The 223,056-nt window shown below is 67.8% G+C and carries 196 protein-coding genes, 2 tRNA genes, 1 other RNA gene, 6 pseudogenes and 1 riboswitch (2 of these 206 only partly in view); of the genes and pseudogenes, 99 read left to right on the forward strand and 106 right to left on the reverse strand.

The features are described from left to right. The 3 genes and pseudogenes from ACZ5R1_RS02640 to ACZ5R1_RS02650 all read left to right on the forward strand — a co-directional run. Positions 1–228 carry the 3' end of an adenylosuccinate synthase gene (locus ACZ5R1_RS02640; RefSeq protein WP_027601077.1) on the forward strand. The gene continues 1,068 nt to the left of window position 1, outside the view, so the window shows 228 of its 1,296 coding nt (coding positions 1,069–1,296); its start codon lies off the left edge, out of view; its stop codon occupies positions 226–228. Between the two features lie 1,104 nt (positions 229–1,332). Beyond that, positions 1,333–1,455 (forward strand): annotated as a pseudogene (locus ACZ5R1_RS02645) (hypothetical protein); the annotation flags it as partial. Positions 1,456–1,626: 171 nt separating this feature from the next. Then, on the forward strand, positions 1,627–2,361 hold the full coding sequence (locus tag ACZ5R1_RS02650; protein WP_391564043.1) for a methyl-accepting chemotaxis protein: 735 nt from the start codon (positions 1,627–1,629) through the stop codon (positions 2,359–2,361). 91 nt (positions 2,362–2,452) lie between these two features. Here the strand turns inward: ACZ5R1_RS02650 and ACZ5R1_RS02655 are convergent. After that, a tRNA-Leu gene (locus ACZ5R1_RS02655) sits at positions 2,453–2,539 on the reverse strand. Between the two features lie 112 nt (positions 2,540–2,651). Next, a tRNA-Leu gene (locus tag ACZ5R1_RS02660) sits at positions 2,652–2,738 on the reverse strand. A 209-nt stretch (positions 2,739–2,947) separates the two neighbouring features. On the opposite strand from ACZ5R1_RS02660, the gene rnr reads away from it, so the two are divergent. The 10 genes from rnr to ACZ5R1_RS02710 all read left to right on the forward strand — a co-directional run bounded on the left by rnr (position 2,948) and on the right by ACZ5R1_RS02710 (position 13,376). Continuing rightward, on the forward strand, positions 2,948–5,752 hold the full coding sequence (rnr, locus tag ACZ5R1_RS02665; protein WP_464712804.1) for a ribonuclease R: 2,805 nt from the start codon (positions 2,948–2,950) through the stop codon (positions 5,750–5,752). Beyond that, positions 5,749–6,501, forward strand: coding sequence for a 23S rRNA (guanosine(2251)-2'-O)-methyltransferase RlmB (gene rlmB / locus ACZ5R1_RS02670; protein WP_027601074.1), 753 nt, complete (start codon positions 5,749–5,751; stop codon positions 6,499–6,501). Before rnr ends, rlmB begins: the two co-directional genes overlap by 4 nt. Before the next feature lie 129 nt (positions 6,502–6,630). Further along, a complete protein-coding gene (locus ACZ5R1_RS02675) occupies positions 6,631–7,005 on the forward strand; it encodes a response regulator (protein WP_007161147.1) in 375 nt (124 codons plus the stop codon). A 182-nt stretch (positions 7,006–7,187) separates the two neighbouring features. Then, positions 7,188–7,604 carry a 30S ribosomal protein S6 gene (rpsF, locus tag ACZ5R1_RS02680; protein WP_007161146.1) on the forward strand — a complete coding sequence of 139 codons (417 nt, stop codon included), beginning with the start codon at positions 7,188–7,190 and terminating at the stop codon, positions 7,602–7,604. Positions 7,605–7,630: 26 nt separating this feature from the next. After that, positions 7,631–7,861, forward strand: a complete 231-nt coding sequence (rpsR, locus tag ACZ5R1_RS02685; RefSeq protein ID WP_007161145.1) for a 30S ribosomal protein S18 — start codon at positions 7,631–7,633, stop codon at positions 7,859–7,861. Between the two features lie 35 nt (positions 7,862–7,896). Then, positions 7,897–8,787 (forward strand): hypothetical protein, encoded by an 891-nt coding sequence (locus ACZ5R1_RS02690; protein ID WP_027598829.1) that lies wholly within the window; start codon positions 7,897–7,899, stop codon positions 8,785–8,787. A gap of 20 nt (positions 8,788–8,807) precedes the next feature. Continuing rightward, a complete protein-coding gene (gene rplI, locus ACZ5R1_RS02695) occupies positions 8,808–9,254 on the forward strand; it encodes a 50S ribosomal protein L9 (RefSeq protein WP_007161143.1) in 447 nt (148 codons plus the stop codon). Positions 9,255–9,404: 150 nt separating this feature from the next. Then, on the forward strand, positions 9,405–10,799 hold the full coding sequence (gene dnaB / locus ACZ5R1_RS02700; RefSeq protein WP_007161142.1) for a replicative DNA helicase: 1,395 nt from the start codon (positions 9,405–9,407) through the stop codon (positions 10,797–10,799). Next, the gene (locus tag ACZ5R1_RS02705) at positions 10,799–11,815 is read left to right on the forward strand and encodes a D-alanine--D-alanine ligase (RefSeq protein ID WP_042137369.1); all 1,017 of its coding nucleotides are present in this window, start codon (positions 10,799–10,801) and stop codon (positions 11,813–11,815) included. Before dnaB ends, ACZ5R1_RS02705 begins: the two co-directional genes overlap by 1 nt. Before the next feature lie 79 nt (positions 11,816–11,894). Then, positions 11,895–13,376, forward strand: a complete 1,482-nt coding sequence (locus tag ACZ5R1_RS02710) for a glucosyltransferase domain-containing protein (RefSeq protein WP_042137371.1) — start codon at positions 11,895–11,897, stop codon at positions 13,374–13,376. A gap of 103 nt (positions 13,377–13,479) precedes the next feature. Here the strand turns inward: ACZ5R1_RS02710 and ACZ5R1_RS02715 are convergent, their stop codons facing one another. Then, a complete protein-coding gene (locus ACZ5R1_RS02715) occupies positions 13,480–14,856 on the reverse strand; it encodes an amino acid permease (RefSeq protein WP_007161139.1) in 1,377 nt (458 codons plus the stop codon). 358 nt (positions 14,857–15,214) lie between these two features. On the opposite strand from ACZ5R1_RS02715, the gene ACZ5R1_RS02720 reads away from it, so the two are divergent. Further along, positions 15,215–17,482 (forward strand): YgiQ family radical SAM protein, encoded by a 2,268-nt coding sequence (locus tag ACZ5R1_RS02720; RefSeq protein ID WP_027598826.1) that lies wholly within the window; start codon positions 15,215–15,217, stop codon positions 17,480–17,482. Positions 17,483–17,605: 123 nt separating this feature from the next. Beyond that, positions 17,606–18,060 (forward strand): annotated as a pseudogene (locus ACZ5R1_RS02725) (REP-associated tyrosine transposase). 93 nt (positions 18,061–18,153) lie between these two features. Here the strand turns inward: ACZ5R1_RS02725 and ACZ5R1_RS02730 are convergent. The 7 genes from ACZ5R1_RS02730 to urtA form a co-directional block, all read right to left on the reverse strand. Further along, complete coding sequence (locus ACZ5R1_RS02730; RefSeq protein ID WP_042137373.1) at positions 18,154–19,008, reverse strand: shikimate dehydrogenase; 855 nt, start codon at positions 19,006–19,008, stop codon at positions 18,154–18,156. A 4-nt stretch (positions 19,009–19,012) separates the two neighbouring features. After that, a complete protein-coding gene (aroQ, locus tag ACZ5R1_RS02735) occupies positions 19,013–19,456 on the reverse strand; it encodes a type II 3-dehydroquinate dehydratase (protein ID WP_042137376.1) in 444 nt (147 codons plus the stop codon). Between the two features lie 146 nt (positions 19,457–19,602). Beyond that, positions 19,603–20,301, reverse strand: a complete 699-nt coding sequence (gene urtE / locus ACZ5R1_RS02740) for an urea ABC transporter ATP-binding subunit UrtE (RefSeq protein ID WP_027601068.1) — start codon at positions 20,299–20,301, stop codon at positions 19,603–19,605. Positions 20,302–20,400: 99 nt separating this feature from the next. Beyond that, entirely contained in the window at positions 20,401–21,246 is an 846-nt protein-coding gene (gene urtD, locus ACZ5R1_RS02745; RefSeq protein WP_027601067.1) for an urea ABC transporter ATP-binding protein UrtD, read from the reverse strand. Next, positions 21,243–22,322, reverse strand: coding sequence for an urea ABC transporter permease subunit UrtC (gene urtC / locus ACZ5R1_RS02750; protein WP_027598821.1), 1,080 nt, complete (start codon positions 22,320–22,322; stop codon positions 21,243–21,245). The genes urtD and urtC overlap by 4 nt, the downstream gene beginning before the upstream one ends. Beyond that, a complete protein-coding gene (gene urtB, locus ACZ5R1_RS02755) occupies positions 22,319–23,887 on the reverse strand; it encodes an urea ABC transporter permease subunit UrtB (RefSeq protein WP_042137378.1) in 1,569 nt (522 codons plus the stop codon). Before urtB ends, urtC begins: the two co-directional genes overlap by 4 nt. 423 nt (positions 23,888–24,310) lie before the next feature. Further along, entirely contained in the window at positions 24,311–25,585 is a 1,275-nt protein-coding gene (gene urtA / locus ACZ5R1_RS02760; RefSeq protein WP_027601065.1) for an urea ABC transporter substrate-binding protein, read from the reverse strand. Between the two features lie 343 nt (positions 25,586–25,928). Between urtA and ACZ5R1_RS02765 the strand changes: the two genes are divergently transcribed. The 3 genes from ACZ5R1_RS02765 to ACZ5R1_RS02775 are packed head-to-tail and all read left to right on the forward strand — an operon-like array spanning position 25,929 to position 29,497. Next, the gene (locus tag ACZ5R1_RS02765; RefSeq protein ID WP_027598818.1) at positions 25,929–26,819 is read left to right on the forward strand and encodes an NAD(P)-dependent oxidoreductase; all 891 of its coding nucleotides are present in this window, start codon (positions 25,929–25,931) and stop codon (positions 26,817–26,819) included. Between the two features lie 2 nt (positions 26,820–26,821). Further along, a complete protein-coding gene (locus ACZ5R1_RS02770; protein ID WP_152643573.1) occupies positions 26,822–28,339 on the forward strand; it encodes an aldehyde dehydrogenase family protein in 1,518 nt (505 codons plus the stop codon). Between the two features lie 3 nt (positions 28,340–28,342). Beyond that, the gene (locus ACZ5R1_RS02775) at positions 28,343–29,497 is read left to right on the forward strand and encodes a M20 aminoacylase family protein (RefSeq protein WP_042137382.1); all 1,155 of its coding nucleotides are present in this window, start codon (positions 28,343–28,345) and stop codon (positions 29,495–29,497) included. A gap of 222 nt (positions 29,498–29,719) precedes the next feature. On the opposite strand, the gene ACZ5R1_RS02780 is transcribed toward ACZ5R1_RS02775, so the two are convergent. Beyond that, positions 29,720–30,622, reverse strand: a complete 903-nt coding sequence (locus ACZ5R1_RS02780; RefSeq protein WP_042137384.1) for a LysR family transcriptional regulator — start codon at positions 30,620–30,622, stop codon at positions 29,720–29,722. 329 nt (positions 30,623–30,951) lie between these two features. On the opposite strand from ACZ5R1_RS02780, the gene ACZ5R1_RS02785 reads away from it, so the two are divergent. The 4 genes from ACZ5R1_RS02785 to ACZ5R1_RS02800 all read left to right on the forward strand — a co-directional run bounded on the left by ACZ5R1_RS02785 (position 30,952) and on the right by ACZ5R1_RS02800 (position 35,925). Further along, positions 30,952–32,277 carry a DUF3100 domain-containing protein gene (locus tag ACZ5R1_RS02785; protein ID WP_027598814.1) on the forward strand — a complete coding sequence of 442 codons (1,326 nt, stop codon included), beginning with the start codon at positions 30,952–30,954 and terminating at the stop codon, positions 32,275–32,277. A 243-nt stretch (positions 32,278–32,520) separates the two neighbouring features. Further along, positions 32,521–33,447 carry a ribokinase gene (gene rbsK, locus ACZ5R1_RS02790; protein ID WP_027601062.1) on the forward strand — a complete coding sequence of 309 codons (927 nt, stop codon included), beginning with the start codon at positions 32,521–32,523 and terminating at the stop codon, positions 33,445–33,447. Positions 33,448–33,494: 47 nt separating this feature from the next. Beyond that, positions 33,495–34,826 (forward strand): L-fucose:H+ symporter permease, encoded by a 1,332-nt coding sequence (fucP, locus tag ACZ5R1_RS02795; protein ID WP_027598812.1) that lies wholly within the window; start codon positions 33,495–33,497, stop codon positions 34,824–34,826. A gap of 13 nt (positions 34,827–34,839) precedes the next feature. After that, a complete protein-coding gene (locus tag ACZ5R1_RS02800) occupies positions 34,840–35,925 on the forward strand; it encodes an aldose 1-epimerase family protein (protein WP_042137386.1) in 1,086 nt (361 codons plus the stop codon). Here ACZ5R1_RS02800 and deoR read toward each other — a convergent pair. Continuing rightward, positions 35,918–36,682 (reverse strand): DNA-binding transcriptional repressor DeoR, encoded by a 765-nt coding sequence (gene deoR / locus ACZ5R1_RS02805; protein ID WP_027601060.1) that lies wholly within the window; start codon positions 36,680–36,682, stop codon positions 35,918–35,920. The two genes, ACZ5R1_RS02800 and deoR, sit on opposite strands and share 8 nt — an antisense overlap. Positions 36,683–36,776: 94 nt before the next feature. Here deoR and deoC point away from each other — a divergent pair, with 94 nt between their 5' ends. Then, positions 36,777–37,454 carry a deoxyribose-phosphate aldolase gene (deoC, locus tag ACZ5R1_RS02810; protein WP_042137388.1) on the forward strand — a complete coding sequence of 226 codons (678 nt, stop codon included), beginning with the start codon at positions 36,777–36,779 and terminating at the stop codon, positions 37,452–37,454. Positions 37,455–37,592: 138 nt separating this feature from the next. Here the strand turns inward: deoC and cobM are convergent, their stop codons facing one another. From cobM to ACZ5R1_RS02825, 3 genes are all read right to left on the reverse strand, one after another. Further along, positions 37,593–38,324 carry a precorrin-4 C(11)-methyltransferase gene (gene cobM, locus ACZ5R1_RS02815; RefSeq protein ID WP_042137390.1) on the reverse strand — a complete coding sequence of 244 codons (732 nt, stop codon included), beginning with the start codon at positions 38,322–38,324 and terminating at the stop codon, positions 37,593–37,595. Further along, on the reverse strand, positions 38,321–39,043 hold the full coding sequence (locus tag ACZ5R1_RS02820; RefSeq protein ID WP_042137392.1) for a cobalt-precorrin-6A reductase: 723 nt from the start codon (positions 39,041–39,043) through the stop codon (positions 38,321–38,323). The genes cobM and ACZ5R1_RS02820 overlap by 4 nt, the downstream gene beginning before the upstream one ends. Before the next feature lie 515 nt (positions 39,044–39,558). After that, positions 39,559–40,761: a bifunctional cobalt-precorrin-7 (C(5))-methyltransferase/cobalt-precorrin-6B (C(15))-methyltransferase gene (locus ACZ5R1_RS02825; RefSeq protein WP_042137402.1), complete on the reverse strand. Its 1,203-nt coding sequence runs from the start codon at positions 40,759–40,761 to the stop codon at positions 39,559–39,561. Positions 40,762–40,859: 98 nt separating this feature from the next. Between ACZ5R1_RS02825 and cobG the strand changes: the two genes are divergently transcribed. The 7 genes from cobG (at position 40,860) to ACZ5R1_RS02860 (ending at position 48,156) form a co-directional block, all read left to right on the forward strand. Then, the gene (gene cobG / locus ACZ5R1_RS02830; protein ID WP_081875236.1) at positions 40,860–42,146 is read left to right on the forward strand and encodes a precorrin-3B synthase; all 1,287 of its coding nucleotides are present in this window, start codon (positions 40,860–40,862) and stop codon (positions 42,144–42,146) included. Beyond that, on the forward strand, positions 42,139–42,765 hold the full coding sequence (locus tag ACZ5R1_RS02835; RefSeq protein ID WP_017642945.1) for a precorrin-8X methylmutase: 627 nt from the start codon (positions 42,139–42,141) through the stop codon (positions 42,763–42,765). Before cobG ends, ACZ5R1_RS02835 begins: the two co-directional genes overlap by 8 nt. Next, positions 42,765–43,505 carry a precorrin-2 C(20)-methyltransferase gene (locus ACZ5R1_RS02840; protein ID WP_042137407.1) on the forward strand — a complete coding sequence of 247 codons (741 nt, stop codon included), beginning with the start codon at positions 42,765–42,767 and terminating at the stop codon, positions 43,503–43,505. Before ACZ5R1_RS02835 ends, ACZ5R1_RS02840 begins: the two co-directional genes overlap by 1 nt. Further along, positions 43,493–45,163: a precorrin-3B C(17)-methyltransferase gene (cobJ, locus tag ACZ5R1_RS02845; protein ID WP_042137409.1), complete on the forward strand. Its 1,671-nt coding sequence runs from the start codon at positions 43,493–43,495 to the stop codon at positions 45,161–45,163. The genes ACZ5R1_RS02840 and cobJ overlap by 13 nt, the downstream gene beginning before the upstream one ends. Positions 45,164–45,169: 6 nt before the next feature. After that, positions 45,170–45,316: riboswitch (cobalamin riboswitch) on the forward strand. A 31-nt stretch (positions 45,317–45,347) separates the two neighbouring features. Next, a complete protein-coding gene (locus tag ACZ5R1_RS02850; RefSeq protein WP_042137411.1) occupies positions 45,348–46,364 on the forward strand; it encodes an ABC transporter substrate-binding protein in 1,017 nt (338 codons plus the stop codon). Further along, positions 46,361–47,395, forward strand: coding sequence for a FecCD family ABC transporter permease (locus ACZ5R1_RS02855; protein ID WP_017642949.1), 1,035 nt, complete (start codon positions 46,361–46,363; stop codon positions 47,393–47,395). Before ACZ5R1_RS02850 ends, ACZ5R1_RS02855 begins: the two co-directional genes overlap by 4 nt. After that, positions 47,392–48,156 (forward strand): ABC transporter ATP-binding protein, encoded by a 765-nt coding sequence (locus ACZ5R1_RS02860; protein ID WP_027598801.1) that lies wholly within the window; start codon positions 47,392–47,394, stop codon positions 48,154–48,156. The genes ACZ5R1_RS02855 and ACZ5R1_RS02860 overlap by 4 nt, the downstream gene beginning before the upstream one ends. Here the strand turns inward: ACZ5R1_RS02860 and ACZ5R1_RS02865 are convergent. Continuing rightward, positions 48,141–48,659, reverse strand: a complete 519-nt coding sequence (locus ACZ5R1_RS02865) for an Mpo1 family 2-hydroxy fatty acid dioxygenase (protein ID WP_042137413.1) — start codon at positions 48,657–48,659, stop codon at positions 48,141–48,143. The two genes, ACZ5R1_RS02860 and ACZ5R1_RS02865, sit on opposite strands and share 16 nt — an antisense overlap. Positions 48,660–48,802: 143 nt before the next feature. Between ACZ5R1_RS02865 and ACZ5R1_RS02870 the strand changes: the two genes are divergently transcribed. From ACZ5R1_RS02870 to ACZ5R1_RS02890, 5 genes are all read left to right on the forward strand, one after another. After that, positions 48,803–49,657, forward strand: coding sequence for an IclR family transcriptional regulator domain-containing protein (locus ACZ5R1_RS02870; RefSeq protein ID WP_017642952.1), 855 nt, complete (start codon positions 48,803–48,805; stop codon positions 49,655–49,657). A 118-nt stretch (positions 49,658–49,775) separates the two neighbouring features. Next, entirely contained in the window at positions 49,776–51,152 is a 1,377-nt protein-coding gene (gene pcaK / locus ACZ5R1_RS02875) for a 4-hydroxybenzoate transporter PcaK (protein ID WP_244898757.1), read from the forward strand. A gap of 358 nt (positions 51,153–51,510) precedes the next feature. Next, on the forward strand, positions 51,511–52,533 hold the full coding sequence (locus ACZ5R1_RS02880; RefSeq protein WP_464712805.1) for an ABC transporter substrate-binding protein: 1,023 nt from the start codon (positions 51,511–51,513) through the stop codon (positions 52,531–52,533). After that, positions 52,530–53,588 carry a FecCD family ABC transporter permease gene (locus tag ACZ5R1_RS02885; RefSeq protein ID WP_027598797.1) on the forward strand — a complete coding sequence of 353 codons (1,059 nt, stop codon included), beginning with the start codon at positions 52,530–52,532 and terminating at the stop codon, positions 53,586–53,588. The genes ACZ5R1_RS02880 and ACZ5R1_RS02885 overlap by 4 nt, the downstream gene beginning before the upstream one ends. Then, positions 53,585–54,382, forward strand: a complete 798-nt coding sequence (locus tag ACZ5R1_RS02890; RefSeq protein WP_027598796.1) for an ABC transporter ATP-binding protein — start codon at positions 53,585–53,587, stop codon at positions 54,380–54,382. Before ACZ5R1_RS02885 ends, ACZ5R1_RS02890 begins: the two co-directional genes overlap by 4 nt. A 19-nt stretch (positions 54,383–54,401) precedes the next feature. Here ACZ5R1_RS02890 and ACZ5R1_RS02895 read toward each other — a convergent pair. Both ACZ5R1_RS02895 and ACZ5R1_RS02900 read right to left on the reverse strand, forming a co-directional pair. Beyond that, positions 54,402–54,477: non-coding RNA, sX9 sRNA (locus ACZ5R1_RS02895), on the reverse strand. Positions 54,478–54,538: 61 nt separating this feature from the next. Then, positions 54,539–56,692 carry a TonB-dependent siderophore receptor gene (locus tag ACZ5R1_RS02900; protein WP_042137418.1) on the reverse strand — a complete coding sequence of 718 codons (2,154 nt, stop codon included), beginning with the start codon at positions 56,690–56,692 and terminating at the stop codon, positions 54,539–54,541. 230 nt (positions 56,693–56,922) lie between these two features. Between ACZ5R1_RS02900 and ACZ5R1_RS02905 the strand changes: the two genes are divergently transcribed. Beyond that, positions 56,923–57,870: a class I SAM-dependent methyltransferase gene (locus ACZ5R1_RS02905; protein ID WP_042137419.1), complete on the forward strand. Its 948-nt coding sequence runs from the start codon at positions 56,923–56,925 to the stop codon at positions 57,868–57,870. A 102-nt stretch (positions 57,871–57,972) separates the two neighbouring features. Here ACZ5R1_RS02905 and ACZ5R1_RS02910 read toward each other — a convergent pair whose 3' ends face one another. Next, positions 57,973–58,194 carry a VF530 family protein gene (locus ACZ5R1_RS02910; protein WP_042137422.1) on the reverse strand — a complete coding sequence of 74 codons (222 nt, stop codon included), beginning with the start codon at positions 58,192–58,194 and terminating at the stop codon, positions 57,973–57,975. A gap of 207 nt (positions 58,195–58,401) precedes the next feature. Between ACZ5R1_RS02910 and ACZ5R1_RS02915 the strand changes: the two genes are divergently transcribed. The 7 genes from ACZ5R1_RS02915 (at position 58,402) to pcaC (ending at position 65,355) form a co-directional block, all read left to right on the forward strand. Then, positions 58,402–59,250 carry a CoA transferase subunit A gene (locus tag ACZ5R1_RS02915; protein WP_042137423.1) on the forward strand — a complete coding sequence of 283 codons (849 nt, stop codon included), beginning with the start codon at positions 58,402–58,404 and terminating at the stop codon, positions 59,248–59,250. 3 nt (positions 59,251–59,253) lie between these two features. Next, positions 59,254–60,039, forward strand: a complete 786-nt coding sequence (locus ACZ5R1_RS02920) for a CoA-transferase subunit beta (protein ID WP_027598791.1) — start codon at positions 59,254–59,256, stop codon at positions 60,037–60,039. Continuing rightward, positions 60,036–61,250, forward strand: a complete 1,215-nt coding sequence (gene pcaF, locus ACZ5R1_RS02925) for a 3-oxoadipyl-CoA thiolase (RefSeq protein ID WP_042137425.1) — start codon at positions 60,036–60,038, stop codon at positions 61,248–61,250. Before ACZ5R1_RS02920 ends, pcaF begins: the two co-directional genes overlap by 4 nt. Before the next feature lie 225 nt (positions 61,251–61,475). Further along, positions 61,476–62,768, forward strand: coding sequence for an MFS family transporter (locus ACZ5R1_RS02930; protein ID WP_027598789.1), 1,293 nt, complete (start codon positions 61,476–61,478; stop codon positions 62,766–62,768). Positions 62,769–62,784: 16 nt separating this feature from the next. Next, positions 62,785–64,143, forward strand: coding sequence for a 3-carboxy-cis,cis-muconate cycloisomerase (locus ACZ5R1_RS02935; protein WP_042137427.1), 1,359 nt, complete (start codon positions 62,785–62,787; stop codon positions 64,141–64,143). Between the two features lie 16 nt (positions 64,144–64,159). Beyond that, a complete protein-coding gene (gene pcaD / locus ACZ5R1_RS02940) occupies positions 64,160–64,948 on the forward strand; it encodes a 3-oxoadipate enol-lactonase (RefSeq protein ID WP_042137429.1) in 789 nt (262 codons plus the stop codon). An 11-nt stretch (positions 64,949–64,959) separates the two neighbouring features. Beyond that, positions 64,960–65,355: a 4-carboxymuconolactone decarboxylase gene (gene pcaC / locus ACZ5R1_RS02945; protein WP_042137431.1), complete on the forward strand. Its 396-nt coding sequence runs from the start codon at positions 64,960–64,962 to the stop codon at positions 65,353–65,355. Positions 65,356–66,202: 847 nt separating this feature from the next. Here pcaC and ACZ5R1_RS02950 read toward each other — a convergent pair. The 9 genes from ACZ5R1_RS02950 to ACZ5R1_RS02990 all read right to left on the reverse strand — a co-directional run bounded on the left by ACZ5R1_RS02950 (position 66,203) and on the right by ACZ5R1_RS02990 (position 77,395). Continuing rightward, positions 66,203–67,609: a YncE family protein gene (locus tag ACZ5R1_RS02950; protein WP_042137433.1), complete on the reverse strand. Its 1,407-nt coding sequence runs from the start codon at positions 67,607–67,609 to the stop codon at positions 66,203–66,205. Between the two features lie 119 nt (positions 67,610–67,728). Next, complete coding sequence (locus ACZ5R1_RS02955; protein WP_042137435.1) at positions 67,729–68,253, reverse strand: GNAT family N-acetyltransferase; 525 nt, start codon at positions 68,251–68,253, stop codon at positions 67,729–67,731. 322 nt (positions 68,254–68,575) lie between these two features. After that, positions 68,576–69,727 (reverse strand): pyrroloquinoline quinone biosynthesis protein PqqE, encoded by a 1,152-nt coding sequence (gene pqqE / locus ACZ5R1_RS02960; RefSeq protein WP_042137437.1) that lies wholly within the window; start codon positions 69,725–69,727, stop codon positions 68,576–68,578. Between the two features lie 147 nt (positions 69,728–69,874). Further along, positions 69,875–70,150, reverse strand: coding sequence for a pyrroloquinoline quinone biosynthesis peptide chaperone PqqD (gene pqqD, locus ACZ5R1_RS02965; RefSeq protein ID WP_007161090.1), 276 nt, complete (start codon positions 70,148–70,150; stop codon positions 69,875–69,877). Next, positions 70,147–70,896, reverse strand: coding sequence for a pyrroloquinoline-quinone synthase PqqC (pqqC, locus tag ACZ5R1_RS02970; protein WP_027598782.1), 750 nt, complete (start codon positions 70,894–70,896; stop codon positions 70,147–70,149). The genes pqqD and pqqC overlap by 4 nt, the downstream gene beginning before the upstream one ends. A 5-nt stretch (positions 70,897–70,901) precedes the next feature. Continuing rightward, positions 70,902–71,813, reverse strand: coding sequence for a pyrroloquinoline quinone biosynthesis protein PqqB (gene pqqB / locus ACZ5R1_RS02975; RefSeq protein ID WP_027601037.1), 912 nt, complete (start codon positions 71,811–71,813; stop codon positions 70,902–70,904). Between the two features lie 55 nt (positions 71,814–71,868). After that, complete coding sequence (pqqA, locus tag ACZ5R1_RS02980; RefSeq protein ID WP_003243383.1) at positions 71,869–71,940, reverse strand: pyrroloquinoline quinone precursor peptide PqqA; 72 nt, start codon at positions 71,938–71,940, stop codon at positions 71,869–71,871. A 184-nt stretch (positions 71,941–72,124) separates the two neighbouring features. Beyond that, entirely contained in the window at positions 72,125–74,515 is a 2,391-nt protein-coding gene (gene pqqF / locus ACZ5R1_RS02985) for a pyrroloquinoline quinone biosynthesis protein PqqF (protein ID WP_042137439.1), read from the reverse strand. Positions 74,516–74,962: 447 nt separating this feature from the next. Next, positions 74,963–77,395, reverse strand: coding sequence for a glucose/quinate/shikimate family membrane-bound PQQ-dependent dehydrogenase (locus tag ACZ5R1_RS02990; protein ID WP_144948639.1), 2,433 nt, complete (start codon positions 77,393–77,395; stop codon positions 74,963–74,965). A 324-nt stretch (positions 77,396–77,719) separates the two neighbouring features. Between ACZ5R1_RS02990 and ACZ5R1_RS02995 the strand changes: the two genes are divergently transcribed. The 9 genes and pseudogenes from ACZ5R1_RS02995 to ACZ5R1_RS03035 all read left to right on the forward strand — a co-directional run bounded on the left by ACZ5R1_RS02995 (position 77,720) and on the right by ACZ5R1_RS03035 (position 90,478). Beyond that, positions 77,720–78,670: an AEC family transporter gene (locus ACZ5R1_RS02995; RefSeq protein WP_042137443.1), complete on the forward strand. Its 951-nt coding sequence runs from the start codon at positions 77,720–77,722 to the stop codon at positions 78,668–78,670. A 183-nt stretch (positions 78,671–78,853) separates the two neighbouring features. Further along, positions 78,854–79,840, forward strand: a pseudogene (locus ACZ5R1_RS03000) (cache domain-containing protein); the annotation flags it as partial. Positions 79,841–79,981: 141 nt separating this feature from the next. Next, positions 79,982–80,746, forward strand: coding sequence for a methyl-accepting chemotaxis protein (locus ACZ5R1_RS03005; protein ID WP_420893614.1), 765 nt, complete (start codon positions 79,982–79,984; stop codon positions 80,744–80,746). A 121-nt stretch (positions 80,747–80,867) separates the two neighbouring features. Continuing rightward, a pseudogene (locus ACZ5R1_RS03010) lies at positions 80,868–81,851 on the forward strand (HAMP domain-containing protein); the annotation flags it as partial. 141 nt (positions 81,852–81,992) lie between these two features. Continuing rightward, positions 81,993–82,757, forward strand: coding sequence for a methyl-accepting chemotaxis protein (locus ACZ5R1_RS03015; RefSeq protein ID WP_371099681.1), 765 nt, complete (start codon positions 81,993–81,995; stop codon positions 82,755–82,757). A 344-nt stretch (positions 82,758–83,101) separates the two neighbouring features. Next, complete coding sequence (locus ACZ5R1_RS03020) at positions 83,102–87,958, forward strand: PAS domain S-box protein (protein WP_042137449.1); 4,857 nt, start codon at positions 83,102–83,104, stop codon at positions 87,956–87,958. Then, entirely contained in the window at positions 87,955–88,896 is a 942-nt protein-coding gene (locus tag ACZ5R1_RS03025) for a diguanylate cyclase domain-containing protein (protein ID WP_042137451.1), read from the forward strand. Before ACZ5R1_RS03020 ends, ACZ5R1_RS03025 begins: the two co-directional genes overlap by 4 nt. Before the next feature lie 131 nt (positions 88,897–89,027). Further along, entirely contained in the window at positions 89,028–90,038 is a 1,011-nt protein-coding gene (locus tag ACZ5R1_RS03030; protein WP_007161081.1) for an AI-2E family transporter, read from the forward strand. A gap of 2 nt (positions 90,039–90,040) precedes the next feature. Next, positions 90,041–90,478, forward strand: a complete 438-nt coding sequence (locus tag ACZ5R1_RS03035; RefSeq protein WP_042137453.1) for a GNAT family N-acetyltransferase — start codon at positions 90,041–90,043, stop codon at positions 90,476–90,478. On the opposite strand, the gene ACZ5R1_RS03040 is transcribed toward ACZ5R1_RS03035, so the two are convergent. From ACZ5R1_RS03040 to ACZ5R1_RS03060, 5 genes are all read right to left on the reverse strand, one after another. Next, complete coding sequence (locus ACZ5R1_RS03040) at positions 90,472–90,714, reverse strand: hypothetical protein (RefSeq protein ID WP_042137455.1); 243 nt, start codon at positions 90,712–90,714, stop codon at positions 90,472–90,474. The genes ACZ5R1_RS03035 and ACZ5R1_RS03040 overlap by 7 nt on opposite strands. A gap of 59 nt (positions 90,715–90,773) precedes the next feature. Continuing rightward, a complete protein-coding gene (locus tag ACZ5R1_RS03045) occupies positions 90,774–91,490 on the reverse strand; it encodes a carbonic anhydrase (protein ID WP_144956561.1) in 717 nt (238 codons plus the stop codon). 176 nt (positions 91,491–91,666) lie between these two features. Next, complete coding sequence (gene pbpG / locus ACZ5R1_RS03050; RefSeq protein ID WP_037006760.1) at positions 91,667–92,578, reverse strand: D-alanyl-D-alanine endopeptidase; 912 nt, start codon at positions 92,576–92,578, stop codon at positions 91,667–91,669. 242 nt (positions 92,579–92,820) lie between these two features. Beyond that, positions 92,821–94,356: an acetyl-CoA hydrolase/transferase family protein gene (locus ACZ5R1_RS03055; protein ID WP_042137459.1), complete on the reverse strand. Its 1,536-nt coding sequence runs from the start codon at positions 94,354–94,356 to the stop codon at positions 92,821–92,823. A gap of 963 nt (positions 94,357–95,319) precedes the next feature. Next, complete coding sequence (locus tag ACZ5R1_RS03060) at positions 95,320–96,771, reverse strand: anion permease (protein ID WP_042137461.1); 1,452 nt, start codon at positions 96,769–96,771, stop codon at positions 95,320–95,322. 301 nt (positions 96,772–97,072) lie between these two features. Between ACZ5R1_RS03060 and ACZ5R1_RS03065 the strand changes: the two genes are divergently transcribed. After that, entirely contained in the window at positions 97,073–97,597 is a 525-nt protein-coding gene (locus ACZ5R1_RS03065; RefSeq protein ID WP_027598768.1) for a gamma carbonic anhydrase family protein, read from the forward strand. Between the two features lie 676 nt (positions 97,598–98,273). Here ACZ5R1_RS03065 and ACZ5R1_RS03070 read toward each other — a convergent pair. The 3 genes from ACZ5R1_RS03070 to ACZ5R1_RS03080 form a co-directional block, all read right to left on the reverse strand. Further along, the gene (locus tag ACZ5R1_RS03070) at positions 98,274–99,197 is read right to left on the reverse strand and encodes an SdiA-regulated domain-containing protein (RefSeq protein WP_042137463.1); all 924 of its coding nucleotides are present in this window, start codon (positions 99,195–99,197) and stop codon (positions 98,274–98,276) included. A 70-nt stretch (positions 99,198–99,267) separates the two neighbouring features. Then, positions 99,268–100,173 carry an SdiA-regulated domain-containing protein gene (locus tag ACZ5R1_RS03075; protein WP_042137465.1) on the reverse strand — a complete coding sequence of 302 codons (906 nt, stop codon included), beginning with the start codon at positions 100,171–100,173 and terminating at the stop codon, positions 99,268–99,270. Between the two features lie 88 nt (positions 100,174–100,261). Then, positions 100,262–100,927, reverse strand: a complete 666-nt coding sequence (locus ACZ5R1_RS03080; protein ID WP_027598765.1) for a fumarylacetoacetate hydrolase family protein — start codon at positions 100,925–100,927, stop codon at positions 100,262–100,264. Between the two features lie 224 nt (positions 100,928–101,151). Between ACZ5R1_RS03080 and serA the strand changes: the two genes are divergently transcribed. Continuing rightward, entirely contained in the window at positions 101,152–102,381 is a 1,230-nt protein-coding gene (gene serA, locus ACZ5R1_RS03085) for a phosphoglycerate dehydrogenase (RefSeq protein ID WP_027598764.1), read from the forward strand. Positions 102,382–102,649: 268 nt separating this feature from the next. On the opposite strand, the gene rpiA is transcribed toward serA, so the two are convergent. Further along, positions 102,650–103,324: a ribose-5-phosphate isomerase RpiA gene (gene rpiA / locus ACZ5R1_RS03090; RefSeq protein ID WP_027598763.1), complete on the reverse strand. Its 675-nt coding sequence runs from the start codon at positions 103,322–103,324 to the stop codon at positions 102,650–102,652. 125 nt (positions 103,325–103,449) lie between these two features. Here rpiA and ilvA point away from each other — a divergent pair, with 125 nt between their 5' ends. Continuing rightward, positions 103,450–104,964: a threonine ammonia-lyase, biosynthetic gene (gene ilvA, locus ACZ5R1_RS03095; RefSeq protein WP_156045033.1), complete on the forward strand. Its 1,515-nt coding sequence runs from the start codon at positions 103,450–103,452 to the stop codon at positions 104,962–104,964. A gap of 577 nt (positions 104,965–105,541) precedes the next feature. Here the strand turns inward: ilvA and ACZ5R1_RS03100 are convergent. The 22 genes from ACZ5R1_RS03100 to ACZ5R1_RS03205 all read right to left on the reverse strand — a co-directional run bounded on the left by ACZ5R1_RS03100 (position 105,542) and on the right by ACZ5R1_RS03205 (position 124,657). Next, positions 105,542–105,778 (reverse strand): hypothetical protein, encoded by a 237-nt coding sequence (locus ACZ5R1_RS03100; RefSeq protein ID WP_042137469.1) that lies wholly within the window; start codon positions 105,776–105,778, stop codon positions 105,542–105,544. Between the two features lie 59 nt (positions 105,779–105,837). Next, positions 105,838–106,287 carry a hypothetical protein gene (locus ACZ5R1_RS03105; RefSeq protein ID WP_007161066.1) on the reverse strand — a complete coding sequence of 150 codons (450 nt, stop codon included), beginning with the start codon at positions 106,285–106,287 and terminating at the stop codon, positions 105,838–105,840. A 101-nt stretch (positions 106,288–106,388) separates the two neighbouring features. Next, positions 106,389–106,787 carry a hypothetical protein gene (locus tag ACZ5R1_RS03110; RefSeq protein ID WP_052382675.1) on the reverse strand — a complete coding sequence of 133 codons (399 nt, stop codon included), beginning with the start codon at positions 106,785–106,787 and terminating at the stop codon, positions 106,389–106,391. A 23-nt stretch (positions 106,788–106,810) separates the two neighbouring features. After that, a complete protein-coding gene (locus ACZ5R1_RS03115; RefSeq protein ID WP_042137474.1) occupies positions 106,811–108,043 on the reverse strand; it encodes a beta-ketoacyl-ACP synthase in 1,233 nt (410 codons plus the stop codon). Beyond that, positions 108,043–108,780, reverse strand: coding sequence for a 3-oxoacyl-ACP reductase FabG (fabG, locus tag ACZ5R1_RS03120; RefSeq protein WP_042137476.1), 738 nt, complete (start codon positions 108,778–108,780; stop codon positions 108,043–108,045). Before fabG ends, ACZ5R1_RS03115 begins: the two co-directional genes overlap by 1 nt. Then, complete coding sequence (locus ACZ5R1_RS03125; protein ID WP_042137478.1) at positions 108,777–109,226, reverse strand: hotdog family protein; 450 nt, start codon at positions 109,224–109,226, stop codon at positions 108,777–108,779. The genes fabG and ACZ5R1_RS03125 overlap by 4 nt, the downstream gene beginning before the upstream one ends. Next, positions 109,223–110,407, reverse strand: coding sequence for a beta-ketoacyl-[acyl-carrier-protein] synthase family protein (locus ACZ5R1_RS03130; protein WP_042137480.1), 1,185 nt, complete (start codon positions 110,405–110,407; stop codon positions 109,223–109,225). The genes ACZ5R1_RS03125 and ACZ5R1_RS03130 overlap by 4 nt, the downstream gene beginning before the upstream one ends. Beyond that, the gene (locus tag ACZ5R1_RS03135) at positions 110,404–110,904 is read right to left on the reverse strand and encodes a hypothetical protein (protein WP_042137482.1); all 501 of its coding nucleotides are present in this window, start codon (positions 110,902–110,904) and stop codon (positions 110,404–110,406) included. The genes ACZ5R1_RS03130 and ACZ5R1_RS03135 overlap by 4 nt, the downstream gene beginning before the upstream one ends. Continuing rightward, positions 110,901–112,148, reverse strand: coding sequence for an NAD(P)/FAD-dependent oxidoreductase (locus tag ACZ5R1_RS03140; protein ID WP_042137485.1), 1,248 nt, complete (start codon positions 112,146–112,148; stop codon positions 110,901–110,903). The genes ACZ5R1_RS03135 and ACZ5R1_RS03140 overlap by 4 nt, the downstream gene beginning before the upstream one ends. Before the next feature lie 146 nt (positions 112,149–112,294). Continuing rightward, positions 112,295–114,619, reverse strand: a complete 2,325-nt coding sequence (locus ACZ5R1_RS03145; RefSeq protein ID WP_288471791.1) for an MMPL family transporter — start codon at positions 114,617–114,619, stop codon at positions 112,295–112,297. Further along, positions 114,616–115,200: an outer membrane lipoprotein carrier protein LolA gene (locus ACZ5R1_RS03150; RefSeq protein ID WP_042137489.1), complete on the reverse strand. Its 585-nt coding sequence runs from the start codon at positions 115,198–115,200 to the stop codon at positions 114,616–114,618. The genes ACZ5R1_RS03145 and ACZ5R1_RS03150 overlap by 4 nt, the downstream gene beginning before the upstream one ends. Next, the gene (locus tag ACZ5R1_RS03155; protein ID WP_027599963.1) at positions 115,188–115,622 is read right to left on the reverse strand and encodes an acyl-CoA thioesterase; all 435 of its coding nucleotides are present in this window, start codon (positions 115,620–115,622) and stop codon (positions 115,188–115,190) included. The genes ACZ5R1_RS03150 and ACZ5R1_RS03155 overlap by 13 nt, the downstream gene beginning before the upstream one ends. Then, positions 115,615–117,141 (reverse strand): HAL/PAL/TAL family ammonia-lyase, encoded by a 1,527-nt coding sequence (locus ACZ5R1_RS03160; protein WP_042137491.1) that lies wholly within the window; start codon positions 117,139–117,141, stop codon positions 115,615–115,617. The genes ACZ5R1_RS03155 and ACZ5R1_RS03160 overlap by 8 nt, the downstream gene beginning before the upstream one ends. Then, positions 117,131–118,051: an LpxL/LpxP family acyltransferase gene (locus ACZ5R1_RS03165; protein WP_027601014.1), complete on the reverse strand. Its 921-nt coding sequence runs from the start codon at positions 118,049–118,051 to the stop codon at positions 117,131–117,133. The genes ACZ5R1_RS03160 and ACZ5R1_RS03165 overlap by 11 nt, the downstream gene beginning before the upstream one ends. Further along, on the reverse strand, positions 118,048–118,785 hold the full coding sequence (locus ACZ5R1_RS03170; protein WP_042137496.1) for a glycosyltransferase family 2 protein: 738 nt from the start codon (positions 118,783–118,785) through the stop codon (positions 118,048–118,050). Before ACZ5R1_RS03170 ends, ACZ5R1_RS03165 begins: the two co-directional genes overlap by 4 nt. After that, the gene (locus tag ACZ5R1_RS03175) at positions 118,782–120,428 is read right to left on the reverse strand and encodes an ApeI family dehydratase (RefSeq protein ID WP_042137498.1); all 1,647 of its coding nucleotides are present in this window, start codon (positions 120,426–120,428) and stop codon (positions 118,782–118,784) included. Before ACZ5R1_RS03175 ends, ACZ5R1_RS03170 begins: the two co-directional genes overlap by 4 nt. Further along, positions 120,425–120,997 carry a COG4648 family protein gene (locus ACZ5R1_RS03180; RefSeq protein WP_042137500.1) on the reverse strand — a complete coding sequence of 191 codons (573 nt, stop codon included), beginning with the start codon at positions 120,995–120,997 and terminating at the stop codon, positions 120,425–120,427. Before ACZ5R1_RS03180 ends, ACZ5R1_RS03175 begins: the two co-directional genes overlap by 4 nt. Before the next feature lie 10 nt (positions 120,998–121,007). Continuing rightward, positions 121,008–121,262, reverse strand: a complete 255-nt coding sequence (locus tag ACZ5R1_RS03185) for an acyl carrier protein (protein WP_027599969.1) — start codon at positions 121,260–121,262, stop codon at positions 121,008–121,010. A gap of 10 nt (positions 121,263–121,272) precedes the next feature. Beyond that, positions 121,273–121,533, reverse strand: a complete 261-nt coding sequence (locus ACZ5R1_RS03190) for a phosphopantetheine-binding protein (protein WP_027599970.1) — start codon at positions 121,531–121,533, stop codon at positions 121,273–121,275. Continuing rightward, positions 121,526–122,293, reverse strand: a complete 768-nt coding sequence (locus ACZ5R1_RS03195) for a lysophospholipid acyltransferase family protein (RefSeq protein WP_042137502.1) — start codon at positions 122,291–122,293, stop codon at positions 121,526–121,528. Before ACZ5R1_RS03195 ends, ACZ5R1_RS03190 begins: the two co-directional genes overlap by 8 nt. Next, on the reverse strand, positions 122,290–123,012 hold the full coding sequence (locus ACZ5R1_RS03200) for a beta-ketoacyl synthase chain length factor (protein ID WP_042137537.1): 723 nt from the start codon (positions 123,010–123,012) through the stop codon (positions 122,290–122,292). Before ACZ5R1_RS03200 ends, ACZ5R1_RS03195 begins: the two co-directional genes overlap by 4 nt. 367 nt (positions 123,013–123,379) lie before the next feature. Next, on the reverse strand, positions 123,380–124,657 hold the full coding sequence (locus tag ACZ5R1_RS03205) for an MFS transporter (RefSeq protein ID WP_027599973.1): 1,278 nt from the start codon (positions 124,655–124,657) through the stop codon (positions 123,380–123,382). Between the two features lie 107 nt (positions 124,658–124,764). Between ACZ5R1_RS03205 and ACZ5R1_RS03210 the strand changes: the two genes are divergently transcribed. Next, positions 124,765–125,655, forward strand: coding sequence for a LysR substrate-binding domain-containing protein (locus ACZ5R1_RS03210; protein WP_042137504.1), 891 nt, complete (start codon positions 124,765–124,767; stop codon positions 125,653–125,655). A gap of 31 nt (positions 125,656–125,686) precedes the next feature. Here the strand turns inward: ACZ5R1_RS03210 and ACZ5R1_RS03215 are convergent, their stop codons facing one another. Next, positions 125,687–126,094, reverse strand: coding sequence for a hypothetical protein (locus tag ACZ5R1_RS03215; protein ID WP_042137506.1), 408 nt, complete (start codon positions 126,092–126,094; stop codon positions 125,687–125,689). Positions 126,095–126,294: 200 nt separating this feature from the next. Beyond that, positions 126,295–126,687, reverse strand: coding sequence for a globin domain-containing protein (locus ACZ5R1_RS03220; RefSeq protein WP_042137508.1), 393 nt, complete (start codon positions 126,685–126,687; stop codon positions 126,295–126,297). Positions 126,688–126,905: 218 nt separating this feature from the next. Here ACZ5R1_RS03220 and ACZ5R1_RS03225 point away from each other — a divergent pair, with 218 nt between their 5' ends. Both ACZ5R1_RS03225 and ACZ5R1_RS03230 read left to right on the forward strand, forming a co-directional pair. Next, positions 126,906–127,598: a bacteriorhodopsin gene (locus ACZ5R1_RS03225; protein ID WP_115945219.1), complete on the forward strand. Its 693-nt coding sequence runs from the start codon at positions 126,906–126,908 to the stop codon at positions 127,596–127,598. 2 nt (positions 127,599–127,600) lie between these two features. Continuing rightward, positions 127,601–128,452 (forward strand): Brp/Blh family beta-carotene 15,15'-dioxygenase, encoded by an 852-nt coding sequence (locus ACZ5R1_RS03230; RefSeq protein WP_115945220.1) that lies wholly within the window; start codon positions 127,601–127,603, stop codon positions 128,450–128,452. Here ACZ5R1_RS03230 and ACZ5R1_RS03235 read toward each other — a convergent pair. Together ACZ5R1_RS03235 and proP are read right to left on the reverse strand one after the other, a co-directional pair. Next, positions 128,426–128,905, reverse strand: a complete 480-nt coding sequence (locus ACZ5R1_RS03235; protein ID WP_007161040.1) for an Lrp/AsnC family transcriptional regulator — start codon at positions 128,903–128,905, stop codon at positions 128,426–128,428. The genes ACZ5R1_RS03230 and ACZ5R1_RS03235 overlap by 27 nt on opposite strands. A 509-nt stretch (positions 128,906–129,414) precedes the next feature. Next, entirely contained in the window at positions 129,415–130,866 is a 1,452-nt protein-coding gene (gene proP / locus ACZ5R1_RS03240; protein WP_027599979.1) for a glycine betaine/L-proline transporter ProP, read from the reverse strand. Between the two features lie 293 nt (positions 130,867–131,159). Between proP and ACZ5R1_RS03245 the strand changes: the two genes are divergently transcribed. After that, on the forward strand, positions 131,160–132,131 hold the full coding sequence (locus ACZ5R1_RS03245) for a DUF6515 family protein (protein ID WP_115945221.1): 972 nt from the start codon (positions 131,160–131,162) through the stop codon (positions 132,129–132,131). A gap of 35 nt (positions 132,132–132,166) precedes the next feature. On the opposite strand, the gene ACZ5R1_RS03250 is transcribed toward ACZ5R1_RS03245, so the two are convergent. Continuing rightward, a complete protein-coding gene (locus tag ACZ5R1_RS03250; protein ID WP_077171460.1) occupies positions 132,167–132,850 on the reverse strand; it encodes a class I SAM-dependent methyltransferase in 684 nt (227 codons plus the stop codon). Positions 132,851–133,598: 748 nt separating this feature from the next. On the opposite strand from ACZ5R1_RS03250, the gene ACZ5R1_RS03255 reads away from it, so the two are divergent. Genes ACZ5R1_RS03255 through ACZ5R1_RS03280 form a run of 6 tightly spaced genes read left to right on the forward strand, consistent with a single transcriptional unit; the run spans position 133,599 to position 140,060 of the window. Further along, positions 133,599–134,105: a GspH/FimT family pseudopilin gene (locus ACZ5R1_RS03255; RefSeq protein ID WP_042137520.1), complete on the forward strand. Its 507-nt coding sequence runs from the start codon at positions 133,599–133,601 to the stop codon at positions 134,103–134,105. Then, on the forward strand, positions 134,096–134,701 hold the full coding sequence (gene pilV, locus ACZ5R1_RS03260; RefSeq protein ID WP_464712806.1) for a type IV pilus modification protein PilV: 606 nt from the start codon (positions 134,096–134,098) through the stop codon (positions 134,699–134,701). Before ACZ5R1_RS03255 ends, pilV begins: the two co-directional genes overlap by 10 nt. Beyond that, positions 134,698–135,438: a PilW family protein gene (locus ACZ5R1_RS03265; RefSeq protein WP_115945222.1), complete on the forward strand. Its 741-nt coding sequence runs from the start codon at positions 134,698–134,700 to the stop codon at positions 135,436–135,438. Before pilV ends, ACZ5R1_RS03265 begins: the two co-directional genes overlap by 4 nt. Before the next feature lie 35 nt (positions 135,439–135,473). Continuing rightward, positions 135,474–136,043 (forward strand): pilus assembly PilX family protein, encoded by a 570-nt coding sequence (locus ACZ5R1_RS03270; RefSeq protein ID WP_258874289.1) that lies wholly within the window; start codon positions 135,474–135,476, stop codon positions 136,041–136,043. Beyond that, complete coding sequence (locus ACZ5R1_RS03275) at positions 136,040–139,600, forward strand: pilus assembly protein (protein ID WP_288407286.1); 3,561 nt, start codon at positions 136,040–136,042, stop codon at positions 139,598–139,600. The genes ACZ5R1_RS03270 and ACZ5R1_RS03275 overlap by 4 nt, the downstream gene beginning before the upstream one ends. A 7-nt stretch (positions 139,601–139,607) precedes the next feature. Next, complete coding sequence (locus tag ACZ5R1_RS03280) at positions 139,608–140,060, forward strand: type IV pilin protein (RefSeq protein ID WP_064307584.1); 453 nt, start codon at positions 139,608–139,610, stop codon at positions 140,058–140,060. Here ACZ5R1_RS03280 and ACZ5R1_RS03285 read toward each other — a convergent pair. Further along, complete coding sequence (locus ACZ5R1_RS03285; protein ID WP_007161030.1) at positions 140,057–140,896, reverse strand: DUF6502 family protein; 840 nt, start codon at positions 140,894–140,896, stop codon at positions 140,057–140,059. The genes ACZ5R1_RS03280 and ACZ5R1_RS03285 overlap by 4 nt on opposite strands. A gap of 121 nt (positions 140,897–141,017) precedes the next feature. After that, a complete protein-coding gene (locus ACZ5R1_RS03290) occupies positions 141,018–141,161 on the reverse strand; it encodes a hypothetical protein (RefSeq protein WP_007161029.1) in 144 nt (47 codons plus the stop codon). A gap of 177 nt (positions 141,162–141,338) precedes the next feature. On the opposite strand from ACZ5R1_RS03290, the gene ACZ5R1_RS03295 reads away from it, so the two are divergent. Next, positions 141,339–142,439: a catalase family protein gene (locus tag ACZ5R1_RS03295; protein WP_074584810.1), complete on the forward strand. Its 1,101-nt coding sequence runs from the start codon at positions 141,339–141,341 to the stop codon at positions 142,437–142,439. Positions 142,440–142,445: 6 nt separating this feature from the next. On the opposite strand, the gene ACZ5R1_RS03300 is transcribed toward ACZ5R1_RS03295, so the two are convergent. Next, a complete protein-coding gene (locus tag ACZ5R1_RS03300) occupies positions 142,446–143,078 on the reverse strand; it encodes a glutathione S-transferase family protein (protein WP_042137532.1) in 633 nt (210 codons plus the stop codon). Positions 143,079–143,244: 166 nt separating this feature from the next. Between ACZ5R1_RS03300 and dbpA the strand changes: the two genes are divergently transcribed. Continuing rightward, positions 143,245–144,579, forward strand: coding sequence for an ATP-dependent RNA helicase DbpA (dbpA, locus tag ACZ5R1_RS03305; RefSeq protein WP_042137541.1), 1,335 nt, complete (start codon positions 143,245–143,247; stop codon positions 144,577–144,579). Positions 144,580–145,327: 748 nt separating this feature from the next. On the opposite strand, the gene ACZ5R1_RS03310 is transcribed toward dbpA, so the two are convergent. From ACZ5R1_RS03310 to ACZ5R1_RS03330, 5 genes are all read right to left on the reverse strand, one after another. Beyond that, entirely contained in the window at positions 145,328–146,200 is an 873-nt protein-coding gene (locus ACZ5R1_RS03310) for an oxygenase MpaB family protein (protein ID WP_115945225.1), read from the reverse strand. Positions 146,201–146,203: 3 nt separating this feature from the next. Further along, positions 146,204–146,791 (reverse strand): NUDIX domain-containing protein, encoded by a 588-nt coding sequence (locus tag ACZ5R1_RS03315; protein ID WP_027599990.1) that lies wholly within the window; start codon positions 146,789–146,791, stop codon positions 146,204–146,206. 116 nt (positions 146,792–146,907) lie between these two features. Next, the gene (locus ACZ5R1_RS03320) at positions 146,908–147,549 is read right to left on the reverse strand and encodes a TIGR04211 family SH3 domain-containing protein (protein ID WP_394337604.1); all 642 of its coding nucleotides are present in this window, start codon (positions 147,547–147,549) and stop codon (positions 146,908–146,910) included. A 241-nt stretch (positions 147,550–147,790) separates the two neighbouring features. Next, complete coding sequence (locus ACZ5R1_RS03325; RefSeq protein ID WP_007161022.1) at positions 147,791–148,003, reverse strand: hypothetical protein; 213 nt, start codon at positions 148,001–148,003, stop codon at positions 147,791–147,793. A 22-nt stretch (positions 148,004–148,025) separates the two neighbouring features. Beyond that, positions 148,026–148,862: a CDP-diacylglycerol diphosphatase gene (locus ACZ5R1_RS03330; protein ID WP_464712807.1), complete on the reverse strand. Its 837-nt coding sequence runs from the start codon at positions 148,860–148,862 to the stop codon at positions 148,026–148,028. On the opposite strand from ACZ5R1_RS03330, the gene ACZ5R1_RS03335 reads away from it, so the two are divergent. Continuing rightward, positions 148,861–149,127 (forward strand): DksA/TraR family C4-type zinc finger protein, encoded by a 267-nt coding sequence (locus tag ACZ5R1_RS03335; RefSeq protein WP_027599993.1) that lies wholly within the window; start codon positions 148,861–148,863, stop codon positions 149,125–149,127. The two genes, ACZ5R1_RS03330 and ACZ5R1_RS03335, sit on opposite strands and share 2 nt — an antisense overlap. Positions 149,128–149,195: 68 nt before the next feature. Here ACZ5R1_RS03335 and ACZ5R1_RS03340 read toward each other — a convergent pair whose 3' ends face one another. Next, the gene (locus tag ACZ5R1_RS03340) at positions 149,196–149,900 is read right to left on the reverse strand and encodes a glutathione S-transferase N-terminal domain-containing protein (protein WP_108583000.1); all 705 of its coding nucleotides are present in this window, start codon (positions 149,898–149,900) and stop codon (positions 149,196–149,198) included. 141 nt (positions 149,901–150,041) lie between these two features. On the opposite strand from ACZ5R1_RS03340, the gene ACZ5R1_RS03345 reads away from it, so the two are divergent. Together ACZ5R1_RS03345 and ACZ5R1_RS03350 are read left to right on the forward strand one after the other, a co-directional pair. Further along, positions 150,042–150,791, forward strand: a complete 750-nt coding sequence (locus tag ACZ5R1_RS03345) for an alpha/beta fold hydrolase (protein WP_464712808.1) — start codon at positions 150,042–150,044, stop codon at positions 150,789–150,791. 3 nt (positions 150,792–150,794) lie between these two features. Beyond that, positions 150,795–151,841, forward strand: a complete 1,047-nt coding sequence (locus ACZ5R1_RS03350) for a metal-dependent hydrolase (RefSeq protein WP_144961568.1) — start codon at positions 150,795–150,797, stop codon at positions 151,839–151,841. An 86-nt stretch (positions 151,842–151,927) separates the two neighbouring features. Here the strand turns inward: ACZ5R1_RS03350 and ACZ5R1_RS03355 are convergent. Then, positions 151,928–152,035 (reverse strand): annotated as a pseudogene (locus ACZ5R1_RS03355) (hypothetical protein); the annotation flags it as partial. 168 nt (positions 152,036–152,203) lie between these two features. Between ACZ5R1_RS03355 and ACZ5R1_RS03360 the strand changes: the two are divergent. Then, positions 152,204–153,649: an aminotransferase-like domain-containing protein gene (locus tag ACZ5R1_RS03360; RefSeq protein WP_177411495.1), complete on the forward strand. Its 1,446-nt coding sequence runs from the start codon at positions 152,204–152,206 to the stop codon at positions 153,647–153,649. Here ACZ5R1_RS03360 and ACZ5R1_RS03365 read toward each other — a convergent pair. Further along, entirely contained in the window at positions 153,646–155,364 is a 1,719-nt protein-coding gene (locus tag ACZ5R1_RS03365; protein ID WP_464712809.1) for a GGDEF domain-containing protein, read from the reverse strand. The genes ACZ5R1_RS03360 and ACZ5R1_RS03365 overlap by 4 nt on opposite strands. 246 nt (positions 155,365–155,610) lie before the next feature. On the opposite strand from ACZ5R1_RS03365, the gene ACZ5R1_RS03370 reads away from it, so the two are divergent. Continuing rightward, positions 155,611–156,120, forward strand: a complete 510-nt coding sequence (locus ACZ5R1_RS03370) for a nucleoside 2-deoxyribosyltransferase (protein WP_042137559.1) — start codon at positions 155,611–155,613, stop codon at positions 156,118–156,120. Between the two features lie 128 nt (positions 156,121–156,248). On the opposite strand, the gene ACZ5R1_RS03375 is transcribed toward ACZ5R1_RS03370, so the two are convergent. After that, complete coding sequence (locus tag ACZ5R1_RS03375) at positions 156,249–156,950, reverse strand: glutathione S-transferase family protein (protein WP_027600000.1); 702 nt, start codon at positions 156,948–156,950, stop codon at positions 156,249–156,251. Positions 156,951–157,093: 143 nt separating this feature from the next. Continuing rightward, positions 157,094–158,008: a LysR family transcriptional regulator gene (locus ACZ5R1_RS03380; protein ID WP_027600001.1), complete on the reverse strand. Its 915-nt coding sequence runs from the start codon at positions 158,006–158,008 to the stop codon at positions 157,094–157,096. Positions 158,009–158,094: 86 nt separating this feature from the next. Here ACZ5R1_RS03380 and ACZ5R1_RS03385 point away from each other — a divergent pair, with 86 nt between their 5' ends. Then, positions 158,095–158,877 carry an NAD(P)H-dependent oxidoreductase gene (locus ACZ5R1_RS03385; RefSeq protein WP_027600987.1) on the forward strand — a complete coding sequence of 261 codons (783 nt, stop codon included), beginning with the start codon at positions 158,095–158,097 and terminating at the stop codon, positions 158,875–158,877. Positions 158,878–159,150: 273 nt separating this feature from the next. Here the strand turns inward: ACZ5R1_RS03385 and ACZ5R1_RS03390 are convergent, their stop codons facing one another. Genes ACZ5R1_RS03390 through ACZ5R1_RS03400 form a run of 3 tightly spaced genes read right to left on the reverse strand, consistent with a single transcriptional unit; the run spans position 159,151 to position 162,577 of the window. Beyond that, on the reverse strand, positions 159,151–159,450 hold the full coding sequence (locus ACZ5R1_RS03390) for a DUF2845 domain-containing protein (RefSeq protein WP_074585046.1): 300 nt from the start codon (positions 159,448–159,450) through the stop codon (positions 159,151–159,153). Continuing rightward, positions 159,447–159,731, reverse strand: a complete 285-nt coding sequence (locus ACZ5R1_RS03395; RefSeq protein ID WP_007161012.1) for a DUF2845 domain-containing protein — start codon at positions 159,729–159,731, stop codon at positions 159,447–159,449. The genes ACZ5R1_RS03390 and ACZ5R1_RS03395 overlap by 4 nt, the downstream gene beginning before the upstream one ends. A gap of 17 nt (positions 159,732–159,748) precedes the next feature. After that, complete coding sequence (locus ACZ5R1_RS03400; RefSeq protein WP_464712810.1) at positions 159,749–162,577, reverse strand: DUF748 domain-containing protein; 2,829 nt, start codon at positions 162,575–162,577, stop codon at positions 159,749–159,751. Positions 162,578–163,034: 457 nt separating this feature from the next. Here ACZ5R1_RS03400 and ACZ5R1_RS03405 point away from each other — a divergent pair, with 457 nt between their 5' ends. The 5 genes from ACZ5R1_RS03405 (at position 163,035) to ACZ5R1_RS03425 (ending at position 168,735) form a co-directional block, all read left to right on the forward strand. After that, the gene (locus ACZ5R1_RS03405) at positions 163,035–163,988 is read left to right on the forward strand and encodes a bestrophin family protein (protein WP_027600005.1); all 954 of its coding nucleotides are present in this window, start codon (positions 163,035–163,037) and stop codon (positions 163,986–163,988) included. Positions 163,989–164,239: 251 nt separating this feature from the next. After that, positions 164,240–165,544 (forward strand): MFS transporter, encoded by a 1,305-nt coding sequence (locus ACZ5R1_RS03410; RefSeq protein WP_232104404.1) that lies wholly within the window; start codon positions 164,240–164,242, stop codon positions 165,542–165,544. Position 165,545: 1 nt separating this feature from the next. Next, positions 165,546–166,649, forward strand: a complete 1,104-nt coding sequence (locus ACZ5R1_RS03415) for a metallophosphoesterase family protein (protein ID WP_464712811.1) — start codon at positions 165,546–165,548, stop codon at positions 166,647–166,649. Between the two features lie 48 nt (positions 166,650–166,697). Then, entirely contained in the window at positions 166,698–167,966 is a 1,269-nt protein-coding gene (locus ACZ5R1_RS03420) for an arsenic transporter (protein WP_115945242.1), read from the forward strand. A 235-nt stretch (positions 167,967–168,201) separates the two neighbouring features. Then, positions 168,202–168,735 carry a cytochrome b gene (locus ACZ5R1_RS03425; RefSeq protein ID WP_144948760.1) on the forward strand — a complete coding sequence of 178 codons (534 nt, stop codon included), beginning with the start codon at positions 168,202–168,204 and terminating at the stop codon, positions 168,733–168,735. On the opposite strand, the gene ACZ5R1_RS03430 is transcribed toward ACZ5R1_RS03425, so the two are convergent. Beyond that, positions 168,732–169,664, reverse strand: coding sequence for a LysR family transcriptional regulator (locus ACZ5R1_RS03430; RefSeq protein ID WP_288406623.1), 933 nt, complete (start codon positions 169,662–169,664; stop codon positions 168,732–168,734). The genes ACZ5R1_RS03425 and ACZ5R1_RS03430 overlap by 4 nt on opposite strands. A 164-nt stretch (positions 169,665–169,828) precedes the next feature. On the opposite strand from ACZ5R1_RS03430, the gene ACZ5R1_RS03435 reads away from it, so the two are divergent. Both ACZ5R1_RS03435 and ACZ5R1_RS03440 read left to right on the forward strand, forming a co-directional pair. Next, positions 169,829–172,060 carry an FUSC family protein gene (locus tag ACZ5R1_RS03435; protein ID WP_464712812.1) on the forward strand — a complete coding sequence of 744 codons (2,232 nt, stop codon included), beginning with the start codon at positions 169,829–169,831 and terminating at the stop codon, positions 172,058–172,060. A 101-nt stretch (positions 172,061–172,161) separates the two neighbouring features. Continuing rightward, positions 172,162–174,594 (forward strand): glucan 1,4-alpha-glucosidase, encoded by a 2,433-nt coding sequence (locus tag ACZ5R1_RS03440; protein WP_464712813.1) that lies wholly within the window; start codon positions 172,162–172,164, stop codon positions 174,592–174,594. A 30-nt stretch (positions 174,595–174,624) separates the two neighbouring features. Here the strand turns inward: ACZ5R1_RS03440 and ACZ5R1_RS03445 are convergent, their stop codons facing one another. Together ACZ5R1_RS03445 and ACZ5R1_RS03450 are read right to left on the reverse strand one after the other, a co-directional pair. After that, on the reverse strand, positions 174,625–175,077 hold the full coding sequence (locus ACZ5R1_RS03445; protein ID WP_144948771.1) for a DNA-binding protein: 453 nt from the start codon (positions 175,075–175,077) through the stop codon (positions 174,625–174,627). Continuing rightward, positions 175,064–175,666 (reverse strand): nucleotidyltransferase domain-containing protein, encoded by a 603-nt coding sequence (locus ACZ5R1_RS03450; RefSeq protein WP_288472884.1) that lies wholly within the window; start codon positions 175,664–175,666, stop codon positions 175,064–175,066. The genes ACZ5R1_RS03445 and ACZ5R1_RS03450 overlap by 14 nt, the downstream gene beginning before the upstream one ends. Before the next feature lie 385 nt (positions 175,667–176,051). On the opposite strand from ACZ5R1_RS03450, the gene ACZ5R1_RS03455 reads away from it, so the two are divergent. Next, entirely contained in the window at positions 176,052–177,197 is a 1,146-nt protein-coding gene (locus ACZ5R1_RS03455) for an acyltransferase family protein (RefSeq protein WP_145151488.1), read from the forward strand. Here the strand turns inward: ACZ5R1_RS03455 and ACZ5R1_RS03460 are convergent. After that, positions 177,124–178,026 (reverse strand): NAD-dependent protein deacetylase, encoded by a 903-nt coding sequence (locus tag ACZ5R1_RS03460; RefSeq protein WP_464712814.1) that lies wholly within the window; start codon positions 178,024–178,026, stop codon positions 177,124–177,126. The genes ACZ5R1_RS03455 and ACZ5R1_RS03460 overlap by 74 nt on opposite strands. Before the next feature lie 103 nt (positions 178,027–178,129). Beyond that, the gene (locus ACZ5R1_RS03465) at positions 178,130–178,579 is read right to left on the reverse strand and encodes a GyrI-like domain-containing protein (RefSeq protein ID WP_074585056.1); all 450 of its coding nucleotides are present in this window, start codon (positions 178,577–178,579) and stop codon (positions 178,130–178,132) included. A 264-nt stretch (positions 178,580–178,843) separates the two neighbouring features. Between ACZ5R1_RS03465 and fdnG the strand changes: the two genes are divergently transcribed. From fdnG to fdhE, 4 genes are read left to right on the forward strand one after another with little or no spacing between them, the layout of a single operon-like run. Continuing rightward, positions 178,844–181,909, forward strand: a complete 3,066-nt coding sequence (gene fdnG, locus ACZ5R1_RS03470; protein ID WP_153011130.1) for a formate dehydrogenase-N subunit alpha — start codon at positions 178,844–178,846, stop codon at positions 181,907–181,909. A gap of 10 nt (positions 181,910–181,919) precedes the next feature. Continuing rightward, positions 181,920–182,840, forward strand: a complete 921-nt coding sequence (gene fdxH / locus ACZ5R1_RS03475) for a formate dehydrogenase subunit beta (protein ID WP_464712815.1) — start codon at positions 181,920–181,922, stop codon at positions 182,838–182,840. Beyond that, on the forward strand, positions 182,837–183,544 hold the full coding sequence (locus tag ACZ5R1_RS03480; RefSeq protein WP_007160995.1) for a formate dehydrogenase subunit gamma: 708 nt from the start codon (positions 182,837–182,839) through the stop codon (positions 183,542–183,544). The genes fdxH and ACZ5R1_RS03480 overlap by 4 nt, the downstream gene beginning before the upstream one ends. Then, the gene (gene fdhE, locus ACZ5R1_RS03485; protein ID WP_464712816.1) at positions 183,544–184,467 is read left to right on the forward strand and encodes a formate dehydrogenase accessory protein FdhE; all 924 of its coding nucleotides are present in this window, start codon (positions 183,544–183,546) and stop codon (positions 184,465–184,467) included. Before ACZ5R1_RS03480 ends, fdhE begins: the two co-directional genes overlap by 1 nt. A gap of 15 nt (positions 184,468–184,482) precedes the next feature. On the opposite strand, the gene ACZ5R1_RS03490 is transcribed toward fdhE, so the two are convergent. After that, positions 184,483–185,082, reverse strand: coding sequence for a TetR/AcrR family transcriptional regulator (locus ACZ5R1_RS03490; protein ID WP_464712817.1), 600 nt, complete (start codon positions 185,080–185,082; stop codon positions 184,483–184,485). A gap of 72 nt (positions 185,083–185,154) precedes the next feature. On the opposite strand from ACZ5R1_RS03490, the gene bdcA reads away from it, so the two are divergent. Beyond that, complete coding sequence (bdcA, locus tag ACZ5R1_RS03495; RefSeq protein WP_144961595.1) at positions 185,155–185,868, forward strand: SDR family oxidoreductase; 714 nt, start codon at positions 185,155–185,157, stop codon at positions 185,866–185,868. 69 nt (positions 185,869–185,937) lie between these two features. Here the strand turns inward: bdcA and ACZ5R1_RS03500 are convergent, their stop codons facing one another. Beyond that, entirely contained in the window at positions 185,938–186,795 is an 858-nt protein-coding gene (locus ACZ5R1_RS03500) for a LysR family transcriptional regulator (protein WP_464712818.1), read from the reverse strand. Between the two features lie 150 nt (positions 186,796–186,945). Here ACZ5R1_RS03500 and ACZ5R1_RS03505 point away from each other — a divergent pair, with 150 nt between their 5' ends. The 4 genes from ACZ5R1_RS03505 to ACZ5R1_RS03520 all read left to right on the forward strand — a co-directional run bounded on the left by ACZ5R1_RS03505 (position 186,946) and on the right by ACZ5R1_RS03520 (position 190,919). Continuing rightward, positions 186,946–187,692, forward strand: coding sequence for an SDR family NAD(P)-dependent oxidoreductase (locus ACZ5R1_RS03505; protein WP_115945247.1), 747 nt, complete (start codon positions 186,946–186,948; stop codon positions 187,690–187,692). 169 nt (positions 187,693–187,861) lie between these two features. Further along, complete coding sequence (locus ACZ5R1_RS03510; RefSeq protein WP_258874292.1) at positions 187,862–189,286, forward strand: MFS transporter; 1,425 nt, start codon at positions 187,862–187,864, stop codon at positions 189,284–189,286. Between the two features lie 31 nt (positions 189,287–189,317). After that, positions 189,318–190,148: an oxidoreductase gene (locus tag ACZ5R1_RS03515; protein WP_115945249.1), complete on the forward strand. Its 831-nt coding sequence runs from the start codon at positions 189,318–189,320 to the stop codon at positions 190,146–190,148. A gap of 192 nt (positions 190,149–190,340) precedes the next feature. Beyond that, the gene (locus tag ACZ5R1_RS03520) at positions 190,341–190,919 is read left to right on the forward strand and encodes a DUF308 domain-containing protein (protein ID WP_115945250.1); all 579 of its coding nucleotides are present in this window, start codon (positions 190,341–190,343) and stop codon (positions 190,917–190,919) included. 37 nt (positions 190,920–190,956) lie between these two features. On the opposite strand, the gene ACZ5R1_RS03525 is transcribed toward ACZ5R1_RS03520, so the two are convergent. Together ACZ5R1_RS03525 and ACZ5R1_RS03530 are read right to left on the reverse strand one after the other, a co-directional pair. Further along, entirely contained in the window at positions 190,957–192,222 is a 1,266-nt protein-coding gene (locus tag ACZ5R1_RS03525; protein WP_007160986.1) for an Hsp70 family protein, read from the reverse strand. Positions 192,223–192,351: 129 nt separating this feature from the next. Beyond that, positions 192,352–192,795, reverse strand: coding sequence for a thiol-disulfide oxidoreductase DCC family protein (locus ACZ5R1_RS03530; protein WP_074585065.1), 444 nt, complete (start codon positions 192,793–192,795; stop codon positions 192,352–192,354). 152 nt (positions 192,796–192,947) lie between these two features. Between ACZ5R1_RS03530 and ACZ5R1_RS03535 the strand changes: the two genes are divergently transcribed. Beyond that, positions 192,948–193,745, forward strand: a complete 798-nt coding sequence (locus ACZ5R1_RS03535; RefSeq protein WP_027600025.1) for an SDR family NAD(P)-dependent oxidoreductase — start codon at positions 192,948–192,950, stop codon at positions 193,743–193,745. Between the two features lie 185 nt (positions 193,746–193,930). Here ACZ5R1_RS03535 and ACZ5R1_RS03540 read toward each other — a convergent pair whose 3' ends face one another. From ACZ5R1_RS03540 to ACZ5R1_RS03560, 5 genes are all read right to left on the reverse strand, one after another. After that, the gene (locus ACZ5R1_RS03540; protein WP_027600026.1) at positions 193,931–194,665 is read right to left on the reverse strand and encodes a DUF502 domain-containing protein; all 735 of its coding nucleotides are present in this window, start codon (positions 194,663–194,665) and stop codon (positions 193,931–193,933) included. Positions 194,666–194,751: 86 nt separating this feature from the next. Further along, complete coding sequence (locus ACZ5R1_RS03545) at positions 194,752–196,569, reverse strand: alpha/beta hydrolase family protein (RefSeq protein WP_115945251.1); 1,818 nt, start codon at positions 196,567–196,569, stop codon at positions 194,752–194,754. 232 nt (positions 196,570–196,801) lie between these two features. After that, entirely contained in the window at positions 196,802–197,866 is a 1,065-nt protein-coding gene (locus ACZ5R1_RS03550) for a PA0069 family radical SAM protein (RefSeq protein WP_027600962.1), read from the reverse strand. A gap of 114 nt (positions 197,867–197,980) precedes the next feature. Further along, on the reverse strand, positions 197,981–199,246 hold the full coding sequence (locus ACZ5R1_RS03555) for an OprD family porin (RefSeq protein WP_288472971.1): 1,266 nt from the start codon (positions 199,244–199,246) through the stop codon (positions 197,981–197,983). Between the two features lie 252 nt (positions 199,247–199,498). Further along, positions 199,499–200,896 carry an MFS transporter gene (locus ACZ5R1_RS03560; protein ID WP_115945253.1) on the reverse strand — a complete coding sequence of 466 codons (1,398 nt, stop codon included), beginning with the start codon at positions 200,894–200,896 and terminating at the stop codon, positions 199,499–199,501. 448 nt (positions 200,897–201,344) lie between these two features. Here ACZ5R1_RS03560 and quiC point away from each other — a divergent pair, with 448 nt between their 5' ends. Both quiC and ACZ5R1_RS03570 read left to right on the forward strand, forming a co-directional pair. Next, positions 201,345–203,246, forward strand: coding sequence for a 3-dehydroshikimate dehydratase QuiC (gene quiC, locus ACZ5R1_RS03565; RefSeq protein ID WP_115945254.1), 1,902 nt, complete (start codon positions 201,345–201,347; stop codon positions 203,244–203,246). Positions 203,247–203,300: 54 nt separating this feature from the next. Then, positions 203,301–203,957 (forward strand): TetR/AcrR family transcriptional regulator, encoded by a 657-nt coding sequence (locus ACZ5R1_RS03570; protein WP_007160977.1) that lies wholly within the window; start codon positions 203,301–203,303, stop codon positions 203,955–203,957. Positions 203,958–204,483: 526 nt separating this feature from the next. Here ACZ5R1_RS03570 and ACZ5R1_RS03575 read toward each other — a convergent pair. The 4 genes from ACZ5R1_RS03575 to ACZ5R1_RS03590 form a co-directional block, all read right to left on the reverse strand. Beyond that, complete coding sequence (locus tag ACZ5R1_RS03575; RefSeq protein WP_115945255.1) at positions 204,484–205,341, reverse strand: glucose 1-dehydrogenase; 858 nt, start codon at positions 205,339–205,341, stop codon at positions 204,484–204,486. Positions 205,342–205,372: 31 nt separating this feature from the next. Then, positions 205,373–206,446, reverse strand: a complete 1,074-nt coding sequence (locus ACZ5R1_RS03580; RefSeq protein ID WP_115945256.1) for a class I mannose-6-phosphate isomerase — start codon at positions 206,444–206,446, stop codon at positions 205,373–205,375. A gap of 55 nt (positions 206,447–206,501) precedes the next feature. After that, a complete protein-coding gene (locus tag ACZ5R1_RS03585; RefSeq protein ID WP_241809626.1) occupies positions 206,502–207,359 on the reverse strand; it encodes an SDR family oxidoreductase in 858 nt (285 codons plus the stop codon). A 100-nt stretch (positions 207,360–207,459) separates the two neighbouring features. Further along, the gene (locus ACZ5R1_RS03590) at positions 207,460–208,047 is read right to left on the reverse strand and encodes an LOG family protein (protein WP_044342968.1); all 588 of its coding nucleotides are present in this window, start codon (positions 208,045–208,047) and stop codon (positions 207,460–207,462) included. A gap of 330 nt (positions 208,048–208,377) precedes the next feature. On the opposite strand from ACZ5R1_RS03590, the gene azu reads away from it, so the two are divergent. After that, positions 208,378–208,827 (forward strand): azurin, encoded by a 450-nt coding sequence (gene azu / locus ACZ5R1_RS03595; RefSeq protein ID WP_027600955.1) that lies wholly within the window; start codon positions 208,378–208,380, stop codon positions 208,825–208,827. 661 nt (positions 208,828–209,488) lie between these two features. On the opposite strand, the gene ACZ5R1_RS03600 is transcribed toward azu, so the two are convergent. Both ACZ5R1_RS03600 and ACZ5R1_RS03605 read right to left on the reverse strand, forming a co-directional pair. Then, positions 209,489–210,037 (reverse strand): glutathione peroxidase, encoded by a 549-nt coding sequence (locus tag ACZ5R1_RS03600; RefSeq protein ID WP_027600954.1) that lies wholly within the window; start codon positions 210,035–210,037, stop codon positions 209,489–209,491. Positions 210,038–210,117: 80 nt separating this feature from the next. Next, positions 210,118–210,447 (reverse strand): hypothetical protein, encoded by a 330-nt coding sequence (locus ACZ5R1_RS03605; protein ID WP_007163001.1) that lies wholly within the window; start codon positions 210,445–210,447, stop codon positions 210,118–210,120. Positions 210,448–210,679: 232 nt separating this feature from the next. Here ACZ5R1_RS03605 and ACZ5R1_RS03610 point away from each other — a divergent pair, with 232 nt between their 5' ends. After that, on the forward strand, positions 210,680–212,086 hold the full coding sequence (locus tag ACZ5R1_RS03610) for an L-cystine transporter (protein ID WP_115945258.1): 1,407 nt from the start codon (positions 210,680–210,682) through the stop codon (positions 212,084–212,086). Positions 212,087–212,164: 78 nt separating this feature from the next. Here ACZ5R1_RS03610 and ureC read toward each other — a convergent pair whose 3' ends face one another. The 6 genes from ureC to qhpR all read right to left on the reverse strand — a co-directional run bounded on the left by ureC (position 212,165) and on the right by qhpR (position 218,143). Next, complete coding sequence (ureC, locus tag ACZ5R1_RS03615) at positions 212,165–213,865, reverse strand: urease subunit alpha (RefSeq protein WP_115945259.1); 1,701 nt, start codon at positions 213,863–213,865, stop codon at positions 212,165–212,167. Between the two features lie 143 nt (positions 213,866–214,008). Next, positions 214,009–214,314, reverse strand: a complete 306-nt coding sequence (locus ACZ5R1_RS03620) for an urease subunit beta (protein WP_007162998.1) — start codon at positions 214,312–214,314, stop codon at positions 214,009–214,011. Next, positions 214,311–214,820, reverse strand: a complete 510-nt coding sequence (locus ACZ5R1_RS03625; RefSeq protein ID WP_007162997.1) for a GNAT family N-acetyltransferase — start codon at positions 214,818–214,820, stop codon at positions 214,311–214,313. Before ACZ5R1_RS03625 ends, ACZ5R1_RS03620 begins: the two co-directional genes overlap by 4 nt. 10 nt (positions 214,821–214,830) lie before the next feature. Next, positions 214,831–215,133 carry an urease subunit gamma gene (gene ureA / locus ACZ5R1_RS03630; protein ID WP_007162996.1) on the reverse strand — a complete coding sequence of 101 codons (303 nt, stop codon included), beginning with the start codon at positions 215,131–215,133 and terminating at the stop codon, positions 214,831–214,833. A gap of 97 nt (positions 215,134–215,230) precedes the next feature. Next, positions 215,231–216,070, reverse strand: coding sequence for an urease accessory protein UreD (locus ACZ5R1_RS03635; protein ID WP_115945260.1), 840 nt, complete (start codon positions 216,068–216,070; stop codon positions 215,231–215,233). Between the two features lie 1,029 nt (positions 216,071–217,099). Then, positions 217,100–218,143, reverse strand: coding sequence for an AraC-like transcriptional regulator QhpR (gene qhpR, locus ACZ5R1_RS03640; protein WP_027600042.1), 1,044 nt, complete (start codon positions 218,141–218,143; stop codon positions 217,100–217,102). 339 nt (positions 218,144–218,482) lie between these two features. On the opposite strand from qhpR, the gene eat reads away from it, so the two are divergent. The 4 genes and pseudogenes from eat to ACZ5R1_RS03660 all read left to right on the forward strand — a co-directional run. Then, on the forward strand, positions 218,483–219,847 hold the full coding sequence (gene eat / locus ACZ5R1_RS03645; protein ID WP_027600043.1) for an ethanolamine permease: 1,365 nt from the start codon (positions 218,483–218,485) through the stop codon (positions 219,845–219,847). Between the two features lie 23 nt (positions 219,848–219,870). Next, positions 219,871–221,262: an ethanolamine ammonia-lyase subunit EutB gene (locus ACZ5R1_RS03650; protein WP_115945261.1), complete on the forward strand. Its 1,392-nt coding sequence runs from the start codon at positions 219,871–219,873 to the stop codon at positions 221,260–221,262. A 102-nt stretch (positions 221,263–221,364) separates the two neighbouring features. Then, positions 221,365–222,180, forward strand: coding sequence for an ethanolamine ammonia-lyase subunit EutC (gene eutC, locus ACZ5R1_RS03655; protein ID WP_115945262.1), 816 nt, complete (start codon positions 221,365–221,367; stop codon positions 222,178–222,180). Positions 222,181–222,382: 202 nt separating this feature from the next. Further along, positions 222,383–223,056, forward strand: a pseudogene (locus tag ACZ5R1_RS03660) (cache domain-containing protein); its annotated part runs 64 nt beyond the window's last position; the annotation flags it as partial.

Here is a 223,056-nt window from a genome sequence, read left to right on the forward strand (position 1 = left end):
ACCGAGGCGCCCACCGACGCCGACAGCTACATCGGTCTGCAGCCGGTCTACGAAGAGATGCCGGGCTGGAGCGAATCCACCGTGGGTGCCCAGAGTCTCGAGGCGCTCCCGGCCAACGCCCAGGCTTACATCCGCCGCATCGCCGAGCTGGTCGAGGCGCCGATCGACATCGTCTCGACCGGTCCGGATCGCAAGGAAACCATCGTGCTGCGCCATCCTTTCGCCTGATGCGCTAAAAGGATGCAGCCGGAAAAGCCCCGCCCCGCGGGGCTTTTCCATTTCTGGCGGGCGAGAGACGCTGGTAGGCCGGGGACGGCCGCTGGTCCGAAATGGCCAGCATATTGCTATGACTATTTACCGCTGAGCCTCCAGCTCCCCTCGAGCTGGCCGACAGCCTGTAAATGTCCCTTGTCGCTGGAGACCTCCATGTCGTTTCTCTTGTCGCTGCTGCGCAGTCGCCTGTTGCTGCCGGTATTCATCAGTCTTTTGCTCGCGGTCATGCTCCAGGTAGCCCTGGCGCTGTGGCTGACCCAGGATGCGGTGAAGGGGCTGCAGTCAGGCCTGGCCACCCGCCTGTCCGGCGAGTCCGAGCAGCTCGCCGACACCCTGCGCCAGGCCGGGGGCGAGGTGGATGGCAGTCTTGCCGAACTGGCGGGGCAGACCCGTGCGCGGCTGGCCGAGGGGCTTGCGCAGCGGCTGGCGCGCGAGCGGCAGCAGGTGGGTGAGACCCTGACCGCTACCCTCAAGAGCAATGCGCAGAATCTGGCCGAGCTGCTTGCGGGCGTCGCGCCCAAGGCGATGTGGGACGCCGATGTGCCGGCCCTGTCCGACCTGGCGCGGCGTGCGCAAGGCAATCCCGAGGTGCTCTTCGTGGTCTTCCAGGACGCCCAGGGCCAGAATCTGACCCGCTATCTCAATCGCCAGGACGAGCGCGTGGCCCGCCTGCTCGCCGTGGGCCAGGGCGAGGGCGCCCTGGCCAAGGTGCTGGATGCCGCGACCCGGGATCCTTCGGTCTATCGCGTGGATGCCTCCATCAGTCCCAATGGCGTGGAGATCGGCAAGGTGGTGGTAGGCTTTTCCACCCAGACCATCGAGCGCACCGGCGCGGCCCTGGACAAGAGTTTCAAGACCCTGATCGACGACGCCGGCGGTCTGGTCTCCAGCAGCGTGACGGCCGCGGCCAAGGGCAGTGCGGCGACCCTGGCGACGCGCCTGGAAGGCACGCGCCAGGCTGCCCTGGCCATGAGTCGCAATGCCGGTGAAACGGTCGCCACCCTGGCGGGCGCGCTGCGCTGGCAGATCGCCCTGGGGCTGATCGGGGTCGGCGTGGTGATGGTCGTGGCCGTGGCGCTGGTGCTGGGGCGCCGGGTGCTGCGGCGGATCGGCGTGCTGCAGCGGGCGCTGGACGATCTGGCAGCCGGGGAGGGGGATCTCACGCGCCGTCTGCAGCTGGGGCAGGGCGATGAGATCCAGGCGCTGGGTGGCGCGGTCGATCGCTTCCTGGCCAAGCTGCAGCCGCTGGTGGGCAAGGCCCATGGCGTCGCGGCGCGTACCGGCGAGGAAATCCGCGGTTTGGCCGGCAGCAGTGCCACCGCCGAAGCGGCGGCGTTGCGCCAACGCGAAGAGGTGGCGCGCAGTCTGGAGGCCTTGTCCGGTATCGCCGCGGAAGCCCAGGGCGAAAGTCAGGCCATGCAGGGCGCCCTGCAGCAGGTGGAGGCCATTCGCAGTTCCACCCAGAGCAACGCCCGCATCGCCACCGAGGTGGCCGAAGGTATCGAGGGGCTGGTGACCCAGGTCGAGTCCGGCGCCCAGGTGATCGAGCGGCTGGCCGCGCAAAGCGAGCAGATCGAGGTGGTGCTGGACGTGATCCGCGGCATCGCCGAGCAGACCAACCTGCTGGCGCTCAATGCGGCCATCGAGGCGGCCCGGGCCGGCGAGAGCGGACGTGGCTTTGCGGTGGTCGCCGACGAGGTGCGGGCGCTGGCCAGCAAGACCCAGGAATCCACCGGCAGCATCCGGACCCACATCGCCGGTCTGCAGGAAGGCGCGCGCGAAGCTGTCGCCGCCATAGGCGCGGCGCGCCAGCAGGCCGGCAGCGGGCTGGCGGTGCTGCGCGACAGCAAGCGCATCCAGCAGGATGTCCACCGCGCCGTGGATCAGGTGCATGCCAGCATGACCACGGCTGCCCAGGCGGCCCAGCGTCAGGCGGAGGGCGCCGCGGCGGTACGCCAGCGGGTCGAGGTCATCCATGGCGAGACGCTGCGCGCAGCCGAATCGGTGGCGGCCACTGCGCACAGCAGTCGGACTCTGGCGGAGCTGGCCGCCCAGTTGCGCGGCAGTCTGGGGCAGTTCAAGGCGTAGGGGAGGGCCCCACGCCTTTTCGCGGGCAAGAAAAAACCGGCCGAAGCCGGTTTTTTCTGTTGCGTCCGATCCGGGATCGTCCGCTTGGTATTGGTGCCCAGGAGAAGACTCGAACTTCCACGGTGTTGCCACCGCTAGGACCTGAACCTAGTGCGTCTACCAATTCCGCCACCTGGGCCTGCAGTGCGACTTCTGGTCGCTTCCCGTCACCCTTGCGGGTTTCAGGATTAAAAAACCGGCTAGTACCGGCTTTTCGTCGACCGATCTGCAAATCGATCGACTATAATGAGTGGTGCCCAGGAGAAGACTCGAACTTCCACGGTGTTGCCACCGCTAGGACCTGAACCTAGTGCGTCTACCAATTCCGCCACCTGGGCACTCAAGGCGATGATTGCTCATCTCCGGCGTCGTGATTGCTCACGGCGTCGTGGGGCGGCACTTTACTCAGGGGGCGTTTGCTTGTAAACCCCTGCTGTGAAAAATATTTTATTGAGCATGCCAGGCTAACTATTGCGTGGTTTTCACGTTTCAATAGGCGCCATGGCAGTTCCTACCGAACCAAGACACAGAAGGTAACCCCAGACTGATGGCCGATTGGCAATCCCTCGATCCCGAGGCCGCCCGGGAAGCGGAAAAGTACGATAACCCCATTCCGAGTCGCGAACTCATTCTGGCTCATCTCGCCGATCGCGGCGCCCCGGCCACACGGCCACAGCTCGCCGAAGAATTCGGTCTCGTCACCGAAGACCAGCTCGAAGCCTTGCGGCGCCGCATGCGCGCCATGGAGCGCGACGGTCAGGTGATCTACACCCGCCGCGGTGCCTATGCGCCCATCGACAAGCTGGACCTGGTGCGTGGCCGCATCGCCGGCCATCGCGATGGCTTCGGCTTCCTGATCCCCGACGACGGCAGCGACGACCTCTTCCTCAGCCCGGCGCAGATGCGCTTGGTGTTCGATGGCGACATCGCCCTGGCGCGGGTCGCCGGCCATGATCGGCGCGGTCGTCGCGAAGGCGGCCTGGTCGAGGTGGTCACCCGGGCGCACGAGTCGCTGGTCGGGCGCTTCTTCCAGGAGAGCGGCCTGGCCTACGTGGTGCCGGACAATCCCAAGATCGGTCAGCAGGTGCTGGTGCCCGAGGGCAAGCACGGCGGCGCCGCTCACGGCCAGTTCGTGCAGGTGCGCATCGACGAGTGGCCCACCACCTTCCGCCAGGCCCAGGGCGAAGTGGTCGAGATCCTGGGCGACTACATGGCGCCGGGCATGGAGATCGAGGTCGCCCTGCGCAGCTACGACATCCCCAACGAATGGCCCAAGGCCGTCGAGAAGGAGGCTGCCAAGCTCAAGCCCGAGGTGGAGGAGAAGGACAAGCAGAAGCGCATCGATCTGCGCCAGCTGCCCTTCGTGACCATCGATGGCGAAGATGCTCGCGACTTCGACGATGCCGTCTATGCCGAGGCCAAGAAGTCCGGCGGCTGGCGGCTGTACGTGGCCATCGCCGACGTCTCCCACTACGTCAAGGTCGGCTCGGCGCTGGATGCCGAGGCGGAAAAGCGCGGCAACTCGGTGTATTTTCCCGAGCGGGTGATTCCCATGCTGCCGGAGGCGCTGTCCAACGGCCTCTGTTCGCTCAATCCCCAGGTGGATCGCCTGGCCATGGTCTGCGAGATGACCATCGCCGCTTCCGGGCGCATGACCGGCTACCAGTTCTACGAAGCGGTCATCCACTCCCATGCCCGTCTGACCTACAACAAGGTCTCGGCGGTGCTGGAACAGCCCAAGTCGGCCGAAGGCAAGCAGTTGCGCAAGCAGCTCGGCGACGTGGTGCCGCACCTGGAGCAGCTCTACAGCCTGTACAAGGTGCTGCTGGCCGCTCGTCATGTGCGTGGCGCCATCGATTTCGAGACCCAGGAAACGCGCATCGTCTTTGGCGCCGATCGCAAGATCTCGGAGATCCGTCCGACCCAGCGCAACGATGCCCACAAGCTGATCGAGGAGTGCATGCTGTGCGCCAACGTGGCCACCGCCAAGTTCCTCGAAAAGCACAAGGTGCCGGCCCTCTATCGGGTGCACGAGGCGCCGCCCCTGGAAAAGCAGACCAATCTGCGCCAGTTCCTCGGTGAGATGGGTCTGTCGCTGACCAAGGGCAAGGCCAATCCGGTGCCGTCGGACTACCAGGCGCTGCTGCAGCAGATCCGTGAGCGGCCGGATTTCCGGCTGATCCAGACGGTGATGCTCAGATCCCTGAGTCAGGCGGTCTACAGCCCGGACAACAACGGTCACTTCGGTCTCAACTACGAGGCCTACACCCATTTCACCTCGCCGATCCGGCGTTATCCGGATCTGCTGGTGCACCGGGCGATCCGCAGCGTCATCCGCTCCAAGCTGGAGACCAAGCACGTCAAGCGCGCAGGCGCGACGAGCATGGCCAAGGCGCGCATCTATCCCTACGACGAGTTGCGCCTGGATCAGCTCGGTGAGCAGTGCTCCATGACCGAGCGCCGCGCCGACGAAGCCACGCGTGATGTGTCTAACTGGCTCAAGTGCGAGTTCATGAAGGATCGCGTCGGCGAGACCTATGCCGGCGTCATTACCGCGGTGACCGGTTTCGGCCTGTTCGTCGAACTGTCCGAGGTCTTTGTCGAGGGCCTGGTGCACGTCACCGCGCTGCCGGACGACTACTACCATTTCGACAGCGTCCATCATCGCCTCTCCGGCGAGCGCAGTGGGCGCAGCTATCGCCTGGGCGATCCCATCGAGGTGGTGGTGGCCCGGGTCGACCTGGACGAGCGCAAGATCGACTTCGTGCTGCCGGCCTCGGCCGGCGCGCCGCGGGTCCATGAAGAGCGCGAGCCGCGCCGCAAGCGTGACGGTCGCGGTCGTCGCCGCGAGGCGCCGGCAGCGGAAGACCAGGCCGTCGCCCCGACGCCGGAAGCCCCGGCCACCTCGGTGTCGCCGGAATTGCTGGAGCAGGCCGACAAGCTGTTGGGCAATACCGACGTCAAGCGCAGTCGTGCGGTGAAGCAGGCGCTGCTGGCGGAAGCCAAGGTCGAGGGCGGCAAGCCCAAGGCCAAGGGCAAGTCCGGCGGTCAGGACAAGGCCGGCGCCCAGGGCCAGGCCACGACTCAGGGCAAGACTGCCAAGGGCAAGGCCAGTGCCACGGCCAAGGCGCGTACCGCTCCGGCGAAGCGTCAAGCGCAGGGTGCTGCTGCCGAAGGCGCCGCTGCGGTGGAAGCCAAGGTCAAGAAGGCCAAGGCCGCTGCCGCCAAGAAGAAGTCGGCTGCCAAGCCCAAGGTCGAAGGCCAGGCCCAGGCCGCGGCCAAGAGCAGGACCAAGGCCAAGGCCAAGAAGCCGCATCGCAAGGGCCAGGCGCGCCCCAAGGATGACGCATGAGCCAGCTGGAAACCGTCTACGGTATCCACGCCGTGGAAGCGCTGCTGCGCTTCCACCCGCGGCGGGTGAAGCAGCTCTGGATCGCCGAAGGGCGGCGTGAGCCGCGGGTGGAGGCCCTGCTGGAGCTGGCCGCCGGTCAGCGCCTGGCGGTGGAAACCAAGCCGCGGGCGTTGCTCGACGAGCTGGCCGAGGGCGTGCATCAGGGCGTGGTGGCCCAGGTCAGCCCCAGCCAGGTCTGGGGCGAGGCCATGCTCGAGGAGTTGCTCGATCGGGCCGAAGGTCCGCCGCTGCTGCTGGTGCTCGATGGCGTGACCGATCCGCACAACCTCGGCGCCTGCCTGCGCAGCGCCGATGCCGCCGGAGCCCTGGCGGTGATCGTGCCCAAGGACAAGTCGGCCACCCTGACCGCCGTGGTGCGCAAGGTCGCCTGTGGGGCCGCCGAGGTGCTGCCGCTGGTGGCCGTCACCAACCTGGCGCGGACTCTGGAAAAGCTGCAGAAGCGTGGCCTGTGGATCGTCGGGACTGCCGGTGAGGCGACCCAGGAGATCTATGACGTCGACATGAGTGGGCCGACCGTGGTGGTCATGGGGGCCGAGGGCAAGGGCATGCGCCGACTGACCCGTGAGCATTGCGATCATCTGGCTCGGCTGCCCATGGCCGGCAGCGTCAGCAGTCTCAACGTTTCGGTGGCGACCGGGGTCTGCCTGTTCGAGGCCGTGCGTCAAAGACGCGCCTCTGCGCCCAGCTAGCCCGCGCTAAGAAACGTCTGGGTACCGACGCAGCGCGTATCGCACTATACGAATCGCGCTGCAGTGCGCAGAATATCGGCCTCGCTCCGGGAATGCCGGGGCGAGGCCTGTCAACAAGAGGACGCCCGCGTGAGTCAGGAGATCCAGGAGCCGGTAGGCTTGCGAGTGCTGCTCGTCGAAGACGATGCCACGCTGCGCATGCTGACCACCGAAGTCATCGAGGAGCTGGACCATCAGGTTACGGCCGTCGCCTCGGCGGAGGCCGCCCTCGAGTTGCTGCCGCAACGCGAACACGATGTGCTGTTCACCGATATCGGGCTGGGCGGCATGTCCGGCATCGAGTTGACCCGCCGCGCCCTGGCGATGGATCCGACGCTGCGCATCGTGGTCGCCTCGGGTTATGCCTTCGAGCGCGAGCCGGGGATGGAGGCGCGGGTCGGGGTGCTGATCAAGCCCTATGACCTGAACAAGATCCGCCAGGCCCTGGCCGACGTGCAACGCTGAGTGCCTGGGGCTGCCCGGCGGTCGCGTCGGTCATGCCTGCGGTTGCGCCCCCCGGCGCCCTTCTCTAGAATGTTGCCCCTTGCCCGGAGTGCGTCCGCATTCCGCAGGGCAAGTCATCCGAACTATTCACTCCTTGTCTGACCGCGTTTCCGCGGCAGGCTGCAACCCGTAAGGAGCATTAAATGCGTCATTACGAAGTCGTGTTCCTGGTTCATCCGGACCAGAGCGAACAGGTGGGCGGCATGGTCGAGCGCTACACCAAGGCTATCGAAGAAGACGGTGGCAAAGTCCATCGCCTGGAAGACTGGGGCCGTCGTCAGCTGGCTTACGCCATCGACAACGTTCACAAGGCTCACTATGTGCTCATGAACATCGAGTGCAGCGCCAAGGCCCTGGCCGAGCTGGAAGACAACTTCCGCTACAACGACGCCGTGATCCGCAACATGATCCTGCGCCGTGACGAGGCCGTCACCGGTCAATCCGAGATGCTCAAGGCCGAAGAAAACCGCAACGAGCGTCGCGAGCGTCGCGAGCGTCCTGCCGAGTCCGAGTCCGAGTCCGCCGAAGGCAACTCCGACGACGCCGACAGCGCCGAGTAATCTGGATCTAGCGAGGAATCACTGTCATGGCACGTTTCTTCCGTCGTCGTAAGTTCTGCCGTTTCACCGCCGAAGGCGTGAAAGAGATCGACTACAAGGATCTCAACACCCTGAAGGCCTACGTCTCCGAAACCGGCAAGATCGTCCCGAGCCGTATCACTGGCACCAAGGCCAAGTACCAGCGTCAGCTGGGTACCGCCATCAAGCGTGCCCGTTACCTGGCCCTGCTGCCCTACACCGACAGCCACGGTCGTTGATCGACGCCTGATCACGAATAACGGATAAACACGGCATGCGGCCTCTGGCTGAGTTCATCATGCGCGGCCGTACTCAAGCCACCCTCGTGGTGGTGCTGGGTGCAGTCGTGCCGCTGCTGTACTGGATGACCGCTGCCGGTGGCAGCCTGGTGCTGTTGCGCCGGGGACCTGCCGCGGCGGCCGGGGTGCTGGTCTGGGCCCTGTTGCCAGCGCTGTTCTGGCTGTATCTGGGTGATGCCAGCATCGTGCTGGTGTTGCTGGGTTCGACGCTGCTGGCGGCCATCTTGCGCCAGAGTCTGTCCTGGACCCGGGTGCTGTTGGCCAGTGTCCCCTTGGGGCTGGTCTTCGCCCTGGTGCTGGGCCAGGTCTATGCCGAGGGCATCGCGCAACTGGCGGAGGAAATCCGTCGGTTGCTGCCCCAGGTGTTGGGCCCGAGCGCGGCGCAGTTGCCGCCGGAAAAGCAGGCGCAGTTGCAGCAGTTGCTGCTGCCCGTGCTGACCGGCCTGATGGCGGCGTTCTTCCAGATCACCTGCCTGCTGTGCCTGATGCTCGGGCGCTACTGGCAGGCGGCGCTGTACAACCCCCAGGGGTTCGGTCGCGAATTTCGCGCCCTGCGTCTGCGTCCGGCCATCGCGCTCGGCCTCCTGGCCCTGCTGGTGCTGGCGCCGAACCTGGGCAGCGGGCTTGGCCTGCTGACCCCGCTGTGCAGCGTGCCGCTGGCCTTTGCCGGCATCGCCCTGCTGCACGGGCTGGTGGCGGCCAAGCGCCTGGCAGGATTCTGGCTGGTGGGGCTGTACGTGACGCTGTTGCTGTTCGGGCAGCTGATCTATCCGTTGTTGGTGATTCTGGCTGTGATCGATAGCGTGTTCGATTTCCGTGGGCGGTCCGCGCAAGAGCCGCAGGGGCCCGCGGACGGTGAAGGTTAAAAGTTAAGAGGAAAGACTCAATGGATGTCATCCTGCTGGAAAAGATCGCCAACCTGGGCAACCTGGGCGACAAAGTGAACGTCAAGGGCGGTTACGCCCGTAACTTCCTGCTGCCGCAGGGCAAGGCCACCGCAGCCACCGCTGCCAACGTCGAGGCTTTCGAAGCTCGTCGCGCCGAGCTCGAGAAGCAGGCTGCCGAGAAGAAGGCCGAGGCTGATGCCCGTGCCGCCAAGCTGGCCGACCTGACCGTTACCATCGCCGCCAACTCCGGCGACGAAGGCAAGCTGTTCGGTTCCATCGGCACCCGCGACATCGCCGAAGCCGTCAGCGCCGCCGGCGTTGAGCTGGACAAGAGCGAAGTTCGCCTGCCCAACGGCGCCCTGCGCAGCGTTGGCGAATACGATGTCGAAGTGCACCTGCACACCGACGTCGAAGCCACCGTCAAGGTCGTCGTCGTCGCTGAATAAGCGCGCCGTCGCCTGACTGGCGGACTTGCGCCCCGGCGCCGGTCTGTCGACAATCGGGCACGTCATTGCCAAGGCAGTGACGTGCCCTTTGTCTTTTCTGCCCTATCGAAAATCATTTCGCCGCCCGCAATGGGGGCCCAAGACCTGCGCATGAACGAGATTTCCCTGCCCGAGCAGTACGATCTGCAGACCGCTGCCCTCAAGGTCCCGCCGCATTCCATCGAGGCCGAACAGGCCGTGCTGGGTGGTCTGATGCTGGACAACAACGCCTGGGAGCGCGTGCTCGATCAGGTGTCCGATGGCGACTTCTATCGCCACGACCACAGACTCATCTTTCGCGCCGTGGCCCGTCTGGCCGAGCGCAACCAGCCGTTCGACGTGGTGACCCTGTCCGAACAGCTGGACAACGAAGGTCAGCTGCCCCAGGTGGGCGGCCTGGCCTATCTGGCCGAGCTGGCCAAGAACACCCCCTCGGTGGCCAACATCAAGGCCTATGCGCAGATCGTCCGCGAGCGGGCCACCCTGCGCCAGCTGATCGGCATCAGCGCCGACATCGCCGACAGCGCCTACAACCCGGAAGGCCGCGGCGCCAACGAGCTGCTCGACGAAGCCGAGCGCAAGATCTTCGAGATCGCCGAGGCGCGGCCGAAGTCTGGCGGGCCGGTCGGGGTCAACGACATCCTGACCAAGGCCATCGACCGCATCGATACCCTGTTCAACTCCAGCGATGCCATCACCGGCGTGTCCACCGGCTTCGCCGACCTGGACGAGAAGACCAGCGGCCTGCAGCCGGCCGACCTGATCATCGTCGCCGGCCGTCCCTCCATGGGCAAGACCACCTTCGCCATGAACCTGGTGGAGAACGCGGTGCTGCGCACCGACAAGGCGGTTCTGGTGTTCTCCCTGGAGATGCCCGCCGACTCCATCGTGCTGCGGATGCTCTCGTCCCTCGGCCGCATCGACCAGACCAAGGTGCGCTCCGGCAAGCTGGACGACGATGACTGGCCGCGGCTGACCTCGGCGGTCAATCTGCTCAACGACCGCAAGCTGTTCATCGACGATACCGCCGGCATCAGTCCCTCGGAAATGCGCGCCCGCACCCGGCGCCTGGTGCGCGAGCACGGCGACCTGGCGCTGATCATGGTGGACTACCTGCAGCTGATGCAGATCGGTGGCAGCAGCGGCGAGAACCGCACCAACGAGATTTCCGAGATCTCCCGCTCGCTCAAGGGCCTGGCCAAGGAATTCAACTGCCCGGTGGTGGCGCTCTCCCAGCTCAACCGCTCGCTGGAACAGCGGCCGAACAAGCGTCCGGTGAACTCCGACCTGCGCGAATCGGGCGCCATCGAGCAGGACGCCGACGTCATCATGTTCGTCTACCGGGACGAGGTGTACCACCCCGAGACCGAGTACAAGGGCGTGGCGGAAATCATCATCGGCAAGCAGCGTAACGGTCCGATCGGTACCACGCGGCTGGCCTTCATCGGCAAATACACCCGGTTCGAGAATCTCGCGCCCGGCAGCTACGTTTTCGAGGACGAATGATGGTCAAGGACAAGCTGAAGATCGCGGTCCTGCTCGGCGGCACCAGCGAAGAACGCGACGTGTCCATCGCCAGCGGTGCCCAGGTGGTGGCGGCGCTGCGCCGGCGTGGGCATCAGGTGGTGACCGTGGATGCCGCCCTGGGGCTGCTCGATGAAGACGCCGAGCGCGCCCTGCTGGAAGCCCGCGTCGGCCTCGAACCGCCGGAGCGGACCGCCCTGGTGCGGATGCGCGGCCAGGATGCCGGCGCGGTGCTCAGCCGTGCCCAGCTGGGCGACCAGGATCTGCTGTTCCTCGCCCTGCACGGCGGGACCGGCGAGAACGGCACCCTGCAGACCCTGCTCGACCTGGCCGAGTTGCGCTACACCGGCAGCGGCCGGGTGGGCAGCGCCGTGGCCATGGACAAGGACCTCAGCAAGCGGCTGTTCCGGGCCGCTGGCGTACCCACCGCCGACTGGCTGATGGCGCCGGTGGATGCCGCGACCGTGGCCGACACCCTGGGCTTTCCGGTGATCGTCAAACCCAGCCAGCAGGGTTCCACCGTGGGCCTGAGCAAGGTCAGCCGCGCCGAGGACCTGCAACCGGCCATCGAGCTGGCGCTGCGCTATGACCGCGAGGTGATGATCGAGCGCTTCGTCGCCGGGCGCGAGCTGACCGTGGGCGTACTGGGCGACCAGCCACTGGCGGTGGGCGAGATCGTCCTCGGCCAGAGTGGCGTGTTCGACTACACCAGCAAATACCAGCCCAAGGGCGCTGTGGAAGTCTTTCCGGCCGAGGTCTCCGCGGAGATCGCCGAGGAAGCGCGCCGGCTGGCCCTGGCCGCGCATCGGGCGCTCAAGCTCGACGGCTACAGTCGCGCCGACTTCCGCCTGGACGCCGAGGGACGGCTCTGGTGTCTGGAGGTCAACACGCTGCCGGGCATGACCGCCACCAGTCTGCTGCCGCAATCGGCCGCGGCCATGGGCATCGACTTCGACGAACTCTGCGAGCGCATCTGCCAGCTGGCCCTGCAGGACTGACCCCACGCAGCCGGCGCCGCTATCGCTTCGGGTGGTGGCGGCTGCGTCTCCCGTCGAAGCCGGATCCGGATCCGCCGCCATGCCCCAGACGCTCACCCCGGTGCAGACCCGGGCGCTGTTCCTTTCCGCACTGCTGCTGTTCGTCCTGCCCTTCATCCTGGTCGACTTTCCCTATGTCGATGACAACTGGCGCATCCAGCTGGAGAACGGCCCGGAGTGGCGCCAGCAGGGGCGGGTGCTCACCGAGGTCTTCTATCGGCTGCTGACCTTCAGCGGCAGTACCCTCAACCTCTTCCCCCTGCCGCTGCTGATCGCCTGCGCCGCCGCGACCTGGGCCCTGACCGATCTGGCCAGGCACTGCTTCGGCGCGCCGCGACCGACCCAGTGCCTGGCCCTGCTGCCGCTGTGGTTCTCGCCGTTCTGGCTGGGCAACCTGACCTACCAGTACGATGGCCCGACCATGGCCCTGAGTCTGGTGGCGGTGATCTATGCGGCGATCTTTCGCAGTCGTCACACCGTGCTGGCGCTGCTGGTGCCGGCGGCGCTGCTGGCGGCGGCCGTCGCTTTCTACCAGGTGGCCCTCAATGTCTTCGTCGGCCTCTGCTGCCTGGAGTTCATCCGCGCCGTGCAACGCCGCGAGGCCCCGGCGCAGGCCCTGCGGCTGGTGCTGCGCCAGGGCCTGCAGTTGCTGCTGGGTTGCGCCCTCTACTTCCTCACCGCCTATCAGCTGATGGCGACCACGCGACACGCCGGTGTGGGTGGCCAGGTGCTGCCCGAGCTCTGGCATCGGCTGGGCGAGGTGCTGCAGAGCGTCGGCCTGCTGGTCACCCCCGGCAATCTCTGGCTGTGGTGGCTGTTTGGTGGGCTGGCGGCGATCGGCTATGGCCTGGGCGGCCTGACCTATGCCCGCGCCTATGGCCGCCGGGCGCTGCTGCCCCTGCTGCTGTACGGCGCGACGCTGCCGGTGCTGGCCGCCTGCGTGGCCGGCATCACCCTGCTGTTCAGCGATTTCATCCTCGAGGCGCGCACCCTGATGGGCCTGGCGGTCATCCTGACCCTGGCCCTGCTGCTGGCCCACGACCTGCTGGAGCGCCTCCAGCCACGGCTGACCTGGCTGCTGGTGCTGCCCGTGCTGTGGATGCTGTCGCTGGCCTATGCCTATGGCCAGGTGCTCTCGGCGCAAAAGACCTTCGAGCGCGGTTTCGTCCAGGAACTGCACCATGACCTCAGCAGCCTTCCGGAGCTGCGGCCGCTCAAGCGGCTGCTCTGGACCGGAGGTCCGCTGGAGGTGGCCTGGCTGCCGCTGGCGCAGAAGACCTTCGAGCAGGTGCCGGTCCTGCCCTTCATCCTCGGCCTGTCGCCGGGCAACTTCATGATCGCCGAACGCCTGCTGGATCTGGGGGTGATCGACGATGCCGACAGCGACAGCTGCACCCAGCGGGTGGCCGTGCCCGGTGCCGCCACGCGACTGGTGGACAATCGCTTCTACGACATCTGGGCGGTGGGCGAGGACGGCTGCATCATCATGAAGCCGCAAAGGCCCTGGGTGCCGTTCGAGTAGGGAGGTAGGTTGGGCTGAGACGGCTCCATCGTCGAAGCCCAACGATCGGTGCCTACCCCAGGTGTTGGGCTTCGCTTGCGCTCAGCCCAACTACCCGTAGCGATCAGCCGCGGCGCAGCCGGTAGCAGAGGAACAGGAAGGCCAGCCAGACCGGGATGGCATAGACCGAGACGGCGATGCCGGGGATGCGCAGCATCAGCACCAGGATCATGCCGACGAAGGCCAGGCACAGCCAGTTGGCGAAGGGCGACCAGAAGGCCGGGAAGTGCGAGGTGCGCCCGGCCTGGCGCTGGGCGGCGCGGAATTTCAGGTGGGTCAGGCTGATCAGCGCCCAGGCGATCACCAGCGAGGCCACCACCAGCGACATCAGCAGCTCCAGGGCATTCTGCGGCAGCAGGTAGTTGACCACCACGCAGAGCAGGGTCACCGCCGAGGACACCGCGATACCCAGCAGCGGCACGCCACGGCGATTGGTGCGCAGCAGGGCGCGCGGGGCGTCGCCCTGTTCCGCCAGGCCGTAGAGCATGCGGCTGGTGCAGTAGACGCCGCTGTTGTAGACCGACAGCGCCGCGGTCAGCACCACGAAGTTGAGCAGGTGAGCGGCGGTGTCGCTGCCGAGCAGGGCGAAGGTCTGCACGAAGGGACTGCCGGCGTAGTCGTCACCGCCGGCGCCGATGCTGCGCACCAGTTCGTCCCAGGGATGCAGCGACAAAAGGATGGTCAGGGCGCCGACATAGAAGATCAGGATGCGCCAGACCACCTGGTTGATGGCCTTGGGGATCACGCTGCGCGGCTGGTCGGCTTCGGCGGCGGTGATGCCCACCAGTTCCAGGCCGCCGAAGGAAAACATGATGATCGCCAGCACGGCGAACAGACCGCTCCAGCCGTTGGGCAGGAAGCCGCCATGACTCCAGAGATTGCTCACCGAGGCCTCGGGACCGCCGCTGCCACTGACCAGCAGCCAGAGCCCGAAGGCCATCATGCCGAGGATGGCCACCACCTTGATCAGCGCGAACCAGAACTCGGTCTCGCCAAAGGCCTTCACGTTGAACAGGTTGATGGCGTTGACCAGCACGAAGAACACCAGGGCGCTGGCCCAGGTCGGCACCTCGGGCCACCAGTACTGCACGTACTTGCCCACCGCGGTGAGCTCCGACATGCCCACCAGCACATAGAGCACCCAGTAGTTCCAGCCGGAGAGAAAGCCCGGGAAGCGGCCCCAGTAGCGACTGGCGAAGTGGCTGAAGGAGCCGGCGACGGGTTCCTCGACGATCATCTCGCCGAGCTGGCGCATGATCAGGAAGGCGATGAAGCCGGCGATGGCGTAGCCGAGGATCATCGCCGGACCGGCGGATTTCAGCACCCCGGCCGAGCCGAGGAACAGACCGGTGCCGATGGCTCCGCCGAGGGCGATCAGCTGGATATGACGATTCTTCAGGCCGCGCTGCAACTGGCCGGCGGCGGGTTGGGGCTGGGACATGGACGGGGGCGTCTCGGTGGTGAAGGGGAGCGGGCGGCTATGGTAGCACTCCTGTCGAGTGAGGCCGCTGAGTGGGCTTTCCCTCACCCCCGCCCTCTCCCTGGGGGCGAGGGGGAAGAGCGTAGCGTGGCGGGGGTTGCCGGTGAGTCTCCCTGATGGCCCTCTCTCCCCAAGGGAAGGGGACAAATAGCTGCGCGGTGTGCTTTTGCCCCCTCTCCCCCGGGGAGAGGGTTGGGGTGAGGGCGGGTCCAGAGCCACCGTCGATAGCCAAAGGCAATCGATGTCCGGGGGCTGAACTGGTCATTTTTTGTGCTATTCTTCGCGCCCTCCTAAAAACCCCCCTTTCCCGGAAGCTGCCATGCAAGCCGCCACGCCGCTGTTCGACTATCCGAAATACTGGGCCGAGTGCTTTGGTCCTGCACCCTTCCTGCCCATGAGTCGGGCGGAGATGGAGCAACTCGGCTGGGACAGCTGCGACATCATCATCGTCACCGGGGACGCCTACGTCGATCATCCGTCCTTTGGCATGGCCATCATCGGCCGGCTGCTGGAGGCCCAGGGCTTCCGCGTGGGCATCATCGCCCAGCCGGACTGGCAGTCGAAGGACGACTTCATGAAGCTCGGCGAGCCGAATCTGTTCTTCGGGGTGGCCGCGGGTAACATGGACTCCATGATCAACCGCTACACCGCGGACAAGAAGGTCCGGTCCGACGATGCCTATACCCCGGGCAACGTCGCCGGCAAGCGACCGGATCGCGCCAGCCTGGTCTACAGCCAGCGCTGCAAGGAGGCCTACAGCCACGTGCCGATCGTGCTCGGCGGCATCGAGGCCTCGCTGCGCCGGATCGCCCACTACGACTACTGGCAGGACAAGGTCCGCCGCTCGATCCTGATGGACGCCACCGCCGACATCCTGCTCTATGGCAACGCCGAGCGGGCGGTGGTGGAGATCGCCCAGCGCCTGTCGCGTGGCGAGCGCGTCGAGTCCATCACCGATGTGCGCGGCACCGCCTTCATCCGTCGCGATACGCCCGAGGGCTGGTTCGAGGTCGACTCGACCCGCATCGACCGTCCCGGTCGCGTCGACAAGATCATCAATCCCTATGTGAACACCCAGGACACCGAGGCCTGCGCCATCGAGCAAGCCAAGGGTGAGGTTGAGGATCCCAACGAAGCCAAGGTGGTGCAGTTGCTGGAAAGCCCGCGCATGACCCGCGACAAGACGGTGATCCGCCTGCCGTCCTTCGAGAAGGTGCGCAACGACCCGGTGCTCTATGCCCACGCCAACCGGGTGCTTCACCTGGAAACCAACCCGGGCAACGCCCGGGCGCTGGTGCAGCGGCATGGCGACGTGGACGTCTGGTTCACGCCGCCGCCCATCCCCATGACCACCGAGGAAATGGACTACGTGTTCGGCATGCCCTATGCGCGCGTGCCGCACCCGGCCTATGGCAAGGAAAAGATCCCGGCCTACGAGATGATCCGTTTCTCGGTGAACATCATGCGTGGCTGCTTTGGTGGCTGCACCTTCTGCTCCATCACCGAGCACGAAGGCCGGATCATCCAGAATCGCTCCCATGACTCGATCATCCGTGAGATCGAGGAGATGCGCGACAAGGTACCGGGCTTTACCGGCGTGGTCTCGGACCTCGGCGGGCCGACCGCCAACATGTACCGCATCGCTTGCAAGGACCCGGAGATCGAGCGCCACTGCCGCAAGCCGTCGTGCGTGTTCCCCGGCATCTGCGAGAACCTCAACACCGATCACTCGTCCTTGATCGAGCTCTACCGCAAGGCGCGGGCACTGCCGGGGGTGAAGAAGATCCTGATCGCCTCGGGGCTGAGATACGACCTGGCTGTGGAATCGCCCGAGTACGTCAAGGAACTGGTCACCCACCATGTCGGCGGCTACCTGAAGATCGCGCCCGAGCACACCGAGCGCGGTCCGCTGGACAAGATGATGAAGCCCGGCATCGGCAGCTACGACCGCTTCAAGCAGATGTTCGAGAAGTACACCAAGGAGGCGGGCAAGGAGCAGTACCTGATCCCGTACTTCATCGCCGCGCATCCGGGTACCACGGACGAGGACATGATGAACCTCGCCCTCTGGCTCAAGCGCAACGGCTTCCGTGCGGACCAGGTGCAGGCCTTCTATCCCTCGCCGATGGCCACCGCCACGGCCATGTACCACTCGGGCAAGAATCCGCTGCGCAAGGTCACCTACAAGAGCGATGGCGTGACCATCGTCAAGAGCGACCAGCAGCGCCGCCTGCACAAGGCCTTCCTGCGTTACCACGATCCCAAGGGCTGGCCGATGCTGCGCGAGGCGCTCAAGGAGATGGGCCGTGCCGACCTGATCGGGCCGGGCAAGCACCAGCTGATCCCGGCCACCCAGCCGGTGGGCGACACCGGTTACCAGAGCGCGCGACGCAAGAATTCCACCCCGGTGGGCAGCAAGAAGGCCGGCACCGGCGCTGGGCGCATCCTGACCCAGCACAACGGCCTGCCGCCCCGCGCCAGCGACGGCAGCAAGGCCTGGGACAAGGGCCAGGAAGGCCAGGCCGCCGGCTACGCCAAGGGCGGTCCGCGCAAGAAGTCGCGGCGCCAGCCGAACATGCCGCGGTAGGGTTCTATCGCGGCCATGGGCCGCTCCTACAGAGAGCGATGCTTTTGTAGGAGCGGCCGCATCGGCGGACCGCCATGGCCGCGATTAAGATCTTGAATTGTCTTCATCACTCAAGGACGAGCGATGTCATCACGTCATGCGGCGCTACGCAGGGGCCGGGTTTCTCTGCCTGGCCAGCTGTATCTCCTTACCGCTACGACCGTGGAACGCCAGCCGCTTTTTTCCGATTTTCATCTGGCGTGTACGGCTGCCCGTACCTTTAGCGATCCTTGTCTGCTCAATGACGCCAGGCTGCTTGCCTGGGTGTTGATGCCGGATCACGTTCACTGGCTCATCGCACTTGGCGAACGTTTCAGCCTGGACGAGCTGGTGCTCCGTCTCAAATCAGCAAGCGCACGTCGGGTCAATGCGATCCGCAATACCAAAGGGGCTGTGTGAGCGTCGGCCTATCATGACCATGGTCTGAGAGCCGAAGAAGATGTCCAGGCGGTGGCCCGTACATCGTCGCCAATCCGGTAAGGGTGGGGTTGGTGAAGCGGGCGCGTGATTATCCGTTTTGGGATGCGGTGTGGTTGTAGATGGTTGCGCGGAAATTATCGCGGCCATGGGCCGCTCCTACGGGGCATATCGGAGCCTGTAGGAGCGGCCCATGGCCGCGATCAAACGTGCTATCAACCGCGCAATTCGGCGAAGTGGGCCTGCATGCGGTCGGCGTTGGCGCTGCGGCCGCTGAAGAGTTCGAAGGCCTTGACCGCCTGGAACACGGCCATGGTGCCGCCGTCCAGGGTGCGGCAGCCGAGGGCGCGGGCCTGGCGCAGCAGTTCGGTCTCCAGCGGGAAGTAGATGATCTCTGCGACCCACAGGCCGGGATGCAGCAACTCGGCCGGCAGTGGCATGCCGGGCAGCTTGGCCATGCCCACCGGCGAGGTGTTGACCAGGCCATCGGCGGCGGCTACCGCGGCGGCCCGGTCGGTGCCGACCGCGGCGCGCCCGGGGCCGAAGTGGCGGGTCAGGTTGTCCACCAGCGCCTGGGCGCGCTCGGCCTCGACGTCGAAGATGAACAGCTGGTCCACCCCCTCGGCGAGCAGGGCGTGGGCCACGGCGCTGCCGGCGCCGCCAGCGCCCAACTGCACTACCAGCCGCTTGGCCACGTCCGGCAGGCCGCGGCGAAAGCCTTCGGCGAAGCCCAGGCAGTCGGTGTTGTGGCCCACAGTGCGGCCGTCGGCCAGCACCACGGTGTTCACCGCGCCGATGCCGCGCGCCTCGGGGGAGAGGTCGTCGAGCAGCGGGATGATCGCCTGCTTGCAGGGAAAGGTGATGTTGAGACCGGTGAAGCCGGTGCGCTGGGCGGCCTGCAGCAGCTCGGGCAGGGCGTCGGCGGAGAGGCCGAGCACGTCCAGGTCGATCAGGCGGTAGAGGTATCTGAGGCCCTGGGCGTCGCCTTCGCGTTCGTGCATGGCGGGCGTCAGCGAAGCCTGGATGCCGGCGCCGATGAGGCCGGCGAGAATGGATTTGGGTGCGGTCATGGCGTTAGTTTCCCTGGTGGGCGATGAGGGCGCTGATGGCGGCGCGATACCCCTGGCTGCCGAGGCCGCAGATGACGCCGACGGCGATGCCCGAGACATAGGAATGGTGACGGAAGGCTTCGCGGCGATGCACGTTGGACAGGTGCACCTCGTAGACCGGCAACTCGCTGGCCACCAGGGCATCGCGGAGGGCCACCGAGGTGTGGGTCCAGGCGGCGGGATTGATCACCACCCCGGCATAGGCGCCGCGGGCCGCGTGGATCCAGTCGAGCAATTCGCCTTCGTGGTTGGTCTGGCGGAAATCCACCTCGTACCCCTCGGCGGCGGCGGTCTCGGCACACAGCCGGGCGACGTCGGCCAGGGTCTCGTGGCCGTAGGTGGCGGGTTCGCGGGTGCCGAGCAGGTTGAGGTTGGGTCCGTTGAGGACCAGGATGCGACGGGAGGACATGACAGCCTTCTCTCTTGGGGTCTTGCCGGGCAGGCGCTGCCCGGCGCTGGAGAGAAAATGTACCAGTCGGTTAATTTCGTCAATCGAGGCGAACGGGCGGGCGGCCGAGCAGGTCGCGGAAGCGTTCGATTATCGACCTTGGTGGCTCAGATCGCCACCAGTCCTCGTACCCCTTCGGCCTCCATGTCGGCGCCGCGACCGCGCTGGACGATCTCGCCACGGGACATCACCAGATAGCCGTCGGCCAGCTCGCTGGCGAAGTCGTAGAACTGCTCCACCAGCAGGATGGCCATGTCGCCACGCTTGGCGAGGTGGGCGATAACGGTGCCGATCTCCTTGATCACCGAGGGCTGGATGCCTTCGGTGGGTTCGTCGAGGATCAGCAGTCGCGGGCGGCTGGCCAGGGCGCGGCCGATGGCCAGTTGCTGCTGCTGGCCGCCGGAGAGGTCACCGCCGCGGCGCTGGCGCATTTGCCGCAGCACGGGGAAGAGTTCGTAGATGGACTCGGGCACCTCGCGGGCCTCGCGGGCGGGAAAGCGCGACAGGCCCATGAGCAGATTTTCCTCGACGGTGAGGCGCGGAAAGATCTCGCGGCCCTGGGGCACGTAGGCGATGCCGGATTGCACGCGCTGGTGCGGCTTGCGACTGGTGATGTCCTGGCCTTCCCAGGTGACGCTGCCGCGCTTGGCCGGGATCAGGCCCATGAGGCAGCGCAGCAGGGTGGTCTTGCCGACGCCGTTGCGGCCGAGCAGGCTGGTGACCTCGCCGATGGGGGCGTCGAAGGACAGGCCACGCAGGATGTGGCTGCCGCCGTAGTACTGATGGAGTTCGTTGACCTGGAGCATGGGGGCCTCGGGAAGGTTCTATCGCGGCCATGGGCCGCTCCTACGGATAGGGTGCCGCTCGTGGCCATGGCCGCGATGCGCATTCTCAAGTCTGGGGCGCTAGCGCCCCAGATACACCTCGATCACCTGTTCGTTGGCCTGGACCTGGTCCAGCGAGCCTTCGGCGAGGACGTGGCCCTGGTGCAGCACGGTGACGTGGTCGGCGATGCTGCCGACGAAGCCCATGTCGTGCTCCACCACCATCAGCGAGTGCCGGGGCACCAGCGACTTGAACAGCTCGGCGGTGAATTCGGTCTCGGCGTCGGTCATGCCGGCCACGGGTTCGTCGAGCAGCAGCAGTTGCGGCTCCTGCACCAGCAGCATGCCGATCTCGAGGAATTGCTTCTGGCCGTGGGAGAGCAGGCCAGCGGTGCGGCCGCGGGATTCCTGCAGGCGGATGGTGGTGAGCACCTCTTCCAAGCGGTCGCGCTGTTCGCCGGAGAGGCGCGCGCGCAGGCTGGCCCAGACCGACTTGTCGGTCCGTTGCGCCAGCTCGAGGTTTTCCCAGACGGTCAGGGCCTCGAACACCGTGGGCTTCTGGAATTTGCGCCCGATGCCGGCCTGGGCGATTTCCACCGGTTGCAGGCGGGTCAGGTCCAGGGTCTCGCCGAACCAGGCGCTGCCGCGGTCGGGGCGGGTCTTGCCGGTGATGACGTCCATCATGGTGGTCTTGCCGGCGCCGTTGGGGCCGATGATGCAGCGCAATTCGCCGACGCCGATGTAGAGGTTGAGGTCGCGCAGGGCCTTGAAGCCATCGAAGCTGACCTCGATGCCTTCCAGGCTGAGGATGGTGCCGTGGCGGGTATCCAGGCCCGTGCCGGCGCGATGGCCGAGACCGCTGGCTTCCGCGCCGATGCCGGCATCGAGCACTTCCGCGGCGGTGGGAGGTACGGGGGCGGCTTTCATGCGTCGCGCTCCTTCTTGATGAGGCCGATCACGCCACGCGGCAGATAGAGGGTGACGACGATGAACAGGGCGCCGAGAAAGAACAGCCAGTATTCCGGGAAGGCCACGGTGAACCAGCTCTTGGCACCGTTGACGATGCCGGCGCCGAGCACCGGGCCGATCAGGCTGCCGCGTCCGCCGAGGGCGACCCAGATGGCCGCTTCGATGGAGTTGGTGGGGGCCATCTCGCTGGGGTTGATGATGCCCACCTGGGGTACGTAGAGCGCCCCGGCCAGGCCGCAGAGCACCGCCGAGAGCACCCAGACGAACAGCTTGAAGCCGCGCGGATCGTAGCCGCAGAAGGTCACCCGGTTCTCGGCGTCGCGAATCGCCGTGAGGATGCGGCCGAACTTGCTCTGCGCCAGGCGCCAGCCCAGCCAGAGGCTGGCCACCAGCAGGGCCACGGTGAGCAGGAAGAGCACCGCCCGGGTGCCCTGGGCGGCGACCGGAAAGCCCAGCAGGGTGGTGAAGCCGGTGAAGCCGTTGTTGCCGCCGAAGCCGGTCTCGTTGCGAAAGAACAGCAGCATGCCGGCAAAGGTCAGCGCCTGGGTCATGATCGAGAAGTAGACGCCCTTGATCTTCGAACGGAAGGCGAAGAAGCCGAACGCCAGGGCCAGCAGACCGGGGGCCAGCACCGCCAGGCACAGCGCCCAGAGGAAGTGGTCGGTGCCGGCCCAGAACCAGGGATAGCGGGTCCAGGAGAGAAAGCTCATGAACGGCGGCAGACCGTCACCGGCGGCCTGGCGCATCAGGTACATGCCCATGGCGTAGCCGCCCAGGGCGAAAAACAGCCCGTGGCCGAGGGAGAGCATCCCGGCATACCCCCAGACCAGGTCCAGCGCCAGGGCGACGATGGCGTAGCAGAGGATCTTGCCCACCAGGGTGAGGGTGTAGGCCGAGACCTGGAAGGGGTTGTCGGCCGGCAGCAGGGACAAGAGCGGCAGGGCGATCAGCACGGCGAGGGCCAGGCCGAGCACGGCCAGGCTCAGGCGCGGGCCGACCTTCTGCACAGCGGTAAGCGCGAGTGGCTGGTTCAATCGATGACCCTCCCCTTGAGGGCGAACAGGCCCTGGGGCCGCTTCTGGATGAACAGGATGATCAGGCCGAGGATGAGGATCTTGCCCAGCACGGCGCCGATCTGGGGTTCGAGGATCTTGTTGACGATGCCCAGGCCGAAGGCCGCCAGCACGCTGCCGGCCAGTTGGCCGACGCCGCCGAGCACCACCACCAGGAAGGAGTCGATGATGTAGCTCTGGCCAAGGTCCGGACCGACGTTGCCGATCTGCGACAGAGCCACGCCGCCGAGGCCGGCGATGCCGGAACCGAGGCCGAAGGCGAGCATGTCGATGCGACCCGTCGGTACCCCGCAGCAGGCGGCCATGTTGCGATTCTGGGTCACGGCGCGCACGTTGAGGCCCAGGCGGGTCTTGTTCAGCAGGGTCCAGGTGAGGATCAGCACGAAGACCACGAAGCCGAGGATGATCACCCGGTTCCACGGCAGGAGCAGGTTGGGCAGCACCTGGATGCCGCCGGACAGCCAGGCCGGGTTGGCCACCTCGACGTTCTGGGCGCCAAACAGCACCCGCACCGCCTGGATCAGCATCAGGCTGATGCCCCAGGTCGCCAGCAGGGTCTCCAGCGGTCGGCCATAGAGATGGCGGATCACGGTGCGCTCCAGCGCCATGCCGATGGCGGCGGTGACGGCGAAGGCCACCGGCAGCGCCAGCAGCGGGTACCAGGCCAGCCATTCGGGCGCCAGGCGTTGCAGGGTCAGCTGCACCACATAGGTGCTGTAGGCGCCGAGCATCAGCATCTCGCCGTGGGCCATGTTGATGACGCCGAGCAGGCCATAGGTGATGGCCAGACCCAGAGCGGCCAGCAGCAGGATGGAGCCGAGCGACAACCCGGTGAAGGCCTGGCCGAGCAGGTCGCCCAGCAGCAGCTTGCGGTCCACCTGGGCAAGGCCGGTGGCAGCGGCCTTGCGGACGTCTTCGTTGGCTTCCACGGCCGGATCGAGCAGGGCCTGCAGGCGGGTCTTGGCCTGGGGCTCACCGGATTCGCCGAGCAGCCGCACCGCGGCCAGGCGCACGGCGGGATCGGGGTCGGTCAGCTGCAGATTGGCCAGGGCGGCGGCAAGGGCGCCTTTGACGTCCTTGTCGGCTTCGTTCTGCAGGCGCTTTTCCAGGAAGGCACGCTGCTCGGGCTTGGCCTCCTGGCGCAGGGCCTGGGCGGCGGCCAGGCGCACGCTGGCATCGGGCGACAGCAGCCCGCCGCTGGCCTGGGCGGCGCCGATGAGGATGCGCAGACGGTTGTTCAGGCGTACCGGCTTGGGTGTGCCGGTGGGAGGGGTGGCGTCGCCTTCGGCGGCGCTGTAGCTGTCGCCGGTCTTGTAGAAGGGCCGCTTGTCTTCATCGACATAGAAGCGGCCGTCCTGCAGTGCCTGGAGCACCGGGAGCTGGGCGGGATCGGGCGCGGCGGCCCAGTCCTGGAGGAGTTTGGCCTGGTCGTTGGCGCTGGCGGCGGCCAGGTCGGCGGCGGGGCCGGCCTGGGCGGTGCCCATGAGCAGCAACAGCAGGGGCAGTAGAAAAAGGCGTAGGGACATACTCGGCCTCGTGGGTGGGTAAAGGCTCCTGCCCGGCGTCTCCCGGGAGAGGGCGGGCGTGGCCTCGTTTCTGGTGCCGGCGTCCGGCGGTCTGGCCGGGTGCGCTGGCGGGCCCTCACCCCGGCCCTCTCCCAGGGGGAGAGGGGGCGGAGCGGAGCGTTGGTGGTGCGGGCGCTTCCGGTTCTGGCGGGAAGCGCCTTGGTCCTCTCCCTAGAAGAGCGGGGGAAGAGCTGTTGGCCTTGGAGCGCCTTTTGCCTTTACCCCGGCCCTCTGCTAAAGAGAGGGGAAGAACTGTTGGCTTCGGTGCGCCTGTTGCCCTCACCCCAACCCTCTCCCGGGGGGAGAGGGGGCAAGAGCGAGGTGCCACCTTGCAGGCTTCGCTCCCCTACCCTCGGAGTGAGGGGCCGGGAGTGAGGCGGGCCGTTACTGGCCGCTCTTCACCGGTTCGTCGGATTTCTTGTCGTTGCCGGGGATGTAGGGGCTCCAGGGCTGGGCGCGGACCGGGCCCTCGGTCTGCCAGACGACGTTGAACTGGCCGTCGTCCTGGACCTCGCCGATCATCACCGGCTTGTGCAGGTGATGGTTCTTCTCGTCCATCTTCACGGTGTAGCCGTCCGGCGCGGCGAAGGTCTGGCCGGCCATGGCCTTGCGCACCTTGTCGACGTCGGTGCTGCCGGCCTTTTCCACCGCCTGGGCCCACATGTGGATGCCGATGTAGGTGGCTTCCATGGGGTCGTTGGTCACGGCGGTCTGGTAGTTGGGCAGGTTCTTGGCCTTGGCGTAGGCCTTCCAGGCCTCGACGAACTTCTTGTTCACCGGGTTATCCAGCGACTCGAAGTAGTTCCAGGCGGCCAGCTGGCCCACCAGCGGCTTGGTGTCGATGCCGCGCAGTTCTTCCTCGCCCACCGAGAAGGCCACCACCGGCACGTCGGTGGCCTTCAGGCCCTGGTTGCCCAGTTCCTTGTAGAAGGGCACGTTGGAGTCGCCGTTGATGGTGGAGACCACCGCGGTCTTGCCGCCGGCGGAGAATTTCTTGATGTTGGCGACGATGGTCTGGTAATCGCTGTGGCCGAAGGGGGTGTAGACCTCTTCGATGTCCTTGTCCTGCACGCCCTTGCTGTGCAGGAAGGAGCGCAGAATCTTGTTGGTGGTGCGCGGATAGACGTAGTCGGTGCCCAGCAGGAAGAAGCGCTTGGCGGCCCCGCCTTCTTCGCTCATCAGGTATTCCACTGCCGGGATGGCCTGCTGGTTCGGCGCCGCGCCGGTGTAGAAGACGTTGGGCGACATCTCTTCGCCTTCGTACTGCACCGGGTAGAACAGCAGGCCGTTGAGTTCTTCATAGACCGGCAGGACCGATTTGCGCGAGACCGAGGTCCAGCAGCCGAAGGTGACCGCGACCTTGTCCTGGGTCACCAGCTGGCGCGCCTTCTCGGCGAACAGCGGCCAGTTGGAGGCCGGATCCACTACCACCGGTTCCAGCTTCTTGCCCAGTACCCCGCCCTTGGCGTTGATCTCGTCGATGGTCATCAGCGCCATGTCCTTGAGCGAGGTCTCGGAGATGGCCATGGTGCCGGACAGCGAATGCAGGATACCGACCTTGATGGTGTCCGCGGCGTGGGCGGCACTCCAGGGAAACAGACCGCTCATGAGCAGAGCGGACGCGGCAAGGGTGGTCTTCAGTAGTGGGCGGCGCTTCATGCGAAAGGCTCCTAAGCGAACGTGCGCTGTTGTTGGGCTGGACTGCTGGCCAGCCAGGGCGCCTTTTCAGGAACTGTGCCAGGCGTCGGCGAGACGCATAGGGACTGGCGCCTCGGCCTCGGCGGTGACTTCGCGGTCGGTCGCCCTGCACCGGTCTGGGGCTGGGCAGTGCCCTTGAATCGCGCCTTTGCACGATGCTGGTGCCTCTGGCTCGCGTTGCCTTTTGCGCAACATGAAAGTCCGAATGCCGTATTGGTGGTGATGCCTGGGGCCTCCCATACTCGATCGCCAAGGGGCCGGCCACCGGGTCGGTCACCGCCAATTCGAAGCAGAGGAACAAGGCATGGGCAGGCAGGTCGGGGTCATCGGACTCGGCAACATGGGCGGCAACATGGCGATCACCCTGGCGCGCAAGGGCGTGACCGTCACCGGACTGGATCCTTCCAGCGCCGCCTGCGAGCGGGTCGCCGCCCAGGGCGTGGCCATCGCCGGCGACCTGGCGGCCCTGGCCGCCAGCAGCGACGTCATCGTGCTGTCGCTGCCCAAGGCCGAGCATGTCGAGGCCGTGTGCCTGGGCGAGGCGGGTCTGGTCAGCCGCGTGCGACCGGGCACCGTGGTGGTCGACACCACCACCTCCACCCCGGAGACCAGTCGCCGGGTGGCGGCGGCCTTCGCCGAGGTCGGCGCCGACTTCCTCGATGCCCCGGTTTCCGGCGGCCCCGCCGGTGCCGCGGCCGGCACCATGACCATGGTGATCGGCGGCAGCGAGGCGGCCCTGGCCAAGGCGCTGCCGGCGCTGGAAGCCATGAGCGCGACCCGGGTGCATATCGGCGCCGTGGGTGCCGGCAACATCGCCAAGATCGCCAACAACCTCCTGGCCGCGGCGCACCTGATCACCACCGCAGAAGCCGTCACCATGGCCGCCCGTGCCGGCGTCGCCCCGGAAAAGCTGCTCGAAGGCATCAATGCCGGTTCCGGGCGCAGCGCCGCCAGCCAGGGCATGTTCCCCACCTGGGTGCTGAACAAGGCCTACGACTCCGGCTTCACCATGGGCCTGATGCGCAAGGACGTGGGCCTGGCCCAGCAGCTCATCGCCGAACTCGGCCTCGACCTGCCACTGGCCGCGGCTACGGCCCAGGCCTGGAAGGCCAGCGCCGAGACCCTGGCCGATGGCGAGGATTTCTGCGCCATCGCACGACGTACCAGCGAAGACCTGTTCGGCAAGGGGGAATGATCATGATGGACTCCAAGACACTGGAATTGCTCAAGCCCTTCTGGGGCGACCGCCAGCAGGTCGCCAGCTTTGTGGACGGCACCTTCGTCGACGGCAGCGGCGAGCGGATCACCGTGCGCAACGCCCATGACGACAGCCCCGCCTACAGCTACCCCGACGCCGACCTGGCCGTGGTCGAGCGCGCCGATACCGCCGCCCGCCGGGCGCGCGAGGAATGGCGCGCCCTGACCGCCCAGGCGCGCGGGCGCATCATCTACCGGGTCGGCGCCCTGATCCGCGAGGAAGCCGAGGTTTTGGCGCAACTGGAATCCCAGACCGCCAACAAGCCGATCCGTGATGCCCGCGTCGAGGTGCTCAAGGTCGCCGAGATGTTCGAGTACTACGCCGGCTGGGCCGACAAGCTGCACGGCGAAGTCATCCCGGTGCCCACCAGTCATCTCAACTACGTGACCTACGAACCCCTGGGCACGGTGCTGCAGATCACCCCCTGGAACGCGCCCATCTTCACCGGCGGCTGGCAGATCGCCCCGGCCATCACCGCCGGCAACGCGGTGATCCTCAAGCCGTCCGAGCTGACCCCGGTGACCTCGCTGCTGCTCGGCGTGCTGGTGGAACGCGCCGGCGCGCCCAAGGGCCTGGTCAACGTGCTCGCCGGCCAGGGTCATACCGTGGGCCAGCAGGTGATCGCCCATGCCGACATCCGCAAGGTGGTCTTCGTCGGCTCGCCGGCCACCGGCCGGCACATCGCCGCCGCCGCGGCCCAGCGCTGCATCCCGGTGGTGCTGGAGCTCGGCGGCAAGTCGGCCAACATCGTCTTCGAAGACGCCGACCTGGACCTGGCCGTGCGCGGCGCCCAGGCGGCGATCTTTTCCGGCGCCGGCCAGAGTTGCGTCTCGGGTTCGCGGCTGCTGGTGCAGGAATCCATCTACGAGCGCTTCATCCAGGCGGTGGCCCGCGCCGCCAGCCAGTTCAAGGTGGGTGACCCGAGCGATCCCGAGACCCAGATCGGTCCGATCCACAACGCCAAGCAATTCGCCCATGTGCGCACCATGGTGGAAGGCGCCCTGGGCGAGGGCGCGCGGCATGTCGCCAATGGCGTCGAGCCGCTGCCCGCCGGGACCGGCTACTACGTCAATCCCACGGTACTGGCCGGCCACAATGGCCTGAGCTGCGCCCAGGAAGAGATCTTCGGGCCGGTGGTGGTGGCCATTCCCTTCAAGGACGAGGCCGACGCCATCCGCATCGCCAACGACAGTCGCTTCGGCCTGGCCGGCGCGGTCTGGACCCGTGACGTCGGGCGCGCCCACCGGGTGGCCCGTGGCGTGCGCGCCGGCACCTTCTGGGTCAACGGCTACAAGACCATCCACGTCAGCTCGCCCTTCGGCGGCTATGGCGAGAGCGGCTACGGTCGCTCCTCCGGCCTCGACGCCCTGCGCGAATACAGCGAGGTGAAGAGCGTCTGGGTGGAAACCGCCGCCGTTCCCGCCGCCGGCTTCGGCTACGGCGCCAGCCTGGAGTAGCCCATGACCATTCACCAAGCGCTGCTGGACGACGCCCGCAGCTGGCGTCGCGATTTCCACGCCCATCCCGAACTGGGTTTCGCCGAGCACCGCACCGCGGCGCGGGTCGCCGAATTGCTGGAGGGCTTCGGCCTGGAGGTCCATCGTGGCCTCGGCGGCACCGGCGTGGTCGGGGTGTTGCGCCAGGGCGAGGGCCCGAGCCTGGGGCTGCGCGCCGACATGGACGCCCTGCCGATGCAGGAGGTGGGGGACGTCCCCCATCGTTCCACCGCCGCCGGGCGCATGCATGCCTGCGGCCATGACGGCCACACCGCCATCCTGCTGGCCACCGCGCGCCACCTGAGCGAAAACCGCGATTTCCGCGGCACCCTCTACTTCGTCTTCCAACCCGCCGAAGAGAATCTCGGCGGCGCCCAGAAGATGATCGAGGACGGCCTGTTCGAAAGGTTTCCGATGGACGCCATCTACGGCCTGCACAACTGGCCGGGGCTGCCGGCCGGCCAGGTGGTGGTCAATCCGGGTGCCATGATGGCTTCGCTGGACACCTTCGCCATCACCCTGACTGGCAAGGGCTGCCACGCGGCCATGCCCGAGCGCGGCCGCGATCCCATCGTCGCCGCGGCGGACCTGATCCTGCAGCTGCAGACCATCGTCGCCCGACGGATCTCGCCACTGGCGTCGGCGGTGGTCAGCGTGACCATGATGGAAGCGGGGGAGGCGATCAACGTCATCCCCGAGGTGGCGCGACTCCGGGGCACGGTGCGTTGCCTGGACGGCGCGGTGCGCGCCGAGGTGGAGCGGCTGATCGGCGAGATCGTCGCCCAGGCGCCGCTGGCCCAGGGCGTGCGCGGCGAACTGGAATTCACCCGCGGCTATCCCGTGACCCAGAACCATCCGGCCCAGGCCGCGCGGGTGCGTGAGGCGGCGGTAAGGGCCTTTGGTGCCGAGCGGGTCAGCGACGGCGTACCGCCATCCATGGCCTCCGAGGACTTCGCCTTTATGCTGGCGGCGCGTCCCGGCGCCTATCTCTGGCTGGGGGTCGACGGCGCCCAGCCCTCGGCGCCGCTGCACAACCCGGCCTATGACTTCAACGACGCCATCATCGAACCGGCCGTACGGTTGTGGGCCGAGCTGGTGCGCCAGGAACTGCCCGCCTGAGACGCCTTAGCGTCTGCTCAAAGGCTTGCGAGCTAGAGTCAAGCAAGGCGCAACGACCAACGGGAGTAACAGCCGAAGGCTGGCCCGGAGGGTGAGCGCTAGCGAATCAAAGGCCTGAGGAAGCGGAGTTTACTCATGGTAAATGAGCATTCCGGCCGGGCTGGCGACCCAGGGCCTTTTCAACGCAGTTTGGCCGACGCGCAGCTGGCTTTGGGCAGGCGCTCAGCGAAAGGCGGTCATCTGTTGCACCAGGCTGGTCCGCAACTCGTCCGCGGCGCGGCTGAGCTTGCGGCCCAGGCGGGTGACCAGCTCGACGTGGGCACGGGCGAAGCCGGGATCGGCCAGGGGCAGGGCGCGCAAGGCGCCGCTGTCCAGTTCCTGGGTCGCGGCGAACAGCGGCAGGAGGGTGACGCCGCCCTGCTGGGCATAGTGCTTGAGCAGGGCGAAGGTGTTGCAGGTCAGGGTCGGCGCCAGGCGCTGGCCGGCGGCCTGCTCCACAGCGTCGAGCATCTGGCGGATGCCGTAGGAGATGTCCGGCAGCGCCAGGCGATGCTGGCCCAGCTCCGTCAGGGTCACGGGGCCCTGGGTCGCGGCCAGCGGATGCTCCGGCGCCACCATGGCATAGAGCGGCTGCCCGCGGCTGCCATGCACCCGCAGGTGCGGATCGCGCGGCGGATTGAACACCAGCCCCAGTTGCGCCTCGTCTTCCATCACCTGGCGAATCACCTCGTTGGTGCCCACCACGTTGACCCTGACCTCGATCTCCGGATGCCGCGCGGAAAAGTCGCCCAGGCTGCGCGACAGGTCGCCGATGAAGCCTTCGCCGATGGCCAGCACCACGCGACCGGTGCGCAGCCCCTGCAGATCGGCGATGGCGTCTCTCAGCCCGTCGAGCTGGGTCTGACGCTGGCGGAAGTAATCCAGTACCAGGCGCCCGGCCTCGGTCGGGGTGATGCCGCGGCGGTGGCGCTCGATCAGGTCGACGCCCAGTTCCGCCTCGACCTGGGCGATCTGCCGGCTGACTGCGGACGGGGCGATATCCAGGGCGTCGGCGGCGGCGCGCACGCTGCCCAGCCGCACCGCCTCGACGAAATAGTGCAAGCGTTGTTCGTGAATTCCACGCATCCGTGTGTTCTCGTAAAGGCAACGGAAAAGGCCATTTCCAGTATTGGAGAGAGAACAGGGCGCTGTCCATACTCGGGCCAAGACCACGGCCGCCCCGGCCTGGCCGAGGCCCGCGACGCAGAGCCCCGGAACGGCGCAGAACCCCGCGCGAGACCCTGTCCGCGGCGGGCTTCCAGCCTCCGGTACGCCAGCCGTGCGACCTCGACCAGACCTCCAGAACGACCGGGTCGCGCTCCCTCGCGGAGCCCTTTTCTGCCCAGCGGGCTTCGCCGCTCGCGACTGCCAACCATACCAACAACCGAGCCCGCGAGCGGGCCGCAGGGGGAAGAATGAGCGCCAATCCGACGCTGGCCGTGGGCCAGGACCGAGCTGTCAGCGATACCGTGAAACTCTATTTCTGGGCGGCGCTGGTGCTGCTGATCGCCGAGCTGATCGGCTCGGTCAGCATCCCGCTGGGCCCGGGCAAGGTGGTGCTGTTGCCGATGATCTGGGCGCTGCTGCTGGGCGCCGCCATTGGCCTGGCCAGCACGCGACTGCCGCAGGGCCTGAGCGTCAGCCGTAGCGCCCAGGTGCGCTCGGCGGCCATCCTGCAGTACGCCTTGCTGATCTTCATCGCCAAGCTCGGCCTGGTGGTGGGCGGTTCCCTGCCCACGGTGATCGCCGCCGGCTGGGCGCTGGCCTTCCAGGAGCTGGGCCATTTCGTCGGCACCATCCTGCTCGGCCTGCCCGTGGCGCTGCTGCTGGGCATCAAGCGCGAGGCCATCGGCGCCACCTTCTCCGTGGGGCGCGAACCGAGCCTGGCGATCATCGGCGAACGCTACGGCATGGACTCCCCGGAAGGCCGCGGCGTGCTCGCCGAGTACCTCACCGGCACCCTGATCGGCGCGGTGTTCATGGCCATCGTCGCCGGCTTCATCGCCAGCCTCAACATCTTCCACCCCTATTCGCTGGCCATGGGCGCCGGCATCGGCTCGGGCAGCATCATGGCCGCCGCGGCCGGTGCGGTGGCGGCCCAGCAGACCCCCGAGGTGGCCAAGGAGGTCATGGCGCTGGCCGCCGCGGCCAACCTCATCACCACCACCCTGGGTACCTATTTCACCCTGTTCATCTCCCTGCCGCTGGCGGTCTGGGGCTATCGGGTGCTGGAGCCGCGCATCGGCCGGACGACCAAGGCCTCCTTCGCCCAGAGCGCGGTAGACCAGACGGTGGTGGACGAGCCGGTGGAGCTGGGCTGGTCGGGACGCCTGAGTGCCTGGTTCGCCGCGGCCGGCCTGGCCCTGCTGGGTACCTTCGTGGCGACCAAGACGCTGCCGGCTGCCGCCCTCATCGCGGTGGCGCTGATGATCGGTGCGGCCGTCGTCGGCGAGCTGCTCTGCCAGCTGTTCCGCCGCAAGGTGCCGGCGGTGTGCTGGGTGTCGCTGGTGGCCATGTTCCTCACCTCGCCCTGGTGCCCGCTGGCACCGCAGATCACCGCCGCCGCCAACAGCGTCGGCGTGTTGGCGGTGATCACGCCCATGCTGGCCTTCGCCGGCCTGTCCATCGCCAAGGACATCCCGGCCTTTCGCCGGCTGGGCTGGCGCATCGTGGTGGTCTCCCTGACCGCCGGCTTCGGCACCTTCATCGGCGCCGTGTTCATCGCCGAACTCTTCCACTGATCCGCCCCGCACGCACCGGGTCCCCGGTGCGCCGCTTCCCGCTGCCGTACCGCACCGCCGTCCGATCTCTCCGTTTCTCGCATTTCGTGTGTCGCAGCTCCCAGCCTTGAGGGTTGGACGCTCGCTGTCGTCCGTGGACGATCACCGGCGCTTGAGCTGCGCCCCGAGTTGCAGTATCTATGATGGAAAATTAACAAAAACCGTTAATTTAATAACATCAAGAAAAACGGAGGCGCGCTCGGCATGGGCAAAATCGCGGTCATCGGCAGCAACATGGTCGATCTCATCACCTATATCGAGCGACTGCCCGTCCAGGGCGAGACGCTGGAAGCGCCGGACTTCGCCCTCGGCTGTGGCGGCAAGGGCGCCAACCAGGCGGTCGCCGCGGCCAAGCTGGGCAGCGAGGTGCTGATGGTGACCAAGGTCGGCGACGACCTCTTCGCCGACAACACCCTGGCCAACTTCCGCCGCTTCGGCATCGACACCCGCCACGTGACCCGCGCGCCCGGGCGCTCCAGCGGCGTGGCGCCGATCTTCGTGCAGCCCGATTCGCACAACAGCATCCTCATCGTGAAGGGCGCCAATGCCGCCCTCGGTCCGGCCGACATCCAGGCCGCGGAAGCCGATCTGCGCGACTGCGCGCTGATCGTGCTGCAACTGGAGATCGCCCTGGAGACCGTCTATGCCGCCATCGACTGCGGTCAGCGCCTGGGCATCCCGGTGCTGCTCAATCCGGCGCCGGCGGTGGCCGACCTGAGCGCCGCGCACCTCGCCCGGCTGGACTACTTCGTCCCCAACGAGACCGAGCTGGCCCTGGTCAGCGGCCTGCCGGTGGCGGATCGCGACAGCGCCTTCGCCGCGGCGCGGGTATTGGCCGGTCGCGGCATCCGGCACGTGGTGGTCACCCTGGGCGCCGCGGGCGCGCTGTACGTGGGCGAGGAGGGCGAATTCAGCCTGCCCGGCCAGCGGGTGGCGGCCCTCGACACCACCGGCGCCGGCGATGCCTTCATCGGCTGCTTCGCCCACGGCCGCGTCCAGGGCCTGGGCCTGCGGGAGGCCATGCAGCGGGCGGTGGCCTATTCGGCGCTGTCGGTCACCGGGCGCGGCACCCAGACCTCCTATCCCGAGGCCGCGGTCTTCGAAGACTACCTCGCTTCCCTGGATCTCTGACCCGCGCGCGGCGATCCCCCACCCTGGCACCCCTACGGAGAACAACAATGAGCCAGTCACCCCTGCGGCCCAGTGCCGACGGCTACTACCTGAACCGCACGCCGTGGTTCGCCTTCATCCTGCTGTGCTGCATCTTCGCCCTCTGGGCCGCGGCGGCGAGCATGAACGACGTGCTCATCGCCCACTTCAAGAAGGCCTTCCTGCTCAGTGACTTCCAGACCGCCTTCGTCCAGTCGGCCTTCTATCTCGGCTATTTCTTCCTGGCCCTGCCGGCCGCGCTGATGGTGCGACGCTTCAGCTACAAGACGACCATCCTCTTCGGCCTGTTCCTCTACATGGTCGGCTGCCTGCTGTTCTTTCCCGCCGCCTCCATGGCCAAGTACGGCATGTTCCTGCTGGCGCTGTTCGTGATCGCCGCCGGGCTGTCCTTTCTGGAGACCGCCTGCAACACCTATTCGACCCTGCTCGGGCCGCGCGAGACCGGCACCCGTCGGCTGAACATCTCCCAGACCTTCCACCCCTTCGGCGCCATGACCGGGGTCTATGTCGGCAGTTTCGTGATGTTCAAGGAGGGTGACGCCAGCCAGGCGCAGCTGCTGCAGATGAATCCCGCCGAGGCCGCCGCCCAGCAGTTGCAGATGATCCAGGCCACCCTGACGCCCTACCAGTGGATGATCGGCGTGCTGGTGCTGATCTTCGTGCTGATCGCCTGCACCCGCTATCCGGCCTGCAAGGGCAACGAGCGCGTACGCAGCGAGGGCGACGGCGTCGCCGCCAGCCTGGGTCGGCTGCGACGCAATCCGCGCTTCGTCTTTGGCGTGCTGGCGCAATTCCTCTACGTCGGCGCCCAGGTCGGCGTCTGGAGCTTTACCATCCGCCTGGCCATGCAACTCGGCGGCATGAACGAGCGCAGCGCCTCCTGGTTCCTGCTCACCACCTTCGCCGCCTATTTCGTCGGCAAGCTGATCGCCAACCTGCTGATGCGCCGCTGGCATCCGGCCAAGGTGCTGGGCGTCTACGGGGTGCTGTGCATCGCGCTGCTGGCCTACACCATCCTGGTGCCCAACATCACCGCGGTGTACGCCGCCGTGGGCGTGAGCATTTTCCTTGGCCCCTGCTGGCCGACCATCTATGGCCTGACCGTCGACGGCATCGGCCGGGACACCGAATTCGGCGGCTCGCTGCTGGTGATGAGCATCGTCGGCGGCGGGGTGATCCCGATCTTCCAGGGCCTGCTGTCGGACTACACCGGCGGCAACATGCAGCTGGCCTATTCGGTGCCGCTGCTGTGCTTTACGGTGATCGTCGCCTACGCCCTCTATTGCCTGCGTCACCCGGCCAGCGAACGGCTGCCGGTGGGCGCCGCCCAGACCGCCTGAGGAGGGCGCCGTCATGTCCGTACGCCTGCCCCTGCAGCCTGAGCAATTCACCGCCGACGAGCGCACCCTGCTCGCCAGCGACGCCTTCCAGGTGCGCGCCTGGACCTATCCCTCCGGGGTGCGCGCCCTGGCGCTGGAGAATCGTCGTGGCCGCCTGGTGGTGCTGCCCTACCAGGGGCAGATGATCTGGGACGCCAGCTTCGACGGCTGCCGCCTGACCATGCCGGGGCTGTTCGACCAGCCGCGGCCGACCCGGCGGATCATCGAGACCTATGGCTGCTTCATGTTCCACGCCGGGGTGCTGCGCAACGGCTGCCCGGCGCCGGAGGACAGCCACGAGTTGCACGGCGAGCTGCCCTGCGCGCCGCTGGACGAGGCCTGGCTGGAACTGGGCCAGGACGCGGAGGGCGATTTCCTGCGCCTGGGCGGCCGCCACGACTACGCCATGGGCTTCGGCGATCGCTATCGCGCCCAGCCCCGCGTGACCCTGAGAGCGGACAGCGCGGTGTTCGAACTGGGCCTGGAGGTGGAAAACCAGGCCGGCCAGCCCATGGACCTGATGTACATGGCGCACATGAACTACGCCTATGTGCCCGGCGGACGCTTCCATGAGCCGCTCGGGGTGGCCCGCACCCGGGTGCGCACCAGCGTGCCGGCCCATGTGCGGCCGACCGCCGACTGGCAGGCCTTCATCGCCGCACTGGCGGAAGACCCCGAGCGACTGCGGGTGCTGGATGCGCCGGCGCGCTACCAGCCGGAGATCGTCAGTTTCATCGATGCGCCGGGGACCGACGCGGCGGGGGAGGCGCATTTCCTGCTGGAGCATCCGGGCGGCGCCGCCTTCTACACGGCCTATCGCCCGCAGGACTTGCCCCATGCCACGCGCTGGGTGCTGCACAACCCCGATCAGCAGGTGGCGGCCTTCGTGCTGCCGGCGACCTGCGAACCGGAGGGCTATCTGGCCGAGACGACCAAGGGGCAGGTGCAGCAGCTGCAACCGGGAGAGCGTCGCGCCTTCAGCGTCAGGACCGGCTATCTCGCCGCCGCCGAGCGCGAGGCGCTGCTGACGCGCCTGGCCGACCCGGCGCGGATCAGGTAAGCAGTTGCGCGCCGTTCGCCTCGATCCGCTCGCGATAGCTGCGCGGAATGCGTCCGTCACTGACCACCAGGTCGAAGTCGCCGAGCGCCGCGAAATGCGCGGCGCGCACCACGTCGAACTTGGTATGGTCGACCAGCAGGAGCCGCTGCTGGGCCTGGCGCAGGACCTTCTGCTTGACCTCGACCTCGTTGAAGTTGAAGCAGGTGACGCCAAAGTCCGCGCTCACCCCGGCCGCCGAGACGAAGGCATGGGTGAGGCGCACGCCATCGAGCACCCCGGTCTCCAGGCGACTCTCGAAGATCTGGTTCTTGCGCTGGAAGGTGCCGCCGCAGACCACCAGGGTGCAGTTGACCTTCTGCTGCAGCTTGAGCAGCACATTGAGCGAATGGCAGACGGCGGTGAATTCCAGGTCATCGGGAATGAAGTCCACCACGAAGGGCGTGGTGGTCCCGCAATCGAGGAAGACGGTGTCGCCGGCGCGGATCTGCGCCGCGGCCAGCCGACCGATGCGACGCTTTTCCTCGACCTGGCGCAGGTCCTGTTCCACCACCTGGTAGCCGGGCGCCTCGCTGCCGCCGACATCGCGGGTGACATGACCGCCGAGCAGGCGCAGGCCGTCCGGCGGGAGCCGCAGGTCGCGTCTCAGGGTCATTTCCGAGACACCCAGCAGCTGGGCCATCTCGCGCAGGTGAATGGCGTGCTGATCCTGCAGCGCCTGGTGCATCAGCTTGAGCCGAGCGGCTTTCTTGCTATCCATGAGGGGTGCGCTAGGGGAGTCCGACTAGAGGTGCAGGCCGCACCAACCAAGAATTCTGATCCGATCATACGCTACCCGTGCCTGAGGAGGCCCCATGCAGCTTGAACCCGGCGAACTCGCCAAGACCATCGACCACACCCTGCTCGCCGCCGACGCCCGCCGCGCCCAGATCGACCGCCTGTGCCAGGAGGCGCGCACCCATGGCTTCTATTCGGTGTGCGTGAATTCCGCCCAGGTCCCCCATGCCGCGGCGCAACTGGCCGGCAGTGCGGTCAAGGTCTGCGCGGTGGTGGGCTTTCCGCTCGGCGCCGGGCTGAGCGCGGCCAAGGCCTTTGAGGCCGAGCAGGCCATCGCCGCCGGGGCCGGGGAGATCGACATGGTGCTCAACCTCGGCTGGCTCAAGGATGGCCTGCTGGAGGAGGTGTCCGCCGATATCGCCGCGGTGCAGGCCGCCTGTGGCGCGGTGCCGCTCAAGGTGATCCTGGAGACCGGTCTGCTCGACGATGAGCAGAAGCGCCAGGCCTGCCGGATCTGTCGCGACCTCGGCGTCGCCTTCGTCAAGACCTCGACCGGTTTCGGCCATGGCGGCGCGACCCTGGACGATGTCCGCCTGATGCGCGAAGAGGTGGGTCCGGAAATGGGCGTGAAAGCCTCCGGCGGCGTGCGTGACCGCGCCACCGCCCAGGCCATGCTGGACGCCGGCGCGACCCGCCTGGGGACCAGCTCGGGCGTGGCCATCGTCAGCGGTGGCGAGGGTGGGGCGGGGTATTGAGCTCCGGAAATCGCCGTCATTTCTCTCTAGGGTAGGGGTGTTTTATCGCGGCCATGGGCCGCTCCTACAGGCTCCGATGTAACCGTAGGAGCGGTCGCTACGGCGCACCGGCATGGCCGCGATAAAGGCATTTGATGACTACCCCGGCCCCTGCCGATAAAGCTTGGAATCGCTGAAATCCCCTGGCGCCAGCACCTCGCCGACCAGGATCAGCGCGGTGCGGCGGAAATCCTTGTCCCGCGCCCGTTCGACGATGTCGGCCAGGGTGCCCCGGACGCTGTCCTGGTCCGGCCAGCTGGCGCGGTGGACGATCGCCACCGGGCAGCCGGGGCCGTAGTGCGGCAGGAGGTCGGCGACGATGCGCTCCAGCTGGCCGACGCCGAGGTGGATGGCCAGGGTCGCGCGATGCCGCGCCAGGTCGGCCAGCGCCTCGCCTTCCGGCATGGCCGTGCGGCTGGCGTAGCGGGTCAGGATCACCGTCTGGCTGACCCCGGGCAGGGTCAGCTCGCAACCCAGCAGGGCGGCGCAGGCGGCGGTGGCGGTGACGCCGGGCACGATCTCATAGGGAATACCCAGCGCCTGCAGGCGGCGGATCTGCTCGCCGATGGCGCCGTACAGCGAAGGATCGCCGGAATGCACCCGGGCCACGTCCTGGCCGCGGGCATGGGCGGCGGCCAGATGGCCGACGATGGCGTCCAGGTCCAGGCGGGCGGTGTCGATCACCGTCTCGGCCTGGTGACCTTCCAGCACCGCGGGCGGCACCAGGGAGCCGGCATAGAGGATCACCGGGCACTGGCGGATCAGCCGCTGGCCCTTGACGGTGATGAGGTCGGGATCGCCGGGGCCGGCGCCGATGAAATGAACGGTCATGGGGTTTCCTCGGCCAGGGCGGCGAGCAGGTCGGCGACGCTGGCGAATTCACGATCGACGCTGGGCAACGCGGGGCGGCGCAGGATCAGCACCGGCAGACCCCGCTCGCGGGCCACCTGCAACTTGGGCTGGGTGGCGGCGCTACCACTGTTCTTGCTGATCAGCACATCGAAGTCACCCTGGGCGAACAGCACGCGCTCGGCCTCCAGGGCGAAGGGACCACGGTCGGCGATGATCCGCGCCCGTGCGTGGCCGGGATGGGCGTCGAGCAGGCGCAGGGTCCAGAACTGGTGGGGCGGGATTTCCGCGAGGTGCTCCAGGGATTCGCGACCCAGGGTGAAGAAGGGGCGGGTGAAGGGCGCCAGGGTGGTCTGGAGTTCGCTCCAGTCGGCCACCTCGCGCCAGTCGTCGTCGGGACCAGCCTGCCAGCCGGGGCGGCGCAGGGCCCAGCAGGGGATACCGGCCTGGGCCGCGGCCAGGCCGGCGTTGTGGCTGATCCGGGCGGCGTAGGGATGGGTGGCGTCCAGCAGCAACTCGATGCCTTCACTGTGGAGAAAGGCGGCCAGCCCCGCGGCGCCGCCATAGCCGCCGACCCGCACCTGGCAGGGCAGGTCCTGGGGCACCCGACCGAGACCGGCGAGGCTGTAGAGGGCCTCGGCCGGCAGCGTGCGGGCGATGGCCAGGGCTTCGGTGGTGCCGCCGAGCAGAAGGATCTTCATGGGCGGTCTTCCCCCGGAGCGGCGGAGGTTTCGTCATGCATGGCGCGCCCTCACCCCCGGCCCCTCTCCCCGAGGGAGAGGGGAGGAAAGGCGGTGCCGGGGGGCGAGCGGCGGAGTAGGGGTATTGGTCTCGCAGGCGGCTTTCCCGCTGGTCATTGCAGCGTGCTCAGCAAGAGTCGCGGGCGTCAGCCCGGACGCCAGACTTCCGAGCCACCACCCAACCACCCCCTCGCCCCCACGGGGAAAGGGCTGGGGTGAGGGGGCAAAACGCCGCTCATGGTCTTCAGGGATGAAGGAGGCACGCCTAACCGCCCCCTCGCCCCTACGGGGAGAGGGCTGGGGTGAGGGGGCAAGGCGCCGCCCATGGTCTTCAGGGATGAAGGAGGCACGCCTAACCGCCCCCTCGCCCCTACGGGGAGAGGGCTGGGGTGAGGGGGCAAGGCGCCGCTCATGGTCTTCAGGGATGAGGGAGGCACACCCAATCACCCTTTCTACTTTCGACGAGCGCCGGCCAGTCACGGCTTCACCACGTCCAGCAAGGTAATAGGCAGCGCCGCACGCCAGGTGTCGAAGGCGCCCAGCGGCTGGGCCTGGGCTACCTGCAGGCGGGTCAGGTCGCCGCCGTGGCGTTCGCGAAAGGCTACCAGGGCGGCCTCGGTCTGCAGGGTCACGGCATTGGCGACCAGGCGACCGCCGGGACGCAAGGCGTCCCAGCAGGCGTCCAGCACCCCCGGCGCGGTGAGGCCGCCGCCGATGAAGATGGCGTCCGGGGTGGCCAGACCGGCCAGGGCCTCGGGCGCCTGGCCGGCCACCAGGTGCAGGGCCGGGGCGCCGAGGTGGTCGCGGTTGTGGAGGATATGGGCCTGGCGACCGGCGTCGGCCTCGATGGCCAGCACCCGGCAGCCGGGATGGCTGCGCGCCCATTCGATGCCGATGGAGCCGCAACCGGCGCCCACGTCCCACAGCAGTTCGCCGGGGCGCGGTGCCAGGCGGGCCAGGGTTACGGCGCGTACGTCTCGCTTGGTCAACTGGCCGTCGTGGCGATAGGCGCTGTCCGGCAGACCCGGGGTGAGCGGCAGACCCGTCTCCCCAGTCTCGCTCAGGACCTCGATGGCCACCAGGTTGAGCGCCGCCGCTTCCGCCAGCGGCCAGTCCCGGGCGCGACCGGCGATCTGGCGCTCCAGAGGGCCGCCCAGGTGCTCCAGCACCTGCAGCTGGCTGGCGCCGAAGCCCTGGTCCACCAGCAGCGCGGCCAGGGCCGCAGGGCTGTGGCCGTCGTTGCTCAATACCAGCAGGCGGGCGCCTGGGTGCAGATGGCGCACCACGGCGGCCAGGGGGCGGGCCACCACCGACAGCAGGGTGACGTCCTGCAGCGGCCAGCCGAGGCGAGCCGCGGCCAGGGAATAGGAGGAGGGCGCCGGTAGCACCTGCAGCTCGTCGGCCGACAGCTGGCGCGCCAGGCTCGCGCCGACGCCGAACAGCATGGGATCGCCGCTGGCCAGCACGCAGACCTGGGTGCCGCGCCGGTCCAGGACCGGGGCCAGGGCGAAGGGCTGCGGCCAGGGCTCGCGGCTGGCGCGGATGCAGGGTGGCAGCAGCGCCAGCTGGCGTGGACCGCCAATGACGACCGCCGCCTCCAGCAGGGCGCGGCGGGCCTGCTTGCCGAGGCCGGGGTAGCCGTCTTCGCCGATACCCACCACGGTCAGCCAGGGGATCATGAACACACCTCATCGAACGTCAGCCGACCGGGCGTTTTCAAGGGGTCGGGCAAAGCGGGCATAATAACGTCTTTCCCCGTTCAGCCCGACCTTCCGCCGTGAATCCTCCGTCTCCTTCCGCCCTCGTCCCGCGGCCTTCGGCCTGTCCGGGGCTGCTGCGCATCGTGCCCGCGCGCGATGGCGGCCTGTGCCGGGTGAAGTTGCCGGGGGGCCGGCTGACGGCAGCCCAGGCGCGGGCCATCGCCGCCGCCAGCGCGCGCTGGGCGAGCGGGGTTCTGGAGCTGACCAACAGAGCCAACCTGCAATTGCGTGGTGTACGCGCGGACGGTGCCGCTGCCCTGGTGGCCGAGCTGCAGGCCGCCGGTCTGGGGCCGGCCGATCCCGCCGCCGATGACGTGCGCAATCTGCTGCTCAGCCCGTCTGCCGGCCGGGATCCGCAGCAGCTGCGCGACGTTCGTCCCCTGGCCGCCGAATTGCTCGCCCTGCTGGAAGGCGACCGCCGCCTGCATGGGCTGTCGGCCAAGTTTGCCCTGCAACTGGACGGTGGCGAAGCCCTGGCCCGGCTCGACCATCCCCATGATGTCTGGCTGTCGGCGCGCGCCGAGGGCTATGTCCTTGGGCTGGCTGGCACCCCAGCGGATGCGCCCCTGGGCCTGATCCCCGCGGGACGCGAGGTGGCCACGGTGGCGACCCTGCTGCATCGCTTCCTTGACCTGGCTGACCCTGAACAGAGCCGCATGAGACAGCTGCTTGCGCAACGGCCGGTCGAGGAGCTGCTGGCCGGTCTTGGTCTGCTGCCGACTAAGAGCCACCCACGTGCGCCAGCGGAAATCGCAGGACGCCTCGGTAGCCATCCTCAGCGGCAATCCGGCCTGTTTTGGGTCGGCGCCCAGCCCGCCCTGGGGCGACTGCCTGCGAAAAGCCTGGCCACCGTCGCCGATTTGGCCGAGCACCACGGCAATGGCGACCTGCACCTCACCCCCTGGCAGGGCCTGCTGCTGCCCGATGTACCGGTCGACCAGGCCGCCAAGCTGCTCGCCGCTCTGGCCACCCTGGAGCTGATCACCGATCCCGCCGCGCCCCTGGCCCGGCTGGTCGCCTGTACCGGCAGCCAGGGCTGCGCCAAGGGCCAGGCCGACACCAAGGGCGATGCCCTGCGCCTGGCCGAGCGGCTGCCGGCCGGCGTCGAGGTGCACCTCTCCGGTTGCCCGCGCAGCTGCGCCCTGGCCGGACAGGCACCCCACACCCTGCTGGCGATGGCCCCCGGTCGCTATGACCTCTTCGTGCGCGACGCCACCCAGCCCGGTCCGGGCCGGCGGCGCGCCACCCATTTGTCCCTCGACGAGGCCGCCGCCTGGCTGGCCCGGAGTCCCAGTGATGCTTGAATACGAACGCGACGGCCAGGCGATCTATCGCCAATCCTTCGCCACCATCCGCGCCGAGGCCGATCTCTCGGCCATCCCCGCCGACCTGGAAAAGCTCGCCGTGCGGGTGATCCATGCCTGCGGCATGGTCGACGTGGTCCAGGACCTGGCCTTTTCCCCGGGCGCCGGGGCGGCCGGTCGCGCGGCCCTGGCGGCCGGCGCGCCCATCCTCTGTGATGCACGCATGGTCGCCGAGGGCGTCACCCGTACCCGCTTGCCGGCCAACAATCAGGTGATCTGCACCCTGCACGACGAGGGCATCCGCGAGCTGGCCGTGGCCCAGGGCAACACCCGCTCGGCGGTGGCCCTGGAGCGCTGGCGGCCGCATCTGGCCGGCAGCGTGGTGGTGATCGGCAATGCCCCCACCGCGCTGTTCTATCTGCTGGAAATGCTCGACGCCGGGGCGCCCAGGCCGGCGCTGATCCTCGGCATGCCGGTGGGCTTCGTCGGGGCGATGGAGTCCAAGGACGCCCTGGCCGCCGACAGCCGCGGCGTGCCCTATGTCATCGTCCGCGGTCGGCGGGGCGGCAGTGCCATGGCCGCCGCGGCGGTCAACGCCCTGGCCACGGAGGTGGAGTGATGGCGGGCCGCCTGCTCGGCCTGGGCGTCGGCCCCGGCGATCCGGAACTCATCACCCTCAAGGCGCTGCGCCTGCTGCAGGGCGCGCCGGTGGTGGCCTATTTCGTCGCCAAGGCCAAGGCCAACGCGGGCCAGGGCGGCAATGCCTATGGCGTCATCGAGGGCTATCTGCTGGACGGCCAGCAGCGCCTGCCGCTGGTCTATCCGGTGACCACCGAGAAGCTGGCGCCGCCGCTGTCCTACGAGACGGTGATCGCCGACTTCTACGACACCGCCGCCGCCCAGGTGGCCGACCATCTGGACGCCGGCCGCGACGTGGCGGTGATCTGCGAGGGCGATCCCTTCTTCTACGGTTCCTACATGTACCTGCACGACCGCCTGGCCGAGCGCTACGAGGCCCAGGTGGTGCCGGGGGTCTGCTCCATGCTCGGCGGCGTGGCCATGCTCGGCCTGCCGCTGGTCTATCGCAACCAGACCCTCACGGTGCTCTCCGGGGTGCTCTCCGCGGAAGAGCTCAAGGCGCGCCTGGCCAGCGCCGACGCCGCCGTGGTGATGAAGCTCGGCCGCAATTTCGAGAAGGTGCGCCAGGTGCTGCGTGAGCTGGGTCTGGACGACCGCGCCCGCTACATCGAGCGCGCCACCATGGACAATCAGCGCATCGTCGCGCTGGACGCCGTCGACCCCATGGCCTCGCCGTATTTCTCGCTGGTGGTGGTGCCGGGGGTGAAATGGAAGGGTTGAGCCCGGCCATCGTCATCCTCGGTCCCGGCGCCCTGGCCACCGCCCGCCGCTTGCAGGCCGGCCTGCCGGGCAGCCTGGTGCACGGCCTGGCCGGGCGGGTCGAGGGCGACGTCAGCTACAGCGCCTTCGGCGATCACCTGCGCGAGCTCTATCGGCAGCAGCGGCCGCTGCTGGTGCTCTGCGCCGCCGGCATCGTCATCCGCAGCCTGGCGTCCTTGCTGGACGACAAGACCGCCGAGCCGCCGGTGCTGGCCGTGGCCGAAGACGGCAGCGCCGTGGTGCCGCTGCTGGGCGGCCTGGCCGGCGCCAATCGCCTGGCCCGTCAGCTCGGTACGCTGCTGAACGTGGCCCCGGCCATCACCACCAGTGGCGAACTGAGATTCGGCACCTGCCTGCTCGATCCGCCGGCCGGCTATGCCCTGGCCGATGTCGACGTGGCCAAGCATCGGGTGGCCGATCTGCTGGCCGGCGCCCCGGTACGCATCGAGGGCGAGGCGCCCTGGCTGGATGAGGTGCCCCTGGCCCGCGATCCCGCGGCGCGGCAGCGTATCCTGGTCTCGCCACTGGCCAGCGCTGACGATCACACCCTGCTGATCCATCCCCGCGCCGTGCTGGTGGCGGCACGCGCCGATGCCACCGCCGCCGCCGTCACCGCGCTGCTCGCCAGCGCCGGCTATGCGCCGGGCGCCGTGGCGCTGCTGCTGGCGCGGGCGGAAGACATGGCCGCGCCCGGCCTCGCCGAGCTGAGCCAGACGCTGGCCGTACCCCTGAGATTCGTCGACGCCCGCACCCCGGACTTCGCCCGGGCGTCGGTGGCGCGGGCCCAGGCCCAGGGTCTCGCCCTGCACCTGCATGACCGGCCGCTGGACGCCGATGACCTCGGCCAGCGCCGTGGGCGCCTCAGCGTGGTGGGTCTCGGCCCCGGCGCGGCGGAGCTCATGGCACCGGTGGTGCGCCGCGCCCTGGACCAGGCCCAGGACGTGCTCGGCTACGCCACCTACGTGCAGATGGCCGGTCCCTTGCGCCCGGATCAGTTGGCCCATGCCAGCGACAACCGCGAAGAATTGCAGCGCGCCCGCCACGCCTTCGAACTGGCCGCCAGCGGTCGCCAGGTGGTCATGGTGTCGTCCGGCGATCCGGGCGTCTTCGCCATGGCCGCCGCGGTGCTCGAGGTGCTGGAAGGCGCCGACGATCCGCGCTGGGCGGCGGTGGAGCTGGAGATCCTCCCGGGCATCACCGCGGCCATGGCCAGCGCCGCCCTGGCCGGCGCGCCCCTGGGCCACGACTTCTGCCTGATCTCCCTGTCCGACAACCTCAAGCCCTGGGCGGTGATCGAGCAGCGCCTGCGCCAGGCCGCCGCGGCGGACCTGGCCATGGCCTTCTACAACCCCATCTCCAAGGCCCGGCCGCATCAGCTGGAGCGGGCGCTGGACGTCCTGCGCAGCTGCCGTCCGGCGAACACCCCGGTGATCCTCGGCCGCGACGTCGGGCGTCCCGGTGGCGGTCTCGAATACACCAGCCTCGGCGCGCTGCGCAGCGACATGGTGGATTCACGCACCCTGGTGATCCTCGGCTCCAGCCATACCCGGCGTTTCCCGCGGGCCGATGGCGGCGAGTGGGTCTATACGCCACGCTGGTACGATCCGGAATTGTTATAAAGTAACATTTAGTGCTTGAATCCTGGTCGCCGCTGGCTCACCCTCGGCGACCTTCCTGTTCCCTGGCGGGAAGCCGGTGCAACTCCGGTGCGGTCGCGCCACTGTGAGCTTCGCGAGAAGCGAGCCAGACCTTGCCAGGGGCTACCCAACATCCACAAGGGACGCGTCATCCCAAGGAGAGTCCATGTTTCGCCGTCTTCTGCCGCTGCTCGCCGCCGGCCTGTTGTCCGTTGCCTCTCTCACCACCCAGGCGGCCACCGCCTATCCGCTGACCGTGCACAACTGCGGTCGTGAGCTGGTCTTCGAGCGCGCGCCCCAGCGGCTGGTCAGCCTCGGTCAGGCCAGCACCGAGTTGCTCTTGCGCCTGGGCGTGGGCGCGCGGCTGGTGGGCACCGGCGTCTGGTTCGGCGGCTTGCCCGCGGACCTGCAGGCGGCGGGCAAGGGCATTCCGCGGCTGGCCGACAACGCCCCCAGCTTCGAGGCCGTGGTCGGCACCCGGCCGGACCTGGTGGCGGCCCAGTACACCTATCACGTCGGCCCCGGTGGCGAGGTGGCGGACTTCCCGCGCTTCGCCAAGCTGGGCATCGCCGCCTATGTGGCGCCCAGCGATTGCGAGGGCAAGGCGGTGACCGCCGATTCCAACAGCGATGGCAGCCGCAGCGCGCCCTTCGACATGCAGCTGGTGACCCGCGAAGCCCGCGAGCTGGCGGCCATCCTCGATGTGCAGCCGGCCGGCGAGCGTCTGGTCGCCGACCTGGACCGCCGTATCGCCGTCGCGGGCGAGCAGGCCAAAGCCGCCGGGGTGCAGGGCCGCTCGGTGCTGTTCTGGTTTTCCAGTCCGCGGCTGGAAGGGGATCCCTGGGTCGCCGGCAACCTCGGTGCGCCGGCCTGGATCGCCCGGGCCCTGGGGCTGCGCAACGTGGTCGACAGCGCCGAGGAATGGCCGGCGGTGAGCTGGGAGCGCATCGCCAGCCTGGACCCTGACTATATCGTCGTGGCGCGCATGGACCGGCGTCTCTACCCGGCCGATGACGTGGACAAGAAGCTGGCCTTCCTGCGCAGCGATCCCCTGACCCGCGAATTGCGCGCGGTACGCGAGAATCATCTGCTGGTGGTGGATGCCCCGACCCTCAATCCCTCGCTGCGGGTGGTGGACAGCGTCGAGACCCTGGCCGCCGACCTGGCCAAGCCGCAACCATGAGTCTGCCCCTCGCGGCCGAAGGCGCCCGGCCCTGGCGCTGGCTGCTGGGCCTGGCCGCGGTGCTGGCGCTGGCGGCGAGCGTGGTGCTGGCGGCGTCCTTCGGCGAGATGCCCATCGCGCCCCTGACCAGTCTGCAGGCCATCGCCAACGGCCTCGGCCTGGGGCCCTATCCGGTGGAGCGCATCGTCCAGGGCATCGTCTGGGAATACCGCCTCAGTCGCGCCCTGGTGGCCGCCTGCTGCGGTGCGGGCCTGGCGGTCTCCGGCGCCATCCTTCAGGCGCTGCTGCGCAACGCCCTGGCCGAGCCCTATGTGCTCGGCCTATCGGCCGGCGCCTCCACCGGCGCGGTGCTGGTGATGCTGCTGGGCGTCGGTGGCGGGGTGCTCGGCGTGTCCCTGGGTGCCTTTCTCGGCGCGGTGCTGGCCTTCGCCGTGGTGCTGCCCTTTCTCGGCAGCGGCGGCAGTACCCGCATCATCCTCGCCGGGGTGGCGGCTTCCCAGCTGTTCAATGCTCTGACCGCCTATATCGTCGCCACCGCGGCCAATGCCGAGCAGGCGCGCAGCGTGATGTTCTGGCTGCTCGGCAGCCTGGCCGGGGTGCGCTGGCCGGATGTCTGGCTGGCCGCCGGGGTGGTGCTCGCCGGGCTGCTGGTGTGCCTGGCCTGCGCCCGGGCGCTGGACGCCTTCGCCTTTGGCGAAGACGCCGCTGCCAGCCTCGGGGTGGCGGTGGGACCGCTGCGCCTGCTGCTGCTGGCCGTCACCGGCCTGATCACCGCCTGCCTGGTCAGCCTGGTGGGCGCGGTGGGCTTCGTCGGCCTGGTGATCCCCCATGTGGCGCGTTTCCTGGTGGGTCCGGGGCATGGCCGGCTGCTGCCCACCTGCGCCCTGATCGGCGCGCTGTTCATGGTGCTGGCCGACATCGTCGCCCGCACCCTGGTGGCCAAGCAGACCCTGCCCATTGGCGTGGTCACCGCCCTGGTGGGCGCCCCGGCCTTTGCCTTCATCCTCTATCGCGCACGGGAGGTCCGATGAGCCTCGCTGCGCGCGACGTGGCCTGGAGCGCCGGCGGGCAGCCAATCCTCGCCGGGGTAACCCTCGCGGTGCCGCCGGGCGGGGTGCTCGGACTGCTCGGCCCCAATGGCTCGGGCAAGTCCAGTCTGCTGCGGCTGCTGGCCGGGCTGCGGCGGCCGGAGGAGGGTAGGGTCAGTCTCGACGGGACGCCGCTGGCCGAGTTGCGCCGGCGCGACCTGGCGCGCCGGGTCGCCCTGGTGGAGCAGCAGGCCGGTACCGAAGCCGATCTCTCGGTGGCCGAGGTGGTGCGCCTGGGGCGCACGCCCCATCGCGGCCTGCTCGATGCCTGGAGCGCGCGCGACGCCGAGGTTTGCCAGCGCGCCCTGGCCCAGGTCGGCCTGGTCGACAAGGCGGCACGGCGCTGGCACAGCCTCTCCGGCGGCGAGCGCCAGCGCGCCCAGATCGCCCGCGCCCTGGCCCAGGAGCCCAGCGAACTGCTGTTGGACGAACCCACCAACCACCTCGATATCCAGCACCAGCTCGAGATCCTCGACCTGGTCCGCCGCCTGCCGGCGACCTGCGTGCTGGCCATCCACGATCTCAACCTGGCCGCGCTGTTCTGCGATCGCCTGGCGGTGCTGCGCGACGGCCGTCTGGTCGCCGAAGGCGCCCCCGGCGAGGTGCTGACGGCCGCGCTGATCCAGCAGGTCTGGGGGGTGAGGGCGCAGGTGACGCTGGACGGTCCCGACGGTCGGCCGTCGATCCGCTATCGACTGGGCTGACGGCGCCGCACCGGGCCGGCCCGTTCTTCGATCGCCTGCCTGAGCTGCTGGCGGCCGCCCAGCCAGAAGACGGCTTCGGTGGCGATGAACAGCGGGCCGATGGCCAGGCCGGCCAGGTCGTCGAGAAAGGCCGGCTTGCGCCCCTCGTAGTGGTGGCCGACGAACTGGATGGCCCAGCCGATCAGGAACAGACCCAGCCCCCAGGCCAGCCAGACGCCGGTGGTCTGGGCCGCCAGCGCGGCACCTAGCCAGAGGGCGAGCGCGAGCAGGACGCTCATCAGCAGCCCCAACGGCCGATCCAGGCGCAGATAGAAGAGCGCCACCGTACCGGCCACCAGCACCGCGGGTGACAGCGGCCAGCCGGCCAGGCTGAAGACCGGTCGCGACAGCAGGATGGCCACCGCCAGCACGATCAGCAGGATGCCGGGGAAGTGGCTGGCGATATTGCGCGGATCGCGGTGGTAGCTCGCGTACTGGCTGAGATGATCTTCCAGGGTCTTCATCGACAGGCATCCAGGCGACTGGGCGGGAAGCCTCAGCATGCACCTGGAGGCCCCTGCGCGTCTGCGGGTGTCGGCAGAAATGCGATTGCGATAATCGCCCCCTCGCTCGATAATCGATCAAAAGCCTGCCGAGGATAGGGTCGATGGACGATAACCGCACCGCTCACGCCACCGGCCTGCCGCCACTGGCTGCGCCGCCCATCATCGCCTCGCCGGCCAAGCGCATCGAAGCCTTCACCGGCGACCCAAATTTCATGACCTCCCTGGCCCGCGGCCTGGCGGTCATCCACGCCTTCCAGGAGCGCAAGCGCCAGCTGACCATCGCCCAGATCAGCCATCGCACCGAGATCCCTCGCGCCGCGGTGCGTCGCTGCCTGCACACCCTGATGAAGCTGGGCTACGTCACCACCGACGGGCGCACCTATTCGCTGCTGCCCAAGGTGCTGACCCTGGGGCACGCCTATCTGTCGTCGACGCCGCTGGCGGTCACCGCCCAGCCGGTGCTCGATCGCCTGAGCGAACAACTGCACGAAGCCTGCTCCATGGCCACCCTGGAAGGCGACGAGATCCTCTACATCGCCCGCTCGGCCACGCCGCAGCGACTGATCTCGGTGGACCTCAGCGTCGGCAGCCGGCTGCCGGCCTATTGCACCTCCATGGGCCGCATCCTGCTCGCCGCCCTGGACGATGCCGCCCTGCACGACTACTTGGAACACGCCGACCTCCAGGCCAAGACCAGCCGTACCCTCTATCAGCCGCCGGCGCTCATCGAGTGCCTGGGCCAGGTGCGCCAGCAGGGGTACGTCATCGTCGACCAGGAGCTGGAAGTGGGGCTGAGATCCCTGGCGGTGCCCCTGAGAGACGCCGCCGGCCAGGTGCTGGCGTCGCTCAATGTCGGCACCCACGCCAGTCGGGTCAGTCGCCAGGAGCTGGAGACGCGCTTCCTGCCGGTGCTCCTGGCGGCCAGCCAGGAATTGAGCACCCGGTTGTTTCACTAGCGAATCCGGTCGATTATCGGCCATGTCGCCGATAATCGAATTGTCAGCTGTCTGGGGTTGGACTTAACGTCGGCGCAGTGGCGCAACACGCCGATAACAACAACACGAGCAGACCACCATGACGCACACCCTCGCGGGCGCCGTGCCCCTGGCCGATTCCTCGGCCACGGCGACAGCCGGCACCCTGGACGTCCAGCAGTTCATCAATCGCCAGGCGCTGTCCGCCTACCAGTGGCGCATCGTCGCCCTGTGCTTTCTCATCGTCTTTCTCGACGGCCTCGACACCGCGGCCATGGGCTTCATCGCCCCGGCGCTGTCGGTGGAATGGGGCATCCCGCGGGCCAGCCTGGGGCCGGTGATGAGCGCCGCGCTGGGCGGCATGGTCTTTGGCGCCCTGGGTTCCGGGCCGCTGGCCGATCGCTTCGGTCGCAAGGGCGTGCTGGTGGTCGCCACCTTCATCTTTGGCGGCTTCAGCCTGCTGTCGGCCTTCAGCAGCAACCTCGAACAGCTGGTGATCCTGAGATTCCTCACCGGGCTGGGCCTGGGCGCCGCCATGCCCAACGCCACCACGCTGCTCTCGGAATACACCCCCGAGCGCCTCAAGTCGCTGCTGGTGACCAGCATGTTCTGCGGCTTCAACCTGGGCATGGCCGGCGGCGGCTTCGTCTCGGCCTGGATGATCCCGGCCTATGGCTGGCACAGCCTGCTGGTGCTGGGCGGCGTGCTGCCCCTGGCGCTGGCCGTGGTGCTGCTGCTCTGGCTGCCGGAATCGGCGCGTTATCTGGTGGTGCACGGCAAGAGCGCCGAGCGCATCCGCCGGGTGCTGGCGCCCATCGGTCGCGAAGCCGCCGAGGCGCGGCACTTCGTGGTGCCCGAGCAGAAGTCGGTCAAGACCGGCAACGTCTTCGCGGTGATCTTCAACCGCAGCTACAGCGCCGGCACCCTGCTGCTGTGGCTGACCTATTTCATGGGCCTGGTGATCGTCTACCTGCTCACCAGCTGGCTGCCGACGCTGATGCGCGACGCCGGCGCCAGCCTGGAGCAGGCCGCCCTGATCGGCGCGCTGTTCCAGTTCGGCGGGGTGCTCAGCGCGGTGTTCGTCGGCTGGGCCATGGACAGATTCAACCCGCACAAGGTGATCGGCCTGTTCTATGTCCTGGCCGGCGTCTTCGCCTATTGCGTCGGCCAGAGCCTGGGCCAGGTCGCCCTGGTCGCCACCCTAGTACTGGTGGCCGGCATGTGCATCAACGGCGCCCAGTCGGCCATGCCCTCGCTGGCGGCGCGTTACTACCCGACCCACGGCCGCGCCACCGGGGTGTCTTGGATGCTCGGCATCGGCCGCTTCGGCGCCATCACCGGCGCCTGGATGGGCGCGACCCTGCTGGGCCTGGGCTGGACCTTCACCCAGGTGCTCACCGCGCTGCTCCTGCCGGCGGGTCTCGCGGCCTTGGCGGTGCTGATCAAGGGGGTGGTCAGTCACGCCGACGCGACCTGAGAGCCCGCTCCTAATCTGCTGCGCGTCGGCCAAACTGCGTTGAAAAGGCCCTGGGTCGCCAGCCCGGTCGGAATGCTCATTTACCGTGGCTAACTCCGTTTCCTAGGGCCTTCGCCTTGTTTAGCTCTAGCTCGCGAGATTATAAGCGGGCTCTGGGAGCGTGGCGGGCGCTAGGCGCAGGCGCTGCCACCGCGTAAAGTTGCACCCTTTGCATGCGCCGCAGTCACCCGTCTAGAGCGGGTGCAGACGTCCAAGGGGTTCCATGAAAGGTTTCGCTCGCAGCGGGCAGTGGGCTGTCCGGCTGGTAACGCTTATCGCTTGCTTTCTGATTGCACCGGCCTTTGCCGAGACCCGGCAGGTGACCGACGTCCTCGGGCGCACGTTGACCATCGAGGCGCCGGCCAAGCGGGTGGTGCTGGGCTTCCACTATGGCGACTACCTGGCGGTCGGTGGCGAGCAGGCCTTCGACGCCGTGGTCGGTGTCTCCCGTGGGGCCTGGGAGCGCAAGGTGCCGGCCAACTGGGCGCTCAATGTCGCTCACCGACCTTCCCTGGCCAGCCTTCCCGATGTGGGCGAGACGGAAAACAACAGCTTCTCCGTGGAAAAGGTGCTCGCCCTCAAGCCGGATCTGGTGGTCCTGGCCGCCTGGCAATTCCAGGCGCTGGAGAGCGAGGTCAAGCGCCTGGAACAGCTCGGCATCCCGGTGGTGGCGATCGACTACAACGCCCAGACCCTGGAGCGCCACCTGGCGTCCACCCGCCTGCTCGGGGTGATCACCGGCCAGGAGGCGCGCGCCACCGAGCTGGCCGACTTCTATGCCAAGGTGGTGCAGGACATCCAGACCCGCATCGCGGCGGCTCATCGCCCGAAACCACGGGTCTATGCCGAGTTCGGCAACAAGGGTCCGGCCGAATACTCCTTCACCTATGGCCGCAACATGTGGGGCGCCATGGTTACCCTGGCCGGTGGCGACAACATCGCCGCGCCCTTCATCCAGTGGTGGGGGGTGATGAATCCGGAGCAGGTGCTCCTGGCCCAGCCGGAGGTCATCTTCATCTCCGGGCGCGAGGACAACAGCAATCCCTCCGCCTTGCCCATGGGCCCCGGGGTCACCGCCGACGACGCCCGCAGCCACCTGCGCGCCTTCATGCAGCGACCGGGCTGGGCCAATCTGCCGGCGATCCGCGACGGGCGTCTCTATGGCGTCTACCAAGGCGCCTCGCGCAGCCTGGAAGACTTCGCCATGCTGCAATTCATCGCCAAGCAGCTCTATCCGGATCTGTTCCAGGACGTGGATCCGATGGCCAACTACCGCGAGTACTACCGCCGCTACATGCCGATCCAGCCCGAGGGCACCTTTGCCATAGGCCTGACGCCATGAGCGAGGCCGCGAACGCCAGCCACGGCAACGCCATCGCCGAGCAACGCGCCCGTGAGCGCCGCCGCTGGCGGGCCTGCGGGGTGTTTCTGCTGCTGACCCTGGCGGGTCTGGTGCTGGACATCGCCACCGGGCCGTCGCTGCTCTCGCCGCTGGAAGTGCTCAAGTCGCTGACCGGGCTCGGCGAGCGGCAGCCGATGACCGACGCCATCGTCCGCGACCTGCGCCTGCCGGTGGCGCTGATGGCCCTGGCGGTGGGCGCCGCCCTCGGTGCGGGCGGGGCGCAGATGCAGACGCTGCTCAACAACCCCATGGCCAGTCCCTACACCCTGGGCATGGCCGCCGCCGCCGGCTGCGGCGCCGCCCTCAGCCTGGCGCTGGGCAGCTTCGGCCTGGGCGCGCTGATCGGGGTGCCGCTGGGCGCCTTCGCCTTCGCCATGCTGGCGGCGCTGTTTCTCTTCGCCCTGGCCTCGCTCAAGCGCACCGGCAGCGACACCATCATCCTCGGCGGCATCGCCCTGCTGTTCCTCTTCCAGTCGCTGCTGTCCCTGGTGCAATTCCTCTCCTCGCCGGAGCTGTCGCAGCAGATCCTCTTCTGGCTGTTTGGCAGCCTCGGTCGCGCCACCTGGACCACCCTGGCCATCGTCGCCGGGGTGACCCTGCTGTGCTGCCTCCTGCTCCTGCGCGATGCCTGGAAGCTGGCTGCCCTGCGGCTGGGCGAGGCACGGGCCGAGAGCCTCGGCGTAAATATCCGCCGGCTGCGCCTCAAGGTGCTGATCCTGGTGGCGGTGATGACCGCCACGGCCACCAGCTTCGTCGGGGTGATCGGCTTCGTCGGCCTGGTCGCGCCCCATATCGCCCGCTGGCAGGTGGGCGAGGATCAGCGCTTCCTGCTGCCACTGTCGGCGATCTGCGGCGCCCTGATGCTGTCCTTCGCCTCGGTGCTGTCCAAGTCGATCCTGCCCGGGGCGCTGTTTCCGGTGGGCATCGTCACCGCCATCGTCGGGGTGCCCTTTCTGCTCTGGCTCATCTTCGCCCCCCGCAGGTCCAGCCCATGATCCGCCTCCAGGACCTCGCGCTGAAGCGCGGTGATCGTACCGTCATCTCCGGACTCTGCACCGAGCTGCACGCGGGGCAGGTGCATGTGATCCTCGGCCCCAACGGCACCGGCAAGACCACCCTGCTGCGCGCCCTGGCCGGTGACCTGCCGCTGGCGGCCGGCCGGATCGAGCGCGGCGCCAGGCGGCTGGTGGCGGGGGCTTCGCTGCGTGGTCAGCGGGACGGCTGGCGCCAGGGCGTGGCCTACATGCCCCAGGATTCCCATGCCGAGGCGGCGCTGTCGGTGCTGGAGACGGTGGCCATGGGCAGCCTGGAACGGCTGACCCTGCACCTGGACGATGAGCTGCTGGAACGCGCGTTGGGCAAGCTCGACGAGGTGGGCATCGGCCATCTGGCCTCGCGCCAGCTGGGCGCCCTGAGTGGCGGTCAGCGGCAACTGGTGTTCTTTGCCCAGGTGCTGATGCGCGAACCCGAGGTGATGCTGCTGGACGAACCGGTCAGCGCCCTGGATCTGCGGCACCAGATCAACCTGCTCGATCGCGTGCGCCACGAGACCCGCCTGCACCAGCGGGTGACCGTGGTGGTGCTGCACGACCTCAACCTGGCCTGCCAGTACGCCGATTCGCTGCTGGTGCTGGTCAACGGTGGCCTGCTGGCCGCCGGCCGACCCGCCGCCATCGTCACCGCCGACCTGCTGGAAGCCACCTACGGCGTGGCGGTGGACATCCTCCACGACCGCCAGGGCCGCCCGGTGGTGCAGCCGCTGACCGGTCAGGCCTTCAGCGAGGCCTGACTCTAGAGAGCCATAAAGCGGCTAACAAAACGTAGCGAGCGGCTGTCAGGCGGGTGCGCGCGGCGCGCAGGAGCCGCAGTGTACAAGCAGTACATGAGGACTCCGAGCACTGCACGCGCCCGCCTGGCGGACGCGCAGTAGTTTTGTTGGGTGCTTTTAGAAGGTGTAGGTGAAACCGGCCTGCACCGTACGCGGCTCGCCCGGATAGCTGTAGGCGTTCCAGGAGCTCTCGTCGTAGCCCTTGTTGAAGACGTTGCGCACGTCCAGGTTCAGCCGCAGGTGCTCGTCGACCTTGTAGAAGCTCAGCAGGTCGGTGACCGTGTAGCTGTCCATCGTGTAGTCGCTGACAGCGGTCTTCTGGCCTTCGCGTTCGCCCACGTACTTGAGGTTGGCGCCCAGCCCCAGGCCGCGTAGCACGCCGTCGTGGAATTCGTAGACGTTGAGCAGGTTGACGGCATTGCGCGGGATGTTGGTCAGGCGCGTGCCGCGGGCCAGGGTGTTGTCCTTGGTGACCTCGGCATCGGTGAAGGCGTAGCCGCCGAGGATGCGCCAGTTGGGCGTCAGGTCGCCAGTCACGTTGACTTCGAGGCCGCGGCTGCGTACCTCGCCGGTAGCGACGTTGAAGGTGGGTTCGACCGGATCCGGGGTCAGGACGTTTTCCTTGACCGTATGGAAGATCGCCGTGTCGACGCTGAGGCGGCCGTCCAGCGCCGCCCACTTCATGCCCACCTCGTAGGCCTTGCCTTCCTCGGGGTCGAAACCGCCGCCCAGGCGCGCCGCGCCGGTGTTGGGCTTGAACGACTTGGAGGCGCTGGCGTAGAGGGCCAGTTCCGGGGTGAGGTCATAACTGACGCCCAGGCGCGGGGTGACGGCGTTCGAGTCCTTGCTCCAGTCACCGGTGACAATCCGTCCGTTAGCGAGGACCTGGGGTGGCATCTTGTTATCGTAGTCGTGCTCGAAGCGCTCCAGGCGCACGCCACCCAGCACCTTGAGGCGCTCGGTGAGGGCGATCTGGTCCTGCACAAAGGCGGCCCAGGTCTTGAGCGTCTCATGGTCGTGGGTGGCAACGCGGGTCAGGGCGGGGCGCGGCTGACCCAGGACCGGATCGACCAGATTGACCGGATAGACGTTGGCGCCGCCGGGGGAGCGCTGGATGATGGAGCGGTAGTCATAGTCTTCCACCTCGATCCCGGTGATCAGGGTGTGGCCGAGGCCAAAGGTGTCGAAGCGACCGGTCAGGTTCAGCTGCAGGTCGCGATCGCTCCATTCCAGCTTGCGGTAGTTGAAGTTGCGACCCAGGGTCACGCCGTCGGCCTGCACGCCATTGGCTTCCACGGCATTGCCCTTGAGGCTGCCGTCGAGGTACTGGAAGCCGCCGGCCAGGGTCCAGGCGTCGTTCAACTGGTGCTCGAAGCGCAGCTGATAGGCCTCGCTGTCGCTGTGCAGCAGGTTGGTGGTGCCCTTTTCCCAGGCATTGGTGGAGCGACTGGCTTCGGCGCGCTGGGTCAGGTAGTTGGTGCGGCCGCGATCCAGCGGGGCGTTGCTGCGGATGATGTCGGCCTCGAAGGTGATGAGGGTGGCGTCGGTGGCCTGCCAGCTCAGCACCGGGGCCACTTCGTAGCGCTCGTGCTCGACATCGTCGCGGAAGCTGTCGCCGCCTTCGGCGATCAGGTTGAGGCGATAGGCCAGGCGGCCGTCTTCATCCACCGGGCCGGTGGTGTCCAGGGTGCCGCGCCGTAGGCCCTGGTCGGTGAACTGGCTGCCGAGGGTGGTCTTGCGCTCGCCCAGCGGCTGCTTGGTGACCACGTTGAAGGTGCCGCCCGGATCGCTGCGGCCATAGAGGGTCGCCGCCGGGCCGCGCAGGACCTCGACCCGCTCCAGGGTGGCGGCATCCGGCGCGCTGGGATAGCCGCGATTCATGGGGAAGCCGTTGCGGAAATATTCGGAGCTGGTGAAGCCGCGCACCGTGTAGCTGGTCAGGCCCTGACCGCCGAAGTTGTTGCCACGGCCGACGCCGCCGGCCTGGTCCAGCGCCTGCTGCAGGCGGGTGGCGGAGAGGTCGTCGAGGGCCTCGCGGGAGACCACGCTCACCGACTGGGGCGTCTCGTGCAGCGGGGTGTCGGTGCGGGTCGCACTGCTGGAACGCTCTGCCTTGTAGCCCTGTACCGGACCGGTGGGCGATTCGGCCGCGCCGACGATGGTGAGATCGGACAGCGCCTGGGGCGAGTCTTCCGTCTGCTCCTGGGCATGACCGGCGAGGGGGAGGGCACAGAGGGGCAGCAGATAGAGAGCAGGGACCAGCCGGCGCATTGTTATCGTCCTGGGGTTGGGGAGGCGGATTCTAGAGCGGGTTACAAAGTGGATACAACTGCGAGTCGTTACCGCCTGAGACATATTTTCATCGGGCTGGTCGGTTCGCTGGCGACGTCCGGCCCGGGTGTCCGCGCCGAGGCGCCGGCAGACGTCTACCGCACTCGCCGCGGGAGGCGGGGCCGGCGCTTTTGCCGTAGCATGCCGCTCCTTTGCCGTCGTGACCGCCCATGAATACCGCCACCCTTGCCCGCCTCTCCGAGCTCCTGCTTACCGCCCTCGCTTCGCCGCCCGCCGAGGCACGCCGACTGGTGCATGGACGTGGCCGGCTGCTGCCGGGGCTGGAGCAACTCACCGTCGACTGGCTGGAAGGCGTGGTGCGGGTGGGCCTGTTTCGCGAATTGCCCGCGGCCGAGCTGGACGCCCTGCGCGCCACCCTGACCGCCCTGGGCGAGGCTCCGGCGTGGCGCGCCAGCGGTGCCCGCAGTCTCCTGCTGCAGCATCGCTATCGCCTGGACGCCGCCAGCGAGGCGCTGATCGGCGCGCCGGTGGGCGAGCATGTCATCCACGAGGACGGCCTGAAGTTCGGCCTGGACCTCACCCGCCACCAGAACATGGGGCTGTTCCTCGACATGCGCCTGGGCCGCCGCTGGGTGCGCGAGCAGGCCGCCGGCCTGCGCATCCTCAATCTGTTCGCCTACACCTGCGGCTTCTCGGTGGCCGCCCTGGCCGGCGGCGCGGCCCAGGTGGTCAATCTGGACATGGCCCGCGGGCCCCTGACCCGCGGCCGCGAGAATCACCGACTCAATGGCCATGACCTGGGCCAGGTCAGCTTTCTCGGTCACGAACTGTTCAAGTCCTGGGGCAAGGTGCGCAAGCTGGGGCCCTATGACCTGGTGATCGTCGATCCGCCCAGCTTCCAGCAGGGCAGCTTCGCCCTGACCAAGGACTACGCCCGCATCCTGCGCCGCCTGCCCGAACTGCTCACCCCCGGCGGCCGGGTGCTGGCCTGCGTCAACGACCCCGGCGTGGGCGCGGATTTCCTCATCGCTGGCATGGCCAAGGAAGCCCCCGCACTGGCCTTCGTCGAGCGCCTGGCCAATCCGCCGGAATTCGCCGACGAGGATCCCGAGGGCGGACTCAAGGTGCTGGTGTTCCGGCAGGAACAGGCGTCGTAGTTTGGGTTGAGCGTAGCGAAGCCCAACGGTGCCCGGGTTCGGCTCTGGCTCGTTGGGCTTCGACGATGGAGCCGTCGCAACCCAACCTACACCGGGCTAGGCTCAACCCTGCTTGGGCAAGCGCCGATAGAGCTGTTCGACCTTTTCCCGTGCCCAGGGCGTGCGGCGCAGGAAGGTCAGGCTGGACTTGATGGAGGGCTCATGGGTGAAGCAGCGCAGCGGGATGCGCCGCCCGAGTTCTTCCCAGCCATGATGCTCCACCAGGCGGGTGAGCAGGGCTTCGAGGGTGATCCCTTCCAGGGAGGGGCGGGGCTTGTCGGACATCGGCAGGGCTCTGGGTGAGGGCAGAGCAGTGTAGCCGTTGCGACGTCGCGCTGCGCAGCGAAGCGGTCGCCCGCCTGCGGAACGATGCTGTTCGATAATCGAACTGTTAGTCGATTATCGGATTGTTTGCGCCGATGGGGCTTTGTAGTCTGACCCCAGACCGCCGCACCGGGCGGCGCCGACAACAAAGACGCGAGTCGACAATCCATGGCCCAGATCCTGTCCCTGAGCGAAGCCATCCAGCGCTTCGTCCACGATGGCGAGACCGTCGCCCTCGAAGGCTTCACCCATCTCATTCCGACCGCCGCCGCCCACGAGCTGATCCGCCAGAACCGGCGCGACCTGACCCTGGTGCGCATGACCCCCGATCTGGTCTACGACCTGCTGATCGGTGCCGGCTGCGCCAAGCGGCTGATCTTTTCCTGGGGTGGCAACCCCGGTGTCGGCTCCCTGCACCGGCTGCGCGATGCGGTGGAAAAGGGCTGGCCGCACCCGCTGGAGATTTCCGAGCACAGCCACGCGGCCCTGGCCAATGCCTATGTCGCCGGTGCCTCCAACCTGCCGTTCGCCGTCCTGCGCGGCTACCAGGGCTCGGACCTGGCCAAGGTCAATCCGGACATCAAGTTCATCGCCTGTCCCTTTACCGGCGAGCAGCTCGCCGCGGTGCCCAGCGTGCGCCCGGACGTCACCGTCATCCATGCGCAAAAGGCCGACCGCCAGGGCAACGTGCTGATCCAGGGCATCCTCGGCGTGCAGAAGGAAGCGGCCCTGGCCGCCCAGCGCTGCATCGTCACCGTGGAGGAAATCGTCGACGATCTCCAGGCGCCGATGAACGCCTGCGTGCTGCCGACCTGGGCGCTCAGCGCGGTCTGCGTGGTGCCGGGCGGGGCGCATCCGTCCTATGCCCACGGCTACTACGAACGGGACAACCGCTTCTACCAGGCCTGGGATCCGATCGCCCGCGATCGCGACACCTTTACCCAGTGGATCGACACCTACATCCGCGGTACCGCGGACTTCGCCGCCTTCCAGGCGAAGCTGGCTGCGGAGGCCTGAATCATGAGCGACTTCACCACCAATGAAATGATGACCGTGGCCGCCGCGCGCCGCCTCGGCAATGGCAGCGTCTGCTTTGTCGGCATCGGCTTGCCGTCCACCGCGGCGAACCTGGCACGCCTGACCCATGCGCCGGACGTGGTGCTGATCTACGAATCCGGCCCCATCGGCGCCAAGCCCTCGGTGCTGCCGCTGTCCATCGGCGATGGCGAACTGGCCGAAACCGCCGACACCGTGGTGCCCACCGGCGAGATCTTCCGCTACTGGCTGCAGGGCGGACGCATCGACGTCGGCTTCCTCGGCGCGGCCCAGGTCGACCGCTTCGGCAACATCAACACCACGGTGATCGGCGACTACCACCAGCCCAAGGTGCGCCTGCCGGGCGCCGGCGGCGCGCCGGAGATCGCCGGTTCGGCCAAGGAGGTGCTGATCATCCTCAAGCAGTCGCACCGCAGCTTCGTCGACAAGCTGGCCTTCATCACCTCGGTGGGCTTCGGCGAGGGCGGCGATCATCGCCAGCAGCTGGGCCTGCCGGGCAAGGGCCCGACTGCCATCATCACCGACCTCTGCATCATGGAACCGGAAGCCGGCACGAACGAATTCGTGGTGACTGCCCTGCATCCCGGGGTGACCCGCGAGCAGGTGGTGGCCGCCACCGGCTGGGCCCTCCGCTTCGCCGATCAGGTCGCCACCACCGAGGCGCCGACCGCCACCGAACTCGAGGCCCTGCGCGATCTGCAGGCCCGCACCACGGCGGCTCACGGCGGCCAGAAGGGAGGCGAGGAATGAGTCGCCCCGTCTATATCTGCGACGCCATCCGCACTCCCATCGGCCGGCTCAACGGCGGTCTCTCGGCGGTGCGCGCCGACGACCTGGCGGCCATTCCGCTCAAGGCGTTGCAGGAACGCAATCCCCAGGTGGACTGGTCCGCCGTGGACGAGGTGTTCATGGGCTGCGCCAACCAGGCCGGGGAAGACAATCGCAACGTGGCACGCATGGCGGTGCTGCTGTCGGGACTGCCGGAAACGGTGCCGGGCGTGACCCTCAATCGCCTCTGCGCCTCGGGCATGGAAGCGGTGGGCCAGGCCTACCGCGCCATCGCCCTGGGCGAGATGGACCTGGTGATCGCCGCCGGGGTGGAGTCCATGACCCGTGCGCCCTATGTCATGGGCAAGGCCGACAGCGCCTTCGGGCGCGGCCAGAAGCTGGAAGACACCACCCTCGGCTGGCGCTTCGTCAATCCGGCAATGAAAGAGGCCTATGGCGTCGACAGCATGCCGGTCACCGGCGACAACGTCGCCGCCGACTATGGCGTCAGCCGCGCCGACCAGGACGCCTTCGGCCTGCGCAGCCAGCAGCGCGCCGCCGCGGCCCAGGAATCCGGTTATTACGCCGAGGAAATCGTCCCGGTGACGATCAAGGGCAAGAAGGGTGACGTGGTGGTCGAGCGCGACGAGCATCCGCGTGCGGACACCACCACCGAAGGCCTGGCCAAATTGAAGCCGGTCAACGGCCCGGATAAGACCGTGACCGCCGGCAACGCCTCGGGCCTCAACGACGGCGCCTCGGCCATCATCCTGGCCTCGGCGGAGGCCGTTAAGAAGCACGGCCTGACGCCGCGGGCCAAGGTGCTGGGCATGGCCAGTGGCGGGGTGGCGCCGCGCATCATGGGCGTCGGCCCGACCCCGGCGGTGCGCAAGCTGCTCAAGCAACTGGACCTGACCATCGACGCCTTCGATGTCATCGAACTCAACGAAGCCTTCGCCGCCCAGGGCCTGGCCGTGCTGCGCGAGCTGGGCGTGGCCGACGACAGTCCCAAGGTCAATCCCAACGGCGGCGCCATCGCCCTGGGTCATCCCCTGGGCATGAGCGGCAACCGCCTGGTGCTCACCGCGGTGCACCACCTGCAGAAGACCGGCGGCCGCCTGGGTCTCGCCACCATGTGCGTGGGCGTCGGCCAGGGGTTGGCGCTGGCGGTGGAGCGGGTGGACGGAGCCTGAGGTTCCTAGGTTAATCGCGGCCATGGGCCGCTCCTACAAGAGCATGACCCTGTAGGAGCGGCCCATGGCCGCGATGGCCAGAGCTGATCGTAGAGCCATTGCTCAGCAAATGTCCCAAATCTCACCCATCCCCATGCCCACACCTCCTGTAACCGTGTGTGTCTCTCCTGGTCCGATGGCGGTAGGCTGTCCTCCGTCCATCCATACCTATAATTAAGGATCTCCATGAGCACTCACCCGCATTACAGCTTCGAGGAGCGCAAGAAGCGCATCTTCGCCATCGTCGGCGCCTCGTCCGGCAACCTGGTGGAATGGTTCGACTTCTACGTCTACGCCTTCTGCTCCATCTACTTCGCCGCCGCCTTCTTCCCCAAGAGCGATCCCACCGTGCAGTTGCTGAGCACCGCCGGCGTCTTCGCCGCGGGCTTCCTGATGCGGCCCCTGGGCGGCTGGATCTTCGGGCGCATCGCCGACAAGTACGGCCGGCGCACCTCCATGGTCATCTCCATCCTGATGATGGGCGCCGGCTCCCTGGCCATCGCCTGCCTGCCCACCTATGCCAGCATCGGCGTCGCGGCGCCGGCCCTGCTGCTGCTCGCGCGGCTGCTGCAAGGCATCTCGGTGGGCGGTGAATACGGCACCACCGCCACCTACATGAGCGAGGTGGCGCTGCGTGGCCAGCGCGGCTTCTTCGCCTCCTTCCAGTACGTCACCCTGATCGGCGGCCAGTTGCTGGCGGTGCTGGTGGTGGTGATCCTGCAGCAGGTGCTCAGCGACGCCGACCTGCGTGCCTGGGGCTGGCGGATTCCCTTCCTGGTCGGCGCCGCCGCGGCGGTGATCTCGCTGTTCCTGCGTCGCTCGCTGGAAGAGACCACCACCGCCGAGACCCGCGCCAACAAGGAAGCCGGCACCTTGAGCGGCCTGTTCAAGCACCACAAGGCGGCCTTCTTCACCGTGCTCGGCTACACCGCCGGCGGCTCGCTGATCTTCTATACCTTCACCACCTACATGCAGAAGTACCTGGTCAACACCAGCGGCATGGACGCCAAGACCGCCAGTGCCGTGATGACCTGCGCCCTGCTGGTGTTCATGCTGATGCAACCGCTGTTCGGCATGCTCTCCGACCGCATCGGCCGGCGCGCCTCCATGCTGCTGTTCGGCGGCCTGGGCACGGTCTGCACCTGGCCGATCCTCACCGCGCTGGCCAGCGTCCAGAGTCCCTTCGTGGCCTTCCTGCTGATCTGCCTGGCGATGGCCATCATCAGCCTCTACACCTCCATCAGCGGCCTGGTGAAGGCGGAGATGTTCCCGCCGGAAGTGCGCGCCCTGGGCGTGGGCCTGTCCTATGCGGTGGCCAATGCGGTCTTTGGCGGCTCGGCGGAATTCGTCGCCCTGAGCTTCAAGACCCAGGGGCATGAAGAAGTCTTCTACATCTACGTCTCGGTGATGCTGGCGGTGGCCTTCCTGGTCAGCCTGAGATTGCCGCGGCAGGCCACCTACCTGCATCACGACCACTGAGCCCCGAGGAATCCCCATGTCCAACCTGCTGTTCGACGCCTACTTCACCCAGGCCGCCATGCGTGCGGTGTTCTGTGACCAGGGGCGACTGCAGGGCATGCTGGACTTCGAAGCGGCCCTGGCGCGCGCCGAGGCGGCGGTGGGGGTAATCCCCCAGACGGCGGTAGCGCCCATCGCCGCCGCCTGCCGCGCCGAGCGCTATGACGCGGCCGAGCTGGCCCGGGCCGTGGTCAGCGCCGGCAATTCCGCCATACCGCTGGTCAAGGCCCTGGGCCGGCAGATCGCCGCCCAGGACCCCGAGGCCGAGCGCCATGTGCACCGCGGTGCCACCAGCCAGGACGCCATGGACAGCGGTCTGGTCCTGCAGATCCGCCAGGCGCTGGACCTGCTGGACGCCGACCTGGCACGGCTGGCCGAGGCCCTGGCCATCCAGGCCGAGCGCCATGCCGGCACCGTGCTGGCCGGCCGGACCTGGCTGCAACATGCGACGCCCGTGACCCTGGGCATGAAACTGGCCGGGGTGCTGGGCGCCATCACCCGGCACCGCCAGCGCCTGGCCGAGTTGCGGCCGCGGGTGCTGGTGCTGCAATTCGGCGGCGCCTCGGGCAGCTTGGCCGCCCTGGGCGCTGACGCCCTGCCGGTGGCCGAGGCCCTGGCCCGCGAGCTGGGGCTGAGCCTGCCGGAGCAACCCTGGCACACCCAGCGCGATCGCCTAGTCGAGGTCGGCGCCTGGCTGGGCCTGGTGGCCGGCAGCCTGGGCAAGCTCGGGCGCGATCTGTCGCTGCTGATGCAGACCGAGGCCGCCGAGGTGTTCGAGCCTTCGGCGCCGGGCAAGGGTGGCTCCTCCACCATGCCGCACAAACGCAATCCGGTCGGCGCCGCGGTGCTGATCGCCGCTGCCACCCGCGCGCCGGGTCTGGTCAGCACCCTGTTTTCCGCCATGCCCCAGGAGCACGAGCGCAGCCTGGGACTCTGGCATGCCGAATGGGAAACCCTGCCGGAGCTGTTCTGCCTGGTCTCCGGCGCCCTGCAGCAGGCCCAGGCCATCGTCGCCGGGCTGGAGGTGGATGCCGCGCGCATGCAGGCCAATCTGGAGTTGACCCACGGCCTGGTGCTGGCCGAGGCGGTCAGCATCGCCCTCGCCGGACGCCTGGGGCGCGAGGCCGCTCACCACCTGGTGGAGCAGAGCTGCAAGCGCGCCGTCCAGGAGGGTCGCCATCTGCGTCTGGTGCTCGGCGATACCCCCGAGGTCACCGCCGAACTCTCCAGCGCCGAGCTGGATCGCCTGCTGGACCCCGCCCATTACCAGGGCCAGGCCCGGGCCTGGGTGGCCCGCGCCCTGGCCGAACATCGCACCCTGCCTACCCATTCCTAAACCAGAGGACTGCCTGATGCCCAGCGTACGTCTCGCCGATGGCGACCTGAACTACCGGCTGGAGGGCCCCGAGGGCGCCCCCGTGCTGATCCTGTCCAATTCCCTGGGCACCAACCTGGCCATGTGGGACGACCAGGCCGCCGCCTTCAGCGAGCGCTTTCGCCTGCTGCGTTACGACACCCGTGGTCACGGCGCCTCCCTGGTGACGCCCGGCCCCTATCGCATGGATCAGAACGGCCGTGACGTCCTGGCCCTGGCCGACGCCCTGGGTATCGACCGCTTCGCCTTCTGTGGCCTGTCCATGGGCGGCTCCATCGGCCAGTGGCTGGGCATCAACGCCCCCGAGCGGGTCACCCGTCTAGTGCTGTGCAACACCGGCGCCAAGATCGGCACCCCGGAGGTTTGGAACACCCGCATCCAGACCGTCGAAGCCGGCGGCGAGCAGGCCATGCGCGACCTGCGCGATGCCTCCATCGGCCGCTGGTTCACCCCTGACTTCGCCAGCGCCGAACCGGAGAAGGTCGACCGCATCGTCGCCATGCTCGCCAGCACCCCGCCCCAGGGCTATGCCGCCAACTGCGCGGCGGTACGCGACGCCGACTTCCGCGAGGTGCTGGACGCCATCCAGGCCCCGACGCTGATCGTCGCCGGCACCCACGACGCCGTGACCACCCCGGCCGACGGGCGCTTCCTGCAGGAACGCATCCCCGGCGCCGAGTACGTCGAGTTTCCCGCCGCCCACCTGTCCAACGTGCAGATGGGCGCTGCCTTTACCCAGCGCGTGCTGGCCTTTCTCAGCGCCTGAAGGAGTCGATCTTGGACGAAAGAGAACGTTACGAAGCCGGCATGCAGGTCCGCCGGGCGGTGCTGGGCGACGCCCACGTCGATCGCAGCCTGGAAAAGCTGACCCCCTTCAACGAAGAATTCCAGGAGATGATCACCCGCCACGCCTGGGGCGACATCTGGACCCGCCCGGGCCTGCCGCGGCACACCCGCAGCCTGATCACCATCGCCATGCTGATCGGCATGAACCGCGAAGGCGAACTGCGCCTGCACCTGCGCGCCGCCCGCAGCAACGGGGTGACGCGGGAGGAGATCAAGGAGCTGATCATGCAGAGCGCCATCTACTGCGGCATCCCGGCGGCCAATGCCACCTTCCATCTGGCGGAGACGGTGTGGGATGAGTTGGGGGTGGAGTCGCTGGAGGGGTGAGTTTCCCCCCTTTGGCCCCTGTTTGGATGATGCCCGCCGGGTTGGATTTGGCGGGCGTTGGTTGTTGGGCGTAGGTTGGGTTGAGCGTTAGCGAAGCCCAACGCCTGTGCTATTGGGTGCCAGGGCTGGTTATCGAGCGCTTTGAAGGTTTTTGTTTCGCCCACCCGGGCGACTTACTTTTTTCAGTCGCGGCTGCGCGCCCCGCAAAAAAGTAAGCAAAAACGCTTGCCCCGACCATCCGGCCCTCCGCTTCGCTCCGGGTCCGCTCACGCCAGCGCCGTTCCGGGGTCGGTCCAGATGGGCCGTCCATGGCCCACTGGACCTCTCGCCGTATCCATGCGGCTCGCCCCACTTCACGACACTGGCGTTCGCCCTCCTGAACGGGGCGATTCGCTAGCCTGATGCCTTGGGTGCAAACCGGTAGGGTGGACAACGGCGCAGCCTTGTCCACGCGATAGGCCTTACTCCCTCAGTGGAAAACGCTGCGCGGTTTTCCACGCTACGAATCTTCTGAATACGGAAGCCTCAGGCTGGCGCTCCGTCCCCGTCAGTGAGGCCGAACTGTTGGGGTGCGCTTTCTTTTGCTTACTTTTCTTTGCACCGGGCGGCGATCCGCAAGCAAAGAAAAGTGAGTCGCCGGCCAGGCGAAACCAGGGGCATCAGCAGAACTCAATAAACAGCCAGGGCACCTGCACGGCGCGCAGTTCAAGGCTGAAATCATGCCCTTATCGCGGTCATGGACCGCTCCTACAGCAGGAGTTCGAAACTGTAGGAGCGGTCCATGACCGCGATAGGGCAGTCGCTCTGTACGAAGGCAGCCCTGCCCAGCCACAGGGCCTCAGGCCCCTTACTTGGTCACTACCCGCGTAATCCGATCCCCCTCGGCATCATCCTGCCCCTTGGCCTTGTTGACCGCGTAGACCACGCCCTTGCCATCCACCACCGCGTGGTTGGGGTAGGTGCCCAGTTCCAGGTTGGCCTTGATGGTGCCGTCCGGGTCGACCACGGTCAGGGTGCCAGCGCCGCGGTTGGTCACGTAGGCCAGGCGCTTGACCGGGTCGAAGGCCACGTTCAGCGCCCCGGCACCGGTGGTGACGTTGTGCAGGGTCTTGCCGGTCTTGGCGTCGACGATCAGCAGGTTGTCGCTGCCCTGGGCGGTGATGAACAGGCGATCGGTCTGGGGATCGTGGGCCACGGCCATGGGGGTCTTGGCGCCCTGGATCGGGAAGACCTTCTCGACCTGCTCGGTCTTGGCGTCGATCACCGCGGCTTCGTTGGTCTTCAGGCTGACGGCGTAGAGCTTGTGCACCGCCGGGTCCAGGTGCATGCCGACCACGGCGAACTGCTCGCCGCGCACGCCCGATTCGATGGCGATGTGCTTGCGCACGGCCGGGGTCTTGGCGTCGAAGCTGACGATGTCCGGGGTCATGGCCGCCGAGGCGAAGGCGCGGTCGAGTTTCTCGTCGACCACCACCGTGTGGGCATGGGGCACGAGGCCGGGTTCGAATTGCTTGACCAGGCCTAGGTCGCTCTGGCGATAGACCGCCACGGTGTTCTGCCGGGTATTGGTGGTCCAGACGGTGCCGTTACGATCGTCCACGCCCACGCCGTAGACCGCGTAGACGCCGGCGTCCTGGCCCGGGGCGGCGGCCGGGGTGATCTGGCGCTGGATGGACAGGTCCTTGGGATCGAGCTTGAGCAGCTGCGAGACCTTGACCGGCGGGCGGCCCACGGCCGAGGTGACGAAGAGGGCGCCGGTCTTGGCGCTGCTGTCCACCTGGTAGAGGCCGGGGACCAGTTTGACCGCGGTGAGGCTATAGGCCTCGGCGCCGGACAGCGGCACCACCGGCGAGACCTTGAGCGGGAAGACCGCGGCGCCCGAGGGCTGGGCGGTGCTGATGACGATGGGGTGCTGGCCGGGGGCGGCGTCTTCGGGGATGCGCAGGGTCGCCTTGAAGTTGCCCTGGGCGTCGGCCACGTAGGCGGCGTCGGGGTTGAGCGCCACGCCACCGCGCGACAGGGTGATCTGCTGACCGGGGGTGAAGCCACGGCCGTCCAGCGCGACCTCGCTGCCGGCCAGGATGGCGGTGCCGGTGACAGGACTGGCCTTGATCTCGCCGTGGTAGTCCGGATCGGGGGCTTCGAAGCTGGAGCGCGCCTGGGCGGCTTGCCCGCCCAGCGCCAGCAGGGCGGCCAGCAGGGTGACGGAAAAGACGCGCCGGCCCTTGGCCGAAGACGCTGGAGCGATGTTCATCAGGGATTCCTTGTAGCGGCGATCAAGATACCCGCGCCAGAGCGCCGGGCAGCGGAGGCCCTCCTGGGCTAGGTCATGTTAAGGCGAAAGCGAAATACTTGCATTTAGATTTGCAGGTTTTACGCTTTGTCGCTGTCCGGGGTATCGAGGGTGCGCTGCATCAGGCAGGCGCCGGCGCCATAGCCGGCCAGCTTGGCCTCGAGCGCGGCGTCGGCCGGAACCGGGTGATAGTGATGGCGCTGCCAGTAGCCGATGGCGTTGGACAGCGACACCAGCCGCCCCTGGCGCAGGCGGGCGCGTCGGGCCTGGCCCTTGGCGTGGCGATAGAGCCGCCCGGCCACGCCCTGGCCCTGGGCGGCGGGATGCACGGCGCAGTCGTGCAGGAACCAGGTCGAGGCCGCGCCCGGCAGCTGCTCCAGGCGGGCGCCCAGCGCCGGTGGCAGGCCGTCGTCCCAGGGATAGGCGATCAGATAGCCCTGCAGCCGCGCCTCGGTGTCCAGGGCCGCCCAGCAGTGTTCCGGGGCGAGCTCCAGGCGATTGGCGTAGAAGGCGTGGTCTTCGAGCAGGTCGGCGGGGTAGTTGGCCGCCTGGATGGCGAGGACGGCCGGGAGGTCGGCGGGGCGCAGCGGGCGTATCGAAGGCATGACGAGGCGGGGGAAAAGGTCCGGCCGGGCAGTATGGTCACTGCCCGGCCGGGAGGCAAACGCCTCGGAGCCGTGGGTGGTGAGTCCCGCCGCTAGCCTGCGCCTTGGCGCGGGGGCCTGGATTCCAGCGGCGACCTTGGCGTGCCTGGCGCCGCCGCCGGCCTTAGAGCCTGTTCAGAATCTCGCGAGCTAGAGCCAAACAAGGCGAAAATGGCTGAGGAAGCGGAGTTTACGAGTGGTAAATGAGCATTCCGACGGGGCTGGCCTTCCAGGCCATTTTCAACGCCGTTTGGCCGACGCGCAGCAGATTTTGAGCAGGCTCTTAGGCCTTGGCGATCAGCCGCGAATTACGCTCGTTCCTGAAGTGCAGATCTTCGATCCGCTGGGTCGCGGTCTCGGCTTCCTGGCGGGCGGCGAGGATGAGGTCGTGGTGCGGGGACTTGGCGCAGACCGGATCGGCGTTGCGGGCATCGCCGGTGAGCATGAAGGCCTGGCAGCGGCAGCCGCCGTAGTCCTTTTCCTTCTCGTCGCAGGAACGGCAGGGCTCGGGCATCCAGTCGTAGCCGCGGTAGACGTTGAAGCCGAAGGAGTCGTACCAGATGTGCCTGAGGTCCTGCTCCTTCACGTTGGGGAAGGCGATGGGCATCTGCCGGGCGCCGTGGCAGGGCAGGGCGGTGCCGTCCGGCGTGATGGTCAGGAACAGCTTGCCCCAGCCGTCCATGCAGGCCTTGGGGCGCTCTTCGTAGTAGTCCGGGGTGACGAAGATCAGCTTGCAGGGGTGGTTCTCGGCCTTGAGGCGCGCACGGTACTCGTTGGTGATGCGCTCGGCGCGCTCCAGCTGGGCCTTGGTCGGCAACAGGCCGGCGCGATTGCGTTCCGCCCAGCCGTAGAACTGGCAGGTGGCGAGTTCGACGAAGTCGGCTTCCAGGGCCAGGCAGAGGTCGATGATCTGGTCGATGCGATCGATGTTGTGCCTGTGGGTGACGAAGTTGAGCACCATCGGATAGCCATGGGCCTTGACCGCCTTGGCCATGGCCAGCTTCTGGGCGAAGGCCTTCTTCGAGCCGGCCAGCAGGTTGTTCACCTGTTCGTCGCTGGCCTGGAAGCTGATCTGGATATGGTCCAGGCCGGCTTCCTTGAATTCGGCGATGCGCGCCTCGGTGAGGCCGATGCCGGAGGTGATGAGGTTGGTGTAGTAGCCCAGCCGGCGCGCCTCGCGGATCAGCTCGGCGAGGTCCTGGCGCACCAGGGGCTCGCCGCCGGAAAAGCCGATCTGGGCGGCGCCCATCTCCCGCGCCTCGGCCATCACCTTGAACCACTGTTCGGTGGTCAGCTCACGACCCTGGGCGGCGAAGTCCAGGGGATTGGAGCAATAGGGGCACTGCAGCGGACAGCGATAGGTGACCTCGGCCAGCAGCCACAGCGGCAGGCCGACGTTGTGCTTGCCTACCGCCGGCGGCTGCGGGAGTTGCATGGGCACTCCAGGCAGTTGAGAAGTGCCTGCGCTCGGTGATGCTGCGTTAGAAACCCGCTCGGAATGCTCATTTACCATTTGTAAACTCCGCTTCCTCGCGGGTTTCTGCCTTGCCTAACCTTCGCTCGGCGACTTCTCGAATAAGGCTTAGCCGAGCAGGAGCCAGTGCTCTGCACGAGCGACCTCCATGAATTGTTCGACGTCGGCGCCCAGCTCGGGCACGCCGGGGAAGCGTTCGTCGAGGACGGCGATGATGGCGGCCACGTCACGCTGGCCGTCGATCAGCCCGCCGATGGCGGCGGCGCTGTCGTTGAGCTTGATCATGCCCTCGGGATAGAGCAGCACATGGGCGTCCTGCGCCGGCTCGAACTGGAAGCGATAGCCGGGGCGCCAGCGCGGCACCTGGGTGCGGTCGAAGCTCATAGGTCGATTCCTCGGTGCCAGCGGCGCTCGGCGGTGACGCTGTGATAGGGCGGGCGGTGCAGTTCGTAGGCCATGCTCATGGCGTCGAGCATGGTCCAGAGGATGTCCAGCTTGAACTGCAGGATCTCCAGCATGCGCTGCTGGGACTCCCAGGTGGTGTAGTGCTGCAGGGTGATCTGCAGACCGTGCTCGACGTCGCGGCGGGCCTGGCCCAGGCGGGTGCGGAAGTACTCGTAGCCGGCCGGATCGATCCAGGGATAGTGGGTCGGCCAGGCGTCCAGGCGCGACTGGTGGATCTGCGGCGCGAACAGTTCGGTCAGGGAGCTGCTGGCGGCTTCCTGCCAGGAGGCGCGACGGGCGAAATTGACGTAGGCGTCCACCGCGAAGCGCACCCCGGGCAGCACCAGTTCCTGGGAGAGCACCTGCTCGCGGTCCAGGCCGGTGGCCTCGGCCAGGCGCAGCCAGGCCTCGATGCCACCTTCGCTGCCGGGCTCGCCGTCGTGGTCGAGGATGCGCTGCACCCATTCGCGACGGATCTCGCGATCCGGGCAGTTGGCCAGGATGGCGGCGTCCTTGAGCGGGATGTTGACCTGGTAGTAGAAGCGGTTAGCCACCCAGCCCTGGATCTGCTCGCGGCTGGCGCGGCCCTGGTACATGGCCACGTGATAGGGGTGGTGGATGTGGTAGAGGTCGCCCTTGGCGCGCAGGGCGGCTTCGAATTCGGCGGGCGTAAGGGCGTCGGGCATGGCGTTCACAACTCGATGGACATGCCGTCCCAGGCGACTTCCACGCCCTGGCGCGCGACGATGGCGCGCTCGGGGGAGTCTTCGTCCAGGATCGGATTGGTGTTGTTGATGTGGATCAGCACCTTGCGCTGGCGCTCGAAGCCGGCCAGCACCTCCAGCATGCCGCCGGGGCCGCTCTGCGGCAGGTGGCCCATCTCGGTGCCGGTCCGGGTGCCCACGCCGCGACGCTGCATCTCGTCATCGGTCCAGAGCGTGCCGTCCACCAGCAGGCAGTCGGCCTGGCCCATCAGCTCCAGCAGGGCGGCGTCCGGCTGGCCCAGGCCCGGGGCATAGAACAGCTTGCCGCCGGTGCGTCGGTCGTGGACCAGCAGCCCCAGGTTGTCGCCCGGGTGCGGATCGTGGCGATGGGGCGAATAGGGCGGTGCGGCGCTGCGCAGCGGGAAGGGCGTGAATTCCAGATTCGGACAGGCCGGGATGGTGAAGCTGCCGCTCAGGGCGATGGGCTGCCAACTGAGCCCGCCGTTCCAGTGTTCGAGCATGTTGAACAGCGGAAAGCCGGTGGTGAGGTCCTGGTGGACCATCTCGGTGCACCAGACCTCGTGGGGGCAGCCTTCGCGCAGGCTGAGCAGGCCGGTGGTGTGGTCGATCTGGCTGTCCAGCAGGACGATGGCGCGGATGCCGGTGTCACGCAGGGCCCGCGCCGGCTGCAGCGGGGCGAAGCCGGCCAGCTGGGCGCGGATGTCGGGCGAGGCGTTGCACAGGATCCAATTCACCCCGTCGTCGGACAGGGCGATGGAAGACTGGGTACGGGCCTGGGCCCTGAGGGTGCCCTTGCGGAAGCCGTCGCAATTGACGCAATTGCAGTTCCACTGGGGAAAGCCACCGCCGGCGGCGGAGCCGAGAATCTGGATATGCATGGGAAAGGCTAAACCTGGAAAAAGTACGCCCCGGCGAACCGGGGCGTGGGGCGCATCAACGGTTGGCGAAGTACATGGTGACTTCGAAGCCGATGCGCAGGTCAGTGTAAGCAGGCTTGGTCCACATGGGAGGTCTCCTCTTTTGACTGCGAAAGCCGGAAGGATCCGGTCGTTAAGTCTAACAAATGTTACCTAGCTAAGGGTTTTTGCCGCGACGAATCGCTGGCGGTCCGGCGGACATAACTGTCTTACCGATCCTGCAACAGATTGACCGCCAAGGCCGGCCGACGCTCCCGGGAAAGTGTTGAAAGCTATGACATCCAGCCGGATGGCGCGTGGGCATTGGCCAGGGCGAAGCGCGGCGCGTCGCTGGCGGTGAGTTGTTGCCAGGCCTGCTGCAGGGCCCCGTCATCCAGGGCGGCCAGGGCCTGCTGCAGGGGCGCGAGATCCAGCGCCCCACTGCGCTGGAAGCCCCACCAGAGCCGCTCGGCCAGGGCGGCGCGCTGAGGGGTGGCGGGGCTGAAGTCGCGCCCCAGCTGACCGATGTCTTCTGCCAGCGTCATGGCCTCGGCCTGCACCGCGTTGCGGCTGTCGGCCAGGCAGCCTTCGATTTCCGCGAGGATCTCCGCCGCCCGGGCTTGGGGCGACTGCACGCCGATCAGCAGGCCACCGTGATCGCCCAGCAGGCGATAGGCGGAAAACACCGCATAGCCCAGTTGCCGCTCGCTGCGCAGGCGCTGGAACAGCGGTCCTTGCAGGCGCGCCGCCAACAGCCGCCAGGCGGCTTCGGTGGCGGGGCGCGCATCGGGTTGCGGACAGAACAGCAGCAGCGCCTGCTGGGCATCGGCGCTGGGTTCGTGGTGCCAGTGGCGACCGGTGCAGCCCGGCGGTTCGCCCAGCGGCCCGGCCTGGGGCCGAGGCGGCGGCGTGAGGGCGGCCAGGGACGCCTGCGCCGCCTGGGGCAGGCCACAGGCCAGGGCCTGCCAGCGCGGGTCTGCTTCATTGACTGTCAGCGGCATGACCGCATTTAGTCGCTCGGGCAGGACCTTGAGCAACTGGCGGATCAGCATGGGCTCGATCGAGGCTGCGGGGAGCGGCTGGGAAAGGTCCAGCGCGTTCGTCAGGCGGCCGAGCGCCTGCTCCAGCACCGCCGGCAGCGCCATGGCCCAGCCCTGTAGCCGCAATTCCCAAGGTGCCCCGGGCGGACTCCAGCGCAGGGTGACGCCCGCTTCGGCGGCCAGCCGGGGTAGCGCGCCCAGCACCCGGACGTCGGGCGCGGCCGGTGCCGGTCCCGGCCATTGCCAGCGCAAAAACAGCAGGCCTTCGCGCTGCTGGGGGGCGAGGGCCTGGCTGATCGGCCAGGACTGCCTCGTCGGGGCGCTCGGCGTGACGGGGTCGGCGAGCAAAGGATTGATCGGAGGCAGGGCGAAGGGGACGGCGGCGGGAGCTGTTGTGCACGGGGAGTCGGCCAGGCCGGCGGCGAAACCGCTGAGGCGCTGCGGGACCAGTTGCGCGAGCAGCCGGGGCCAGGCGGCCTGGGCGGCCGGGGAGAGCGCCGGTTGTGGCCAGGCGTTTCCTCGCCGATCCAGCCAGAGGCGTTCACCCAGGCGCCTTGCCAGCGCCAGGGCGGGCAGGGTCGCCCAGAGGCGCTGGGTGCGTTCGGCGTGGCCCTGCTGCAATGCGGCGAGGGGCGTCTGGCGCAGGGTGTCCAGCCAGGGGCACAGGATGCCGGTCAGGTGGCTCGGGCTGGCCTGGGGGCCGGGCACGAGATCCAGCCGGAGCAGGCCCTGGCGGGCCTGGCGATAGGGCCAGGCGAGGCTCAGTCGTTCGGCCTGGCCGGCTTGGCGCAGGAGGGCCGGCAGGCCGCCGGGATGGTCGCCGAGCAGCAGGGTTTCCAGCAGCTCCGCCGCTTCCCAGCTGCCGGGTGGCAGGTCATCGAGGGCGAATTGCACGGCCAGCGTCGGGGGCGTTGTGGCGGTGGTCTGCCAGCGTTCGCCTGCAGCCGGGAGCGCTTGGGGCGTTACGGCGCTGGGCGCCGGGCCAGGGGGCAGCAGGGCGCCCTGTTCCCGGGCCAGGTCGACCAGTTCGGCCAGCGGTTGCGGCCCGGCCAGCACCAGTAGGGCATTTTCCGCCCGGTAGTGCTGGCGCTGGAAGTCGCGCAGGGCCGCCTGGAAGGTTGGGCTCTGCAGCGGCAGGCTGTAACGGTTGCCGGCATGGAAGCCGGCGGCCGGATGGTCGGCGGGCAGGCCGGCGGCCAGCGCCAGGTCGCGACGGGTATCGGCGCTGCGCGACCAGGCGATGAATTCGGCGTGCAGCACCTCGCGCTCGCGGCGCTGGGCGTCGGCTGCCAGCAGGGGCGCGGCGAGCATGTCCAGCAACCGGGCGAGCCCGGCGGCCAGGTGCTCGGGGGCCAGGGCGAAAAAGAAGTCGGTGGTGGTCTCGCGGGTGCTGGCGTTGAGTTCACCGCCGAGGCGCTGCACCAGCGGCATCAGGCCGTCCGCCGCCGGATAGCGCCGGCTGCCGAGAAAGAACAGGTGTTCGAGAAAGTGCGCCAGCCCCGGAAAGGCCCGCGGCGCCTGGTGACTGCCGGCGCCGATGCGCACCATGGCGGCGGCCTGGGGCAGCTCGGGGTCGTGCAGCAGGGCGATGGCCAGGCCATTGGCCAGGCGCAGCCGGCGATGGAAGGGGGCGGAGGTGGGCATGGGGGTAGCTTAACCGAGTCGGGTGGAGGGGATGGAGCGGGTTTGCCCTCACCCCGGCCCTCTCCCTGGGGGAGAGGGGGAAGAGCGGTTGGAGTGTCGAGGTTTGCCCTCACCCCGGCCCTCTCCCGGGGGGAGAAGGGGAAAAGCGAGAGCTGTGCTTGGTTTGCCCTCTCCCTGGGGCGAGGCATGGTCTCGATACCGTAGCGTGGAAAACGGCGCAGCCTTTTCCACTGGGGCCCCGGGTGCCAGGGGGCTCTCGTCCCCGCTCCCTTCCGGAAGGAGCAAAGCCCTTTTCATGGAAAGAAAAACCCAGGCGAAAAAAATCCCGGCTGGGCCGGGATTCTTGGGTGGGGCGAGGGGGGATTCCAACAGGATGTCAAAAATGCTCGAAGCATCCTCGCCCCGGACCCTCTCCCGGAGGAGAGGGGAGCTCGGGCGCGGGCGCCCTTACTTCTTCTCGGGCAGGGCGAAGGCCATCACGTAGTCACCCTGCTTGGTGCCCAGCGAGCCATGGCCGCCGGCATAGACCAGCACGTACTGGCGACCGTCCTTGCCGGTGTAGGTCATGGGGGTGGTCTGGCCACCGGCCGGCAGGCGGCCTTTCCACAGTTCCTTGCCGTTCTTCACGTCATAGGCGCGCAGGTACTGGTCCAGGGTGCCGCTCAGGAAGGCCACGCCACCAGCAGTGGTGACGGTGCCGCCCAGGCTGGGCACACCCATGGGCAGGGGCAGCGGAACCGGCGAGTTGTCGCGCACGGTGCCGTTCTTGTGCTTGTAGACCAGCTTGCCGGTGGTCAGGTCGAGACCCGCCACGTAGCCCCAGGCGGGTGCTTGGCAGGGCAGGCCCAGGGGCGACAGGAAGGCCGACAGGATCACGCCATAGGGCGCGCCCTTGTTGGGCTGAATGCCTTCGGTCTCGCTCTTGCGCGCCGGCTGGTTGGCGATCTCTTCACGCGGTACCAGCTTGGAGGTGAAGGCCATGTAGCTGGGGTTGAGGAAGGCGATCTGGCGTACCGGATCGACCGAGATGCCGCCCCAGTCGAACACGCCGAAGTTGCCCGGGTAGACGATCGAGCCCTGGGTGGACGGCGGGGTGTAGATGCCCTCGTAGCGGTGCTCGCGGAAGGCGATGCGGCACAGCGCCTGGTCGAAGGGCGTACCGCCCCACATGTCGCTTTCCTTGAGGGTCGGCGCGGCCAGGTTGATCGAGGAGACCGGCTGGGTCGGCGAGGTGTGGTCGCCTTCCACCGCGCCCTGGGGCACCGGGGTTTCGGTGATCGGGTAGATGGGCTGACCGTTGGTGCGGTCCAGCACATAGATGCTGCCTTGCTTGGTCGAGGCCATCAGCGCGGGTTTCACGCCGCCTTCGGTCTTGATGTCCACCAGGGTCGGCTGACCGCCCACGTCCATGTCCCAGAGGTCATGGTGGGTGAACTGATAGTTCCAGCGCACCTTGCCGGTGGCGATGTCGAGGGCGACCACGCCGGCGCTGTACTTCTCGGAGGCCGGGGTACGGTCACCGCCCCACTGGTCGGGCATCTGGTTGCCCATGGGCAGATAGACCATGCCGACCTTTTCGTCGACGGCCATCATCGACCACATGTTGGGCGAGTTGCGGGTGTAGATGCCGTCGGCGGCGATGGGCGCGGTGGCGTCCGGATTGCCGCTGTCCCAGTTCCACACCAGCTTGCCGGTGTGCACGTCGTAGGCGCGGATCACGCCGGACGGCTCGTCGGTGGAGACGTTGTCGGTGACGTGGCCACCGATGATCACCAGGTTGCGGGTCACCGCCGGCGGCGAGGTAGAGTAGTAGCCGCCGGGCGTGAAGCTGCCCATGTTGGCAGTCAGGTCGACCTGGCCGTTGTCGCCGAAGTCGCTGCACACCTTGCCGGTGTCGGCGTTGATGGCGATCAGGCGGGTGTCGGCGGTGGGCAGGAACAGGCGGCGCGGGCAACTGCTGGCGGCCGGGGTGCTCTGCTCGTCGACCGGGACGGCACTGCCGGTGGCCGGGCTCTGGCCCGCGGTAGTGGTGCCGGCATAGGTGGCGTCGTCGTGGTAGGCCACGCCGCGGCAGGTCATGTGCGCCCAGCCCTTGAAGCTGTCGGCGTGCTGGGTGCTCAGCTTGGGATCGAAGCGCCAGATTTCCTTGCCGCTGTCGGGATCCACGGCGATCACCTGGCTGTGCGGCGTGCAGACATAGAGCTTGCCGTTGACCTTGAGCGGGGTGTTTTCCGCGGTGGTCTCCTGGGGATCGTTCGGGCCGGGGATGTCGCCGGTACGGAAGGTCCAGGCCGGTTGCAGATCCTTCACGTTGTTGACGTCGATCTGCTTGAGCGGCGAGTAGCGATCACCGAAGGCGGTACGGCCATAGGACGGCCAGTCGCCATCGGCGGCGGTCGGCGCGGCGCTCTGGGTGCCGGCGGTGTCGCGGCCCAGGTCACCGTCCAGACGGTTGTAGTTGACGAACTGGGCGACCAGGGCGACGACCGCAGCGATCACCAGGGAGCCGACCAGCGGCAGGCCGCCGCTGCGGCTGTCCAGCGGACGGCGGAACACCGGGATCAGGAGCACCAGGCCAAGGACGAACCAGAGCGCCAGGCGCGGCACCAGCTGCCACCAGTCGAACTGGACTTCCAGCACGGCCCAGGCGGTGGACATCACCAGGAAGAAGGCATAGACCCAGACCCCGCTGGCCCGCCGGATGCACAGCAGGTAACCACTCAGGGCGAGCAGCACGCCGCCGCCGAGGTAGTACAGGGAGCCCCCGAGGGTGGCCAGTTTGATGCCCAGCCCCAAGAGGGCCAGGCCCAGGAGGATGAACAGGATGCCGAGTAACCTGGCAGGCAGGCCTCCCGGTCTCGCGTTGGAAGTGACAGTCATGGCAGCGCTCGCAATGCAATCGTGAAAAGAGACTTCGACTCGATCGACGACATCGCAAATCGGAACCGCATGCGGATCTGTCGTCTGCTACGTCTGAACCTGTTGTCTGTCTTATTGTTCCACCCCTTCGCCGGCTTCCCTGGCAGGAAGCTAGAGCGGTTGCGCTGAGGCGAAGCGGGGGATGGATCGGGGGCGTCGTCTGAATCGGGCGGGTAGATAGTAAGCTAAGCATTGACTGATGTCACTTCGCGATGACGGAAGGAAGGGCCCCGCGGAGCGTCGTGCCTGCTACCATCGCGAGCCGTTCCCGCGATGCCTTCCGCCATGTCCGCTGCGCTTGCCCTGGTCCAGGCGACCTTCGACGTCACCGCCCCGGTCTTCGCCCTGGTGCTGCTGGGCTGCGTGCTCAAGCGGCTGGGCTGGATCGACACCCCCTTCATCAACACCGCCTCGGCCCTGGTGTTTCGCGCCACCATGCCGACCCTGCTGTTTCTCGGCATCCTCAAGGCCGATCTCGGCGAGGCGCTGCAACCGCTGCTGCTGGGCTATTTCGCCCTGGCCACGGTGGTGAGTTTCCTGGCCGCCTGGGGCTGGGCGATCTGGCGCTGTCCCCATGCCGATCGCGGGGTCTATGTGCAGGGCGCCTTTCGCGGCAACTGCGGCATCGTCGGCCTGGCCCTGGCGGCGACCCAGTACGGCGACTATGGGCTGTCGGTGGGCGGGATCATGGCCGGCATGGTCATCCTCTTCTACAACGTGCTCTCGGCCATCGTCCTGGCGCTCTACAGTCCGCACCTGGAGGCCAACTGGCGCACCCTGCTGCGCAGCATCCTCGGCAACCCACTGATCATCGGCATCCTGCTGGCGATTCCCTTCGCCTATTTCCAATGGCAGCTGCCGCGCTGGCTGGACACCTCGGCGCGCTATTTCGCCGGGCTCACCCTGCCGCTGGCGCTGATGTGCATCGGCGCCACCCTGTCGCTGGCCTCGCTGCGCGAGAGCAGCGGTCTGGCGGTGGGCGCCAGCCTGTGGAAGATCGTCTGGATTCCGCTGCTGGGCGTGCTGGGCGCCCTGGCGCTGGGCATCCAGGGACCGGCGCTGGGCATTCTCTTTCTCTACCTCGGGTGCCCGACGGCGGCGTCGAGTTTCGTCATGGCCCGCGCCGCCGGCAGCAATGCCCAGCTGGCAGCGACCATCGTGGTGCTCAGTACCCTGGGCGGGATGCTGACCACCAATCTGGGGCTGCTCCTGCTGAAAGGTTTCAGCCTGCTGTAGGGCACGCCGCCCAGACATCGGCGTTGTGAGAACGTTTATCGGTTGGCGCCAGCTAAAAGTCGGATTTATGCGTAATAGTGCGGCCTCGACCGTCCCCGGTCGATTTGCCCTCTCGATGCCTATCGCAATAAGTATGTGCGAGGAGAGCGGCCGCCCACTCCCCAAGTCTTACGTGTGGTAACCATGAAACGCTCGCTCCAATTCAGCCACAAGATCCTGCTGGCGGCCGCCCTGGTGGTGACCCTGGCCCTGGCCGGCTTCGCCACCTTCAACGCCTATCTGCAGCGCCAGGCCATCACCCAGAGTCTCGAAGCCTCGCTGGGCGAGATCGGCCGCATCACCGCCGGCAACATCGCCTACTGGCTGGACGCGCGGGTCAAGCTGATCGACAGCCAGGCCCAGGCGCTCAGCCGCGACAGCAGCCCGGCCAACGTGGTGGGCCTGCTGGAAGAGAAGCTCTACACGAGCAACTTCGATTCCACCTACCTGGGAGAGGTCGACGGCACCTTCACCGACCGCCCCCATACCTCCATGGAGGCCGGTTACGATGCCCGCCAGCGCGACTGGTACAAGGCCGCGGTCAGCGCCGGCGCTCCCATCCTCACCGAGCCCTACCTGACCGCGCCGCCGCAGAGCTTTCTGTGCATCACCATCGCCGCGCCGGTCCTGCAGAACGGCAAGCTGATCGGCGTGGTGGCCGGCGACCTGGTGATGGACAGCCTGATGAAGATGATCACCTCGCTGGACGCCGGCGGTCTGGGCGAAGCCTTCCTGGTGGACGGCGACGGCAAGATCCTGGTCAGCAGCCACGCCGACCAGGTGCTGAAATCGCTTAAGGAGGTCTTCCCGGAGCAGACCCCGACCCTGGCCCCGGGCTTCCATCACGTCCTGCAGAACGGCAGCGAGCGGCTGGTGAGCTTTACCCCGGTCGCGGGCCTGCCCTCGGTCAAGTGGTACCTGGCCCTGTCCATCGACCAGGCCAAGGCCTATGCCCCGGTGACCCAGGCGCGCAACCTGGCCATCGTCGCCACCCTGGTGGCGGTGGTCGCCATCATCCTGCTGCTGGGCTTCCTCATCCGCGTCCTGCTGCGCCCGCTGCACGACCTGACCCGCGCCATGGACGACATCGCCGAAGGCGAGGGCGATCTGACCCGCCGCCTGCCGGTGCAGTCCCGCGATGAATTCGGCGCCCTGGCCGAGGCCTTCAACCACTTCGTGGCGCGCATCCACACCTCGATCCGCGACGTGGCCCAGAGCACCGGCGAACTCAACCAGGGCACCCGCCGGGTGCTGGAAGCCTCGCAGTCGTCCATGCAGCAGTCCGACATCCAGGCCCAGCGCACCACCAGCGTGGCCGCGGCGATCAACGAACTGGGCGCCGCCGCCCAGGAGATCGCCCGCAACGCCGCCCATGCCTCCGGCGAGGCCAGCACCGCGCGCGCCCAGGGCGAGGAAGGCCGCGAGGTGCTCGACGAAGCCCTGCACGCCATGCAGGCGCTGTCGGCCAAGATCGGCAGCAGTTGCGAACATATCGAGGCGCTCAACGGCAAGGCCGCCAACATCGGCCAGATCCTCGAGGTCATCCGCGGCATCTCCGAGCAGACCAACCTGCTGGCGCTCAACGCGGCCATCGAAGCGGCCCGCGCGGGGGAAGCCGGGCGTGGCTTCGCCGTGGTGGCCGACGAGGTGCGTTCCCTGGCCAGCCGTACCCAGAGTTCGGCGCAGCAGATCCAGCAGATGATCGAGGAGCTGCAGAGCGGCTCGCGCGACGCCGTGGCCCTGATGCAGGAGAGCCAGCGGCAGAGCGCCCACAGCATGCAGGTGGCCAAGCGCGCCGGCGAGCGGCTGGGCAGCGTGACCGAGCGCATCGGTGAGATCGACGGCCAGAACCAGTCCGTCGCGACGGCGACCGAGGAGCAGACCTCGGTGGTGGAGACCCTGAACATGGACATCAGCGAGATCAACCTGCTGAACCAGCAGGGCGTCGACAACCTCCAGGCCACCCTGGCGGCCTGCACCGCCCTGGAAGCCGAAGCCGGTCGTCTGCAGCGCCTGGTGGGTGGCTTCCGCATCTAGCGCGGGCCGGCGGACAAGAGCGTGCCGCTCCGCTCAAGTCGTAACGTGCGTGCCCGATAACGAAGGACCGCCATGCCCTGAATCCGGCATGGCTCCACCCTGGCTACGGACGCAGACCTGTATGAAGCGACACCTGAAATTCAGCCACAAGATCCTGCTGGTCGCGGCGCTGGTGATCACCACCGCGCTGGCCGCTTCCGCCGGTTTCAATGCCTATCTGCAACGCCAGGCCATCGACCAGAGCCTGAGTGCCAACCTCGCGGAAACCGGCCGGGTCACCGCCGGCAACATCGCCTACTGGCTGGACGCGCGGGTCAAGCTCATCGAAGGCGAAGCCCAGACCCTGGCGCGCGATCGCTCGCCCGCAGGCCTGGTCGGTCTGCTGGACCAGAAGATCTACACCGGCACCTTCGATTCCACCTACCTGGGCGAGGTCGACGGCACCTACACCACCCGTCCGCTGCGCAACCTGCCCGCCGGCTACGATCCGCGCAAGCGGCCCTGGTATGCGGCCGCCACCGCCGCCGGCGCCACGGTGCTGACCCCGCCCTATATCTTCGCCTCTTCCGGGCAGCTGGGCGTGACCATCGCCACCCCGCTGCAGCGTGACGGCCAATTGGCCGGCGTGGTGGCCGGCGATCTCAACCTCTCGGCGCTGGTGAATATCATCACCTCGCTCGACGTCGGCGGCCTTGGCGAAGCCTTCCTGGTCGACGGCGACGGCAAGGTGCTGGTCAGCAGCCATCCCGAGCAAGTGCTCAAGACCCTCAAGGACGTCTTCCCCGAGCAGACCCCCTCCCTGCAGCCCGGTCTGCACGCCGTCAGCCAGAATGGCAGCGAGCGGCTGGTGAGCTTTACCCCGGTCGAGGGCCTGCCCTCGGTCAAGTGGTACCTGGGCCTGTCCATCGACCAGGCCAAGGCCTATGCCCCGGTGACCCAGGCGCGCAATCTGGCCATCGTCGCCACGGTGATAGCGGTGATCGCCATCATCCTGCTGCTGGGCCTGCTGATCCGCGTCCTCTTGCGTCCGCTGCACGACCTGACCCGTGCCATGGCCGACATCGCCGAAGGCGAGGGCGACCTGACCCGCCGCCTGCCGGTGCAGGCCCGCGACGAATTCGGCGCCCTGGCCGAGGCCTTCAACAAGTTCGTGGCGCGCATCCACACCTCGATCCGCGACGTGGCCCAGAGCACTGGCGAACTCAACCAGGGCACCCGCCGGGTGCTGGAGTCGTCGCAGTCGTCCATGCAGCAGTCGGATCTGCAGGCGCAGCGCACCACCAGCGTGGCCGCGGCGATCAACGAGCTGGGCGCCGCCGCCCAGGAGATCGCCCGCAACGCCGCCCATGCCTCCGGTGAGGCCAGCACCGCCCGGGCCCAGGGCGAGGAAGGCCGCGAGGTGCTGGACGAAGCCCTGCACGCCATGCAGGCGCTGTCGAGCAAGATCGGCACCAGTTGCGAGCATATCGAAGCGCTCAACGGCAAGACCGCCAACATTGGCCAGATCCTCGAGGTCATCCGTGGCATCTCCGAACAGACCAACCTGCTGGCGCTCAACGCCGCCATCGAGGCCGCGCGGGCCGGTGAGGCCGGGCGTGGCTTCGCCGTGGTAGCAGATGAAGTACGTTCCCTGGCCAGCCGCACCCAGAGTTCGGCGCAGCAGATCCAGCAGATGATCGAAGAGCTGCAGACCGGCTCGCGCGACGCCGTGGCCCTGATGCAGGAAAGCCAGCGGCAGAGTGCCCACAGCATGCAGGTGGCCAAGAGCGCCGGCGAGCGGCTGGGCAGCGTGACCGAGCGCATCGGCGAAATCGACGGCCAGAATCAGTCGGTGGCCACCGCGACCGAGGAGCAGACCTCGGTGGTGGAGACCCTGAACATGGATATCAGCGAGATCAACCTGCTGAATCAGCAGGGCGTGGACAACCTCCAGGCCACCCTGGCGGCCTGTACCGCCCTGGAAGCCGAAGCCGGTCGCCTGCAGCGGCTGGTGGGTGGCTTCCGCATCTGATTCGCGCGAAAAGTCTGCGAAAAGGGAGCGTCGACCTGGGGTCGGCTCTCCCTTTTTGCTGTCCGGAAGGTCAGGAAGGCGTGCGTGAAGGCCGATCTTTCCTGAACCATTCGTCAGAAACAGTAAAACTAATTAGCGCGTGAACCTGCTCTGGCTTGCCGCTTTGCGCCTGGCGCCCGCTGCGCTTCAGCCCGGCGCACGATCCGCGGTATCAAGAAAGCCTTTTTTCCCGCCGATGGGTTAGCCGTTACCGCCAGGTCTGGTGGAGGCCCCGCTCCGTTCGCGCTTCCCGCTCCTGGCACCGCCTAACCTACGGCGTGGCACCTTTTGCCACCAGGGGCTCCATGTTCAGCAGGCTGTGCAAATCCTCTCGCGTACGCTGGGGTCTCGGCGTCTTTCTGTTCGGCGTCCTGCTGACCAGTCTGACCATGCGCCATCTGACCGAGCGCAACGATCAGCAGCTGCGCAGCGCCCTGGACGACGTCGCCGACGATGTTCGCGATCAGGTGCTGGATCGGCTGCGCATCTACGAATACAGCCTGATCGGCATGCGCGATGTGGTGGTGGTCGCCGGGGGCAGCCTGTCGCGTGAATTGCTCGGCGATTACGGGCGGGTCCACGACCTGGGCCAGGAATTTCGCGGTGCCCGCGGCGTCGGCTTCATCCGCCGCGTGCCTCAGGGCGAAGAGGCCGCCTTTCTCGCCAAGGCCCGTGCCGATGGCTCGCCCGACTTCACCATCCATCCCTTCGTCCCCCACGCAGGCGATCGCTACGTCGTCCAGTACCTGGAACCCGCCTGGCGCAATCTGAAGGCCATCGGCATGGATGCGGCGTCCGATCCCGTCCGCCGCGAGGCCGCCGTGTTGTCCATGCGGCATGCCGACATCCACCTGACCGGTCCGTTGCAGCTGCAGGCCTCCTCGCCGCCGGAGCCCGGCTTTCTGATGCTGCTGCCCATCTACCAGGGTGGCCGCCCACCGGCCGATCCGACCGCCCGCGAGGCGGCGACCCTGGGGTGGTCCTATGTGCCCCTGAGCATCGAGGAAATGATCGGCAGCCTGCGCCTGAACATTCCCGGCGTCATCATCCGCCTGAGCGACGTGACCGTTCCCGAGGCGCCCAGCCTGTTCTATCGCCAGGGCGGGGACGAGCAGGAGCCCGTGGAAGCACTGTCCGAGCGGCAGCTGGTGCAGGAGGTCTATGGCCGCCAATGGCAACTGGCGTTCACCGCCACCCCGACCTTCGTCGCCGCCCAGCACCTGGTCTCGGTGCCGCTGGTGCACCTGTTCGGCAAGCTGTTCAGCCTGCTGGCGGCCGGCCTGACCTTCGCCGTGATGACCACGCGCCAGCGTCGCCGCCAGTACCAGCAGGACCAGGCCAACCTCACCGCGGTGGTGGAAAGCTCGTCCGACGGCATCATCAGCAAGGACCTCCAGGGTGTGGTGCTGAGCTGGAACCACGCGGCGGAAGAGCTGTTCGGCTATACCGCCAGCGAGGCCGTGGGTCAGCGCCTGCTCGACCTGGTGGTGCCCACCGAGCTGGAGCACGAAGAGTGGTCGGTGCTCGAACGCATCGGCCGGGGCGAGCCGGTGCCGCACTTCGAGACCCGTCGCCAGCACCGCGATGGTCACCTTATCGATGTGCTGGTCAGCGTCTCGCCCATGCGCGGCCGTGATGGCCGGGTCACCGGCGCCTCCAAGACGGTGCGCGACATCTCGCTGCAGAAGGCCGCCCAGGCCGAGATCCTGGCGCTCAATGCCCGCCTGGAAGAGCAGGTGGCCCAGCGCACCGCCGAACTCAGCCAGACCAACCGCCTGCTCGGCGACGTGCTGCGCGCGGCGTCCGAGGTGGGCATCATCGCCACCGATCGCGACGGCCTGATCACCCTGTTCAACGAAGGCGCCGAGCGTCTGCTGGGCTATCGCGCCCAGGAGGTGGTGGGGCTCTGGCACGCCAGCGACTTCCATCTGCCGGGAGAACTGGCCACCCAGGGCGCCACCCTGGAAGCCGAGTACGGCCTGCCGGTCGCCGGGTTCCGCGTGCTGGTGGAGCGCTCCGAGCGCACCGGCGCCGATGCCCGTGAGTGGACCTTTGTCCGCCGCGACGGCGAGCACCGTGACGTCAGCCTGGTGGTGACCACCATGCGTGATGTCTCGGGCCAGGTCAGCGGCTACCTGGGCATCGCCTCGGACGTCACCGAACGCAAGGCCGCCGAGCAGGAACTGGCCGCCAGCCTGGCCCTGACCCGGGCGATCCTGGACACCGCGGTCAGCCCCATCGTCACCGTGGACAGCAGTGGCCTGGTGCGCTCCTTCAACCCGGCCGGCGAACGCATCTTCGGCTATCGCGCCGCCGAGGTGGTGGGGCAACCCATCCGCCGGCTGATTCCCGGCTACCTGGCCGGCTACGAGGCGCTGTTCAGCTGCCCGCAGGAGATCCCCGACGACCAGGCCGGCCCGCAGGGCCAGGAGATGGAAGGGCGCCGCGCGGACGGCAGCGTCTTCCCCCTCACCCTGAGCCTGGGGGTGATGTGGACCGACGGCGAGCGCCTGGCGGTGGCCATCATCGCCGACATCACCGAGCAGAGTCGCCAGCGTCAGGCGCTGCTGCAGGCCCGCGACCAGCTGACCATGGCCGCCGACGTCGCCCAGCTGGGCATCTGGTGCTGGCAGCCCGACACCGGCCAGGTGCAGTGCAACGAGCGGATGTTCGAACTCTACGAGTGGACCGAGACCCAGCGCACCGCCGGCATCACCTACAACGACTGGCGCTGCCGCGTGCACCCCGACGACCTGGCCAGCGCCGAAGAGCGCCTGGGCGCGGCCATGGCCGGACGCGGGGTGTTCGATCCGGTGTTCCGCGTGCGCCGCCAGGACGGCTCGCTGCGCCACATCATCGCCGGCGCCCGCACCGAGCGCGATTCGCGCGGCCGGGTATTGCGGGTGGTGGGCATCAACCGCGACATCACCGAACAGCTGGAGCTGGAAAACCGGCTGCGCGAGGAGCGCACCCGCGCCGACCTGGCCAGCCAGGCCAAGTCGTCCTTCCTGGCCAACATGAGCCACGAGATCCGCACGCCGATGAACGCCGTGCTGGGCATGCTGCAACTGCTGCAGCGTACCGCCCTCGACGCCCGCCAGGGCGACTACCTGACCAAGGCCCAGCAGGCGGCGCGTTCGCTGCTGGGGCTGCTCAACGACGTGCTCGACTACTCCAAGATCGAAGCCGGCAAGCTGCAGCTGGACGTCCATCCCTTCAGCCTGGAGCAGGTGCTGCGCAACCTGGGCGTGGTGCTCTCGGGCAACAGCGGCGAGAAGAACGTCGAGATCAACTACCACCTGGATGCCGGGCTGCCCACCGCCCTGATCGGCGACAGCCTGCGGCTGCAGCAGATCCTCATCAACCTGGCCGGCAACGCCCTCAAGTTCACCGAGGCCGGCCAGGTGCTGGTCAGCGTGCGCCAGCTGGCGCGGGCGGATGGTCAGTTGCGCCTGGAATTCTCGGTGCAGGACACCGGCATCGGCATCAGCCCGGCGCATCAGGAGCAGCTGTTCCAGGGCTTCACCCAGGCCGAGGCCTCGATCAGCCGGCGCTTTGGCGGGACCGGGCTGGGCCTGGCCATCTGCAAGCGCCTGGTGGAGCTGATGGATGGCCAGTTGCAGGTGGAAAGCGAGCTGGGCGTGGGTAGCCGCTTCTGGTTCGATGCCGCCCTGGCGGTGGACAGCCAGGGCGAAGCCCAGCTGGCGCCGGTGCGCCGGCGGGTGTTGCTGGCCGACGACAATACCCTGGTCGGCGAGGTGCTGGTGGAGACCCTGGCGGCCCTCGGCTGGCAGGTGGACCTGGTCACCAGCGGCGCCGCCGCCCTGGCGCGGGTCGCCCAGGCCCAGCAGCAGGCGCAGCCCTATGAGGCGGTGCTGATGGACTGGCGCATGCCCGACGGCGATGGCCTGCTGGCGGCCCGGCAGCTGCGCGAGCGGCAGGCCGACAACCGACCCAAGGTCATCATGCTCACCGGCTTCGGCCGCGACTTCCTTACCGAAGCCCAGCAGAGCGACGACGCGCTCTTCGACGACTACCTGACCAAGCCGGTGACCCCGGCGCAGATCGTCGAGGTGGTGGAGCGCGCCCTGGGCGCCGAGATCCCGGCCGGCGTGCACGCCGCCGCGGTGGTCGACGAAAGCCATCGCCTGGCCGGCCTGCGCCTGCTGGTGGTGGAAGACAATGCCCTCAACCGCCAGGTGGCCGCCGAGCTGCTGCTGGCCCAGGGTGCCCAGGTGGAGCTGGCCGAGGGTGGCCTGGAAGGCGTCGAGCGGGTGCTCTCGGGTGCGCCGCTGGACGTGGTCATCATGGACATGCAGATGCCCGACATCGACGGCCTGGAGGCGACCCGCCGCATCCGCGCCGACGGGCGCTTCCGCACCCTGCCGATCCTGGCGATGACCGCCAATGCCTCCCACACCGATCGCGACGCCTGCCTGGCCGCCGGCATGGATGACCATATCGGCAAGCCCATCGACCTGGAATTGCTGGTCGCCCGCCTGCAGCGCCTGACCGGCCAGGAGGTGAGCACGGTGCCCGCTGCCGCGCCGGTCGTCGAGGATCGCCAGGTGGAACCCCTGAGTCTCGTCCTGCGCCGCTTCGGCGGCGATGCCCGGCTGTTCGGTTCGCTGCTGGAACGCTTCGCCGAGGACTCCGTCAGCCTGCTGGACGGCCTCGCGAACGCCTGGCAGGCCGCCGACAGCGAGGCGGCGGTGGCCGTACTACACTCCCTCAAGGGCAGCGCCGGCACCATGGGTGCCCAGCGCCTGGCCGCGCGCGCCGCCGAGGGCGAACGCGCCGGCAAGGCCGGCGCGGGTGTCCCCACGGAGGTGGCGATGGAATTGACGACCCTGCGACAACTGCTCGACGAAGCCCTCGTCGAATTGCGCGGTGCCCTGGCCGAGGTCCTGCCGCCGCCCGTCATTGCCGAAACCACACGTACAACCGCAACCGACACCCAGGTCGACTGGCGTGCACGCCTGGACGAACTCGAAGCGTTGCTCAGCCAGGGCAATCTCGACGCCCTTGAGCTGATCGCCGAGCTGCCCGTGCACTGCCGGGCCGAAGCCCAGGTGCGCTACGACCTCTTGCGCGCCCAGGTCGAGACCCTCGACTTCGCCGCGGCGCTTGTTACCCTGCCCGATCTGAAGGAAGCTCTATGATTCCGCCGACTGCCGAGGCCGCCGGACGGCGCAGCAAGGCCAAACTGCTGATCGTCGACGACCAGCCGCTGAACATCCGCATCCTCCACGAACTCTTTCGCCAGGATTGCGAGACGCTGATGGCCACCAGTGGCGCCCAGGCCCTGCAACTGGCCCTGGCGCAGCAGCCGGACCTGATCCTGCTCGACGTGATGATGCCCCAGCTCGACGGCCACGAGGTGCTGCGCCGGTTGCAGGCCGATCCGGCCACCGCCGCCATTCCGGTGATCTTCGTCACCGGCCAGGAAGGCCCGGACGAAGAGGTGACCGGCCTGGAGCTGGGCGCGGTGGACTTCATCAGCAAGCCGATCAATCCGGTCATCGTCCGCGCCCGGGTGCGCACCCAGCTGACCCTCAAGGCGCAACGCGACGCCCTGCGCAGCATCGCCTTGGTCGACGGTCTCACCGGCGTCCCCAATCGCCGCCAGTTCGACGAGGCCTTGCTGCGCGGCTGGCGCCAGAGCCAACGCGAAGGCACGCCCTTTTCGCTGATCCTCATGGATATCGATCACTTCAAGGCCTACAACGACCACTATGGTCATCTCGCCGGCGACCAGTGCCTGCGTCAGGTGGCCCAGGCGCTGGGGCAGGGGCTGTTCCGCCCCTATGACCTGCTGGCGCGCTATGGTGGCGAGGAATTCGGCTGCCTGCTGCCGGGCACCGACCTGGAAGGCGCCACCCAGGTCGCCGAGCGACTGCTGCAGCAGGTGCGCGACCAGCGCCTGACCCATGGCTATTCCTCGGTGACCGGCTATGTCACCCTGAGTCTGGGGGTGGCCACGGCGCTGCCGCCCACCACCGTCGATCCGGCCGCCCTGATCACCGCCGCCGATGCCCAGCTCTATGCGGCCAAACACCAGGGCCGCGCCCGGGTCTGCGCCGCGGAACTGGGCGGCTGAGGCGAGGGCCGCCAAAGCGCCCGCTCGGGTAATGCCGGGTAACAGAGGTCCGCGCTTTCTTCGTTATCCAGGCTGGGCGGCGAGGCGGCAGACTGTCAGACTGCGGGCAGGGATTCTGCCGCCGGTAATCTATGTACGCCTTCACGCAACGCCAGGCCATCTTGGCCAGCTGGATCATCGTCTTCACCGCGCTCTATCTGGTTCTCCCGCTCAAGCTCCTGCCCAGCCTACTGGCCGGCCTGCTGGTGTACGAACTGGTCAACACCCTGGCCGGGCGCCTGCAGCGTCATCTGCCCGGCGGCGGCGCGCGCTGGCTCGCCGTGGCCCTGCTCGGCACCCTGGTGGTGAGCCTGCTGACGCTGTTCTTCGTCTGGTTCACCAGCTTCATCATCCAAGAGGTGCAGAACCCCGGACGACTGCTGGACAAGTTCATGGTGCTCACCGAGCGCGCCCGCGCCCAGTTGCCGCCCTCGCTGGACGCCTACCTGCCGGCCAACGCCGACAGCATGAAGCAGGAGCTGGTGGAATGGGTGCGCGCCCATGTGGCGCAACTGCAGCTGTTCGGTCGCGATGCGGCGCGGACCTTTGTCATCGTGCTGATCGGCATGATCCTCGGTGCCATCGTCGCGCTGCAGCCCACCCCCGATCCCGAGCGCCTGCGGCCGCTGTCCGGCGCGCTGCTGGTGCGTCTCGGCCTGGTGGCCCAGGCCTTTCGCAACATCGTCTTCGCCCAGATCAAGATCTCGCTGCTCAACACCACCCTGACCGGCATCTTCCTGCTCGGCGTGCTGCCGCTGTTCGATGTCCACCTGCCACTGGCCAAGACCCTGGTGATCCTCACCTTCATCCTGGGTCTGCTGCCGGTGATCGGCAACCTGATGTCCAACACCCTGATCTTCATCGCCGGCCTATCGCTATCGATCTGGGTCGCGGTGGCGGCGCTGGGCTACCTGATCGCCATCCACAAGCTGGAATACTTCCTCAACGCCCGCATCGTCGGCGGCCAGATCAGCGCCCGCTCCTGGGAATTGCTGGTGGCCATGCTGGTGTTCGAGGCGGCCTTCGGCCTGCCCGGGCTGGTGGCGGCGCCGGTGTACTACGCCTATCTGAAGAGCGAGTTGAAGGCGGAAGGGCTGGTCTAGCGATGACGCTCGTCTATCGGCCGGCCGGACTCGCCGACCTAAAGGTGCTGACCGACTTCAATGCCGGCCTGCAGTGCGATCAGGGCAGTCCGCAGCCCCTGGCCGAAGCAGCCTTGCGTCAGCGCCTGGCAGACTGGCTGAGCAATGGTGACTACCAAGCCATCCTGGCCGAAAGGGACGGCCGACCGGTGGGCTATGCGCTCTATCGCCTTGAAGACGAGCGCATCTTTCTGCGTCATCTCTATGTGGTGCCCGGAGCGCGCCGGCAGGGCTTGGGCCGGGCCTTTTACGATCATCTACGCGAACAACTCTGGCCGGCGGACCGGCCGGTGCAACTCAATGTCCTGGCTAGCAACGCCCGAGGTCAGGCCTTCTGGCATGCGCTAGGTTTCGAAGCCTTCAGCCTGACCCTGCAGCAGTCGCCAGCGGGCGCTCACTGACGATCCAGATTCGACCACATGCGCTGCCAGAAGGCGCCGGCCTCCTCGTTGCTGGTGCGCCAGGTCTGTTCCAGGCGTAGGCGTTCGGGTGCCTCGAGATCCTCCGGGCAGGCCAGGTAGCGATCCGCGGCGGCCTGGGCTTCGGCCTGCAGGCGGCGCCATTCGCGCACGTCATCCAGCCAGCAGCGGCCGGTGACGGTCTCGTAGTACTCGTGGGCGATTGCGTCTTTGCTCATGGGGCGTTCCAGGCAGGGGATACAGCCCTAGACCGCGGCTGACGGCGGGGGTGCCCGCCTCAGACGTCGAAGAAGTCCACGTGGCCGTTTTCCAGGGTGTAGTAGGCGCCCACCACCTTGACCTGGCCCTTCTGTTGCGGCGCGAGCAGGGTCGGCTCGGAGGCTGCGCGCAGCCGCCTGACCGTGCGCTGCACGTTGCTGCGCACCGCCGCTTCCAGCAGATCCGGCGGATTGCCGACCCGGGCGCTGAGCACCGCCGGCAGGATGGGTTCGATCATGGCGCCGATGGCACCGGGATAGAGGGCGTTCTGCTCCACCACCGCCACCGCGGCCTCCACCGCGCCGCACTTCTCGTGGCCCATCACCACGATCAGCGGCACCCCCAGCTGGCTGATGGCGTACTCCACCGAGCCCAGGGCGGTGGTGTCCAGGGTATTGCCGGCGTTGCGCACGATAAACAGCTCGCCCAGGCCGCGACCGAACAGCAGCTCCGGCGAGACCCGCGAATCAGAGCAGGACACCAGCACGCAGAAGGGCGTCTGGCCCTTGGCGATCGCCAGGCGCCGGTCGCGATTGGTTTCCCCGTGCAGCGGCTGGTCGTCCATGAAGCCCTGGTTGCCGTCGATCAGCCGTTGCAGGGCCTGCTCGGCGGTGAGGGTGGTGTGGGCCTTGGTCGGGGCCGCCAGGGCGGGCAGGGTCAGGGGTGCCAGGGCGGCAGCCAGCGGCAGGCAGCAGGCGCACTGGAGGACTTGGCGACGCGACAGGGTGGGCTTCATCGGGACACCTCTTGGCGTGGGGGCGTGCCGGTACTGCGGTCTCCAGCGCTTGAGACAACTATTGTCGTCCGCCGCCGATCCCGCCAGGCGCGGCGCCCGGTATCCGACCCGCGGAAAGGCGCCGGGCAAGAAAAAGCCGCGTCGAGACGCGGCTTCGGGACCTGCTCAGGCGGGCGTCACTGCCGCGCCAGCACCGTGCTGCGACCGGCCTTGGGCGCGCCCGGCAGAGGGCTCAGCGCGCCGGTTTCCAGCCAGCGGCGGACGCGGGTGGCGTCGGCCATGTGGGTGAACTTGCCAAAGGCGTCCATCACCACGAAGGCCACCGGACGACCGGCCATCACGGTGCGCATCACCAGGCAGTGACCGGCCTTGTCGGTGTAGCCGGTCTTGGTCAGCTGCACGCTCCAGTCGGCGTTGTAGACCAGGTGGTTGGTGTTGCGAAAGCCCAGCACATAGTTGGGATTGTGGAAGGCCTGGGTCTTTTCCGGGGTGGTGCTGAGCTGGCCGAGCAGCGGATAGTGCTCGGTGGCCTTGAGCAGGGTGACCAGGTCACGCGCGGTGGAGACGTTGAGCGGCGACAGGCCGGTGGGTTCGGCGTAGCGGGTGTTTCTCATGCCCAGGGCGCGAGCCTTGGCATTCATGGCGGCGACGAAGGCGCGCTGGCCACCCGGATAGTGGTGGGCGAGGCTGGTGGCGGCGCGGTTTTCCGAAGACATCAGTGCCAGTTGCAGCATGTCGCGGCGGGTCAGCTGGCTGCCCAGGCGCACCCGCGAGAAGATGCCGCGCATGGCCGGATTCTCGCTGATGTCGATGTCGATGGTCTGCTCCAGCGGCAGCCGGGCATCGAGCACCACCATGGCGGTCATCAGCTTGGTCACCGAAGCGATGGGGGCGACCTGGTCGGGATTCTGGGAAAACAGTACCTGGTTGGTCTTGAGGTCGACGACCAGGGCGTGGTTCGAGGCCAGGCGCTGGGCGGTGGCGGCGGCCGCGGCCTTGACCTTTGGTGGGGTCTGGGCCAGGACGGCCGGACTCAGCCCGACCAAGCCAGCCAGCAACAGGCCGGCAAGTTGATGACAGATCTTCACGGTGGCAGCTCTCGAAAAGGGGGCGGGGTTAGAACAACCGCGAACGGCAATGCCCCTTGCAGATCAAGGACATTGCTCAGAGATTTCACGTCTTTTATCACCCGGAATGTCGGCTGGGAATCCGACAAGGCAGCTTTTTACACAGCGCGCTGGCAAAAAGTCACAATTAGTTGCAGATGGGCGACGGACGGCAGGGATGGCGGAGCGAAAGGGCGCCCGAGAGGCCTCGGGCGCCTTGCCTTTCAGTCGTGGGCTTCCTGGGCGGCGGGGCCGAGCATGCTGCCGGTGACCAGGTAGCGCTCGTGCCAGGCCAGCGCCTCGGGCAGCAGGTGCGGGGTGTGCTTGCCATGGCTGCCGGCCAGGGCGCGCTCGAAGTAATCCGCCAGCGCCGGACGGAAACTCGGGTGCACGCAGTGCTCGAGGATGGCCCGGGCGCGCTGCTTGGGACTGAGCATGCGCAGGTCGGCCAGGCCCTGGTCGGTGACGATCACCGAGACATCGTGCTCGGTGTGGTCGACGTGGCTGACCATGGGCACCAGGGTCGAGATCAGCCCGTTCTTGGCGGTGCTCGGCGCCATGAACACCGACAGATAGGCGTTGCGGGCGAAGTCGCCGGAGCCGCCGATGCCGTTCATCATCCCCGTGCCCATCTGGTGAGTGGAGTTGACGTTGCCATAGAGGTCGGCTTCGAGCATGCCGTTGAGGGCGATGCAACCCAGCCGCCGCACCAGTTCCGGGTGATTGCTGACCCCCTGCTGGCGCAGGATGATGCGCTTGCGCAAGGACTCGGCATGCTCGACGAAGCGTTCGATGCCCGCCGGGCTCAGGGAGAAGGAGGTGGCCGAGGCCAGCTCCATCTTGCCGCTGATGAGCAGTTCCAGCATGCCGTCCTGGATCACCTCGGTGAAGGCGGTCAGCCCCTCGAACTCGCTCTCGGCCAGGCCCTGCATGAAGGCGTTGGCGATGTTGCCGACCCCCGACTGGATGGGCAGCAGATTGGCCGGGATGCGCCCCTGGCGGACTTCGAAGCGAAGGAAGTCCAGCAGGTGCGTGGCGATGGCCTGGGAGGCGGCGTCCGGCGCCTTGAACGGACTGTTGCGGTCGGGGGCGTCGGTCTCCACCACGGCCACCACCTTGTCCAGCGGCACCTCGAGATAGGGCGAGCCGATGCGGTCGCCGGGGTGCGCCAGTGGAATCGGCGTGCGGTGGGGCGGCAGGGCGCCGTCGGTGTAGATGTCGTGCATGCCGTCCAGGGCGTCGGGCTGCCAGCGATTGACCTCGAGGATCACCGCATCGGCCATGTCCAGCCAGGTCTTGTTGTTACCCACCGAGGAGGAGGGCACCAGCAGCCCGTCTTCGCGAATGGCGGCGATCTCTACCACGGCCACGTCGATCTTGCCGAAGAAGCCATAGCGGACCTTTTCCGCCAGCTGGCCGAGGTGGATGTCCATGTAGTCCAGGCCACCGGCGTTGATGCGGCTGCGGAGCTCCGGATCGGACTGGAAGGGCACCCGCAACTCGATGCCATCGACCCGCGCCAGGGCGCCGTCCAGCTCCGGTGCGGTGGACGCGCCGGTCAGCACCTTGATGCGAAAGGGCTCGCCGGCGCCGTGACTGGCGGTGATGCGCTGGGCCAGGGCACCGGGCACGGCCTTGGGATAACCGGCCCCGGTGAAGCCGCTCATGCCCACGGTCATGCCGTGACGAATGAACTGCGCGGCCTGCTCGGCGCTCTGGCGCTTGGCGGCGAAACCGGGATGGCGAATACGGTGGGACATGACGACCTCTGCGGGTGTTATCGAAAGCACACTAAGAATGTGGATTCTACGCCGAAGGGATGCTTAGGTCCCTAAGCAAAAGGTCGGGTGGGAGGGGAAATTTTTGGGGAGTGAGGCGTAGGTTGGGTTGAGCGATAGCGAGGCCCAACGGATTAGAGTTATGGGTGACCTGGCTGTTTATCGTGGTTTGCTGATGATTTTTGTTTCGCCCACCCGGGCGAGTCACTTTTGCCAATCGCGGCTGCGCGCCCCGGACTACGCGTCCCGAACAAAAGTAACCAAAAGCGCTTGCCCCGGACATCCGGCCCTGCGCTGCGCTCCGGGTCCGCTCACGCCAGCGCCTTTCCGGGGTCGGTCCAGATGGGCCGTCCATGGCCCACTGGACCTCTCGCCGCATCCCTGCGGCTCGACCCACTCCACGACACTGGCATTCGCCCTTCTGAACGGGGCGATTCACCAGCCTGAAAGTGTTGTTTGAAGAGCCCGTAGCGTGGACAACGGCGAAGCCTTGTCCACTGATGGTGTCGGCGCCCAATAGTGGAAAACGCTGCGCGGTTTTCCACGCTACGACCTCTGAACTCCGAATTCCCAGGCTTGCGCCCGGCCCCGTCAGTGAGGCCGAGTGCAGGTGTCGCAGAGGGGGTATGCGAGGCAGGACGCCGAGCAAGGCGCGAGGGGCAGGAGGCCCCTTCGTGCCGAGCCCCCGGAGCGGCGCCGGAGCGAGGGGACCCGGAGCGCAGCGGAGGGCCGAAACGTGGGGACAGCGTTTTTGGTTACTTTTGCCGCGACTGGCAAAAGTGACTCGCCCGGGTGGGCGAAACAAAAGCCCTCAGAGCACTCGATAAACAGCTAGGGCACCCATAACCCTAATCCGTTGGGCTTCGCTATCGCTCAACCCAACCTACGCCGATCCGCCCGGATCACCACGACCCAGGCGTTGGGCACCGAACGCCCAGCTACCCCTCACGCCACCATCATGATCCATGGCACCCCGATCCCCAGCAGCACCAGCAGGAACAGCGCCCCGAAGATCGTCCCCAGCCGCCAGTAGTCGGCGCTGGGCAGGTAGCCGCTGCCGTAGTACACCGGGCTCGGCCCGGTGCCGTAGGGGGTGATGATGCCCATCAGTCCCAGAGAGGTACCCAGCAGCAGGGCGAACACCGGCAGGTCGATGCCGGGGATGCCCATGCCGGCGGCCAGCATCACCGGCAGCAGCGCGGTGGTATGGGCGGTGGAGCTGGCGAAGAGGTAGTGGGCGAGGAAGAAGACCACCACCAGCACCACCATGGCGGTGCCGGCATGGAAGCCGCCCAGATGGCCGGCGACCCACTGGCCGAACCAGGCGACGAAGCCGACCCGGGTCAGGCCATCGGCCAGGGCCACCAGGGTGGCGAACCAGGCGAAGGTGTTCCAGGCGGCCTTGTTGCCCAGGGCGTCGTTCCAGGTGATGACCTTGAGCAGCAACATCAGCACGATCACCAGGATGCCCACCAGCGCCGGATCGGCCCAGGCGGCACCGAAGATCCACAGCGCCAGGGCACCGATCACCAGGGCCAGCAGCAGCTTTTCGTCGCGCGTCAGCGGGCCGAGTGCGGCCAGTTCCTTGGCCGCCCACAGCGGCACCTGGTCGTTGCGCTTGATCTCCGGCGGATACAGCCAGTAGGCCAGCAGCGGCAGCAGGGCCAGCAGGAGGATGCCCATGGGCGCGGCGGCGATGAACCACTGGCCCCAGCTGATGTGCACCTGGGCGGTCTTCTCGATCAGGGCGGCGGCCAGCAGGTTGGGCGCCAGGGCGGTGAGGAAGAGGGTGCTGGTGACGCAGGTGGAGGAGATCGCCACCCACATCAGGTAGGAGCCGATGCGCCGCGCGCTGGGGTCGTTGGGCTTGGAATCGTAGAGCAGCGGCAGGTTGCGGATCACCGGGTAGACGGTGCCGCCGCTGCGTGCGGTGTTGGACGGGGTGAAGGGCGCCAGGGCCAGGTCCGCCAGCATCACCGCATAGCCCAGGGTCAGGGTCCGCCGACCCATGGCCTTGACCAGCAGCAGGGCGATGCGCCGCCCGAGTCCGGTCTTCTCGTAGCCCAGGGCGAACATGAAGGCACTGAAGATCAGCCAGACGGTGTTGTTGGAAAAGCCCGCCAGGCCCCATTTCAGCGCCTCCTGGGGCGCCCGGAAGCCGGGGGTGGCCAGTTGCGCCGGACTGAACAGCACCCAGGGCGCCAGCAGGGCCGCCAGGGCCACGCCGATCAGGCCGATCACCGCGCCGGGCAGGGGCTCGAGGATCAGCCCCACCACCACGCCGGCGAACAGGGCGAAGTACAGCCAGGCATGAACGGGCAGGCCGTCGGGAGCCGGCAGCAGCGCCAGCAGTCCGGTGACGGCGAGGGGCAGCAGGAATTTCCAGGTGGTACGCATCGGGCGCTCGCAGATTCCGGTGGTCTCGGGAAACCGGCCTGGGCCGGGACGGCTGACGCTGCGGTTACAAGGACGGTGCGGTCAGCGGCCGCCAGCTTTGCAAAGGCCGAGGGCCTTTCCCAGCGTTCTGGCCGTGGTCATTCGTCGCAGTCGGGCGGGCTTAGGTTCCCCTGGCATTCTTTCGCTATCGAGAATGACTTGCAACAACGCTGGGGCTCCTGTCGGCGTCGATTGCGCCCAGGCCCCGCGCTGGCGAACAATCGGGCGTTCCGCCAACGACAACAATACGAGGAGCGACACCATGAAATACCGCCTGGGAGAACAGCGGGTCGAGGCCCATCCACAGAGCTGGGTCGCGCCCACCGCCGCGGTGATCGGCAAGGTACGCCTGGACGAGGGTGCCAGCGTCTGGTTCGGCGCGGTGCTGCGTGGCGACAACGAGCTGATCCATATCGGTCCGGACAGCAATGTCCAGGACGGCGCCGTGCTGCACACCGATCCCGGCTCGCCGCTGACCCTGGGGCGCGGCGTCACCGTTGGCCACCAGGCCATGCTGCATGGCTGCGAGATCGGCGACGGCAGCCTGATCGGCATCCACGCCGTGGTGCTCAACGGCGCGCGTATCGGGCGCAACTGCCTGGTGGGCGCCAATGCCCTGGTTACCGAGAACGCGGTGATCCCCGACGGCTCCCTGGTGCTCGGCTCGCCGGCCAAGGTGGTCCGCGCCCTCAGCGAAGCCCAGCAGGCACAGCTGGCAGCCAATGCCCAGGTCTATGTGGCCAATGCGCGGCGCTATCTGGAGGAGTTGTTCGAGCAGGGGGAGTAGGCGGGGCTCAGGAGCCGAACTCTGCACTGGATGACCCCCTCTCCCCTTGGGAGAGGGGGCTGTTCGAGCAGGCGTTCGTTGCCAGCGCCAAAGGCAGATTCGCTCCATTGTCGCCACGCCATCCACTAGCGCGGAACCACCCCCTCTCCCAAGGGGAGAGGGGGCTGTTCGAGCAGGCGTTCGTTGCCAGCGCCAAAGGCAGATCCGCTCCATTGTCGCCAGGCCATCCGCTAGCGCGGAACCACCCCCTCTCCCTCAGGGAGAGGGCTGGGGTGAGGGTGAGGGTGAAACCACTCCAGCCCGTTGGGCTTCGCTGCGCTCAACACCGGCTGCGTAGCGTGGAAAACGGCGCAGCCTTTTCCACATGGAGATCAGGTGCCAGGCGCGCCCTCACCCCGCCCCTTTCCCGAGGGGAGAGGGGGCTGTTCGAGCAGGTGTTTAGGTCGAGCCGCTCCAGCCTGTTGGGCTTCGCTGCGCTCAACCCAACCTACGGCGATTCCCGTAGGTTGGGTTGAGACGGCCTCATCGTCGAAGCACAACACCGGCGGCGTAGCGTGGAAAACGGCGCAGCCTTTTCCACAGGGCATTCGTTGCCAGGTGCGCCCTCACCCCAACCCTCTCCCAGAGGGAGAGGGGGCTGTTCGAGCAGGCCTATGGCTCCGGCAATAGTCCATTCTCACGGCTTCTCGAACCGATAGAACAGATTCGGCTCGCTGACCACATACAGCCGGCCCTGGTCGTCCATGGCCACGCCTTCCGCCTGGGGCACGCTGCGGCTGAGGCCGTGCTGGCCGCGCAGCAGTGACAGCGAGCTGATCGGCTTGCCGTCGTCGTCCAGTTCCAGCACCAGCCGCGACTGATCCGAGAGCGCCAGCAGGTGGCCGGTGCCGGGGTCGAATTGCAGGCTGGAAAGATCGCGCACGAACAGGCGGCGATCGCGTTGCGGATCCGTGCGCAGCGACAGCGCCTGCAGGCCTTCGAAGGCTTCGCTGCCGAGACCTTCGATCTCGTAGATGCGCACCGGATCGCTTTCCTTGGCGACGAAGAAGCGCTCGCGCGCCGCGTCGTAGGCCAGGCCTTCGTTGCCGCGGTTGTCGCTTTGCACGTCGCTGAGGCTGAAGGGGTGGCTGACCTGGCGATCATCGATGTCCACCACCCGGGTGTCGGCACCGATGCGTACCCGCACCAGGCGCTGGCGGCGCTCTTCGCTGATCATGTAGACGCCGGGGGCGATGTACTCGATGGCCTCCGGATCGCTGAAGCCCCTGAGCTCCACCTGGCGCAGCAGGCGGCCGTCCAGGTCCAGTTCGAGAAAGCGCGCCGGCTTGTTGGTGACGCTGACCAGGGTGCGGCGGTCGGGGTCGAAGCTCAGCGCCGAGACGTCGGTGATGCCGTCGCCGATGGTCCTGGCCTCGACGGTGACCCGGTAGCCCGGCAGCCACAGCGAGCGGGCCTGGCGGCTTTCGGCCTGGAGCTGGCTCTGGACGTTGAACCAGAGCCGCTCGAACAGCCGGTGCTGCTGGGCCACCAGGGTCAGGGCCAGCAGCAGGGCCCCGCCCAGCAGGGCACCCAGGGTGCGAGGGGAAAACAGCGGAAACATCGACAGGGTCCTGAGGCGGTAATGCCGCGCAGCCTAAGGGCGCGACCCTGAATTCAAGCTGAATAGGCGCTCATTGCGCCGCGCCGGACACCTTGTGAAACACGTGGAAGAGATTGGGTTCACCAATCATGTAGAGATTGCCGGCTTCGTCGAGGGCCACGCCTTCCGGTTGCTCCATGGTCGCCTTGAGACCGTGCAGGCCGCTTCTGAGGCTGATGAAGCTGACCGGCTGGCCGTCCGCGGTCAGCTCCACCAGGGTGTGGGACTGGTCGGACAGCGCCAGCAGGTGGCCGGTACGCGGATCGACCGCCACCGCGGAGTAGTCGATCACCAGCTGCTGGAGCGCAAAGGGCTGCAGGCTGCCGGAGACGCCGCGGCCGTCGCTGGCCAGGGTGAAGAGGGCGGCCGGATCGCGTTCCTTGCTGAGGATCAGCCGCTGGTGCCGCGGATCCCAGGCGATGCCTTCGAAGCCCTTGTTGCCGGCGTCGGGAAAGCCCAGGTCGTGGTGTTCGAAGGTGTTGGCGTCCAGTTCGCGGGCGTCGTCGGCCAGCTGGAACAGCGATAGCCGCCGCTGGCGCTCGTCGACGATGGCCAGGCGCCCGTCTTCCAGAGCGGTCACCCCTTCGAGGTTGGAGACGTTGCGGATCGGGATGCGTCTGAGGATGTCGCCGGTCAGGCTCAGTTGCACCAGATAGGGGGTGCTGCCGGTGACGGCGAAGAGGGTGCGGGTACGGGGATCGTAGGTGAGGTCGGAGGTCTCGGCCTCGGCCAGGCCCGGCAGTGGCTTGCCCTGGATCACTGCCTGGTAGTCCGGCAGCCAGACCGCCTGGGCGCGCACTTCCGGCGGCGTGCGGTATTCCTGCCACCAGAGCAGCGCCCGGTCGTTCCAGTGCCAGACGAAGGTGAGGACGATCAGCACCAGCAGGACGAAGGCGGGGAGGAGGCGCGACAGGATGAGGCGGGGAAGTCTGGACATGCGGGCTCGGACGGCTTCTTGTTAGAGCGTCGCGGCCGTGCCGACACACCGTCGCCAGGCACCGGCCAGGCGACGGTGGGTGGCGGGGTTATAGCACGCGCGTTTCGAAGCGGCTAACGTCCGGCAGCTCCAGCACCAGGTCATCGCCCACGTTGAGAGGTCCGACACCTACCGGCGTGCCGGTGAGGATGACGTCGCCCGGTTGCAGGGAGAAATGTCCGGCGATGGTCTGGATCAGCGGCAGGATGGGGTTGAGCATGTCGCGACTGTTGCCGTCCTGGCGCACTTCGCCGTTGATGGTCAGGCGCACCGGGATGTCGGCCAGGTCCTCGAAGGCATCGCCCGGCACGAAGGGCGCGAGCACGCAGGCGCCGTCGAAGCTCTTGGCGATCTCCCAGGGATAGCCCTTTTCCTTGAGGCGGCTCTGCACGTCCCTGAGGGTCAGGTCCAGGGAGGGAGCGAAGCCGGAGATGGCGTCGCGCACTTCCTCGGCCGACGGCTTCTTCGACAGCGGCTTGCCGATCAGCACGGCGATCTCGGCCTCGTAGTGCACCGAACCCTGATCGGTGGGGATGGCGAAACCCTCGGCCACCGGCACCACGCAGCTGGCCGGCTTGATGAACAGCAGGGGCTCGGTGGGAACCGGGTTGTTCAGCTCCTTGGCGTGCTCGGCGTAGTTGCGGCCGATGCAGACGACCTTGCCCAGGGGGAAGTGGATCTTGGTGCCATCGAGGTACTGGTGCTGGTAGGCCATCTTGTGCTCCTGGTGAGTGGCGTCTGCTGGCGATCTTAACCAAAAGCGGAGGCCGCGGCGCGGTCCTGGTCGCAAGGCGCTCATGGTCGCCCTGAGAAAGCTTCAGGTCGCAACCGGACCTGCATCCGGTGGCTCATGCTAAGATAGCGACCCCTTTGCCGCTGGCTGACCTGGCCTGCGCCGCGCCGGCATCCTTCTCCCTGGACACTCTGGATTCAACGCAGATGAGCAAGACTTCCCTCGACAAGAGCAAGATCCGCTTCCTTCTCCTGGAAGGCGTCCACCAGTCCGCCGTGGATATCCTCAAGTCCGCGGGTTACAGCAACATCGAGTACGTCACCAGCTCTCTGCCGGATGCCCAGCTCAAGGAAAAGATCGCCGACGCCCACTTCATCGGCATCCGCTCGCGCACCCAGCTCACCGAAGAGGTGTTCGACTGCGCCAAGAAGCTGGTCGCCGTCGGCTGCTTCTGCATCGGCACCAACCAGGTCGACCTGCAGGCCGCCCGCGAGCGCGGCATCGCCGTGTTCAACGCCCCCTATTCCAACACCCGTTCGGTGGCCGAGCTGGTGCTGGCCGAGGCCATCCTGCTGCTGCGCGGCATCCCGGCCAAGAACGCCTCCTGCCATCGCGGCGGCTGGATCAAGAGCGCGGCCAACTCCTTCGAGATCCGCGGCAAGAAGCTGGGCATCATCGGCTACGGCTCCATCGGCACCCAGCTGTCGGTCCTGGCCGAGGGCCTGGGCATGCAGGTGTTCTTCTATGACGTCATCACCAAGCTGCCCCTGGGCAACGCCCAGCAGGTCGGTTCCCTGACCGAACTGCTCGGCATGAGCGACATCGTCACCCTGCACGTGCCGGAAACCCCCGCCACCCAGCTGATGATCGGCGAGCGCGAGATCCGCGCCATCAAGAAGGGCGGCATCCTGATCAACGCCGCCCGCGGCACCGTGGTCGACCTCGACGCCCTGGCCGCCGCCATCAAGGACGAGCACCTGATCGGCGCCGCCATCGACGTCTTCCCGGTGGAGCCGCGCTCCAACAACGACGAATTCGTCTCGCCGCTGCGTGGCCTGGACAATGTCATCCTGACCCCGCACATCGGTGGCTCCACCGCCGAGGCCCAGGCCAACATCGGCCTGGAAGTGGCCGAGAAGCTGGTCAAGTACAGCGACAACGGCACCTCGGTGTCCTCGGTCAACTTCCCCGAAGTGGCCCTGCCGTCGCATCCGGGCAAGCACCGCCTGCTGCACATCCACCAGAACGTGCCGGGCGTGCTGTCGGAGATCAACCGCGTCTTCTCCGAGAGCGGCATCAACATCTCCGGTCAGTACCTGCAGACCGACGAGAAGGTCGGCTACGTGGTGATCGACGTCGACGCCGAGTACTCCGACCTGGCCCAGGAGAAGCTGCAGAACGTCAAGGGCACCATCCGTTGCCGCGTGCTGTTCTAAGCCGCCAGGTGGCATGAAAAAGCCCCGGTCGGGTTCGCCTGACCGGGGCTTTTTTGCTTTCGTGCTGGAGGAGGTTTCATCGCGGCCATGCCGGTGCGCCGTAGCGACCGCTTCTACAGGTATATCGTGCTTTTGTAGGAGCGGCCGCATCGGCGGACCGCCATGGCCGCGATAAACGCCGTAGCGTGGATAACGGCGTAGCCTTATCCACTGGTCTCGCACGAGCTTCCCTGTGGAAAACGCTGGCGCGGTTTTCCGCGCTACGGATTCAGCTCCGCTCCAGCCGCTCCACGCCCTGGGCGGTGCCCAAGAGCAGCACGTCCGCCGGGCGGGCGGCGAAGAGGCCGTTGGCGACCACGCCGACGATGTTGTTGATCCTGGCTTCCAGGCCCACCGGATCGACGATGTGCATATTGTGCACATCAAGGATGACGTTGCCGTTGTCGGTCACCACGCCGTCGCGGTACTCGGGATCACCGCCCAGCTTCACCAGCTCGCGGGCCACGTGGCTGCGGGCCATGGGGATGACTTCCACCGGCAGCGGGAATTCGCCGAGGACGTCGACGCGCTTGCTGGCGTCGGCGATGCAGATGAACTTGCGTGCTACGGCGGCGACGATCTTCTCGCGGGTCAGGGCCGCGCCGCCGCCCTTGATCAGATTGAGGTGGCCGTCGGCTTCGTCGGCGCCGTCCACATAGAATTCAAGGTCGCTGACACCGTTGAGGTCATAGACGGTGATGCCATGGCTTTTCAACCGGTCGGCGGTGGCCTGGGAACTGGCCACGGCGCCATCGAACTCCAGCTTGTGCTTGGCCAGCAGGTCGATGAAGAAGTTGGCGGTCGAGCCGGTGCCCACGCCGACCACGCTGTCGCGGGAGAGCTGGGGAAGGATGAGGTCGACCGCGGCCTGGGCGACGGCCTGCTTGAGCTGGTCCTGATTCATGGGGGTATCCGCGAAAACGGGTGGAGGGTCGCCGATTATAGCCGCTCGGAGGGCCTGGCTAACCCACCCGGAGGTGCCCGTAGTAGACTTTTCGCCCCCGCCGCACCCACCGGATCGCTCCGCCGATGCTCGAACACTATGTGAAGAAGACCCTGCTCGCCCCCGTCTACGACGTGGCCATCGAAACGCCCCTGCAACCGGCGCGGGCGCTGTCCGAGCGGCTGGGCTGCCAGGTGCTGCTCAAGCGCGAAGACCTGCAGCCGGTGTTCTCCTTCAAGATCCGTGGTGCCTACACCAAGCTGGCCAGCCTTTCGGCCAGCGAAAAGGCCCGTGGCGTCATCACCGCCAGCGCCGGCAACCACGCCCAGGGCCTGTCCCTGGCGGCCCGCGAACTGGGGGTGCGGGCGATCATCGTGATGCCGCGCACCACGCCGGAGCTCAAGGTCATCGGCGTGCAATCGCGCGGTGGCGAGGTGGTGCTGCACGGCGACGCCTTCCCCGAGGCCCTGGCCGAGGCGCTGCGCCTGGTCGAGGAGCAGGGCTACACCTTCGTCCCGCCCTATGACGATCCTGATGTCATCGCCGGCCAGGGCACCGTGGCCATGGAGATCCTGCGCCAGCATCCTGGTCGGCTGGATGCCATCTTCGTCCCCGTGGGCGGTGGTGGCCTGATCGCCGGGGTCGCCGCCTATGTGAAATACCTGCGCCCCGAGATCAGGATCATCGGTGTCGAACCGGACGATTCCAACTGCCTGCAGCAGGCCATGGCCGCCGGTGAGCGGGTGGTGCTGCCGCGGGTGGGGCTGTTCGCCGACGGCGTGGCCGTGGCCCAGATCGGCCACCACACCTTCGAGATCTGCCGCCGTTATGTCGACGAGGTCATCACCGTCAGCTCGGATGAGATCTGCGCGGCGATCAAGGACATCTACGACGATACCCGCTCCATCACCGAGCCCTCGGGCGCCCTGGGCGTGGCGGGGATCAAGAAATACGCCGAGCGGGAAGGTTCGAGCGGCCAGGTGCTGGTGGCCATCGACTCCGGCGCCAACATCAATTTCGATCGGCTGAGACACGTGGCCGAGCGCGCCGAACTGGGCGAGCAGCGCGAAGCCATCATCGCCGTGACCATTCCCGAGCGGCCGGGCAGCTTCCGCGCCTTCTGTGAGGCGCTCGGCCGGCGGCAGATCACCGAATTCAACTACCGCTACCACACCGGCGAAGAAGCCCATATCTTCGTCGGCGTCCAGACCCATCCCCAGCGCGATCCGCGCGACGCCCTCATCCAGGGGCTGCGCGACCAGGGTTTTCCGGTGCTGGACCTGACCGACAACGAGCTGGCCAAGCTGCATATCCGCCACACCGTGGGCGGGCATGCCGCGCGGGTCGGCCAGGAGCAGGTGTTCCGCTTCGAATTCCCCGAGCGCCCCGGGGCGCTGTTCGACTTCCTCGAAAAGCTGGGCGGGCGCTGGAACATCAGCATGTTCCATTACCGCAACCACGGCGCGGCGGACGGGCGGGTGTTCGCGGGGCTGGAAGCCAGCCAGGCCGAGCGGGAAGAGCTGCTGGCGACCCTGGATGCCATCGGCTATCGCTACTGGGACGAGACGGAGAATTCGGCGTACCGGTTGTTCCTGGGCTGAGGTCCGGTGGTGTTGGGCTTCGCTGCAGGTAGGGTGGACAACGGCGCAGCCTTATCCACGCTACGGCGATGATCGCGGCCATGGGCCGCTCCTACAGGGAATGATGTTCTTGTAGGCGCGACCGCAGCGGCGGACCGCCATGGCCGCGATGCGCCCACAAGCCCACGCTGGACCAGACCGCCCCCTCTCCCTCGGGGAGAGGGCTGGGGTGAGGGTAGCCCCATACCGGAAGCTGCCACCTGCTGGACTTTGCGGCGCCCAGCGCCAAGCTACGGGTAGGGTGGATAACGGCGTAGCCTTATCCACCGTTGGCACCGGAGCTCGTCTGCGGAAAAGGCTGCGCCGTTTTCCACGCTACGGGTAAGCGCAATTGATCGCGGCCATGGCGGTCCGCCGATGCGGCCGCTCCTACGGTCAAGCCTGTAGGAGCGGCCCATGGCCGCGATTGGTATTTGGCGCAAAAAGTGGAAAACGCTGCGCGGTTTTCCGCGCTACGCGCTGCGGAGCCCAACCGCCCCTTCTCCCTGCGGGAGAGGGTTGGGTGAGGATGACCACGCGCCAGACGCTCGACACCAACCTACGAAGCCAGCGGCTCCACCCGGATATCCGTCAGCCCATGCACCTCCGCCTGGCGCAGGATGGCCGCGGCGGGAGCATCGGCGGGCGGCAGCGCCAGGCTGTTCTCGGCGTCGGCGCGCAGCTGTTCCAGCACGGCCAGGGCGGCTTCGTGCGGGGCGAGACTGGCCTGCGGATGCTCGAGGTCGAGCTGGCGGGACTCGCCGTCCTTGCGGTAGTGGACGCTAAACATGGGCATGGCGGCGGCCTCGGGGCGGGTTTCTACACAGACTTCCCCGAGCGCACCGCCGTTCCGATCTACTTGAGGATGACCAGTTTGCCCTTGAGGGCGACACCGGCCATGAGGGCACCGGCGTGGCACTCGTAGCGGGTGGGGTCGCTCCACTCGTTCTTCTTGTAGTAGCTGGTGATGTCGGTGACCGCATTGGCACCGGCGGCCTTGGCCGCTTCCTGCAGGCGGATCAGCGCCGATTGCAGCACCCAGCGGCAGGCGACCTCGTCGGTCTTGTTGAAGGCGTTGGTCTTCTGGTTGGTGGTGATGCTGGAGTTGACCACCGTGGCCTTGCCCGGCACCGGGTTGCCGGCCAGGTAGAACTTCACGCTGCCATCCAGGCGCTTGGCGGCCAGGGCTTCCTGGACGACTTCGGCGAAGGGCAGTTGCAGGGTGGTGTCGCGGGCCTGGGCGGCGCCGGGCAGCAGCGCGGCCAGGCTCAGGGTGAGGGCGAGGGTGGAGGTGAGGATACGCATGGTGACTTCCTTGTGGTGGTGGGGATGACTGTTTAACCCAGAACGCCCGCTCCGTCAGCCGTGGGACCGGCGTTCTGTGCTATCGCGCAGGCCGCGGATGGTCACTCCGCGGCGGTTGCGGGGGCAGGCAACTGCAGTTGCCGGCGGATGTCGGCGTCGAGCAGCTGGACCCATTTGTTGTAGTTGCGATGGATGCGCTCGCCGTCGTAGTCGAGGCCGGCGCTGTCGCGGTAGCGGATCTGGTAGCCCTTGGTGCTGTAGGGGATGTCGACCCAGGCCTGGTGGCGATCGCGCACCACGATGCTGGCGACCACCAGGCCGGGGCTCTCCTGGCCGACGCTCCAGCCACGGCGTTCGAGGGTGTCGACGATGGCGCGGCGGACATCGGCGGCGTTTTCCACACGGTCCGCCGGAAAGACCTCCTGGGGCGTCACCAGGGGCGCGCGGGTGCAGGCCGCCAGGAACAGCAGAGCGGAGACGAGCAGCAGGCGACGCAACATGGGCATACCTCGGGATAGGGTCATCAGGACCAGCGGCGGAAGATCAGCGAGGTGTTCACCCCGCCAAAGGCGAAATTGTTGTTCATCACATGGTCCGTGCGCAGCGCGCGTGGCCCGCCACGCAGATAGTCCAGCTCGCCGCACTGGGGATCCAGTTCGTCGAGGTTGAGGGTGGGCACGAACAGCTCCTCGTTCATCATGGCGATGCTGAACCAGGATTCCAGGGCGCCGCAGGCACCCAGGGTATGGCCCAGGTAGCTCTTCTGCGAGCTGATGGGCATGCGGGCGCCGAACAGCGCCTGGGTGGCGCGGGTCTCGGCGATGTCGCCCTGTTCGGTGGCGGTGCCGTGGCCGTTGACGTAGCCGATGGCGTCCGGGGTCAGCCCGGCGTCTTCCAGGGCCAGCTCCATGGCGCGCTGCATGGTGGCCTGCTCGGGACGGGTGGAGTGCTGGCCATCGGCGTTGCTGCCGAAGCCGACGATCTCGGCGTGGATACGCGCACCTCGCGCCTGGGCGTGTTCCAGCTCCTCCAGCACCAGGAGGCCGGCGCCTTCGCCGATCACCAGGCCGTCGCGACTGCGGTCGTAGGGACGCGGCGAGGTCTGGGGCGCGTCGTTGCGCAGGCTGGTGGCATAGAGGGTGTCGAAGACCATGGCCTCGCTGGGACAGAGTTCTTCGGCGCCGCCGGCCAGCATCAGCGGCAGGCGCCCGAACTTGATGGCCTCGTAGGCGTAGCCGATGCCCTGGCTGCCGCTGGTGCAGGCGCTGGAGGTGGGGATCAAGCGGCCCTTGAGACCAAAGAACAGACTCAGGTTGGCGGCCGCCGTGTGCGGCATCATGCGCACATAGGTATTGGCGTTGAGGCCCACCGCGGCGTCGCTGAGCAGCATGTTGGCCAGGGCCTTGATGTCGTCGGTGCTGCCGGTGGAGGAGCCGCAGGCCACGCCCATGCGACCGTCGGTGATGCGGGCGTCGTCCAGCAGTCCCGCATCGGCCAGGGCGCGCTCGCCGGCGGCTACCGCCAGCTGGGACACCCGCCCCATGCTGCGCAACTGCTTGCGGGTCCAGTGGCCCGGCACCTGGAAGTCGACGATGGGGCCGCCCAGGCGGGTGTTCATCTCGGTATAGCGATCCCAGGCGTCCATGCGGCGGATGCCGCTGTGGCCGGCGAGGAAATGGTCGCGGATGGTCGGCCAGTCACTGCCCAGGGCGGTGACGCCGGCCATCCCGGTGATCACGACGCGGCGCGCGCTCATCAGCACAGTCCTCCGTTGACCGCCAGCACCTGGCGGGTGATGTAGCCGGCCTCGGGGGCGAGCAGGAAGGCCACGGCGTGGGCCACCTCCTCGGGGGTGCCCATGCGCCCGGCCGGGATCATCTCGAGGATCTTCTCCACGGGGACGTGCTCGTCGAGGATCTCGGTGTCGATCAGCCCCGGGGCCACGCAGTTGACGGTGATCTTGCGCTTGGCCAGCTCCACGGCCAGGGCCTTGGCGGCGCCGATCAGGCCGGCCTTGGAGGCGCTGTAGTTGACCTGGCCGCGATTGCCGATCAGTCCGGAGACCGAGGTGATGCAGACGATGCGCCCCGGCGCGCGGCGGCGGATCATCGGCATGACCACCGGGTGCAGCACGTTGTAGAAGCCGTCGAGGTTGGTGCGCAGGACCACATCCCAGTCCTCGCCGGTCAGCGCCGGAAAGGCGCCGTCGCGGGTCAGGCCGGCGTTGCAGACCACCCCGTAGTAGCCGCCGTAGGCCTCGGTGTCGGCCTCCAGGATGGCGGCGCAGGCGGCGCGGTCGCCGACGTCGAATTGCAGCACCCGGGCGCTGCGGCCCAGGGCCTCGACCTCGGCGCGCACGGCCTCGGCTTCCTCGCGGCGGCTGCGGCAGTGCAGCACCAGGTCATGGCCGGCGGCGGCCAAGCGCAGGGCGATGGCGCGGCCCAGGCCGCGGCTGGAACCGGTCACCAGGACCGGAGCGGGGGCGACGCTCATGGCGCGGGCTCCTCTAGATACAGATCCACCTGGGGTGGACGATAGACGTTCAGGCGGGCGCTGGCCTGGCAGCCAGGGCCCTGCAGGTGGCAGTCGAAGATGGCCATGCCATCGTCGTTTTCCAGCGCTGGCTGGGCGCGGATGCGCAATTCGCGACCGGCGGGAAAGGCCGGCACGTCGCAGGTGAACTGGCGGGTGCCGAGCAGAAAGCCCAGGGCCGGGGCCTCGCCGCGACGGCGCGCCTGGCAGCCGGCGAAGGCGGCCACGCTCTGGGCCATCAGTTCCACGCCGATCCAGGCTGGCAGGGCGCCCGCGGCATCGGTGAAGAGGCCGGGCCTGACCACCAGGCGGGTCTCGATGCCGCTCTCGTCGCACGCGAGGATCTCGTCGATCAGCAGCATGTCGCCGGCGTGGGGCACCAGTTCGGCGAGGGTCCAGGGGATCATGGCGTGGCTCCGAGGATGAGGCTGACGTTGCTGCCGCCAAAGGCGAAGCTGTTGCTCATGGCGTGGCGGCGACCGTCCAGGCGGCTGTCGGCATCCGTCAGCGCCAGCCGTGGCAGGGCCGGATCGGCCTGGCCGTCCCAGCGCTGCGGCGGCAACTGGCCGGCGGGATTGAGCCGCGGGTCCAGGGTCAGCCAGGCGAAGGCGGCTTCCAGGGCGCCGGCGGCGCCGAGGGTATGGCCGGTCAGCGGCTTGGTGGAGGAGCAGGGCACCCCGGCCGGAAACACCTGGTGGGTGGCCTGGCTTTCCATGGCGTCGTTGTGCGGCGTGGCGGTGCCGTGCAGGTTGAGATAGCCGATGTCCTTCGGTTGCAGGCCGCTGGCGCGCAGGGCCGCCTGCATGGCCTGGACGGCGCCGCGCCCACTGGGATCGGGGGCGGAGATATGGTGGGCATCGGAACTGGCTCCGCCGCCGAGCAGGGCGATGGGGCCGGGTTCGCGGGTCAGCAGGAACAGCGCCGCCCCCTCGCCGATGTTGATGCCGCAGCGATTGACCGAGAAGGGATTGCACAGCGATTCGCTGACCGCTTCGAGGGCGGCGAAGCCGTTCAGGGTCAGGCCGCAGAGGCTGTCGACACCGCCGCAGAGCACGGCGTCGCAATGCCCCTGGACCAGCAGCCGCCGGGCGCTGAGCAGGGCGCGGGCGCTGCTGGTGCAGGCGGTGGAAAGGCCGTAGCAGGGGCCGCTCAGGCCCAGGTAGCGGGCGAGGAAATCCGCCGGCGCCACCAGTTCCTGCTGGGCGTACTGATAGCCCTCGGGCAACTGGCCGCTGCGCTGGTGCACGGCGATGCCCAGGCTGGCCTCGTGGATGCCCGAGGTGCTGGTGCCCAGCACCACGCCGATACGCGCCGGGCCGTGGCGCTCGATGGCCTGGCGCACCTGGGGTTCGATCTCGGTCAGGGCCGCCAGCAGCAGCTGGTTGTTGCGGCTGAAAAAAGGTGTCCACTCCAGCGGCCAGGCTGGCAGCGGCGCGGTGACGGTACCCACCGGCGGCTGGCGCTCGGGAATCCAGCCCGCCGTAGGCTGCATGCCGGCCGTATCACCGGCGAACAGGCCACGGGCCACCTCGGCCTTGCCCTGGCCCAGGGCGCAGAGCAGGCCCAGGGCATTCAGGTAGGCGCTCAAGGCGTGGACTCCGGCAAGGGCGTCAGGTGATAGCTGGACCCATCCGGCGCCTGCAGCTCCAGGCGGTCGGCGGCGGGATAGCGCACCTGCCAGTCCTTGAGGCTGCGGCTGCCGTCGGCGGCCCTCTGCCAGTCGCCCGTGGCATAGGCGCTTGACAACTGGTCGGTCGGGGTCAGGGCGAACAGCAGCACGCTGAAGAAGGTACGCGCCCGGGGATTGGGCGGCAGGAGGCCGTCGGCGTGCCAGGCGCTGTCGATCAGTTGCTGGCGCGCCTGGGGCACGCCAAGGGGATCGAACAGCGAAAAGCGCAGGGCGGCGCCTTCCGGCTGGATGGCCAGCAGCAGGGCGTCGCTGCCCTCGGCGGTCTGGCGCTCCACCTGGTAGACCAGGGCACGCGCCAGCGGCGGCGGACTGCTGGGCAGCGGCGGCTGGCTGGCGCAGGCGGCGAGCAGCAGCAGGCAGGCCAGCGCGAAGACGAACGGACGGGGCAGGGTCATGCAGGATGGGCCGAATTCAGCTGACAGAGCTCGACGAGCAGGCGCAGGCGCCGCCGGGGCTCCTTGACGAAGGGGTTGCGAACGTCCCAGGCGTAGCCGGCGAGAATGGCGCAGATCATGCGTTTGATCTCGGGATCGGCGTGTTCGAAATAGATGACGTCCTGGAAGCTGCCATCGTACCAGCCCTCCACATAGGCACGGAACGTATCGACGCCTGCCTTGAGCGGCCGGGCGAATTCGGCCTCCCAGTCCACCGACTCGCCGCGCAGCTGGCGATCCACCAGCGGTGCGGCCAGACTGGCCGAACGCAGGGCGATGGTGACGCCCGAGGAAAACACCGGATCGAGAAACTCGGCGGCGTTGCCCAGCAGGGCGAAGCCGGGGCCGTGCAGGCGCTTGACGTTGGCGGCGTAGCCACCCAGTTCGCGCACCGGCGTATCCCAGACCGCATTGTGCAGCACCCGGGCCAAGCTCGGGGTCTCGGCCACCCAGTCGCGCAGACAGGTGGCGAGATCGGCGGCGCGTCCGGCATAGCGCTCGGCGGCGGCGACCACCCCGATGGAGGTGCGGCCGTCGCTGAAGGGAATGGTCCAGAACCAGACGTCGCGCAGGGTCGGGTGGGTGGTGATGAGGATGCGCTGGCGGTCGAAGCCGGGATCGTCAATGCGATCCTCGACATGGGTGAAAAGGGCGCGGCGCACGGGGAAGTCCGAAGGCGCCTCCAGATCCAGCAGGCGGGGCAGCACGCGGCCGTAGCCGCTGGCGTCGAGCAGGAAGTCGGTGGTCAGCGCATAGGCCTGGCCGTCGTCGCCCTGCACCTCGAGCCGGGTCCTTTCGCCGTCTTCACCCAGGGTCACGGCGGTGACGCGCTGGCCGTAGCGGATCGTAACCCCCTGGCGCGCGGCGTCGTCGGCCAGGATCTTGTCGAAGGGGCCGCGCTGCACCTGGAAGGTGCTGCGGCCACCACTATAGGTGTCGCGGAAGTCGAAGTCAGTGTAGCGCTCGCCCCAGGCGAAGGCCGCGCCGATCTTGGTCTGGAAGCCGGCGGCTTCGACCGCGGGCAGCATCCCGGCTTCCTCGACGAAGTCCAGGCTGTGGGAGAGCAGGCTCTCGCCGATGGAAAAGCGCGGAAAGTGCTGGGCTTCCAGCACCAGCACCGGATGGCCGCGGCGCTTGAGCAGGGCGGCGACCACGGCGCCCGCCGGGCCGGCACCGATGACGATCAGGGGATGATGTTCAACCATGACGAAGGTCCTTTTCGTGGGAGACGGAGGGCGAGGCCCAGGGCGCCGATGACGATCAGGGGATGATGTTCAACCATGACGAAGGTCCTTTTCGTGGGAGACGGAGGGCGAGGCCCAGGGCGCCGATGACGATCAGGGGATGATGTTCAACCATGACGAAGGTCCTTTTCGTGGGAGACGGAGGGCGAGGCCCAGGGCGCCAGCAGAAAGCTGAACACCAGGCCCAGGCTGATGGCCAGGCCGAAGTTGGCGATGGCCGGGGTGCTGCTGAGCATCAGCAGGCCAAAGGACAGCCAGCTGCCGACGCCGGACAGCAGGCCGCCGAGCAGACTGACCGCGGCGCCGCCGATGGCCTCGTGCATGAGGATGGCGTAGTCCACGCCGATGGCGGTGATGAGCAGCAGGGCGAAGAGGCTGAACAGGGTCAGCGGCTGACCCAGCCAGCCCAGGCAGGCCAGGGCCGCCAGGGCCGCCAGCAGCGGCAGGCAGACGATGCGCAGCGCCGCGCGGCGGCCGAAGGCCCAGAGCAGCAGGAGAAAGATGGCGCCCGAGGCCAGCAGCTTGAGTTCCACCGCCAGGCGCTGGGTGTGGATGAATAGTCCGCGCAATTCGCCCAGGCGATCCACCAACTGCACGCCGGGCAGGCCCGCAGCCACTGTCTGTAGTACCTGGGCATTGCCCAGGCCTTGCAGGCTGACCAGGCCGGCCGCGCCGCGCTCGGTCGTGCGGCCCAACCAGAGCGGTCGCCAGGGTTCGCCCAGGGGGCCGGCCAGGGCCTGGTCCAGGTTCAGGTCGGGCAGCTGCTGCAGTTGCTTGAGCTCGGCCTCCAGCGCCTCCGCCGGGATACCCACGGCCAGCAGCGGTTGCAGGCGTTCGCCCCAACCGGCCAGGGCCTGGCGCAATTCGGCCTGGGCCGCGGCGGGAGCGAGCAGACCGCTGAGGGCGCGATAGCCCTGCAGCTGGCCGGCGCTGACGAGGGCGTCGAGGCGCTGGCCCAGGGCGGTCTGGCGCTCCAGCACCTGGTCGGCATCGGCGCCACGCACCAGGAAGAACTGGCTGGTGGGTTGCAGGCCGGTGAGGCGGGCGATGGCCTGGGCTTCGCGGGTCAATGTCGGGTCCTGGCCGAGCCAGAGGCGCAGGTCGTTCTGCAGGTGCAGCTGCCAGACACCGGCGCCGCAAAAGGCCAGCAGGGCCAAGAGCAGCGGCAGGCTGCCGGTGCGCGCCAGCAGGCGCAGGCGCAGCTCGAGCAGGCGTTGCATGACGCGCAGGGGCGCGGCGGGCGGTGCCAGGTCCAGGCGCTGCCACCAGGCTGGCAGCAGGCAGACGGTGGTGAGGTAGGCGCCGATCAGGCCGGCGGCGGAAAACACCGCCACCTGGGTCAGCGCCGGAAAGGGCGTGCAGGCCAGCGCCAGATAACCGAGCAGGTTGGTGGCCAGGCTGAGGGAAAGACCGGGCAGGGTCTCGCGCAGGATGGCCGTGGCGTCCCAGGGACCGCTCTTCCAGCTCTTGCTGAGATAGTGCAGCGGATAATCGGCTGCCACCCCGGTAAGGCTGGCGCCGAGGATCAGGGTGAGGGCGTTGATCTGGCCGAACAGCAGCACGCAGGCGGCGCTGCCGGCCAAGAGGGCCACGCCCACCGCCAGCAGGCTGAGCAGCACCCGCCAGCGCCGGAACAGCCCCAGCAGCAGGGCCAGGGTACCGAAGGTGGCGAGGCCGCCGATCAGTGACATCTCGCGACTGGCGGTGGCCTGGCCGGCGGCGGCGTATCTCAGGCCGCTGGCGGCCAGCAACTGACCGCCGTCGGCCACCACCTCGCGGCGGGCGGCCTCGATCAGGGCTTCCACCTGCGGCGGGGCATCGAAGTCGAAGGCATCGGCGCGGGTGCGGGCGCGGATCAGCGCCCAGCTCAGGCCGTCGCCCTGGGTCAGCAGCAGGCCGCTGCCGGCGTCGAATTGCACCTTGCTGGCCGGGGTGAGCTGGCGCTGCAGCAGCAGGCCGAGGCCGAGCCAGTCCTCTTCCAGGGGCAGGGCGCCGGCGCCAGCGAAGGGATCGAAGAGGGCCGCGGCGCGGGCTTGCAGATAGGCGTCGGGCGTCTTGATCAACTCGTCGCGCGCCTGCCCCGGTGCCAGCGCCAGGCGACTGGCCAGGAGTTGCTGGCGCAGGCCGGGCAGGTCAGGGGTGAGTTGCCACTGCACCCTTTCGAACAGTGGCTCCCGCGACCAGGCCTGGCCCAGGCGCTCGGCCAGGGCCGGCAGTCGCTCGCGCTGGGGATGGCCCACCAGCAGCAGCACCTCGCGATTGAGCGGCTCGGCCATGCGCGCCTCGGCTTGCAGGGTCAGGGCATCACCGGCGCCCTGGGGCAGCAGCGCCAGCAGATCAGCGGCCACCGGCGGACCGTGCCGCCACTGCCAGGCGCTGAGCGCCAGCAGGGCGAAGAGGAACAGCAGGAAGGGGCGCTGCAGGCGGATCACTGGAAGGCCGCGCGCTGGTCGGCGGAGAGGGCGTCGCGGGCCTGGCCGTCGAGCCTGAGCAGGCTGCGATCGCCCTGGGTCTCGCGGATCTCCACCTGCTCCACCAGCTCACCACCCTGGATGAGGATGCCGTCGAACACCTGCTTGAGCAGGGCACCGCGCGGGGTCAGGCGCAGCTGCCAGTGGCGGGCGTCACCGCTCAGGGCCAATTCGAAGTCGCGCTCCAGGCCGCTGCGATCGCCGCCGAGCACGGCGAGGAACAGCGCACTCTGGCGCGCGGCCAGGTCGCTGCCGGGCAGCGGCGTCCAGCCGGCGGGGGTCTCTTTGGCGATGGCGCCGGGGGTGATGCGATAGGTCTGGGTCAGCGGTTTTTCCAGCTGCCAGAGCAGGCCCAGGCCACGGGCCAGGGTGAAGTGGCCGCTGCTGGTGAGCGGCTGTGGCAGGGCGCGCAGATAGCGTTGCTGGACGAAGCTGCCCGCGACCGCGGCCGGACGCGCCAGCTGGGCCGCCAGGTCGTCGAGATCGAAGGCCTGGGCCAGGGGGGCGGCGAGGATGAGCAGCAGAGCGATCAGCGTGCGCATGCCAGGGCCCTCTCCACGGCGTCGATGAAGACCCTGGGCGAAGCCAGCTGCATCTCGCGGCTGGCCATGTCCACGGCCACCTGCACGGTGCTGGCGCGGGTCAGGCGCTCGCCGGTGGCGGCATCGCTGATCAGGTAGTTGAGCTTGAGGCGGTTCTCCCACTCCACCAGATCGGCCTTGACCCGCACGCGCTGCTGGAACAGCAGGGGACGGATGTAGCGGATCTGCAGGTCGATCACCGGCCAGCCATAGCCGGATTCGCGCATCTGCAGGTAGTTGTGGCCCAGGCGGTCGAGCAGGGCGCAGCGCGCCACTTCCAGGTATTTGACGTAATGGCCGTGCCAGGCGATTTCCATCATGTCGACGTCGAAGAAGGGGATCTGCATCTCCACCTCGACCTGCAGGGCACCGGTCTTACGCATAGAGCCTCCAGTGGCGGGCGCGGATCAGGGTCAGGGTTTGGCGCAATTCGGCCTCCAGGGCGCGGTCTTCGATCAGCGGCGCAAAGGTCTCGCCCAGGTCGCGGTGCATGGCGGCCAGCGGTGCGGGCGGCTCCACGCCCTGCTGGCGCCTGAGCCAGACGCCCTGCTGGGCAGCCAGCAGGGTGGCGGCGGCCACCTGTTCGGTGAGCTCCAGCACGCGCAGGGCATCGCGGGCGGCGATGGTGCCCATGCTGACCTTGTCCTGGTTGTGGCATTCGGTGGAGCGGGAAAAGACGCTGGCCGGCAGGGTGCCCTTGAGCGCCTCAGCGGTCCAGGCGCTGGCGCCGATCTGCACCGCCTTGAAGCCGTGGTTGAGCATGGCGCGTTCGGCCGGTGCGCCGGAGAGATTGCCCGGCAGGCCGTGGTTGTAGCGCGCGTCCACCAGCAGGGCGAGCTGGCGGTCGAGCAGGTCGGCGACGTTGGCCACCAGGGTCTTGAGGCTGTCCATGGCGCAGGCGATGTGGCCGCCATAGAAGTGGCCGCCGTGCAGCACCCGCTCGTCCTCGGCGTCGATCAGCGGATTGTCGTTGGCGCTGTTGAGTTCGGTCTCGATGAACTGGCGCAGCCAGGGCAGGCTGTCGGCCAGCACCCCCAGCACATGGGGCGCGCAGCGCAGCGAATACCTGTCCTGCAGGCGGTGCAGCGGCGCGGCCGGGCCTTCGGCGGCCAGGTCCGCGCGCAGCCAGGCGGCGACCTGGCCCTGGCCCGGATGGGGCTTGGCGGCGAACAGGCGCTGGTCGAAGTGCTCGGGATTGCCGGCCAGGGCCACCACGTTGAGGGCAGTGATGCGGGTCGCCAGGCGCAGCAGGTACTCGGCGCGGGCGAAGGCCAGGCAGGCCAGGCCGGTCATCACCGCGGTGCCGTTCATCAAGGCCAGGGCTTCCTTGGGCCTGAGCACCAGGGGTGTCCAGCCCAATTCGGCGTGGACGTCGGCGGCGTCCCGCACCTCGTTGCGCCAGAGCACCTGGCGCTCGCCGCAGAGGGCGGCGGCGACGTAGGACAGCGGGGTTAGATCGCCACTGGCGCCCACCGAACCCTCCTCGGGGATCAGCGGCAGGATGTCTTCGCGCAGGAAGGCGGTGAGGCGTTCGAGCAACTCGACGCGCACCCCGGAGACGCCCTGGCACAGCGACTGCAGCCGCGCCGCCAGCACCGCGCGGGTCGCCGTCGGGTCCAGGTGACGACCCAGGCCGCAGCCGTGGAAGGTATAGAGCTGGCGTGGCAACGCCGCGACCTGGGCGAGGGGCACGGCGACCACGCAGGAGTCGCCATAGCCGGTGGTGATGCCGTAGACCGAGCCCTCGCGGGCCAGCAGCGACTCGACGAAGCGCGCGCCGCGGGCGATGCCGTCGCGAAAGGCCGCGTCGTCCTGCAGGTCGGCCCGGGCCCGGCCCTCGGCCAGGGCGACCAGCTCTTCGAGGGCGAGGGCCTGGCTACCAAAGCGAACACTAGCGTTCATCGCGACTCCAGAAGGGATAGAAGTTGAACCACTGCCGCGGCGCCTTGAGGCAATGGGCGGCGAGGCGCTCGGCATAGGCCTGGGCCAGGCCCTGGATGCCGGCGGCGCGCTCCTGGCGGCGCCAGCTTGGCGCCGGGGCGAAGTCTTCCAGGTAGAGGTGGTAGCCGTCGGCTTCGCGCAGGCAGAACAGCAGGTTGGTCGGGCAGCGCAGCAGGTGGGCCAGCAGCCAAGGCCCCTGGGGGAAGGGTGCCGGGGCGCCGAGAAAATCCACCGCCACGGTGCGCCCGCCATGCAGCGGCACCCGGTCGCCGGCGATGGCCAGCCACTCGCCGCGCTCCAGGCGCTCGCTCAGCTGCAGCATCACCGCCGGGTCCAGCTCGCTGACCTGGATCAGCCGCAGGTCGCTGGCGCCGGCTTCTTCCAGCAGGCGATTGAAGGCCTCGGCGTGGCGGGTGTGCACCAGCACGTTGAGGCGTACCCGCCGCCCCAGCTGGGCCAGGGCGCGACAGACTTCGAGGTTGCCCAGGTGGGCGGTGACCAGGATCTCGCCGCGCGGCCCGTGCATGCGGCTGTGCACCTGGTCCGGGTCGTGCAACTGCACCTGATCCAGGCCGAGACGGCCGTTCCAGGCATCGAGCTTGTCCAGCAGGGCTTCGGCGAAGGCCATGAACTGGGCATAGCCGCTGCGCCAGCTGGGCTGCAGCTCGGGACGACCGCTCCAGTCGGCCAGGCGCTGCTGGTACTCGCGGATGCCACGGCGGGCGCGGGCGCCGAACAGAAAGAAGTACAGCACGATCAACCGCAGCAGCGGGGCGATGGCGCGGCGGCCCAGATGCCGCGCCAGCCAGGCGGTGAGGCGCATCAGCACGGGGCTGCCGCGCTCGCGCTGCTGCGCCCAGTGGCCGCTCATCCGCGCACCCGGCGCCAGAGCAGGCGCGGCGCGCGCAGCAGCATGCCGAAGAACAGCCGGGTGTGCATGCGCGAGATCAGTACGTTGTCCTGCCAGAGGCGAAAGTGCGAGCGGCCATCCAGCGGATAGTGCACCCGGGTCGGACGCCAGCGCATGGGCTGCTCGCGCCAGGCCAGACGCACCAGGATCTCCGGGTCGAAATCCATGCGCTTGCCCAGGCCGCCGGCGCGGATCACCGCCAGGGTCGGTGCCAGCGGATAGACGCGAAAGCCGCACATGCTGTCGCGGATCTCCAGCGACAGGCTGTTGATCCAGACCCAGACATGGGTGAGGTAGCGGGCATAGAGCCGGCCCTTGGGCACCGAGTCGTCGAATTGCGGAAAGCCGCAGATCAGCGCGTCTGGATAAGCCTGGGCCTCGGCGAGAAAGGCGGCCACGTCGGCCAGGTCGTGCTGGCCGTCGGCGTCCACCTGCAGGGCATGGCTGAAGCCCAGGCGCTGCGCCTCGGCGAGGCCGGCCATCACCGCGCCGCCCTTGCCCTGGTTGACCGGCAGGCGCAGCAGGTGGATGTCGGGTTGCGTGGCCAGCTCGTCCATCACCTGGGCGCAGGCGGGGCTGGAGGCGTCGTCCACCAGCACGCAGGGCAGGGCGCGCTGGCGCAGCGCCTGGACCACCAACGGCAGGGCGTGCTCGTGGTCGAACACCGGGATCACCGCGCAGGCACGAAAGCTCAAGACCGCGCCTCCTTGAGCAGGATGCGCCCGGAGGAGCAGGCCGCCGTGCCCTGGCGAAAGGCGAAGTGCAACTTGCTGCGGCTGGCGTCGAAGTGGAAGGTCAGGGTCACCCGATCGCCGGGGCGCAGCAGCTGCTGGAATTTCAGCACCTCCATCCCGGCGAACTCCGTCGGCAGGGCCAGGTGCTGGCGCGCCAGGCGCTGGGCCCAGCCCACCTGGACCACTCCGGGCACCACCGGCGCCGTGGGGAAGTGGCCGGAAAAGAACGCCAGGTCCGGCGCGACGTCCAGCTCCAGCCGCCAGCCATCTGCGGTCTGCTCGACACTGAGGGGCTCGATCTCCACCGGCCGGGGCTGGGCCAGCAGGCGCTCCACCTCGGCCTGGGCCAGTTTGCCCTGGGCGCTGTAGGGCAGCGCCAGCAGCAGGCGCCAGCGGCGCGGCAGGGCGATGGCCTCGCAATGGCCGACCAGGTGTTCGCGCAGCTCGGCCACCAGGGCGCGGCGACCGCCGTTGCGCAGCTGGTGCAGGCCGCGCTCGCTCAGGGCGACCAGGGCGCCGAGCAGGGCGCGGCCCTGCTGCACCACGCCCAGGCGGACATCGGCGATGGCGGGATGGCCGAGCAGCCGCGCTTCGAGGGCTGGCAGGGCGATGCGTTTTTCTTCCAGCTTGACGATGCGATCCAGGCGGCCGAGCAACTCGAAGTGGCCGTCGCCCAGCAGGCGCACGTCGTCCATGGTCTGCTCGCGCACGCCCTGGGGCAGGTAGGGCGAGGTCAGCCAGAGGGCGCCCTCGGCATCCTGGCCCAGCTCGATGTCGGCAAAGGCCTGCCAGGGTTGCGGGCCTCTCCGCCAGGCGATGCCGCCGGTCTCGGAGCTGCCATAGACCTCGGTGGGATAACGACCGAAGCGTTGCTGACAGGCCTTGGCGGCCGCGCCTGGCAGCACGCCGCCAGAAGAGAATACCTGCACCACCTGGCCGAGGACGGCATCGTCGAGATTCTCGCCCAGGCGCTTGAGCAATGCCGGACTGCTGATCCACACCGCGCGCCGGCCCTGGCGCGACAGGGCGGCGGTCTCGCGCTGCAATTCCTCGGTGAAGGGCAGCGCCTGGCGGGCGAAGGGCCGCCCGGCGCAGAGCGGCCAGAGCACGCGAAACAGCAGGCCATAGATGTGCTGGGTGGAGACGCTGCCAAGGACGGTCGCCGCGCCAAGGGACGCGCCCCAGAGGCGCTCCAGGGCGGCGACCTCGTTGGCCAGCTGGAACAGCTGCTTGGCGATGAGTTTGGGTTCACCGCTGGAGCCCGAGGTGCTCAGGGTCAGCAGCGGCGCCTGCAGATCGAGCCGGGCGGGCGTCAGGGGTTCGGCCGCGGTCCAGCCGTCGAGGTCGTCGAGCCAGGCATCGAGCGTCGGCGCCAGGCGCGCGCGGGTGGCGGGCTGGGCATCCGCCGGCAGGATCACCTCGATCCCGGCGCGCCAGGCGCCGAGCAGGGCGCAGGCCAGGTCTTCGGCATCGTCCAGGTGCAAGGCCAGGCGCCTGAGACCGGCGTTGTGGAAGGCGGCCGCCAGCTGCAGGGCGCGCTGCCTGAGCACCAGGTCCAGCGGACTCGCGGGCGCGAGCAATTCGGCCAGGGGGGTAAAGGTCATGGCAGCCTCCGCACGCGCTGGCGGACCAGCCATTCGCCGGCGAACAGCAGGCCCATCAGGCCATAGGCGATGACGCCGGTATAGAGCGTCCACCAGGCCAGCGGCGCCCACAGCGCCAGGCCGGCGGCGGTCAGCGCATTGCCCAGAAAGAACAGGCACCAGACCTGGGTCACCCGGCGGGTATAGCGCACCGCGCGCGGCGGCAACTCGGGTTCGCGCAGCCGCGCCAGGCGCTCGATCAGCGGCTGGCCGCGCAGCAGGCTCAGGCCGAACACCGCCAGCAGGAAGAGGCTGAGCAGCACCGGATACCAGCGCAGCAAGACGGCGGCGTCGCTCAGGGCCAGCAGCAGGCAGAAGCCCAGGGCGACCAGGGCGGTGCCGCGCTGCAGGCCGTTGAGACCGGGTTGCAGCAGGCGCAGGCCCCAGAGGGCGCCGAGGCCGGCGGCGAAGAGGCGCGGCGAGAGGTGCTGCAGGCCGAAGTAGACGGCGAAGGGATAGGCCAGGCCGAGCAGGAGCAGCAGGGCACTGGCGACCAGGCCCAGGGGAGAGCGGGAAGGCAGGGCACTCATAAGCGGCGGATCAGGCGTCCGCCTGGCTGATGCGATGGACGGCCTCGACCACGTCGCCCACGGTGCGCACCTGGCGGAATTGCTCGGCGGCGATCTTGTGGCCGGTCTGGCGGCGCAGGTGGTCGATCAGGTCGACGGCGTCGATGCTGTCGATCTCCAGGTCCTCGTAGAGGTTGGCCTCCAGGGTCACCCGCTCGGGCTCCAGTTCGAAGAGTTCGACCAGGGCGCTGCGCAGGGTCTCGAAGATGGCTTCACGGCTTTGCATGGCGATCTCCTCAGGCGGCGCGCTGGGCGGCGACAAAGGCCGCAAGGGCGTTGACGCTGGCGAAATGGGTGCGGGTGTCCTTGGCTTCGGCGTCGATGCGGATGCCGTAGCGCTTCTGGATCGCCAGGCCCAGCTCCAGGGCGTCCACCGAATCCAGACCCAGGCCGTCGCCGAACAGGATCTGGTCGTCGCCGATGTCGTCGACGGTGACGTCCTCGAGGCCGAGCGCCTCGATGATCAGGCCTTTGAGCTCGAGATTGAGATCAGTCATGGTTGCCGGTTTCCTTCAGGTAGAGCTGGTGCAGCTGGTCGTTGAGTTCACGCGACGCCAGCGGCAATGGCCGCCCGGCGAAGGTGGAGGGATCGATGTCGGCGCCGACGTCCAGCTGGAAGTCGAAGCGCCGCGCGGGAATGCGATACCAGGGCGTGGCCTTGGTCAGGGTGCTGGGCACCACGCGGATGATCACCGGGGTGATGCAGCGGGCGCCGCGCAGGGCGATGGCGGCGGCGCCGCGGTGGAAGCGCGGCGGCTCGCCCGGGGTGGTGCGGGTGCCCTCGGGAAAGATGATCAGCGTCTGGCCGTCGCGCAGGGCGTCGGCGGCTTCGTCGAGCATCTCGGCGCTGCCGTTGTTGCTGATGTAGCCGGCGGCCTGGATCTGCCGCTTGAGATAGGGGTTCTGCCAGAGGCCCTGCTTGACCACGCAGTTGGCGTCCGGCACCAGGCCGATGAGCACCACCACATCGATCAGCGAGGGATGGTTGGCGATGATCAGCTGGCCCGGACGCCCCAGGCGCTCGCGGCCCTGGATGCGCAGATTCATCACCCGGGTCAGCACCATGAAGGCGACGAAGAAGCGGAACAGCCGGGCATTGGCCCGCCGCGCGCGCTGGCGGCGGCGCAGGGGATCGCCCGGCAGCACCAGCAGTAGCGGCAGGATCAGCAGGCGAAAGACCAGGGCGCCGCAGCCGAACACCACGAAGTTGAGCCCCGTGGCCAGCAGGCGGTAGCCGTAGTCCAGGCGGCCGCTCATCCGCGGGCCTCCGCCTGCCAGTGCCAGGCGCGCCCGGCATAGGCGAGGTGCAGGGCGCCCGGCGCTTCCAGCAGGCGCAGCAACTCCAGGGCATGGGGCCAGGCGCTGGGCGCGGCCTCCGCCGGAGCCGGCACGCCGCTCAGGCCATGGCTGCCGCCCGGGGTCAGCAGCAGGCCCACGGCATAGGGAAAGGGGACGTCGTCGATCTGGGGGGCATAGAGGGTCGGCGGGGCCTCCTCGGCGATCACCACCAGCACGCCACTGGCGCCTTCGGCGAGCAGGGTGCAGGCCTCCAGTACGGCGTGTTCGAGGCCGTCGCGACCGGTGGCCAGGGCGTTCATCTCGCTGTGGTCGCCGCGCAGGATCGACCACTGGCCGATGATGGCGTTGTGCACCGAGAGGCTGAACTGAGTCGGCGAGAGCGGCTCGCCGCGGGCCAGCTCCTGGAGAATGGCCAGGGTGCGCGGGGTCTCGCCATGGCGCGAGGCGAAGATCAGCGGCAGCGGCTCGCCATGGGCGTCGGCCAGCGGCCAGGCGACCTGGAAGGTCATGCGCGCCAGCCTGCTCAGGCGGCGCCGCTGCATGGCCGGCAGGAAGCTGGCATCGGGCTGGCTGCCGTCGTCCGCCGGACGCCAGGGCGCGGCGCACCACTGCCGCCAGGCGTCCTGGTCGCCAAGACCAGGTGCCCAGGCGCGCCAATCGCTAATCTGGAAGTGCATGTTCACAGCCGAATCTACCCCGGAGCCTTACGTGCTTGCCGTTTCATCTATCCCTGATGAGCAGGGTATTGCAGCGTTCGGCGCGCATTATCCAAGCGGCTCCCACCCTAGGCAAACATTTGTCTGAACTTTGCGAAGGGGTGACAGTCGCGCCGCCAAGCCAGAGACAGGCTAGCGTGGCGGGAGGTAGAGAGCCCCTTTTCAGGGAATGAAACGCCGCTCCGTGCGACGAGCGGCAGCGCCAACCCCGATTCGCGGGACAGGAATGAAGGTAAAGGCGAAGCTGTCGCTGAAGGTTATCGCGATCAGGGCCTTCCCGGCGGCTCCAGGGGAATTTCCTCCTGCCTGGAGCCGCCGCGGCCCGCGATCAGGCCGCCGGCAGCGGCTGCAATCGCGACAGCCGAATCGCCACGGCCAGGGCCGCCAGCAGCAGGGCGCCGATGAACAGGCCGACCCCGGTCCAGCCACCCAGGTGCCAGCAGAAGCCGCCCAGGGTCCCGGCCACGCTGGAACCGGCGTAGTAGCTGAACAGATAGAGCGACGACGCCTGGCCTCGCGCCTGGCGCGCCCGGCGGCCCACCCAGCTGCTGGCCACCGAGTGGGCGCCGAAGAAGCCGAAGGTGAACAGCAGCATCCCCGGCAGTACCAGCCACAGCGGGGTGAACAGGGTCAGCAGCAGGCCGCCGAGCTTGAGCACGATGGCCGCGGCGAACACCTGTCGCCGACCGAAGCGATCGGCCAGGCTGCCGAACTTGGCCGAGCTGTAGATACCGGCGAGATAGACCAGCGAGAGGACGCCGATCCAGGCCTGGCTGAGATGATAGGGCTCGGCCAGCAGGCGATAGGCGATGTAGTTGAACAGGGTGACGAAGGCGCCCATCAGCAGGAAGGCCTCCAGGAACAGCCAGGGCAGGCCGGCGTCGCGAAAGTGCAGGGCATAGCCGGCGAGCAGGCTGCGCGGTCGCAGCGGCCGTGGCTGGAAGCGTTTCGACGCTGGCAGGCTGCGCTTGAACAGCAGCGCCGCCACCAGCGCCAGCACCCCCAGGGCGCCGAGGGCGATGCGCCAGGAGACGAAGTCCACCAGCACCCCGCTGATCACCCGGCCGGACATCCCGCCCAGGGCATTGCCACTGATATAGAGGCCCATGGCATAGCCCAGGTGCTCGGGGTGCACCTCCTCGGCCAGGTAGGTCATGGCCACCGCCGCCACCCCGGCCAGCGACAGCCCGACCAGCGCACGGGTCACCAGGATGCCGTCCCAGGTGGGCATCAGGGCGCTGAGCAGGGTGAAGGCGCCCGCAGCGAACAGCGCATAGACCATCACCGACTTGCGCCCGATGGCATCGGAGATCGGCCCGGTCACCAGCAGGCCGCAGGCCATCAACCCGGTGGCCAGGGACAGCGACAGACTGCTGGCCGCGGCGGTGAGGCCGAAGGCCTGGGAAAAGATCGGCATCAGCGGCTGCACGCAATAGAGCAGGGCGAAGGTGGCGAAGCCGCCGCAGAACAGCGCCAGGGCGGTGCGCAGGAACTGCGGCGTGCCCTTCTCGATGAAGACGTCCGGTTCGTGGTGGGCTTCGTTGGCGGCGGGCAGGGTGGCCAAGGTGGGGGTGGATGGCGTGGCGGACGACCGGGACGTGTTCACGGGTACCTCAGGACAGGTCTGATCTCACCACCCTAGGCTGGTGGCTGCCATATATCCAATATATTGTCCGTCTCGATTGATAGGTTCTACGACTCAATGGAAGACGTATGGAATTGCGCCACCTGAGGTACTTCGTGGCGGTGGCTGAAGAGCTGCACTTCGGCCGCGCCGCCGAGCGCCTGAACATCTCCCAGCCACCGCTCAGCCAGCAGATCCAGGCCCTGGAAAGCGAACTGGGCACCCGCCTGCTGGAACGCACCAATCGACGCGTCGCCCTGACCGAGGCCGGCCGGCTGTTTCTCGACGAGGCCCGGCAGATCCTCCTGGCCAGCGAGCGCGCCGCCGAACGGGTCCGTCGCGCCGGCCGCGGCGAGACCGGGCAATTGCAGGTGGGCTTCAGCGCCTCCTCGCCCTTCGTCGCCACCATCCCCAAGACGCTGTTCGCCTACCGCCGCGCCTATCCCGAGGTGCGCCTGCAACTGCAGGAGATGAGCAGTCGCGAACAGATCGACGCCATGCTCGCCGGCAACCTGCAGATCGGCCTGATCCGCCCCATCGAGTTGCCCGACGCCCTGGTGGCGGTCGAACTCTTCCGCGAACCCCTGGTGGTCGCCCTGCGCCACGACCATCCCCTGGCGCAGCAGGGCAGCGGCCCGCTGTCCCTGGCTGCGCTCGCCGACGAGCCCTTCGTCTACTTCCCGCGCAGCTTCGGCACCGGCCTCTACCAACAGCTCCACAGCCTCGCCGCCCGCGCCGGCTTCACCCCGCGCATCGTCCAGGAGGCCAGCGAAGTCCTCATCATCCTCGGCCTGGTCGCCGCCGGCCTCGGCGTCACCGTGCTGCCCGCCACCTACCAGCGCACCCAGATGGAGGGGCTGGTGTATCGCGAGCTGGACGACCCGGAGGCGACCTCGGCGGTGTGGTTGCTCAGGCGCCGGGACGAGGTGTCGCCGCAGGCGGAGGCGTTTGTGGGGTTGTTGATGAGCGCAGCGCAGTAGTGGCCTTGCCCGACCAGGCGCTTTGCTCGCCCTAGTCCGGTGTCGAGTCGGCCGGCTTCTTGCGGCGCAGGCGATTGGCGGCACGGGCGTCTTCGCTCGAGGCGAAGAAGTCGAGCTTGACCAGCCGCGACACGATGGCGCCCTCGCTGCGCTGGACCTGTGCGGCGATACGGGCGACATCCAGTTGGGCCTCGTACCAGAGTTGCGCGAGCTGGGTGTCGTCTTCGGCTGTCCACCGGGCGCCCGCCTGGGCGGGTTTGTTGACCGTATCGGCGACCGCATCGGGAGAGGCAGCAGGGATCGGCGGCAGCGGTTGCCAGCCGTCGGCAGCCTGAGAAGCCCACAACCACAGCGAACCGTCGTCGCAAAGAGCGCAAAGCCGGTTGGACGCCGATTCCGCATCGGCAGGCAGTACCTGAATCTGGACGATCTTGCGCACGGCTGGGCCTCCGGTTGCTGGTCAGGAGGGAAGGATAGAGCAGGAAGATTGCAGCGGTTCCTGGTGCCTTGTCCAAATCCAGACGCTTGGGTTTGCCCTCACCCCGGCCCTCTCCCTGAGGGAGAGGGGGTGTTTGGGGCGAGTACGGTGCAGGTGGGGCGTAGGTTGAGCGCAGCGCAGCCCAACAGGGCCCAGTCCGCTCAGTAGTAGCTGCGCATCACCGCGATCCCTGTCTCCAGCACGTCCCGCCATTCCTGGCGCAGCGCTGCAGAGAAGTCGGCATCGTGCTCGGCCAGGGTGGCAAGCAGGCAGTCGACCCAGAGGCCGTAGAGTTCGGCGTCGATGTCCAGCCGTGCGCGGCAATGGCTTTCGCCGAGCTGGCGCAGCCGGGTGGCGGGCATGCCGCGGGCGACCAGCACCAGATTCATGATGCCGTGGCGCAGCAGCAGCTTTTGCGCGGCCATGTCGGTGTGGGCGAATTTCTCCTGCACCCGGGGCGAACTGGCCAGGAAGCGCTGGTAGAAGTCATCGAAGAAGGCGGGGCTGGCGCAGCAGCGTCCGTAGCTCAGCATCACGTTCTGGGCCGGCAGCATGCGGATTCCTGGTTGGGCACGAAACGGCGCAGCCTGCCCGAGCAATGCCGAGGTCCTCTTGATTCCCATCAAGAGGAGGACGCTTCGCGCCCCTCTGAAACATTTTGAACCATTTCACAAGGCGGCTTCTCTACCTTAAGCGCAGCGGTCGCCGAGAAACCCCTACTCCAGAGGGCCTGGCCCGTCAGTGCGCACCTATCGTCCCCCTGGAGAACCCCATGAGTCAGACCCCTCTGCTAATCGGCTTCATCATCATGTCGCTCGCCTCCCTGGCCATCTATGCCAAAGGCGCCCACCGCGGTCCGCTGCGTGGCCACACCCTGGTCCATGCCGCCGTGCCCTTCATCGCCGCCACGGCCTATCTGGCCATGTACCTGGGGGTCGGCAACCTGATCAAGCCGGACGGCAGCATCACCTATGTCGCCCGCTACCTGGACTGGACCTTCACCACGCCGCTGCTGCTAGCCGGGGTGGTGAGCTCGGCCTACCTGGGTGCCCGCGAGCAGGAAGGCCAGGCCGGTTTCGTGGCCTCCATCGTGACTCTCGACGTGGTGATGATCGTGACCGGTCTGGTCGCCTCTCTGGCGCCCTACGGCACCATCAAGTGGGTGTTCTTCGCCTGGTCCTGCGCGGCCTTCGTCGGGGTGCTCTATCTGCTGTGGAAGCCGCTGGCGACCCTGGCCGGGCAGCATGCCTCCATTGGCGCGGCCTACCGCAAGAACGTCGGCTTTCTCAGTGTGCTCTGGCTGATCTATCCGGTGGTCTTCGCCGTGGGACCCGAGGGCGTCTGGGCGGTGAGTGACGCGGCCACGGTCTGGGTCTTCCTGATTCTCGATGTGCTGGCCAAGGTGGTCTACGCCTTCACCTCGGAGCGCAATCTCAAGACGGCCCTGGCGCGGTCTGGCGTCTGAGCATGACGGCCATCGGGCGCGGCGGATGGCTGTTGCTGCCGGCCGCCGGGCTCGCCAGCCTGGCGGGTGGGGCAGGGCAGCTGGCCTTCGCGCTGCTGGTGGGCCTGGGGCTGGGGCTCCTGCATGGCGCAAGCGATCTACGCCTGGTCGCTCCCGCACGGCGCCTCGCCTTTCTTGGCAGCTACCTGGCGACGGCTCTGGCCTGCCTGCTCTGCTGGCAACTGGCGGGGACACTGGCGCTGCCGCTGTTCCTGCTGTTGTCGATCTGGCATTTCGCCCATGAAGACGAACTCCTCGCCGATCGGCTGAGTGCGCTGGCGCTGGGACTGTTCATCGTGGGTGGTCCGGCGGTGCTGCACGAGACGGCCGTGGCCCGGCTACTGGCGCTGGCAATGGGGTCGGATGCCGCTCCGGCGTTGGCCGAGTGGCTGGCCAGGCTGCTGGTCCTGGCTGGGACGCTGGCATTGCCGGTGCTGCTGCTGGCCGCCTGGCAGCGCCGCTGTCCCTGGCTGGCGGCCACGCTGCTGGCCGTGGTGCTGGCGCCGCCTCTGGTCGGTTTCGCCCTAGGCTTCTACCTGCTGCACGCCGCACCCCAGACCGGGGTACGCCAGCGGCTGCTGGGGGCGCCTACCTTCACGGCCTATCTGCAGCTGACCTGGCCGATCCTGCTGGGCGCGGCCGTCTTCACCCTGGCCGGTGGCCTGCTCTTCGTGCTGCAGGAGCGCACCGGCATCCGGGCGCTGTTCGCCGTGCTGGCGGCCTTCGCCGTACCTCACATGCTGGTGCTGCCACGCTTTCTCGCCCCGGGTGCCGAGGCCGCACCGCGCTCAGGGCCGCAGATGGTTGAGCGGTAGCTCGGTGCTGGCCAGGATCTGGTTGAGCACGAAACTCGAACGCACGCTGGAGACCCCCTCGATGCGCGTCAGGGTGCCCAGCAGCAGCTGCTGATAGTGCTCCATGTCGGGCACCACCACCTTGAGCTGATAATCCGCATCCATGCCGGTGACCAGGCAGCACTCCAGCACCTCGGGACACTGGGCGATGATCCCCTGGAAGTTCTCGAAGCGCTCGGGGGTGTGCCTGTCCATGCCGATCAGCACGAAGGCGGTCAGCGACAGCCCGAGTTTCTTGCGATCCAGCAGGGCGACCTGGCGGGTGATGTAGCCACTGTCTTCCAGCTGCTTGACCCGTCGCGAGCAGGGCGAGGGCGACAGGCCGATGCGTTCGGCCAGTTCCTGGTTGGAGAGGCGCGCGTCGCGCTGCAGTTCTGCCAAGATTTTCAGATCGAAGCGATCGAGTTTGTCCATTTTGCATGCCTTGCGCTAGCCGATTGCGCCCAATGCTAGGTTTATGGCCAGGGATTGCGCAAGAGGTGGGAAAGAAGCTGCACAACGCAACCCGCTGCTGGCAGCAGGGGCGTAAGCTGAACTCAACTTCGATAGCCCGGTAGAGCTGTCCAACGAAGGCGCCCCAGGAGGGCCTTTCGCATCGCCAACGACGGTATCCCGTCCGCCGCGCCCGGGCCCGCCCAGGTCACCATTCCTGGTCGATCGCAGCCACCGTCACGAGCGGTGCGAGAGGACAACGAATTCAAGGGGAGGCCGCAAGGTCTCCCCTTTTCTTTTGGGCGGAAGTTTTGGCGTTGGGCTCACCCTCACCCCGGCCCTCTCCCAGAGGGAGAGGGGGCGTTTGGGGGCGTTTGGGAGAGGTTAGGTGGGAAGAGCATCGCGGCCATGGGCCGCTCCTACAGATACGGATACCCCTGTATGAGCGGCCGCCTCGGCGGACCGCCATGGCGGCGAGCAGACCTTCAGGCTTACGCCTGCCCGGGCGGCTGCTTGTCCACGGTCAGGGGTGCGTCGCTGGCCAGGTATTCCTTGGCTTCCTCTTCGCTGGCCACCGAGGGCGGCGAGCCGCGCAGGGGTTTGCCGGCGGTTTCGCGCACGGTGAGCATGGTCAGGATGCCGATCACGGCCGCCGCCATCAGGTAGTAGGCCGGCACCAGGGGGTCGCCGGTTTTTTCCACCAGCCAGGCAGTGACCAGCGGGGTGGTACCCCCGAACAGCGACACCGAGATGTTGAAGGCGATGGACAGGGCGCTGTAGCGGATCGGGGTGTAGAACAGCGCCGGCAGGGTGGACGGCATGGTGCTGGTAAAGCAGGCCAGGGCCACGCCCAAAAGCATCAGGCCGAGGAAGATCAGCCAGTCGTGGCCGCTGCCGATCAGTTTGAGGCAGGGAATCGCCAGGACCAGGATCGCCAGACAGGCGCCGATGATCATCGGCTTGCGGCCCAGGCGGTCGCTGAAGAAGCCGCCGAGGATGTTGAGCGGCATCATCACCACCATGACGATGAGGATCAGCAGCAGCCCCTTGGTCTCGGCGTAGCCCATGGTCACGGCCAGGTAGCTGGGCATGTAGGTCAGCAGCATGTAGTCGGTGACGTTGAACACCAGTACCAGGCCGATGCACTTGAGCAGGGCGACGCGATGCAGGGTGAACAGCTCGCGCAGGCTGTGCGCCGGACCGTCCGCGGCCTTGCCTTCGTTGGCTTCGGTATGGGCCTTGAACGCCGGGGTCTCTTCCAGCTTGAGGCGCATATAGAGGCCGAGCAGGCCGAGCGGACCGGCGATGAAGAAGGGTACGCGCCAACCCCAGTCGAGCAGCTGTTCCTGGGTCAGGGCCGCGGTGAGCGCCGTCACGGTTCCCGCGCCGGCTATATAGCCGGCCAAGGTGCCGAATTCCAGCCAGCTGCCCATGCGCCCGCGGGTCTTGTCGGTGGCGTATTCGGCGATGAAGGTCGCTGCGCCGCCGTATTCTCCCCCGGTGGAGAAGCCCTGCACCACGCGCGCCAGCAACAGCAGGGCCGGTGCCCAGATGCCGATGCTCTCGTAGCTGGGAATCAGGCCGATGCTGAAGGTGCCCAGGGCCATCATGATCATGGTCAGGGCCAGCACCTTCTGGCGACCGTACTTGTCGCCCAGGGGGCCAAAGACCATGCCGCCGATCGGGCGGACCAGGAAGGCCACGGTAAAGGTGGCGAAGGTGGCGATCAGCTGGGCGGCGGCATCGCCATCGGGAAAGAAGACCTTGCCCAGGGTCACGGCCAGGTAGCCGTAGACGCCGAAGTCGAACCATTCCATGGCGTTGCCGAGGGCGGCGGCGCCGACGGCGCGCTTGACCAGAGAATTATCGACGATGGTGAGGTCGTCCGGTTTTACCTCATGGCGGCGCTTGAACCAGCCAACGTGATGATGGTGTTTCGACATGTGTTTTCCTCCTTGCGTGGGGCCATAGACCCGAGCGGACCGCTAGAAGTGCGATGACAGAGGGGCAGAAACTTCCCCGCCGCCTTCAGGGAGCGACCCGGGAATGCCTGCACGGCCCTGGGAGATTCCAGGCCCGGGCGTCCGCTCCGAGCTTGCGGCCTCCGGCTTTCCCGGCTCGTCCTCGGCAGTCTGTGGCGGCCAGTCGATGGCAGAGGGGCGCGCGGCTAACGGCCAGGCTGGGGCAGGGTCCAAGCCTTGGGGTACTCTGGATCATCCCCTCGTGGAGCCGTGCGATGAAATCGCCTGCCGTGCTGTGTGCGCTCGTCCTTTTCGGCGTTTCCCTGTGGAACGCCGCGCCCGCCTGGGCCGACAACAACTATCGCCTCGGCGGCGGCTACGTGACCCCGCCAGCCGGGGCCCAGCCGCCGATCGCCCCCGCCGGCAACGCCGGGCGCTGGCAGGGCGGTGGCCAGGGTGACTGGAATGGGGGGCCGCCCGGGCGTGGCGACGGTCCTGGGCGCGGCAATGGTCCGGCGCTGGAGCGCTGGGAGCGCAACGACCCCCCGCCACCGCGGCCGGGCTATCAGCCGGCCTGGCAGGATCGCCCCGTTCCCTTGCCGCGCCCAGGCTATATGATGCCGGCGCCTGATCAACCGGGGCGGAACTACCCGCCGCCACCGCGTCCGGAGCGGGATCCCCAGTGGGCCGGTCCGCGTCCGGGCTGGGGCGCCAATCCCCAGTGGCGACCGGGCTTCGAGGTGCCGGGCGTGCCGGCCGGCTTCACCCGCGTCTGGTACCGCGACAGCCAGTACTACTATGCCGACGGCTACTGGTATCGACCCCAGGGGCCGCGTTATGTGGTGACCCTGCCACCGACCGGGGTGCGGGTCAGCGTGCTACCGGCCTTCGCCGAGACCCTGTGGATGGGCGGCACTACCTATTACTTCGCCGCGGGCAGCTATTACCGCACCGATCCGGGCGGCGGCTTCGTCACCGTCGCCGATCCCACCGTGGCGGCCGTGCCGGCCACGACGGCAGCGCCTGCCGGAACGGACTACGACGCCTATGACGTCACCGCCTATCCTATGCAGGGGCAGTCGCCGCAGCGCTACGCCACGGATCGCTACGACTGCCGGCGCTACGCCGCCGGGGAGTCGGGCTTCGATCCCGAACGACCCGGCGCGGTCGGCGATCCCTACCTCACCCCGCGCTTTCGCCAGGCGCTGGCGGCCTGCCTGGCGGGGCGTGGCTATCGCGTGGAGTAGCTATCGGGTGGAGTAGCTGGCGCGTGGAGTAGCCATCAGTCGTTGGTCAGCTGCACCAGGGTGAACAGCCCGAAGGGCGGCACGCTGCTGCGACGGGCGCGGCGCAGGTCTTCGCGGGAGAGGATGGAGTCCATGGCGAAGTCCGGATGCCAGCCGAGCTTGCGCGAGGCCGGTGCCAAGGCCTTTTCCGCCAGCAGCCGCAGGCCGCTCTCGGCCTGGAAGTGATTGACCAGCAAGAGGTGACCTCCCGGCTTCACCACCCGGCGCATCTCCTGCATCAGCTTGCGCGGATTGGGCACCACGGAGGCCACGAACATGGCCACGGCGATATCGAAGGAGCCGGTGGGCAGGCCGGTTTCCTCGGCATTGGCTTCGAGCAGGGCATCCACCGTGGTGATGTCGTCGCGAATGACCCGCTCCCGGGCCTTGGCCAGCATGTCGGGCGAGAGATCGATCCCGGTGACGCGCTTGTCGGCGCCATAGTGGGGCAGGGCCAGCCCCGTCCCGACGCCCACTTCCAGCACCCGGGTACCCGCCAGGGCGTTGACCGCCGCCACCGCACGCTTGCGACCGGGGGCGGAAACGCCGCCGAACACCCGATCATAGACATTGGCCCAGCGCCGGTAGGCGGAAATGATGGCGGCATTGTCCAGCGCGGAGTGCGGTGCGGAAGTGTCGGCGGTATTCAGCGAATAATCGATTTTCTTCGAGTCGTGCATAGCGGCCTTGTCATTGTCGGTAGATGAAAGCAGAGGCGTTACGGCGCCAACTCGGCGCGGGGTCCGAGGGTGAAGAGTTGCGGCCCGTCGATGGAAGCAGGCGCTTCGCTATTTCGTCGTGCGGATTGGAAGTGGCTCTTTCGCTTTTGTATCCAGGGGCTGCAAGCCAGGCGTGACGGCTGCTCCAGGTAGGATCTTTACTGTTTTAGAACAATCGCACGGTGTTTGGCTAGTTGTGTCGGGCGTTATCTGGCTTGAATGAGAAGTTGGTAGTTCTAATTGTTTTTGATTGTTCGTTCTTTCAATTTAAATGGCAGTTTATTGTTTGTTCGTTCAATTAATGGATTTGCCCAGATGCCCAGCGATACTCTTCTTGGCACCGCTTCGGACAGGAGCTGACGAGCAGAACGCCGGAAGCGGCGGGAGGCAGACAGGGGAGGATGGAAAGGCGATGGTCAGCAGCCCCTAGGCCATCGCCTTTCAGAGTCTGACCTTTGCCAGGGCGTCAGCCGATCAAAACCCGCATTTCAGAGCATGCGGGCTGGCAACAGATGATTAGGTAGCATATCGATAGCTGACTTTACTTACATTTTGCAAAGTAATCTGCCGTGCTGCAGGCTTCCGTTTCGCTCGTGCCGGTCCCCTCCAGTCATCCCTCCAGGATGGCCGAATATCCCGCTATTACTGATTTTCAGTCCGCCTGGGCGCAGCATCATCCCCACATCGTTACCCACGAGGCAGACCTGGCATGCAGAAGGCTGCAGGCTTCACTCTTACCGAATTGCTCATAGTCATGGCGCTGGTGGCGATCCTGGTGTCCATCGCAACACCTGGATTTGGCGCCCTGACAAGAGCCAATCGCGTCCTCGTCGCCACGAATGAGCTGACTAATCTGCTCATCTATGCCCGGAGCGAAGCCCTGACCCGAGGTCTCAACGTCAGTGTCGAGGCACCCGGTATCAATAACTGGTCCGGGGCGCTCAAGGTCACCACTGCCAGCAGTACCGTGACCGGGGGCGTGGAAACCCTGAGGACCTTCGAGGGCGCCGGCCTGGCGCCCAGCGGCCTCAACAGCACCGGGACCGCCACGCGCCTGACCTTCAGGCCCAACGGTACCCTGGCGAGTGCCTTCACCATCCGGCTCTGCGCCACCAACGACAGGAGCACCCCGGGCAAGGTCCTTACCGTCACCCAGGGTGGCCATACCGAAGTGGCCGACTTCACACCGACATCGGTGAGCACCGGATGCAGTTGAGTCGCGAGTCTTCCCAGGCAGGCTTCAGCCTGATCGAGGTGCTGGTCAGCCTGGTGATCATCTGCATCGGCGTGCTGGGACTGGTGGCGCTGCAGTCGCGCAGTCTGGTGCTGTCCCAGGATGCCATCCAGCGCAACAACGCCATCATGCTGGCCGGCGACCTGCTGGAGCTGATGCGCAGCAATGCCGGGGCCGCGCTGGACGGCAAGGGTCGATTCAGCATCGACAGCCCCTATGCCAAGCCGGTCGGTGAGGACTTCACCACCCGGGCCCTGGAGGCGGCCGATGGCTCCTGCGCCACCCTCGATCGCGGTCAGGGCGGGGAGGCCATCGCCGGCAAGGATCTCACCTGCTGGCTGCAACAGGTGCGGACGCTGCTGCCGGTCAGCGATGCCATCCTCAAGGCCAAATTTGCGGTATGCCCGACGCGCCAGCCGCCGGAGGTGGGCAGCGCCGCGCCCTATGCGGACCCCGATGCCTGCGTGTCACCCGATGCCTCCATGGTCATGATCGTCCTCGCCTGGCAGGACAATACCGGCAACAGCGCCGGCTGCAGTGGCGGCCTGTGCTTCTACACCCTGAGGGGCGCGTTATGAGAGCGCAGCGCGGCCTGTCCATCATCGAACTGATGGTAGCCCTGACCCTGAGCAGCTTTCTCATCCTGGCGGTGACCCAGCTGTACCTGAACAACAAGCGACACGCGCTGTTCCAGGAAGGCCAGGTCAGCAACGAGGAAAACGGCCGGACCGCCCTGCTGCTGCTCGACCAGCAACTGGCGCGTGCGGGCTTCCGGGCCAATCCGACCCAGCAGACGACCCTGGAGACCGCCTTTGCCGCGCGTCCCGCTGCCAATGGCTGCCCGGCGATGAACAGCGGTCAGGTCATCGCCCTGACCGACGACAAGACCGGACTGTGCCTGCGCTACCAGGGCGAGTCCAAGGGCAGGGACAGCGACTGCCTCGGCAATCCCATCGCCGAAGATCCCAATGGCAACGGCACCGAGGTGCTGACCCGTATCAGCTACGTCGCCGATCCCAATGGCGCCCTTGGCCGCGGCACCCTGCAATGCAGCGCCCAGGGCAAGCCGGCCCAGGTCATCGTCGCCGGGCTGGCGGATTTCGTCTGGTTCAAGCTGCCCACGCCCAGCCAGGCGAGCCAGGCGGTGCGCTATGCCGCGCTGTTTTCCAGTCGCGCCGTACCCACCGAGGGCATGGCCAACGCCATGGCCGCCAACTGGAAGCCCCTGACCGGTCGCGAACTGCCCGCGGGCGCCAGCACCCAGGTGCTGCAGATCGTCCAGGGCAGCGTCACCTTGCGGAATCTTATGCCATGAAGTCCCGTTCACCCCGGCACCAAGGGGGCGCTGTCTTGCTGATCGCCCTGGTCATGCTCCTGCTGCTCACCCTGCTGGCCGTTACCAGCATGCGCGAGACCACCCTGCAGAACCGGGTGGGTGGCAATGTCTCCGAACAGAAACGCGCCTACAACGCCGCCGAATCGGCGTTGCGGGAGGCCGAGCGGCGGCTGAGCACTTTGCGGGGGACCTTGGACTTTGATAAGGGCAGCGCCGGCTTCGACTCCTGCACGACCAGTGCGAATGCCCTGGCGGCCACCGTCGAGAATCTGTGCATCCTCAGCGACAGCAAGGACCTCGACACCCAGGCCAAGGTGCAGGCGTGGGCCCAGACCGCGCTGCAGACACTGAGCGATGCACCGGCGGAGAATTCCGTAGGTTATCGCGGCTTCGATGGTCAATCCCGCTATCGCCTGGCGCCGCGCTGGGTGGTGACCGCCATGAAGGGTGGTCCGGAAGGCGACCTGGGTGACGTGTATCAGGGGCGCGGGACCTATTACTACCGGGTAACCGCCGTCGCGCGCAGCGGTGGCGCGCGTTTCCCGGTCATCCTGCAGAGCATCGTCAAGCTGGAGGTGAAATGAAGCTTTCGTTCCGTCTGGCGCTATCGGCCACGCTGCTTGCTTCCGTCAGCGCCGGCGCGAGCAATCTGAACATCGGTCAGCAACCGCTGTTCCTCAGTACCGGCGTCGACCCCAACATCATCGTGACGCTGGACAACTCCAACAGCATGAAGTGGGGCTTCATTCCGGATTCGCTGGGCTACAGCGCCAATGGCCTGCGCACCACGCGGCGGGTCAAGTCGGCGGCTTTCAATGCGCTCTACTACAATCCGGCGGTGAGCTATGCCGTGCCGAAGAAGGTCACCTTCAGCAATGGGGTTCTGACGACCTCGGACTATCTGGTCAGCAGCGGCACCGGCTTCGATTTCACCCGGGTGTACGTGAACGGCTTCCGACCCGGGGCCGGCACCGTGGACCTGAGCCGGGACTATCGCGTCGCCTGGGAATACGATACCGCTCGCGGCCAGGACACGAACTACAACGCCGGGACCAATTACGGCGGAAACACTGGTGTCATCTATTACCTGGCAGAAAATCCCGCAGCGGACTTCTCCGACCGATGGAGCAATAGAACCGAGACCGGGGTGCCGGCCTATTACTATCGGTTCAACAGCGACAATTCCAACTGCAGGACCTGGGACGACAACTGCTACACCCTGGTGAGTCCCACCTCCGCGGCCGATCGGCAGAACTTCGCCATCTGGTATGCCTTCTACCGCAATCGCGCCCTGAGCATGCAGTCGTCGGCCAATCTGGCCTTCTCGCAATTTTCCAGCTCGGTGCGGCTGACCTGGCAGGACCTGAGCAACTGCACCACCCTGAACTCCGGCACCGATTGCTCAGGTATCAGCTACCGCGGCAGTAACCAGTTGCGCACCTTCGATGGCCAGGCGCGGGCCAACTTCTTTCGGTGGCTGGGCGATATCAACTTCAATACCGGCACGCCGCTGCGCAGCGCCCTGGATCGTGCTGGTCGCTTCCTGCAGACCAGTGGCAAGGACGCGCCCTACGCCAAGGATCCCGGGGTGACCCAGAGTCCCGAATATGCCTGCCGCCCGAGTTATCAGATCATGATGACCGACGGTAAGTGGAACTCGGACAACATCGGTGCCGGTAACGTGGATGGCAGTGGTCAGAGGCTTCCGGATGGCACCCAGTACTCGCCGCGAGCGCCTTTCACCGACAGCGCGAGCAACACCCTGGCCGACCTGGCGTTCAAGTACTGGGCGACCGATGCCCAGCCGGGGATCCCGAATCAGCTTTCGCCCTATATCCGCGACGCCAGCAGCAACACCGATACCCAGTACTGGAATCCCAAGAACGATCCGGCGACCTGGCAGCATCTGGTCACCTATACCGTCGGCTTCGGCCTGAGTTCGTCGCTGACCAATCCGGCCTGGGGCGGCAGCACCTTCACCGGCGGCTACAGCCCGACCATGAGTTGGCCCGCCGCCAGCAGCGACAGTGACAACAACGTCTACGACCTCTGGCACGCGGCGATCAACTCCCGCGGCGACTTCTTCAGCGCCGACGATGCCAATGGCCTGGTCGATTCCCTGAATCAGGTGGTCAATCGTATCGCCCAGACCAATACGGCCAGCGCCGGCCAGGCCTCGTCACCGCTACTGGACAGCACCCAGAGCTCCAACTACAGCTATGTGCCCAGTTTCTCCAGCAGCGACTGGAGCGGCGATCTTGCCAAGTACCTGCGGACCTCGACGAGCACCACCAAGGTCTGGAGTGCCCAGAGTCGTCTGGACGCGGCTTATGGCGCGGGTAACTACACTGGGCGCAAGGTGTACATCAACGGCAAAAACAACTGGCAGAAATTTGTTTGGGACGAAAAATTGCCTGCTGACATAAATGCAGCGCTCAGCCGTAATGTCAGCGGTACCCGCGATAGCTATGGCGAAGCCCGGCTCAACTACTTGCTTGGCGATCGCAGCAAAGAAAGCCAGACGGCCATGCCGGCCCTGCGCATCCGCAATCATCTGCTCGGTGACATCATCGATTCGACACCGGCGCTGGTCAGCACGCCCAGCAGTCCCGCTGCCAGGATGAATGCACTCGGCGCTGCCGGCAGCTACAGCGCCTTTCAGCAGAAATGGGCCACGCGGGCAACGCGGATCTACGTCGGTGCCAACGACGGCATGCTGCATGCCTTCGACGATAACGGCGAAGAGGCCTTCGCCTTCGTCCCCAGTGCGGTCATCCCCAATCTCTATAAGCTTACCGATCCGAGTTATACCGGCAGTACCCATCAGTTCTATGTCGATGGCGCGCCCGTGGTGCAGGATGTCTACGATGGAGAATGGCACACCGTACTGATCGGTACCCTGCGCGGCGGTGGCAGGGCAGTGTTCGCTCTCGACATTACCGATCCCAATGATCCCAAGGTACTTTGGGAGCGCAGCGCCAATGATGCGGATTTCGGCGAGTTGGGCCTGACCTACAGCCAGCCGGTAGTTGCCCGGCTGCATACCGGCAGCTGGGCAGTGCTACTGGCCAATGGCTACAACGGCGCCAACGACAAGGCGGTGCTCTATGCGCTGGATGTGATGACCGGCAAGCGCATTGCCGCGCTCACGCCCGAGCCCAACGATGGCCTGACCACCCCCAATGGCCTGGCTGCGCCGACGGTGGCCGATGTCGATGGCGATCTGGTCGCCGACTACGTTTACGCGGGCGACCTGCACGGCAACCTCTGGCGCTTCGACCTGATCGGCAGCGAGCTCAAGGCCAATGCCAGCGCGAGCGCTTTCAAGGTCGCCTTTGGCGGTGCACCCCTGTATCGCGCCCGGGCGTCCCGCTACACCAGCGGCGACGCCAACCAGGTCCAGGCCATTACCGCGGCCCCACGCCTGCTGCGGCATCCCTCGGGGATCGGCCATCTGCTGATCTTTGGCACCGGCAAGTACCTGGAGACCGGCGACGCCACCGCCGTCACCGGCAAGGCCATGAGCCTGTATGGCATCTGGGATCGCCAGACCGCAGGCAAGGCTGCCGACAGCACCCCGACCCTGACCACGGCCAATCTGCAGGTGCAGACCCTGGGCAGTGACACTCAACTCACCTATACCAGTACGGCCCAGGTTTCGATCACCACGACGGCCAATACCCTGAGCACCAATGCGGTGGACTGGTACAGCGACAGCAACAGGACCGGCAAGTACGGCTGGTACCTCAATCTACCGTCGACAGGGGAGATGATCGTCACCAAGCCGCTCTACCTGGCCGATACCCTGCTCGCTGCCGCCCTAGTGCCCAATGACAATCCTTGCGATTCCGGCGCCGTTACCTATCTTTATGCAGTGGATCCCTACACGGGTGGCGGGACCGATCACCTGCAACTGGGCAGCCAGCTCCGCTACGCCCGTCTGCAGATGGCCGGACTGCTTAGCGGACTGAACGCCTTCGTGTATGGCAATGGTCCTATCAGTGTGGGCGGTACCCTCCTGCCGGGCGGCAACGATGGGTCACAAGGAGGTGGCGGTGGTGGCATTGGGGGCGTGCCGTTAGCCAAGCCATCCGAGCGGCAGACCTGGCGCACCTTCTCCAATCAGAATCCCGATCCCTGAGGTAGCGATGCGAGCACGAGGCTTTACCCTGATCGAGCTGATGATCGTCGTGGCGATCGTCGGCATCCTGGCGGCCATCGCCTATCCCAGCTATCAGAACTATGTGCTGCGCTCCAACCGCAGCGAGGGGCAGGCCCTGCTCAACGAAGCGGCGGCGCGGATGGAGCGCTTCTATGCGCAGAACAATGCCTATCCGACCAGCGTGGCCAATCTGAACATCGTCAACAACAGGACGCCAGCGGGCAGCCAGACGGTGACCTCGACCAGTGGCTACTACCAGTTGAGCATCGCTACCTATGCTGCCAACAGTGCGGACTACACCAGCAATGGTCCCTATCTGCTGACCGCTACCCGCAGTGGTACCCAGACCCGCGATACCCTGTGTGGTGATCTCACCCTCAATGCCCAGGGCGTGAAAGGGATCAAGGGTTCCGGCAACGCCACTGACTGCTGGCGCTAATCCTCCCGTCCCTGTACCAGGCCGGCATCCCTGTCCTGTTCCACGCGATAGCCGCCGAAGCCCAGGGTGACCCGCTGGGTGGCGTCGGCCTTGCCGGCGTCGCGGGCTTCGTGTTCGACCACCAGGCGGTTGAGGCGGTTGAGCAGGTGCATGGATTCGTCGTAGGCGGTGCGATAGAGGCTGAGCGTGGAATCCTCGGTCAGGTTGTGGCCGTAGACCACGTGAAAGGTGAAGTCCGGCGCGGCGCGGTCCTGCAGGTAGAGGCGCTCGAAGCCGGCCAGCAGGTCGCCGGTGAAATGGGCCAGCAGCCGCCCTGCGCCTTCCTGGCTCTCGGTGCCGCGCAGTAGCGAGCGGGGGGTGAGCACCACCCGGTCTTCCTCGTCGAGGCGGGCATAGCCCTTGCGCAGCCATTCATCCAGCACGGTGCGGGCGCGCACGTCGCTGCCGACGCTGGCGACCAGGGCGTCGAAACTCTGTTCGCCGCCACGGCGCTGAGTGCGGGGGAGGGGGCGCAGATTGCCCTCGGCATCGAGCAGATCCAGTCGTGAGGTCCAGGCGCTGAGCACCTGCCATTCCAGGCTGGGCGTGCAGGGCGTACGTTCCGGGCTGGCCTCGCGCAGGGCTCGGACCTCGCGGCGCGGCAGGCCGGTCAGCACCGAGATGCGGCTGTCGGAATTGGGCTTGTCGCGCAGCGGTTCGAAATCCTGGGCGACCTCGAAGTAGGTCTGGCGCAGCAGGCGATCGAAGGTCTGGTAGGTCACGCCGGAGGCGATGGCGATACGCACCAGCCGACCGATCAGGCTACGCAGAAGCAAGGGTACCTTGGTGGAAAGCATGGGGGACTCGACACGGCAGACGCCTGCCCATCTTCGCGGCGCCTTGAGCGCCCGTCAAACCGGCCGGTCACAAAGTGTCGCGGACGCCACTCAGGCTGTCGTCCGCGGGGCAGGGCCGTGGCTAGCCAGGAGTGCCCGATTCGGTCGCACCGGCCACGTCCGGATCGTCCGGAAACTCCTCGGGTTCCATGTCCGCATAGGGCAGCTCTTCGGGCGGCGGGGTGTTGCTGGGGTTGTCGTAGGTCTTCTGGTCGGCGTCGCTCATGGTGGCTCTCCGGGGTGGGTGTGGAGATATCGAACCCCTCTGGGCGGGGCCGTTCCCGAGCGGCTGTCGACAGCGACCTCGTGTCGGTCAGATGGCCAAAGGGCGAACGTCGTTAGCGCGATAGCGGTCTAACGCCTGACCGTCTCATCCGAACGACGGCGCCCAAGGAGTCCCGTGATGACCACGCCCACCGCTGTCCATCCGCTGCCGTTCCAACCCGCCTTCGAACAGGTGCCGGATGATGAAGCCGAAACCGTTCGCGAGATGGTCGCGGCCATGAAAGATATCACCGAGACCACCTACGCCAATGGCGGCCATGCCATCCGCAGCGTGCACGCCAAGAGTCACGGTCTGCTCACCGGCCAGGTGCGGGTGCTGGACGGCCTGCCGCCGGCCTATGCCCAGGGCGCCTTCGCCGTGCCGGGCAACTATGCCGCGGTATTGAGATTCTCGACCAATCCGGGCGACATCCTGGCTGACAGCGTTTCCACCCCGCGGGGTCTGGCGCTCAAGCTGATCGACGTGCCGGGCGAGCGCCTGCCCGGCAGCGAAGGCCAGGTGACCCAGGATTTCGTCATGCAGAACGCCCCGGCCTTTACCGCGCCGGATCCCAAGACCTTTCTCAAGACGCTCAAGCTGCTGGCCAAGACCACCGACCGCGGTGAGGGCCTGAAGAAGGTGGCGTCAGCGGTGCTGCGCGGCACCGAGAAGGTGGTGGAAGCCTTTGGCGGCGAGAGTCCGACGCTGAAGAGCCTGGGTGGCCACCCAGAGACCCATCCGCTCGGCGAAACCTTCTACACCATGGTGCCCTTTCTCTACGGCCCCTATTTCGCCAAGCTCAGCGTGGTCCCGGTGGCGCCCGAGCTGACCGCTCTGACCGACGCGCCGGTCGAGGTCAACGGCAAGCCCGACGGCCTGCGCGAGGCAGTCAATGCCCATTTCGCCCGGCACGGCGGCGTCTGGGAGATCCGCGTGCAGCTGGGCGTCGATATCGAGCAGACACCTATCGAGGACGCCTCGGTGGTCTGGCCGGAAGACCTCAGTCCCTATGTGACCGTGGCGCGCCTGGAGGTGCAGCCGCAGCCGGCCTGGAACGAGGCGCGCTCGCGCGAAGTGGACGATGGCATGGTGTTCAGCCCCTGGCATGGTCTGGCTGCGCACCGCCCGCTGGGCGGCATCATGAGATCGCGGCAACCGGCCTACGAGATGTCGTCGCAGTTTCGCAGCGAGCGCAACGGCTGCCCGTTGCACCATCCGCGCGGACCGGTGGAGCTGTAACGCGACTCAGTTGAGCGTGGCGAGCTCGGCGTCGTCGAGTTCGCGAGCGCGTACCGCCGCTGGGCGGGACACCAGCCCGGCGACATAGCGCTCGAAGTGCGGACGCTTTTCGATGGTGCCGAAGGCCATGCCCCAGGCGAGATGGGCACCGACATAGACGTCGGCGGCGGTGAAGCGGTCGTCCACCAGGTATTCACCGGGGGCCAGGGCGGTGTCGAGGGTGTCGAGCACCTCGGCGAGGCTGCCATAGCCCACCGCGCCGCGCTTCTGCGGATCCTCGGGCAGGACGACGCCCAGCGCCTGGTTGGTGGTGGCCGCCTCCAGCGGACCGGCAGCGAAGAACAGCCAGCGGTAGTAGGCACCGCGCGCCGGATCGCTCAGTGGAGGCGCGAGCCCCGCGGCGGGAAAGGCGTCGGCGAGATAGGCGCAGATGGCGGCGGTCTCGGTCACCACGGCGGCGCCATGGCGCAGCGCCGGCACCTTGCCCATGGGGTTGATGGCGCGATAGGCCGGGGATTTCATCGCCGGCCCGTAGTCGACCCGTTGCACCTCGTAGGGTTGTCCGAGCTCCTCCAGCAGCCAGCGCACGATGCGTCCGCGCGACATGGGGTGGGTATAGAGCACAGGCCGGTCGAACATGGTGAAGCTTCCTTGAGTTGTCGTACCCCTTAGCATAGGTAGGCCCTCATCCAGCGTCCATTCGCAGGAGAGCCGGTACCCTTCTGCTAAACTGGTAAACCTTTACCAGCCGTTTCACAGGACTCCCGTGCCCTCATCCTTCGATTCCCTGCCGCTGGCCGAGGCCATGCAGGCCAATCTGGCCGAACTCGGCTACCTGAGCATGACGCCCATCCAGGCGGCCAGCCTGCCCATCATCCTCAAGGGCCAGGACCTCATCGCCCAGGCCAAGACCGGTTCGGGCAAGACGGCCGCCTTTGGCATCGGCTTGCTGACGGGACTCAATCCGCGCTATTTCGGCTGTCAGGCGCTGGTGCTCTGTCCGACCCGCGAACTGGCGGACCAGGTGGCCCGCGAACTGCGTCGCCTGGCGCGCACCACGCCCAACATGAAGATCCTGACCCTCTGTGGCGGCATGCCGCTGGGGCCGCAGATCGCTTCCCTGGAGCATGGCGCCCAGGTGATCGTCGGCACCCCGGGGCGGGTGCAGGAGCACCTGCGCAAGGGCACCCTGGTGCTGGACGGCCTCAACGTCGCGGTGCTCGACGAAGCCGATCGCATGCTCGACATGGGCTTCATCGACGCCATCGCCGACATCCTCAGCCAGACGCCGGCGCGGCGGCAGACGCTGCTGTTCTCGGCGACCTATCCGGAAGGCATCGAGCGCCTGGCCCAGGACTATCTGCGGGCGCCGCTGCGCATCAGCGTCGAGAGTCAGCACAGCGAGACGCAGATCCGCCAGCGCTTCTACGAGATCGCCGCCCAGGATCGCCTGGCCGCCGTGGTGCGCCTGCTCCGGCATCATCGCCCGGCCAGCGCCGTGGCCTTCTGCCAGACCCGCCAGCAATGCCAGGAGGTGGTCGAGGCGCTGCATGCCCAGCGCATCTCCGCGGCCGCCCTGCATGGCGATCTGGAGCAGCGCGAGCGCGACCAGGTGCTGGCGATGTTCGCCAACCGCAGTCTCTGCGTGCTGGTGGCCACCGACGTGGCGGCCCGCGGCATCGACGTCGCCGGCCTGGAGGCCGTGATCAACGTGGAGCTGTCCCGCGATCCGGCGGTGCACGTGCACCGCATCGGCCGCAGCGGTCGGGCGGGTGAGCAAGGCCTGGCGCTGTCCTTGGTGGCGCCGGCCGAAGCCAGTCGCGCCCAGGCCATCGAGGTGCAGCAGGGCTCGCCGCTGGACTGGCAGCCCCTTGGCGCCCTGCGCGACACCCCGGAGCCGCTGGTACCGGCCATGCACACCCTGGCCCTGGCGGCCGGCAAGAAGGACAAGCTGCGCCCCGGCGACATCCTCGGCGCCCTGACCGGCGACGCCGGCCTGCCCGGCGCCAAGATCGGCAAGATCACCCTGTTCGACAACCAGGCCTATGTCGCCGTGGAGCGCGATATTGCCCGCCAGGCGTTGCAGCGGTTGAGCGAGGGCAAGATCAAGGGGCGGTCGATCAAGGTGCGGATGCTGTAGGGCGGATTTGACTACGGGCATTGTGGCTCTGACGACCCGCGCCTGACGGTATTGGCTTTATCGCGGCCATGGGCCGCTCCTACAGGTATCAAACCGATCTGTAGGAGCAGTCGCTACGGCGCACCGGCATGGCCGCGATCAGCGATAGGCCTGGCTCAGGTGTGTGGTAGCGCCGTAGCGTGGAAAACGGCGCAGCCTTTTCCACTGGGACTTCGTCGCGAGGCGCGCCCTCACCCCAACCCTCTCCCAAGGGGAGAGGGGGCTATCCAAGCAGCGCCGTAGCGTGGAAAACGGCGCAGCCTTTTCCGTTGGGACTACGTCGCGAGGCGCGCCCTCGCCCCGACCCTCTCCCAAGGGGAGAGGGGGCTATCCAAGCAGCGCCGTAGCGTGGAAAACGGCGCAGCCTTTTCCACTGGGGCTTCGTCGCGAGGCGCGCCCTCACCCCAACCCTCTCCCAAGGGGAGAGGGGGTTATCCAAGCAGCGCCGTAGCGTGGAAAACGGCGCAGCCTTTTCCACTGGGACTGCGTCGCGAGGCGCGCCCTCACCCCAACCCTCTCTCAAGGGGAAAGGGGGCTATCCAGGCAGCGCCGTAGCGTGGAAAACGGCGCAGCCTTTTCCACTGGGGCTTCGTCGCGAGGGGCGCCCTCACCCCAGCCCTCTACCAAGGGGAGAGGGGGTTGTCCGAATGCCTAGGTGTACCTCGGGCTGTCGGGCTTCGACGATGGAGCCGTCCCGACCCCACCTGCCTCAGCCCTCGATCCCCATCCGCCGTCTGGCGCGATGCGAGGAGCCGTTGCGCACGGCCCAGCGCAGCACCGGGGCGGTGGCGCCTATGCCCGTGCGAATCAGCTGCCGTTGCAGCGGACCCTGGTGGAAACCCAGCTCCGCGCTGGCCCAGTCGGGCAAGAGGTCGATGCCGGCCCGCATCATCAGGGCGCCGAAGGGCTTGGCCAGGGCGCTGGGCGCGGGCGCCTGCAGCAATACCCGACAGACCTCGCGGCTGCGTTCGTCGCACACCAGCTGCGGGCGGATTGCCTGGTAGTAGGCGGCTATTTCCGCCCGGGAGCGGGGCACGTCGGTCGCGCCCAGGCGTTCGGCGACCAGGGCGATTTCGGCGTAGTAGCGATCCTGTTCGGTGCCCGGCAGTCGGGGATCGAAATAGCGCAGATAGGCCGCCAGGAAGTGACTGACCTCGGCCACATGGACCCAGGTCAGCAGCGCCGGGTCTTCGGCGCTGTAGGGGCGGCCGTCGGCGGCCTGGCCCCGGATATGCCGGTGGATGGTCTTGACCCGGGCGATCAGTCGCTCGGCATCGCCGCGGCTGCCAAAGGTGGTGGCGGCGATGAACTGACCGGTGCGTCTCAGGCGGCCGAGCATGTCTTCGCGAAATTTCGAATGGTCCCAGACCCCGGCCAGGGCCAGCGGGTGCAGGGTCTGCATGAGCAGGGCGGCGATGCCACCGATCAGCATGCAGGTGAAGTCGCTGTGCACCCGCCAGGGCACGCTGCCAGGCCCGAACAACCCAGGGTCGCCCGGTGGTTGCTCGTAGTCGACCTCGCCCAGGGCCAGTCCGGTAAGGCTCATCACCTGCTGTTCGATACGGCTGCGGATCCGCTCCATGGACTAGCGCGGCAGCAGGTAGAGCGCCGCGTACTGCAGCAGCATGATGGTCTTGCCATCCAGCAGCCTGCCGTCGCGGGCCATGGCCAGGGCCTCGTCGAAGGGCAGTTCCAGCAGCTCGATGTCCTCGCCTTCCTCGTGCAGTCCACCGCCGTCGGCGATGCGTTGGTCGGCGCGGTATTCACCGGCGAAGAAGTGCAACAACTCGGTCACCGAGCCGGGACTCATGAAAGCGTCGAACAGGTGCTGGACGTTGTCCAGGCGATAGCCGGTCTCTTCCTCGACCTCGGCCTTGATGCGCGCTTCGGGGGCGGCCGCGTCGAGCAGGCCAGCGGGGGTCTCCACCAGCAGGCCGTCGTCCAGGCCGTTGCCCAGGGTCGGCAGGCGGAACTGGCGGATCAGCAGCACGGTGCGCCGCTCGCGGTCGTACAGTAGGATGGTGGCACCGTTGCCGCGGTCGTAGGTCTCGCGGGTCTGGCGTTGCCAGCTGCCGTCGCGGCGCAGGTAGTCGAAGGTGGTCTTCTTCAGCAGGCCCCAGTCGGCGGAAAGGGTCTCGACCTGCTGGATGCGAATGCGGGAGGTGTCGGGCATGGGGGCTCGTCTGGACAGGAGGCGTCGGGCCACGGTAGCAGAAGCGCTGCCTTTCTGAGGCATGCCCCGTGACCCCGGGTTCCGCCCAGCCGCGAGAAGGGCTGGCCCCCCGACGTCTAGAACCAGCGGTCGTTCTTCTTGCGACCCCGGGTCATGGACGGCAGGATCAGGCCCGCCAGCAGGCCGGCGCCGGCGATGCTGCCGCCATAGACCATGTACTGCATCAGCGCCTGCTTGTTCTCGTTGCCGAGCTTGGCCTGGGTGCTGCGCAGTTCGGACTGGGCCTGGGTGAGCTGGGCGTCGAGGTCCTTGCGGCGGCTCTCCAGTTCGTCGATCTGCTTCTTGCGCGAATCCAGGGTCTCCTGCATGCCCTGGACGCGATTCTTCCAGCTGTCGTCGATGGTCTTGAGCTGGCCGCTCAATTCGGCCACCTGCTGTTCCAGCTGTGGCAGGCGCTCGGCCTGGCCGGGCTTGGCCTGCAGATCGGCATTGGGGATCCAGACGGTGCTGCCACCTTCGCCGCGCACCTGGCTGTAGTCGCCCTGGGTGCTGATCAGCTCGACCTTCTGCCCGGACTTGAGGGTGCCGACGATGCGATAGCCATCGGTGGGACCACTGCGGACATAGGTGGTCAGGCTGTCGCTGACCCAGCGGGCAGTGCCTTCCTGGGCCACGGCGGTGCCGGCCAGGGAAGCGAGGGAGGCAGCCAGGCAGAGGCCGAGATGCGGTAGGTGGGACAGCAGGCGAGTTGGGGACATGGGCATGATCGGGTCTGTATGCATGAGCTGAAAAGATGAAGGCCGTGATGAACAAGCCGGATTATTGTGGGGCAGTACCCTAGCAAGCCGCCGCGATCTATCCGCCAACCCGTAGCGCCCTCTGTTCGAGACGGTGAAGCAGTTCAAGCTTTGGCGGCGGAAAGCGACGGTCAGTGTCATCTTGCCGCCATGCGGTAGGCGGTAAAAGCGGCAAAGCCGTTCAGGATCTTGCAGCGGCGGTTCAGAGCCGATGGAGCAGATCCAGACTCAGGGCCGCGAGCGCGCCCAGGCCGGCGCAGCCAAAGGCCAGCGCCTTGCCCCACCAGCGTTTCCAGGCGATCGCGCCGGCCACCATGCCCACCCCGCAGAGCAACAGGCCGGACTTGAGATAGAAGTCGGACCAGGCGAGCAGCTGATCGATGAAGTCGAAGAGGTCTTGGAATTCCTGCGGCATGGAGCCTCCTGGCGCGCTGGCGCTATTGATTCGCCGGGGCCGCGGTCGTTCCCTGGCAGTCCGCCGCCAGCAATCGTTCCGCCGAACCCTGGTCGCCCGGCTGGCTGCCCGCGCGGCCGGCCAGCAGCAGGAACTGGCGGCTGGCGTCCCGGCTCGGCAAGGCCACCACCGCCAGTGACAGCCGTGGATCCGGCAGCGGATAGGGCGGCCGGTTGGCCAGGGCCTGGAAGAAATCCACGGCCAGCAACTGGGTTTCGCTTAGCCGCCGCGCCTGATAAAGACTGCCCGCCAGCGCCTTTGGCAGCGCGCGCCAGTGTTCGTCCAGAGCGGGCGCCAGCGGCAGGAGCTGCGCGCGTACTTCGGGCCGCAGACAGGCCAGGTGCACATGCAGCTGATCCTGGCTACGCCCGCTGGGGGCATTGAGGGCCAGGGCGATCCGCTCGTCCGCCACCGGCGCCCGGCCCCAGGCGCTCAGGTACCAGCGCTGGCGCCAGGCCAGACCGAACCAGTTGGGTTGGCCGGGCTGCCACAGCGCCGGACTTTCCAGCCCGCGCAGGGGCCGCAGCGGTACCAGGATGAAATGCTGTCGCTCACCCGGCGCGCGCAGCATGGCGAAGCCGGGATCCTCCACCACCTGGCGACAGGGTGCCGCCAGACCGGTGAGCCGGGCATTGGGCACGCAGAGCCCGGTCGTGACCTGGCGCAGCAGGTCGCGGCTGGCACAGCCCGTCAGCGCCAGGCTCAGCATCAGCAGCGGCAACAGGCGCCGCCACGACGAGCGGCCGCCGGTCGGCAGCGAACAACTGCGCGCGCGGCGCTTCCAATGGCTATCAGGGCAACGCACTGGGAGATCAGTCATGGCCAATGGTTGGGCCGGAGACGGCGCGGTTCAGGAACAGATCGACAGCACGGTGGACGATGCGGTGCAGCGCGCCCGCAGCCGTCTGCATCGGGGCGCGAGCCTCACCCATTGCGAGGAATGCGGCGACGCCATCCCCGAAGCACGCCGCCAGGTGGTACCGGGCGTGCGCCTGTGCATCCGCTGCCAATCCGAGCAGGACGCCGAAGACCAGCGCGCCGGCGGCTACAACCGGCGGGCGAGCAAGGACAGTCAGTTGCGCTAGGGCCGAGCGCGTGAACGCCGGGCCGATTTCCAGCCACTGGCGCAGCCCCAGCTCGACGTCGCCCGGCATCAGGGCGCTGCCGGGATCTGCAGGCCGCGTTGCACCGCCGGGCGGGCGAGGAAGGCGTCGAGGGCGCGACGCACCTCGGGGAAGTCCTGGAAGCCGACCAGGTCGGCCACCTGGTAGACCTCCAGCAGGGCGCGGATCCAGGGGAAGGTGGCGATGTCGACGAGGCTGTAGTCCTCGCCCAGGATCCAGGCGCGGCCCTTGAGCTGGCCATCCAGCACGCCGAGCAGGCGCCGGGCTTCGGCTACATAACGCTCGCGGGGACGGGGGTCCTCGATGTCCTTGCCGGCGAATTTGGTGAAGAAGCCGAGCTGGCCGAACATGGGGCCGATGCCGCCCATCTGGAACATCAGCCACTGGATGGCCTGGTAGCGCCGCGCCGAATCCTCCGGCAGCAGGCGCCCGGTCTTTTCCGCGAGATAGAGCAGGATGGCGCCGGATTCGAACAGCCCCAGGGGTTCGCCGCCAGGGCCGTCGGGGTCGAGGAGGGCGGGGATCTTGTTATTGGGGCTCAGGGAGAGGAATTCCGCGGTGTGCTGGTCGTTCTGGCCGAAGTCGATGCGATGCACCTCGTAGGGCAGGCCGAGTTCTTCCAGCAGGATGGCGACCTTGACGCCGTTGGGCGTGGGCAGCGAATAGAGTTGCAGGCGCTCGGGATGCCGAGCCGGCCAGCGGTGGGTGATGGGAAAGCGCGACAGATCGGCCATGGTGGACTCCTGGCAAGGGGGCGGTTCTGGTGAGACCGGCCGGCGCGGCCCGGGTTGCCGGGCCTCGAGCGAAGCGGAACTTAGCGCGATGCCCACCTCTCCATCTGAGGAGTGCCTTCAGCCCCGCACCGAGGATTTCCCATGCTTCCCCACAGCCAGCAGGGCAGCGGTTCGCCCACCTTCGTGCTCATGCACTTTCTCGGTGGCTCGCACCGCACCTGGTTTCCCACCGCCCCCTACCTGGATGGCGAACACCGCTGCGTGGCGCTCAATACGCCGGGCTTCGGCGACGCCGCCGAAGTCGAGGGCTACAGCGTGGCCGAGATGGCCGATCAGGTGGATGCCAGCATCCGCGCCCTGGGTCTTACGCGTTGCATCCTGGTCGGCCATTCGATGACCGGCAAGGTGGCCGTGGTGCTGGCGGCGCGGCGACCGGACTATCTGGTCGGGCTGATCCTGGTGGCGCCTTCGCCGCCCGGACCGCAGCCCATGAGCGAGGCGGATCGCGATGCCCAGCGCGCCTATGGCAAGAGCCGGGCGGAAGCCGAGGCCTTCGTCGACGAATCCAGCGCCCACCGCCTGCCCGATGCCATCCGCGAGGTGGTGATCGCCGATGCCCAGCGGCTGAATCTGCAGGCCTGGCGCGCCTGGGTCGATCAAGGCAGTCGCGAGGACTGGAGCGAGCGGATCGACACCCTGGACTATCCGGTGCTGCTGGTCTGCGGCGCCGACGACCAGCAGGTGCCGGGGCCGGACGAGCAGCGCCGCACCACCCTGGCGGCCTTTCCCAACAGCCGCCTGGAGGTCATTCCCGGCGCCGGCCACCTGATGCCGCTGCAGACGCCCCAGGCCCTGGCGCGACTGATGCTCGACTTCGCCCGGGAGCTCTGACCGGTGGATTCGCTGACCCAGGCCGTGCTCGGCGCCACCGTCCAGACCGCACTCCTGGGTCGCTGGCAGGGGCGGCGCGCCATCCTCTATGGCGCCGCCCTGGCCACCCTGCCGGATCTCGATGTGGTCATCGACTACGGCGATGCGGTCAAGGAAATGACCTATCACCGCGGCTTTAGCCATTCGCTGTTCGTGCTGACCGGACTGGCGCTGTTGCTGACGGGGATCTGCGGTCGCTGGCGCGATCCCGGTTACAGCCAGGGACGCCTGTTCCTGACGCTCTGGCTGGTGCTGGTCACCCATCCCTTGCTGGATGCCTTCACCACCTATGGGACCCAGTTGTTCTGGCCGCTGCCGACGACCCCGGTGGCCTGGTCCAGCGTCTTCATCATCGATCCACTCTATACCCTGCCGCTGCTGGCGGCGGTGCTGGCCGGGCTGCTGATCGGCCCGCGCGGACGCTCGCCGCGGCTGGCCGTGGCGGCGCTGGCGTTGTCCACCGTCTATCTGGGCTGGACCCTGGTGGCCAAGTACGCCGCCGAGCGCCAGGTGCGCCAGGTACTGGCGGCCCAGGGGCAGGCGGATGCCCGCCTGTTCAGCGCGCCGCTGCCGTTCACCAGCCTGCTCTGGCGGGTCATGGTGGATGACGGACCCGAGCGCTACCGGGAGACCTGGGTGGGACTGTTCGACGATCGCCCACCCACCTTGATCCCGCTGCCACGGGGTGGCGAACTGGCGCCGATCCTCGCCGATTCGCCGGCCGAGCAGCGGCTGCGCTGGTTCACCGATGACTGGCTGCGTTACGACCGCCTGGGCAACGACCTGGTGGTGACCGATCTGCGCCTGGGCGCCACCGGCTACCACAGTTTTCGTTTCGTCCTGGCTCAGCGGGAGGCGAGCGGTTGGCGACTGGTCGCCGAGCCGTCGTTGTGGCCGCGCGAGCGAGGGGGCCGCGAACAGCTGGCGGTGGTCTGGCGCAGACTCTGGCATCCGGAGCTGCCATCGCCAGTGGCGGACTGGGCCGCGCGACTGTCGCGCCTGCCGGACTGACGCCAGGCCTCCAGCAGCAGTCGCCACCAGGGGCGCCGGGCCTCGCGCAGGGCGGTATGGCGGTCCAGGCCGACATCGGCCAGTTCCCGGTCGGTAAGCTCGGGCAGGACGCGGCGGGTAGTCAGCTGGCGCTGGAACAGCAGCCAGCAACCGCTGGCGCGCGTCTGGTCGTGAAGGCTGGGGTCTCTGGGCATGGCGTCTCTCCTGGGCTGTCTCCATGCTCCGCCGTCAGCCGCTTCAGGGGCAGATCCAACGCGATGGGTTGTCCGCCATACAGCTGCCTTACAGCGCTCAGCTGTATGGTGCGCGGCGTGGCCATCTGTATGGCGCGCGATGCCTGTCTGCGCCGCTATAGTCCGGGCATGAATCGCTATCAGCTGTTGGCCGATGCCCTCGGCCGCCGTATCGAACAGGGCCTCTATCGACCGGGCGAACGCCTGCCGTCGGTGCGCGCCCTGGCCCAGGAGCACGGGGTCAGTCTGGCCACGGTGCAGCAGGCCTATCGGCTGCTGGAAGACCGCGGCCTGGTGGAGCCCCGGCCCAAGTCCGGCTATTTCGTCCGCCTGGAGCGACGCGCCATCGAATTGCCGCGGGTGACCCGGCCGGCGCGCTGGCCGGTGGAGGTGTCCGGCTGGGAACCGGTGCGGGAGCTGATGACCTCCACCCCGGATTCGGTGCGGGTGCAACTCGGCCGCGGCCTGCCGGATACCGAGGCGCCGACCCTGGCCCCCTTGCTCGCCGGCATGGCGCGGCTGGCGCGGCGGCCGGGCAATGCCGGGCTGTCCTACGACAGCATCCAGGGCGTGGCGGCGCTGCGCGAACAGGTGGCGCGGCTGCAACTGGACGCCGGCTGCGTGCTCACCGCCGATGACATCGTCATCACCAGTGGCGCCCACGAGGCGCTGGCCATCGCCCTGCGCGCCACCTGCCAGGAGGGCGACATCGTCGCGGTGGATTCGCCGACCTTTCACGGGGTGATGCAGACCCTCAAGGGCCAGGGGCTCAAGGCGCTGGAGATCCCTACCGATCCGCGCACTGGCATCAGCCTGCCGGCGCTGGAGCTGGCCCTGGAGCAGTGGCCGGTGCGGGCCATCCAGCTCACCCCCAGCTGCAACAACCCCCTGGGCTACTGCATGCCCGAGGCGAACAAGCGCCAGCTGGTGGCCCTGGCGCGCAAGCATGACCTGGCGGTGATCGAGGACGATGTCTACGGCGACCTGCTCTACAGCTATCCCCGGGGCCGGGCGCTCAAGGCCTTCGACGAAGACGACCGGGTGGTGCTCTGCAGTTCCTTTTCCAAGACCCTGGCGCCGGGTCTGAGGGTCGGCTGGGTGGCGCCCGGGCGCTATGCCGAGCGCATCCTGCACCTCAAGTACATAGGCACCGGTTGCACCGCGCCCCAGCCGCAACTGGCCATCGCCGAATTCATCGCCGCCGGTCACTACACCGTGCACGTCCGGCGCATGCGCGCCCAGTACCAGCGCAATCGCGACCTGATGAGCGCCTGGGTGCAGCGCTACTTTCCCGCCGGTACCCGGGTCAGCCAGCCCCAAGGCAGCTTCCTGCTATGGGTCGAGTTGCCCGAGGCCTGCGACAGCCATCGACTCAATCGCGAGTTGCTCGCCCAGAGCGTGCAGATCGCCTGCGGCAGCATCTTTTCCGCCTCGGGCAAGTACCGTAACTGTCTGCGCCTGAACTATGCCCAGGCCCAGCGTCCAGGGATCGAGGAGGGCGTACGGCGCGTGGGCGAAGCCGCCTGCCGACTGCTCGACGAGGCGCTGCCGCGGTCGCTGGCGACGCTGGCTTAGCCGAGTTCGGCGATCTCGCTGCAATTGCGCCCGCGATGCTTGGCCCGGTAGAGGGCTGCATCGGCTTGCGCCAGCAAGCGAACCGGGACGCCTTCCGCCAGGCGCGGCGTCACCGCCACGCCGAAGCTGGCGGTGACCGGCAGCGCCTCGGTCGGACCGACGGCGAAGGGCGTCTCGGCGATGCCCTGGCGCAGGCGCTCGGCCAGTGCCAGGGCGTCGGCCGGTTGGGCCACGTCGGCGAGCACGGCGAATTCCTCGCCACCGATCCGGGCGATGCGGTCGCCGGGGCGCAAGAGCTCGCGGCAGCGCTGCGCCAGTTGTTGCAGCAGCAGATCGCCGGCGGCATGGCCGTAGGTGTCGTTGATGCGCTTGAAGTGATCGACATCGAAGGCGATCGCTGCCAGCTGCCCGGGCGTGCTGGTCACCCCCTGCGCCAGCTCGCGTTCGAAGGCGCGGCGATTGGCCAGGCCGGTGAGGTAGTCGGTCTCCGCGCGGATGCCCAGTTCGGCGATCAGGGCGTCACGCTCCTGGCGGAGTCGGTCGGCCTGCAGCAGTTCGTCCTCCAACTGGGCGAAGGCGGCGAACAGGGTGCGCGGATCGTCTTCGGCCACCGTCCCCAGCGGTCGGGCGCGCCGGCTGAGGCTGAGCAGCCGCTGGGTATTGGCCAGCAGCGGCGTCAGCAGGCGCTGCTTGAGCAACAGCAGGCCGGTACCCAGCGCCAGCAGGATGCCCACCGCCGCGGCGATGGTCAGCAGCAGCCGCAGCTGGGCCTCGCGGGCCAGGACGTCGGCTTCCTCGCGGGCCAGGCTCAGGGCTTCGTCGCGCAACTCCAGGATGCTGACCATGGTCGGGACATAGCCCTGGGCGAAGCTGGCCGCACTGGGCGCCGTGCCGGTCGCCAGGGCGGCGAGGGTCTGGTGGTACCAGTCCAGGCCTTCGCCCAGGTAGCGCTCCTGCACCTGCACGAAACGATCGCGTTCGGGGCGACCGGGGGCCAGATTGAGATTGCTGCGCAGGAGGTCCATCAGCTGGTTGATGCGGCCCTGGGTCTGCAGCAACTGGACCTGTTCCGAGCCGCTGGGTAGGCGCTGCGCCTGCAGCGCGGGGGTCAGCAGCGAGCCCAGGCGTCCGGCGGTGTCGCGCAGGCGCGCGGCCAGCTTGGCATTGACCAGGTAGATGGCCACGGCCGGGCTGCGCTGGATGAGGTCGTGCAGGGTGAGGTCGGCGGTGATGAAGTTGCTGTCGAGGGCGCGGAACATGCCCTGGACTACGGTGGCGATGTCCTGGGGCGCGGGATCGTCGGGCGTGGCCCAGAGGCGCTGGTCGACCCGGGCACGCGCCTGCAGCAGCGCCTGATAGCCGTTTGCCGCCTGCTCGGCGGTCACGCTGCATTGCTGGCAACCCTGCAGCAGGTCCCGAAGGCGAGCGAAGCGCTGATCGCTCAGGGCTCGGGCACGCGCCAGCTCACGGCTATCGCCGCCGCGACCGCCGAGCAGGGCATTGGTCGGGCCACGCTCGGCAGAGACGGCTTCCACCAACCGCAGCGCCTCTGCGTAGACCGGCAACTGATCCCGGGTCAGGCGCATGCCTGTCGAATTCTCATGGGCCTGCCGCACGAGCAGGGCCATGCCGCAGGCAGTGGCGAGCGAGGTCACCACCAGCAAGGCATTGATCAGTCGATTGAGGTGAACGGTCAGCAGAAAACGGCCAGACATCAGGCGACACCGAAGCGAGCATGCCCAGGAGGCGAGCCGATTCCGGACAGCGGGGGAGTCAGGCTCTCAAGGTGCGCCGATCTTAAAAGGTCTAGCTTTCAAAACGTATACAAGCGGGGGCGGGCGGATTGGTTATTGCGTAAACGGTCGTGCCGGGAGCACGAGTGGCATGGCGATCACGAAACCTTGTCAGGCAGACGAGGTAGTACCCACCCTCTACACTGGCGCTTTTCGCGAGGTCCTGCCATGCCACCCCGTATCTATCTTGCCGGCCCCGAGGTCTTTCGTCCCGACGCCGTCGCCCAAGGCGAGGCGCTCAAGGCACTGTGCGCCCGTCACGGCTGCACGGGCCTGTTTCCACTGGACAATGCCATTCCCCCGGAGCTGACCGAGCCGGGGGCGCAGGCCGCCTGGATCTATCGGGCGAATCTGGCGCTGATCAGGCAGGCCGATGGGGTCCTGGCCAGCCTGGACTTCTTTCGCGGCGCCGAGCCCGACAGCGGCACCTGTTTCGAGGTGGGCTACGCCGTCGCCCTGGGCAAGCCGGTGGTCGGCCATGTGCCGGAAGCGGGCAGCCTGGCCGAGCGGATTCGCGCCCGCCATCCCGAGTGGGTGGGCAAGGGGCTGCTGGACCGTGATGGCTGGACGCTGGAGGAGTTCGGCCTGCCGCTCAATCTGATGCTGGCGGTGCCGGCCAGCATCGTCGTCGGGGGCCCGGAGGAGGCCCTGGCGGTATTGCGCGAGCGGCTGGGCTAGCGGGGCGGGGGCGTGCAGCCCTCTCTCAGAGGGGAGAGGGCTGGTTGGCGGTCAGGACAGTGGAAAAGGCTGCGCCGTTTTCCACGCTACGGGGCCTAGAGCCGGGGAGGAGCGCGGTTGCAGCGGAGTCAGCCGTGCGCCAGGGCCGCCAGTTCGTCCAGTCCGCTGTGGCCATCGGCATAGGCCGCACGGAAGCTGTCGCGCTGCTGCCAGCGCGCCCAGAAGGCCGCCAGGTGCTCGAAGCGCTCGTCCAGCGGCGTCTGGTTGGTGGGGAACTTGGAAAAGGCGATGGCGGTGCACAGGGTGATGTCGGCGAAGGTCGGCGCTGCGCCGCCCAGCAGCCACTCGCGGCCGTCGGCCAAGTGCCGATCCACCAGCGCGGCGTGCATCAAAGCTTCCTTGCGGCAATGCTCGCCCCATTGCGGATTGTGGGTCAGCTCGAGCTTGTGGCCGAGGCCTTCGTGCTGCACATGGAACATGGTCACGATGCGATAGAGCACATGGACGAAGATGCGGTCGTTCCACATGGCGTCCTGGCCCTGCTCCAGCGGCGTTTCGCCCATGACCTTGCGCCCGGGATGGCTATTGTCCAGATAGCGGGCGATGGCCGCGCTCTCGGCCAGGTAGCCGCCTTCGGCCAGTTCCAGGGTCGGGGTCTCGCCCCAGGGATTGCGCTTGAGGTGCTGCCACTGGCGTTGCTCGCCTTCGGGCGCCATCTTCAGGATGACCTCCTCGAACTGATCGGCGATGCCCTTTTCATGGATGAACAGCCGCAGCCGTTGCGGGTTGGGGAAGGCGGACGGCGAGGTGAAGAGGCGTAGCTTGGCCATGGCGGGCTCCGGAAGGGACAGTGACGCAACATGCGACTGCGGGCGGTCGTGCCGCGTTCGTCTGAGGTGACCAAGAATGCCGGGCCAGGGCGGGGGAGCAACAGCCAACTCGCTGTATGCCCTCCATGCAAAGAGTCGATTGGTCAGGCCGGCGTTTGGCTCACGAGGCTGGCGACGATCCGTTCGCGCAGCCAGGCATGGGCGGGATCGCGGTGCAGGCGTTCGGGCCAGAGCAGCAGCATGTCGAAGCCCGGGATGGCCAGGGGTGACGGCTGGACCTGCAGGCCGGGATGATTCAGGGCGATCTGGGCGGGCAGCAGGGCCACCAGATCGCTGACCAGCAGGACACTGGCCAGGGTGGCGAAGTGGGGCACCGACAGCACCACCCGCCGCGCGCGGCCCTGTTCCGCCAGCAACCGATCGGTGACGCTGGCGAAGCCGCCGCCGCTCGGCGAGACCAGCGCCTGATCCAGTTGGCAGAAGGTGTCCAGGGACACAGGTTGCTGCAGGGCCGGATGGCCGCGCCGGCCCGCCAGCAGATAGTGTTCGGTGAACAGCAGGCGCTGGCGCAGACCCGCTGCGGCGGTATCGGCCACATCCAGTGCCAGGTCCAGGTGATCCCCCTCCAGCTGTTCGGCGAGCAACGCTGGCTTCTTGTCCAGCAGCGCCAGGCGGATACCGGGCGCCTGCTGACGCAGGTCAGCCAGCAGCGGGGTGAGCAGGGTGGTTGCACTATGGTCGCTGGCGGCGATGCGCCAGGTTCGCTCGGCGCGGGCCGGTTCGAAGGGGGCGGCCGGTGCCAGGGCGTCTTCCAGCGCGGCCAGTGCCTGGCGCAACGGCTCGCGCAGGGACTCGGCACGCGCCGTGGGGCGCATGCCGCGGGGACCCGGCAAGAGCAGGGGATCGTCGAGCACCTGGCGCAGTCGGCCGAGTTGCAGGCTGACGGTGGGCTGCGCCAGGTTGAGCCGGCGTGCGGCGCGGGTCACGTTGAGTTCGGCGAGCAAGGCGTCGAGGGTGACCAGCAGATTGAGGTCGAGGCGCCTTAAGCTATTGTGCATGGCAATGGCTGCTGTTTCGGCAATTCATTTTCAGCATAGCGCGACCGCTTCTAGTCTAGGCACCTCTTTCTCACGAGATGATCACCATGAAGGTCCTGCTGGTCTACGCCCATCCCGAACCCCGGTCGCTCAACGGCGCGCTGCGCGACTTCGCCGTGGCCCATCTGCAGGCGGCCGGCCATGAGGTCCAGGTCTCCGATCTCTATGCCATGGGTTGGAAGGCCACCCTGGATGCCGCGGACGCCCCGCACCTGGCATCTGGCGAGCGTTTCGATGCGGTCCTCGATTCCCAGCGCGCCTATGCCAGTGGTGGACAACCGGCGGATATCGCCGCCGAGCAGGCCAAGCTGCTATGGGCCGATGTGCTGATCCTGCAATTTCCGCTGTGGTGGTTTTCCCTGCCGGCCATCCTCAAGGGCTGGGTGGAGCGGGTCTATGCCTGTGGCTTCGCCTATGGGGTGGGCGAGCACAGCGATAGCCACTGGGGCGATCGCTACGGCGAAGGCACCCTGGCCGGCAAGCGCGCCATGCTGGTGGTGACCTGTGGCGGCTGGGAATCACACTACAGCGCGCGTGGGATCAACGGGGGCCTGGATGACATCCTCTTTCCCATCCAGCACGGCATCCTCTTCTATCCCGGTTTCAGCGTGCTGCCGCCGTTTCCGGTCTATCGCACGAGCAAGGTCGACGCGGTCGCCTTCGAGCGGCTGTGCCAGGCCTATGGGGCACGGCTGGATGGGCTGGCCACGGACACACCCCTGGCGTTCCGGCGGCAGAATGGCGGGGACTACGAGATTCCGGCGCTGACCCTGAAGCCTGACCTGGCGCCGGGGCGGACGGGGTTGGGGGTTCATCTGCGGGAGGAGTGAGGGTTGGCGCGGCCTGGTTTCCGTGGCTCGGGGCTCAACGGCGGGGCTGGGCCTTGGGTGGTGTCGGGCTTCGCTGGCGCTCAAACCAACCTACGATGCTTCCCTCACCCCAGCCCTCTCCCAAGGGGAGAGGGGGCGGTTACATGCAGTGCATGGACTGCAGCGAAGTTGGCCTGGTCGAGACAGTGGAAAACGCTACGCGGTTTTCCACGCTACGAGCTGTAGGGTGGACGACGGCGCAGCCTCGTCCACGCGAATCTCACAAGGCAAGCCTCAGTTGGCTCTCTTGCTGTCCACCTGATCCAGACGGCCGCCGCGGAAGGTGAGGAAGTACAGCATGCCGTTCCAGGGGCCGTAGGCCCATTCCTCGACGAATTCCACCTGGCGATAGCCGTAGCCATCGGTGACCTGGCGTTCGCCCAGCGGCGTGACGCTCAGCGGATCGCCGCACTTGCCGCGGACCTCGTGGGTGGTGGAGCCGGTGGAGACCAGGGCGCTGCCGCAGCGCAGCGACGCGGCCTGGCTGGTGCCGGTGGCGAGCAGGAGCAGCAACAGCAGGGGGCGTGGACTCATTGGCGCTGGAACTCGATGCGAGAGAGGCGATTGGCTTCGAAGGTGAGGATGTAGTTGGCGCCGTTCTTCGGGCCGTACACCCATTCTTCGATCACCGCCTCGCGGCGTTCGTTGCGGCCCAGTTCGTAGCCCACCAGGTCGCGATGGGCGGGTTCGCCGCATTTCTGCAGCACTTCGAAGGCGCGATCACCCCGGCTGACCAGGGCGTTGCCGCACCTCATGGAATCGGCGGCGGCGCCGGTGGCGACCAGCAGGGTGAAGGCGGCGAGCAGGCAACGCATGAGGGTCTCCTGACCGGTCAGAGCACCCCGAGCTGCAACTGCGCGGCCGTGGGCGATTCGCCGGATTGGGCTTGAGTGCTGACGTCCAGCAGGTAGACCCGCTGGGCGTCCAGTTTCGCCGTGTCCACCAGGTAGGTCTTGATGGCGCCCGCGCGCTGCTGGGCCAGGCTGCGCAGGAGGCCGTCGTTGCCGCTCCAGGCTTCGAGCACCGCCTGGCGCAGGCGCGCCGTGCGGGTGGCATCGTCAAGACTATCCCATTCCTGCGGCGGTTGCGCCTGCAGTCGCAGGCGGTACAGGCCTTCCAGCAGGGGCGCGCGCATGTCGGCGGGCACCTGCAACTGGCTGGGATCGGCCGGGACCTTGTCGCCGCGGCGCTGCAGCAGGTTGAAGTACTGGGTCTGGAAGTCCTTTTCCAGCTGGTTGGCGGCCAGGGCGCGCCCGTCGCTGGCGGCGCCGGCATGCCCCTTGACCTCCACCGTCAGCTGCGGCCGCTGGCGCAGGGCCGCGGCCAGCTTGTCCAGCTCGCCGCGGGCCTGGGCCGAGAGGCTGGTGCTGCCGGGGGCGAAGTCGATGGCGCTGAGATCCGCCTCGTGCCCGCCGACCAGTCCCGCCAGCATGCGGAAGGGCGCCTGGACGGCGCGGCTGAGCACATTGCGCAGGGTCTGCCAGACCACCGGCATGACGCTGAAGTTGGGGTCGGCGAGATTGCCCGCCACCGGCAGGCGCAGGTCGATGCGACCGTGGCTGTCCTTGAGCAGGGCCACCGCCAGGCGCACCGGCAGGTCCACGGCGTCCTTGCTGTCCACCCGCTCGCCCAGTTCCAGCTGGTCGAGCACCACGTGGTTCTGCGCCTGCAGTTTGCCGTCGTCGATGCGGTATTGCAGATCCAGGTCGAGGCGCCCCTTGCGCACCGCGTAGCCGGCGAACTTGCCGGTATAGGGCGACAGGGTGGTGAGTTCGACCTGGCGGAAATAGGCGGTCACGTCCAGCTGCTGCAGGGGATCGAGGGGATCGAGGCGGCCCTTGATCTCCACTGGGGCGAAGCGATCGACCTTGCCGGCGAGGTGGATGTCGGCCGGCTTGGAGGCGGCGGTGTCCAGGGTGCCGATGCCGCCTTCCAGGGACTGGATGTTGGTGGCGAAGCCGGGCTTCAAGCTGTTGTCGGCGAAGTCGGCGCTGCCGTCCCTGATGCTTACCCCGCCGATGCGGATCTGCAGCGGTGGCGAGCTGTCCTTCGACTCGGTTTTCGGCTGGGGGACCAGCAGGGCGCTGAAGTTGTTGCTGAGGTCTTCGTTGATCACCAGGGTGCCATAGGGCTTTTCCAGGTCGATCCTGTCGATCACCAGCCGCTTGCCCAGTTCGAAGGCGATGCCCTGCACGTCCAGCCGCTGCCAGCGCATGAAGTCCTGCTGGTGCAGGGTGTCGAGCACGTGCACCTGGGTGACCTGGGCCGCGCCGCTGACGGTGAGGCCCAGGGGTTCGCCCGGGGCCAGGGCCACCTTGAGCCGGCCGGCCAACTGGCCGCTGCGGATCTCCAGGCGCACATAGGGGCTGAGATAGGGCTGGGCCTGGCGCAGGTTGAGTTCGTCGATGCCGATGTCGAAGCTGCCCTGCAGCGGTGTCAGCGCCAGCTGGCCATCGGCGGTGATGCGCCCGCGATCACCCAGGGTGGTCTTGAGCGCCAGGTCGAAGGGCTTGTTGCCGGCGCTGTCGAAGCCTTTCACGGCCAGGTCCAGGCCGCTGAAATAGAGACTGGCCGGCTCCTGGGGCACGCGGTCCACCAGGTGCAGCTGGTTGTCGCTGAGCTGGGCGTCGTCGAGGCGCACGCGCCAGCCAGGGCCGCCGCTGCTCGGGGCGTCGCTGGCGGGGAACAGCTTCTGCCAGTCGAGCGTGCCGTCCTGCTCGCGATTGCCCCAGGCATCCAGGCCATTGCCGCGCAGGCGGGCGATGCTGACCTCGCGCTGCTGCAGATCCAGGGCGATGCCCTCGGCGGCCAGGCGCTTGAAGCTGGCCTTGGGTTCGGCGTTCACCGCCTGCACGGCGACGTCGTCCAGCGCCAGGCGGCCCTGGCTGAGTTGCAGTTGCAGCGTCTTGCTCAGGTCCAGGCGGTAGTGGGCGCTGGCTTCCAGCCGCCCCTTGCCCAGTGCCAGTGGCAACTGGTTACGCACATAGGGCCACCAGGGCGCAAGGCTGACGCCCTTGAGGGTCAGGTCGCCTTCGCTGCGCAGCGGCAAGAGATCCAGGCTGCCCTTCCAGGTGAGCTGGCCGCCCTGGGCGGTGGTGGCGGTCAGTGCCAGCTGGCCGGGGGTGTCGCCGCTGCGGGTGCGGAACTCCTGCAGGGTGGCATCCAGGGGGGTGAAGGTGGCTTCCACCGGCTGGGCGCCCTGGGCGTCGAGGAAATGCAGGCGGCCCCCGACCAGGGCGATGCGCTCGATGTGCACCGGGAAGGGTTGGCCGGGCTCCGTGGCGGCCGGCGTCGGCGTGACGGGGGTAGCGGGCTCGCTGCGCCAGAGCTGGGCCAGATTGACCTGGCCGCCCTTGGCGATGCGCAGATCGACCTGGGGCTGGTCGAGGCGCACCTCGGTCAGGTGCAGGGTGCGCCGCCAGAGGCTGTCCCACTGCAGGTCGGCCGAGAAGCCTTCCGCGGCGATTACAGGATGCTCAGTCGGGCCGATCAGCAGCTTTTCGGCGTGCAGTTGCAGGGTGAAGGGATTGAACCTCAGCGCCTGCAGACTGGCCGGCTGGGTGAGGCGCTCGGTCAGCGTCTGGTTGAGGTAGTGCAGGGCGAGGCGCGGTCCGACCAGGAATCCGAGCAGACTGTAGAGGGCCAAGAGCACGAGCAGCACGAGGCTCGCTTTCACAATTCTGGACATGCAGGCATCTGGGACGGCGAAGGTGCCCGGATTATGGCACGGCACCCCCGGCGACGAGGGCGGTGGCCGTCCCAAAAGCACTGCTGGCTATGCGAGCCATCAGGGACACGACTACAGGAGCGGTTGCAGGATCGCTCACATTTTCGCCAATCCGGACGAGTGGCGCGGACGCACGACCGATCAGTGGTCAGGTGGATGGGAAGGCTTCTGGTAGAGGCGTCGGGGCCTTTGCCGAAGGCTCTAACACGGCACTTTGCCATGATCCGCCCGTCGCTCCAGATTAAGTTTGACTTAAGGACCGCCGACTAGTCTCGCGAACAGGTTGCATTCTCAGGGAGGGGAAACGGTGACGGGCTCGACGGCTCGCGGCGTGACGACAGGACGGCCAGGGCAACCGCGAATCGAGAATCCGCGTCGCCGGGAGTAGCAGATGTCCAGTCCGATCCAGCTCCATTCCATCCAGAAGAAGATCCAGTTCCTGCGCACCACCTTCAGCTATGTCGGCTGGTCGCTGTTCGGTCTGCTGCTGTGGGATGTGGCGGTGACGGTGGACGCCATGCTGTTCGTCGACGATCGCTTCGACCTGCCGCTGACGCCCCTGACCCTGCTGTGCTCGGCGCTGGTGGTGCTGATCAGCTTTCGCAACAGCAGCGCCTATGCCCGCTGGTGGGAGGCCCGCACCCTGTGGGGCGCCATGGTCAACAGCTCGCGCAGCTTCGGCCGCCAGGTGCTGACCCTGATCGACGACCAGGGCAAGGCGCAGAACCGGGTCAAGGCGGTGCTCCTGCGTCGGCACATGGGCTATCTGCACGCCCTGCGCGCCCAGCTCAAGCGCCAGGATCCGGCCCAGGCGGCCGCGCCCTATCTGGCCCGCCACGAACTGGCGCTGGCCGAAGGCAGCCTCAACTTCGCCAACGACATCCTCGCCGGCACCGCCGAGCTGATCGCCAGCGAATACCGCCAGGGCCGGCTGGACAGCATCCGCCTGGCGCGGCTGGAAGAGACCCTGGTGGACATGTCCAACTGGCAGGGCGGCATGGAGCGTATCGCCAACACCCCCTTGCCCTATCCCTACGTCTGCTTTCCGCAGCTGTTCAGTTTCCTGTTCTGCATCGCCATGCCGCTGGGCCTGGTCTCCACCCTCGGCTGGTTCACCCCGCTGGTGTCCACCGTGGTCGGCTTCATGCTGCTGGCCCTGGAGCGCATCGGCAGCGATCTGCAGGCGCCCTTCGCCGACAGCCAGCATCAGATCACCATGGACAAGCTGTGCGCCACCATCGAGGCCAACCTGCTGTCGATGCTGCGGCCGCGCAGCGAAGAGGGCAGTGCGGTGGCCCTGGCCCAGCCCGAGGCCGACGCCGCACCGAGCCGACGGGTGGCCTGACCGGCGGCGTCAGCCGGGGAGAGCGGGGCAGGTGGGACGGAAAACGTGCGGAAAGTCCCGCGCCAGAGGGATTTCTTTCGTGAGGGCACGGCACTAGCGCCGCTTCGCTCCGGTCACATTTTGCAATCTCCCCTGGCAGCGGTGGTTGGCTGGGGCCCAGCGGCGCTTGCCATGGGTCGCTGGCGGGCCGGGGCGAGAGGTGCCGTGGGACCTGCGTCCCACGACCTATATCTCGCTACGGATGCCCGCTCATGTCCGAAACCCGTCTCCCGACCGCCGGGGCCAGCGCCGAACCCTCGCGCCGCGCGCGCCATGCCCTGGATGCCCTGAACTTCACCCTGGCCGACGTCCGCGACGGCCTGGGCCCCTATCTCGCCATCTATCTGATCGCCGTGCGCGGTCCGGGGGAGGGCTGGAACGAGGCCACCGCCGGTTTCATCATGACCCTGGCCGGCATCGCCGGACTGATCGCCCAGACCCCGGCCGGCGCCCTGATCGACCGCACCCGCCACAAGCGCCTCATGGTTGGCGTCGCCGCCCTGGTGGTGACGATCTGCAGCGTGCTGCTGCCCTTCGTCTCCAACTTCTATGTGGTGGCGGCCACCCAGTCGCTGGCCCATGCCGCGGCGGCCATCTTCGCCCCGGCGCTGGCGGCCATCACCCTGGGCATCGTCGGACCCAAGGCCTTCACCAAGCACATCGGCCGCAACGAGGGCTTCAACCACGCCGGTAACGCCGTCTCGGCGGCCCTGGCCGGTGGCCTGGCCTATTTCTTCGGTCCCACCGTGGTGTTCTGGCTGATGGCGTTGCTCGCGGCGGCCTCCATCGTCGCCATCGTCCGCGTACCCCAGGACGAGATCGACGATGACCTGGCCCAGGGGCTGGGCGAGGAAAACGGCGCCCGCGATGCCAAGCCGGTGTCGGCCTGGCAGGCGCTGCTGGCCAATCGCAAGCTGCAGCTGCTGGCGCTGCTGGCCGCCATCTTCCACCTGGCCAATGCCGCCATGCTGACCTCGGTCGGCCAGCAGCTGACCCATATCGTCGGCAAGGACAGCGCCACCTCGCTGGTGGCCGTCTGCATCGTCGCCGCCCAGTGCGTGATGGTGCCGGTGGCCATCCTGGTGGGGCGCAAGGCCGACGTCTTCGGGCGCAAGCCGATCTTTCTCTTCGCCTTCGCGGTGCTGGCGATCCGCGGTGTGCTCTACACTTTTTCTGACAGCCCCTACTACCTGGTGGCGGTGCAGCTGCTCGATGGCATCGGCGCCGGGATCTATGGCGCCCTGATGCCGGTGATCGTCGCCGACCTGACCCGCGGCAGCGGACGCTTCAACGTCAGCCAGGGCGCCATCGCCACCGCCCAGGGGCTGGGTGCGGCGATCAGCGCCACCATCGCCGGGATCATCATCGTCCGCTTCGGCTATGCGGCGGCCTTCACCACCCTGGCCGCCATCGCCGCGGTGGGCTTCGTGCTTTATCTGCTGCTGATGCCGGAGACCCGCGACGAGCACGTTGCCGGAGACGCGGCGCGTTCCACCGGTACTGTGGTGGGAGGCTGAGATGGCACGCCAGGATGATTTTCTCGCCTTCGCCCATATCGGCGATCTGCACCTGACCACCGCCGAGGCCGACAACGCCCGGGACCTGCAGACTCTCCTGCAGCGCCTGCGCGGGTGCACCGAACTGGATTTCGTCTATCTGCCCGGGGACAACGCCGACAACGGCACCGCGGAGCAGTACCGGCTGCTCAGGCGGCTGCTGGACGACTTTCCGCTGCCGGTAACGGTGATCACCGGCGACCACGACATGGATGGCGGCGATCTCGGCCCCTTCTATGCCGAGTTGCAGGTGCCGCAACTGCCTTATTCCAGGGAGGTGGGCGGCGTGCGTTGCCTGTTCCTCGACATGTGCGGACCGGGCAGCGGCGGGCCGGATTTCCGTCTTGGTAGCGAGCAGCTGCAGTGGCTGGAGCAGGAGTTGCACGAGGCGACCCGGCTGGAGCAGCGTTGCGTGGTCTTCATGCACAGCTATCCGGCGGACCTGCAGGGGCCCGGCGAAGCCGAGCGGGTGGCGCGGCTGCTGCACGAGGGCCCGGTGCGCCTGGTGGAGATCGGCCATACCCACTACAACGAACTGGCCCACGACGGCGGCGTGCTCTATGCCGCCTGCAGATCCACCGGCCAGATCGAGGAAGGCGGTGTAGGATTCGCGCTGGTCACCCTGGACGGTCCGGCGGTGAGCTGGCGCTTTCGCGAATTGCCCGACGGCTGGCCCTGGGTGCAGATTACCGCGCCCGGCGATCCCCGCCTGAACGGCGCTGGCGTGGCCGAGGGTCACGAGTGCCGAGTGCTGGTGCTGGGCGACGCCGACCTCTCCGCCTGCGAATGGCAGTGCGACGACGGCCCCTGGTGGCCGCTGCAGCCGTTGGGCAAGGGTCGCTACCAGGGCGATCGGTCAGTGCCGGAAGGGACGCGGCGGTTGCAGGTGCGGGTCAGGGACTCTCGCGGCGGCGAAGATATCGACCGGCTCGACCTGGACGGCGGTCACCGGCCGCTGGCGGCGCCGGCCGACTGGGGTTCGGATCGCACCCAACTGGGTGAATGGCAGGCCAAGGGCGTGCTGGGGACCCAATTGGGACCCAATCGCAATGGCCGCAAATGGTGAGGTCGGCAGCGCCGACCTCGCGACTCGACTAGAAGGAACAGCGCTTTCATGGGGTCCATCGTCACCACTCCCCACGTCCTGACGTGGGTCATCGCCGCCCTGGCCACCCTTGGGGTGGTCTCGCGGCCCTTCGGTCTGCCGGAGGCGCTGTTCGCCGTGGCCGGTGCCGTGCTGCTGGCGCTGTTCGGCCTGTTGCCGCTGGACGGCGTCTGGCACGGCATCGCCAAGGGCACCGACGTCTATCTGTTCCTTATCGGCATGATGCTGCTGGCCGAGATCGCCCGCAAGGAAGGGCTGTTCGACTGGGTCGCCGGCCACGCGGTGCGCGCGGCGAAGGGCTCGGCGCTGCGGCTGTTCGCGCTGGTCTATGGCGTCGGCATCCTGGTCACGGTGTTTCTTTCCAACGACGCCTGCGCCGTGGTGCTGACCCCGGCGGTCTACTACGCCACCCGCGCGGCGAAGGTGAAGAATCCGCTGCCCTATCTGTTTTCCTGCGCCTTCATCGCCAACGCGGCGAGCTTCGTGCTGCCGATCTCCAACCCGGCCAACCTGGTGGTCTTCGCCGAGCACATGCCCGAGCTGAGCCGCTGGCTGGCGCTGTTCACGGTGCCGTCGATCCTGGCCATCGCCGCGACCTTCCTCACCCTCTGGGCGACCCAGGCCAAGGTCCTGCGCGCCGAGCAGCTGTCCGAAGGGGGGGCGGTGGATGCGCTGCCCACCACCGGACGCATCGCCGGCTGCGGCCTGATCCTGACCATCCTGGTGCTGCTCGGCGCCTCGGCGCTGGATCTGGAGCTGGGTCTGCCGACCTTCCTCGCCGGCTTCGCCACCTTCCTGGTGGTGGTGGCCTGCAAGCGCGGCGGCGGCCTGGAGTTGCTCAAGCACATCTCCTGGGGCGTGCTGCCGCTGGTGGCCGGGCTGTTCGTGCTGGTGGAGGCCCTGGAGACCACCGGGGTGCTGCAGGCGCTGGCCAATCAGCTGCAGGCCGCCGCCCAGGCGACCCCGGAGCGCGCCGCCTGGGGCGCCGGGCTGCTGGTGGCCTTTGGCAGCAACCTGGTCAACAACCTGCCGGCCGGGTTGCTGGCCGGGGCGGCGGTGCAGGCCGCCCATGTCTCGGAAAAGATCGCCGGTGCCGTGCTGATCGGCATCGACCTCGGCCCCAACCTGTCCATCACCGGTTCCCTGGCGACCCTGCTATGGCTGGCCGCGCTCAGACGCGAAGGGCTGTCGGTGAGCTTCTGGCAATTCCTCAAGCTGGGCGCCGTGGTGATGATCCCGGCGCTGCTGCTGGCCCTAGCCGCGCTGATCCATCTTTGAGAGCCTACTCAAAGGCTGCTGCGCGTCGGCCAGACGGCGTTGAAAACGGCTTCGGAATGCTCATTTACCCTGTGTAAACTCCGCTTCCTCAGCCGTTTTCGCGGGGCCGCCCAGGCCTTGTCTGGCTCTAGCTCGCGAGCCTTTGAGCAGGCTCTAATGGACGGTCTCCAGGCGTAGCGGCGCTGCCGCTGCGCCTGGGGCACTATAGGGGTTCGTCCGCTACGGAGCATCGCCCATGGCCATCGCCCGCTACACCGGCTTCGCCCAGGCGCTGCACTGGCTGACCGTCGCCCTGCTGTGCCTGCTCTTGCCCTTCGTCTGGGTGGCGGAAAACTTTCCGCCCGGGCCGGTGCGTACGCTCTGGTACCTGCTGCACGAATCCACCGGGATCTCGGTGTTCCTGCTGGTGCTGATCCGCCTGACCTGGCGCTGGCGGCATCCGGCGCCGCCGGCCAATCCCCGCGACGGGCGCCTGCTGCGGCTGCTCGCCGGTCTCAATCACGGCCTGCTCTATGCCGTGCTGCTGCTGATGCCGGTGACCGGCTACCTGATGGCCGGCCAGGGGCAGCCGGTGCCGGTGTTCGGGTTGTTTTCCCTGCCGGGTTTTCCCCGCCATGAAGCCCTCGGCATCCTCGCCAATCGCATCCATGTGGCCGGTCAGTTCGCCGTCTATGGCCTGGTGCTGCTGCACGTGGCGGCGGTGGTCTGGCACGTGGCGATCCGTCGGGACGGGACGCTGGAGCGGATGCTCCCCGAGCAGCGCCTCTAGGCGCTGCCTTCCACCCGCTGCCGGTCGCGCTCCAGCAGGGCCGGCAGGGTCTCGCGCAGGTGGTCCACCAGGGTGCGGATCTTGGCGTCGAGAAAGCGCCGCGAGGGATAGAGCGCATGGATGTCCAGGGCATAGAGCCGGTGCCCGGGCAGCACCCGTTGCAGACGGCCACTGGTCAGACCCTCGACCGCGGCGTACAGCGGCAGGGCGCCGATGCCCAGGCCGCTGGCCACGGCTTCGGCCAGGGCGTCGGCGGTGTTGACCTGGAAGGGCGGTCGATCCACCGCCACCTCGGCCAGGCCCTCGGGCCCTTCCAGCAACCAGCGATCCGGCGCCATGGCGCGATTGACCAGCCGCAGGCAGCGGTGCCCGGTCAGCTCCGCCGGGGTGGTCGGTCGGCCCTGGCGTTCCAGGTAGGCGGGCGCCGCGCAGAGCACGCTGTGGGTGCTGCCTAGGCGCGCCGAATGGAAGGCCGAGTCCGGCAGGCCGTCGGCGAGGACCAGCGACAGGTCGTAGCCTTCCTTGAGGATGTCGGTGAAGGTGTTGGTCAGTTGCAGATCCAGGTCGACCTCGGGATAGCGCTCGCCATAGCTGGCGAGACTCTGGATCAGGTAGTGCTGGCCGAGGCCGGTCATGGTGTGGATGCGCAGCCGGCCGCGCGGCACGGCCAGGGCGTGACGAGCCTCGGCGTCGGCTTCGTCGAGGTCGGCGAGGATACGCTGGCAGCGCACCAGGTAGCGTTCGCCGGCCTCGGTCAGGCGCAACTGGCGGGTGGTGCGGTGCAGCAGCCGGGTCTGCAGGTGCTGCTCCAACTGGCTGACCGCCCGGGAGACATAGGCGGTGGTGAGTTCCAGCTGGCGCGCGGCGGCGGTGAAGCTGCCGGTCTGGGCCACGCAGGCGAAGGCGCGCAGATTGAAGAGATGATCCATGGGCGGGGCAGGGCGGTGGAAAGGGCCATTGTGGGCCATTACCCGCCCGTTGGTTAACGCTCTTTGCTGTCGCACCCGGCTTAATCGGAGTGGACCCGGGTTCCTAGAATGGCCGCCGAGGCGCTGCCTCTCGCCCCCTCCCGTCGATCCCGTCGTTGCCCAGCATGCCCCTCGCTTCGCCGTTGCCCCTGCGGCCCTCCCGCTCCGTTCCGCGCCAACGCTGGCCCAGCCTGAATGCCTGGCGCCGTGCCGGCCGCGAATGGGCGCGTACCGATGGCCAGACCTGGGCCTTCATCGCCAAGGCACTGCTGGCCGCGGGCCTGGCCCTGTGGCTGGCCTATCGCCTGGAACTGCCGCAACCGAGCACCGTGCTGGTCACCGTCTTCATCGTCCTGCAGCCGCAGAGCGGCCAGGTGCTGGCCAAGAGTTTCTATCGCATCGTCGGCAGCCTGGCCGGCCTGAGCTTCACCGTGGCCGCCATCGCCCTGTTCGCCCAGGAGCGGGTCCTGCTGCTCGGCGCCCTGGTGCTGTGGATCGGCTATTGCACCCGCGGGGCGGCGCGCTATCGCGACTTTCGCAGCTATGCCTTCCTGCTGGCCGGCTATACCGCCTGCCTGGTCGGGCTGCCGGCGGTGGCCCAGCCCCAGGGCGCCTTCTTGCAGGCGATCTGGCGTCTGCTGGAGATCGCCCTGGGCATCTGCTGCGCCGGGGTGGTGAGCGTGGCGATCCTGCCGCAGACCACCCGCGGCGTGCTGCGCCGCACCCTGGCGCAGCGCCTGCGCGACTTCCTCGCCATGGCCCATGACGGCCTGCTCGGCCGCCTCGAGGCCGAACGCTTCGCCGCGCTCAGCGCCCGCTTCGCCGCCGATTCCGTGGGCTTCGAGAGCCTGCGCAGCGCCAGCGTCTTCGAAGAGCCCTATCTGCGGCGGCGCAGCGGGCGCCTGGCGGCCCTGGGCAATCGCCTCATGCTGCTCAACACCCGCTTTCATGCCCTTTACCAGCTGCTGGCGCGCCTGACCGAGCGGCCGCCGGCGGTGCGTCAGGCCCTGGCGCCTGCCCTGGAACTGATCGCCGCCGCCCTGGCACCGAGCCTGGGCCGACTACCGGAAGAGCGTGATCTGCGCCGGCTCAACGAGCGCCTGGCCGCGAAGCGCGAAACCTTGATGGCGGCGATCCGCGCCGGTCGTCAGCAACTGGCTCGCACGGCGCCTGCGGCCGAGGTCGACCGGCTCGACTACGACACCGCCGCCGAATTGCTCTATCGCTTCGCCGAGGATCTGCATCTGCTGCTGAATACCCAGCTGGAGCTGGACCTGCCGACCAGCACCGCGCCCAAGACGCGCGAGACCTTCACGCCGCTCGCCAGTCGCGCGGTGGCCTGGATGGCCGGGGTGCGCAGCGCCCTGGTGGTGCTGGGCGTAGGGCTGTTCTGGATCGAGACCGCCTGGCCGAGCGGCGCGGCCTGCACCCTGGCGGCGGCGCTGATCTCGGCGCTGGCCTCCACCTCGGCCGATCCGCGCCGCTATTGCCTGCAACTGGCCGGTGGCACCCTGGTCGGGGCCCTGGCCGGCGGGCTGCTGCACTTCCAGGTGCTGCCCTGGATCGACGGCTTCGCCCTATTGCTGCTGGTGCTGGCGCCGGTATTCACCGCCGGCGCCTGGCTGATCACCCGGCCACGCCTGGCCGGCTATGGCACCGGGTTGATGGTCTGGTTCTGCTCGGCGGCCCTGCCGGGCAATCTGCCGCGCTACGACGCCGACCTCTTCTGCAACACCTACCTGGCTTACCTCGTGGCCTGCGGCGTGGCGGCGGTGGCCGTCAGCGTGCTGCTGCCGCCCAGCCAGCCCTGGGTCTGGCGGCGGCTGGAGGCTGCCCTGCGCGAGCGCGTGGTCCACGCCATAGGCGCGCCCCTGGCCGGCCTGAGTGGCCGCTTCGATTCCGGCCTGCGCGATCTGCTCAACCAGGTGCAGGTGCTCACCGTGGGCCAGCCGCTGGTGCAGCGGCAGCTGCTGCGCTGGACCTTTCTCAGCCTGGAACTGGGCCACGCCATCATCGAGTTGCGCCTGGAACAGGCCAGGCTGCCGCCCTTGCCCTGGTATCGCGAACAGCGCGCCTGGCGCCTTGCGATCCGCGCCCTGGGTCGGGCACTGGTGCGGCTGGCTCGCCAACCCGATGCCGCCAACCTGGCCCGCGCCCTGGGCGCGGTGGACCAGGCCATCCTGCTGGCGCACCAGGCCCAGCGCCACCTGGAGCCCACGCCGGGCGACTTCGACCGCTCGCCGCTGCGGCGCATCGCCAGCTACCTGCACGTCATCCGCACCTCGCTGCTGGCGCCGGATTCGCCCCTGGCCGGGCATCTGCCGCAGCCCCGGCCACCGGCGCGCGACGAAGGCTAGCCAGCAGCCGGCCAAAATCCGACTAGGCTTACGGACGGGGAGGGCCAGCAGGCCCTCTGCCATGCGACTTTCGGCACAACCAGAACAAGGCCCGCCTGCCCATGCCCGTCCGCTTCGTCCGTCCGCTGCTCTGTTCCGCCAGTTTTCTCCTGACGCCCCTGGCGTCTGCCCTGGAGGCCCCGGGTGCCCCTGGCGCCACACCCTTCTGGTCCTATTCCGGCAAGACCGGCATCGGCACCAGCTACGAGGCCTATCGCGATGGCGCCTACAGCGACCAGGCCAGCACCGGACGCGTCTCGCGGGTCTGGTTTTCCCTGGCCCAGGGGGTGGTTACCGAGACCATGCAGGGCCTCATCCACGAGGCGCAGCTGCGCGAGATGCAACTGGTGATCCGCGGCCCCGACTTCACCCACCTGGAGCGCGACGACACCGACAGCCGCATCGAATACCTGGCCACCGATAGCGCCGGCCGGCCAACTTCCCTGGCCTACCGGATCGTCAATCGCGACCGCCAGGGCCGCTACGAGATCGAGAAGCACGTCTTCACCGACCCGGACCAGGACACCCTGGTCATGCGCGTCATCTTTCGCAGCCAGGATCCGCGCATCCAGCCCTATCTCTATGTCGATCCGGCGCTGGCCAACAGCGGCAGCCATGATCGCGCGGCGGTGAAGGGCGCGGTGCTCTACGCCAGCGAAGGCGAGCACGCCCTGGTGGTCAAGGCCAGCCAGCCCCTGCAGACGCCCACCGTGGGTTTCGTCGGCAGCTCCGACGGCCTCGACGACCTGCGCCGCAACGGCAAGCTGACCCAGCTCTACAGCAGCACCGGTGACCAGGCCGGCAACGTCGCCATGCTGGCCAAGCTGCCGCTCAAGGGCGCCGAGACCACCCTGGACGTGGTGGTGGGCTTTGGCGCCAATCCGCACCAGGCCGAGGCGGCGGCCGATGCCACCCTGGCCCGCGGCTACCAAAAGGTGCTGGCCCACTACAACGGCGAGGGCGACGCCATCGGCTGGCAGGACTACCTGGCCAGCCTTGATCAACTGCCGCGCCTGCAGGCCCAGGCCGGCGACGGCGGCAAGCTGGTCAACGCCAGCGCCCTGGTGCTCAAGGCCCAGGAAGACAAGACCCACGCCGGCGCCCTGATCGCCTCGCTGTCCAATCCCTGGGGCGAAACGGTGCCGGCGGCCAAGGGCACCACCGGCTACAAGGCGGTCTGGCCGCGGGACTTCTACCAGTGCGCTATGGCGCTGCTAGCGCTGGGCGATCGGCAGACGCCCAAGGTCGCCTTCAGCTACCTCAAGCAGGTGCAGGTGGACGCCAACACCGCCCACAAGCCGGCCGACAGCTCGGCCTTCATCCACCAGCAGAAGCAGAGCGACGAGGTCCGCGCGCCGGGGGCCACCGGCTGGTTCCTGCAGAAGACCCACGTCGACGGCACCATCGAATGGGTGGGCGTGCAACTGGACCAGACCGCCATGCCGATCATGCTTGGCTACCGCCTCTGGCAAGGCGGCCTGCTGGGCGATGCCGAGATCGATCGCTGGTATCGCGACATGCTCCGGCCCGCGGCGGATTTCCTCGCCCGCGACAGCCAGGTCAACCTGGGCTGGAACACCTGGCAGGTCAAGCCGCCGCAGACCCAGCAGGAGCGCTGGGAAGAGCAGTGGGGCTATTCGCCGTCCACCACCGCGGCGGTGATCGCCGGTCTCGCCACGGCGAGCGAACTGGCGCGCCACGCCGGCGACGAGGCCAATGCCAGCCGCTACCGCGACACCGCGCGGCGCTATTCGAGCCAGGTGGAAAAGACCATGGCCACCACCCAGGGCAGCCTGGGCGCCGGCAACTACTACCTGCGCATCACCCAGAACGAGGATCCCAACGACAAGGGCAAGCTGGTGGACAACAACAGCCGCCCGGGCTTGCCGGAAGACCAGGTGCTGGACGCCGGTTTCCTCGAACTGGTGCGCTACGGCGTGCGACCGGCCGGCGATCCCCTGGTGCAGAAGAGCCTGGCGGTGCTGGACGACGAGGGCCTGCCGGAGAATCTGCGGGTCAAGTACAGCTTCCAGTACCCGGGAGTGGAAGGCACCTTCCCCGGCTGGCGCCGCTACGGCAACGACGGCTATGGCGAGAGCGAGAGCTCCGGCATCAACTTTCCCGCCACCGAGCAGCCGGTGCCCAACTCCGGACTGCGCGGCCGGGTCTGGCCGATCTTCACCGGTGAGCGCGGGCACTACGAGCTGGCGCGCCTGGTCCTGCAGGGCAAGCCGGATGCGGCGGCGCTCGGCAAGCTGCGCGACACCTACGTCCGCGGCCTGGAACTGTTCGCCAACGCCGGCCTGATGCTGCCCGAGCAGGTCTGGGACGGTGTGGGCGACAACCGGCGCCACGGCTACACCAAGGGGCAGGGCACCGATTCGGCGACGCCGCTGGCCTGGTCCCACGCCGAATACGTCAAGCTGCTGCGCTCCATGGCGGACGGCCAGGTGTGGGATCACTACCCGGTGGTGGCGCGGGCACTGGCGCCCTGAGTAAGGAATGCTGCCGGGTCGCGAGCGCCGTCAGGGCTCGCGACCCGGCAGCAGGTCGGGTCGTTGTTGCTCCAGCCATAGTACGATCTGCTGGAGCAGGGTTTCAGCCTGCCGTAATGCCTCTTCGGCCATCGAGTCGCTGACCAAGTCGCCCGAGTAGTCGATGACATTGCGTTGCTTCCGCAGGGTGTCCAGTACCAGCATCGTTGGCGTAGCGAGACCTATGGTCCGGGGCAAGGACTGGATCATGGTCTGATGATGGCCAGGGCGACTGGTCAGGGTGCGATAGCCATTGGCCTGAAGCGCTGCATTAGCGCCCTGCATGATCGCCTTGTAGGCCAGATCGAAGCGGCTTTCACTGCTCAGCGTCGGCAGGCGGGCGTCCGTCAGGCTACGCTGCGCTGCCTCCAGCAGGCGCCGGATACCTGCCGAATCCGGCGTAATCGCTTCGAGACGTTTGCCAATCAAATTATCCAGGGTCATCTGTCCATCCTTGTGACAGTTCGCCAGCGTCGCCTATGACGAACAGCTTGGGCTTTTCTAGCAGATCCGTGACGAAGGCTCCCCCTTCCACCAACAGCTTCTGCCATTCCTCTTGCCGGTATACCTTGGGATTGATCTCGCGGCCAAGCCTTTCCTGGCAGGGGTAAAGGGCCGCCACTACTTCACCGAAGGTCACGGTGCCTAGGATCATGAGGTCTATATCGCTTCCACTGTTCGCCTTGCCGCTGGCCATCGAGCCGAAGACGAAAGCTGCTTCTATCCGGTCTGCAACAAGGCCCAATGCCTCGGCCAGGATGTCGGTAAGGCCACTGGTCTTGCGCAGAATGCTCGCCAGCTCTTCGAAGATCGGGCAGTCCGGATTGGCACGGTAGTGCTGCTGATTACCCACGCGCGTTTTCACGGCCAGACCCGCCGAGACTAACTTGACGAGTTCGCGGCTGAGGGTACCGGACTGGGTCTCGGTCAATCGCGCGATTTCACGCTGGTGATAGCTACTATCCGGATGGAGCAGCAGCAGCGCCAAGACCTTGCGGCGATAGTCGGGAAAAAGGACGGACGCGAGTGACATCGAAAACCTTATTGCTGCCTTTTAGGCTGCAATTGAAGCTTAAAAGGCAGCAATCATCCAGCACTACCATGCCTCAAACGATCAGTTGGATGCCTAACCGACAAGCGGTAGATCTCTGCTATAGCCAGTGCCAGAGCCTGTTTTACCTTTGATCGCTCAGGGAACGCCTGTAACAAGACTTGTCTGATGGGCATTCTCGGGCTTTCCTGAGATGGGCGGATCCTTCCGCTCCCTGCTTTCCCTCTTCGCTCCGGCCCTCCTGCCCTCGGTCGCGTACCGCGCGGTAGCGTGCCCGGCTGTCGCGCTTTTCTCTCGCTCGCTCCGGCGACCGCTCCGGTGGTCTGGGGGCGGGTCTTTGCCGGTTCCTGTCAAGAAGGTCACGGATATGACTGACGTCGCTCTCCCCATCGCCCTCTACCTGGGCACCCTGGTGCTGCTGGCTTTCGCCCTGCGCCGCAGCCCGCTGCTGACCGAGGAGACCCTGGCGCGCTCCTCGCCGCTGGATGCCCTACGCGGCATCCTCGCCACCGCTGTGGTCTGCCTGCATTTCGTGCTGACCTATCACCTCAAGGCCGAGGGCCAGTGGCGCGAACCCGACAGCGACCTGCTCTACAACATGGGCGTGGTACCGGTCTCGCTGTTCTTCATGATCACCGGCTACCTGTTCTTCGGAAAGGTCTATCGCCGCACGCCGGACTGGGGCGAGCTGCTCCGTTCGCGGGTGCTGCGGGTGATGCCGCTGTATCTCTGCGTGGTGGCCGTGGTGGTGCTCTTCACCCTGATCCGCACCCACTTCGTCATCGCCGACGGCCAGCGCTTCATGCTCGAGCTGCTCAGCTGGGAGCTGTTTTCCGGCTTCAGTCTCAACGGCCTGGAGGAGAGCGGCTGGATGACCGCCGGCGCCCACTGGACGCTGCGCTACGAGGCGCTGTTCTACCTGGCCCTGCCGCTTATCGCCGCGCTGTTCAATCGCCGTGGCTTCGGCCTGCCGCTGCTGGTCTCGGCGCTGCTGGTGGGCGGCCTGGTTGCCGCCGGCTATCACTACCACGTGCTGGGCGCGCGCTTCGGCCTGCTGTTCCTGCTGGGATTCCTGCCGGTGTTCGTCAAGGTCCATCGGCCGGCGTTGCTGGCACGTTTGCGCACGCCCCTGGTGGCCGCGCTGTCGCTGGCGCTGGTGGCCTATGCCATGACCCAGCCGGACTACAACCTCAAGCAGATGCTGGCGCTGGCCTTGCCCTTCGCCGCCATGGCCGCCGGCAACGACCTCTTCGGCCTCCTGCGCAGTCGCGGCCTCAAGGTGCTGGGCGAGATCAGCTACAGCCTCTATCTCACCCATGGCCTGCTGCTCTACGGCCTCTTCACCCTGCTCAACCTGGGGTCTGTCGAGGTCCTGGGTACGGTCGGCTTCATGGCCCTGCTGCCACCGGTGCTGGTGCTCGCCTGCCTGCTGTCGATGCTCAGCTACCGCTGGATCGAGCGTCCGCTGATGCACCTGGGCAGGGCGCCACGGCCTCGGCAAGTGCCGGCGTAAGCGCCGGCGCCGCCCCGGGATACTCCAGCAGAAAGGCCAGTGCCTGGGCGCAGGAGGCTTCCACCTTGAGCGCGAGCAGGTCGTCCGCGCGGGTCCGGCCATAGCCCAGGGCGGCGATGGGCAGGCCGGCGCGAGCCGCGGCCTGGGCGAAGCGAAAGCCGGAATAGACCATCAGCGACGAGCCCACCACCAGCAGCGCATCGGCGCGGCCCAGGTGGGCAAAGGCGCGCTCTACCCGCGCACCGGGCACGTGTTCGCCAAAGAACACCACGTCCGGCTTGAGCAGGGCGCCGCAGCGCGGGCAGTCGGGCACGCGGAAACTCATGAAGTCCACGCCTTCCAGATCGGCATCGCCATCCGGGGCGGTAGCCGCGTCCAGCTGCAGCCAGTCGTCATTGAGTTCGCCCAGCCACTGCTGGAACTCCTGGCGCGGCAGGCGCAGCTCGCAGCCCAGGCAGCGGATCTGGTCGAGGCGCCCGTGCAGGTCGATCACCGCCTCGCTGCCGGCGGCCTGATGCAGCCGATCGACGTTCTGGGTCAGCAGCATCTCCACCTGGCCGCGCCGCTCCAGGGCCGCCAGGGCCTGGTGGGTGGCGTTGGGCCGCGCCTGGCAGAAACGCGGCCAGCCGATCAAGCTACGTGCCCAGTAGCGGCGGCGCAACAATTCGTCGCCAACGAAGGCCTGCAGGGTGACCGGTTGCGGGCGCTTCCAGGCGCCGTCGCGGTCGCGGTAGTCGGGAATGCCGGAATCGGTGCTGCAACCGGAACCGGTGAGCAGAAAGATCCGCTCGTGCCGGGCGATAAAGGACTGGAGCTCGGGCAAGGACATCGTGCACCTGGGGTTGCGGGCGATATCCCCAGCTTGGAAAGGGTTATGCCGGGAGGCAAGCCGCAGCTGACGAACGTCCTGTCCGCGCTGCGGCGAGTGGCGTTCAGAAGACCGGCACGTAGATGTAGATCTGCGAATCCTGGGCATCCACCCCGGTGAAGGCCTCGGTGTAGTGCTCGAAGCAGGCGCCGGGACGGGGTTGCAGGCCGCGCGCCGGCAGCAGCTCGGCGAACAGCCGGCCGAGGCTCTTGGCCACGCTGGGCGCGGTGCCCAGGTGCACGTAGCGGGCGTAGCGGCCTTCCGGCAGTTCCTGGCGCACCATGCCGGCGGGCAGGGGGGCGCCTGGGGTGGTGGCCACCGCGGCCAGGTAGTGCATGGTGCCGGCCTGGCGCCAGCTCAGGCCATACCATTCGGCCGCGCCCTCGCGCCCGGTGATCTCCCCGGCGCGGTCGGCGAAGCGCCGCCAGAGGGCGGCGATGTCTTCGCCCTGGCCAGGCTCGAACAGCAGACCGGTCACTTCCAGGGCGGGATGGTCGACGATTTCCAGCGACATGGGACAGACTCTCTCGAAGATGCGATGAAGGCCGTCACCTTACTCCAGCGGCGCGCGGCGGTCAGCCGGGGCGGCCATCGGACGAAAGGTCGCAGCCGCCGCCAGGCCCTGCCGCAGACCCTGCCAGGTCCTCTTGCCGCTTCGCTAAAACACTGATTTTGAATGATTTTTCGATGAAGAAAGACGACGCTTCGCTCGAACTGCCAGGCCCGGGTCAGGACGAAGTCCTACCGTGATGTGCCTGGAGTTACCCAAGAAATGTCGATCAAGGTATCGCGCCGCAACTTCCTCAAACTCAGTACGGCGGGGGTCGCCACCTCGAGCATGGCCATGCTCGGCTTCGCCCCGGAACCGGCACTGGCGTCCATCCGCTACTACAAGCTCGCCGCCGCCAAGGTGACGCGCAACACCTGCACCTACTGCTCGGTGGGTTGCGGCATGCTGCTCTACAGCCGCGGCGATGGCGGCATCAACACCGTCAGCGACATCTACCACGTCGAAGGCGATCCGGATCATCCGGTCAGTCGCGGTTCCCTCTGTCCCAAGGGCGCCGGGGTGCTGGACTTCATCAAGAGCGAATCGCGCCTCTCCCACCCCGAGGTGCGCGAGCCGGGCAGCAACGAGTGGAAGCGCATCAGCTGGAACGAGGCGCTGGACCGCATCGCCCGCTACATGAAGGAGGACAGGGACAAGAACTTCGTCACCCATGACGCCGATGGCCATCTGGTCAATCACTGGATCACCACCGGCTTCCTGGCGGCCTCGGCCTGTTCCAACGAGACCGCGTACCTCACCCAGAAGGTGATCCGCAGCCTCGGCATGCTGGCGATCGACAACCAGGCGCGCGTGTGACACGGACCGACGGTGGCAGGTCTTGCCCCTTCGTTCGGCCGCGGTGCCATGACCAATCACTGGGTCGACATCCGCAACGCCAATCTCATCCTGTCCATGGGCGGCAACTCGGCCGAGGCGCACCCGGTGGGCTTTCGCTGGATGGTGGAGGCCAAGGAAAAGAACAACGCCAAGCTGATCACCATCGATCCGCGCTTCACCCGGACCTCGGCGGTGGCGGACTACCACGCCTATATCCGCACCGGGACCGACATCGTCTACCTGGGCGGGTTGATCAACTTCCTGCTCACCACGGACCAGATCCAGCATGAGTACGTAAGGGCCTACACCGACGTCGCCCTCATCGTGAAGGAAGACTTCGGCTTCCACGACGGCCTCTTCTCCGGCTTCGGCGAAGACAAGCGCCGCGCCTACGAGAAATCCAGCTGGAGCTACGAGTTCGACGAGCGCGGCATGGTGAAGGAAGACCCAACCCTGCAGCACCCGCGCTGCGTCTACCAGCTGATGAAGGCGCACTACAGCCGCTACACCATCGAGCTGGTGGAGCGCGTCTGCGGCATGCCGCGCGAGCAGATCCAGACCACCTGGGACATGATCGCCGAGACGGCGCGCCCCGAGCGCACCATGAGCATCCTCTATGCCCTGGGCTGGACCCAGCATTCCATCGGCGCCCAGATCATCCGTACCGCCTCCATGGTGCAACTGCTGCTGGGCAACATCGGCATGCTCGGCGGCGGGGTCAACGCCCTGCGCGGCCACTCCAACATCCAGGGGCTGACCGACCTGGGCCTGCTCTCCAACCAGTTGCCGGGCTATCTCTACCTGGCCTCCCACGAGGAACAGGAATACCGCGACTACATCAAGCGGCGGGCCAAGCAGCCCCTGCGCGAGGGCGAGGTCTCCTACTGGAAGTACTACGAGCGCTTCCACGTCAGCCTGATGAAGGCCTGGTTCTCCGAGGCGGCGACCAAGGACAACGACTGGTGCTACGACTGGCTGCCCAAGCTCAGCGAGCCGCTCTACGACGTCCTGCACACCTTCGAGCGCATGCACCACGGCGAGATCACCGGCTATTTCTGCCAGGGCTTCAATCCGCTGGCCTCCTTCCCGGACAAGAACAAGGTCAGCCAGGCGCTGAGCAAGCTCAAGTACCTGGTGGTGATGGATCCGCTGGCCATCGAGACCGCCGAGTTCTGGCAGAACCACGGCGAACTCAACGACGTGGACCCGAGCCAGATCCAGACCGAGGTGTTCCGCCTGCCCACCACCTGCTTCGCCGAGGAGAACGGCGCCATCGTCAACAGCTCGCGCTGGCTGCAGTGGCACTGGCGCGCCGCGCCGCCGCCGGGCGAGTCGCGGCCGGACGTGGCCATCCTCGCCGGGCTGTTCCATCGCCTGCAGCAGATGTATCGCGACGAGGGCGGCGCCTTCCCCGATCCCATCCTCAACCTGACCTGGCCCTACAGCAATCCGGAGGAGCCCAATCCCGAGGACATCGCCCAGGAATACAACGGTCGCGCCCTGGCCGATCTGCCCGGGCCGAACGGGACCATTTCCCACAAGCGTGGCGAACTGCTCGACGACTTCGGCTTCCTCGCCGACGACGGCAGCACCACCTGCGGCTGCTGGATCTATTCGGGCTCCTACAACCGCCAGGGCAACAACATGGACCGGCGCGACAACGCCGATCCCTACAACATCGGCATGACCCTGGGCTGGGCCTGGTCCTGGCCGCTCAATCGCCGCATCCTCTACAACCGCGCCGGCGCCCGGCCGGACGGCACCTCCTGGGCGCCGGAAAAGCGGCTGATCTGGTGGAACGGCGAACGCTGGGCCGGCGCCGACATCCCCGACTTCCCCTGGACCTCGCCACCCTCGGCCAAGGCCGGGCCCTTCATCCTCAACCAGGAGGGCGTCGCGCATTTCTTCGGCGGCAGCCTGCTGGCCGAGGGGCCCTTCCCGGAGCACTACGAGCCCTTCGAGTCGCCGCTGGACCACAACCCGCTGCACCCGGACAACCCGCGCGCCAGGAACAACCCGGCGGCGCGGATCTTCCCGGGCGATCGGGCGCGGCTGGGCACCCGCGAGGAATTCCCCTATGCGGCCACTACCTACCGCCTGACCGAGCACTTCCACTTCTGGACCACCCATGCGCGGCTCAACGCCATCGCCCAGCCGGAGAAGTTCGTCGAGATCGGCGAGGACCTGGCGACCGAGCTCGGCATCAAGGCCGGCGACTGGGTCAAGGTCAGCTCCAAGCGCGGCTACATCAAAGCGGTGGCGGTGGTGACCAAGCGCATGCACGGGCTGCAGGTGGAGGGGCGCACCGTGCACCACATCGGCATCCCCATCCACTGGGGCTTCAAGGGCGTCACCCGCCCCGGATTCCTCACCAACACCCTGACCCCCTACGTGGGCGACGCCAATACCCAGACACCGGAATTCAAGTCGTTCCTGGTGAACGTGGAAAAGGTCTGAGGGAGGTTCTATGAGAGGCGATCAAGTCAACTTCCAGAACATCGTCGCACGCTCGGCCATCTCCGAGGAGTCGCCCCACACCCGCATCGGCGGGGTGGAAGCGGTGGCCAAGCTGATCGACGTGTCGCGCTGCATTGGCTGCAAGGCCTGCCAGGTGGCCTGTTCGGAGTGGAACGACCTGCGCGACGAGGTCGGGCATTGCAACGGTACCTACAACAACCCGCCGGACCTCACCCCGGAGACCTTCCAGGTGATGAGATTCGACGAATACGTCAACGAGAAGGGCAACCTGGAGTGGCTGATCCGCAAGGACAACTGCATGCATTGCGCCGAGCCGGGCTGCCTCAAGGCCTGCCCGGCGCCGGGGGCCATCGTGCAGTACGCCAACGGCATCGTCGACTTCAATTCCGAGCACTGCATCGGGTGCGGCTATTGCGTCTCGGGCTGCCCCTTCGACGTGCCGCGCATCTCCAAGAAGGACCAGAAGGCCTACAAGTGCACCCTCTGCTCCGACCGCGTCTACCACGGCCTGGAGCCGGCCTGCGTCAAGTCCTGCCCGACCGGGGCGATCATGTTCGGTACCAAGGAGGACATGACCGAACACGCCCAGATGCGCGTTGGCCAGCTGCATGACCGCGGCTTTCCCGGCGCCGGTCTCTACGATCCGGCCGGGGTTGGCGGCACCCATGTGATGTACGTGCTGCAGCACGCCGACAAGCCGGAACTCTATACCCACCTGCCGGCCGATCCGCAGATCAGCCCCATGGTCAGCCTGTGGAAGGGCGTGACCAAGCCGATCATGTCGGCGCTGCTGGGCGTCACCGCCATCGCCGGCATCGCCCACTACCTGACCAAGGGACCCAAGGAAGAACCCGAGGAATCCCCGGACGAGGCAGAGCGCCACGCCGCGCGCGAGGAGGATCGGCCATGACCACGCCGTCGGACAACAAGCGCGGCATCCTGCGCTACACCACCTTCAGCCGGCTGAACCACTGGTTCATCGCCTTCACCTTCGTCTGCCTGACCCTGAGCGGCCTGGCCTTCTTCCACCCGTTCTTCTTCGACCTCACGGCGCTGTTCGGCGGGCCGACCATGACGCGCATCCTGCACCCCTTCATCGGGGTGGCCATGAGCCTGGGCTTCGTGGTCATGGCGGTGCGCTTCTTCAAGGTCAACCTGTTCAAGCGCCACGACGTGGCCTGGGTGCGGCGCATCGGCGACGTCCTCGCCAACCGCGACGAGCTGGCACCGCCCATCGGCGCCAACAACCCGGGGCAGAAGCTGGTGTACTGGGTGATGCTGCTGTCGGTGCCGGCGCTGTTGCTCAGTGGCTTCTTCATCTGGCGGCCGTATTTCGCCGACATCCTGCCGCGTGGCTGGCTGCGCTTTTCCAGCCTGGTGCACGCCTATGTCGCCTTCGTCGCCATCGTCACCCTGATCATCCACGTCTATTCGGCGATCTGGGTGAAGGGCTCCTTCCGCGCCATGACCCAGGGCCGCGTCAGCCGCGCCTGGGCCAAGCATCACCACCGGCTGTGGTACGACGAGATCGTCGAGCAGGAACGCCGCGAAGGCGGCGAGCGGGGCGAGCGCCCCCTGGATGAACACCGCATGCCCGACAAGGGGACCCCCTGATGCATCAGTACGGCACCTCGCCCACCGGCATCCTCAATCCGCCACCGGTGGTCCTGCCCGATCGCCAGCTGTTCGCCCGTCGCGCCCGCCGCCTGCGCGAACTGGCCGAGCGCAGCCCCGAGCTGGGCGACTTCCTCGGCTTCATGGCCCTGCTGATCCAGGCCCAGGAGGCCGTCCTGCAGGAACGCCAGCCCAGCTGGCAACCGGCGCCGGATGCCTTCAGCCTGGCCCTGGAGCACGGCATGCCGCCGCTGCAGGGGCAGGCCTTGCTGCGGGATCTGGACTGGCAGGGCGATCTACAGGCGCTGCTGGCCAACCTGGAACTGCGCATCGCCGCGCGTCAGCGGCCGGTGCTCGAACAACTGGCCGCCTTGCCGGTGACCGAGCGTCAACGGCTCGCCGAGCAGTTGCTCGCTCAGGAGCCCGGCGCCCCAGAGGTCCGGGCGCTGCTGCCGCTGGTGGGCGCTGCCCTGCAGGTGGCCTGGGTGCGCCTGGCCCTGGGCCTGCCGCAACCGCCCCAGCGCCATGGCGACGCCAGCCGGGTGCTGTGCCCGACCTGCGCGGCGCCGCCGCTGGCCAGCATCGTCCACGCCGACCGCGATCGCGACAACGTGCGCTACCTGCATTGCAGCCTCTGCGCCACCGAGTGGCACCTGGAGCGCAGCAAGTGCAGCTGCTGCAATACCAGCGCCCAGGTGCGCTACCTGGCCCTGGAAGACGCCGCCGGCAAGACGCCCCTGGCCGCCCAGGCCGAGACCTGCGACAGCTGCGACAGCTATCTCAAACTGGTCAGCAAGAGCTTCAACCTGGGCGCCGAGCCCCTGGCCGACGACCTCGCCAGCCTGCCGCTGGACTTCGCGCTGGCCGAAGAAGGGCGCTATGCCCGCAGTGGCTTCAATCCGCTGTTCATCGCCGGGGAATAAGGCGCCAGCGCCGCGTCACGTCTCCGCATGAAGGGCCTGGGTCAGCGCCAGGCCCGCCAGGCGCGCGCTGGCCAGCAACCGCTCCAGGCTCTGCCCATGCCGCGCGCTGGCGGAGAGTCCGGCCATGGTGGTGATGACGAAGTCGGCCAGCTCCTGCGCACGCTGCGGCTGGCGACCGGCGATATGGGTGCGGATAAGCGTCTGGGCCGTCTGGTGGTGCCGGTCGGCTGCCGCACGAGCCTGGGGATCGTCGGAATGGGTGCCCTCCAGCACCAGGCAGCCGGTCGAGCTGGGGTCGGCTACATAGCTGCGCGCCGCCTCTTCCAGCACTCGGGTGAGCGCTACCGCCAGGGACTGTTCGCCGTCCAGGATCTCGTGCAGCAGCACGGCGCCCGTCGAGATGTAGCGTTCGAGCACCCGCTGGTACAGCTCCAGCTTGCTGCCGAAGGCCGCATAGAAGCTCGGCGGCCTGATGCCGAGCGCCTGGGTCAGGTCGGCGACGCTCACCCCGTCATAGCCCTTTTCATGGAACAGGCGCTGGGCCTGGACGATGGCCTCGTCCGGATCGAAGCGGCGGGGCCGCCCACGGGTTGCGGTTTTATTTGTAGTGCTCATTACAAAAATACTTTGACAGCGGACGGGAGAAGATTATTGTAGCACTCACTACATTAATCAGGAGGCTGACTCATGAGCAATTTCGCAGGCAAAAAGGTCTTGGTGCTGGGCGGCAGTCGCGGCATAGGCGCGGCCATCGTGCGGCGCTTCGCCACCGATGGCGCCCAGGTGACCTTCACCTATGCCAGTTCCAGGGACGCCGCCCAGGCCCTGGCGGCGGAAACCGGTAGCACCGCCGAGCTGACCGACAGCGCCGACCGCGACGCGGTGATCGCCCGGGTGCGCGCCTGTGGTCCGCTGGACGTACTGGTGGTGAATTCCGGCGTGGCGCTGTTCGGCGATGCCCTGGAACAGGATCCGGACGCCGTCGATCGCCTGTTCAGCATCAATGTGCAGGCGCCCTATCACGCGGCCGTGGAAGCCGCGCGGCAGATGCCGGCGGGCGGGCGGATCCTCGTCATCGGCTCGGTGAATGGCGATCGCATGCCGTTGCCCGGCCTGGCCGCCTATGCCATGAGCAAGTCGGCCCTGCAGGGTCTCGCCCGCGGTCTGGCGCGGGACTTCGGGCCGCGCGGCATCACCGTCAACGTGGTGCAGCCGGGCCCCATCGATACCGAGATGAATCCGGCCGATGGCCCCATGAAGGAGCTGATGCACAGCTTCCTGGCGATCAAGCGCCACGGCAGCGCCGACGAGGTGGCCGGCATGGTCGCCTGGCTGGCCGGCCCCGAGGCCGGCTTCGTCACCGGCGCCATGCACACCATCGACGGCGCCTTCGGCGCCTGATCGAGTGCGTACCCCTATCGCCCAGGGCCCAGGCGATAGGGGCGAAGGCCGGCTATCCGGCAGGCCAGCCTAGTACGCCGGCCCCAATACCTCCTCGGCGATATCCAGCAACGCCCGCAGCCTGTCCATGTGGCGCAGGTCCTGGTGATAGCCCACCCAGATATCCCGTGATGGAGGACTGCCGAAGCGCTCGATGAGCTGCAGTCCGGCGGTCGCATCGCCGAGCGGGCGGGGCAGGACGGCCACCCCCAGGCCACGCCGGCACATCTGCGCCTGAACGGTTCGACTGGTACTGGTGAAGGCCCGTGGCGAGTCCGGCAGCCGCTCGAGCAACCAGGCGACATCGGGAAAATGCGATTGCGCGCTGTTCATGAGGATCAGCCCGACCGCAGCCGTATCCTCCTGCACCGCTAGCGCCGTCTCTGCGGAGCCGTAGAGGCCGTAGGGCATCCTCAGGAAACGGCGCTGCACGATATCCGGTTCGCTGAAGGGCACCAGGCGAAAGGCCACGTCCGCATCGCGTCGGGAGAGATCCAGCAGTCGATAACTGGCAATGACCTCGGGTACCACGGCAGGGTGCCGCCGGGTCAGGTCGGCCAGGACCGGCGCCAGCACATAGCCGGCGAACCAGTCCGCCGAAGAGATGCGCAGGATTCCCTCCAGGCGCTGGTGATTACCTGCCAGGCGCCGCTCGATCGCCAGGGCCGAGGCTTCCATGGACTCGGCCAGGGCGAATACGGCATCTCCCGAATTCGTGAGGATCAGGCCCTCGCGGGTGCGCCGTAGCAGCGCCTGTCCGGCTTCAGCTTCGAGCGTTTTGATCCGTCGACCTACCGTTGGGTGGCTGATTCCCAAGGCTCGCGCGGCCGAGCCATAGGAACCGCCCCGGGCGACTGCCAGAAAGATCCGTACATCGCTCCATTCCATGGCGTACCTGCGTACAAAAATGAACATTCAATATGCAGGAAAGGCAGTCCCCAAACAATATCGTAGGGGTGACCATGACAGCTCACATCGACGTAGATCCGTTGGCTTCAGCCAGGCATGTTCGAACTGGCGCTGTGCAGGTGAGCAGATATGAGCAGATTGCTAGATAGGGTTGCGATTGTAACGGGTGCCTCCAAAGGCATCGGTGCGGGTATTGCCCGGCAACTGGCGGCGGACGGTGCCAAGGTCGTCATCAGCTATGCGTCCGGCAAGGACGGGGCGGACGCCGTCCTCGCCGACATCAAGGCGGCGGGGGGTACGGCCATCGCGCTACGCGCCGACGTCCGCCAGCGGGCCGATATGGAGGCCTTGGTAGAGGCGGCCCGCGAGCACTTCGGGCGCCTGGATATCCTGGTGAACAATGCCGGCGTCTATCGATTCGCCAGGATCGAGGACACCACGGCAGACCTGTATCGGCTGCAATTCGACATCAATGTGCTCGGACCCTTGCAGCTGATAAGCGCCGCCAGCCCCTACCTGGGCGCCGGCAGCAGCATCATCAACGTCAGCTCGAATGTCACCAGCGTCCTGCCGGCGGAAAGCGCCGTCTACAGCGGCACCAAGGGTGCGCTCGATGCGATCACGGGTGTGCTCGCCCGCGAGCTGGGCCCTCGTGGTATCCGCGTGAATGCCGTCAATCCTGGCCTCATCGACACCGAGGGCACCCAGACCGCCGGCGCCCTCGGCGCGGAATTCCAGGCCTGGAACGAGGCCCGCACCCCGCTCGGGCGTATCGGCCAGGTAGGGGACATCGCCCCCATCGTCGCCTTCCTGGCGTCCGAGGATGCCCGCTGGGTGACCGGCGAAACTCTCTTCGGCTCCGGCGGCATGCGCTAGGCCAGGCGGTGGCCCTTGCCGCGCCGACAGCGGTCGGCCGCTTGCCAACCGCTCGCGGGCACGCTCCTGCCAGCTGTGGCCGCGCTTTTCGAGAAATCGCTGCATCAACCCGCCGCGCGCCGGCAACGCGCGCGCGGATCAGGATGCAGCCCGATTAAAGGTAAAAGTCATGAGCTCATCCCTTCCCATGGCCCAGCCCGATAGCCGTCGCTGGTTCGCGCTGGGCGTGCTGCTGGTGGGTACGCTACTGCCACCGCTCGACTTCTTCATCGTCAATGTGGCGCTGCCGGTGATCCGTCGCGACTTCGCTACCTCGTCGGATCTGGCCCAACTGGTGGTATCCGTCTATGCGACGGCCTATGCGGTCACCCTGATCCTGGGCGGTCGCTTGGGTGACATGTTCGGCCGCAAGCGTGTCTATCTGGGCGGCATGCTCGGCTTCGGTATCGCCTCCGCGCTATGCGGGTTCGCGCCAACGCCAGCTGTGCTGATCGCCGGGCGGCTGCTGCAGGGGGTAGCGGCGGCCATCATGGCGCCGCAGTCCATGGCCCTGATCCATGCGACCTTTCCGGCAGAAGAGAAGAATCGGGCGCTCGGCCTGTACGGCGCGACCTTCGGACTCGCCGCTGTGCTGGGCCAGGTCCTGAGCGGGGTGCTGATTGAGGCCAATCCCTTCGGACTGGGCTGGCGCAGCATCTTCCTCATCAATCTTCCCGTCATTCTCTGCGCCCTGCCGGCCGCGCTGGTCGCGCTGCGCGAGAGCCGGGCCCCGCAACCGGGCCGGCTGGATGTCATGGGTGCCGGCCTGCTCGCGGCGGGGCTGTTGGCGCTGGTGGTGCCCCTGGTCGAGGGGCCACGCCTGCACTGGCCCTGGTGGTCGCTCCCCCTGCTCGTCGTCAGTGGCGGATTGCTGATCACCTTCTGGCGCTACGAACAACGCAAGGAGGCGGCCGGCGAGACGCCCCTGGTGCTGCCTTCCCTGCTTGCCGCCCCCCGGCTGAGACGCAGCCTCCTGGCGACCTTCCTGTTCTATGCCCTGGCGCCTTTCTTTCTCGTTTTCGCCGTCTACCAGCAGGCCGGTCTGGGGCATGGAGCCCTGGCTGCGGGGTGGGCGATCCTGCCGCTGGGGATCGGCTTCCTCCTCGGCCCCCTCTGCAGTCCGCATCTTGCCCAGCGGCTGGGGGCACGCACCGCCGCCTTCGGCATGGGCCTGGAGGTCATGGGCCTGCTGTTGGCGGCCGCGCTGGCAGGCCTGCCCTCCTGGCTGCCGGTGCCGTTGCTGTTGATCGGCCTGGGGCAGGGCATAGCGCTTCCGGCCTTGGTGAGGGTGAACGCGGACCAGGTGGCACCGAGCCTGGCCGGACTCGCCGCCGGCTTGACGAATGCCACCCTGCAGATCAGCGCCGCCCTGGCGGTGGCGCTCATTGGCGGCCTGTTTTTCGCCCTCGCCCCCGATGGTGCTGGCGGAAGAGAGGTGCAGACCGCCTTTTCCGCTGCCGCCCTGACGATGGGCGGGGCCTTGGCGCTAGCGGCCGTTTTGAGCTGGCCGAGCGCTCCGGCGACCGCCACGCGAGGGGCCTGCGATGCAGACTGAACAGCGCCTTTCACCGCGCGAGGAGAACAGCATGAGAAAGACCTGGCTTATTACCGGTTGCTCGAGCGGTCTTGGCGGCCATATTGCGGCCATGGCCGCCGCGCGTGGCGACAGAGTCGTCGCAACGGCTCGCGATCCCGCCCTGTTGCAACCCCTGGTTCGGCAATTCCCGGAGAACCTGAGGACCGTGCAGCTGGACGTCACCAAGCCCGCCTCGGTGGCTGCCGCGATTGCCTATGCCGAGCGGGAATTCGGCGGTCTCGATGTCTTGGTCAACAACGCCGGGATAGGCTTCATCGGTGCCGTGGAGGAGGCCGAGCCCAGCGAATACCGGCCGGTATTCGAGGTGAATGTATTCGGTCTGATCGAAACGACCCGCCTGGCATTGCCTGCCCTGCGGCGACGCGGCGGCGGCCGCATCGTCAACCTGTCATCCGGGGCAGGGCTCTCGGGAGGACCGGGTTCCGGCTACTACAGCGCGAGCAAGTTTGCTGTCGAGGGATTTTCCGAGTCGCTGGCCAAGGAAGTGGAACCCTTCGGAATCCGCGTGACCATCGTCGAGCCCGGGCCGTTTCGCACCGATTTTCTCGGGCGCTCCATCGCCATGGCGAACCGGGTGATCCCGGCCTATGCCGACACGGCGGGGCGACGACGTGCCTACCGGGACAGCAACGACGGCAAACAGGCCGGCGATCCGCGCAAGGCTGCCGCGGTGATAGTGCAGGCCGTCATGGCGACCGAGCCACCCTTGCATCTGCCGCTCGGACCGGTCGCCTACGACATCGCGGAGCGCAAGTCGCAGGCGCTGCGCGCTGATATGGCGACCTGGCGCGACATCGCCCTGCCTACCGACTTCGACTGATAGATCCAGGCGGGGCTGCGTGGCCCCCGACCCTTCCACGCACCGCGCGGATCATCTCGATCCCCCCGTTGCCCGACCCGCCTGGGCGGCCTGCTCATCGCCGGGGGGCCGGGGCCGTTTCGCCCGGTGAGTGGCTGCTTTTCTCGGCAAGCCTTTTTGCCGTTCCTTGGATGAACACCGCTGGAGTACTCCATGAGTCATGCCTTAGGCGCTTCGACCGGCAGCCCCTGGCTGCAACGCTACTATTTGCTCAGGGCGGCGGTTGCGCTGCTGTGGATCGCGTTGGCCCTCGCCCTTGGCCACGCGACGGCTTGGGCGGGGCCGCTCCTGCTCGTCCTCTACCCTGCGTGGGATGCCCTGGCGAACGTCCTCGATGCCCGCCAGAGCGGCGGACTGCGGCACAACGCTGGGCAGCGGCTCAACGCCGTCGTCAGTCTGAGCGTCGCGGTGGCGATAGGGCTGGCACTGACGTCTGGCATGGGCGCCGCGATCGGGGTGTTCGGGGTCTGGGCCATGGCCGCTGGGCTTCTCCAGCTGGCGGTGGCGATACGGCGCTGGCGGACGTCCGCTGGCCAGTGGGCGATGATCCTGAGTGGCGCTCAATCCGCCCTGGCGGGCGGATTCTTCGTGAAGCAGGCGACTCAAGGCGTCCCGCTGGATGTTTCCAGCGTGACGCCTTATGTGGCTTTCGGTGCCTGCTACTTCGGGGTCTCGGCGGCTTGGCTCGCGGTAGCGAGATCGCGGCGGAGCGCGGCCGGCAAGCGAGCCTGATGCGGAGTCGACGCCGGCCCCAACAGTATCGAAGGACTCAGCCGTAGCGCTTGAAGGCCTCGATGGCCAGGCCGTTGCCGATGTTGCCGAAGCGGTCGCCGTCCACCAGGCGGGCGCCGGGGAAGCGCCTGGCGAGGGCCTGGCGCAGCGCCGGGATGCCGCTGGAGCCGCCGGTGAAGAACAGGCTGTCGACCCGCGCCGGATCCAGATCGGCGCGGGCCAGCAGGTCGTCCACGCCACGGCTCAGGCGTTCCAGTTGCAGGGCGATGGCGGCGTCGAACAGCGGGCGTTCCAGATCCGCGGCCAAACCGGTCTCGATGCGATCCAGGCGCAGGGTGCGGCGCCAGTCGTCGGTCAGGGCGATCTTGGCGTCTTCCACCTGGATCGCCAGCCAGTGGCCGGCGCGCTGTTCGATCAGCTTGAACAGCCGGTCCATGCAGCGGGTGTCCTGGGCGTCGTATCTCATGTCGCGCAGGGCCAGCACGCTCTTCTTGGCATAGACGGCGTTGATGGTGTGCCAGGTCGCCAGGTTGATGTAGTGGCTGGTGGGCATGGTGGCGCCGCTCTTCATGGCGCTGCCGTAGCCCAGCAGCGGCATGACCCCTTCCAGACTCAGCTGGCGGTCGAAGTCGGTACCGCCGACGTGCACGCCGCCGGTGGCGAGGATGTCGCCGGCGCGATCGGCCAGGGCACGGCGCTCCGGTGCCAGGCGCACCAGGGAGAAGTCCGAGGTACCACCGCCGATGTCGACGATCAGCACCAGTTCCTCGCGTTCGATGCTGCGCTCGTAGTCGAAGGCGGCGGCGAGGGGTTCGAACTGGAAGGAGATGTCGCTGAAGCCCACCTGGCGCGCCACGGCGGCCAGGGTGTCCTCGGCTTCCTGGTCGGCGACCGGATCGTCATCGACGAAGTGCACTGGACGGCCCAGCACCACGGCGTCGAAGGGGCGATCGGCCTGCTGTTCGGCGCGCTGCTTGAGGGTGCCGAGAAACAGGCCGAGCACCTCGGTGAAGGGCAGGGCACTGCCGAGGATGCTGGTCTCGCCCTTGAGCAGGTTGGAGCCGAGCAGACTCTTGAGCGAGCGCAGCAGACGCCCCTCGTAGCCTTCCAGGTATTCGTGCAGCGCCTGGCGGCCATAGGCCGGACGGCGCTCCTCGGCGTTGAAGAAGATCACCGAGGGCAGGGTGGCCTTGCCCTCTTCGAGGGGCAGCAGGACCTCGCCCGAGGGCCTGAACCAGCCGGCGGTGGAGTTGGAGGTACCGAAGTCGAGGCCCAGGGCGCGGGCGGGTAGAGCAGCAGACATGTCAGGATCCGTAACGCGAGCAGCCGCGCAGTTTAGCCGAGACGCGCCTGCAGGCGAACCCTGGCCGGATGCCAGCAGGGTGGGCCCGCGCGTCTGCGGGACTGAAGCGGGTGCGAGCGAGTGGCGGCGTCAGCCCCGGCGCGAGCGGTCGCGCGGCTCGTCCAGGGTGCAGACGTCATCCTGGCACCGCCGACTGCCCTCGGGATGGGGCAGCCAGGTCAGACCCGGGCGCAGCTTGAGGAACAGGCGATAGCCCAGTTCCAGCAGGGGCCGCAATGGCCGCCAGGCCAGCGGTCGCGCCCAGTGGCCGAGGCCGGCGGTGCGCCAGCTCCAGTAGGTGGCGTCCAGACCCTTGAACCAGCGGCCGTCGGCATCCCGGGCGTGCAGCAGATCGAGCATGGCCTGGCGCGGTGGCGCATCGACCGGCGCCTGGTTCGGGTAGTCCGGCGCGGCCAGGTCCACTAGGCGCAGTTGGCCGGGGTCGGCATGGCGCCGCAGCCAGGCGATCTCACGGGCGCACAGCGGGCAGGCGCCGTCGTGAAAGAGGGTCAGGGGCAGGCGGGGTGCGTGCATCGTGAACTTCCCAGGGGTCTTGCCTATCTGGACCGGCAGACCGGGCTGCCGTTGCGCTTTCCGCCGAACGGTAAGCGCAACGGCGCCTCGTGGCGAGTCGGAATCAGAGACGCCGGATCACGGCATTGAAAAAATCTGCGAGCGAGGTCGGTATGGATCTGGGAATCAAGGGGCGCGTCGCCCTTATCACGGGTGCCAGCGGTGGCATGGGTCTGGCCACGGCGAAGCTGCTGGCCGAGGAGGGCGTCAAGCTGGTGCTCTCCGACCTGGAGCAGGGCAAGCTGGAAGAGGCGGCCAAGGGCCTGCCGGGCGATACGCTGCTGATCGCGGCCGACATGACCGACCAGGCCGCGGTGGACCGGCTGGTGGAGCAGGGCGAATCCCGCTTCGGCCAGATCGACATCGTGGTGCATACCGCCGGCGTCACCGGCGCCAAGGGCGATCCCCTGGAACTGGCCGATGCCGACTACGAGGAAGCCTGGGCCACCGACTTCTTTTCCGCCGTGCGCGTCGGTCGCGCCGCCATTCCGCGCATGCGCAAGCGCGGCTGGGGTCGCTTCGTCTGCATCACCTCGGAAAACGCCGTCCAGCCCTATTGGGAAGAGGCCGTCTACAACGTGGCCAAGGCGGCCCTGGCCGCCTTCATCAAGAACCTGTCATACAAGGAAGCGGCCCACGGCGTGCTCTGCAATACCGTGTCCCCCGCCTTCATCGAGACCGGCATGACCGACGGCATGATGGAAAAGCGCGCCGAGGAAAAGGGCGTCTCCTTCGAAGAAGCCATCGAAAGCTTCCTCGACGAAGAACGGCCCGGCATCGTGCAGAAGCGCCGCGGCAAGGTGGAAGAGGTGGCCGCGGCTATCGCCCTGCTGGTGTCCGAGCGTGCTTCCTTCATCAATGGCAGCAACCTGCGCGTGGATGGCGGCTCGGTCCAGGCGGTGCAGAACTAAGAATCCACTCGCGGTCTGCTGCGCGTCGGCCAAACTGCGTTGAAAATGGCCTGGGTCGCCAGCCCGGTCGGAATGCTCATTTACCAGTTGTAAACTTAAGCGCTAGTCCGATCTGCTTCCTCAGCCATTTTCGCGGGGCCGCCTAGGCCTTGTTTGTCTCTAGCTCGCGAGACCGTGAACAGATTCTAAGACGGGCGGGGCGGCTCCTCGGCCGTCCCGTTTTCCTGCTGGCGGCGCACGGCTTCTTCCAGCGGAATGAATTCCACCTGGCGATCCTTGACCACTGGCGGCAGGGTGATGCCCATGGAGACATAGATGCTGGTGAACATGTCGATGCCCATGTCCGCCGGCTTCACCCAGTCCACCGGGACATAGAGCAGGCCGCCCCCCACGGGGACCGGCGCCGAAGGCACCAGCACGGCGTGATAGTGACGACCCTCGATGTCTATTACCGCCGGATTGGGCAGCAGCGCCAGCACCGCCACGCCCTGACCCCCGAAGAAGCACCACACCGGACTCATGGCGCGGATATCCGCTCCGCCTTCCTTGCGATCGAGCAACTCGACGAAGCGCTCGGCCAGACCATAGAGCTTGCCCACCACCGGAATGCGGCGAAAGGTCATGTCGGCGAACCAGCCCAGTGGCCGACGCAGCCCCAGCTTGACCGCCAGCCCCAGCGGATAGAGCAGCACCAGCAGCAGCAGGGTGCCGAGGCCATAGGCCGCCATGGAATTGCCGACGAAGGGATGACCGACCGCTACGAACAACCGGCCCAGGGTGGTGTTGGGGCCGATCAGGCCATTGAGGAAACTGACGATCCAGCCGATCAGCGCCAGGGTCAGCACCAGTGGCAGGAGCAGCAGCAGGCCGGCCAGCCAGGTGGAGACGATGCTTTCGATACCGCGGCGAACGAAGGGCATGCAAGAACTCGACGGCTAAAGCGCCATTCTATACGGGCCAGGCGCGCTCAGCGTCGGCCTGGCCCGACTTTCTCAGTGCGCCGCCGTTATAGCCAGCGGCGATAGAAGGCGGCTTCCTGTTCCAGGGCATCCGCCTGGTTGGCCGCTCGGCGAAAGCCATGGCCTTCGTCGGGATAGCGCCTGACCACCACCGGTATGCCACGCGCCTCCAGCGCGGCCGCCATGGCGTCGGTCTGGGCGGGGACCACCACGGCGTCCTTGAGGCCCTGCAGAAAGATCACCGGTGCCTGGATGCCCTCGGCATGCAGCAGCGGCGTCCGCGCCTCGTAGCGCGCGCGATCGGCCTCGGGATCGCCGATCAGCCAGTCCAGGTAGTCGGCCTCGAACTTGTGGGTGACCTTGGCCAGCGCCAGGGGATCGCTGACGCCATAGAGGCTGGCGCCGGCGCGAAAGACGTCGTGGAAGGCCAGGGCGCAGAGCACTGTGTAGCCGCCGGCGCTGCCACCACGGATAAAGGCTCGCGTCGGGTCCACCAGGCCTTGGACACCCAGGTGGTCGACCACCGCGCAGGCGTCCTCGACGTCCACCACGCCCCAGCGCAGGTGCAGCGCCTGGCGGTAGGCCCGGCCGTGGCCGCTGCTGCCGCGATAGTTGAGATCGGCCACGGCGAAGCCCTGGCGCACCCAGAACTGGATGCGCGCATCGAACACCGGATAGGTGCAGGAGGTGGGACCGCCGTGGATGCTGACCAGCAGCGGCGGCGGACCCTCGCCGTGCCGTTCCGGCAGATAGAGAAAGCCCTGGGCCTGGCCGTCGCCACTGGGATAGCTCAGCGGCTGGGGGGCGACGATGGCGCTGTCGCCCAGGGGCGCGACGCCGCCGGTGACGATCTCCACCGCGCCGCTCCGGCGATCGATGGCCAGCACCGCCGAGGGGCGCGTGGGCGCCGCGGCGATGCAGTAGCAATGGCTGTCGTCCAGGGCCAGGCCCCGGAAACGGCTGAAGTCCGCGGCCAGGCGGCGGGTCTCGCCCGCTGCCCGGCGCTCGCCGAGCACGCCGAAGCCGTCTTCCTGCCAGGTCGCCAGCCAGCCTTCCGCCGTCGGCAACCAGCTGGCGCCGCCCAGCTGCCAGGGCGCGGCGGCATGATCCGCCGCAGGCGCCTCCTGGGGCGCGAAGCCCGCCGCGGACTCGCACCAGGGCTGCCACCAGCCCTGGCGATCGCTCAGTGCCCAGAGCCGCTGCTCGCTATCGAACAGCGGCTGTTGCAGCGACTCCTCGGGATCGGCCGACACCACGGCGGGCGCACCGGGACGTCCCTCGGCGTCCAGCGTCGCCGTCAGCAGCCGGGTGCGGGTCCAGGGCTGGTGGGGCCTGTCCCACTCGATCCAGGCCAGGCGGCTCCCGTCGGCGCTGGTACGCGGTGCGGCATAGAAATCCGCGCCCTCGGCCAGCACTTGGCGTGCGCCACCGGCACTCAAGGCGACCAGGCGATGGCGCGGCGGCTGCTCGCGGCGATCCTCCTCGACCGCCAGGACCTGCTGCCGGACACCATCCCAGTGCAGATCGCCGTAGCGCCAGGCCTCGTCACCGGCCAGCCATTCGGGCGCGCCGCCGTCACGCGGCTGGCGATAGACCGCCTGGTCGGCTTCATTGACGAACAGCGGTCCCTGGTCCCCCAGGCAGAGGGCGCCGCCGCCGTATTCGTAGACCTTGCTGCGCAGGCTGAACCCCGCCGGCGTGAGGCAGCGCGGCGCGGCGCCGGCCTCGCGGACCCAGAGGCGGGTGGCGCCATCGGTGGGATCGTACTGACTCCAGTAGAGGCCGCTGGCATCGACCTTGAGTTCGGCAAAGTCGATACCGGCGGCAACGGCCTGGGCCGGCGTGAGCGGGGTAGGGGCGGTCATGGCGACTCCAGAGATAGGCACAGCCGTTTAGCCTAGCAGCTGGATGGCGAGGGCTGGGTGAGGGAGGCCACGCCGTTGGGCTTGGCTGCGCTCAACCCGACCTACGAGGCGTGCGCCGCCGCTTTTCCCTCTCTCCCCTTGGGAGAGGGCTGGGGTGAGGGGCTGCGGCGCTTTTCCCCCTCTCCCTTTGGGAGAGGGTTGGGGTGAGGGAGCACCCCGTTCTGCGCCCGTGCTAAAACAACCCCAGCTGCTCCCCCGGCGGGGCGAACTGGCTGCAGTCCAGGCCTTCGCCCTCGCGGCGTTCCAGGCCGAAGCGGCGGCGGGCCAGGCGAAAGCGCTGGGCCAGCAGCTCGGCGAACTGGCCTTCGCCCTTCATGCGGATGCCGAAGCGACTGTCGTAGTTCTTGCCGCCACGCGACTGCCGGATCAGGCTCATCACATGGGCAGCACGCTCGGGGAAGTGCGTCTGCAGCCATTCCTCGAACAGCTCGACGATCTCCAGCGGCAGCCGCAACAGCGTGTAGCCGGCCGAGCGTGCGCCGTGGTCGCGGGCCGCCTCCAGCAAGGCTTCGAGTTCATGGTCGTTGATCATGGGAATCATCGGCGCCAGCAGGGCGCTCACCGGCACCCCGTGCTCGTGCAGGGTGCGCATGGCGCGCAGCCGGGCCTGGGGCGCAGCGGTGCGGGGTTCGAGGATGCGCTTGAGGTCATCATCCAGCGTGGTGAGGCTGAAGGCCACCCGCACCAGGTTGCGCTCGGCCAGCTGCACCAGCAGATCCAGGTCGCGCAGGATCAGCGCGCTCTTGGTGATGAGGGTCACCGGATGGCGATAGCGCAGCAGGATCTCCAGCGCCTGGCGCGTCAGCTGGTATTGCCGCTCGATGGGCTGGTAGCCATCGGTGTTGATGCCCAGGGCGATGGGCTGCGGCTGGTAGCCCGGCTTGCTCAGCTCCGCCTCCAGCCGCTCGGCCAGATTGGTCTTGGCGATCAGCTGGGTTTCGAAATCGATGCCGGGCGAGAGGTCCCAGTAGGCGTGGGAGGGGCGGGCGAAACAGTAGATGCAGCCATGCTCGCAGCCGCGATAGGGATTCACCGAGCGATCGAAGCCGACGTCCGGCGACTGGTTGCGGCTGATCACCGTCTTGGCCGTTTCCTGGCGGACGGCGGTGGTGAAGGTCAGTGGGGTGGCTTCCTCGTACCAGCCATCGTGCTCGGCCTCGCTGCGGGTCGCGGCAAAGCGATTGTGCGGATTGCTGGCGGTGCCACGACCCCGTGGCGGGCGCTGGGGCTGGGTCATGTCGAGGCCTCTTTGCTGTATCTTTGTACAGTATAAGGCCTGGGCGATCCGGGCAAGCGACAGCGGTCGGCTGGGCGGGCGGAACGGCCACCCGCCCAGCCGCGAACCGGCGCCCTACAGCACCGAGATCGGGTAGTTGAGGATGATGCGGTTCTCGTCGAAGGAGCCGCTGGCGCTGTAGTCGCGTCTCATGCTGGAGTTGCGCCAGCGGATCAGCAGCTTCTTCAGCGGGCCGCTCTGCACCTCGTATTGCACCTCGGATTCGCGACCCCATTCCTTGCCGTCGGTGATGCTGCCGGTGTGCACGTTGTCGCCGCTGAGGTAGCGGTTCATCAGGGTCAGACCCGGCACGCCGAAGGCGGCGAAGTTGTGGTCGTAGCGCACCTGCCAGGAGCGCTCCCGCGCGTTGTCGTAGCTGGAGTTGTAGCTGTCGTTGGCCAGGGTGCCGCCGCTGGTGCCGTTGACCCTCATCCAGGCGCTGTCGCCGCTGACGCGCTGCAGGCCGACATAGAAGGTGCCGCCGCCCTGCTTGGCCGAGAGCAGCGCATAGGCGGTGCGGTTGTCCAGGGCACCGGCGCGGGCCGAACCGTCGTCGTCGCCGATGAAGTAGCCGAGGTTGGCGCCCAGGGTCCACTTGCCCAGGGGCTGGTAGTGGATGAGGTTGATGAATTTCTGGTGGTAGATGTCTTCGAGCTGGGCGTACCAGAGGCCGACTCGGGTGCGCTTCTCGTTGAAGGTGTATTCGCCGCCAACGAAGTTGAAGCGGTCGGAGGTGGCATTGGCGCGGCCCTGCATGAACATGTCTTCCATGCTGGCGTCGTTGCGCGGGCTGTTCTGCCGCATCTGGCCGCCCCAGAGTTCCAGGTTCTGGATCTCGGTGGAGTGGATCTGCGCGCCCTGGAAGGTCTGCGGCAGCGAGCGGCCGTCGTCGGACCTGAGGATCGGCAGCACGGCGAACCACTCGCCGACCTTGATATCGGTCTTGGAGACCTTGGCCTTGGCGGCCACCGCCAGGCGCCCGAAATCCTTGGCCGGCTCGTTGCCGGCATGGGTCGGCAGCAGCTGGGTGCCATAGGTGCCGGCGCCACCGTCGAGCTTGATCGAATAGAGCCCCAGGGCATCGATACCGAAGCCCACCGGCCCCTGGGTGTAGCCGGAGGTCAGGCCGAAGATGAAGCTCTGGGTCCATTCCTCGGCCTTGTTCTGCGCGGTGTAGGCCGGATCGACGAAGTTGCGATTGAAGTAGAAGTTGCGCAGGTTGAGATTGGCCTTGGTGCCTTCGATGAAGCCGTCCGCGGCCCACAGCGGCGTGGTGCTGGCGAGAGCGGCGAAGGCGGCGCAGGCACGGGCGAGCCGGCCGGAAGCGAGTCGAGTGCTCATGGTGTTCCTTGTTCTTGTAGGTAAGGGGTGCCCTGCCGGCGCGGGGGCGGCATCTGACGAGGGCGGGTCGGGCGGTGAGGCGAGGGACGGCTAGGCGGGTGCAGGCGACATGGGGGATTCCTTTCTTATTTGAATTATCGGAAAGCAGCGAACGAGGCGTTCGGCTGGGTAGTTATATGACAACGTATGTCTTGCGGCAAGGCTACCAAGGTAGCAGGGCGGAGCCCTCGCCAGGCGAGGGCTCGCGAGGGATCAGACGCTGGCCTTGAGGCTGTCCTGGCGGGCCGTGTCGTAGGAGTGCTTGTCCATCTGCAGAGCGCCTGGCTTGCCCAGGTCACTCATGGGCACCCGGTAGGTCTCCGGCGACAGGTAGGCCGCCAGGGCCGACAGGCAGGTCACGCCGAAGGCCAGGCCGCCGACCACCAGCCAGATGTTCTCGGTGCCGGGCGGGGCGACCAGGGTGAACAGCGCCGGCAGCATGGCGGTGAGCATGGTGCCGATGTTCTGGGCGATGGCCATGGCCGAGACGCGATAGCGGGTCTGGAACTGCTCCGGGTAGAAGCTTGGGAAGACCGCGTTGTAGCCCTGGTAGACCACGCCCCACATCAGCAGCGACATGATGAAGGCCAGCGGCAGGTTGTGGATGCTGATGGCATAGAGGTAACCGAAGGCCAGCAGACCCGAACCCAGGGCGCCGCCGATCATGGTCGGCCGGCGGCCGATGCGATCGGAGAGGTTGCCGACGAAGGGGATCACCAGCACGGCGACGATGTTGCCCACCACCGGTATCCACAGGTAGACGCTCTTGTCGAAGCCGATGCCGTAGGCCGGCTGCACCGCATAGGCGGCGCCAAAGATGGTGGCCACCACCGGGATGACGTTCATCAGCGCCATCAGCGCGACCAGGATCATGGCCTTCCAGCTGGTGCTCAGGGCTTCGCCGATGGGCGAGCGCCGGGCCACGCTGGCGGTCTCGGTCTTGGCTTCTTCCTTGACGAAGGCGGGCGTCTCATGGACCTCGCGGCGGATGATGAAACCGGCCAGCAGGACGAAGGCGCTGAGCAGGAAGGGAATGCGCCAGCCCCAGCTGTTGAAGGCGTCGGCGGGCATGAAGTAGGCCAGCGGCAGGAAGATCGCCGCGGCCATCACCTGGCCGGCCTGGACGCCCTGCAGGGTAAAGCTCGCATAGTAGCCACGCCGGCCGAAGGGGGCGTGTTCGAGCACCATGGAGCTGGCCCCGGAGATCTCGCCGGCCACGGCGAACCCCTGGATCAGGCGCAGCACCACCAGCAGGATGGGCGCGAGGATACCGATCTGGTGGTAGGTGGGCAGCAGGCCCACGGCCATGGTGGCGATGCCCATGAGGAACATGCACAGCAGCAGGACGTTCTTGCGGCCGCGGGTATCGCCCCAGTGACCGAGCACGAAGGCACCGACCGGACGGGCCAGATAGCCCACGCCATAGGTGGCGAGGGAGGCGACGATGGCCATCTTGGGATCGCTGGAGGGGAAGAAGATCTGCGGGAAGATCAGCGCCGCCGCCTGGGCGTAGATGAAGAAGTCGTAGTATTCCAGCGCCGAGCCGATCCAGCCGCTGGCAGTGGCTTTCTTGGCTTGGGAGCCGGGGGTGGGGGAGGCGGTAGTGGCCATGGTTGTCTCCGGAATTTTATTGTCAGGCCAGGAGGGTTTCAGCGCCGCGCACGAACTCGCTCGGGTCGCGGGAGCCGAAGATGGAAAGGACGGGAGGACCTAGCCTGGCCGTCGCCGACTGCGCGCGGTGGGGCTGCAGACGAGACGGGGGACGCAGGATAACGTGGATAGCTGGGGCATGGACGCACACTCTTGTTTGTCTTGTTATGGTCGACGCGGCGGAAGCGACGAGCGCTGGGCTCTACGATCATAGTGCGAGGCGCTAACGGGACTGGTCAATTCGCCGGAAGCCCAACTGTTCGATCAGCGAACAGAAACTAACCGGTTCGTACATAATCCATTGTTGGGTCGCCGGGCGCCACGAATAATCGGCACCAGACCCGACAGATCCGTGTCACCCCGCCCTGGCCCAGCCCGCGGAGTGGCCGTTCAACACAGGAGCACCGGCATGCAGCGTTCCATCGCGACCGTATCCATCAGCGGCACCCTGACCGAAAAGCTCGAGGCCATCGCCGCGGCGGGCTTCGACGGTGTGGAGATCTTCGAGAACGACCTGCTGTATTCCGGTGCCAGTCCGCGGGAGATCCGCCAGCGTGCCCAGGACCTGGGACTGGCGATCACCCTGTTCCAGCCCTTTCGCGACTTCGAGGGCAATCGCCGCGAGCGGCTGCAGCGCAATCTCGACCGCGCCGAGCGCAAGTTCGACCTCATGCAGGAGCTGGGCACCGACCTCATCCTGGTGTGCAGCAACACCGCCGCCGACAGCCTCGGCGACGAGCGCCTGATCGCCGACGACCTGCAGCTGCTGGCCGAGCGCGCCGCCCCGCGTGGCCTGCGCATCGGCTACGAAGCCCTCGCCTGGGGGCGTCACGTCAACACCTGGCAGCAGGTCTGGCGGCTGGTGAAGGCGGTCGATCATCCCAATCTCGGCGTGCTGCTCGACAGCTTCCACACCCTGTCCATTGGTGGTGATCCGGCGGGCATCGCGCAGATCCCGGGGGACAAGATCTTTTTCGTGCAGATGGCCGATGCGCCCGTGCTGCAGATGGACGTGCTGGAGTGGAGTCGGCATTTCCGCTGCTTCCCGGGGCAGGGCGAATTCGACCTGGCCGGTTTCCTCGCGCCCATCCTGCAGACCGGCTACCAGGGGCCGCTGTCACTGGAGATCTTCAACGACGGCTTCCGCGCCGCCCAGACCCGCGCCACCGCCGCCGATGGCCTGAGATCCCTGCTCTACCTGGAGGAGCAGACCGCCGCGCGGTTGCAGCGAGAAGAGAGCCCGGTGGCAGCGCCGCTGTTCGCCCCGCCCGAGGCGCCGCGCCTGGAGGGCACCGAATTCCTCGAGTTCGCCGTGGACGACGGCCATGGCGCCGACCTGGCGGGCTGGCTGGGCAAGCTGGGCTTCGCCCGGGCCGGGCGGCACCGCTCCAAGAACGTCACCCTGCTGCGCCAGGGCGAGATCAACCTGGTGCTCAACGCCGAACCCTATTCCTTCGGCCACAACTTCTTCGAGGCCCACGGCCCCTCGCTGTGCGCCATGGCCCTGCGCGTGCCGGACAGCCAGGCCGCCCTGGAGCGCGCCCAGCAGTACCGGGCGCAGCCCTATCGCGGCCTGGTCGGTCCCAACGAGCGCGAGATCCCGGCGGTGCGGGCGCCCGATGGCAGCCTGATCTATCTCGCCGATCGCGGCGTGGATGGCCGCAGTCTCTATGACACCGACTTCGATGTCAGCGCCGGCGCCAGCGGCGGCCTCGGCCTGACCCACGTCGACCACGTGGCCATCGCCCTGCCGGCCGATGCCCTGGACAGCTGGGTGCTGTTCTACAAGAGCCTGTTCGATTTCAGCGCCGACGACGAGGTGGTGGTCCCCGACCCCTATGGCCTGGTCAAGAGTCGCGCCCTGAAGAATCGCCAGAGCAGCGTGCGCCTGGCGCTCAACATCTCGGAGAATCGCAACACCGCCATCGCCCGGGCGCTGTCCAGCTATCGCGGCTCGGGGGTGCACCACATCGCCTTCGCCTGCCAGGACATCTTCCAGGCGGTGGAGCAGGCCAAGGCCGCCGGGGTGCCCCTGCTGGAGATCCCGATGAACTACTACGACGACCTGGGGGCGCGCTTCGATTTCGACGACGACTTCCTCAGTCGGCTGGCCTACTACAACGTCCTCTACGACCGCGATGCCCAGGGCGGCGAGCTGTTCCACGTCTACACCGAGTCCTTCGCCGACCGCTTCTTCTTCGAAATCCTGCAGCGCAAGGATTACAGTGGCTACGGCGCCGCCAACAGCCCGGTCCGCCTGGCGGCCATGCTGCAGGCGCGCCAGGGTCGCCCGGCGCCCCTGGAATTCTGAGCCAGGCGGGCACCCCGGGGTGCCCGCGCCTCTCCTCCGACAAGAGTCAGCCCGATGCAGGACACCCCGGCGCTCGCGCCCACGCTGCGTACCCCGCGCAAGAACAATCCCGAGAAGACCCGCCAGGCCATCCTCGCCGCCGCCGTGGCCGAGTTCGCCGACCTGGGCCTGAGCGGCGCGCGGGTGGACGCCATCGCCGAGCGCACCCACACCTCCAAGCGGATGATCTACTACTACTTCGGCAGCAAGGAGCAGCTCTACCTGACGGTGCTGGAAAAGCTCTACAGCGACGTGCGCGGCAACGAGGCCGAACTGCCGCTGGACCGCCTGCCGCCGCTGGAGGCGATCCGCACCCTGGCGGAATTCCTTTTCGAGCATCACCGCAGTCACGACGACTTCATCCGCGTGGTGAGCATCGAGAACATCCACCGCGGTCGCCACCTGGCGCAGTCCGAGACCATCTCCAGCCTCAACTCCTCGGCGCTGGAAGCCCTGCGCCGCATCCTCGCCCGCGGCGAAGCCAGCGGCGAGATCCGCAGCGGACTGGACGCGGTGGACGTGCACCTGCTGATGTGTTCGTTCTGCTTCTACCGCGTCTCCAACCGCCACACCTTCGGCCGCATCCACGACATCGACATGGAAGAGCCGGCGGTGCTGCGCCGCCACAAGACCATGATCGGCGATGCCATGGTGCGCTACCTGCAGCCGTAAGGGAGGCGGGCGGCCCTCACCCCAGCCCTCTCCCAGGGGGAGAGGGGGCGTCTGACCGAGGCTTCCAGTCGCCGCCTGGATTCGTAGGGTGGAAAACCGCGTAGCGTTTTCCACGCGGACGCCCGAGCAATGTTCTCTCGGAGAGAGGGCAAGCCTAGTAGGTTGGGTTGAGACGGCTTCATCGTCGAAGCCCCACGCTGCTGGATGTCCCCGCGCTGGGCTTCGCTGCGCTCAACCCAAGCTACGGAAACATCTACTTTCTCGCCCTCGGAGAAAGGGCGAACCCAGATATGTAGGGTGGAAAACCGCGCAGCGTTTTCCACGCGGACGGCCGAGCGATCTTCTCTCGGAGAGAGGGCAAGCCTCGTAGGTTGGGTTGAGACGGCTTCACCGTCGAAGCCCAACGCTGCCGGATACCCCACGTTGGGCTTCGCTGCGCTCAACCCAACCTACGGAATTATCTAACCCCCTCTCCCTCGGGGAGAGGGCCGGGGTGAGCGCATCCCCGGCACCCCAGCCAAAACCCTCAGAGCACCGGCATCCCGCCCGTCACCGGCAGCATGGCGCCGGAGATGTAGCTGCCTTCGTCCGAGGCCAGCAGCACATAGGCCGGTGCCAGCTCCACCGGCTGGCCGGCGCGACCAAGAGGGGTACTGGCGCCGAATTGCTCAGGTTCGTCGGGCTTCATGGTGCTGACGATCAGCGGCGTCCAGATCGGGCCGGGGGCCACGCTGTTGGCGCGGATGCCCTTGTCGCCGAGCAGTTGCGCCAGGCCCGCGGTGAAGTTGGCGATGGCGCCCTTGGTCGCCGAATAGGCCAGCAGGGTCGGCGGGGCGATGTCGGCGTTGATCGAGGCGGTGTTGATGATGGAGCCACCGCGCGGCATGTGCTTCACCGCCGCCTGGGTGATGCGGAACATCGCATGGATGTTCACATTGAAGGTATGCACCCATTCCTCGTCGGGAATCTCGTCGAGGCTGTCGCGCACCTGCTGGAAGGCGGCGTTGTTGACCAGCACGTCGATACGGCCAAAGGCCTCGACGGTCTTCTGCACCACGTCCAGGCAGGTCTGGCGGTCGACCAGATCGCCGGGCAGCAGCACGGCCTGGCGCCCGGCCTCGGTGACCAGGCGGGCGGTCTCGCGGGCATCCTCGTGCTCGTCCAGGTAGGCGATGGCGACATCGGCGCCTTCACGGGCGAAGGCGATGGCCACGGCGCGGCCGATACCGCTGTCGGCGCCGGTGATCAGCGCCGCCTTGCCCTTGAGGCGACCCGAGCCGCGATAGGTTGCGGCGCCGCTGTCGGGCAGCGGATCCATGCGCGCTTCGGAGCCGGGAAAGGTCTGGGGTTGGGGTTTCAGTGGGGGCTTGGGATAGTCGTTCATGGGGACTCCTTGAGGTCAGTGAGCTTGCAGTTCAGGAAGAGCAATCGATACCCAGGTCGGCCATGACCGCGGAGCCGTAGCCGGCGGCGGCCAGGGGCGCCTGGATGTCCTGACGCAGGTCCGGCACGTAGCCGATCAGCAGGTCGGCCGGGCCGCTCAGGCGGATTTCGCCGAGCGCGGCCGGTAGCAGCAGGGATTCGGCGGCGCCGAGCATGCCGCTCCAGCCAGCCGACTCCAGCCGTACCGGACGCCCGACGTTGCTCAGCAGGCGGGCGCTGGAGAAGCCATAGTCCAGCGGCGGCGCCCCGGCGCCGGCCAGCCGCCAGCGTTCCAGGGCGAAGTGCCGGCAGGCGGTGCACAGCAGGCGGTCGTGCCCATCGCCCAGGGGCAGGCGCAGCCCGGGGGTGACCCGCGGATCGGCGTCCAGGTCCAGTTCGTCCAGCAGCGCCTCGATACCCTCGCGCCAGTCGGCGTGGGGCAGCGGCTCGCCATCGGTCATGCGCCAGGGCATGGCCTGCTGCTGGATGTCCGAGGTCTGTTCGATCTCGTAGATCAGGGTGCCGGGACCGAAGCTGTGCAGGGTGCCGCCGGGGATGAAGAAGGTCTCGCCAGCGCGCACCGGCAGGCGCCGCATGACGGCGTCGTAGTCCTGCCGCAGCAGGGCGTCGCGCACGCGCTCGCGACTCTGGCCGGGCTTGAGGCCCACCAGGGCGGTGGCGCCCGGTTCGGCCCAGAGGATGTGCCAGGCCTCGGTCTTGCCGTTGGGCTGGCATTCCAGGCGGCGGGCGGTGGCGTCATCGGCGTGCAGGTGCACCGGCAGGCGCCCGCTGCCGTCGATGAACTTGGTCAGCAGGGGAAACCAGGGACCCTGCCAACCCGGTGCGACCAGTTGTTCGGGATAGGCCTGCACCACGTCATGCAGGCTCTGGCCGGCGAGGGGGCCGTCGAGTACCGTGGCACTGCTGCCCGGTACGTCGCTGATTTCCCAGGTCTCGGCGATGCGGCCCGGGGGCAGACCACGCTTGCCGAGGCGCTCGGCGATCTCGTGACCGCCGAACACATGGGTGCGCAAGGGGGTGGAAAGGCGCAGGGGTTGGCCGAGCATAGGGGGACTCCAGCGGCAAGAAAGGCGCCCCGGCCCGGGCCGGGGCAGAGAACACTCAGAGAATCGGCTTGCCGCCGGTGACCGCGATGCGCGCGCCCGAGGTGTAGCTGGATTCGTCGGAGGCCAGCATCACATAGACCGGCGCCAGTTCCACCGGCTGGCCGGGGCGGCCGAGCGGGGTGTTGCCGCCGAATTCCTTGACCTGCTCGGGCGGCATGGTGGCCGGGATCAGCGGGGTCCAGACAGGGCCGGGGGCCACGCTGTTGGCGCGGATGCCCTTTTCGCCAAGCAGTTGCGCCAGGCCCGCGGTGAAGTTGGCGATGGCGCCCTTGGTGGTGGCATAGGCCAGCAGCGTCGGCCGCGGCATGTCCGAATTCACCGAGGTGGTGTTGATGATGGAGCCACCCTGGCCCATATGCTTCACCGCGGCCTGGGTGATGCGAAACATGGCGGTGATGTTCACATCGAAGGTGTAGACCCACTCGTCGTCGGGAATCTCATCGAGGGTCTCGTGGGTCATCTGGAAGGCGGCGTTGTTGACCAGCACGTCGATACGGCCAAAGGCCGCCACGGTCTTGTCCACCACCGCCAGGCACTGCTCGCGCTGGGACAGGCAACCCGGCAGCAGCAGGGCCTCGCGGCCGGCTTCACGCACCAGGCGGGCGGTGTCCTCGGCGTCTTCGTGCTCGTTCAGGTAGCTGATGGCGACGTCGGCGCCCTCGCGGGCGAAGGCGATGGCCACGGCGCGGCCGATGCCGCTGTCGCCACCGGTGATCAGCGCCTTCTTGCCGGCCAGACGGCCGGAACCCTTGTAGCTTTGCTCACCGCAATCCGGGACCGGATTCATGCGCGATTGCAGGCCGGGAACGGCTTGCTGCTGTTCGGGCATCGGGGCTTTGGGAAAATCGGTCATGAAAGAATCCTCGTCGCTCGTGTGACTTTTGCGGGCCTGTCAGTACCGACAGGCCACAAGCGGCGAGGGTTCGAGACCCGGGACGGGCGGTGTAGCGGCGCTAGCGGGGTGCCGGTTCGGCCCAGCGCGGCGGCACCGTGGGCTGCCAGGCGGCGAGGGCGTCTAGCAGGGCGGTTGGCGAAGCCTCCACCTGCAGCATGGCGCGGTGCGGCGCGGCGACGAAGCCCTGGGCGACCAGGTGATCGAGGAAGCCCTCCAGCTGGGCATAGAAGCCGTCGACCTCCAGCAGGCCCATGGGCTTGGCGTGATAGCCGAGCTGGCCCCAGGTCCAGACCTCGAAGAGTTCTTCCAGGGTGCCCAGGCCGCCGGGGAGGGCGATGAAGGCATCGGCCAGCTCCGCCATCCGCGCCTTGCGCGCATGCATGCCGTCGACCACTTCCAGGCGGGTGCAACCGGTATGGCCCAGCTCGGCGGTCTTGAGACTCTGGGGAATGATGCCGATGACTTCGCCACCGGCGGCCAGGGCGGCATCGGCGACCACGCCCATCAGGCCGACCTTGCCACCGCCGTAGACCAGGGTGAGGCCGCGCTCGGCGAGGGTCCGCCCGAGGTGTGCGGCCGCTTCGGCAAAGACCGGTGAGGCGCCGGGCTTGGCACCACAGAAGACACAGACGGTTTTCAGCGACATGGGGACTCCTAGGCAGGCAAAACGCCTAGCCTAGCTGCCCGTCACCCGTGATCAAAGCACCGTCATCGCGCGAGGAAAGCCTCTTCCGGCGCATTGCCGCTGGCGGCCTGGGCATAGCTGGCAAACAACTCGTGCAGCAGGGCGGTAAGGGTCATGGCGGGCGTCCTTGGCTGGCGGGTGATGAAGGGATAGTACCCAGAGGTAAGGCCCAGCGACCTGGCAAAGGTTTCGATGGAGGCGATAGAGCGAAGCCGCTCCCTTGCCATGGCCGCTGGAACCCGCCACCCTCGCATCGGTCTGACTGGCGACTTTCACGCATCCGGAGGGTTCATGAAATCCACGCTTTTCGCCGCCGCGCTGTTCGCCCTGGGAAGTACCGGCGCCTGGGCCGCCGACAGCTGTACCACCCAGATCGAAGCCGGCGACCAGATGACCTACAGCCGCGCTTCCATCCAGGTCCCGGCCTCGTGCAAGACCTTTACCGTGGAGTTGATCCACAACGGCAGCCTGCCCAAGAACGTCATGGGCCATAACTGGGTGCTGACCCGCTCCACCGACGCCTCGGCCGTCGACGCCGCCGGCATGAACGCGGGCGAAGCCAAGGGCTACCTGCCCGAGGGCGACGAACGCATCATCGCCCATACCAAGATGTTGGGTGGTGGCGAGAAGGATTCCGTGACCTTCGATACCGGGGCCCTGGAAGCCGGCAAGGAATACACCTTCTTCTGCTCCTTCCCGGGGCATTTCGGCTCCATGCGCGGGGTGTTGCAGCGCGGGTAAGGGGAAGGTTGGGTTGTGGCGGTCGACCGTCGCAATCCGACCTCTTGAGCAGAAGACGCCTGGAGATTGGGTTGAGCGTTAGCGAGGCCCAACGTTGCAGGGCTCACGCTTGTTTAGTAGGTGCCATGGCTGCTTATTGAGTGCTTGGAGAGTTTTTGTTTCGCCCACCCGGGCGAGTTACTTTTTGCAGTCGCGGCTGCGCGCCCCGCAAAAAAGTAACCAAAAACGCTTGCCCCACCATCCGGCCTTTCGCTTCGCTCCAGGTCCGCTCACGCCAGCGCCGTTCCGGGGTCGGTCCAGATGGGCCGTCCATGGCCCACTGGACCTCTCGCCGCACCCATGCGGCTCGACCCACTCCACGGCACTGGCATTCGCCCTGCTGAAAGGGGCGATTCGCCAGCCTGAAATTATTGGTTGAATAACCCGTAACCCGTAGCGTGGACAACGGCGAAGCCTTGTCCACTGTCGGCGATCAAGCTCAGACGTCGTCCTTGAGCTATTGGAATCGCGGTCATGGACCGCTCCTACAGCAATCGGAAGATCCCGTAGGAGCGGCCCATGGCCGCGATAAAGACGTTGCCCCTATTCGGTAGTCAAGCTACTGCCAGCGGAAAACGCTGCGCGGTTTTCCACGCTACAGCTCTGGTGAACACTCAAGCCCTCAGCCCTTCGCCAATTCCTTCTCAATCGCCTCCACCAACCGCGGATCATCCGCCGTCACATCCGGCGCGAAGCGCCCCACCACCTCCCCATTGCGCCCGATCAGGAATTTCTCGAAATTCCACAGCACCTCGGGCTTGGGATTGGGGCTGCCGCCGCGGCTCACCATGCGCTCACGGAAGGGACCGTCGCCGGTCGCCTCGGGCTGGGCACGGGTGAGTTCGTCATAGAGCGGATGCTTGTCTTCACCCACCACGCTGAGCTTGGCGAACATAGGGAATTGCACGCCATAGGTCAGGGTGCAGAATTCCTTGATCTCGGCGTCGCTGCCGGGCTCCTGCTGCTTGAAGTTGTTGGCGGGAAAGCCGAGCACTTCCAGGCCGCGTTCGCGCTGGGCCTCGTAGAGACGTTCAAGGCCCTCGTACTGGCTGGTCAGGCCGCACTTGGAGGCGACGTTCACCACCAGCAGCACCTTGCCCAGATAGCGTTCCAGGGTCAGGGTTTCGCCATCGATGGATTGCAGCGGGAGTTTCATCAGGGTCGCGGTCATGGTCGGCTCCTCGGAAAGAAGCGACCAGCCTAGCGCAAAAACGCCGCCTCCATGGGCGGCGCCTGTCGGTCGGGCGGGGCTCAGCGCTTGAGCTTGACCACGTCGCCGGAAACGGTGGTGGTGTAGCCGTTCAGGACATAGGCCCAGAACCAGTTTTCCTGCACCTGGGCATTGATCAGGGCATCGCCGCCGCGGGACTTGATGGCGGCCTGCTGGGCGCGCACGAAGCGGTCGTTCTGCTGGACCGGGATGAAGCCCAGGATCATGAGACCGGTGGCCTTGCCCTCGCCATGACCGACGACGGTGTACTGCGACGGATCCAGATTCTGCGTCTTCATCGCGGTACCGGTGCAGCCGGCGACGGCGGCGGCGAGGGCGAAGGAAGCGGCGAGCTTGGCGAAACGTTGCATGGAGTCACTCCTTTTTGGGTTGGCAGCGTCGGGCATCGTTTCCCGACGGGGCGCACTCTAGCAGTGCCAGGCCCGGCGGAAATACCGTTCGCCCCGGCGATAGAACCGCTCCTCCCAAGGTCCGAGGGTTATCAGGTGATAGCGCCTCGATCTAAGCCGAGTCGGCCCGAGCTGCTACCATCGCCGCCTTTTCGTCCGGCGGCCGCGTCGGGCGCCGTATCGGAGACCTCGTGTGAATCTGCCTCTCGTCCTCAACCTCCTCGCCTTCGCCGTGCTGCTCGGCCTGCTGGCGCGTACCCGCAACACCGGCTGGAGCCTGGCCGTGCGCGTCTTCATCGGTCTCGCCCTGGGCGTGGCCTTCGGCCTGGTGCTGCAACTCGTCTACGGGCATGACGCCCCGGTGCTCAAGACCTCCATCGGCTGGTTCAACCTGGTCGGCAACGGCTATGTGCAGCTGCTGCAGATGAGCATCATGCCGCTGGTGTTCGCCTCCATCCTGGCCGCCGTGGCGCGGCTGCGCGAGGCTTCGTCCATGGGGCGCATCAGCCTGCTGACCCTGGGCACCCTGCTGTTCACCACCGCCATCGCCGCCCTGGTCGGGGTGCTGGTCACCTGGCTGTTCGGCCTGAGCGCCGAAGGCCTGGTGCAAGGCGCCCAGGAGACCGCGCGCCTGACCGCCCTGCAGAACAGCTATGTCGGCAAGGTGGCGGATCTGTCGGTGCCGCAGTTGCTGCTGTCCTTCATTCCGAAGAACCCCTTCGCCGATCTGTCCGGCGCCAATCCCACCTCCATCATCAGCGTGGTGATCTTCGCCGCCTTCCTCGGCGTCGCCGCCCTGCGCCTGCAGCGTGACGATCCGGTGCGCGGCGAGAAGGTGCTGGCCGGCATCGACGTGCTCCAGGCCTGGGTGATGAAGCTGGTGCGCCTACTGCTGCAACTCACCCCCTATGGCGTGCTGGCGCTGATGACCAAGATGGTCGCCACCGCCAGTCCCCAGGACGTGCTCAAGCTGGGCACCTTCCTGATCGCCTCCTACCTGGGCCTAGGCATCCTCTTTGGCGTCCATGCGCTGCTGCTGACCCTGAGCGGCCTGTCGCCGGCGCGCTTCTTTCCCAAGGTCTGGCCGGTGCTGAGCTTCGCCTTCACCAGCCGCTCCAGCGCGGCGACCATCCCGCTGAACATCGAGGCCCAGACCGAGCGCCTCGGCGTACCGCCGGCCATCGCCAGCTTCGCCGCCTCCTTTGGCGCCACCATCGGCCAGAACGGCTGCGCTGGTCTCTATCCGGCGATGCTGGCGGTGATGGTCGCCCCGACCCTGGGTATCAACCCCTTCGATCCGCTGTGGATCGCCACCCTGGTGGGCATCGTCACCTTAAGTTCGGCGGGCGTGGCCGGCGTGGGCGGCGGCGCCACCTTCGCCGCTCTGATCGTGCTGCCGGCCCTCGGCCTGCCGGTCACCCTGGTGGCGCTGCTGGTGTCCATCGAACCTCTGATCGACATGGGCCGCACCGCCCTCAACGTCAACGGCTCCATGACCGCCGGTACCCTGACCGCGCGCTGGATGGGCCAGCTGGACAAGGCCGCCTATGACCGCAACGACCGGGCCGAAGCGCCAGCGGCGCCGATCAGTCGCGGCTGAACCGCAGAGGGCTTCGGGTAGGTTGGGTTTAGCGCAGCGAAGCCCAACCTACCCTGTGCTTGGTTAGAACAGGCCCCTTTAGAACAGGAAATACCGCTGCGCCATCGGCAGCACCTCGGCCGGTTCGCACCAGAGCAGCTGGCCGTCGGCCTTGACCTGGTAGTTCTGCGGATCGACCTCGATGGTCGGCAGATAGCCGTTGTGGATGAGGTCGCTCTTCTGCGCGGTGCGGCAGCCCTTGACCACGCCGATGCGCTTCTTCAGCCCCAGTTGCTCCGGCACCCCGGCCTCGAAGGCGGCCTGGCTGATGAAGGTCAGACTGGTGTCGTGGAGCATGCCGGCGTAGCTGCCGAACATGGGGCGGTAGTGCACCGGTTGCGGGGTGGGGATGGAGGCGTTGGCGTCGCCCATCAGACTCGCCGCGATGGCGCCGCCCTTGAGGATCAGCGTCGGCTTGACGCCAAAGAACGCCGGGCGCCAGAGCACCAGGTCGGCGAACTTGCCCACTTCGATGGAGCCCACCTCGTGGCTGATGCCATGGGTGATCGCCGGGTTGATGGTGTACTTGGCGATGTAGCGCTTGACCCGGAAGTTGTCGTTGCCGGCGGCGTCTTCGGGCAGCGGGCCGCGCTGCTTCTTCATCTTGTCGGCAGTCTGCCAGGTGCGGGTGATGACCTCGCCGACGCGGCCCATGGCCTGGCTGTCGGAGCTGATCATGGCGAAGGCGCCGAGGTCGTGGAGGATGTCCTCGGCGGCGATGGTCTCGCGGCGGATGCGACTCTCGGCGAAGGCCACGTCCTCGGCGATGCTCGGGTCCAGGTGGTGGCAGACCATGAGCATGTCCAGGTGCTCGTCGATGGTGTTCTTGGTGAAGGGCCGCGTCGGGTTGGTGGAACTGGGCAGCACGTTGGGGAAGCCGCAGGCCTTGATGATGTCCGGCGCGTGGCCGCCCCCGGCACCTTCGGTGTGATAGGTGTGGATGGTGCGACCCTTGAAGGCGCCCAGGGTGGTCTCGACGAAGCCGGATTCGTTGAGGGTGTCGGTGTGGATGGCCACCTGGATGTCGAAGCGATCGGCCACCGCCAGGCAGTTGTCGATGGCGGCGGGGGTGGTGCCCCAGTCCTCGTGCAGTTTCAAGCCGATGGCGCCAGCGCGGACCTGCTCCTCCAGCGGACCCGGCAGGCTGGCGTTGCCCTTGCCGGTGAAGCCGATGTTCATCGGGAAGGCGTCGGCGGCCTTGAGCATCTGCGCCATGTGCCAGGGACCGGGGGTCACGGTGGTGGCATAGGTGCCGGTGGCCGGCCCGGTGCCGCCGCCGATCATGGTGGTGGTGCCGCTCATGAGCGCCTCTTCGATCTGCTGCGGGCAGATGAAGTGGATGTGGGAGTCGATCCCGCCGGCGGTGAGGATCATGCCTTCACCGGCGATGACCTCGGTGGCGGCGCCGACGGGCACGCTGACGCCAGGCTGGATGTCCGGGTTGCCGGCCTTGCCGATGGCATGGATGCGGCCGTGCTTGAGGCCGACGTCGGCCTTGACAATGCCCCAGTGGTCGACGATCAGCGCATTGGTGATGACGGTATCGACCACCTCGGCGGCGGGCAGCTGGCTCTGGCCCATGCCGTCGCGGATGACCTTGCCGCCGCCGAATTTCACCTCTTCGCCGTAGACGGTGTGGTCTTCTTCGACCTCGATCCAGAGCTCGGTGTCGGCCAGGCGCACCCGGTCACCGGTGGTGGGGCCGAACATGTCGGCATAGGCTTGGCGGGAGATTTTCATAGGCGTGAATCCCGAATAAAGGTGGTCCGGTTGGCCCTCACCCCGACTCTCTCCCGGAGGGAGAGGGGGAGGAGCGGGAGCTCGGTGTCTGTTCTTGAGCCCCCTCTCCCCTTGGGAGAGGGTTGGGGTGAGGGCGCTTGCCGCTACAACTTCCCCATTACCCGCCCGGCGAAGCCGTAGACGGTGCGCAGCCCCGCCAGCTCGACCAGTTCCACCTCGCGACTCTGGCCCGGTTCGAAGCGCACGGCGGTGCCGGCGGCGATATTCAGGCGCATGCCGCGCGCCAGGGCGCGGTCGAACACCAGGGCGTCGTTGGTTTCGTGGAAGTGGTAGTGGGAGCCCACCTGGATCGGTCGGTCGCCGCTGTTGGCGACGGTCAGGCTGAGGGTGCGGCGGCCGGCGTTGAGTTCGATGTCGCCGTCCTGGATCTGGTATTCGCCGGGGATCATGGGCGCTGCTCCAGCATCAGTTGCATGAAGGTGAGGTCCAGCCAGCGACCAAACTTGGTGCCGACCTGGGGCATCTGCCCGGTGGTGAGGAAGCCGAGGCGTTCGTGCAGGCGGATGGAGGCCTGGTTGCCGCTCTCGATGGCGGCCACCATCACGTGCTTGTCGCAGGCGCGGGCGCGTTCGATGAGCACCGTCATCAGCCGCGGACCGATGCCCTGGCCGCGCTGGTCGGGATGGATATAGACCGAGTGCTCGACGGTATGGCGAAAGCCTTCGAAGGGGCGCCAGTCACCAAAGGAGGCATAGCCCACCACCGTGCCTTCGGCGTTCTCGGCGACCAGGATGGGGTAGCCCTGGGTGGCGCGCAGGTCGAACCAGGCCTGGCGGTTGGCCAGGTCCACCGGGGTCTCGTTCCAGATCGCCGTGGTGTTGCTGACGGCGTCGTTGTAGATGTGCAGCACGGCCGGCAGGTCGGCAGGCGTGGCGTCGCGGACGATCAGACTCATGGCGGCCTCCCTAGGCGATCGGCTGGTGGACGGTGACCAGCTTGGTGCCATCGGGAAAGGTGGCTTCCACCTGGATCTCCGGGATCATTTCCGGGACGCCTTCCATCACCTGGTCGCGGGTCAGCAGGGTGGTGCCGTAGTGCATCAGCTCGGCCACGGTGCGACCGTCACGGGCACCTTCGAGCAGGGCGGCGGAGATCAGCGCCATGGCTTCCGGGTAGTTGAGCTTCACCCCACGCGCCAGGCGGCGTTCGGCCACCAGGCCGGCGGTGAAGATGAGCAGTTTGTCTTTCTCGCGGGGCGTCAGGTCCATGGGTGTTCTCTTTGGCGAAGGGCATCGCGGCCATGGGCCGCTCCTACAATTCTGCGCTTCCATGTAGGAGCGGCTCATGGCCGCGATCACGAAGATATCAGGTACTCCAGATTCGCGGCGGTACGGCGGCGCGGCCGAGCAGGGCCGGGCGCAACAGGCGCCAGACCTCGATCAGCCAGGCGCGTGCCTGCAGCGACTCGGCGGCCAGGCAGCGAGCGACCACCAGGCCCGGCAGTTGGGTGAGGTCACCCCGCACTGGCAGGGCCAGCTCGCGGCAGCGCTCCAGGGTGTCGGCGTCCAGGGTGCCGGTGAGCAGCAGGGTGGCGAACACCGGCTGACCGGCGAGGCCGATGGGCGAGTCCAGCAGGCGATCCGCGCCGACCAGGCGCTGGCGCTCGTGCCACAGCGGGGTGCCGTCGCGACGGATGTCCAGATGGGCCTGAAACAGGCCGTCGGTGAAGCGCTCGGCGCTGGCCGGGCGACCCAGGGCGACGATGTCCCAGTAGCAGAGGCGGGCATCGCCCTCCAACTCGATGCGGGTAGCGAGGTGGGCCTGGGCACCGGCGAAGACGATGGTCTCCTGGGGCAGCCATTCCAGGGTGGCACCGGCGGCGACGCGCAGCTCGACCTGCTGGTGGGCGGCGCTGTCGGCGCGATACCACTTGGCTGCGCCGGGACTGGTGAGCTGAGCCCAGGCGTTTTCGCCGACGCTGACGTCGATGTCCAGCCGATCACCCCCGGCGATGCCCCCCGGTGGATGCACGACGATGTGCTGGCAGACCTCGGGACCTTCGGCGTGCAGGTGTTTCTGCACCCGCAAGGGGCCGAGGTGGCGGCGGGTGGTCGGCCGGGTCCAGTCGCCCTGGCGGGCATAGGCCAGCTCCAGGCGCGCCAGCCAGGCGGGGGTGAAAAGGGCAGGGGGCAGGGCAGAGGTCATCGGGTGGTCGTTGTTCTGGTTAGGCTGTTTGGGGGAGGGCCTTGCAAGAATCTGACCGAGTGGGCAGAGGTTGGCTTTCGGCTAGGTATGGTGGGGGTGTTTGGCTGATTACCGAGTGCTTTGATGGTTTTTGTTTCGCCCGCTCGGGCGCATCACCTTCACCGCTTCGGTAGGTTGGCGCTGAGTGGAGCGAAGCCCAACGTTGCGGAGGTTGGCCGTGATGCCTCGGTTTACCAGTGCTCTAGCTGCTTATCGAGGTCTGTTTATGGTTTTGTTTCGCCCACCCGGGCGAGTTACTTTTTGCAGTCGCCAAAAAAGTAACCAAAAACGCTTGCCCCACGTTTCGGCCCTCCGCTTCGCTCCAGGTCCCCTCACTCCGGTGCCGCTCCGGGGGCACGGCACGAAGGGGCCTCCTGCCCCTCGCGCCTTGCTCGGCGTCCTGCCTCGCATCCCCCTCCGCGACACCTGCACTCGGCCTCACTGACGGGGCGGGGCGCCAGCCTGATGCCTGGGTGTTCACAGGATCTGTAGCGTGGAAAACCGCATAGCGTTTTCCACTGGTGGGCACCTAAGCCATCAGTGGACAAGGCTTCGCCGTTGTCCACGCTACGGGCTACGGGCTACGGGCTACGGGCTTTTGTGGCTGTTCAACCAATATTTTCAGGCTGGCGAATCGTCCCGTTCAGGAGGGCGAACGCCAGTGTCGTGGAGTGGGTCGAGCCGCAGGGATGCGGCGAGAGGCCTAACGGGCCATGGACGGTCCGTGTAGGCCGACCCCGGAGCGGCGCTGGCGTGAGCGGACCTGGAGCGAAGCGAAAGGCCGGATGGTGGGGCAAGCGTTTTTGGTTACTTTTGCGGCGATTGGCAAAAGTGACTCGCCCGAGGGGGCGAAACAAGAAGTACCAGCAAAGCTAGATAAACAGCTATGGCACCCATAACACAGAGCCGCAACCCCACCTTGTTGGGCTTCGCTACGCTCAGCGCCAACCTACGTCAGCCGGCGTTCGTGGCTCTTTTCCCCACCCCATTTTAAGAAAGCTGCCGCCACTGCCGCGGACTCACCTGAAACCACCGCCGAAACGCCCGCGAAAAGGCGCTGGTCTCCGAATAGCCCAGCAGCGGCGCCAGGTCGGTGACCGGCAGCCGCTGTCGCAGGTAATGCTGCGCCAGGTCGCGGCGGACGCCTTCGACCAGCGCCGAGAAACTCGCGCCCTGGTCGCGCAGGCGGCGTTGCAGCTGGCTGGTGGAAAGGTCCAGGCGCTGGGCGATGGACTCCAGGCTGGGCTCGCCCAGGGGCAGCGCCAGGCGCACCGAGGCGCGGACCTCTTCCAGCAGTTCCATCTGTGGCAGCCGCTGGCCGAGCTGGCGGATGGCGTCCTGCACCACCAGCAGGAGCAGCGGATCGTGGTCGGGCATGGCGCGGCCGCGCAGGTCGGCCTTGGGCACCAGCATGGCATTGCAGGGCTGGCCGAAGCTGACTGGCGCGTCGAACAGCCGGCGGTGCTCGTGCCAACCCTCGGGGCGCGGGTGTTCGAACTGCACCGCGCGCGGCGCCCAGGTGGGCCCGAGCACATGGCGCAAGAGGTTGAGCAGCATGCCCAGGGTCAGCTCGGCGTCCTGGCGGCGGGCGACGATGGCGCCGTGGCGCACCTGGTAGTCGAAGCGCCAGCAGTCACCGGCGTCCACCAGCTGGATCAGGGTGCTGTGCTGGTGGAAGGGAAAGGCGGCGGCGAAATTCTGCAGGGCCGCTTCGGCGGTGGGCGAGCAGAGCCCCACGTAGCCCAGCAGGCCGAGCATCTGCGGTTTGAATTGGCCGCCGTAGTGCAGGCCGAAATTGTCGCAGCCGGACTGGGCGGCGGCTTCCTCCAGGACCCGGCAGTAGTTGCCCAACCCCAGGCTCAGGGTGGGGTGCTGCAGCTGTTCGGGGTCGATGCCGGCAGTGCCGAAGATGCGATCGACATCGCCACCATGGCTGGTGATGACGGCGTCCAGTCCGCTGGCGGCGGCGGAGAGCACGCCAAGGTTGCGCGACGGTGAGGTCAGGGCGGCGAAGCCGGAGGCGGCCAGGGGCATGGTGCGGGTCCAGGGAGGGGATCGGCATGAATGAAGCAAAGGCTGTGCCCCGGGGCGGAAAGCGGTCCTCCATCGGGGCGGGAACGCCGAGGGCTTCACGCTATTGGGCGTCTTGGCGTGCCTCATCGCGGGGCGGGTGGTCAGGCATCGCACCAGGCTGGTGCGGTCTCGGGTAGCACTCTGGGAAGAGGGGTAACGCCGACTTGACCCGAGGTCACAGCGACCGTGCCGAGCGGTCAAGTCGCCACGGCCCCGAGCTGTTTAAGCTCGAAAAAGCCGGGCATCGCGGGATCGCGGTGACCCATTCGGATCACGTCGCTACAAGGGGAGTGGCCTGTCATGACCAACGAGAAACTCAAGCCGACCCTCGGCACCCTGCACCTCTGGGGCATCGCCGTAGGGCTGGTGATCTCCGGGGAATACTTTGGCTGGAGCTACGGCTGGGGCGTCGCCGGGACCCTGGGCTTTCTGATCACCGCGCTGGTGGTGGCGGTGATGTATACCTGCTTCATCTTCAGCTTCACCGAGCTCACCACCGCCATTCCCCACGCCGGCGGGCCCTTCGCCTACAGCCGGCGCGCCTTCGGCCCCATGGGCGGCACCATCGCCGGCATCGCCACCCTGATCGAGTTCGTCTTCGCCCCGCCGGCCATCGCCATGGCCATCGGCGCCTACCTCAACGTGCAGTTTCCCACCCTCGATCCCAAGCTCTGCGCGGTGGCGGCCTATTTCATCTTCATGACCCTGAACATCCTCGGGGTGAGCATCGCCGCCACCTTCGAACTGGTGGTCACGGTGCTGGCGGTGATCGAGCTGCTGATCTTCATGGGGGTGGTGGCGCCGGGCTTCAGCCTGACCAACTTCACCAGCGGCGGCTGGGCCGGGCAGGACCAGTTCTCCCTGGCCGCGGTGGGCGGCATGTTCGCCGCCATTCCCTTCGCCATCTGGTTCTTTCTCGCCATCGAGGGCGCGGCCATGGCCGCCGAGGAAGCCAAGGACCCCAAGCGGACCATTCCCAAGGCCTACATCGCCGGCATCCTCACCCTGGTGACCCTGGCCATCGGCGTGATGATCTTTGCCGGCGGCGTGGGTGACTGGCGCGCCCTGTCCAACATCAACGATCCGCTGCCCCAGGCCATGAAGGGCGTGGTGGGCGAGGGCTCGATGTGGCTGCACCTGCTGGTGGGCATCGGCCTGTTCGGCCTGGTGGCCAGCTTCCACGGCATCATCCTCGGCTATTCCCGGCAGTTCTTCGCCCTGGCCCGCGCCGGCTTCCTGCCCCATGGCCTAGCCAAGCTGTCGCGCTTCCAGACCCCGCACCGCGCGGTGCTGGCCGGTGGCGTGGTGGGCATCGCCGCCATCTTCAGCGACGGTGTGATCAGCCTGCAGGGCCTGACCCTGACCGCCGCCATGATCACCATGAGCGTGTTCGGCGCCATCGTCATGTACATCATGAGCATGCTCAGCCTGTTCAAGCTGCGGCGCAGCGAGCCGAACCTGGAGCGCACCTTCCGCGCCCCCGGCTATCCGGTGGTGCCGGCCATCGCCCTGGTGCTGGCGGTGGTCTGCCTGATCGCCATGGTCTGGTACAACCCGGTGATCGCCAGCGTCTTCGTGGTGCTGATGGTGATAGGCGCGCTGGTCTGCGGTCTCAGCCGTAGGCAGAGCGACATCGCTCCCGATGCCGCCTTTGGCGAGGCCTGAGCAGCGCAACCCGAGGAGGTAGCATGAGCGGTTTCCAGCACAGCGTGGGTGGCCAGACCTGGCGCTTCGCCGATCTCAAGGAACTGCTGGCCAAGGCCACCCCGGCGCGATCCGGGGATGTCCTGGCCGGGGTCGCCGCCAGCAGCGACGTGGAGCGGGTGGCGGCGCAGATGGCGCTGGCCGAGGTGCCGCTCAAGCACTTTCTCAGCGAGGCGGTGATCCCCTACGAGGCCGACGAGGTCACCCGGCTGATCCTCGACAGCCACGATGCCCAGGCCTTCGCGCCGGTCGCCCACCTCACCGTGGGCGGCTTCCGCGACTGGCTGCTGGGGCCGGTGGCCGACGAGACGAGTCTTGCCGCCCTGGCTCCGGGGCTGACCCCGGAGATGGTCGCCGCGGTGTCCAAGATCATGCGTATCCAGGACCTGATCCTGGTGGCGCAAAAGGTCCGGGTGGTGACCCGCTTTCGCAACACCATCGGCCTGCGTGGACGGCTGTCGACCCGGCTGCAGCCCAATCACCCCACCGACGATCCGGCCGGCATCGCCGCCAGCGTCCTCGACGGCCTGCTCTATGGCAACGGCGATGCGGTGATCGGCATCAATCCGGCCACCGACAGCACCAGCGGCATCTGCGAACTGCTGAAGATGCTCGACGCCGTGATCCAGCGCTACGAAATACCCACCCAGTCCTGCGTGCTGACCCACGTCACCACCAGCATCGCCGCCATTGAGCGCGGCGCGCCGGTGGACCTGGTGTTCCAGTCCATCGCCGGCACCCAGGGCGCCAACGAAAGCTTCGGCATCAGCCTGGCACTGTTGCAGGAAGGCTTTGATGCCGGACTGTCGCAACGCCGCGGCACCCTGGGCGACAACCTCATGTATTTCGAGACGGGGCAGGGCAGCGCCCTGTCGGCTGGGGCCCACCACGGCGTCGACCAGCAGACCTGCGAGGTGCGCGCCTACGCCGTGGCGCGGAAATTCAAGCCGCTGCTGGTCAACACCGTGGTCGGCTTCATCGGTCCGGAGTACCTCTACAACGGCAAGCAGATCATCCGCGCCGGGCTAGAGGATCACTTCTGCGGCAAGCTGCTCGGCGTGCCCATGGGCTGCGACATCTGCTACACCAACCATGCCGAGGCCGACCAGGACGACATGGACATGCTGCTGACCCTGCTGGGCGCGGCGGGCATCAACTTCATCATGGGCATCCCGGGGTCGGACGACGTGATGCTCAACTACCAGACCACCTCCTTTCACGACGCCCTCTACGCCCGCCAGGTGCTGGGCCTGCAGCCGGCCCCGGAATTCGCCGCCTGGCTCGACCGGCTGGGCATCCTGCGGCTGGAGGACGGCCGCTTCCGCCTCGGCGAAGGCTTGCCGGCGCCATTCCAGCGGGCGCTGGCGCAGTTGTAGGGAGGATCGCGGCCATGGGCCGCTCCTACAAACTCCCTCTGTACCCGTAGGAGCGGCCCATGGCCGCGATAGCTTAGATACCGAATCGTTCAGGAGTCGCTCATGAACCCCAACGACACCGCCCGCCCCGACCCCTGGGCCGAATTGCGGCGCCTGACCCCGGCGCGCATCGCCCTGGGCCGCGCCGGCACCAGCCTGCCGACGTCGGCCCAACTGGACTTCCAGGCCGCCCATGCCCAGGCCCGCGATGCGGTGCATCTGGCTTTCGATCATCAGGCCTTGCGCGAAGGCCTGGCTGCCCAGGGGCGCGAGACCCTGGTGCTCAAGAGCGCCGCGCCGGATCGCCATACCTATCTGCAACGTCCCGACCTGGGCCGCAAGCTGTCCGAGGAATCCGCGCGTGAGTTACAGGCCTATGCCGCCGAGCATCCCGAGGGCTTCGACGTCGCCGTGGTCATCGCCGACGGCCTCTCGGCCCTGGCGGTGCATCGCCATGCGCTGCCGTTCCTCGAACGCCTGGCCGATCAGGCCGGGGCCGAGGGTTGGCGCTGGGCGCCGGTGACCCTGGTGGAGCAGGGGCGGGTAGCGGTGGGCGACGAGATCGGCGGGCTGCTCAAGGCGCGCCTGTTGGTGATGCTGATCGGCGAGCGCCCCGGTCTGAGTTCGCCCGACAGCCTCGGCCTCTACTTCACCTACGGCCCGCGCCCGGGCCTCAACGACGCCTATCGCAACTGCATCTCCAACGTGCGCCTGGAGGGCCTGGCCTATGGCCTGGCGGCGCACAAGCTGCTCTACCTGATGCGCGAAGCGGATCGCCGCAAGCTCTCCGGCGTGCAACTCAAGGACGAAGCCGAGGTGCCGCTGCTGGAAGGTGCGCAGGACAACGCCCGGATCGGCAACTTCCTCACCGCGGGCTGATTGCCCGCCGTTCATCGGCGGTATCCCGCGCGGGGGTATCGCTTCGCTCAATTGACCGCCGTCCCGGCCGTAATACTGGCCATTCCCCCTGGCAACCTTCTGGAGCCGCCGTATGACTCTGATACCCACCCGCATCGCCGGGCGCATGACCCTGGGCGTGCTTTGCCTGCTGGGGCTCACCGCCATCGGCGTCTACGCCGTGATGGCCTTTGGTGGTAAACCGCAACTGGTGGCCGCCGGGACGGCCGCGGCCGAACAGTCGGCCACCGCCATTGCACGGCAACTCGCCCTGCAGCTGGCGCGTATCGAAGGGACCAGCGTGGCCCTGGCGGATCTGGGCGAGACGCTGCCCCATGACGAAGGGCTGGTGAAGGCCGTCCTGCCAAGGCTCATCGACAGCCACGGCGACCAGGCTATCGCCGGCGGCGGCCTCTGGCCGGAACCCGCCGCCTTCACCCCGGGGGTCGACCGCCGCAGCTTCTTCTGGGCTCGCAACGGCGCCGGCGGTCTGGAGTACTCGGACGACTACAATGCGCCCCAGACCTCGGCCTATCGCGACGAATCCTGGTATCGCGATGCCAAGTCGGCCGTGGCAGGACGGTGCGTCTGGTCCGACGCCTACCAGGACCCGGTCAGCCAGGTCGCCATGACCACCTGCAGCGTGCCCTATCGCCAACAGAACGCCTTCGCCGGCGTGGCGACGCTGGACCTGAAGCTCGATGGTCTCGCCGCCTTCCTCGAACGCCAGGGTGGCGTGACCGGTGGCTATGCCTTCGCCGTCGATCGCAGTGGCAATCTGCTCTATTTCCCTGGGATCAAGGGTGCCAAGGGCCTGCCGACGCTGAACGACGTGATCGCGGGTGAGGCCTCGTTCAA

The sequence above is a fragment of the Pseudomonas sp. Pso3 genome (assembly GCF_055393275.1).

Bases quoted from the DNA above. Each gene is read 5' to 3' on its own strand.
- rnr (WP_464712804.1), top strand. From the start codon at position 2,948: ATGGCCGATTGGCAATCCCTCGATCCCGAGGCCGCCCGGGAAGCGGAA.
- rlmB (WP_027601074.1), top strand. From the start codon at position 5,749: ATGAGCCAGCTGGAAACCGTCTACGGTATCCACGCCGTGGAAGCGCTG.
- rpsF (WP_007161146.1), top strand. From the start codon at position 7,188: ATGCGTCATTACGAAGTCGTGTTCCTGGTTCATCCGGACCAGAGCGAA.
- rpsR (WP_007161145.1), top strand. From the start codon at position 7,631: ATGGCACGTTTCTTCCGTCGTCGTAAGTTCTGCCGTTTCACCGCCGAA.
- ACZ5R1_RS02690 (WP_027598829.1), top strand. From the start codon at position 7,897: ATGCGGCCTCTGGCTGAGTTCATCATGCGCGGCCGTACTCAAGCCACC.
- rplI (WP_007161143.1), top strand. From the start codon at position 8,808: ATGGATGTCATCCTGCTGGAAAAGATCGCCAACCTGGGCAACCTGGGC.
- dnaB (WP_007161142.1), top strand. From the start codon at position 9,405: ATGAACGAGATTTCCCTGCCCGAGCAGTACGATCTGCAGACCGCTGCC.
- ACZ5R1_RS02705 (WP_042137369.1), top strand. From the start codon at position 10,799: ATGGTCAAGGACAAGCTGAAGATCGCGGTCCTGCTCGGCGGCACCAGC.
- ACZ5R1_RS02710 (WP_042137371.1), top strand. From the start codon at position 11,895: ATGCCCCAGACGCTCACCCCGGTGCAGACCCGGGCGCTGTTCCTTTCC.
- ACZ5R1_RS02715 (WP_007161139.1), bottom strand. From the start codon at position 14,856: ATGTCCCAGCCCCAACCCGCCGCCGGCCAGTTGCAGCGCGGCCTGAAG.
- ACZ5R1_RS02720 (WP_027598826.1), top strand. From the start codon at position 15,215: ATGCAAGCCGCCACGCCGCTGTTCGACTATCCGAAATACTGGGCCGAG.
- ACZ5R1_RS02730 (WP_042137373.1), bottom strand. From the start codon at position 19,008: ATGACCGCACCCAAATCCATTCTCGCCGGCCTCATCGGCGCCGGCATC.
- aroQ (WP_042137376.1), bottom strand. From the start codon at position 19,456: ATGTCCTCCCGTCGCATCCTGGTCCTCAACGGACCCAACCTCAACCTG.
- urtE (WP_027601068.1), bottom strand. From the start codon at position 20,301: ATGCTCCAGGTCAACGAACTCCATCAGTACTACGGCGGCAGCCACATC.
- urtD (WP_027601067.1), bottom strand. From the start codon at position 21,246: ATGAAAGCCGCCCCCGTACCTCCCACCGCCGCGGAAGTGCTCGATGCC.
- urtB (WP_042137378.1), bottom strand. From the start codon at position 23,887: ATGTCCCTACGCCTTTTTCTACTGCCCCTGCTGTTGCTGCTCATGGGC.
- urtA (WP_027601065.1), bottom strand. From the start codon at position 25,585: ATGAAGCGCCGCCCACTACTGAAGACCACCCTTGCCGCGTCCGCTCTG.
- ACZ5R1_RS02765 (WP_027598818.1), top strand. From the start codon at position 25,929: ATGGGCAGGCAGGTCGGGGTCATCGGACTCGGCAACATGGGCGGCAAC.
- ACZ5R1_RS02770 (WP_152643573.1), top strand. From the start codon at position 26,822: ATGATGGACTCCAAGACACTGGAATTGCTCAAGCCCTTCTGGGGCGAC.
- ACZ5R1_RS02775 (WP_042137382.1), top strand. From the start codon at position 28,343: ATGACCATTCACCAAGCGCTGCTGGACGACGCCCGCAGCTGGCGTCGC.
- ACZ5R1_RS02780 (WP_042137384.1), bottom strand. From the start codon at position 30,622: ATGCGTGGAATTCACGAACAACGCTTGCACTATTTCGTCGAGGCGGTG.
- ACZ5R1_RS02785 (WP_027598814.1), top strand. From the start codon at position 30,952: ATGAGCGCCAATCCGACGCTGGCCGTGGGCCAGGACCGAGCTGTCAGC.
- rbsK (WP_027601062.1), top strand. From the start codon at position 32,521: ATGGGCAAAATCGCGGTCATCGGCAGCAACATGGTCGATCTCATCACC.
- fucP (WP_027598812.1), top strand. From the start codon at position 33,495: ATGAGCCAGTCACCCCTGCGGCCCAGTGCCGACGGCTACTACCTGAAC.
- ACZ5R1_RS02800 (WP_042137386.1), top strand. From the start codon at position 34,840: ATGTCCGTACGCCTGCCCCTGCAGCCTGAGCAATTCACCGCCGACGAG.
- deoR (WP_027601060.1), bottom strand. From the start codon at position 36,682: ATGGATAGCAAGAAAGCCGCTCGGCTCAAGCTGATGCACCAGGCGCTG.
- deoC (WP_042137388.1), top strand. From the start codon at position 36,777: ATGCAGCTTGAACCCGGCGAACTCGCCAAGACCATCGACCACACCCTG.
- cobM (WP_042137390.1), bottom strand. From the start codon at position 38,324: ATGACCGTTCATTTCATCGGCGCCGGCCCCGGCGATCCCGACCTCATC.
- ACZ5R1_RS02820 (WP_042137392.1), bottom strand. From the start codon at position 39,043: ATGAAGATCCTTCTGCTCGGCGGCACCACCGAAGCCCTGGCCATCGCC.
- ACZ5R1_RS02825 (WP_042137402.1), bottom strand. From the start codon at position 40,761: ATGATCCCCTGGCTGACCGTGGTGGGTATCGGCGAAGACGGCTACCCC.
- ACZ5R1_RS02835 (WP_017642945.1), top strand. From the start codon at position 42,139: ATGCTTGAATACGAACGCGACGGCCAGGCGATCTATCGCCAATCCTTC.
- ACZ5R1_RS02840 (WP_042137407.1), top strand. From the start codon at position 42,765: ATGGCGGGCCGCCTGCTCGGCCTGGGCGTCGGCCCCGGCGATCCGGAA.
- cobJ (WP_042137409.1), top strand. From the start codon at position 43,493: ATGGAAGGGTTGAGCCCGGCCATCGTCATCCTCGGTCCCGGCGCCCTG.
- ACZ5R1_RS02850 (WP_042137411.1), top strand. From the start codon at position 45,348: ATGTTTCGCCGTCTTCTGCCGCTGCTCGCCGCCGGCCTGTTGTCCGTT.
- ACZ5R1_RS02855 (WP_017642949.1), top strand. From the start codon at position 46,361: ATGAGTCTGCCCCTCGCGGCCGAAGGCGCCCGGCCCTGGCGCTGGCTG.
- ACZ5R1_RS02860 (WP_027598801.1), top strand. From the start codon at position 47,392: ATGAGCCTCGCTGCGCGCGACGTGGCCTGGAGCGCCGGCGGGCAGCCA.
- ACZ5R1_RS02865 (WP_042137413.1), bottom strand. From the start codon at position 48,659: ATGAAGACCCTGGAAGATCATCTCAGCCAGTACGCGAGCTACCACCGC.
- ACZ5R1_RS02870 (WP_017642952.1), top strand. From the start codon at position 48,803: ATGGACGATAACCGCACCGCTCACGCCACCGGCCTGCCGCCACTGGCT.
- pcaK (WP_244898757.1), top strand. From the start codon at position 49,776: ATGACGCACACCCTCGCGGGCGCCGTGCCCCTGGCCGATTCCTCGGCC.
- ACZ5R1_RS02885 (WP_027598797.1), top strand. From the start codon at position 52,530: ATGAGCGAGGCCGCGAACGCCAGCCACGGCAACGCCATCGCCGAGCAA.
- ACZ5R1_RS02890 (WP_027598796.1), top strand. From the start codon at position 53,585: ATGATCCGCCTCCAGGACCTCGCGCTGAAGCGCGGTGATCGTACCGTC.
- ACZ5R1_RS02900 (WP_042137418.1), bottom strand. From the start codon at position 56,692: ATGCGCCGGCTGGTCCCTGCTCTCTATCTGCTGCCCCTCTGTGCCCTC.
- ACZ5R1_RS02905 (WP_042137419.1), top strand. From the start codon at position 56,923: ATGAATACCGCCACCCTTGCCCGCCTCTCCGAGCTCCTGCTTACCGCC.
- ACZ5R1_RS02910 (WP_042137422.1), bottom strand. From the start codon at position 58,194: ATGTCCGACAAGCCCCGCCCCTCCCTGGAAGGGATCACCCTCGAAGCC.
- ACZ5R1_RS02915 (WP_042137423.1), top strand. From the start codon at position 58,402: ATGGCCCAGATCCTGTCCCTGAGCGAAGCCATCCAGCGCTTCGTCCAC.
- ACZ5R1_RS02920 (WP_027598791.1), top strand. From the start codon at position 59,254: ATGAGCGACTTCACCACCAATGAAATGATGACCGTGGCCGCCGCGCGC.
- pcaF (WP_042137425.1), top strand. From the start codon at position 60,036: ATGAGTCGCCCCGTCTATATCTGCGACGCCATCCGCACTCCCATCGGC.
- ACZ5R1_RS02930 (WP_027598789.1), top strand. From the start codon at position 61,476: ATGAGCACTCACCCGCATTACAGCTTCGAGGAGCGCAAGAAGCGCATC.
- ACZ5R1_RS02935 (WP_042137427.1), top strand. From the start codon at position 62,785: ATGTCCAACCTGCTGTTCGACGCCTACTTCACCCAGGCCGCCATGCGT.
- pcaD (WP_042137429.1), top strand. From the start codon at position 64,160: ATGCCCAGCGTACGTCTCGCCGATGGCGACCTGAACTACCGGCTGGAG.
- ACZ5R1_RS02950 (WP_042137433.1), bottom strand. From the start codon at position 67,609: ATGAACATCGCTCCAGCGTCTTCGGCCAAGGGCCGGCGCGTCTTTTCC.
- ACZ5R1_RS02955 (WP_042137435.1), bottom strand. From the start codon at position 68,253: ATGCCTTCGATACGCCCGCTGCGCCCCGCCGACCTCCCGGCCGTCCTC.
- pqqE (WP_042137437.1), bottom strand. From the start codon at position 69,727: ATGCAACTCCCGCAGCCGCCGGCGGTAGGCAAGCACAACGTCGGCCTG.
- pqqD (WP_007161090.1), bottom strand. From the start codon at position 70,150: ATGAGCTTCGACCGCACCCAGGTGCCGCGCTGGCGCCCCGGCTATCGC.
- pqqC (WP_027598782.1), bottom strand. From the start codon at position 70,896: ATGCCCGACGCCCTTACGCCCGCCGAATTCGAAGCCGCCCTGCGCGCC.
- pqqB (WP_027601037.1), bottom strand. From the start codon at position 71,813: ATGCATATCCAGATTCTCGGCTCCGCCGCCGGCGGTGGCTTTCCCCAG.
- pqqF (WP_042137439.1), bottom strand. From the start codon at position 74,515: ATGCCCACCTCCGCCCCCTTCCATCGCCGGCTGCGCCTGGCCAATGGC.
- ACZ5R1_RS02990 (WP_144948639.1), bottom strand. From the start codon at position 77,395: ATGACTGTCACTTCCAACGCGAGACCGGGAGGCCTGCCTGCCAGGTTA.
- ACZ5R1_RS02995 (WP_042137443.1), top strand. From the start codon at position 77,720: ATGTCCGCTGCGCTTGCCCTGGTCCAGGCGACCTTCGACGTCACCGCC.
- ACZ5R1_RS03005 (WP_420893614.1), top strand. From the start codon at position 79,982: ATGCAGCAGTCCGACATCCAGGCCCAGCGCACCACCAGCGTGGCCGCG.
- ACZ5R1_RS03015 (WP_371099681.1), top strand. From the start codon at position 81,993: ATGCAGCAGTCGGATCTGCAGGCGCAGCGCACCACCAGCGTGGCCGCG.
- ACZ5R1_RS03020 (WP_042137449.1), top strand. From the start codon at position 83,102: ATGTTCAGCAGGCTGTGCAAATCCTCTCGCGTACGCTGGGGTCTCGGC.
- ACZ5R1_RS03025 (WP_042137451.1), top strand. From the start codon at position 87,955: ATGATTCCGCCGACTGCCGAGGCCGCCGGACGGCGCAGCAAGGCCAAA.
- ACZ5R1_RS03030 (WP_007161081.1), top strand. From the start codon at position 89,028: ATGTACGCCTTCACGCAACGCCAGGCCATCTTGGCCAGCTGGATCATC.
- ACZ5R1_RS03035 (WP_042137453.1), top strand. From the start codon at position 90,041: ATGACGCTCGTCTATCGGCCGGCCGGACTCGCCGACCTAAAGGTGCTG.
- ACZ5R1_RS03040 (WP_042137455.1), bottom strand. From the start codon at position 90,714: ATGAGCAAAGACGCAATCGCCCACGAGTACTACGAGACCGTCACCGGC.
- ACZ5R1_RS03045 (WP_144956561.1), bottom strand. From the start codon at position 91,490: ATGAAGCCCACCCTGTCGCGTCGCCAAGTCCTCCAGTGCGCCTGCTGC.
- ACZ5R1_RS03055 (WP_042137459.1), bottom strand. From the start codon at position 94,356: ATGTCCCACCGTATTCGCCATCCCGGTTTCGCCGCCAAGCGCCAGAGC.
- ACZ5R1_RS03060 (WP_042137461.1), bottom strand. From the start codon at position 96,771: ATGCGTACCACCTGGAAATTCCTGCTGCCCCTCGCCGTCACCGGACTG.
- ACZ5R1_RS03065 (WP_027598768.1), top strand. From the start codon at position 97,073: ATGAAATACCGCCTGGGAGAACAGCGGGTCGAGGCCCATCCACAGAGC.
- ACZ5R1_RS03070 (WP_042137463.1), bottom strand. From the start codon at position 99,197: ATGTTTCCGCTGTTTTCCCCTCGCACCCTGGGTGCCCTGCTGGGCGGG.
- ACZ5R1_RS03075 (WP_042137465.1), bottom strand. From the start codon at position 100,173: ATGTCCAGACTTCCCCGCCTCATCCTGTCGCGCCTCCTCCCCGCCTTC.
- ACZ5R1_RS03080 (WP_027598765.1), bottom strand. From the start codon at position 100,927: ATGGCCTACCAGCACCAGTACCTCGATGGCACCAAGATCCACTTCCCC.
- serA (WP_027598764.1), top strand. From the start codon at position 101,152: ATGAGCAAGACTTCCCTCGACAAGAGCAAGATCCGCTTCCTTCTCCTG.
- rpiA (WP_027598763.1), bottom strand. From the start codon at position 103,324: ATGAATCAGGACCAGCTCAAGCAGGCCGTCGCCCAGGCCGCGGTCGAC.
- ilvA (WP_156045033.1), top strand. From the start codon at position 103,450: ATGCTCGAACACTATGTGAAGAAGACCCTGCTCGCCCCCGTCTACGAC.
- ACZ5R1_RS03100 (WP_042137469.1), bottom strand. From the start codon at position 105,778: ATGCCCATGTTTAGCGTCCACTACCGCAAGGACGGCGAGTCCCGCCAG.
- ACZ5R1_RS03105 (WP_007161066.1), bottom strand. From the start codon at position 106,287: ATGCGTATCCTCACCTCCACCCTCGCCCTCACCCTGAGCCTGGCCGCG.
- ACZ5R1_RS03110 (WP_052382675.1), bottom strand. From the start codon at position 106,787: ATGTTGCGTCGCCTGCTGCTCGTCTCCGCTCTGCTGTTCCTGGCGGCC.
- ACZ5R1_RS03115 (WP_042137474.1), bottom strand. From the start codon at position 108,043: ATGAGCGCGCGCCGCGTCGTGATCACCGGGATGGCCGGCGTCACCGCC.
- fabG (WP_042137476.1), bottom strand. From the start codon at position 108,780: ATGAGCGTCGCCCCCGCTCCGGTCCTGGTGACCGGTTCCAGCCGCGGC.
- ACZ5R1_RS03125 (WP_042137478.1), bottom strand. From the start codon at position 109,226: ATGATCCCCTGGACCCTCGCCGAACTGGTGCCCCACGCCGGCGACATG.
- ACZ5R1_RS03135 (WP_042137482.1), bottom strand. From the start codon at position 110,904: ATGACCCTGCCCCGTCCGTTCGTCTTCGCGCTGGCCTGCCTGCTGCTG.
- ACZ5R1_RS03140 (WP_042137485.1), bottom strand. From the start codon at position 112,148: ATGGTTGAACATCATCCCCTGATCGTCATCGGTGCCGGCCCGGCGGGC.
- ACZ5R1_RS03150 (WP_042137489.1), bottom strand. From the start codon at position 115,200: ATGCGCACGCTGATCGCTCTGCTGCTCATCCTCGCCGCCCCCCTGGCC.
- ACZ5R1_RS03155 (WP_027599963.1), bottom strand. From the start codon at position 115,622: ATGCGTAAGACCGGTGCCCTGCAGGTCGAGGTGGAGATGCAGATCCCC.
- ACZ5R1_RS03160 (WP_042137491.1), bottom strand. From the start codon at position 117,141: ATGAACGCTAGTGTTCGCTTTGGTAGCCAGGCCCTCGCCCTCGAAGAG.
- ACZ5R1_RS03165 (WP_027601014.1), bottom strand. From the start codon at position 118,051: ATGAGCGGCCACTGGGCGCAGCAGCGCGAGCGCGGCAGCCCCGTGCTG.
- ACZ5R1_RS03175 (WP_042137498.1), bottom strand. From the start codon at position 120,428: ATGACCTTTACCCCCCTGGCCGAATTGCTCGCGCCCGCGAGTCCGCTG.
- ACZ5R1_RS03180 (WP_042137500.1), bottom strand. From the start codon at position 120,997: ATGAGTGCCCTGCCTTCCCGCTCTCCCCTGGGCCTGGTCGCCAGTGCC.
- ACZ5R1_RS03185 (WP_027599969.1), bottom strand. From the start codon at position 121,262: ATGCAAAGCCGTGAAGCCATCTTCGAGACCCTGCGCAGCGCCCTGGTC.
- ACZ5R1_RS03190 (WP_027599970.1), bottom strand. From the start codon at position 121,533: ATGACTGATCTCAATCTCGAGCTCAAAGGCCTGATCATCGAGGCGCTC.
- ACZ5R1_RS03195 (WP_042137502.1), bottom strand. From the start codon at position 122,293: ATGAGCGGCCGCCTGGACTACGGCTACCGCCTGCTGGCCACGGGGCTC.
- ACZ5R1_RS03200 (WP_042137537.1), bottom strand. From the start codon at position 123,012: ATGCACTTCCAGATTAGCGATTGGCGCGCCTGGGCACCTGGTCTTGGC.
- ACZ5R1_RS03210 (WP_042137504.1), top strand. From the start codon at position 124,765: ATGGAATTGCGCCACCTGAGGTACTTCGTGGCGGTGGCTGAAGAGCTG.
- ACZ5R1_RS03220 (WP_042137508.1), bottom strand. From the start codon at position 126,687: ATGCTGCCGGCCCAGAACGTGATGCTGAGCTACGGACGCTGCTGCGCC.
- ACZ5R1_RS03225 (WP_115945219.1), top strand. From the start codon at position 126,906: ATGAGTCAGACCCCTCTGCTAATCGGCTTCATCATCATGTCGCTCGCC.
- ACZ5R1_RS03230 (WP_115945220.1), top strand. From the start codon at position 127,601: ATGACGGCCATCGGGCGCGGCGGATGGCTGTTGCTGCCGGCCGCCGGG.
- ACZ5R1_RS03235 (WP_007161040.1), bottom strand. From the start codon at position 128,905: ATGGACAAACTCGATCGCTTCGATCTGAAAATCTTGGCAGAACTGCAG.
- proP (WP_027599979.1), bottom strand. From the start codon at position 130,866: ATGTCGAAACACCATCATCACGTTGGCTGGTTCAAGCGCCGCCATGAG.
- ACZ5R1_RS03245 (WP_115945221.1), top strand. From the start codon at position 131,160: ATGAAATCGCCTGCCGTGCTGTGTGCGCTCGTCCTTTTCGGCGTTTCC.
- ACZ5R1_RS03250 (WP_077171460.1), bottom strand. From the start codon at position 132,850: ATGCACGACTCGAAGAAAATCGATTATTCGCTGAATACCGCCGACACT.
- ACZ5R1_RS03255 (WP_042137520.1), top strand. From the start codon at position 133,599: ATGCAGAAGGCTGCAGGCTTCACTCTTACCGAATTGCTCATAGTCATG.
- pilV (WP_464712806.1), top strand. From the start codon at position 134,096: ATGCAGTTGAGTCGCGAGTCTTCCCAGGCAGGCTTCAGCCTGATCGAG.
- ACZ5R1_RS03265 (WP_115945222.1), top strand. From the start codon at position 134,698: ATGAGAGCGCAGCGCGGCCTGTCCATCATCGAACTGATGGTAGCCCTG.
- ACZ5R1_RS03275 (WP_288407286.1), top strand. From the start codon at position 136,040: ATGAAGCTTTCGTTCCGTCTGGCGCTATCGGCCACGCTGCTTGCTTCC.
- ACZ5R1_RS03280 (WP_064307584.1), top strand. From the start codon at position 139,608: ATGCGAGCACGAGGCTTTACCCTGATCGAGCTGATGATCGTCGTGGCG.
- ACZ5R1_RS03285 (WP_007161030.1), bottom strand. From the start codon at position 140,896: ATGCTTTCCACCAAGGTACCCTTGCTTCTGCGTAGCCTGATCGGTCGG.
- ACZ5R1_RS03290 (WP_007161029.1), bottom strand. From the start codon at position 141,161: ATGAGCGACGCCGACCAGAAGACCTACGACAACCCCAGCAACACCCCG.
- ACZ5R1_RS03295 (WP_074584810.1), top strand. From the start codon at position 141,339: ATGACCACGCCCACCGCTGTCCATCCGCTGCCGTTCCAACCCGCCTTC.
- ACZ5R1_RS03300 (WP_042137532.1), bottom strand. From the start codon at position 143,078: ATGTTCGACCGGCCTGTGCTCTATACCCACCCCATGTCGCGCGGACGC.
- dbpA (WP_042137541.1), top strand. From the start codon at position 143,245: ATGCAGGCCAATCTGGCCGAACTCGGCTACCTGAGCATGACGCCCATC.
- ACZ5R1_RS03310 (WP_115945225.1), bottom strand. From the start codon at position 146,200: ATGGAGCGGATCCGCAGCCGTATCGAACAGCAGGTGATGAGCCTTACC.
- ACZ5R1_RS03315 (WP_027599990.1), bottom strand. From the start codon at position 146,791: ATGCCCGACACCTCCCGCATTCGCATCCAGCAGGTCGAGACCCTTTCC.
- ACZ5R1_RS03320 (WP_394337604.1), bottom strand. From the start codon at position 147,549: ATGTCCCCAACTCGCCTGCTGTCCCACCTACCGCATCTCGGCCTCTGC.
- ACZ5R1_RS03325 (WP_007161022.1), bottom strand. From the start codon at position 148,003: ATGCCGCAGGAATTCCAAGACCTCTTCGACTTCATCGATCAGCTGCTC.
- ACZ5R1_RS03335 (WP_027599993.1), top strand. From the start codon at position 148,861: ATGGCCAATGGTTGGGCCGGAGACGGCGCGGTTCAGGAACAGATCGAC.
- ACZ5R1_RS03330 (WP_464712807.1), bottom strand. From the start codon at position 148,862: ATGACTGATCTCCCAGTGCGTTGCCCTGATAGCCATTGGAAGCGCCGC.
- ACZ5R1_RS03340 (WP_108583000.1), bottom strand. From the start codon at position 149,900: ATGGCCGATCTGTCGCGCTTTCCCATCACCCACCGCTGGCCGGCTCGG.
- ACZ5R1_RS03345 (WP_464712808.1), top strand. From the start codon at position 150,042: ATGCTTCCCCACAGCCAGCAGGGCAGCGGTTCGCCCACCTTCGTGCTC.
- ACZ5R1_RS03360 (WP_177411495.1), top strand. From the start codon at position 152,204: ATGAATCGCTATCAGCTGTTGGCCGATGCCCTCGGCCGCCGTATCGAA.
- ACZ5R1_RS03365 (WP_464712809.1), bottom strand. From the start codon at position 155,364: ATGTCTGGCCGTTTTCTGCTGACCGTTCACCTCAATCGACTGATCAAT.
- ACZ5R1_RS03370 (WP_042137559.1), top strand. From the start codon at position 155,611: ATGCCACCCCGTATCTATCTTGCCGGCCCCGAGGTCTTTCGTCCCGAC.
- ACZ5R1_RS03375 (WP_027600000.1), bottom strand. From the start codon at position 156,950: ATGGCCAAGCTACGCCTCTTCACCTCGCCGTCCGCCTTCCCCAACCCG.
- ACZ5R1_RS03380 (WP_027600001.1), bottom strand. From the start codon at position 158,008: ATGCACAATAGCTTAAGGCGCCTCGACCTCAATCTGCTGGTCACCCTC.
- ACZ5R1_RS03385 (WP_027600987.1), top strand. From the start codon at position 158,095: ATGAAGGTCCTGCTGGTCTACGCCCATCCCGAACCCCGGTCGCTCAAC.
- ACZ5R1_RS03390 (WP_074585046.1), bottom strand. From the start codon at position 159,450: ATGAGTCCACGCCCCCTGCTGTTGCTGCTCCTGCTCGCCACCGGCACC.
- ACZ5R1_RS03395 (WP_007161012.1), bottom strand. From the start codon at position 159,731: ATGCGTTGCCTGCTCGCCGCCTTCACCCTGCTGGTCGCCACCGGCGCC.
- ACZ5R1_RS03405 (WP_027600005.1), top strand. From the start codon at position 163,035: ATGTCCAGTCCGATCCAGCTCCATTCCATCCAGAAGAAGATCCAGTTC.
- ACZ5R1_RS03410 (WP_232104404.1), top strand. From the start codon at position 164,240: ATGTCCGAAACCCGTCTCCCGACCGCCGGGGCCAGCGCCGAACCCTCG.
- ACZ5R1_RS03415 (WP_464712811.1), top strand. From the start codon at position 165,546: ATGGCACGCCAGGATGATTTTCTCGCCTTCGCCCATATCGGCGATCTG.
- ACZ5R1_RS03420 (WP_115945242.1), top strand. From the start codon at position 166,698: ATGGGGTCCATCGTCACCACTCCCCACGTCCTGACGTGGGTCATCGCC.
- ACZ5R1_RS03425 (WP_144948760.1), top strand. From the start codon at position 168,202: ATGGCCATCGCCCGCTACACCGGCTTCGCCCAGGCGCTGCACTGGCTG.
- ACZ5R1_RS03430 (WP_288406623.1), bottom strand. From the start codon at position 169,664: ATGGATCATCTCTTCAATCTGCGCGCCTTCGCCTGCGTGGCCCAGACC.
- ACZ5R1_RS03435 (WP_464712812.1), top strand. From the start codon at position 169,829: ATGCCCCTCGCTTCGCCGTTGCCCCTGCGGCCCTCCCGCTCCGTTCCG.
- ACZ5R1_RS03440 (WP_464712813.1), top strand. From the start codon at position 172,162: ATGCCCGTCCGCTTCGTCCGTCCGCTGCTCTGTTCCGCCAGTTTTCTC.
- ACZ5R1_RS03445 (WP_144948771.1), bottom strand. From the start codon at position 175,077: ATGACCCTGGATAATTTGATTGGCAAACGTCTCGAAGCGATTACGCCG.
- ACZ5R1_RS03450 (WP_288472884.1), bottom strand. From the start codon at position 175,666: ATGTCACTCGCGTCCGTCCTTTTTCCCGACTATCGCCGCAAGGTCTTG.
- ACZ5R1_RS03455 (WP_145151488.1), top strand. From the start codon at position 176,052: ATGACTGACGTCGCTCTCCCCATCGCCCTCTACCTGGGCACCCTGGTG.
- ACZ5R1_RS03460 (WP_464712814.1), bottom strand. From the start codon at position 178,026: ATGTCCTTGCCCGAGCTCCAGTCCTTTATCGCCCGGCACGAGCGGATC.
- ACZ5R1_RS03465 (WP_074585056.1), bottom strand. From the start codon at position 178,579: ATGTCGCTGGAAATCGTCGACCATCCCGCCCTGGAAGTGACCGGTCTG.
- fdxH (WP_464712815.1), top strand. From the start codon at position 181,920: ATGAGAGGCGATCAAGTCAACTTCCAGAACATCGTCGCACGCTCGGCC.
- ACZ5R1_RS03480 (WP_007160995.1), top strand. From the start codon at position 182,837: ATGACCACGCCGTCGGACAACAAGCGCGGCATCCTGCGCTACACCACC.
- fdhE (WP_464712816.1), top strand. From the start codon at position 183,544: ATGCATCAGTACGGCACCTCGCCCACCGGCATCCTCAATCCGCCACCG.
- ACZ5R1_RS03490 (WP_464712817.1), bottom strand. From the start codon at position 185,082: ATGAGCACTACAAATAAAACCGCAACCCGTGGGCGGCCCCGCCGCTTC.
- bdcA (WP_144961595.1), top strand. From the start codon at position 185,155: ATGAGCAATTTCGCAGGCAAAAAGGTCTTGGTGCTGGGCGGCAGTCGC.
- ACZ5R1_RS03500 (WP_464712818.1), bottom strand. From the start codon at position 186,795: ATGGAATGGAGCGATGTACGGATCTTTCTGGCAGTCGCCCGGGGCGGT.
- ACZ5R1_RS03505 (WP_115945247.1), top strand. From the start codon at position 186,946: ATGAGCAGATTGCTAGATAGGGTTGCGATTGTAACGGGTGCCTCCAAA.
- ACZ5R1_RS03510 (WP_258874292.1), top strand. From the start codon at position 187,862: ATGAGCTCATCCCTTCCCATGGCCCAGCCCGATAGCCGTCGCTGGTTC.
- ACZ5R1_RS03515 (WP_115945249.1), top strand. From the start codon at position 189,318: ATGAGAAAGACCTGGCTTATTACCGGTTGCTCGAGCGGTCTTGGCGGC.
- ACZ5R1_RS03520 (WP_115945250.1), top strand. From the start codon at position 190,341: ATGAGTCATGCCTTAGGCGCTTCGACCGGCAGCCCCTGGCTGCAACGC.
- ACZ5R1_RS03525 (WP_007160986.1), bottom strand. From the start codon at position 192,222: ATGTCTGCTGCTCTACCCGCCCGCGCCCTGGGCCTCGACTTCGGTACC.
- ACZ5R1_RS03530 (WP_074585065.1), bottom strand. From the start codon at position 192,795: ATGCACGCACCCCGCCTGCCCCTGACCCTCTTTCACGACGGCGCCTGC.
- ACZ5R1_RS03535 (WP_027600025.1), top strand. From the start codon at position 192,948: ATGGATCTGGGAATCAAGGGGCGCGTCGCCCTTATCACGGGTGCCAGC.
- ACZ5R1_RS03540 (WP_027600026.1), bottom strand. From the start codon at position 194,665: ATGCCCTTCGTTCGCCGCGGTATCGAAAGCATCGTCTCCACCTGGCTG.
- ACZ5R1_RS03545 (WP_115945251.1), bottom strand. From the start codon at position 196,569: ATGACCGCCCCTACCCCGCTCACGCCGGCCCAGGCCGTTGCCGCCGGT.
- ACZ5R1_RS03550 (WP_027600962.1), bottom strand. From the start codon at position 197,866: ATGACCCAGCCCCAGCGCCCGCCACGGGGTCGTGGCACCGCCAGCAAT.
- ACZ5R1_RS03555 (WP_288472971.1), bottom strand. From the start codon at position 199,246: ATGAGCACTCGACTCGCTTCCGGCCGGCTCGCCCGTGCCTGCGCCGCC.
- ACZ5R1_RS03560 (WP_115945253.1), bottom strand. From the start codon at position 200,896: ATGGCCACTACCGCCTCCCCCACCCCCGGCTCCCAAGCCAAGAAAGCC.
- quiC (WP_115945254.1), top strand. From the start codon at position 201,345: ATGCAGCGTTCCATCGCGACCGTATCCATCAGCGGCACCCTGACCGAA.
- ACZ5R1_RS03570 (WP_007160977.1), top strand. From the start codon at position 203,301: ATGCAGGACACCCCGGCGCTCGCGCCCACGCTGCGTACCCCGCGCAAG.
- ACZ5R1_RS03575 (WP_115945255.1), bottom strand. From the start codon at position 205,341: ATGAACGACTATCCCAAGCCCCCACTGAAACCCCAACCCCAGACCTTT.
- ACZ5R1_RS03580 (WP_115945256.1), bottom strand. From the start codon at position 206,446: ATGCTCGGCCAACCCCTGCGCCTTTCCACCCCCTTGCGCACCCATGTG.
- ACZ5R1_RS03585 (WP_241809626.1), bottom strand. From the start codon at position 207,359: ATGACCGATTTTCCCAAAGCCCCGATGCCCGAACAGCAGCAAGCCGTT.
- ACZ5R1_RS03590 (WP_044342968.1), bottom strand. From the start codon at position 208,047: ATGTCGCTGAAAACCGTCTGTGTCTTCTGTGGTGCCAAGCCCGGCGCC.
- azu (WP_027600955.1), top strand. From the start codon at position 208,378: ATGAAATCCACGCTTTTCGCCGCCGCGCTGTTCGCCCTGGGAAGTACC.
- ACZ5R1_RS03600 (WP_027600954.1), bottom strand. From the start codon at position 210,037: ATGACCGCGACCCTGATGAAACTCCCGCTGCAATCCATCGATGGCGAA.
- ACZ5R1_RS03605 (WP_007163001.1), bottom strand. From the start codon at position 210,447: ATGCAACGTTTCGCCAAGCTCGCCGCTTCCTTCGCCCTCGCCGCCGCC.
- ureC (WP_115945259.1), bottom strand. From the start codon at position 213,865: ATGAAAATCTCCCGCCAAGCCTATGCCGACATGTTCGGCCCCACCACC.
- ACZ5R1_RS03620 (WP_007162998.1), bottom strand. From the start codon at position 214,314: ATGATCCCCGGCGAATACCAGATCCAGGACGGCGACATCGAACTCAAC.
- ACZ5R1_RS03625 (WP_007162997.1), bottom strand. From the start codon at position 214,820: ATGAGTCTGATCGTCCGCGACGCCACGCCTGCCGACCTGCCGGCCGTG.
- ureA (WP_007162996.1), bottom strand. From the start codon at position 215,133: ATGGACCTGACGCCCCGCGAGAAAGACAAACTGCTCATCTTCACCGCC.
- ACZ5R1_RS03635 (WP_115945260.1), bottom strand. From the start codon at position 216,070: ATGACCTCTGCCCTGCCCCCTGCCCTTTTCACCCCCGCCTGGCTGGCG.
- qhpR (WP_027600042.1), bottom strand. From the start codon at position 218,143: ATGCCCCTGGCCGCCTCCGGCTTCGCCGCCCTGACCTCACCGTCGCGC.
- eat (WP_027600043.1), top strand. From the start codon at position 218,483: ATGACCAACGAGAAACTCAAGCCGACCCTCGGCACCCTGCACCTCTGG.
- ACZ5R1_RS03650 (WP_115945261.1), top strand. From the start codon at position 219,871: ATGAGCGGTTTCCAGCACAGCGTGGGTGGCCAGACCTGGCGCTTCGCC.
- eutC (WP_115945262.1), top strand. From the start codon at position 221,365: ATGAACCCCAACGACACCGCCCGCCCCGACCCCTGGGCCGAATTGCGG.